This window comes from Klebsiella sp. GFKo11 (assembly GCF_056490265.1).
Map to the genome: position 1 here is coordinate 1324388 of NZ_CM151369.1, position 224664 is coordinate 1549051.

233 protein-coding genes, 6 tRNA genes, 1 other RNA gene, 7 pseudogenes and 1 other annotated feature (2 of these 248 only partly in view) are annotated in these 224664 nt (G+C 52.0%); of the genes and pseudogenes, 123 read left to right on the forward strand and 124 right to left on the reverse strand.

Features of this window, described 5'->3' with window-relative positions:
- The 8 genes in view from AC07P6_RS06345 to AC07P6_RS06380 are tightly spaced (at most 17 nt apart) and all read left to right on the forward strand, a layout consistent with a single transcriptional unit that may run on beyond the window.
- Positions 1–1101, forward strand: partial view of a peptidase domain-containing ABC transporter gene (locus tag AC07P6_RS06345; RefSeq protein ID WP_478315882.1) — the 3' portion only. Its footprint begins 1011 nt before the window's first position; the window shows 1101 of its 2112 coding nt (coding positions 1012–2112); its start codon lies off the left edge, out of view; it ends in the stop codon at positions 1099–1101.
- Positions 1098–2258, forward strand: coding sequence for an efflux RND transporter periplasmic adaptor subunit (locus AC07P6_RS06350; protein WP_478315883.1), 1161 nt, complete (start codon positions 1098–1100; stop codon positions 2256–2258). Before AC07P6_RS06345 ends, AC07P6_RS06350 begins: the two co-directional genes overlap by 4 nt.
- A complete protein-coding gene (locus AC07P6_RS06355; protein ID WP_478315884.1) occupies positions 2258–4201 on the forward strand; it encodes an ABC transporter permease in 1944 nt (647 codons plus the stop codon). The genes AC07P6_RS06350 and AC07P6_RS06355 overlap by 1 nt, the downstream gene beginning before the upstream one ends.
- On the forward strand, positions 4198–5595 hold the full coding sequence (locus AC07P6_RS06360) for a TolC family protein (protein ID WP_478315885.1): 1398 nt from the start codon (positions 4198–4200) through the stop codon (positions 5593–5595). Before AC07P6_RS06355 ends, AC07P6_RS06360 begins: the two co-directional genes overlap by 4 nt.
- Entirely contained in the window at positions 5582–6835 is a 1254-nt protein-coding gene (locus AC07P6_RS06365; protein WP_478315886.1) for a beta-ketoacyl-[acyl-carrier-protein] synthase family protein, read from the forward strand. The genes AC07P6_RS06360 and AC07P6_RS06365 overlap by 14 nt, the downstream gene beginning before the upstream one ends.
- Positions 6832–7638, forward strand: a complete 807-nt coding sequence (locus AC07P6_RS06370; protein ID WP_478315887.1) for an acyl dehydratase — start codon at positions 6832–6834, stop codon at positions 7636–7638. The genes AC07P6_RS06365 and AC07P6_RS06370 overlap by 4 nt, the downstream gene beginning before the upstream one ends.
- 17 nt (positions 7639–7655) lie before the next feature.
- On the forward strand, positions 7656–7907 hold the full coding sequence (locus AC07P6_RS06375) for an acyl carrier protein (protein ID WP_478315888.1): 252 nt from the start codon (positions 7656–7658) through the stop codon (positions 7905–7907).
- A 1-nt stretch (position 7908) separates the two neighbouring features.
- On the forward strand, positions 7909–8646 hold the full coding sequence (locus tag AC07P6_RS06380; protein ID WP_434661865.1) for an SDR family NAD(P)-dependent oxidoreductase: 738 nt from the start codon (positions 7909–7911) through the stop codon (positions 8644–8646).
- A 34-nt stretch (positions 8647–8680) separates the two neighbouring features.
- Here the strand turns inward: AC07P6_RS06380 and AC07P6_RS06385 are convergent, their stop codons facing one another.
- From AC07P6_RS06385 to AC07P6_RS06395, 3 genes are read right to left on the reverse strand one after another with little or no spacing between them, the layout of a single operon-like run.
- Complete coding sequence (locus AC07P6_RS06385) at positions 8681–9847, reverse strand: HD domain-containing protein (protein ID WP_478315889.1); 1167 nt, start codon at positions 9845–9847, stop codon at positions 8681–8683.
- Positions 9848–9893: 46 nt separating this feature from the next.
- Positions 9894–10367 (reverse strand): hypothetical protein, encoded by a 474-nt coding sequence (locus AC07P6_RS06390; RefSeq protein ID WP_478315890.1) that lies wholly within the window; start codon positions 10365–10367, stop codon positions 9894–9896.
- Positions 10360–11100 (reverse strand): winged helix-turn-helix domain-containing protein, encoded by a 741-nt coding sequence (locus tag AC07P6_RS06395; RefSeq protein WP_478315891.1) that lies wholly within the window; start codon positions 11098–11100, stop codon positions 10360–10362. The genes AC07P6_RS06390 and AC07P6_RS06395 overlap by 8 nt, the downstream gene beginning before the upstream one ends.
- Before the next feature lie 172 nt (positions 11101–11272).
- On the opposite strand from AC07P6_RS06395, the gene AC07P6_RS06400 reads away from it, so the two are divergent.
- Complete coding sequence (locus AC07P6_RS06400; RefSeq protein WP_181485148.1) at positions 11273–11593, forward strand: FaeA/PapI family transcriptional regulator; 321 nt, start codon at positions 11273–11275, stop codon at positions 11591–11593.
- A gap of 750 nt (positions 11594–12343) precedes the next feature.
- Positions 12344–13495 carry a lactaldehyde reductase gene (gene fucO, locus AC07P6_RS06405; protein ID WP_331329337.1) on the forward strand — a complete coding sequence of 384 codons (1152 nt, stop codon included), beginning with the start codon at positions 12344–12346 and terminating at the stop codon, positions 13493–13495.
- A 143-nt stretch (positions 13496–13638) separates the two neighbouring features.
- Here fucO and AC07P6_RS06410 read toward each other — a convergent pair whose 3' ends face one another.
- The 5 genes from AC07P6_RS06410 to AC07P6_RS06430 form a co-directional block, all read right to left on the reverse strand.
- Positions 13639–14418: a heme ABC transporter ATP-binding protein gene (locus tag AC07P6_RS06410; RefSeq protein WP_304253092.1), complete on the reverse strand. Its 780-nt coding sequence runs from the start codon at positions 14416–14418 to the stop codon at positions 13639–13641.
- Positions 14411–15406, reverse strand: coding sequence for a FecCD family ABC transporter permease (locus AC07P6_RS06415; protein WP_142463398.1), 996 nt, complete (start codon positions 15404–15406; stop codon positions 14411–14413). The genes AC07P6_RS06410 and AC07P6_RS06415 overlap by 8 nt, the downstream gene beginning before the upstream one ends.
- The gene (locus AC07P6_RS06420; protein ID WP_478315892.1) at positions 15406–16224 is read right to left on the reverse strand and encodes a heme/hemin ABC transporter substrate-binding protein; all 819 of its coding nucleotides are present in this window, start codon (positions 16222–16224) and stop codon (positions 15406–15408) included. Before AC07P6_RS06420 ends, AC07P6_RS06415 begins: the two co-directional genes overlap by 1 nt.
- A complete protein-coding gene (locus tag AC07P6_RS06425; RefSeq protein ID WP_478315893.1) occupies positions 16221–17261 on the reverse strand; it encodes a hemin-degrading factor in 1041 nt (346 codons plus the stop codon). Before AC07P6_RS06425 ends, AC07P6_RS06420 begins: the two co-directional genes overlap by 4 nt.
- Before the next feature lie 72 nt (positions 17262–17333).
- Positions 17334–19691 (reverse strand): TonB-dependent receptor domain-containing protein, encoded by a 2358-nt coding sequence (locus tag AC07P6_RS06430; RefSeq protein ID WP_478315894.1) that lies wholly within the window; start codon positions 19689–19691, stop codon positions 17334–17336.
- A gap of 216 nt (positions 19692–19907) precedes the next feature.
- On the opposite strand from AC07P6_RS06430, the gene AC07P6_RS06435 reads away from it, so the two are divergent.
- Together AC07P6_RS06435 and AC07P6_RS06440 are read left to right on the forward strand one after the other, a co-directional pair.
- Complete coding sequence (locus AC07P6_RS06435; protein ID WP_478315895.1) at positions 19908–20192, forward strand: Rdx family protein; 285 nt, start codon at positions 19908–19910, stop codon at positions 20190–20192.
- 77 nt (positions 20193–20269) lie between these two features.
- Complete coding sequence (locus AC07P6_RS06440) at positions 20270–20614, forward strand: nitrous oxide-stimulated promoter family protein (protein ID WP_434661883.1); 345 nt, start codon at positions 20270–20272, stop codon at positions 20612–20614.
- A gap of 123 nt (positions 20615–20737) precedes the next feature.
- Here AC07P6_RS06440 and sitD read toward each other — a convergent pair whose 3' ends face one another.
- From sitD to AC07P6_RS06480, 8 genes are all read right to left on the reverse strand, one after another.
- Positions 20738–21592 carry an iron/manganese ABC transporter permease subunit SitD gene (sitD, locus tag AC07P6_RS06445; protein ID WP_478315896.1) on the reverse strand — a complete coding sequence of 285 codons (855 nt, stop codon included), beginning with the start codon at positions 21590–21592 and terminating at the stop codon, positions 20738–20740.
- Positions 21586–22434, reverse strand: coding sequence for an iron/manganese ABC transporter permease subunit SitC (gene sitC, locus AC07P6_RS06450; RefSeq protein WP_181485161.1), 849 nt, complete (start codon positions 22432–22434; stop codon positions 21586–21588). Before sitC ends, sitD begins: the two co-directional genes overlap by 7 nt.
- On the reverse strand, positions 22431–23252 hold the full coding sequence (locus AC07P6_RS06455; protein WP_304253083.1) for a manganese/iron ABC transporter ATP-binding protein: 822 nt from the start codon (positions 23250–23252) through the stop codon (positions 22431–22433). Before AC07P6_RS06455 ends, sitC begins: the two co-directional genes overlap by 4 nt.
- The gene (locus AC07P6_RS06460) at positions 23249–24166 is read right to left on the reverse strand and encodes a metal ABC transporter substrate-binding protein (RefSeq protein ID WP_478315897.1); all 918 of its coding nucleotides are present in this window, start codon (positions 24164–24166) and stop codon (positions 23249–23251) included. Before AC07P6_RS06460 ends, AC07P6_RS06455 begins: the two co-directional genes overlap by 4 nt.
- Positions 24167–24342: 176 nt before the next feature.
- Entirely contained in the window at positions 24343–25305 is a 963-nt protein-coding gene (locus AC07P6_RS06465) for a LacI family DNA-binding transcriptional regulator (RefSeq protein WP_181485164.1), read from the reverse strand.
- A 306-nt stretch (positions 25306–25611) separates the two neighbouring features.
- Positions 25612–25926 carry a PTS lactose/cellobiose transporter subunit IIA gene (locus AC07P6_RS06470; RefSeq protein WP_478315898.1) on the reverse strand — a complete coding sequence of 105 codons (315 nt, stop codon included), beginning with the start codon at positions 25924–25926 and terminating at the stop codon, positions 25612–25614.
- A 23-nt stretch (positions 25927–25949) separates the two neighbouring features.
- Positions 25950–27272 carry a PTS sugar transporter subunit IIC gene (locus AC07P6_RS06475; RefSeq protein WP_478315899.1) on the reverse strand — a complete coding sequence of 441 codons (1323 nt, stop codon included), beginning with the start codon at positions 27270–27272 and terminating at the stop codon, positions 25950–25952.
- A 9-nt stretch (positions 27273–27281) separates the two neighbouring features.
- Positions 27282–27596, reverse strand: coding sequence for a PTS sugar transporter subunit IIB (locus tag AC07P6_RS06480; protein ID WP_182234430.1), 315 nt, complete (start codon positions 27594–27596; stop codon positions 27282–27284).
- A gap of 175 nt (positions 27597–27771) precedes the next feature.
- Here AC07P6_RS06480 and AC07P6_RS06485 point away from each other — a divergent pair, with 175 nt between their 5' ends.
- From AC07P6_RS06485 to AC07P6_RS06500, 4 genes are all read left to right on the forward strand, one after another.
- Positions 27772–29043: a PTS sugar transporter subunit IIC gene (locus AC07P6_RS06485; protein ID WP_478315900.1), complete on the forward strand. Its 1272-nt coding sequence runs from the start codon at positions 27772–27774 to the stop codon at positions 29041–29043.
- A 223-nt stretch (positions 29044–29266) separates the two neighbouring features.
- A complete protein-coding gene (locus tag AC07P6_RS06490) occupies positions 29267–30604 on the forward strand; it encodes a carbohydrate porin (RefSeq protein ID WP_478315901.1) in 1338 nt (445 codons plus the stop codon).
- Between the two features lie 15 nt (positions 30605–30619).
- Positions 30620–32812, forward strand: coding sequence for a CBM35 domain-containing protein (locus AC07P6_RS06495; protein ID WP_478316950.1), 2193 nt, complete (start codon positions 30620–30622; stop codon positions 32810–32812).
- A 54-nt stretch (positions 32813–32866) separates the two neighbouring features.
- Positions 32867–34267 carry a glycoside hydrolase family 1 protein gene (locus AC07P6_RS06500; protein ID WP_478315902.1) on the forward strand — a complete coding sequence of 467 codons (1401 nt, stop codon included), beginning with the start codon at positions 32867–32869 and terminating at the stop codon, positions 34265–34267.
- 206 nt (positions 34268–34473) lie between these two features.
- Here the strand turns inward: AC07P6_RS06500 and flhA are convergent, their stop codons facing one another.
- From flhA to hypA, 6 genes are all read right to left on the reverse strand, one after another.
- Positions 34474–36546, reverse strand: a complete 2073-nt coding sequence (gene flhA, locus AC07P6_RS06505; RefSeq protein ID WP_478315903.1) for a formate hydrogenlyase transcriptional activator FlhA — start codon at positions 36544–36546, stop codon at positions 34474–34476.
- A gap of 215 nt (positions 36547–36761) precedes the next feature.
- Complete coding sequence (gene hypE / locus AC07P6_RS06510) at positions 36762–37772, reverse strand: hydrogenase expression/formation protein HypE (RefSeq protein WP_478315904.1); 1011 nt, start codon at positions 37770–37772, stop codon at positions 36762–36764.
- Positions 37769–38890, reverse strand: coding sequence for a hydrogenase formation protein HypD (hypD, locus tag AC07P6_RS06515; protein WP_304253064.1), 1122 nt, complete (start codon positions 38888–38890; stop codon positions 37769–37771). Before hypD ends, hypE begins: the two co-directional genes overlap by 4 nt.
- Complete coding sequence (locus tag AC07P6_RS06520) at positions 38890–39162, reverse strand: HypC/HybG/HupF family hydrogenase formation chaperone (protein ID WP_181485173.1); 273 nt, start codon at positions 39160–39162, stop codon at positions 38890–38892. Before AC07P6_RS06520 ends, hypD begins: the two co-directional genes overlap by 1 nt.
- Positions 39153–40025 (reverse strand): hydrogenase nickel incorporation protein HypB, encoded by an 873-nt coding sequence (hypB, locus tag AC07P6_RS06525; protein ID WP_478315905.1) that lies wholly within the window; start codon positions 40023–40025, stop codon positions 39153–39155. Before hypB ends, AC07P6_RS06520 begins: the two co-directional genes overlap by 10 nt.
- A gap of 3 nt (positions 40026–40028) precedes the next feature.
- Positions 40029–40379, reverse strand: coding sequence for a hydrogenase maturation nickel metallochaperone HypA (hypA, locus tag AC07P6_RS06530; protein ID WP_182234412.1), 351 nt, complete (start codon positions 40377–40379; stop codon positions 40029–40031).
- Positions 40380–40587: 208 nt separating this feature from the next.
- On the opposite strand from hypA, the gene hycA reads away from it, so the two are divergent.
- The 9 genes from hycA (at position 40588) to hycI (ending at position 48553) form a co-directional block, all read left to right on the forward strand.
- Positions 40588–41037: a formate hydrogenlyase regulator HycA gene (gene hycA, locus AC07P6_RS06535; RefSeq protein ID WP_110275778.1), complete on the forward strand. Its 450-nt coding sequence runs from the start codon at positions 40588–40590 to the stop codon at positions 41035–41037.
- A gap of 82 nt (positions 41038–41119) precedes the next feature.
- Entirely contained in the window at positions 41120–41728 is a 609-nt protein-coding gene (locus AC07P6_RS06540) for a 4Fe-4S dicluster domain-containing protein (protein WP_110275777.1), read from the forward strand.
- Entirely contained in the window at positions 41725–43551 is a 1827-nt protein-coding gene (gene hycC / locus AC07P6_RS06545; RefSeq protein WP_478315906.1) for a formate hydrogenlyase subunit 3, read from the forward strand. Before AC07P6_RS06540 ends, hycC begins: the two co-directional genes overlap by 4 nt.
- 2 nt (positions 43552–43553) lie before the next feature.
- The gene (locus tag AC07P6_RS06550) at positions 43554–44477 is read left to right on the forward strand and encodes a respiratory chain complex I subunit 1 family protein (protein ID WP_478315907.1); all 924 of its coding nucleotides are present in this window, start codon (positions 43554–43556) and stop codon (positions 44475–44477) included.
- 17 nt (positions 44478–44494) lie between these two features.
- On the forward strand, positions 44495–46204 hold the full coding sequence (hycE, locus tag AC07P6_RS06555) for a formate hydrogenlyase subunit HycE (protein ID WP_182234396.1): 1710 nt from the start codon (positions 44495–44497) through the stop codon (positions 46202–46204).
- A 169-nt stretch (positions 46205–46373) separates the two neighbouring features.
- Positions 46374–46916: a formate hydrogenlyase complex iron-sulfur subunit gene (locus AC07P6_RS06560; protein WP_478315908.1), complete on the forward strand. Its 543-nt coding sequence runs from the start codon at positions 46374–46376 to the stop codon at positions 46914–46916.
- Positions 46916–47683: an NADH-quinone oxidoreductase subunit B family protein gene (locus tag AC07P6_RS06565; protein ID WP_478315909.1), complete on the forward strand. Its 768-nt coding sequence runs from the start codon at positions 46916–46918 to the stop codon at positions 47681–47683. Before AC07P6_RS06560 ends, AC07P6_RS06565 begins: the two co-directional genes overlap by 1 nt.
- Entirely contained in the window at positions 47680–48090 is a 411-nt protein-coding gene (locus AC07P6_RS06570) for a formate hydrogenlyase maturation HycH family protein (RefSeq protein WP_182234386.1), read from the forward strand. Before AC07P6_RS06565 ends, AC07P6_RS06570 begins: the two co-directional genes overlap by 4 nt.
- Positions 48083–48553 (forward strand): hydrogenase maturation peptidase HycI, encoded by a 471-nt coding sequence (gene hycI, locus AC07P6_RS06575; RefSeq protein ID WP_182234383.1) that lies wholly within the window; start codon positions 48083–48085, stop codon positions 48551–48553. The genes AC07P6_RS06570 and hycI overlap by 8 nt, the downstream gene beginning before the upstream one ends.
- A gap of 193 nt (positions 48554–48746) precedes the next feature.
- Here hycI and AC07P6_RS06580 read toward each other — a convergent pair whose 3' ends face one another.
- The 4 genes from AC07P6_RS06580 to ascF all read right to left on the reverse strand — a co-directional run bounded on the left by AC07P6_RS06580 (position 48747) and on the right by ascF (position 53400).
- Complete coding sequence (locus AC07P6_RS06580; RefSeq protein ID WP_478315910.1) at positions 48747–49529, reverse strand: hypothetical protein; 783 nt, start codon at positions 49527–49529, stop codon at positions 48747–48749.
- Between the two features lie 334 nt (positions 49530–49863).
- Positions 49864–50085 carry a SymE family type I addiction module toxin gene (locus tag AC07P6_RS06585; RefSeq protein ID WP_304253044.1) on the reverse strand — a complete coding sequence of 74 codons (222 nt, stop codon included), beginning with the start codon at positions 50083–50085 and terminating at the stop codon, positions 49864–49866.
- A 421-nt stretch (positions 50086–50506) separates the two neighbouring features.
- Entirely contained in the window at positions 50507–51931 is a 1425-nt protein-coding gene (locus AC07P6_RS06590; protein WP_182234379.1) for a 6-phospho-beta-glucosidase, read from the reverse strand.
- Positions 51932–51957: 26 nt separating this feature from the next.
- On the reverse strand, positions 51958–53400 hold the full coding sequence (gene ascF / locus AC07P6_RS06595) for a PTS cellobiose/arbutin/salicin transporter subunit IIBC (RefSeq protein WP_182234377.1): 1443 nt from the start codon (positions 53398–53400) through the stop codon (positions 51958–51960).
- 254 nt (positions 53401–53654) lie between these two features.
- On the opposite strand from ascF, the gene AC07P6_RS06600 reads away from it, so the two are divergent.
- From AC07P6_RS06600 to AC07P6_RS06615, 4 genes and pseudogenes are all read left to right on the forward strand, one after another.
- Positions 53655–54668 carry a LacI family DNA-binding transcriptional regulator gene (locus AC07P6_RS06600; RefSeq protein ID WP_478315911.1) on the forward strand — a complete coding sequence of 338 codons (1014 nt, stop codon included), beginning with the start codon at positions 53655–53657 and terminating at the stop codon, positions 54666–54668.
- A gap of 134 nt (positions 54669–54802) precedes the next feature.
- Entirely contained in the window at positions 54803–55330 is a 528-nt protein-coding gene (gene hydN / locus AC07P6_RS06605) for an electron transport protein HydN (RefSeq protein WP_110277002.1), read from the forward strand.
- Between the two features lie 12 nt (positions 55331–55342).
- A complete protein-coding gene (gene hypF, locus AC07P6_RS06610) occupies positions 55343–57562 on the forward strand; it encodes a carbamoyltransferase HypF (protein WP_478315912.1) in 2220 nt (739 codons plus the stop codon).
- A gap of 11 nt (positions 57563–57573) precedes the next feature.
- Positions 57574–58295 (forward strand): annotated as a pseudogene (locus AC07P6_RS06615) (HoxN/HupN/NixA family nickel/cobalt transporter).
- Positions 58296–59209: 914 nt separating this feature from the next.
- Here AC07P6_RS06615 and norW read toward each other — a convergent pair.
- Both norW and norV read right to left on the reverse strand, forming a co-directional pair.
- Entirely contained in the window at positions 59210–60343 is a 1134-nt protein-coding gene (norW, locus tag AC07P6_RS06620) for an NADH:flavorubredoxin reductase NorW (protein WP_478315913.1), read from the reverse strand.
- Positions 60340–61788, reverse strand: a complete 1449-nt coding sequence (gene norV, locus AC07P6_RS06625) for an anaerobic nitric oxide reductase flavorubredoxin (protein ID WP_434661929.1) — start codon at positions 61786–61788, stop codon at positions 60340–60342. Before norV ends, norW begins: the two co-directional genes overlap by 4 nt.
- A gap of 187 nt (positions 61789–61975) precedes the next feature.
- Between norV and norR the strand changes: the two genes are divergently transcribed.
- A complete protein-coding gene (gene norR, locus AC07P6_RS06630; protein ID WP_478315914.1) occupies positions 61976–63520 on the forward strand; it encodes a nitric oxide reductase transcriptional regulator NorR in 1545 nt (514 codons plus the stop codon).
- On the opposite strand, the gene gutQ is transcribed toward norR, so the two are convergent.
- The 7 genes from gutQ to srlA form a co-directional block, all read right to left on the reverse strand.
- Positions 63483–64448, reverse strand: coding sequence for an arabinose-5-phosphate isomerase GutQ (gene gutQ, locus AC07P6_RS06635; RefSeq protein WP_182234361.1), 966 nt, complete (start codon positions 64446–64448; stop codon positions 63483–63485). The two genes, norR and gutQ, sit on opposite strands and share 38 nt — an antisense overlap.
- Positions 64441–65214, reverse strand: coding sequence for a glucitol operon DNA-binding transcriptional repressor SrlR (srlR, locus tag AC07P6_RS06640; RefSeq protein ID WP_182234359.1), 774 nt, complete (start codon positions 65212–65214; stop codon positions 64441–64443). The genes gutQ and srlR overlap by 8 nt, the downstream gene beginning before the upstream one ends.
- A 68-nt stretch (positions 65215–65282) precedes the next feature.
- Positions 65283–65642, reverse strand: coding sequence for a transcriptional regulator GutM (gene gutM, locus AC07P6_RS06645; RefSeq protein WP_182234357.1), 360 nt, complete (start codon positions 65640–65642; stop codon positions 65283–65285).
- 134 nt (positions 65643–65776) lie between these two features.
- Positions 65777–66556 (reverse strand): sorbitol-6-phosphate dehydrogenase, encoded by a 780-nt coding sequence (gene srlD / locus AC07P6_RS06650; RefSeq protein WP_182234355.1) that lies wholly within the window; start codon positions 66554–66556, stop codon positions 65777–65779.
- Between the two features lie 17 nt (positions 66557–66573).
- Entirely contained in the window at positions 66574–66936 is a 363-nt protein-coding gene (gene srlB, locus AC07P6_RS06655; protein WP_182234353.1) for a PTS glucitol/sorbitol transporter subunit IIA, read from the reverse strand.
- 13 nt (positions 66937–66949) lie between these two features.
- Positions 66950–67927 (reverse strand): PTS glucitol/sorbitol transporter subunit IIB, encoded by a 978-nt coding sequence (gene srlE / locus AC07P6_RS06660; protein ID WP_112213764.1) that lies wholly within the window; start codon positions 67925–67927, stop codon positions 66950–66952.
- Positions 67924–68487 carry a PTS glucitol/sorbitol transporter subunit IIC gene (gene srlA, locus AC07P6_RS06665; RefSeq protein WP_110277014.1) on the reverse strand — a complete coding sequence of 188 codons (564 nt, stop codon included), beginning with the start codon at positions 68485–68487 and terminating at the stop codon, positions 67924–67926. The genes srlE and srlA overlap by 4 nt, the downstream gene beginning before the upstream one ends.
- Before the next feature lie 263 nt (positions 68488–68750).
- On the opposite strand from srlA, the gene mltB reads away from it, so the two are divergent.
- The 4 genes from mltB to AC07P6_RS06685 all read left to right on the forward strand — a co-directional run bounded on the left by mltB (position 68751) and on the right by AC07P6_RS06685 (position 72488).
- A complete protein-coding gene (mltB, locus tag AC07P6_RS06670; RefSeq protein WP_478315915.1) occupies positions 68751–69827 on the forward strand; it encodes a lytic murein transglycosylase B in 1077 nt (358 codons plus the stop codon).
- A 203-nt stretch (positions 69828–70030) separates the two neighbouring features.
- Positions 70031–70741: a metal ABC transporter ATP-binding protein gene (locus AC07P6_RS06675; RefSeq protein ID WP_478315916.1), complete on the forward strand. Its 711-nt coding sequence runs from the start codon at positions 70031–70033 to the stop codon at positions 70739–70741.
- Positions 70738–71601 carry a metal ABC transporter permease gene (locus AC07P6_RS06680; protein ID WP_478315917.1) on the forward strand — a complete coding sequence of 288 codons (864 nt, stop codon included), beginning with the start codon at positions 70738–70740 and terminating at the stop codon, positions 71599–71601. The genes AC07P6_RS06675 and AC07P6_RS06680 overlap by 4 nt, the downstream gene beginning before the upstream one ends.
- A gap of 8 nt (positions 71602–71609) precedes the next feature.
- Positions 71610–72488 carry a metal ABC transporter substrate-binding protein gene (locus tag AC07P6_RS06685; RefSeq protein ID WP_304261105.1) on the forward strand — a complete coding sequence of 293 codons (879 nt, stop codon included), beginning with the start codon at positions 71610–71612 and terminating at the stop codon, positions 72486–72488.
- Positions 72489–72523: 35 nt separating this feature from the next.
- Here AC07P6_RS06685 and AC07P6_RS06690 read toward each other — a convergent pair whose 3' ends face one another.
- Positions 72524–72751 (reverse strand): hypothetical protein, encoded by a 228-nt coding sequence (locus AC07P6_RS06690; RefSeq protein ID WP_304253024.1) that lies wholly within the window; start codon positions 72749–72751, stop codon positions 72524–72526.
- Between the two features lie 201 nt (positions 72752–72952).
- Here AC07P6_RS06690 and pncC point away from each other — a divergent pair, with 201 nt between their 5' ends.
- The 16 genes from pncC (at position 72953) to AC07P6_RS06770 (ending at position 84371) form a co-directional block, all read left to right on the forward strand.
- A complete protein-coding gene (gene pncC, locus AC07P6_RS06695) occupies positions 72953–73450 on the forward strand; it encodes a nicotinamide-nucleotide amidase (RefSeq protein ID WP_182234345.1) in 498 nt (165 codons plus the stop codon).
- Positions 73451–73530: 80 nt separating this feature from the next.
- Positions 73531–74589 carry a recombinase RecA gene (gene recA, locus AC07P6_RS06700; protein ID WP_110277022.1) on the forward strand — a complete coding sequence of 353 codons (1059 nt, stop codon included), beginning with the start codon at positions 73531–73533 and terminating at the stop codon, positions 74587–74589.
- 68 nt (positions 74590–74657) lie between these two features.
- Entirely contained in the window at positions 74658–75158 is a 501-nt protein-coding gene (gene recX / locus AC07P6_RS06705; RefSeq protein WP_142512511.1) for a recombination regulator RecX, read from the forward strand.
- Between the two features lie 130 nt (positions 75159–75288).
- Entirely contained in the window at positions 75289–77916 is a 2628-nt protein-coding gene (alaS, locus tag AC07P6_RS06710; RefSeq protein WP_304253023.1) for an alanine--tRNA ligase, read from the forward strand.
- A 238-nt stretch (positions 77917–78154) separates the two neighbouring features.
- Positions 78155–78340, forward strand: a complete 186-nt coding sequence (gene csrA / locus AC07P6_RS06715) for a carbon storage regulator CsrA (RefSeq protein WP_000906486.1) — start codon at positions 78155–78157, stop codon at positions 78338–78340.
- A 322-nt stretch (positions 78341–78662) separates the two neighbouring features.
- Positions 78663–78755, forward strand: a tRNA-Ser gene (locus AC07P6_RS06720).
- A 4-nt stretch (positions 78756–78759) separates the two neighbouring features.
- Positions 78760–78836: transfer RNA gene (locus AC07P6_RS06725), tRNA-Arg, on the forward strand.
- A 194-nt stretch (positions 78837–79030) separates the two neighbouring features.
- A tRNA-Arg gene (locus AC07P6_RS06730) sits at positions 79031–79107 on the forward strand.
- A gap of 61 nt (positions 79108–79168) precedes the next feature.
- Positions 79169–79245: transfer RNA gene (locus AC07P6_RS06735), tRNA-Arg, on the forward strand.
- Between the two features lie 194 nt (positions 79246–79439).
- Positions 79440–79516, forward strand: a tRNA-Arg gene (locus AC07P6_RS06740).
- Between the two features lie 294 nt (positions 79517–79810).
- Positions 79811–80125 carry a BON domain-containing protein gene (locus AC07P6_RS06745; RefSeq protein WP_181485204.1) on the forward strand — a complete coding sequence of 105 codons (315 nt, stop codon included), beginning with the start codon at positions 79811–79813 and terminating at the stop codon, positions 80123–80125.
- A 127-nt stretch (positions 80126–80252) separates the two neighbouring features.
- Positions 80253–80819, forward strand: a complete 567-nt coding sequence (gene yqaB, locus AC07P6_RS06750) for a fructose-1-phosphate/6-phosphogluconate phosphatase (protein WP_112216426.1) — start codon at positions 80253–80255, stop codon at positions 80817–80819.
- Positions 80816–81244, forward strand: a complete 429-nt coding sequence (locus AC07P6_RS06755; RefSeq protein ID WP_110277027.1) for a YqaA family protein — start codon at positions 80816–80818, stop codon at positions 81242–81244. Before yqaB ends, AC07P6_RS06755 begins: the two co-directional genes overlap by 4 nt.
- A 66-nt stretch (positions 81245–81310) precedes the next feature.
- The gene (gshA, locus tag AC07P6_RS06760) at positions 81311–82867 is read left to right on the forward strand and encodes a glutamate--cysteine ligase (RefSeq protein ID WP_142512512.1); all 1557 of its coding nucleotides are present in this window, start codon (positions 81311–81313) and stop codon (positions 82865–82867) included.
- A 166-nt stretch (positions 82868–83033) separates the two neighbouring features.
- Complete coding sequence (gene luxS / locus AC07P6_RS06765) at positions 83034–83549, forward strand: S-ribosylhomocysteine lyase (RefSeq protein WP_110277029.1); 516 nt, start codon at positions 83034–83036, stop codon at positions 83547–83549.
- 54 nt (positions 83550–83603) lie between these two features.
- Positions 83604–84371 (forward strand): AraC family transcriptional regulator, encoded by a 768-nt coding sequence (locus AC07P6_RS06770; RefSeq protein ID WP_478315918.1) that lies wholly within the window; start codon positions 83604–83606, stop codon positions 84369–84371.
- On the opposite strand, the gene leuA is transcribed toward AC07P6_RS06770, so the two are convergent.
- The 15 genes from leuA to AC07P6_RS06845 form a co-directional block, all read right to left on the reverse strand.
- Positions 84350–86026, reverse strand: a complete 1677-nt coding sequence (gene leuA, locus AC07P6_RS06775; RefSeq protein ID WP_478315919.1) for a 2-isopropylmalate synthase — start codon at positions 86024–86026, stop codon at positions 84350–84352. The two genes, AC07P6_RS06770 and leuA, sit on opposite strands and share 22 nt — an antisense overlap.
- Before the next feature lie 143 nt (positions 86027–86169).
- A complete protein-coding gene (gene emrB / locus AC07P6_RS06780) occupies positions 86170–87717 on the reverse strand; it encodes a multidrug efflux MFS transporter permease subunit EmrB (RefSeq protein ID WP_181485208.1) in 1548 nt (515 codons plus the stop codon).
- A gap of 15 nt (positions 87718–87732) precedes the next feature.
- Entirely contained in the window at positions 87733–88905 is a 1173-nt protein-coding gene (emrA, locus tag AC07P6_RS06785; RefSeq protein ID WP_478315920.1) for a multidrug efflux MFS transporter periplasmic adaptor subunit EmrA, read from the reverse strand.
- A 126-nt stretch (positions 88906–89031) separates the two neighbouring features.
- Positions 89032–89562: a transcriptional repressor MprA gene (gene mprA, locus AC07P6_RS06790; protein WP_110277034.1), complete on the reverse strand. Its 531-nt coding sequence runs from the start codon at positions 89560–89562 to the stop codon at positions 89032–89034.
- Positions 89563–89653: 91 nt separating this feature from the next.
- Positions 89654–89989: an L-valine transporter subunit YgaH gene (ygaH, locus tag AC07P6_RS06795; RefSeq protein ID WP_478315921.1), complete on the reverse strand. Its 336-nt coding sequence runs from the start codon at positions 89987–89989 to the stop codon at positions 89654–89656.
- Positions 89979–90725 (reverse strand): AzlC family ABC transporter permease, encoded by a 747-nt coding sequence (locus tag AC07P6_RS06800; RefSeq protein ID WP_478315922.1) that lies wholly within the window; start codon positions 90723–90725, stop codon positions 89979–89981. The genes ygaH and AC07P6_RS06800 overlap by 11 nt, the downstream gene beginning before the upstream one ends.
- 604 nt (positions 90726–91329) lie before the next feature.
- Positions 91330–92310: an IS110 family RNA-guided transposase gene (locus AC07P6_RS06805; RefSeq protein WP_478316951.1), complete on the reverse strand. Its 981-nt coding sequence runs from the start codon at positions 92308–92310 to the stop codon at positions 91330–91332.
- Positions 92311–92556: 246 nt separating this feature from the next.
- Entirely contained in the window at positions 92557–93552 is a 996-nt protein-coding gene (gene proX, locus AC07P6_RS06810) for a glycine betaine/L-proline ABC transporter substrate-binding protein ProX (protein ID WP_434661951.1), read from the reverse strand.
- A 62-nt stretch (positions 93553–93614) separates the two neighbouring features.
- On the reverse strand, positions 93615–94679 hold the full coding sequence (gene proW / locus AC07P6_RS06815; protein ID WP_434661953.1) for a glycine betaine/L-proline ABC transporter permease ProW: 1065 nt from the start codon (positions 94677–94679) through the stop codon (positions 93615–93617).
- Positions 94672–95877, reverse strand: a complete 1206-nt coding sequence (gene proV / locus AC07P6_RS06820) for a glycine betaine/L-proline ABC transporter ATP-binding protein ProV (protein ID WP_182234327.1) — start codon at positions 95875–95877, stop codon at positions 94672–94674. Before proV ends, proW begins: the two co-directional genes overlap by 8 nt.
- A gap of 345 nt (positions 95878–96222) precedes the next feature.
- Positions 96223–97185, reverse strand: coding sequence for a class 1b ribonucleoside-diphosphate reductase subunit beta (gene nrdF / locus AC07P6_RS06825; protein ID WP_478315923.1), 963 nt, complete (start codon positions 97183–97185; stop codon positions 96223–96225).
- 10 nt (positions 97186–97195) lie between these two features.
- Positions 97196–99340, reverse strand: coding sequence for a class 1b ribonucleoside-diphosphate reductase subunit alpha (gene nrdE, locus AC07P6_RS06830; RefSeq protein ID WP_478315924.1), 2145 nt, complete (start codon positions 99338–99340; stop codon positions 97196–97198).
- Entirely contained in the window at positions 99313–99723 is a 411-nt protein-coding gene (gene nrdI / locus AC07P6_RS06835; protein ID WP_112216439.1) for a class Ib ribonucleoside-diphosphate reductase assembly flavoprotein NrdI, read from the reverse strand. Before nrdI ends, nrdE begins: the two co-directional genes overlap by 28 nt.
- On the reverse strand, positions 99720–99965 hold the full coding sequence (nrdH, locus tag AC07P6_RS06840) for a glutaredoxin-like protein NrdH (RefSeq protein ID WP_110277042.1): 246 nt from the start codon (positions 99963–99965) through the stop codon (positions 99720–99722). The genes nrdI and nrdH overlap by 4 nt, the downstream gene beginning before the upstream one ends.
- 183 nt (positions 99966–100148) lie before the next feature.
- On the reverse strand, positions 100149–100580 hold the full coding sequence (locus AC07P6_RS06845) for a carboxymuconolactone decarboxylase family protein (protein WP_478315925.1): 432 nt from the start codon (positions 100578–100580) through the stop codon (positions 100149–100151).
- 87 nt (positions 100581–100667) lie between these two features.
- Here AC07P6_RS06845 and pdxR point away from each other — a divergent pair, with 87 nt between their 5' ends.
- Entirely contained in the window at positions 100668–102020 is a 1353-nt protein-coding gene (pdxR, locus tag AC07P6_RS06850; RefSeq protein WP_478315926.1) for a MocR-like pyridoxine biosynthesis transcription factor PdxR, read from the forward strand.
- 94 nt (positions 102021–102114) lie between these two features.
- Here pdxR and AC07P6_RS06855 read toward each other — a convergent pair whose 3' ends face one another.
- Complete coding sequence (locus AC07P6_RS06855) at positions 102115–102462, reverse strand: DUF883 family protein (protein WP_110277045.1); 348 nt, start codon at positions 102460–102462, stop codon at positions 102115–102117.
- A 149-nt stretch (positions 102463–102611) separates the two neighbouring features.
- On the opposite strand from AC07P6_RS06855, the gene AC07P6_RS06860 reads away from it, so the two are divergent.
- Positions 102612–102962: a DUF2002 family protein gene (locus AC07P6_RS06860; RefSeq protein ID WP_110277046.1), complete on the forward strand. Its 351-nt coding sequence runs from the start codon at positions 102612–102614 to the stop codon at positions 102960–102962.
- Positions 102963–103002: 40 nt separating this feature from the next.
- Here the strand turns inward: AC07P6_RS06860 and alaE are convergent, their stop codons facing one another.
- The 4 genes from alaE to AC07P6_RS06880 form a co-directional block, all read right to left on the reverse strand.
- Positions 103003–103452, reverse strand: coding sequence for an L-alanine exporter AlaE (gene alaE / locus AC07P6_RS06865; RefSeq protein WP_110277047.1), 450 nt, complete (start codon positions 103450–103452; stop codon positions 103003–103005).
- A gap of 538 nt (positions 103453–103990) precedes the next feature.
- Positions 103991–104170, reverse strand: coding sequence for a hypothetical protein (locus tag AC07P6_RS06870; protein WP_112216443.1), 180 nt, complete (start codon positions 104168–104170; stop codon positions 103991–103993).
- A 92-nt stretch (positions 104171–104262) separates the two neighbouring features.
- Positions 104263–104784, reverse strand: a complete 522-nt coding sequence (locus AC07P6_RS06875; RefSeq protein WP_478315927.1) for a rhodanese family protein — start codon at positions 104782–104784, stop codon at positions 104263–104265.
- Positions 104785–104793: 9 nt separating this feature from the next.
- On the reverse strand, positions 104794–105093 hold the full coding sequence (locus tag AC07P6_RS06880; RefSeq protein WP_112216445.1) for an ArsR/SmtB family transcription factor: 300 nt from the start codon (positions 105091–105093) through the stop codon (positions 104794–104796).
- A gap of 181 nt (positions 105094–105274) precedes the next feature.
- Between AC07P6_RS06880 and AC07P6_RS06885 the strand changes: the two genes are divergently transcribed.
- Complete coding sequence (locus AC07P6_RS06885; protein WP_478315928.1) at positions 105275–105871, forward strand: undecaprenyl-diphosphatase; 597 nt, start codon at positions 105275–105277, stop codon at positions 105869–105871.
- A gap of 14 nt (positions 105872–105885) precedes the next feature.
- Here AC07P6_RS06885 and AC07P6_RS06890 read toward each other — a convergent pair whose 3' ends face one another.
- Positions 105886–107673, reverse strand: a complete 1788-nt coding sequence (locus AC07P6_RS06890; protein WP_478315929.1) for a sigma-54-dependent Fis family transcriptional regulator — start codon at positions 107671–107673, stop codon at positions 105886–105888.
- 252 nt (positions 107674–107925) lie between these two features.
- On the opposite strand from AC07P6_RS06890, the gene exaC reads away from it, so the two are divergent.
- The 8 genes and pseudogenes from exaC to AC07P6_RS06930 all read left to right on the forward strand — a co-directional run bounded on the left by exaC (position 107926) and on the right by AC07P6_RS06930 (position 117107).
- A complete protein-coding gene (gene exaC, locus AC07P6_RS06895) occupies positions 107926–109446 on the forward strand; it encodes an acetaldehyde dehydrogenase ExaC (RefSeq protein ID WP_478315930.1) in 1521 nt (506 codons plus the stop codon).
- Between the two features lie 672 nt (positions 109447–110118).
- Positions 110119–110715, forward strand: coding sequence for a fimbrial protein (locus AC07P6_RS06900; RefSeq protein WP_478315931.1), 597 nt, complete (start codon positions 110119–110121; stop codon positions 110713–110715).
- 294 nt (positions 110716–111009) lie between these two features.
- On the forward strand, positions 111010–111669 hold the full coding sequence (locus tag AC07P6_RS06905) for a fimbrial biogenesis chaperone (RefSeq protein WP_478315932.1): 660 nt from the start codon (positions 111010–111012) through the stop codon (positions 111667–111669).
- A 27-nt stretch (positions 111670–111696) separates the two neighbouring features.
- A complete protein-coding gene (locus tag AC07P6_RS06910) occupies positions 111697–114243 on the forward strand; it encodes a fimbria/pilus outer membrane usher protein (protein ID WP_478315933.1) in 2547 nt (848 codons plus the stop codon).
- A 40-nt stretch (positions 114244–114283) separates the two neighbouring features.
- On the forward strand, positions 114284–115348 hold the full coding sequence (locus AC07P6_RS06915) for a fimbrial protein (RefSeq protein ID WP_478316952.1): 1065 nt from the start codon (positions 114284–114286) through the stop codon (positions 115346–115348).
- Between the two features lie 569 nt (positions 115349–115917).
- A pseudogene (locus AC07P6_RS06920) lies at positions 115918–116118 on the forward strand (CatB-related O-acetyltransferase); the annotation flags it as partial.
- A 33-nt stretch (positions 116119–116151) separates the two neighbouring features.
- Positions 116152–116298 carry a hypothetical protein gene (locus AC07P6_RS06925; RefSeq protein ID WP_478315934.1) on the forward strand — a complete coding sequence of 49 codons (147 nt, stop codon included), beginning with the start codon at positions 116152–116154 and terminating at the stop codon, positions 116296–116298.
- A gap of 35 nt (positions 116299–116333) precedes the next feature.
- Positions 116334–117107: a transporter substrate-binding domain-containing protein gene (locus AC07P6_RS06930; RefSeq protein WP_478315935.1), complete on the forward strand. Its 774-nt coding sequence runs from the start codon at positions 116334–116336 to the stop codon at positions 117105–117107.
- 39 nt (positions 117108–117146) lie between these two features.
- Here AC07P6_RS06930 and AC07P6_RS06935 read toward each other — a convergent pair whose 3' ends face one another.
- Positions 117147–118067 carry a LysR substrate-binding domain-containing protein gene (locus AC07P6_RS06935; RefSeq protein ID WP_478315936.1) on the reverse strand — a complete coding sequence of 307 codons (921 nt, stop codon included), beginning with the start codon at positions 118065–118067 and terminating at the stop codon, positions 117147–117149.
- Positions 118068–118212: 145 nt separating this feature from the next.
- Here AC07P6_RS06935 and AC07P6_RS06940 point away from each other — a divergent pair, with 145 nt between their 5' ends.
- Both AC07P6_RS06940 and AC07P6_RS06945 read left to right on the forward strand, forming a co-directional pair.
- Positions 118213–118989, forward strand: coding sequence for an SDR family NAD(P)-dependent oxidoreductase (locus tag AC07P6_RS06940; RefSeq protein ID WP_478316953.1), 777 nt, complete (start codon positions 118213–118215; stop codon positions 118987–118989).
- Between the two features lie 64 nt (positions 118990–119053).
- Positions 119054–120247 (forward strand): MFS transporter, encoded by a 1194-nt coding sequence (locus AC07P6_RS06945; protein ID WP_434661979.1) that lies wholly within the window; start codon positions 119054–119056, stop codon positions 120245–120247.
- Here the strand turns inward: AC07P6_RS06945 and AC07P6_RS06950 are convergent.
- Positions 120244–121146: a LysR family transcriptional regulator gene (locus AC07P6_RS06950; RefSeq protein ID WP_009652525.1), complete on the reverse strand. Its 903-nt coding sequence runs from the start codon at positions 121144–121146 to the stop codon at positions 120244–120246. The two genes, AC07P6_RS06945 and AC07P6_RS06950, sit on opposite strands and share 4 nt — an antisense overlap.
- A 136-nt stretch (positions 121147–121282) precedes the next feature.
- On the opposite strand from AC07P6_RS06950, the gene speB (AC07P6_RS06955) reads away from it, so the two are divergent.
- The 6 genes from speB (AC07P6_RS06955) to AC07P6_RS06980 all read left to right on the forward strand — a co-directional run bounded on the left by speB (AC07P6_RS06955) (position 121283) and on the right by AC07P6_RS06980 (position 125792).
- Complete coding sequence (speB, locus tag AC07P6_RS06955) at positions 121283–122254, forward strand: agmatinase (RefSeq protein ID WP_304252950.1); 972 nt, start codon at positions 121283–121285, stop codon at positions 122252–122254.
- A gap of 15 nt (positions 122255–122269) precedes the next feature.
- Positions 122270–123085 (forward strand): ABC transporter substrate-binding protein, encoded by an 816-nt coding sequence (locus tag AC07P6_RS06960; protein WP_478316954.1) that lies wholly within the window; start codon positions 122270–122272, stop codon positions 123083–123085.
- 228 nt (positions 123086–123313) lie between these two features.
- Positions 123314–123595, forward strand: a complete 282-nt coding sequence (locus AC07P6_RS06965) for a PTS sugar transporter subunit IIB (RefSeq protein ID WP_009652557.1) — start codon at positions 123314–123316, stop codon at positions 123593–123595.
- A 3-nt stretch (positions 123596–123598) separates the two neighbouring features.
- On the forward strand, positions 123599–124963 hold the full coding sequence (locus tag AC07P6_RS06970; RefSeq protein WP_181485235.1) for a PTS galactitol transporter subunit IIC: 1365 nt from the start codon (positions 123599–123601) through the stop codon (positions 124961–124963).
- Positions 124960–125415, forward strand: coding sequence for a PTS sugar transporter subunit IIA (locus AC07P6_RS06975; RefSeq protein WP_182234288.1), 456 nt, complete (start codon positions 124960–124962; stop codon positions 125413–125415). Before AC07P6_RS06970 ends, AC07P6_RS06975 begins: the two co-directional genes overlap by 4 nt.
- A gap of 50 nt (positions 125416–125465) precedes the next feature.
- Positions 125466–125792 carry a MerR family transcriptional regulator gene (locus tag AC07P6_RS06980; protein ID WP_004853397.1) on the forward strand — a complete coding sequence of 109 codons (327 nt, stop codon included), beginning with the start codon at positions 125466–125468 and terminating at the stop codon, positions 125790–125792.
- Between the two features lie 21 nt (positions 125793–125813).
- On the opposite strand, the gene AC07P6_RS06985 is transcribed toward AC07P6_RS06980, so the two are convergent.
- The 8 genes from AC07P6_RS06985 to speB (AC07P6_RS07020) form a co-directional block, all read right to left on the reverse strand.
- A complete protein-coding gene (locus AC07P6_RS06985) occupies positions 125814–126608 on the reverse strand; it encodes an SDR family NAD(P)-dependent oxidoreductase (RefSeq protein ID WP_478315937.1) in 795 nt (264 codons plus the stop codon).
- Positions 126609–126682: 74 nt separating this feature from the next.
- A complete protein-coding gene (locus tag AC07P6_RS06990) occupies positions 126683–127615 on the reverse strand; it encodes a 2-hydroxyacid dehydrogenase (protein WP_478315938.1) in 933 nt (310 codons plus the stop codon).
- 5 nt (positions 127616–127620) lie between these two features.
- On the reverse strand, positions 127621–128349 hold the full coding sequence (locus AC07P6_RS06995) for a class II aldolase/adducin family protein (protein WP_478315939.1): 729 nt from the start codon (positions 128347–128349) through the stop codon (positions 127621–127623).
- The gene (locus tag AC07P6_RS07000) at positions 128350–129870 is read right to left on the reverse strand and encodes an amino acid ABC transporter permease/ATP-binding protein (RefSeq protein WP_478315940.1); all 1521 of its coding nucleotides are present in this window, start codon (positions 129868–129870) and stop codon (positions 128350–128352) included.
- 24 nt (positions 129871–129894) lie between these two features.
- Positions 129895–130698, reverse strand: a complete 804-nt coding sequence (locus AC07P6_RS07005) for an ABC transporter substrate-binding protein (protein ID WP_478315941.1) — start codon at positions 130696–130698, stop codon at positions 129895–129897.
- A gap of 9 nt (positions 130699–130707) precedes the next feature.
- Positions 130708–131784: an isopenicillin N synthase family dioxygenase gene (locus AC07P6_RS07010; RefSeq protein ID WP_478315942.1), complete on the reverse strand. Its 1077-nt coding sequence runs from the start codon at positions 131782–131784 to the stop codon at positions 130708–130710.
- A gap of 2 nt (positions 131785–131786) precedes the next feature.
- On the reverse strand, positions 131787–132641 hold the full coding sequence (locus tag AC07P6_RS07015) for a sugar phosphate isomerase/epimerase family protein (RefSeq protein ID WP_478315943.1): 855 nt from the start codon (positions 132639–132641) through the stop codon (positions 131787–131789).
- A gap of 10 nt (positions 132642–132651) precedes the next feature.
- Positions 132652–133602, reverse strand: a complete 951-nt coding sequence (gene speB, locus AC07P6_RS07020) for an agmatinase (protein WP_478315944.1) — start codon at positions 133600–133602, stop codon at positions 132652–132654.
- Between the two features lie 115 nt (positions 133603–133717).
- Here speB (AC07P6_RS07020) and AC07P6_RS07025 point away from each other — a divergent pair, with 115 nt between their 5' ends.
- The 3 genes from AC07P6_RS07025 to AC07P6_RS07035 all read left to right on the forward strand — a co-directional run bounded on the left by AC07P6_RS07025 (position 133718) and on the right by AC07P6_RS07035 (position 137600).
- Positions 133718–134629, forward strand: a complete 912-nt coding sequence (locus tag AC07P6_RS07025) for a LysR family transcriptional regulator (protein ID WP_304261095.1) — start codon at positions 133718–133720, stop codon at positions 134627–134629.
- Positions 134630–134922: 293 nt separating this feature from the next.
- Entirely contained in the window at positions 134923–135327 is a 405-nt protein-coding gene (locus tag AC07P6_RS07030; protein ID WP_478315945.1) for a hypothetical protein, read from the forward strand.
- A gap of 203 nt (positions 135328–135530) precedes the next feature.
- Positions 135531–137600: an FKBP-type peptidyl-prolyl cis-trans isomerase N-terminal domain-containing protein gene (locus AC07P6_RS07035; RefSeq protein WP_478315946.1), complete on the forward strand. Its 2070-nt coding sequence runs from the start codon at positions 135531–135533 to the stop codon at positions 137598–137600.
- 117 nt (positions 137601–137717) lie between these two features.
- Here the strand turns inward: AC07P6_RS07035 and AC07P6_RS07040 are convergent, their stop codons facing one another.
- The 9 genes and pseudogenes from AC07P6_RS07040 to AC07P6_RS07080 all read right to left on the reverse strand — a co-directional run bounded on the left by AC07P6_RS07040 (position 137718) and on the right by AC07P6_RS07080 (position 145022).
- Positions 137718–139130, reverse strand: coding sequence for an OprD family outer membrane porin (locus AC07P6_RS07040; protein WP_478315947.1), 1413 nt, complete (start codon positions 139128–139130; stop codon positions 137718–137720).
- A gap of 54 nt (positions 139131–139184) precedes the next feature.
- On the reverse strand, positions 139185–139934 hold the full coding sequence (locus AC07P6_RS07045; protein WP_478315948.1) for an SIS domain-containing protein: 750 nt from the start codon (positions 139932–139934) through the stop codon (positions 139185–139187).
- A complete protein-coding gene (locus AC07P6_RS07050) occupies positions 139931–141097 on the reverse strand; it encodes a glycoside hydrolase family 88 protein (RefSeq protein WP_478315949.1) in 1167 nt (388 codons plus the stop codon). The genes AC07P6_RS07045 and AC07P6_RS07050 overlap by 4 nt, the downstream gene beginning before the upstream one ends.
- A gap of 10 nt (positions 141098–141107) precedes the next feature.
- A complete protein-coding gene (locus tag AC07P6_RS07055) occupies positions 141108–141812 on the reverse strand; it encodes a sugar isomerase domain-containing protein (protein WP_478315950.1) in 705 nt (234 codons plus the stop codon).
- A gap of 3 nt (positions 141813–141815) precedes the next feature.
- A complete protein-coding gene (locus AC07P6_RS07060; RefSeq protein WP_478315951.1) occupies positions 141816–142307 on the reverse strand; it encodes a PTS sugar transporter subunit IIB in 492 nt (163 codons plus the stop codon).
- A 28-nt stretch (positions 142308–142335) separates the two neighbouring features.
- The gene (locus AC07P6_RS07065; protein WP_478315952.1) at positions 142336–143115 is read right to left on the reverse strand and encodes a PTS system mannose/fructose/sorbose family transporter subunit IID; all 780 of its coding nucleotides are present in this window, start codon (positions 143113–143115) and stop codon (positions 142336–142338) included.
- Entirely contained in the window at positions 143108–143788 is a 681-nt protein-coding gene (locus tag AC07P6_RS07070) for a PTS mannose/fructose/sorbose/N-acetylgalactosamine transporter subunit IIC (RefSeq protein WP_478315953.1), read from the reverse strand. The genes AC07P6_RS07065 and AC07P6_RS07070 overlap by 8 nt, the downstream gene beginning before the upstream one ends.
- A 61-nt stretch (positions 143789–143849) precedes the next feature.
- A protein-coding gene (locus AC07P6_RS07075) for an IS1-like element IS1N family transposase (RefSeq protein WP_087786203.1) occupies positions 143850–144544 on the reverse strand; the annotation gives its coding sequence in 2 pieces (ribosomal slippage) (positions 143850–144298 and positions 144298–144544; 696 coding nt in all).
- Positions 144545–144810: 266 nt separating this feature from the next.
- Positions 144811–145022 (reverse strand): annotated as a pseudogene (locus AC07P6_RS07080) (AlpA family phage regulatory protein).
- A 125-nt stretch (positions 145023–145147) separates the two neighbouring features.
- On the opposite strand from AC07P6_RS07080, the gene AC07P6_RS07085 reads away from it, so the two are divergent.
- On the forward strand, positions 145148–146023 hold the full coding sequence (locus AC07P6_RS07085; RefSeq protein WP_123915373.1) for a hypothetical protein: 876 nt from the start codon (positions 145148–145150) through the stop codon (positions 146021–146023).
- A gap of 72 nt (positions 146024–146095) precedes the next feature.
- Here the strand turns inward: AC07P6_RS07085 and AC07P6_RS07090 are convergent, their stop codons facing one another.
- Entirely contained in the window at positions 146096–147337 is a 1242-nt protein-coding gene (locus AC07P6_RS07090) for an integrase (protein ID WP_478315954.1), read from the reverse strand.
- A gap of 495 nt (positions 147338–147832) precedes the next feature.
- Between AC07P6_RS07090 and AC07P6_RS07095 the strand changes: the two genes are divergently transcribed.
- From AC07P6_RS07095 to AC07P6_RS07110, 4 genes are all read left to right on the forward strand, one after another.
- A complete protein-coding gene (locus tag AC07P6_RS07095; protein WP_001067213.1) occupies positions 147833–148678 on the forward strand; it encodes a DUF6387 family protein in 846 nt (281 codons plus the stop codon).
- A gap of 282 nt (positions 148679–148960) precedes the next feature.
- Complete coding sequence (locus AC07P6_RS07100; protein WP_000795662.1) at positions 148961–149167, forward strand: helix-turn-helix transcriptional regulator; 207 nt, start codon at positions 148961–148963, stop codon at positions 149165–149167.
- 20 nt (positions 149168–149187) lie between these two features.
- On the forward strand, positions 149188–149487 hold the full coding sequence (locus tag AC07P6_RS07105; protein ID WP_000151178.1) for a hypothetical protein: 300 nt from the start codon (positions 149188–149190) through the stop codon (positions 149485–149487).
- Positions 149488–149735: 248 nt separating this feature from the next.
- Positions 149736–150011 carry a hypothetical protein gene (locus tag AC07P6_RS07110; protein WP_001572958.1) on the forward strand — a complete coding sequence of 92 codons (276 nt, stop codon included), beginning with the start codon at positions 149736–149738 and terminating at the stop codon, positions 150009–150011.
- Positions 150012–150552: 541 nt separating this feature from the next.
- On the opposite strand, the pseudogene AC07P6_RS07115 reads toward AC07P6_RS07110, so the two are convergent.
- A pseudogene (locus tag AC07P6_RS07115) lies at positions 150553–151115 on the reverse strand (helix-turn-helix domain-containing protein).
- Positions 151116–152155: 1040 nt separating this feature from the next.
- Here AC07P6_RS07115 and AC07P6_RS07120 point away from each other — a divergent pair.
- Positions 152156–152581, forward strand: a complete 426-nt coding sequence (locus AC07P6_RS07120; protein ID WP_001274227.1) for a hypothetical protein — start codon at positions 152156–152158, stop codon at positions 152579–152581.
- A 141-nt stretch (positions 152582–152722) separates the two neighbouring features.
- Here AC07P6_RS07120 and AC07P6_RS07125 read toward each other — a convergent pair whose 3' ends face one another.
- The 9 genes and pseudogenes from AC07P6_RS07125 to AC07P6_RS07165 all read right to left on the reverse strand — a co-directional run.
- A complete protein-coding gene (locus AC07P6_RS07125; RefSeq protein WP_000860556.1) occupies positions 152723–153043 on the reverse strand; it encodes a hypothetical protein in 321 nt (106 codons plus the stop codon).
- Positions 153044–153069: 26 nt separating this feature from the next.
- A complete protein-coding gene (locus AC07P6_RS07130) occupies positions 153070–153456 on the reverse strand; it encodes a hypothetical protein (protein WP_193328443.1) in 387 nt (128 codons plus the stop codon).
- Between the two features lie 49 nt (positions 153457–153505).
- Entirely contained in the window at positions 153506–153778 is a 273-nt protein-coding gene (locus AC07P6_RS07135) for a hypothetical protein (protein WP_000369203.1), read from the reverse strand.
- A 188-nt stretch (positions 153779–153966) separates the two neighbouring features.
- On the reverse strand, positions 153967–155190 hold the full coding sequence (locus AC07P6_RS07140) for a relaxase/mobilization nuclease domain-containing protein (protein ID WP_001614751.1): 1224 nt from the start codon (positions 155188–155190) through the stop codon (positions 153967–153969).
- On the reverse strand, positions 155187–155594 hold the full coding sequence (locus AC07P6_RS07145; protein WP_001374085.1) for a hypothetical protein: 408 nt from the start codon (positions 155592–155594) through the stop codon (positions 155187–155189). The genes AC07P6_RS07140 and AC07P6_RS07145 overlap by 4 nt, the downstream gene beginning before the upstream one ends.
- Positions 155595–155795: 201 nt before the next feature.
- Positions 155796–156749 (reverse strand): ankyrin repeat domain-containing protein, encoded by a 954-nt coding sequence (locus tag AC07P6_RS07150; RefSeq protein ID WP_000074023.1) that lies wholly within the window; start codon positions 156747–156749, stop codon positions 155796–155798.
- Positions 156750–156763: 14 nt separating this feature from the next.
- Positions 156764–157204, reverse strand: a complete 441-nt coding sequence (locus AC07P6_RS07155; protein WP_061362001.1) for a hypothetical protein — start codon at positions 157202–157204, stop codon at positions 156764–156766.
- A gap of 581 nt (positions 157205–157785) precedes the next feature.
- A complete protein-coding gene (locus tag AC07P6_RS07160; protein ID WP_306308318.1) occupies positions 157786–158163 on the reverse strand; it encodes a DUF4928 family protein in 378 nt (125 codons plus the stop codon).
- Positions 158120–158242, reverse strand: a pseudogene (locus AC07P6_RS07165) (DUF4928 family protein); the annotation flags it as partial. The pseudogene AC07P6_RS07165 and the gene AC07P6_RS07160, both read right to left, overlap by 44 nt.
- Before the next feature lie 655 nt (positions 158243–158897).
- On the opposite strand from AC07P6_RS07165, the gene AC07P6_RS07170 reads away from it, so the two are divergent.
- Together AC07P6_RS07170 and AC07P6_RS07175 are read left to right on the forward strand one after the other, a co-directional pair.
- Positions 158898–161003: an NACHT domain-containing protein gene (locus AC07P6_RS07170; RefSeq protein WP_478315955.1), complete on the forward strand. Its 2106-nt coding sequence runs from the start codon at positions 158898–158900 to the stop codon at positions 161001–161003.
- Positions 161003–161908, forward strand: a complete 906-nt coding sequence (locus AC07P6_RS07175) for a RelA/SpoT domain-containing protein (protein ID WP_000282312.1) — start codon at positions 161003–161005, stop codon at positions 161906–161908. The genes AC07P6_RS07170 and AC07P6_RS07175 overlap by 1 nt, the downstream gene beginning before the upstream one ends.
- A 1052-nt stretch (positions 161909–162960) precedes the next feature.
- On the opposite strand, the gene AC07P6_RS07180 is transcribed toward AC07P6_RS07175, so the two are convergent.
- From AC07P6_RS07180 to AC07P6_RS07255, 16 genes are all read right to left on the reverse strand, one after another.
- The gene (locus AC07P6_RS07180) at positions 162961–163857 is read right to left on the reverse strand and encodes a ParB/RepB/Spo0J family partition protein (RefSeq protein ID WP_000614786.1); all 897 of its coding nucleotides are present in this window, start codon (positions 163855–163857) and stop codon (positions 162961–162963) included.
- Entirely contained in the window at positions 163854–164750 is an 897-nt protein-coding gene (locus AC07P6_RS07185) for a ParB/RepB/Spo0J family partition protein (RefSeq protein WP_000936463.1), read from the reverse strand. The genes AC07P6_RS07180 and AC07P6_RS07185 overlap by 4 nt, the downstream gene beginning before the upstream one ends.
- Entirely contained in the window at positions 164740–166296 is a 1557-nt protein-coding gene (locus AC07P6_RS07190; protein ID WP_021570914.1) for a recombinase family protein, read from the reverse strand. The genes AC07P6_RS07185 and AC07P6_RS07190 overlap by 11 nt, the downstream gene beginning before the upstream one ends.
- A gap of 282 nt (positions 166297–166578) precedes the next feature.
- The gene (locus AC07P6_RS07195; RefSeq protein ID WP_001384082.1) at positions 166579–167808 is read right to left on the reverse strand and encodes an integrase domain-containing protein; all 1230 of its coding nucleotides are present in this window, start codon (positions 167806–167808) and stop codon (positions 166579–166581) included.
- Positions 167809–167974: 166 nt separating this feature from the next.
- Positions 167975–168077, reverse strand: a tRNA-Leu gene (locus AC07P6_RS07200).
- Positions 168068–169258 carry a site-specific integrase gene (locus tag AC07P6_RS07205; protein WP_154905054.1) on the reverse strand — a complete coding sequence of 397 codons (1191 nt, stop codon included), beginning with the start codon at positions 169256–169258 and terminating at the stop codon, positions 168068–168070. The genes AC07P6_RS07200 and AC07P6_RS07205 overlap by 10 nt, the downstream gene beginning before the upstream one ends.
- Positions 169219–169425 carry an excisionase gene (locus AC07P6_RS07210; RefSeq protein ID WP_154905053.1) on the reverse strand — a complete coding sequence of 69 codons (207 nt, stop codon included), beginning with the start codon at positions 169423–169425 and terminating at the stop codon, positions 169219–169221. Before AC07P6_RS07210 ends, AC07P6_RS07205 begins: the two co-directional genes overlap by 40 nt.
- 42 nt (positions 169426–169467) lie before the next feature.
- Positions 169468–170034, reverse strand: a complete 567-nt coding sequence (locus AC07P6_RS07215; protein ID WP_154905052.1) for a 3'-5' exonuclease — start codon at positions 170032–170034, stop codon at positions 169468–169470.
- Position 170035: 1 nt separating this feature from the next.
- Positions 170036–170896 (reverse strand): DUF550 domain-containing protein, encoded by an 861-nt coding sequence (locus AC07P6_RS07220; protein ID WP_370511966.1) that lies wholly within the window; start codon positions 170894–170896, stop codon positions 170036–170038.
- Positions 170893–171120: a hypothetical protein gene (locus AC07P6_RS07225; RefSeq protein WP_154905051.1), complete on the reverse strand. Its 228-nt coding sequence runs from the start codon at positions 171118–171120 to the stop codon at positions 170893–170895. Before AC07P6_RS07225 ends, AC07P6_RS07220 begins: the two co-directional genes overlap by 4 nt.
- Positions 171120–171554: a hypothetical protein gene (locus AC07P6_RS07230; protein ID WP_154905050.1), complete on the reverse strand. Its 435-nt coding sequence runs from the start codon at positions 171552–171554 to the stop codon at positions 171120–171122. Before AC07P6_RS07230 ends, AC07P6_RS07225 begins: the two co-directional genes overlap by 1 nt.
- A complete protein-coding gene (locus AC07P6_RS07235) occupies positions 171547–171855 on the reverse strand; it encodes a hypothetical protein (RefSeq protein ID WP_154905049.1) in 309 nt (102 codons plus the stop codon). The genes AC07P6_RS07230 and AC07P6_RS07235 overlap by 8 nt, the downstream gene beginning before the upstream one ends.
- Before the next feature lie 121 nt (positions 171856–171976).
- Positions 171977–172174, reverse strand: a complete 198-nt coding sequence (locus tag AC07P6_RS07240; RefSeq protein WP_154905048.1) for a hypothetical protein — start codon at positions 172172–172174, stop codon at positions 171977–171979.
- Positions 172174–172701 (reverse strand): HD family hydrolase, encoded by a 528-nt coding sequence (locus tag AC07P6_RS07245; RefSeq protein WP_154905047.1) that lies wholly within the window; start codon positions 172699–172701, stop codon positions 172174–172176. Before AC07P6_RS07245 ends, AC07P6_RS07240 begins: the two co-directional genes overlap by 1 nt.
- A gap of 132 nt (positions 172702–172833) precedes the next feature.
- Positions 172834–173661 carry a YfdQ family protein gene (locus AC07P6_RS07250; RefSeq protein ID WP_154905046.1) on the reverse strand — a complete coding sequence of 276 codons (828 nt, stop codon included), beginning with the start codon at positions 173659–173661 and terminating at the stop codon, positions 172834–172836.
- Between the two features lie 56 nt (positions 173662–173717).
- Entirely contained in the window at positions 173718–174089 is a 372-nt protein-coding gene (locus tag AC07P6_RS07255) for a hypothetical protein (RefSeq protein WP_004123001.1), read from the reverse strand.
- A 739-nt stretch (positions 174090–174828) separates the two neighbouring features.
- On the opposite strand from AC07P6_RS07255, the gene AC07P6_RS07260 reads away from it, so the two are divergent.
- Positions 174829–175068: a hypothetical protein gene (locus AC07P6_RS07260; protein ID WP_154905044.1), complete on the forward strand. Its 240-nt coding sequence runs from the start codon at positions 174829–174831 to the stop codon at positions 175066–175068.
- Here the strand turns inward: AC07P6_RS07260 and AC07P6_RS07265 are convergent.
- Positions 175040–175276 carry a hypothetical protein gene (locus tag AC07P6_RS07265; protein ID WP_177952347.1) on the reverse strand — a complete coding sequence of 79 codons (237 nt, stop codon included), beginning with the start codon at positions 175274–175276 and terminating at the stop codon, positions 175040–175042. The genes AC07P6_RS07260 and AC07P6_RS07265 overlap by 29 nt on opposite strands.
- A 196-nt stretch (positions 175277–175472) precedes the next feature.
- Complete coding sequence (locus AC07P6_RS07270; protein ID WP_094963380.1) at positions 175473–176147, reverse strand: LexA family protein; 675 nt, start codon at positions 176145–176147, stop codon at positions 175473–175475.
- An 87-nt stretch (positions 176148–176234) separates the two neighbouring features.
- Here AC07P6_RS07270 and AC07P6_RS07275 point away from each other — a divergent pair, with 87 nt between their 5' ends.
- The 25 genes and pseudogenes from AC07P6_RS07275 (at position 176235) to AC07P6_RS07395 (ending at position 195186) form a co-directional block, all read left to right on the forward strand.
- Positions 176235–176435, forward strand: a complete 201-nt coding sequence (locus AC07P6_RS07275; protein WP_094963379.1) for a helix-turn-helix domain-containing protein — start codon at positions 176235–176237, stop codon at positions 176433–176435.
- A gap of 44 nt (positions 176436–176479) precedes the next feature.
- The gene (locus AC07P6_RS07280) at positions 176480–177037 is read left to right on the forward strand and encodes a YmfL family putative regulatory protein (protein WP_154905043.1); all 558 of its coding nucleotides are present in this window, start codon (positions 176480–176482) and stop codon (positions 177035–177037) included.
- Complete coding sequence (locus AC07P6_RS07285; RefSeq protein ID WP_094963377.1) at positions 177034–177231, forward strand: hypothetical protein; 198 nt, start codon at positions 177034–177036, stop codon at positions 177229–177231. Before AC07P6_RS07280 ends, AC07P6_RS07285 begins: the two co-directional genes overlap by 4 nt.
- Entirely contained in the window at positions 177212–177931 is a 720-nt protein-coding gene (locus AC07P6_RS07290) for a phage antirepressor KilAC domain-containing protein (protein ID WP_154905042.1), read from the forward strand. Before AC07P6_RS07285 ends, AC07P6_RS07290 begins: the two co-directional genes overlap by 20 nt.
- A 1-nt stretch (position 177932) precedes the next feature.
- Entirely contained in the window at positions 177933–178118 is a 186-nt protein-coding gene (locus tag AC07P6_RS07295) for a DUF4222 domain-containing protein (protein WP_154905041.1), read from the forward strand.
- Positions 178111–178434, forward strand: coding sequence for a hypothetical protein (locus AC07P6_RS07300; RefSeq protein WP_154905040.1), 324 nt, complete (start codon positions 178111–178113; stop codon positions 178432–178434). Before AC07P6_RS07295 ends, AC07P6_RS07300 begins: the two co-directional genes overlap by 8 nt.
- Positions 178409–179569, forward strand: a complete 1161-nt coding sequence (locus AC07P6_RS07305) for a conserved phage C-terminal domain-containing protein (RefSeq protein ID WP_154905039.1) — start codon at positions 178409–178411, stop codon at positions 179567–179569. The genes AC07P6_RS07300 and AC07P6_RS07305 overlap by 26 nt, the downstream gene beginning before the upstream one ends.
- Complete coding sequence (locus AC07P6_RS07310; RefSeq protein ID WP_154905038.1) at positions 179566–180471, forward strand: phage N-6-adenine-methyltransferase; 906 nt, start codon at positions 179566–179568, stop codon at positions 180469–180471. The genes AC07P6_RS07305 and AC07P6_RS07310 overlap by 4 nt, the downstream gene beginning before the upstream one ends.
- A pseudogene (locus AC07P6_RS07315) lies at positions 180464–180877 on the forward strand (DNA cytosine methyltransferase); the annotation flags it as partial. The gene AC07P6_RS07310 and the pseudogene AC07P6_RS07315, both read left to right, overlap by 8 nt.
- 74 nt (positions 180878–180951) lie before the next feature.
- A complete protein-coding gene (locus AC07P6_RS07320; protein ID WP_154905025.1) occupies positions 180952–181284 on the forward strand; it encodes a head decoration protein in 333 nt (110 codons plus the stop codon).
- A gap of 66 nt (positions 181285–181350) precedes the next feature.
- Positions 181351–182376 (forward strand): major capsid protein, encoded by a 1026-nt coding sequence (locus AC07P6_RS07325; RefSeq protein WP_154905024.1) that lies wholly within the window; start codon positions 181351–181353, stop codon positions 182374–182376.
- A gap of 50 nt (positions 182377–182426) precedes the next feature.
- Positions 182427–182846, forward strand: coding sequence for a DNA-packaging protein FI (gpFI, locus tag AC07P6_RS07330; protein ID WP_154905023.1), 420 nt, complete (start codon positions 182427–182429; stop codon positions 182844–182846).
- A 10-nt stretch (positions 182847–182856) separates the two neighbouring features.
- Positions 182857–183210, forward strand: coding sequence for a head-tail joining protein (locus AC07P6_RS07335; protein WP_040228170.1), 354 nt, complete (start codon positions 182857–182859; stop codon positions 183208–183210).
- A gap of 2 nt (positions 183211–183212) precedes the next feature.
- Positions 183213–183767 (forward strand): phage tail protein, encoded by a 555-nt coding sequence (locus AC07P6_RS07340; protein ID WP_154905022.1) that lies wholly within the window; start codon positions 183213–183215, stop codon positions 183765–183767.
- Positions 183764–184156 carry a phage tail terminator protein gene (gpU, locus tag AC07P6_RS07345; protein WP_049091451.1) on the forward strand — a complete coding sequence of 131 codons (393 nt, stop codon included), beginning with the start codon at positions 183764–183766 and terminating at the stop codon, positions 184154–184156. Before AC07P6_RS07340 ends, gpU begins: the two co-directional genes overlap by 4 nt.
- A gap of 7 nt (positions 184157–184163) precedes the next feature.
- A pseudogene (locus tag AC07P6_RS07350) lies at positions 184164–184634 on the forward strand (phage tail tube protein); the annotation flags it as partial.
- A 56-nt stretch (positions 184635–184690) separates the two neighbouring features.
- Positions 184691–185086 (forward strand): phage minor tail protein domain-containing protein, encoded by a 396-nt coding sequence (locus tag AC07P6_RS07355; protein ID WP_154905020.1) that lies wholly within the window; start codon positions 184691–184693, stop codon positions 185084–185086.
- 20 nt (positions 185087–185106) lie between these two features.
- Positions 185107–185424, forward strand: a complete 318-nt coding sequence (locus AC07P6_RS07360) for a phage tail assembly protein T (RefSeq protein WP_116965851.1) — start codon at positions 185107–185109, stop codon at positions 185422–185424.
- Positions 185405–188101, forward strand: coding sequence for a phage tail length tape measure family protein (locus tag AC07P6_RS07365; protein WP_154905019.1), 2697 nt, complete (start codon positions 185405–185407; stop codon positions 188099–188101). Before AC07P6_RS07360 ends, AC07P6_RS07365 begins: the two co-directional genes overlap by 20 nt.
- Entirely contained in the window at positions 188101–188574 is a 474-nt protein-coding gene (locus tag AC07P6_RS07370; protein WP_154905018.1) for a hypothetical protein, read from the forward strand. Before AC07P6_RS07365 ends, AC07P6_RS07370 begins: the two co-directional genes overlap by 1 nt.
- The gene (locus AC07P6_RS07375; protein ID WP_116965848.1) at positions 188561–189043 is read left to right on the forward strand and encodes a DUF1833 family protein; all 483 of its coding nucleotides are present in this window, start codon (positions 188561–188563) and stop codon (positions 189041–189043) included. The genes AC07P6_RS07370 and AC07P6_RS07375 overlap by 14 nt, the downstream gene beginning before the upstream one ends.
- Before the next feature lie 7 nt (positions 189044–189050).
- Complete coding sequence (locus AC07P6_RS07380) at positions 189051–189431, forward strand: nitrite transporter (protein ID WP_116965847.1); 381 nt, start codon at positions 189051–189053, stop codon at positions 189429–189431.
- A complete protein-coding gene (locus AC07P6_RS07385; protein WP_154905017.1) occupies positions 189428–192493 on the forward strand; it encodes a host specificity factor TipJ family phage tail protein in 3066 nt (1021 codons plus the stop codon). Before AC07P6_RS07380 ends, AC07P6_RS07385 begins: the two co-directional genes overlap by 4 nt.
- A gap of 63 nt (positions 192494–192556) precedes the next feature.
- On the forward strand, positions 192557–194944 hold the full coding sequence (locus AC07P6_RS07390) for a hypothetical protein (protein ID WP_177952377.1): 2388 nt from the start codon (positions 192557–192559) through the stop codon (positions 194942–194944).
- Between the two features lie 11 nt (positions 194945–194955).
- Positions 194956–195186 (forward strand): hypothetical protein, encoded by a 231-nt coding sequence (locus tag AC07P6_RS07395; protein WP_154905196.1) that lies wholly within the window; start codon positions 194956–194958, stop codon positions 195184–195186.
- Positions 195187–195213: 27 nt separating this feature from the next.
- On the opposite strand, the gene AC07P6_RS07400 is transcribed toward AC07P6_RS07395, so the two are convergent.
- Entirely contained in the window at positions 195214–195600 is a 387-nt protein-coding gene (locus tag AC07P6_RS07400; RefSeq protein ID WP_154905195.1) for a hypothetical protein, read from the reverse strand.
- Between the two features lies 1 nt (position 195601).
- Entirely contained in the window at positions 195602–197173 is a 1572-nt protein-coding gene (locus tag AC07P6_RS07405; protein WP_478315956.1) for a hypothetical protein, read from the reverse strand.
- Positions 197174–197248: 75 nt separating this feature from the next.
- Here AC07P6_RS07405 and AC07P6_RS07410 point away from each other — a divergent pair, with 75 nt between their 5' ends.
- Complete coding sequence (locus AC07P6_RS07410) at positions 197249–197818, forward strand: recombinase family protein (RefSeq protein WP_154905169.1); 570 nt, start codon at positions 197249–197251, stop codon at positions 197816–197818.
- 246 nt (positions 197819–198064) lie between these two features.
- On the opposite strand, the gene AC07P6_RS07415 is transcribed toward AC07P6_RS07410, so the two are convergent.
- A complete protein-coding gene (locus AC07P6_RS07415; protein ID WP_015370245.1) occupies positions 198065–198304 on the reverse strand; it encodes a DinI family protein in 240 nt (79 codons plus the stop codon).
- A gap of 80 nt (positions 198305–198384) precedes the next feature.
- On the opposite strand from AC07P6_RS07415, the gene AC07P6_RS07420 reads away from it, so the two are divergent.
- A complete protein-coding gene (locus AC07P6_RS07420; protein WP_139536665.1) occupies positions 198385–198768 on the forward strand; it encodes a HumD family translesion DNA polymerase in 384 nt (127 codons plus the stop codon).
- A 39-nt stretch (positions 198769–198807) separates the two neighbouring features.
- On the opposite strand, the gene AC07P6_RS07425 is transcribed toward AC07P6_RS07420, so the two are convergent.
- The 4 genes from AC07P6_RS07425 to smpB form a co-directional block, all read right to left on the reverse strand.
- On the reverse strand, positions 198808–199929 hold the full coding sequence (locus AC07P6_RS07425; RefSeq protein ID WP_235891668.1) for a hypothetical protein: 1122 nt from the start codon (positions 199927–199929) through the stop codon (positions 198808–198810).
- Positions 199930–200221: 292 nt separating this feature from the next.
- Entirely contained in the window at positions 200222–200638 is a 417-nt protein-coding gene (locus AC07P6_RS07430) for a hypothetical protein (RefSeq protein ID WP_074186726.1), read from the reverse strand.
- A gap of 197 nt (positions 200639–200835) precedes the next feature.
- Positions 200836–201198, reverse strand: a transfer-messenger RNA (tmRNA) gene (ssrA, locus tag AC07P6_RS07435).
- Positions 201199–201342: 144 nt separating this feature from the next.
- Positions 201343–201825, reverse strand: coding sequence for an SsrA-binding protein SmpB (gene smpB / locus AC07P6_RS07440; RefSeq protein ID WP_110277446.1), 483 nt, complete (start codon positions 201823–201825; stop codon positions 201343–201345).
- Between the two features lie 150 nt (positions 201826–201975).
- On the opposite strand from smpB, the gene AC07P6_RS07445 reads away from it, so the two are divergent.
- Positions 201976–202413 carry a type II toxin-antitoxin system RatA family toxin gene (locus AC07P6_RS07445; protein WP_197975057.1) on the forward strand — a complete coding sequence of 146 codons (438 nt, stop codon included), beginning with the start codon at positions 201976–201978 and terminating at the stop codon, positions 202411–202413.
- Positions 202403–202693 (forward strand): RnfH family protein, encoded by a 291-nt coding sequence (locus AC07P6_RS07450; RefSeq protein WP_182240495.1) that lies wholly within the window; start codon positions 202403–202405, stop codon positions 202691–202693. The genes AC07P6_RS07445 and AC07P6_RS07450 overlap by 11 nt, the downstream gene beginning before the upstream one ends.
- 56 nt (positions 202694–202749) lie before the next feature.
- On the opposite strand, the gene bamE is transcribed toward AC07P6_RS07450, so the two are convergent.
- The 3 genes from bamE to nadK all read right to left on the reverse strand — a co-directional run bounded on the left by bamE (position 202750) and on the right by nadK (position 205865).
- On the reverse strand, positions 202750–203091 hold the full coding sequence (gene bamE / locus AC07P6_RS07455) for an outer membrane protein assembly factor BamE (RefSeq protein ID WP_112217070.1): 342 nt from the start codon (positions 203089–203091) through the stop codon (positions 202750–202752).
- Positions 203092–203238: 147 nt separating this feature from the next.
- Positions 203239–204900 carry a DNA repair protein RecN gene (gene recN, locus AC07P6_RS07460; RefSeq protein WP_434662011.1) on the reverse strand — a complete coding sequence of 554 codons (1662 nt, stop codon included), beginning with the start codon at positions 204898–204900 and terminating at the stop codon, positions 203239–203241.
- An 86-nt stretch (positions 204901–204986) separates the two neighbouring features.
- Entirely contained in the window at positions 204987–205865 is an 879-nt protein-coding gene (gene nadK / locus AC07P6_RS07465) for an NAD(+) kinase (RefSeq protein ID WP_004104646.1), read from the reverse strand.
- 124 nt (positions 205866–205989) lie between these two features.
- Between nadK and grpE the strand changes: the two genes are divergently transcribed.
- On the forward strand, positions 205990–206580 hold the full coding sequence (gene grpE / locus AC07P6_RS07470) for a nucleotide exchange factor GrpE (RefSeq protein WP_110277451.1): 591 nt from the start codon (positions 205990–205992) through the stop codon (positions 206578–206580).
- An 83-nt stretch (positions 206581–206663) separates the two neighbouring features.
- Here grpE and AC07P6_RS07475 read toward each other — a convergent pair whose 3' ends face one another.
- Both AC07P6_RS07475 and AC07P6_RS07480 read right to left on the reverse strand, forming a co-directional pair.
- Positions 206664–207950, reverse strand: a complete 1287-nt coding sequence (locus tag AC07P6_RS07475) for an HlyC/CorC family transporter (protein ID WP_110277452.1) — start codon at positions 207948–207950, stop codon at positions 206664–206666.
- Positions 207951–207968: 18 nt separating this feature from the next.
- A complete protein-coding gene (locus tag AC07P6_RS07480) occupies positions 207969–208760 on the reverse strand; it encodes a cytochrome C assembly family protein (protein ID WP_110277453.1) in 792 nt (263 codons plus the stop codon).
- Between the two features lie 166 nt (positions 208761–208926).
- On the opposite strand from AC07P6_RS07480, the gene ffh reads away from it, so the two are divergent.
- The 7 genes from ffh to AC07P6_RS07515 all read left to right on the forward strand — a co-directional run bounded on the left by ffh (position 208927) and on the right by AC07P6_RS07515 (position 214559).
- Complete coding sequence (gene ffh / locus AC07P6_RS07485) at positions 208927–210291, forward strand: signal recognition particle protein (RefSeq protein ID WP_110277454.1); 1365 nt, start codon at positions 208927–208929, stop codon at positions 210289–210291.
- A gap of 269 nt (positions 210292–210560) precedes the next feature.
- Positions 210561–210809, forward strand: coding sequence for a 30S ribosomal protein S16 (gene rpsP, locus AC07P6_RS07490; RefSeq protein WP_110277455.1), 249 nt, complete (start codon positions 210561–210563; stop codon positions 210807–210809).
- A gap of 18 nt (positions 210810–210827) precedes the next feature.
- Positions 210828–211376: a ribosome maturation factor RimM gene (rimM, locus tag AC07P6_RS07495; protein ID WP_110277456.1), complete on the forward strand. Its 549-nt coding sequence runs from the start codon at positions 210828–210830 to the stop codon at positions 211374–211376.
- 46 nt (positions 211377–211422) lie between these two features.
- Positions 211423–212190 (forward strand): tRNA (guanosine(37)-N1)-methyltransferase TrmD, encoded by a 768-nt coding sequence (gene trmD, locus AC07P6_RS07500; RefSeq protein WP_110277457.1) that lies wholly within the window; start codon positions 211423–211425, stop codon positions 212188–212190.
- A 39-nt stretch (positions 212191–212229) separates the two neighbouring features.
- Complete coding sequence (gene rplS / locus AC07P6_RS07505) at positions 212230–212577, forward strand: 50S ribosomal protein L19 (protein ID WP_004104634.1); 348 nt, start codon at positions 212230–212232, stop codon at positions 212575–212577.
- A 120-nt stretch (positions 212578–212697) separates the two neighbouring features.
- The gene (locus AC07P6_RS07510; protein WP_478315957.1) at positions 212698–213135 is read left to right on the forward strand and encodes a DUF2946 domain-containing protein; all 438 of its coding nucleotides are present in this window, start codon (positions 212698–212700) and stop codon (positions 213133–213135) included.
- 53 nt (positions 213136–213188) lie between these two features.
- Entirely contained in the window at positions 213189–214559 is a 1371-nt protein-coding gene (locus AC07P6_RS07515; protein WP_478315958.1) for a PepSY-associated TM helix domain-containing protein, read from the forward strand.
- A 5-nt stretch (positions 214560–214564) separates the two neighbouring features.
- Here AC07P6_RS07515 and AC07P6_RS07520 read toward each other — a convergent pair whose 3' ends face one another.
- From AC07P6_RS07520 to yfiR, 3 genes are read right to left on the reverse strand one after another with little or no spacing between them, the layout of a single operon-like run.
- Complete coding sequence (locus AC07P6_RS07520) at positions 214565–215047, reverse strand: OmpA family protein (protein WP_478315959.1); 483 nt, start codon at positions 215045–215047, stop codon at positions 214565–214567.
- A gap of 11 nt (positions 215048–215058) precedes the next feature.
- Positions 215059–216282, reverse strand: a complete 1224-nt coding sequence (gene dgcN, locus AC07P6_RS07525) for a diguanylate cyclase DgcN/YfiN (RefSeq protein ID WP_478315960.1) — start codon at positions 216280–216282, stop codon at positions 215059–215061.
- Positions 216275–216784, reverse strand: coding sequence for a regulatory sequestration protein YfiR (yfiR, locus tag AC07P6_RS07530; protein WP_478315961.1), 510 nt, complete (start codon positions 216782–216784; stop codon positions 216275–216277). Before yfiR ends, dgcN begins: the two co-directional genes overlap by 8 nt.
- 341 nt (positions 216785–217125) lie before the next feature.
- On the opposite strand from yfiR, the gene aroF reads away from it, so the two are divergent.
- From aroF to AC07P6_RS07545, 3 genes are all read left to right on the forward strand, one after another.
- Positions 217126–218196: a 3-deoxy-7-phosphoheptulonate synthase AroF gene (gene aroF / locus AC07P6_RS07535; protein WP_434662019.1), complete on the forward strand. Its 1071-nt coding sequence runs from the start codon at positions 217126–217128 to the stop codon at positions 218194–218196.
- A gap of 9 nt (positions 218197–218205) precedes the next feature.
- Positions 218206–219327: a bifunctional chorismate mutase/prephenate dehydrogenase gene (gene tyrA, locus AC07P6_RS07540; RefSeq protein WP_478315962.1), complete on the forward strand. Its 1122-nt coding sequence runs from the start codon at positions 218206–218208 to the stop codon at positions 219325–219327.
- A 69-nt stretch (positions 219328–219396) separates the two neighbouring features.
- Complete coding sequence (locus AC07P6_RS07545; protein WP_478315963.1) at positions 219397–220269, forward strand: SMP-30/gluconolactonase/LRE family protein; 873 nt, start codon at positions 219397–219399, stop codon at positions 220267–220269.
- Here the strand turns inward: AC07P6_RS07545 and pheA are convergent.
- From pheA to bamD, 4 genes are all read right to left on the reverse strand, one after another.
- The gene (pheA, locus tag AC07P6_RS07550; RefSeq protein ID WP_478315964.1) at positions 220266–221426 is read right to left on the reverse strand and encodes a bifunctional chorismate mutase/prephenate dehydratase; all 1161 of its coding nucleotides are present in this window, start codon (positions 221424–221426) and stop codon (positions 220266–220268) included. The genes AC07P6_RS07545 and pheA overlap by 4 nt on opposite strands.
- A gap of 30 nt (positions 221427–221456) precedes the next feature.
- Positions 221457–221581, reverse strand: a sequence feature (Phe leader region).
- Positions 221533–221580, reverse strand: coding sequence for a pheA operon leader peptide PheL (gene pheL / locus AC07P6_RS07555; protein ID WP_101706155.1), 48 nt, complete (start codon positions 221578–221580; stop codon positions 221533–221535). Its footprint overlaps the feature before it by 48 nt.
- Positions 221582–221687: 106 nt before the next feature.
- Positions 221688–222023 (reverse strand): ribosome-associated translation inhibitor RaiA, encoded by a 336-nt coding sequence (gene raiA / locus AC07P6_RS07560; protein ID WP_110277468.1) that lies wholly within the window; start codon positions 222021–222023, stop codon positions 221688–221690.
- Between the two features lie 273 nt (positions 222024–222296).
- Positions 222297–223034, reverse strand: a complete 738-nt coding sequence (gene bamD, locus AC07P6_RS07565; RefSeq protein ID WP_112217082.1) for an outer membrane protein assembly factor BamD — start codon at positions 223032–223034, stop codon at positions 222297–222299.
- 131 nt (positions 223035–223165) lie between these two features.
- Between bamD and rluD the strand changes: the two genes are divergently transcribed.
- Together rluD and yfiH are read left to right on the forward strand one after the other, a co-directional pair.
- Positions 223166–224146, forward strand: coding sequence for a 23S rRNA pseudouridine(1911/1915/1917) synthase RluD (gene rluD / locus AC07P6_RS07570; RefSeq protein ID WP_110277470.1), 981 nt, complete (start codon positions 223166–223168; stop codon positions 224144–224146).
- On the forward strand, positions 224143–224664 hold the 5' portion of the coding sequence (yfiH, locus tag AC07P6_RS07575; RefSeq protein WP_304252880.1) for a purine nucleoside phosphorylase YfiH. The gene runs 210 nt beyond the window's last position; 522 of the gene's 732 nt are visible here — the first part of the coding sequence; it begins with the start codon at positions 224143–224145; the stop codon falls past the right edge of the window. The genes rluD and yfiH overlap by 4 nt, the downstream gene beginning before the upstream one ends.

Sequence of the window (224664 nt, forward strand, 5' to 3'; positions counted from 1 at the left end):
GTGCTAAATGACTTTTTTATGGAGACCCTTCAGGGGGTATTAACCATTAAAACCGCCGGGCTGGAAACCCAGCGCAAAGCGCAGTTTGCCCGCCTGTCGCATGACCTTTTTACCTGCCTGCAACGGCAGAAAGTGTATCAGCAGGTGAAAGAAGGGCTGTATCAACTGACCGGCAGCCTCGAAATGGTGGTTTTTATGCTGGTAGTGCTGCCGCTGGTACATGCAAAACAGATCTCCCTGGGCGACTTCTTTGCCTACAGCTTTTTGCGGCAAATTTTTACCTCCTACGTCACGCGGATGTTCTATGCCGTTATCCGTAAATCGCAACTGCATGTCATTGATACCCGCGCGCAGGGATTGTTTACGAAGCATGAGCTTGCTTCTCCCCTGATTTCCCCGCTCAGCGGAACAGCGGTTCCGCGACTGGCGTTCGAGCGGGTGAGTTTTCATTACAACCCGCAAAGGCCAGTATTAAACGCGGTGGATCTCGTACTTGAGCCTGGCGATCAGATAGCCATTGTCGGCGATTCCGGAGCCGGAAAGAGCACCTTGCTGCGGCTGATGACCGGACTTTTTTCCGCGCAGGATGGGCGAATTTTGCTGAACAATGCTGAAGCGAGTGCTCAACAACTGACCTCGCAGGTGTGGTTGCAAAGTCAGGAAGACATCCTGTTTAACGCCTCGGTGCTGCAAAACATCACCCTGTTTGACCCGTGGTACAGCGACAGCGACCGTGGGCGAGTGGAAGCGCTGATCGATAAAATGGCGCTGGGGTCGGTGGTACAGGCGCTGCCTGGGGGAATGGAAGCGCTAATTCGCGAAAGCCACTCCGCGCTCTCTTTAGGCCAGCGCCAGCGGCTGATGCTGGCGAGGGCGCTCTACAGTACCCGGCCGATTTTACTGTTCGATGAGCCAACCGCCAATCTTGATGATGAAACCGCAGAGACGGTGATCGCCGCGCTGTGTCAGCACTGTCGTGAACAGGGCAAGACGCTGATTGTCGTGACCCACAGTGAGCTGATTGTGAACCACTTTGCGCGAGTATATCGCCTGAACGAAGGCGAGCTGCGCGATATCGGGCAGGGAGCGCCGGACTCATGATGCGAGGATTATTACGCCAACGCAAAACGTGGTTGTTTGCGCTGATCGCGATCGTGGCCATCATCGTCGCCGTTTTTTATCAGCGCGCGCTGCCGACACAGGCCGAATCGCTCTATACCGTCGCCCTGGAGCGTGGAGATATTGAAAAAGTGGTGCTGGCGAGCGGCATCATCAAACCAGCCGTCCAGGTGAGCGTTGGCGCTCAGGTCAGCGGGCAGTTGCGCAAGCTGTTTGTTCGTCAAGGGGAGCGGGTGCAAAAAGGGCAACTGCTGGCCGAAATCGACCCGACTTTACAGCTTTCAGACTTACGTAACGCCACCGCGCAGCTGGCCAGCGCCAGAGCGCAGAAGTTAGCCTCTGAAGCGACGCTGGTGCAGTACCGCAAAGCGCTGACCCGCGAGCAGGCCATGAATCGCGATGGCTCTGGTGTGAACAGCGACCTTGAACAGGCGCAGGCGCAATATGCCGCGCAGGTTCAGCAGATTGCGGTCAATGAGGCGCAGATTGTGCAAGCGGAAATGAGCGTGCAGACCGCCAACGCCAACCTCGGCTATACGCGCATTCTCGCCCCTATGGACGGCGAAGTGCTGGGCATTGTCACCCGTGAAGGGCAAACCATCGTCTCTTCACAAATTGCGCCGACTATTCTGGTGCTTGCCGACCTCGATAAAATGCAGGTGCAAACGCGCATTTCCGAAGCCGATATCCAGAAAATCCATCCCGGACAGCCGCTGTGGTTTTACGTGATTGCCGACCCGCAGACGCGTTATGAGGGGGAGCTTGGCTATGTCCAGCCCGCGCCGCAGGAGGCTCTGGAAGAGCAAAACTCAGGGGCTTCCGCCAGCAATCAGCAAAGCACAGCCATTTACTACAACGGCACCTTTGAGGTGGATAATCGCCAGCAACTGCTGAAAACCTCGATGACCGCGCAGGTGTTTATCCGCATTGCGCAGGCCAAAGACGCGCTGCGGGTTCCAGTTGCTGCGCTGGGGCGCTCGCTGGGCAATGAACGCTATCGGGTGGTGGTGCAGAAGGCGAACGGCAGCGAGGAGCGCACCGTTCGTATCGGCATTAACGACCGCCAGTACGCACAGGTCCTTGAAGGCTTGCAGCCCGGCGAGCGGGTGGTGATCCCGCAGGACGCGGGGTCAATCTGATGGCGAAGCCGTTAATCCAGCTTAATAACGTCACTCGCTCTTTTATCGCCGGAACGCAGACGATTCCGGTGCTGAAATCGGTGTCCCTGACCATTATGCCCGGCGAAATGGTGGCGATAATGGGTGCTTCCGGCTCGGGTAAATCGACGCTGATGAACATTATCGGCTGCCTGGACAAACCCAGCAGCGGCGAGGTTTATATCAACGGCATTGCTACCCATCAGGCTGATAGCGCGGCGCTTGCCGAACTGCGTAGCCGCTGGCTTGGGTTTATTTTTCAGCGCTATCACCTGATGCCTTATTTAACGGCGGAAGAGAATATCGCCATCCCCGACTTATATACCGCGATGCCTGCAATTGAACGTCAGGCGCGAATCGCGCTGCTGGCGGGAAAGCTGGGCATTGATACGCGCTTAGAGCATAAACCCGCGCAACTCTCCGGCGGGCAGCAGCAGCGGGTCAGCGTATGCCGGGCGCTGATCAACGGCGCGCAGATTATTCTTGCTGATGAACCCACCGGGGCGCTGGATAGCGCCAGCGGCAGGGCGCTGATGGATGTTCTGCACCAGTTGAACGCTGATGGCCACACGGTGATTATCGTGACCCATGACCGCGAGGTGGCGCAGCAAGCGCAGCGGATCGTCGAGATCAGCGATGGGCAGATTGTTGCCGATCGCACGAATTGTGCTCAGGACAAACGTGATATTCAGCGGCTGCCGACGGTACAGGATAACGGTCGGGCTTCGCTGTCGCGCAGCGTAGGCGAGTCGGTACGAATGGCATGGCGTGCGCTGCTGGGCCATCGGATGCGCGCCTTTCTGTCGATGCTGGGGATTATCATCGGTATCTCATCGGTGGTTTCTTCGATGGCGGTAGGCGAAGGCGCCCGGCAGACCATCATGAACGAGATTGGTAAACTGGGTAATACCACGCTCGAAATTCGCCCCGGTACCGGTTGGGGTAGCAAGCGCCCGGATATGGAGCGCGCGCTGTCGCTGGAGGATATCACCAGCCTTAGCAAGCAGCCCTGGGTGCTGGGGGTGTCGCCGATTGTCTCCAGTATGACCACCGCAGTGCGCCAGGGCCTGGATTCCTCGATGATCCTCTCCGGCGTTTCCGCCGACTATTTCTCGTTGCAGGGGATTCGCTTTATTCAGGGCAACGGCTTTACCCTGCGCGACGTCAACGACCGGGAGCCGGTACTGGTGCTGGATGAAACCAGTAAAGAGACGTTGTTTCCCGGTAATGAAGATCCGCTGGATAAAATCGTGCAAATCGCCGGTGCGCCGTGGCGGGTGATCGGCGTTGCCAGCAAGCCGGGGCCGAAAGTGGTCAGCGGGTTTATGTCGGCGTGGATCCCCTATACCTCGCTATTACAGCGGATTTCCGGCGATAAGCCGCTGGAGGCGCTAACGCTGCGCTTTCAGGAGACGCTGTCGCCGAGAGAGGCCGCGCAGCGTGCGGAAAGGCATCTTATTCGCGAGCACGGCAAAAAAGATTTCTTTGTCCAGACCGATGAACAGCTCGCCAAAGCGCTGCAAAAAACCTCCGATTCAATGTCGCTGCTGATCACCGCGATTGCCGCTATTTCACTACTGGTCGGCGGCGTTGGGGTGATGAATATCATGCTGGTTTCCGTTACCGAGCGAACCCATGAGATCGGTATCCGACTCTCGGTCGGCGCGCGTCCCTCCGACATCATGCATCAGTTTTTGATTGAGGCGGTGATGATCTGCGCGCTCGGCGGGCTGACGGGGGTCATTGGCTCCTGGGCCGCCGGGAACCTGTTTGCTCTGCTGACGCAGGAGTTCTCGATGGTCTTTACGTGGCTCCCGGTGGCGATGGCCTGCGGCTTTTCCGCTCTGATTGGCCTGACGTTCGGCTATTTCCCGGCGCGGCGAGCGGCGCGACTCAACCCGACGGAGGCGTTGGCCCGCGAATGAAATTAGGTACTTTTTTACCGCTGATCCTGCTGCTCACGGGCTGCGGTAACCTGACCCGCAGCGATTATCAGCGGCCGCTGTTGTCGGTGCCGGAAAACTGGCAGCGAACAGAAGAGCAGAATATCGCCCCTTCGCAGGTGGGAAGCGGCCGCTGGTGGGATCGCTTCGGCGACGAGCGTTTGTCGCGCGTGATAGGTCAGGTGCTGGAAAGCAATAACGATCTGGCTGCTGCGGCATTAACTCTCAAGCAGGCACGCATTTCTGCCGGGCTAACCCAGACCAATATCAGTCCCGACGCGACGCTCAACGGCTCCGGCAGCAATTCGAAGCCGTTAAACAGCGGGCGTTCGCAGGAGAGCTACAGCACCTCGTTGTCGCTGAGCTATGAACTGGATCTCTGGGGCAAGCTGGCGCGTATTCGCGAACAAAGTGAGTGGGAAGCGGTTGCCAGCGAGCAGGATTATCACGCGACGATCCTGTCGACGATTGATACCACCGCGCAGCTCTACTGGAACATCGCCCTACTAAATCAGCAAATGGCTTATCAAGAGGTGAGTTTTGATATTGCCAGGCAGACGCTAGCGCAGATTGAGTCATGGCAGCGGGCGGGGAAAGTTGGACTACTTGATGTTTTACAGGCCCGGCAGACGGTTATCAGCCGCCAGAATCAGCTGCTCGCCCTGAAGCAGCAGCGAGCGATTTCGCGCAACGCGCTGGCGCTGCTGCTCAACCGCCCACCGTCGCAGCATACCGATGAGGCCCATGCACTGGATGTTCGCCAGCACGTCGCCATTGCCAACGCTACGCCGCTGGCCGCGCTCGCCAGCCGTCCGGATCTTCAGGCCGCGGAATCACGCCTGCGTGCGGCGCTGGCGGGCTCAGATGCCGCGCGGCTGAGCTTCTATCCCACGCTTTCGTTGCAGGGAACGCTTAGCGCCGGAAGCCAGATTTTTCATCAATGGTTTAACGATCCGCTCCGGACCGTCGGCGGCAGCGTGAGTGCGCCCTTTATCCAGTGGAATACGGTGCAGCTCACCGTGGAACAGGCCAGCGTAAAGGTGCAGCAGGAGGCGGTGAACTTCCGCCGCACGGCCTATACCGCGCTGTCGGAAGTGGACAACGCCATGGAGAAGCGGCTAAACGCCGACGAGCAGCGCGATCGCTTGCTGCAATCTCTGCAACTGGGCCAGCAGCGCCTGACGCTCACCGGAAGCCGCTATCGTGCAGGCGCGGTGGATTATCAGACCCTGCTGAACGCCCAGGATGCGCTGCTTGATGTGCAGAACAGTCTTGCGCAAAACCAGTACGACTATCTTTATGCCACTTTGCAGCTCTGGCTGGCGCAGGGTGGCAGTAACCCGCAACAGAGGACATCCCAAAATGAGTCACAGTAAACCCCCTTATCGCGTGGTAATTACCGGCTATGGCGCGGTGACTCCCCTTGGCGACAGCGCCGCCGAAAGCTGGCAGGCGATCATGGATTATCGACACGGCTACCGCTATGTCGATCTCTCGGCTAACGGTATCCACACCCATTTTATTGGCCAGGTGGAGAATGAACCCAGCCTTAAGGGCGTTCCTGCCGCTATCCGTCGGCGTCTGCCGCGCCATGCGCGCCTGGCGCTGGCCGCCGCGCGTGAAGCCATGGCGATGGCCTTTGCCGGTGAATCGCCTGCCGCGTTCTACGATCCGCTGATGTGCGGTGCGATTATTGGCACCGGCTGGGCGGGGCTGGATGAGAGTTACCTGGCGGTGCCGGAGTTTGAGAAAAAAGGCGTCTCTTCACCTTTTAGCTGCTTCTTTTCGATGCCGAACGTGACTACCGCAGCCTGTAGCCAGCTGTGGAATTTACGTGGATATCAAAATACCCCTGTTGCCGCCTGCGCTACTGGCACTATTGCTATCGGCGAGGCCTATGATGCGATTCGCTTTGGCCGCGCCAGTATGATGCTTGCCGGCGCCGGGGAGGCGTTAAATAGCGTCTGCGCTATCTGGAATATCGATGTGCTCGGGGCGCTGAGCCGGGAAACGGAATCGCCGGAGCGGGCCAGCTGCCCGTTCAGCCAGCAGCGCAGCGGGTTTGTGCTTTCGGAAGGGGGCGCGGTGCTGTGCCTGGAAGAGCGCGAGCATGCCATCGCACGTGGGGCGACGATCCTCGCGGAAGTCACCGGTTATGCCAATTTCTCCGACGCGGTGGACTTTACCTCCCCGGCGGAGGATTGCGTGGCCCGCGAGCAGACTATCCGCTGGGCGCTGCGCAGCGCAGGTCTTCAGCCCGCCGATCTCGACTATATCAATGCCCACGGCACCTCCACGCCGCTTAATGATATTAACGAAACGCAGTCGCTGAAAAAGGCGCTGGGTGACGAGGCGTATCGAATCCCGGTTTCCAGCACCAAAGCCTACTCCGGGCATCTGATCGCGGCGGCGGGAAGCTTCGAGACCATTGTCTGCCTGCAGGCGATGGCGGCCGGGATTATGCCCGCCACGGCGCATTTAACCCAACCCGACCCGCTGTGCGATCTCGACTATATCGTCGAAGGGCATCGTCAGGGAGAGATTCGCCGGGCGTTGAATCTGAGCTTTGGTTTTGGCGGCGCGAACGCCGCGCTGGTGCTGGAGAAACACGCGTGACGCGGCTGCGCTATACCCTTGCCGATGCTCATCAGTGGGCAGCATTTTCTGGCGATGACAACCCCATTCACTTCGATCTTTCGGCTGCGCGTGCGATGGGGGGGAGCCAGTTGAGCGTCCACGGGATGCGCGCGCTGCTGGATGTTAAACGTGATGTTCAGTCGCGGCTGGTGTATCCGTCATCCCGCGCTGAAGGTTATCTGAAATGTCAGGTACGCCTGCGCAGGCCGCTGTGGTGCGAAGCCGACTGGCTGTTAACGCCGGGACCGGCAAAAAGCCGCGTGTTATCCGCCGCGTCGGTCATGCATCCACAGAGTGATGAAGTCTGCCTGTCATGCCAGATGAGCCTGGCGACTGAAGCTGAATCGCTAGTGGGGAAACAGCCCAGCGAACTTGATTCTAAGACGCTGCTTGCTTTGCAATCCTACTTCAACAGCGCCTGGCCCGACCTGGCGCAGTGGCAATTTCTTGATGCACTGCTCTTTCGTCAGCTGATTAGCGATAAAGCGCTGCTGAATCAGGAGAACATTGCGGCCCTGCTCGACCAGGGGGAAACCTCGTTACAGCAAATTTTTACCCGCTATCCGGTATTGCAAACTCATCAGGAGGTGATTTTCGATGCCCGATTTGCGGATAAAGGAGCACCGATCTGGCCTGAATCCCTGTCGCTCTGGCTGCTACCTTCGCTGGTGGTCGGACAGGTTGAACAGGGTGCGCTGGTGCGTATCGCGGCAGCGGCACAGCTCAATGACCAGATTATGACCAATGTGATTACGCTGAAAGTTGGCCCAATTAATAATTGATAATTAAGGATAATTTTATGATTCAGTATGATGATGTTCTGCAAAAAGTCTGTGAAATGATCTGTGATGCCAAAGACCTGGAGCCCGATGAGGTCGATGAGAATACGCCCCTTGTGCAGCTGAAATTAGATAGCCTCGACTACGTCGAGCTGATGGTACTGGCAAAACGTGAATTCAACATCACGCTGGAGGCGGACTGGTTTATTCACAATCCGGGGATCACTCTCGGCGAGCTGTGCCAGCACATCAGCAAAGAGTCAGGTAACTGATATGGCGCAGAAATGGATACTGGTTACCGGCGGTAGTCGCGGCATCGGTCGGGCGCTGGTGATGGGCCTGGCGCAAAGCTGGAATGTGGTGTTTACCGGTCGCAACGAAGCGGCGATCAACGACATCCAGGCGCAGGCGAGCGGAGACGATTCATCCCATTGGGTGCGAGGTTACGCCTGCGATGGCAACGACGAAGCGCGGGTTGAACAGCTTGCGCAGTCGCTGCTGGCTGAGTGGGGGGCACCGGAGGCGATTATCCACAATGCCGGGATGGCCCGTGATGGCCTGCATATTCATCAGAATGCGGCAATCTGGCGCGAGGTGCTGGAGACCAACGTTATCGCAATGATGAACTGGAACCGGGTTCTGCTGCCGGCGATGCTGATGCAACGATGTGGTTCTATCGTGATGATGTCTTCAGTCAGTGCGCTCAAGGGCAACGTCGGTCAGACGGCCTATGCTGCCAGCAAAGCGGCGATGGGCGGTATGGCGCGTTCACTGGCGCTGGAGGTCGGGCGTTTTGGTATCCGGGTGAACTGCCTGGCGCCGGGCTTGATTCGTACTGAAATGCTTGAAGAGATCCCGGCACAAAAATTAAAAGAGATGCGCCAGTCGATACCGCTGCGCAGATTGGGTGAAACGGATGATGTTCTTCAGGCGGTGGCGTTTTTAATCGGTGAGGGGAGTCAATATATCACCGGGCAGACCCTGGTGCTGGACGGCGGACTGAGTGCCTGAATATGATCGGGCCGGACCGTCGGCTGGCCTGATCTTAAGTGCGGGGCGTGAGTTGTTCGATACGCGTCACTAGCTCTTTTATCTCTGTTGCGGTCACGCGATAAATTTGAATAATCTGCGAAGAGTTTTGTGCGACCAGAGATACAACCAACTGATGTATTTCATCCCCCTGGTTATGTTTAATTAAGCGAGCCAGCGATTTCTCTTCTGCCCGTGAGTTGGTTAGCGCATGGACCACCTGACGACTAACTGCGATAAGTGCCGCATACGGATTGGGGCTATCTTGCAGGATACCCCACTCAGCAATATCATCAATTTCTTCAATTGGATCGCGTGAATGCAGCGCTTTATCTGGTGAAGCCGAACCCTCATGCGGCGGGCTATGATCAAGACACGCAATATTATGCAATAACCCACCAATCTCAACTTTTAGGCTTTGCATCGCGCTCATGTCCATTTTTGTCGCCAGATAACCGGCAATATGTCCGACAGCAGAGGAGTGCCATGGTGTCTGCTGGCTGAACTGATCGATAATAAACGAGAGCAATTCGGCAATATCACGTAGGTTGTGTAAAGAAATAGTATCGTTATGAATTCTTGGGATTTCTTGAATGTAATCCCGATAGTCAGAGGAGGCCATCACCGACCAAAAGTGTTCATTGCTGGAGAGGGTTCTGAAGGCCTGAATGTACTCTTCTTTATAGAGAATATTTGCCCCGGCAGTCACGATTTCGAGGAGTTTCTTGCCTAAGAAGGGCACATGACTGGTGCGGTGCTGGCAATAAAGGACATCCAGTCGATCGGCAAAGAATAGCAGATGGCTTTCTTCGGGGACCAGCTCCCCTTCGATGTAATGCCCCAGGCCTTTTCGCCAATGGGTGTGGTGATAGCGAACAATCCTGTTCAATGGGCGAAATAGAGGAATTCTGCTGAGTAATTCGCTGCCAATAAGTGCGTGGTTGTTATGTTCATCATCAATGTAACTAAGCGGTTCAAGACGCGATTTTTCATTCAATCCGCCGATATCATGGATGAGGGCCGCAAGAACGGTTTTACGACGCTGAGCCGAAGAGAAATGAACTAAATTAGCCAGGTGCGATACGATAAAAGCAGTTCTGACATGATGCAGATTCAGCTTAGGATTAATCATATCAATGGTATTTGCGATGCTGGCTAATGTAGGAAGTAAATGTATCTTCATGATATCGTTATAATATGCAATTTATGAGACAAATCTCGGTCGATTATTATTTGCGCTCGCAGCCATATTGCGGGAACGTTTGGTTGCCGAATAAAATAGTATCATCATTGACTCGATTTATATAGATGATTCTATCATTAGTTTGGCCGCCAAAGAGAGTCTGTTGTGCAATGTTTTCCGGTGTATTATCGGCGCTGTGACGAATTATCCTGGCATCAGCAATATAAAAAAGAGAGCTGCTGGCAGAATGTTTTTTTAATGTGTAGGTGATGCTGCGTGAGATGATATATTTATCCCCATCACTGGTGAGTAATCCTTCAACGCTGATTGAAAACCGACCGTTTGAATATTCTACAGATAGCAAGCCTTGTGAGCGTAGAATACTCTCATTGGTGTTCTCCGTCAGATCGTATTGTGACTCACAGGAAAAAGGCGGATGACTGTTGAGGCGAATATAAAAAATTAATGATGCTATCAGTGCTGGTATACAGATCGAAAATATTAAGACATATTTACGCATTTTTTATTTCCTTATAGTAGTAACTATGGCATTTTTGGTACTTAAGATCGCATTCCAGTATGAATATATCCATATAAATGCCTAAGTCCTGTTCTTCGCTCATCTGCCGATTGAAAAAGTATATTTTCTTTGGCGTAGAACAATCGAGCCCGGAGGGGAGCAGTTTTTGATTCCTGAGTATTTCTGTTGCAGGTATGCTGCCTGTGCCGTAAATGGTACATTTATCTTGAGTGAGGAGAATGCCAGGTGATTGTTTTTTATGGACAAAAAAGTAAGAGAGGAGCATGAGGCCGGCAGCAATCAGGATAAATAAAATGATCGCTTTGCGATGTTGCCCAATCGTCATAGGCTTAGGGGTTTCAGGGGAAAGAGTCGGGAGAGAGAAAGATGTGTGATAATCACTATCGGTGGTAATAATAATTTCATTAGAAATCTTAAAGCCGATTCGCGGCACCGTAATAATCACATTTTTCTCAATGCCAAGGTCAGACAAGCTATGACGCAGTGTGGATATATATTGATTCAGATTACTATTAGAAGGTCTGGCACCATATTTTTCAAATACCGTCTGAAAAATATCAACACGCGAGATAATATCTCCCCGATATTGCAGCAGACAGCTAAGAAGGCGAGTGGATGTGGCTGATAGTTCAATACAATCGCCAGTCAACAAGTTGACCAGAGAGGCCTCCTCAGTGTCAAAAGTAATAAATCCCTCTATATCGAACCGCATTTTTATCTCCACACGGAATTAAAAATTCACTCTTTATATCAGGAGTTTTATCATAAAAAAAAGTGAATTTCAGATAAATGTACTGTTTAAATTGAAATTTAAAGCTAATGTTGCCGTTTTAGTGTGGTCAATCCATACTGCTAGTTCATTGAATGACAGAAGGAACTGACTCATGAAGATTGTAACTTCATCCCGTATCCCTGATTTACATCATGGTTCTGGCGCTGCTGTTGAAAGCTTAAGGTCATTGATGACCGCCATGGGTATCAATAAATTCTCTGGAGTGAACGTTCCAGAGCAGGAGTATATTCTTTTTGTATTAAAAGAACATGAGCCTGAGGGGCTACTTACTCGTGAATTAGCTGACAGATGTGAAATGTCAATATATAAAGTCAGACATTTGTTGCTGCCTTTGGAGAAGTATGGTCAGGTGAACAGAATAAAAATCAAAAAACATCATAAGTGGTATATTTATAATAAACATATTGATTGAGAGTCATACTAACAAGAGGCCTGTAAATTTGCAATAAACACAGGCCTTTTAGATGCCTTTTTCAATCTTTTAATGTTTTTTTAGAATTAATATCTCGCAAATAATGGAGAATATTCTTAACGAAGTGATATACCACTTCTTAAATAGAGCGTTTTGTATTTCATATGTTGATAAGTATTTATCACTAATGTTGGGTAATTCTCATTCGTTAATTTTATCCGGCAAGCGGTGGCAGGCGAGCGCTCGATCGTTTTGTTGATGAAATGATGCTTTTGTTTCTAAGTTGTTGCTTTTGTGGCGTGGCAATCTGATTCAATCAACGTCGAGGGGGAATTTGGCTAAGAAGTCGCATAAGAAAAAGAATGCAATATTATCTAAGGCCATTGTTATTCCGTACCTACTTCAGTTCACTGACGCTATCATGTTCGCTTTAGCACTCCCTGCCTGGAGTTCTCCATAAAAGAGAAAATAGTGTGATCCAGTTCAATAATATCTTATGTGAGATAAATATTTCCCGATTGCTTATATTGGATACCGTTGCGTATGAGCATGCGTAAAGCACGGTGATGACTGGTGTCCAGTATACTGGACTAAATTCCCATATTATGGGAGGTACGTTAGTTAACTGAGCCAGAGTGCAGGGCAATTGAGGTGTTATTTGATATGAAATAATAAAAAGTCCGTATCAGTCACGTTACTGTGGGGCCAAATATTATGGTTATCAAACACTCAGCTTGAAGGGAGCACAAAATGGCTTACAGAATGATTTTAAACGAAACCTCTTATTTTGGTGCGGGATCGATTAGCTGCATTGTCGATGAAGTCAAAAAGCGCGGCTTTAAAAAAGCGCTGGTGGTTACTGATAAAGATCTGATCCGCTTTAAGGTCGCGACAAAGGTATTCGATATCCTCGACAGCGCTGGCCTGGCCTACAGCGTCTTTGATAGCGTGATTCCTAACCCGACCATTGAAGTTGTACAGCAGGGCGTTGAAGCGTTTAAACAATCGGGTGCAGATTATCTGATCGCCATCGGCGGTGGTTCCCCGCAGGATACCTGCAAGGCAGTAGGGATTATCATTAATAACCCTGAATTCGCCGATGTTCGTAGCCTGGAGGGCGGAGCCGACACCAAAAATGCCGCAGTGCCGATGATTGCGATCCCAACCACCGCCGGTACGGCTGCTGAAGTGACCATCAACTACGTCATCACTGACGTACAAAATCGCCGCAAGTTTGTTTGCTATGACCCGCACGATATCCCGGTTGTGGCGATTATCGATGCCGAAATGATGGCCAGCATGCCTGCCAGCCTGAAGGCGGCGACCGGCGTCGATGCGCTGACTCACGCGATCGAAGGTTATATCACTAAAGGCGCATGGGAATTAACCGACATGCTGCATCTGAAGGCTATCGAAGTGATTGGCCGCTCGCTGCGCGCCTCAGTGCAGGGCGATGCTCAGGGCGCGGAAGGAATGGCGCTGGGGCAATATATTGCCGGAATGGGCTTCTCTAACGTCGGACTGGGCTTGGTTCACGGCATGGCGCACCCGTTGGGCGCTTTCTACGGTACGCCGCATGGTGTCGCCAACGCAGTGCTGTTGCCACATCTTATGGCTTACAACGCTGAATTTACCGGTGAGAAGTATCGCGACATTGCGGTGGCTCTGGGAAATAAACAGGCGGCGACCCTACCAATAGCCGAAGCGCGTAAGGCAGCCGTTGAGGCCGTGGCGCAGCTTAACCGCGACGTTAATATCCCGGCGCGTCTGCGCGATGTGGGGATGAAAGAGGAGGATATCGATGCCCTCGCCGCCGCCGCGCTGGCGGATGTGTGCACTGGCGGTAACCCGCGCGATACGAATCTGGAAGAGATTAAAGCGCTGTATCGGGCGATTTTCTAAGGTAGCAATCTCAACCGTAGCCGGTAGAACTCTCTATCGGCTACGGTGTAGCTCAGCGTGCGCGGGCTTTTTTAATAGCGAGGGCTGCGTAGCCCGGACAGATGCGAAACATCGCCTCCGGGGAAATCGTCAGACCGTACGAATTATGGCACCAAATACACCTGCGGGGCGGCGGTATCCGGGTGCTCGCCCATTCTTACCTCCGCGCCGTACCAGCGGCTAATAATTGGCTGCTGAACCACCTCCTGCGGCGTGCCCTGCGCCACCAGCTTTCCCTGATGCAACAGCAGAATGCGATCGGCCCACAGCGCTGCGAGGTTCAGGTCATGCAGCACCACGCAGACGTGCAGTTGGCTGCTGCGGGTCAGGCGCTTGAGCAGGCGCAGAAGGTGCTGCTGGTAATAGAGATCGAGCGCCGAAGTAGGCTCGTCGAGAAACAGCCAGCCCTCAGGCGCACCGTCGCGCCACAGCTGCGCCAGACAGCGAGCCAATTGAACCCGCTGCTGTTCGCCGCCGGAGAGGGAAGGGTAGCGCCTCCCGGCCAGATGATCGCAGCCGGTCTCCTCCATGACCTGACGGATCATCTCCGCGTGCGGCGTGCTGCCCCACGGCGAACGGCCCATGGCGATCACCGTTTCAATCGGCCAGTCGGCATGAAGCTGGGTGCGTTGCAGCATCACCGCCCGGCGGCGGGAGAGTGCGTCTGCTGACCAGGCTTCCAGCGGACGGCCTTCCACCAACCGTTCGCCGCTGTCCGGCGTTAAAAAACCGGTTAACAGGCGCAACAGGGTCGATTTACCCGCGCCGTTGGGGCCAATCAGCGCCGTCATCTCGCCGCCGCGCAACTGGAGAGAGACATCATTAATAATCTGGCGCTTGCCCATGCGCAGCGAAAGCGAACGCGCGCTATAGCGGTTATCCATGCGTTTCTCTCTCCCGGCGGAAAATTAGCCACAGGAACCACGGCGCGCCGAGGACGCTGGTCAACAGACCAACCGGCATCTCGGCGGGTGCGGCGACGGTGCGCGCCAGCGTATCGGCTAGCAGCAGCAAAATTGCGCCACACAGCAGCGAACCGGGGATCAGACCGCGATGGTCCGGCCCCAGCCACATTCGCATCAGATGTGGTACCACCAGGCCGATAAAGCCGATAATGCCGCTGATCGCCACAGCCGACGCCACCAGTAGGGCGCTGCACAGCAGCAATAGCCGCTGCAGCGCACGAACGTTAACGCCGAGGTAATGCGCCTCTTCATCACCCAATTGCAGCAGATTAAGGCGTGAAGCCATCGCCCATATCAAGATAGAAGCCGGGATTATCAGCGTGGCCGCCACCAGCAGGGTGGACCACTCCGCCTGACCGAGGCTGCCCATGCCCCACAAGGAAAGCTGGCGCAATTGGGCATCGTTGCTTATCCACGCCAGCACCCCGACCAGCGCGCTGCAAAGGGCGTTAATCGCGATGCCGACCAGCAGCAGGCGCGAGAGCGAAGCGTCTCCCGCCCGGCTGAGGATAAAAATCACCACCATCACCGCCATACTACCGATAAACGCTGCCAGCATCGGGGCGTACAGCGCCACAAGAACCGGTACCGACAGCGGCAGCACCAGCCAGCAGGCTACCGCCAGCGCCGCACCGCTGCTGATACCTAAAAGCCCTGGGTCAGCGAGCGGATTGCGAAACAGCCCCTGCATCACGCAGCCGGAGAGCGCCAGAGCAGCGCCGACCAGCAGCGCCAGCAGCACCCGCGGCAGGCGAATGGTCAGCCAGATGTTTCTCAGGATCTCATCGCCGGAAGGCAGCAGGCTGGCCAGCGGCAGGCGCATCGCCCCAAGGGTAGTAGCAAGTAGTGTCAGGATGACTAACAGCAGCGTCATTAACCACAGATGACGAGTAAGGTGGCAACGCATCAGGGTAACTGCTCCGCTTTTTGCCGTAGCGCGAGTACCGCCTGCGGCGTGCGCGGGCCAAAGCCGAGCAGAGCCATATCATCAATAACCTGCACCTGCTTATTGCGCCCTGCGGGCGTCTGCGCCAGTCCCGGTAGCTTCCACAGTCCGGCTTCACCACCCATACCTTTCAGGCCATCGGCGGAGATCACCACCAGGTCCGGTCGGCTTGCGATAACGCCTTCCTGGGACATGTTGCGATAATGGTCGAAGTCCTGCATCGCATTCTGCAATCCGGCGGCTCGGATGGCTCCATCCGCCGCCGTTTGCTTACCGGCCACCATGGTGTTCATACCGCCGTGGCTGAGGATAAACAGCACTCGCTTGTTAATGGGCTGCGAAGGGATTTGCGCGATCTGCTGGTGGAGCTTCTGGCGCAGGGCTTCACCTTCACTCTGTTTACCGAGGGCTGCGGCAATCACGCCAATCTTTTTCTCGATTGCCGGAAAGTCGTAGCCGCCCGGTACGTTGACCACCTTAACCTTGTTCTCTTCGACCTTTTTCAGCACCAGCGAAGGCTGCGCCTGGGCGCTGGCCAGCACCAGCGTCGGGCGTAGAGAAAGGATCCCTTCAGCGTTTAGCTGGCGGATATAGCCGACATCCGGCAGGCTCTGTGCGGCGGCAGGCCAGGTACTGGTGCTGTCTTTCGCCACCAGTTGCTGCTGGGCATCAAGCGCATAAACCACTTCCGTGACGTCGCCGCCGAGAGAGACAATCCGCTCGGCGGCGGCGCTGGCAAACAGCGGAAACGCCATGAGTAATATCAGCCAACGTTTCATGCGATCAGCCCTTCGGTGGTCAAACGGTCGACCTGCGCGCGCCACTGCGCCTGCTCCGGGTGGCCTTCGGTACGTTGACCGTACAGCTGGGCAATCTGCGTACCGTCTTTGGCAAACAGCTCGACGCTGGTGACGTGACCGTCAGAGGTCGGTTTGCGGGTGACCCAAATTTCATCCACGCTGTCCTCGCGCAGGTGCAGGGTAAAGGCGGTGTTGAAGATATTCAGCCAGCCGCGCATCGGCGCAACTTTTTCCAGCGCGCCGGTGAAGATCTGCACGCAGCCGCGGTTGCCGACGAAAATCATGATCTCGTTGCCATCCTGATGAATAGTATCCAGCAGGCCCGGCAGCGCCTCTTTCTCGATACGGCAGGCGAGGTCGTCGCTGACCAGGCGGAACGCCTGCTGGCGCGACAGGTTATATTTTCTCAACAGGCCAAAGAACTGGTGGACGTCGGTCATGGCGCGCCATTCGTTTTCCAGCGCCGTGCCGTCGGCAGAATCGGCATATTTCACCGGATCGGCCGGGCGAAAGGTCAGCGGAGCGGGGGAATCTTGCGTATGTTCGGCGATCAGCGTATCCCAGGCTGCCATGTCCGTGTTCCCGGTGGTGTAAACCTTGAGCAGCGCATCGCCGTGCGGGTCGAAGAACTGAATGCTCTGGCGGCCGTTATCGGTCAGGCGGAAGGAGCTGGCCCACTGGCTGAGGAACAGGCGCAGGTCGAGGGCGCGCGGGTTGAGTACCAGCCCGGCGTGGCCGCTCAGATGCTGGTGGGTAAATTCGCCGACCTGTTCATGCACCGCGTATTCGTTGCGGCAGATACATTTGGTTTCGCCCACGGCTTCCAGCGCCGCCAGAATGGCGCGCGCATCGTCAATCAGACGTACGGCATCGTGGCCGAGGCGAGCTTCGGTCAGCTCAGCTTCGCTAATCCCCATTTCGGCGGCGATATCGCGGGCGTATTTTGCGGAAGATTGCGCTTTCGTGGTCAGATAGCGTTGCCACAGCGGGGCATGTTGCGGTTGGGTGTTTTGCATAATTCACATCCTTCTCGACGATGAGTATCCCCGGCGCGCGGCCGGGGAGCAGGTTTCTTATTATTTGGCCTATCAGAAATCGACGTTAACGCCTAACTGCCAGGTACGCCCAGGCATCACTGACAGCGCCTTATCGTTGGCATCCTGATTGGTTGCCGTTTCGATATTACGGCTGCTCAGATAATCCCAGTATTTACGGTCGGTGATGTTGTACACGCCGCCGTTCACGCGCACGTTCTTCGCCACCTGCCAGTAAGCGGTCCAGTCCAGCATGCCGTAGCCCGGAACGCGCATATATTCGCTGGTCGAATCGGTAATTGCGGAGCCGGTGTTGGTGTAGCTTTCGCGGTTGGTGGTGGTCGCGCGTTTGCCCTTAACAAAGGTGGCGGTCAGCGCGGTACCGTACACTTTGGCCGGATCGTCCCATGCCACGCCGACGATAGCCTTCATTGGCGCGACGCTATCGAGGTCGACGTATTTGTCGCCGCTGTAGCTGGATTTCGATTGCCCTTCGCTATAGCCGTAGGCGAGGGTGGCACTCAGGCCGTTAACCTCTTCAAACCAGGTGCCAAAGTTGAATTTGGCGCTGATTTCGCCGCCGTAGATATAGGCTTTATCGCGGTTCTCCGCCTGGTAAATGGTATAGATGTTCGACGGCACGTTAGCGAACTGCGCCGGATTATTGGCGCGCATGTAACGGGTATAGGCGATAAAATTCTTGTAGCTGTTGTAGAACAGGGCGGTGCGCATAGTGATACCTTCGGTGACTTCGCCCTTCATCCCCCACTCGAAGTTATCGCTGGTTTCGGTTTTCAGATCGGTGTTGCCGATCAGCGCATACTGTCCGGGGCCAGCATAGCTGGAGCCGAGGTTCCAGGAGCCATACAGCTGGCTGGCGTTCGGGAACTGCGCTCCGCGCTGGTACTGCAGGTAGGTCATCAGGCGCGGAGTGATGTCGTACTGGAAGGCCAGCGACGGCAGCGCCTGGGTGTCGGAGTTCTTACCATACAGATTTGAAACGGCAGAACCGGTCAGCACGCTGCTGTTATTCGCCAGGTCGGAGAGATTCTCCGGCTTAGTCGACTGATGCACCACGCGAATGCCCGGGATCACCGCGAAGTTATGGCTGTCGAGGTCAAAGTTAATTTTGTCCTGCATGAAGCCTGCAACGATATAGCCTCGGCTGTCGGCGTCCGGCTGCATAATGAGGCTGTAAGCGCTCGGGGTTGGCGACTGAGTTAATGGCCGCTGGGTTTTGGTGGTGCTGGCGTTAAAGCCGGCGCTCAGGTCGTGGCGGCCGATGGATTTTGCCAGCGCGCTCTGAATACCCCAGGTATCGGTATCGCAGTCGGAGCTTACCGTTTGCATCGCGCGGGTGATGCTGTCCGGCATATACGTCCAGTCATGGGACTCAGTGTGTTGGTAGTAGACTTTGGTCGACACGCTGTCGATATAGTCGTTCATCGGCGTCCAGTCATCTTTCAGGCTCAGGCCCCAGCGACGGGTCTGGCTGGTCTGGTTAGAGGTGCCGATAACGCTGTTGCCGCTGGTGTCCCAGGCGTCGTAATGGGTGTGATTAGTTTTATGGTAATAATCGAAGGTGCTGGTCAGCTTATGTTCGTCATTCGGCTGCCAGATCCCGGAGGCCAGAAAGGCGTCGGAGTGCCAGTTAGCCGGATATGAATCGACGGTCCCGCTGTTATTTTCCGTTTCCTGGCCGTCACGGCGGCTGTAGACGAAGATCCCGCGCAGGGTTTCGTCGCCACCGGCGACGGTGATGCCGTTGTGCCAGCTGCGGTTCGAGGAATCATAGCCGCTGCGGTAGCCGAAGGCGCTGGTTTTGCCCGGGTGCAGATAGTCATCTGCGGATTTAGGACGGAAGGAGACGTTACCGCCGATGGAGCTGTTGGCGGTTTCGGTCGAGGTGGCCCCGGACTGAATATCGATGCTGCCGTACATGTACGGGTCAATATAGTCGCGGCCCATACCGAAAGTATTGAGTCCCGCGCGGCTGGCGTAGCTGCGCCCGGTGGCGTTCGGCTGAGCGATGCCGTCGACGTCGATACCGACGCGGTTGCTCTCCATGCCGCGAATGTTGTAGCCGGTATAGCCGCCCCGGTCGAAGCCGCTTTTGCCGTTGCCGGAACCGCCGCTGGCGCCAGTCGCGCCAATCAACGGTTCGTAGCGCATGATGGAGCCAAAGTCGTTGGCCCCTTTATCCTGTAGTTCCTGAGCGCTGATGGAATGCTCGCTGCCCGCTTTCAGCACGGGGGCTGGCGCGGTCACGGTCATCTGTTCTGAACTATCGTCGGATGATGAATTGTTGGTGGTATCAGCCGCCCCGGCGGAGGTCTGATAGATTGCTGCAAGCAAAGAAGTCACCAGCAGGCTTTTCTTGAACCATGCTGTTGATTGAGTGGAGTTATACATAGTAGCCACGCCTTGATAATTATTAGTATCGGCTCACGCGTTACTTCCAGAGTGCAGGTGTGTCCCGTTATTCCGTTACTGGACGTTTTTTACTCCATGCTTATTGATTGTGAATGGTAATGATAGGTATTATCGTTTGCAACAAAATAATCATTTATTCCTCAATTAATCTGCAAGTTGTTTACAATTCATCCTTTTACTGACAGCGAGAAACCGATGAGTCACAAAGCCTCTATTACCATTACCTACTGTTCGCAGTGCAACTGGATGCTGCGCGCCAGCTGGATGGCCCAGGAACTACTGCATAGTTTCAGCACCGATATTGGCTCAGTGACCCTGGTGCCGGGAACCGGGGGGATCTTCGTGGTGACCGTTGACGATGTGCAAATTTGGGAGCGCAAGCAGGATGGTGGTTTCCCCGATGCGGCGGAGCTGAAGCGTCGGGTTCGCGACGTTTGCTTCCCGGAGAAACCTCTGGGGCACGTGGACAAGCCGGCATAATCCTCAGGAGGTAACCGGCTGCGCCGCACTCTTTAAAGGTGTATTATTAACGCATCTTTATCGATGAGGAACAGGCGATGGCGGGCAAACGTATTGCGCGGGAAAAAAAGACCATTAGCAGCATGATTACGCTCTACCAGCGCCGCTGCCCGGATGCTCATGAAGATGCGGAACATTATCAGGCGCTTAACGCCTACGCCGATAAGCGCTTGGATAAGTGCGTATTTGGTGAAGAAAAACCCGCCTGCAAGCAGTGTCCGGTGCACTGCTACCAGGCAGCTAAACGTGAAGAGATGAAGCAGATTATGCGCTGGGCGGGGCCACGGATGCTCTGGCGGCACCCGATTTTGACCATTCGCCATTTGATTGATGACAGGCGCCCGGTTCCGGAGTTACCGGAAAAATACCGACCCAAAAAATAGCGACTTTTCCCCGGAGGCGATGCTGCGCATCTGTCCGGGCTACGTCCTGGGGTAGAGGTAGCCCGGACAGGCGCAACGCGCCGCCTCCGGGAAGAATGCCAGCCAGGTAGCCCGGGTAAGGCGCTAGCCGCGACCCGGGGCCTCGCCGGAATCGGCTTGGGTTTGACTATCGCGAACCGATGTACAGACAAACGCGATAATAAACAACAGGGTAAACAACACTACGATGGTCGGTGCCGGGGCGCTGTCGAGATAAAACGACAACCACACGCCGCCCAGCGAACAGCTCACCGCAATCGCCACCGCCAGCAGCAGGGCGCTGACAAACCGCCGCGTCAGCAGCAGCGCAATTGCCCCCGGAGCTATCAGCAGCGAAATCGACAAAATAATCCCCACCGCTTTTAGCGTCGCCACAATGGTCAGCGCAATCATGCACAGCAGCCCGTAATGCAGCAGCCCGCAGCGCAAACCGCTGGTTTTCGCCTGGTTCGGGTCGAAGGCGTGCAGCAGAAAATCGCGCCACTTCAGGCCGATAATCAGCGCGATCGCCAACGCGATCAGCGACGTTTGCACAATGTCGCTGGCGGAAATACCCAGCATGTCGCCAAACAGAATATGGTCGAGATGCACCTCCGACTGAATCGACACGTACAGCACCAGCCCTGCGCCAAACATCCCGGAAAACACAATCCCCATAATCGTATCGCGCTTGATGCGGCTGTTATCGTCGAGATAACCGGTGGCAATGGCGCAGAATAACCCGGCGATAAACGCGCCGATAGCGAACGGGATGCCGATGATATACGCCACCACCACGCCCGGAAAAACCGCGTGACTCATGGCGTCGCCCATCAGCGCCCAGCCTTTTAACACCAAAAATACCGACAGCAGCGCGCAGGGAATGGCAACGATAATCGCCACCAGCATGGCGTTAATCATAAAAGAGAACTGGAACGGTTCGAGCAGAGCGGTCAGCATGTGGCCTCCCTGGCGCGGCGACGGCTGGCGAGCAGGCCGTGCTTCGGCGCGAAAACGAAAGCGACTAAAAACAGCAGCGTCTGGGCCACAACGATAATCCCGCCGGTTGCCCCGTCCAGGTAGTAACTCAGCCACGCGCCGAAAAAGCTGGTCAGGCTGCCGATAGCCACGGCGATCGCCAGTAGGCGCGGAAAGCGGTCGGTCAGCAGCCAGGCGGTGGCGCCGGGCGTGACGACCAGGCAAATCACCAGAAATGCGCCGACGGTTTGCAATGCCGCGACGGTACAGGCCGCCAGCAGGGTGAAAAACAGCAGCTTCAGCCCTGTGGTGTTCAGGCCAATCGAGCGGGCGTGGTTCTCATCGAAAAAGGTCACCATCAGGTCTTTCCACTTCAGCAGCAGAATCGCCATCGAAATAAAGCCAATTGCTGCCAGCTGAATAATATCCTCCGGGGCAATGGCCAAAATATTACCAAGAATAATGGTCTGGATATTCACCGAGGTCGGGTTAAGCGACACCATAAACAGGCCGATACCGAAAAATGAAGAGAAGATTAGGCCGATAATTGCGTCTTCCTTCAGCTTCGAGCGCTGGTTAAGAAACAGCATGCTGCCTGCCGCCAGCCCGCCGGAAAGAAACGCCCCCAGCGCGAAGGGCAGGCCGAGCATATAAGCGCCCGCCACGCCGGGTACGATGGAGTGGGAGAGGGCATCGCCAATCAGCGACCAGCCCTTGAGCATCAGATAGCAGGAGAGAAATGCGCACACCCCGCCCACCAGCGCCGAAACCCACATCGCATTGAGCATGTATTGATAACCAAACGGCTCCAGCAGCCAGCTCATCTTTCGCCTCCCGCCGCCCGGCGGCTGATAAACGGGCGCTCATCGTCGGTAATGATCCTCTCTTCCGCCCCGCTCAGCACCACGTGGCGCAGCACGCCGCTAAAGGCGAGTTCGAGGTTTTCGGCGGTAAAGGTGGTTTCCGTCGGGCCGCTAGCCAGCACGGTACCTTTGACCATCACCGTGTAGTCGCAGAACTCGCTTACCGAACCGAGGTTATGCGTTGAAACCAGCATGGTGCAGCCTTCGTCGCGTAGCTCCCGCAGCAAGGTGATAATGCGCGCTTCGGTCTGTACATCGACGCCGGTAAAGGGCTCATCCAGCAGAATGACTTTCCCCTGCTGGGCGATAGCGCGGGCGAGAAACACGCGTTTTTTCTGCCCTCCGGAGAGTTCGCCTATCTGCCGATGGCGATACTCGCTCATGCCGACCCGCTCCAGCGCGGCGTCGACAATCTCATGGTCGCGTGGTTTGGCCCGCCGCAGCCAGCCCATATGGCCGTAGCGGCCCATCATCACCACATCTTCCACCAGCACCGGGAAGGACCAGTCCACCTCTTCCGACTGCGGAACATAGGCCACGAGGTTCTGGCGCAGGGCGCGGTTAACCGGTTGACCAAGAATGGCGATATCGCCGCGGCCCACGCGCACGAAGCCCATCAGCGCTTTAAACAGCGTCGATTTTCCCGAACCGTTCACCCCGACCAGCGCGGCAATTGAGCTGCGCGGGACGCTAAATGAAGCATCGCGCAGGGCGGTATGCCCGTTGCGATAGGTTACGCTGACGTTGTTGACCGCGAGGCCCGGCAGCTCGTGACTCATGCCTGTTTCCTTAGTCCGTCGTTGATACCCTGGACGATGGTTTCGGTGGTGACGCGCAGCAGGTCGAGGTAGGTTGGAACCGGACCGTCGGCGGCGCTCAGGGAGTCGACGTACAGGACGCCGCCATAGTGGGCACCCGCTTCCCGTGCAACCTGACGCGCGGGTTTATCGGAGATGGTGCTTTCGCTAAAGATAGTCGGGATACGCTCTTTCTTCATGGTGTCGATGGTTTTGCGCACCTGCTGCGGCGTGCCCTGCTGGTCGGCGTTGATCGGCCACAGATAGAGTTCCTGCAGGCCGTTATCGCGGGCCAGATAGGAGAACGCACCTTCGCTAGTCACCAGCCAGCGCTTATCCTGCGGCAGTTTCGCCAGTTCCGCCTTCAGCGGTGCCATGGTCTGGCGGATCTTCTCTTTGTAGGCTTCGGCGTTCTGGCGATAGGTATCGGCATTGACAGGATCGTATTTCACCAGCGCGTCGCGAATATTATCAACATAGATCAGCGCGTTATCCGCCGACATCCAGGCGTGCGGGTTAGGCTTGCCGTTATACGGGCCATCACTGATGCCCATCGGCTGAATCCCGTTGCTGACCACCACTTCCGGCACGTCGTTCAGGTGCTGATAAAAACGGGCAAACCACAGCTCAAGGTTCAGGCCGTTGGTGAGGATCAGCTGCGCGCCCTGTGCGCGTTTAATATCGCCGGGAGTAGGCTGATATTCATGAATTTCGGCTCCAGGTTTGGTAATTGAGCTGACGTCGGCGGCGTCACCCGCGACGTTCTGCGCCATATCGGCGATCACGGTGAAGGTGGTGATGACTTTGAATTTGTCTTTCGCCTGCGCCGGGGCGATGGCAAGCAGAGCCAGAGTCGCGGCAAACATCAGGTGCTTCAGAGGTGGCAGATGCAGCATAAGGTCCCTCATAATGTTGTGGTTAATTAATCATCATTTATAGCCATTGCTATGTTATATAGCACAAGCTATTTATAAATGAAAATAATTCTTATTTAGATGTGGGGGAAATGATTAGCATGGAAATAAAGCGATATGGGAGGAAGACCCGGTCAGAAGAGAGACCGGGGCAAAGATTAAGATAAATCAGCCACCGACTGGCGTGGGATCAGGCGACCCGTCAGCGTGCGTCCTTCGAAGGAGAAGGTAGGGCGCTCGTCGATCAGGCTGCGGATGCGCTGAATGCAGTTTTCCATCAACTGCTCCAGCGGCCAGGAAATGCAGGTCAGCGGCGGGTTCAGCAGCGAGGCGAGGGGAGAATCCTCAAGGCTTAACAGCGAGACCTCCTGCGGCACGGCGACGTTAAATTCGCGCAGCAGACGCATCGCTTCCGCAGCGTAGCGGTCGCGTTTAACGATAATCACCGAATATTTGCTGAAGCTATTAATCAGCGTCAGCAGCGCCTGCTCGACGTTATCGTTGGCCGCCAGCATCAGCTGTCGGTTAAACGGGATAGAGTAGTTTTGCAGAACGTTGCGATAGCCTTCGAGCATCTGGCGGCTGGCGTCATCGCTGTCGTTATCGGTCAGCAGGGCGATATTGCGGTGGCCTTTGCCAATCACGTAGCGGCAGGCGCTCTCGGTGGCAAATGCGTAGTCGTAGCCCTGATTATTGACCCCGGCGACGCTAAACCTGTCGAAGGAGATAACGTTGCGTGGGGTATCGGCAGCGACGGCGCCGAGCACCACCACCGCGACACACTGACGCTGTAAATCATCAACCACCGCCGCTTGTTCAGCCGCATCCGTCACGTACTGCACGATCAGGTTTTTGTTCAGCCCCTTCAGCGCTAATGACAGCATCGGCAGCAGGCGTGCGCCGCTGCTTTCGTCGTTCGCCGGAATCACCAGCCCCACGTGATTGGATGTCTGACTGGCGAGGTTTTGCGCGGCAAAGCTCGGGCGGTAGTTGAGTTCTTCTACTGCCCGTAAAACGGCCTCGCGGCTCTCTTCGCGCACGCCACGTGTGCCGGTCAGCACGCGGGATACCGTCGCTCGGGAGACATTCGCTAATCTTGAAACATCATCAATGGTTGGCATGGCATTTTCTGTCTGAATATTTTCGCCTAGCTTAGCATATCTGCTGAAAAAAGTGTCTATCGCCAGCGGCCTTCAGCGCTTGCCAGAACTGGCAATCAGCCCGCGCCACCGCCTGCTTTTCTCCCTCTCCCTTTTGGGGAGAGGGCCGGGGTGAGGGGGTAGCTCTACACGTGCAGCGGTCGCCTGCTTTTCTCCCTCTCCCTTTTGGGAAGAGGGACGGGGTGAGGGGGCAGCCCTACACGTGCAGCGGTCGACTGCTTTTCTCCCTCTCCCTTTTGGAGAGAGGGCCGGAGTGAGGGGGAAACCCTACACGTGCAGCGGTCGCGAGCGGTAAATCGCGATTAGCTCGCCGATCAGCTCTTTCGCCAGAATCGAAGTCATCAAATGATCCTGGGCGTGAACCATCACCAGCGTCATTTTGGTCTTTCCCTCGCCTTCGTCGGCTTCAATCAGCTGCGTCTGCACCAGATGCGCCTCGCGGGCAAAATGCGCCGCTTCTTTCATCTTCTCGTCGGCGGCGGCGAAATCGCCCTCTTTAGCGCAGCTCAGCGCTTCGTAGCACAGGCTACGTGACTGCCCGGCGTTGATGATGATACCCATCACCTGTTCTTCTAATTCCATGACAAACCTCTAAATAGTATGAATTATGCGGATTGCGGCGCGACTTCGGCCTGCGTAACGGCGTTAGCGTGTTCTTGCTCCAGCAGCTGTTTTTCGTAGGCTTTGAGGAACGGCAGATACATCACCATCGCTGTCGCCATACAAATCAGGCACATGATCACCGGGCTAAAGCTCCAGTTCGCCGCCCAGGAGGCACCGATAGGGGCCGGAGTCGTCCACGGGGTCATCGACACCACGCGGCTCACCAGGTCCAGCTTCAGCGCGAAGTACGCCAGCGTTGCGTTGATCATCGGTACCAGCACAAACGGCAGGAAGAACAGCGGATTCATAATGATTGGCGCGCCGAACAGAATCGGTTCGTTGATGTTAAATACGCCCGGTACCACACCCATACGGCCAATCGTGCGCAGGTGAATAGCCTTGCTGCGCATCAGCATTAGCGCCAGCGGTAGCGTGGAACCGACGCCGCCAATCAGCAGATAGTGATCCCAGAAACCCTGCACGTAGATATGCGGGATCGCCGTCCCTGCGGCCATCGCCGCCTGGTTGATCGACAGGTTAGCCATCCAGAACGGGTTCATAATCCCGGTAACGATCAGTGCTCCGTGGATCCCAGCAAACCACAGGACCTGGCACACCAGTACCGACAGCAGGATCGCCGGTAAAGTATCGGAGGCCGCCACCAGCGGTTTTACCAGCGACATGATCGCTTCCGGAATGATCATCCCCAGTTGGGCTTCGATAAACAGATTCAGCGGGTGCAGCGTCAGCACGATCGCCAGCACCGGGATCAGGATTTCAAACGAGCGCGCCACGCCAGCCGGGACTTCCGGCGGCAGACGAATGGTAATGTTGTGACGCTTGAGGAAGGCGTACAGTTCGGTGGAATAAATCGCCACCAGAATGGCGGTGAAGATCCCCTGACCGGAGAAATAGGCAGTGGAGATCTGCCCATCCTTCAGCGGCGCGGCCACTAGCAGAAACGACATCAGCGACAGCATCCCGGCGGTTAGCGGGTCCAGATTGTGGTGCTTCGCCAGGCTCGCGGCGATTCCGACGGCGATAAACAGCGTCATCACCCCCATGCTGAAATTAAACGGCAGCATCAGCGCGTCGCGATGATCGAGAGAAAATTGCAGCCAGGCGCGGGCAAAGCCCCAATTGGTATCCGGTGAAAACGGCGGGAAGATAAATACCAGTAAAAACGAGCCGACGATCATAAAGGGCAGGGCGGTAATAAAGCCGTCGCGGATCGAAGTGACATATTTTTGCTGGCCGATCGCACCTGCCATGGGCGTGATCTTCTGTTCAATCACGGTGATCAACTTAGCGTACAGAGAGCTCATGATCTTTCCTTAGTTTTTGTTATCAATAAGGGAAAGCGCGAAATCCAGTACGGCACCGCCTTTTTGCATGCCGTAATCCATCATGTTGATGGGTTCCACGCGGATCCCGTATTTATCGGCCTGTTTTTGCAGGTCTTTCTGCATGTATTTCACCTGCGGTCCCAGCAGTACCACCTGGTAATGACCGACCTGCTGATCGAATTCCGCGACGCCAAAGGCGTTGATCTCTACCGGCAGCCCGCGCTGCTCGGCTTCGGCGACCATTTTTTTCACCAGCAGGCTGGTGGACATGCCCGCAGAACAACACAACATTATCTTTTTCATAAACCGCTCCTGATGAGTTGGATGTGCCGACTATAGTCATAGTGGATATAAAACGGAAAGCGCTTTCCGTTTGTGGATTTATTTATTGTGACCACGATCACCTATGGCGGGCTTTTACTTTACTCAGGAGTGCGCGATCATCCCGGCGATAAAACTATTCCTATAAGGCAGGACTATGAACATTCAGTTGATGAATGTTGTCGTCGATATCATCGAACAGCGGCTGGCGCCGCTGGCCAACGTTCTGACGCGCAATAATCACATTACGGCGATGCGCGACAGCTTTGCGCTGGCGATGCCGTTTGTGATTGTCGGAAGTTTGCTGGTGCCAATTTTGTTTCCGCCCGTTTCCATTGACGGCGCATCGGCTTTCGGCCAGTTCTATCTCCAGCTGCGGCCCATTCTGCTGCCGACCTTCGAACTCACCATCGGGCTGGTGGCGCTGATTGTGGCCTTCGGCGCCAGCGCCAGCCTCGCCAAGCAGTACCGGCTGCCGGAGCGGCTCTGCGGGCTAACCGGCTGTCTGGCGTTTTTGCTGTTTATCGGCTTTCGCGATAATGGGGCGACCAATATTTTTCTCGGCGGGATGGGGATTTTTACCGCGTTGATTTCAAGCACCTATTCGATTGAAATTATCCGTTTTTTCTACAAGAAGGGCTGGTGTATCCGTCTGCCGGAAGAGGTGCCGGTGATGACCCGCAATGGTTTCCAACTGCTGATCCCGCTGCTTGTGATAATGCTCTCTATCAGCGTTATCAATGCGTTATTGTTGCAAAGCACCGGGCGCATTTTACCGGAGCTGATTAGCGAAGCGGTACGCCCGCTGGTGGTGGCCTCCGATACGCTAACTGCGGTATTAATCTCGTTATTTATCTGTAATTTACTTTGGTTTGTTGGTATTCACGGCGCGCTGATTATCACCGGGATTATGAACCCGTTCTGGATGACCTATCTGTTTGAAAACCAGCAGGCGCTGGCCGCTGGTTCCGCTACTCTGCCGCATATTTACCTCCAGGGATTCTGGGATTTTTACTTGCTGATTGGCGGTATCGGCTCCACCCTGCCGCTGGTCTTTATGGCGATGCGCAGCCGTTCGCGGCAGCTAAAAAGCGTGGGAAAAATTGGCCTGTTGCCCTCGTTGTTCAACATCAACGAGCCGATATTATTTGGCTTCCCCATCATCATGAACCCGGTTTTTCTGCTGCCGTTTATTTTTGTTCCGCTGATAAATGCCTGTATCGCCTGGTATTTAACTCAGCTTGGGATTCTCGACCGGGCGGTGGCGATGCTGCCGTGGTCGATGCCGTCGCCGCTCGGCGCGGCCTGGTCAGCCAACGGTAGCTGGAAAAATTTATGTATGTGCCTGTTCGCTATTTTTAACGCGTGGATGCTCTATCGCCCGTTCTTCAAAGTCTACGAACGCCAGCTCGCCGACGCCGAACGCTAAGCTTTTCCCCTGCCTGAATCGGCCCGCCGCGTGCGGGCTTTTTTATTTCCGCCTGGTTATGTGAACTTCATCACGAATATTTGCCCTCTATCGTCAAATTTGTGAACTCATCCGGCAATTGCGGAAAGCGCTTTCCGTTAATGGATGTACATTTCCGTTTTTGATCCGTAAATTTCCTTCCGTTCTCAGGCAGTGTTAATAAAAAAATAACCAAGGAAAAAAAATGATCAGGCTAAATCATTCAATACCTCTGTCTTTACTCGCCCTCATGGTGATGAGCGACTGCGCCAGCGCCGAGCAGAAATACGATTTCATGCTCCATGGCTATATCCGTTCGGGGATCCTCGCTAACTCCGATGGCAACCGCGCCGACTCCGTCGGCCTGATGCCGGACGGCAAATGGCGTCTGGGCAACGAAGAGGACACCAAGATCGAACTGATCCCGACGGTGACGTTAACCTCAGACAGCGGCGTAGTGGCGAAAGTCCAGGCCAACATCACCCACCAGTCAAAATGTACCTCTGACTGGAACTGTCAGGATGATGACGGGCATGATGTTCAGTTCCGCGAAGGCTTTGCCGAGCTGTCGAATCTCGACTTCGCCCCGGAAATGACCTTCTGGGCCGGTAAGCGCTACAGCAGTTCCAACACCTCCAGCCACCAGTTTGACTGGGAGTACATTCAGTACAACGGTACCGGCGGCGGCTTCGATAACATGGATCTCGGCTTCGCCCGCTTCGACGCCGGGGTTTACGCCTTCTCGCCGACGGACGAAACCAAAGCCTACCCGGTCGATAAAGGCGATCAGGGTTATCCGGATGACTACTCGCTCAACCTGTGGTTGAAAAAGATCGGCGGCACCGGCTTCGATCTGGAGCTGATTGGTCACCACATGAACCGCAACGAGAATCACCCGACCTCGGCGGAAAAGGGCTACGGCGTGACCGGGGTCTACAACTTTGACGGTTTTTACGGCCTGACCGGCGGCTACTCTCGCGTGGTCTTCCAGTACGGGCGCGGCCTGGCGGCAGGGGACTCGCTGGGTAAAAACGGCTGGGGTTGGGCTAACCTCGAAGACACCCAATCCTGGCGCGTAGTGCTGGATAATATGGCCTCTCTGGGCGACTGGGAAATATCGACTTTCGCTTATTACCAGAAAGACAAAAACTACCGCTGGTGGACGGAAGATGCCGACGGCTGGGGGCGCTCCAGCTGGGTGGCCGGGATCCGTCCGTACCAGCAGATCACCAAAAACTTCGCCATGCAGTATGAGCTGGGCTACGAATATCTCGACGATAAAAACTACAAAGGCGTGGACGGCAAAGGCAAAGGCGGTCTGACCAAAATCACCGTTGCGCCGACCCTGACCTTTGACTCTGGCTTCTGGACTCGCCCACAGCTGCGCTTCTTCGTTACCTACGCCAGGTGGGACAAAGGTGTCTCCGATGCGCTGGACGGCAACTACGACTGGAGCACCAACACCATTTCCGCAGGCGGCTACTCGCGCAGCGGCGACACCGACACGCTGAACTTTGGCGTGCAGGCCGAAGTCTGGTTCTAAGGAGAGATAACAATGATCAAGCCGGTAAAGAAACTGATGCTCGTGGCGCTGCTTTCGGCGCTGGGAAGCGCAGGGGCGATGGCCGCAGAGCAGTCGCACTTTGAACACTTTATTACCCGCGACGGCGCAACGCTAAAAGACGGTGACAAGGTCTTCCGCTTTGCGGGCATCCACGCGCCGGAGCTGCACCGTATTGAAGACGATGCGCGCGGCACCTGCAAAGCCGACTCGCGCGGTTGGGGGCAATACTTCCGCTGGCCGACGGCGGACGAACAGGAAAACTGGATTAAGGCGCAGGTGCAAACTGGAGCCAAAGCGCAGCGAGTGTATGTGCTCTCGGTGCAGCAGGAGTTTGACCAGGCCTGCGGTCGCGAAACCCATATTTTGGCCCCGGAAAGCGCCGACGGCATGCCGCGCCTCAACGAAAAGGCGATGCGGGTTTACGACAATATGATCGCCGAAGCGGACAAACAGGGACTGCGCCTGATCCTGCCGTTTATCGATCACTGGTGGTGGTGGGGCGGCCGCGAGCAGCTGGCGGCGTTCTATCATGAAAAGCCGGAGGATTTTTATCGGACCGACAGCAAAACCTTCAAGGCCTATCTCGACGTGATTCGCCAGGTGATCACCCGCACCAACAGCGTGACCGGTCGCCCGTATTATGACGAAAAAGCGATTATGGCCTGGGAGACCGGCAACGAGCTGGAAGACACCAATGCCGCGTTCCTTCAGCAGACCGCCGCGTGGATCAAAAAGTGGGCGCCGCATCAGCTGGTGGTGGACGGCACCTATAAGAAAATCAATGCGTTTGCACTCAACGATCCGAACGTCGATATCGTCAGCAACCACTACTACACCAATGCCGATAACAACCATCCCGATCAGGTAAAAAAAGATCTGATGGCGACTGCGGGTAAGAAAGTGTACATGGTGGGCGAATTCGGTCTGCTGGACGCGCAGCAGCTCAATGCGATTATGCAGTCGATTGTGCATAGCGAGGTCAACGGCGCGCAGGCGGCGGGTGGGCTGATTTGGGGCTTCCGTGGCCATCGTCACGAGGGTGGCTTCTACTGGCATAAAGAGTCCACTGGCCACTACAGCTACCACTTGCCGGGCTTCCCGGTAGAGGGTAAAGCCAACCAGGAAATAGACGTGGTCGACCTGGTACGGACCGCGGCGGCGCAGATGAGCGGGCAGGAGAAAGCGCCGCCGCTGCCGAAGCCGGACGCGCCGAAGCTGCGGGCGACGGATTCGCCGTTTGCCATCAACTGGCTGGGGGCGGCGGTAGGACGCACTTATGACGTGGAGCGCGCTGATTCGGCAAAAGGGCCGTGGAAAGTGGTAGGGCGCGATATCTCCGACGGCGTTAACGAGTGGAACCCGCAGACGATGGATCTGTTCCGCGATGACTATCGCAGTCTGCAACTGGGGAATACGTATTATTACCGCGCCATCGCCAAAAACGAGAGCGGTAGTTCGGCGCCTTCGAACGTGATTAGCGTCAAGCACACCCAGCAGAATCAGGCTCCGGTGGTAACGCTGGTCGATAAGCTCACCACGACTCAGGATCAGGGCGTGCAATTAACCGCGAGCTGGCGCGATGATGCGTTACCGGACCGTAACGTGAAGGTGGGCTGGAGCAACGGCGGCAACGCGCAGGCCCATTTTTGTGCCACGGATAAAGCCGAAACCCGCGCCTGGTTTAGCGCGCCCGGTGAATATGACCTGACCTTTACAGCCGATGACGGCCTGCTCAAAAGCAGCAAAACCGTCAAGGTGACGGTGACGCAAGCCGTTGGTAAAACGCCTGCCGATTACTGCCGCTTTGGCGGTGGGGTGTTTAATGTTACGCAAGGCAAAATTGAGGCGGCCAAAAGTGAGAAAGATGCGCTGACGTTGGGCGACGATGGCTTCCTCGGACCGTTTGCCAACGATGGCGATAAGGTGAGCTGGCAGGTTGCCGCGCCGTGGGCCGGAAAGTATCAGCTGCGGGTGACGTTCAACGGCAAATGGGGCGGTAAGAAAAACTCGTTTATCGTTAACGGCGGCGCGCCAATCGCGGTGGAGTTCCCGCAGACCGATGAGCAGGGCCAGCAGCTGCTGGTGCCCGTTGAGCTGAAGGCCGGTGATAACCGCGTCGACTTCGGTAAATTCGCCGGTGACTGGGGCTATATGTTTATCAAGTCAATTGAAGTGGTTGCAGAGTAGTGCTTATTGGCTGCGCTCGTTGGGTGCAGCCTTTTTTAACTTACAGGAGGCGTTATGACCCGGTATCAGTTTCCGGAAGGCTTTTTTTGGGGCGCGGCGGCATCAGGCGCGCAAACGGAGGGCATAAGCAACAAGCCGCACCGTTCAATTTGGGATAGCTGGTTTGCCGAGCAGCCGGAGCGTTTTTATCAGCAGATTGGGCCGCAAACCGTCTGCGACACTTATCATCAATATCCGCAGGACGTGGCGTTGATGAAGCAGACCGGCTTCAACTCCTTTCGGACATCGATTCAATGGTCGCGGCTCATTGACGACTTCGAAACCGGCGCGCCCAATGCGGACGCGGTGCGTTTCTATAACGATTACCTGGATGAAATGATTGAAAACGGCATTGAGCCGATGATCAACCTCTATCATTTCGACATGCCGGAAGCCCTGCAAAAGCAGTACGGCGGCTTTGAGTCGGCGCATGTGACGGATCTTTTCGCTCGTTTCGCCCGCACCGCTTTTGAGCTATTTGGCCACAAGGTGAAATACTGGATTACCTTCAACGAGCCGATTGTGCCGGTAGAGGGGGGCTATCTGTATGACTTCCACTATCCGTGTAAAAAAGACGGCAAGCTGGCGGCGCAGGTGGCGTTCAACATTATGTTGGCCCACGCCAAAGCGGTCCGCGAGTTTCGTGCGTTGGCGCTGAAAAGCGAGATTGGCGTGGTGCTGAACCTGACGCCGTCCTATACCCGCAACGACAGCGCGGAGGACAAAAAGGCGGCGTGGTATGCGGATCTGTTTTTTAACCGCAGCTTCCTCGACCCGCTGGTGAAGCATCAGTTCCCGAAAGAGCTGTGCGAAATTCTGGCCGCTCACGATTGCCTGCCGGTGGTGACGAAAGCCGATGTTGAGCTCATTACCGGCTCGCACGTCGACTTTCTCGGCGTCAACTACTACGTGCCGCGGCGGGTGAAGGCGCGCGAAAGCGACTATGCGCTGGACTATTTCACGCCAGAGTTTTACTTCGAAAACTACGTGAATCCAGAAGGGCGCTTTAACCCGTATCGCGATAATAATGAAATTCTGCCGCAGGCGATTTACGACATTGCCGCCAATATTCGCGATAACTACGGCAATATAAAGTGGTTCCTCGCCGAAATTGGTATTGCGATGGATATTGAGTCGGAAGGCGAGCCGGGTGAAGACGGAGTGATTGATGATTCGTTCCGTATCAGCCTGATGGAAGAGCATCTAGTGCAGCTGCATCGCGCCATTGCCGACGGTGCCAACTGCTTTGGCGTGCATCAGTGGACCTTTATCGATAACTGGTCGTGGATTAACTCGTTCAAGCGGCGCTACGGTTTCTGGCGGCTCAACCTGCAAACCGGCGAGCGGCAGATAAAACGCAACGCGCTGTGGTTTGCCGAACTGGCGACCAGCAACGGCTTCAGTTCTGATAAATAGCTTCGCAAAATCCCCCGGAGGCGGCTACCAAACTGCACGAACTTGTAGCCCGGACAGATGCGCAGCATCGCCTCCGGGAAGCCATACCCACCCGGGCTTCGGATTCCCCACCGTCTGCGGACAGGTAGCCCGGCTAGGGCGTTAGCCGCGAGCCGGGTATGATATTTCCGCCAGCGAGGCTAATCTGCTGGCGTTTGATGATGGCGTTACATCAGGTGGTCTTTATTAATGCCCAGCCGTTTCATTCTTGAAAGCAATGTTGTGCGCTTTAGCCCCAGCCGCTGGGCCGCGCCTTTCGGTCCGGCGACCACGCCATTGCTCTCTTTCAGTACCCGGATAATCAGCTGGTATTCATCTTCGCCGTCTTCCGGCAGCACTTCTGCGGCCAGCGGTTCCTGCTCGATACTCATTTCCGGCAGTGATAGTTGCAGCACGCTGCCGCGGGTCAGCAGCACCGCACGCTCAATGACGTTCTCCAGTTCGCGTACGTTTCCCGGCCACTCCATGCGGCTGAGGGTACGCAGGGTTTCTGCCGGAATGCTGTCAATATTACGTCCCAGACGACGGGCGATTTTAAAGGTGAAGGCTTTTACCAGCAGCGGAATATCGTCCGGGCGCTCGCGCAGCGGCGGCAAGTGGATCGGGAAGACGTTCAGGCGGTAGTAGAGATCGCTACGGAATTCGCGATCGGCGACCATCTGCTTAAGATCGCGGTTGGTCGCGGCGATCAAGCGTACGTCGGTGTGAATCAACTTATTGCTGCCGAGGCGCTCGAACTCCTGCTCCTGCAACACGCGCAGCAGCTTCGGTTGCAGCTCTACCGGCATGTCGCCCACTTCATCAAGGAACAGCGAGCTTTTGTCCGCCAGTTCGAAGCGGCCGATGCGCTGAGCGCTGGCGCCGGTAAAGGCTCCGCGTTCGTGACCAAAGAGGTCGCTTTCCAGCAGCCCGGCGGGCATCGCCGCGCAGTTCATTTTGACCATCCGACGACTGTTGCGCCCGCTGAGGTTATGAATGGCGCGGGCAATTAGTTCTTTACCGGTGCCGGTTTCGCCGAGGATCAGCACCGTGCTGTCGCTGTGCGCCACCATTTCGACCTGCTTGAGCACGCTGTTCATCGCTTCGCTGCGTCCGATGATTTCACCAAACTCGCTTTCAACGTTATTGAGCTGTTCGGTCAGGGCGAGGTTCTCATCAACCAGCCGCTCCTTCAGACGCTGGATTTCGCGATAAGCGAGGGCGTTATCGACGGCAATCGACACGCGCTCGGCGATTTGCCGCAGCAACTTAAGGTTGGTGGTGGTAAACACTTTTTCATCGCACTGCGCCAGCTTCAGCACGCCAAGCAGGGTATTGCCGGACATCAACGGCAGCAGGCACAGGGTCTGAATTTTGTTATCCCACATCTCGAAGAGCATTTTTTCGTACGGTGCCAGCGGGTCATGTTCGTGCAGGTTAAGCAGCAGCATCTCTTTGCTTTTGAACACTCGCTCGGTCAGGGTGCCGGCCTCGTCCACTTCGCTCTGGTCGTGCACCGGATGGCTGGCGTCGAGATAGTGGGTGGAATAGATGTTGAGCTTGCCCTTGCGGTTGCTGCGCAGCACCACGCTGATGGCGTCGATGCGGAAGTAGCGGTGGATCTCTTTTGCCACTTCGCTGACCAGCTCGTCGATATCCAGCCGCGAGAGTACGGCGTTGGTGATCGCCACCAGAATACGGAAATTATCGCGCTCGTGGCACAGCAGGTCGTAGTCAACGTTATTGCTGACTCGGCTTTGGATCTGCTCGGTCACCACGGCGATGATTTGCGTAAAGGTATGCAGCCGCTGGTACTCTTTTTCTGTCCACGGACGGTTGTCGTCGCGAATAAACTCGCAGCCGCCGAAGATGCGGCCTTCTGCCGCCAGCGGCAGAAGGCAGTAGTAGCCAAAAGCGGGATAGAGTCCGCTTTTGGCGAGCTGCGGCCAGGTTTCGGCGAAGGTGGTGCTATCGCAATGCAGCGCGTCCGGGCGCGACAGCAGGCGTCTTACCGGGCCGTTAGCGAGGACGGTCTCATCTTCGTAACTGACCGGATGGCCAGTGTCATCGCAAGCGTGGCGGACTGCGCGATGGTTACCCGCTTGCCACAGAATAATTGCTGCCCGGTCGGCGAGCGCGGATTGCTGCACCAGGCGGGTCAGCGTTTCGCTCAGCGCGGCCAGGTCCGGCTGCTGTAATAAAATACGGGTGATATCGAACAGACCCTGCTGCCCAAGATCGCCCATCGGTGTATACGACATTGCTTAAGTCCAAAAAGCACCACAACGCGGCGCAGAAGAAAGTGATGACACAAATAATAGTATGTTAATAAAGCGGTTGTTGCCGCTGTTAGCCATCCGTAGTGGCCCGATGTTTTCCCCGGAGGCGATGCTGCGCATCTGTCCGGGCTACCGGTCTGGGTTTTGTAGCCCGGACAGGCGCAACGCGCCGCCTCCGGGAACTCTCCCGTACTCCGTTAACAAATGCGCGGCAGCGGCTCGGCGTGGGGAAGGTCGAGCGTGCGCTTCACGCCGTACAGGCCAATGGATCGCACTCCCCGGCGCTCAACAACGTCGCCAATTATCGCCGCATCTCGCCCTAACGGGTGAGACCGTAAATGCGTAAGTACGCTTTCCGCCGCCTCGCGGGTGACGGCAATGACCAGCTTACCTTCATTGGCAAAATTTAGCGCGTCCAACCCGAGCAGCTCGCACACGCCGCGCACGGTATCGTTAACCGGCAGCTTCTGTTCGTGCAGCTCAATCCCGCAGCCGCTGGCGGCGGCGAACTCATGGGCCACCGCGTTTACTCCGCCGCGGGTCGCATCGCGCAACGCTTTGACGCCAGGCACATCGCGTAGGGCCTGAATTAATGGCGTCAACACCGCGCAGTCGCTGGACAGCGCGCCGTCCAGCCCCATCTGCTCGCGCAGGTTGAGAATCGTCGCGCCATGATCGCCAAGCGTGCCGCTGACCAGCAGGACATCGCCGGCGCTAATCTGCTGTGCGCCCCAGCGAATACCGGTGGGGATGACGCCGATCCCGGCGGTGTTAATAAACAGCTTATCCGCCGCCCCGCGCGGTACCACTTTGGTATCGCCGGTGACAATAGCGATACCCGCTTCCCGCGCGGTCTGCGCCATGCTACTCACCACCGCTTCGAGAGTGGCCATCTCCAGCCCCTCTTCAAGAATAAATCCGCAGGAGAGATAGCGTGGGATCGCGCCGCTCACCGCCACATCGTTGGCGGTGCCGCAGACCGCCAGCTTGCCGATATTGCCGCCGGGGAAAAATAGCGGATCGATGACGTAGCTGTCGGTGGAGAAGGCGAGCCTGTCGCCCTGAGCGGTAAGCTGAGCGAGATCGAGACGCGCCTGATCCTCCTGCTCCGCCAGCCAGGGATTGGCGAAAGCCTGCATAAACAGGGAGGCGATCAGCTGTTGCATCGCCTGACCGCCGCTACCGTGGGCTAACTGGACGCTTTTCATGCTTCGATTTCCTGACTGCGGTATTGATACCAGGCGGCGCAAGCGCCTTCCGATGAGACCATCAGCGCGCCGAACGCGCTTTGCGGGTTGCAGGTATTGCCGAACAGCGGGCACTGATGAGGTTTACAACGACCGGTCAGCACCTCGCCGCAGCGGGCGCGCGGATCGTCGCAAACGCGCTGCGGTGCCGGGCGGAAATGTGCCTCGGCGTCAAAGCGTTGATAAGCGGGCGTCAGATGCACGCCGGAATCGCTAATCACCCCCAGACCGCGCCACTCGCTGTCGCCGCTGAGGCAGAAAACGTCGGCGATGGCTGACTGCGCCAGCGGGTTGCCTTCATCGGGCACTACGCGGCGGTACTGGTTTTCCACCTCGCTGTGCCGCGCTATTGTCTGCTCAACCAGCATCACTGCGCCTTGCAGTAGATCAAGCGGTTCGAATCCTGCCACCACTAATGGACGATGATAGTCGCTGGCGATAAATCCGTAGGCTTCGGTACCGATGACCATGCTGACGTGCCCGGGGGCGAGAAAGGCGTCGATCCCGTTATCCGGCTGATCGAGCAGGCTGCGCAGGGTCGGCAGCAGGGTGATGTGCTGGCAGAAAAAGTAGAAGTTGGATACGCCGCGCTCGCGGGCCTGACGCAGGGTCAGAGCGGTGGCGGGCATGGTGGTTTCGAAGCCGAGACCAAAGAATACCACTTCACGCTCAGGGTTCTGCTGCGCCAGCTTCAGGGCATCCATTGGCGAATAGACAATCCGCACGTCGGCCCCGCGCGATTTTGCCTGCAGCAGCGAACCGTTTTTTCCCGGCACGCGCATGGCGTCGCCGAAGGTACAGAAAATCACCCCCGGGCGGCTGGCGATATCGATGCAGGCGTCGATGCGTCCCATCGGCAAGACGCACACCGGGCAGCCGGGGCCGTGAATAAACTCGATATTTTCCGGCAGCAGCTGGTCGAGGCCAAACTTAAAAATGGCGTGAGTATGGCCACCGCACACTTCCATAATGCGCAGGGGACGTTCGGCGGTATGCGGCAACAGGTGCGCCCGCTGCTGTAGGTGCTCCACCAGCTGCATCACCTGTTCCGGGGCGCGGTATTCATCAACAAAACGCATTACCGCTCCTCGCCGTACAGCAGCGCACCGACGTCCGGCTCGACTTCAAACATATTTTGTAGCGCCTCCAGGGTGTCGCGGGCCTCGGCTTCATTAATGATGCTCATGGCGAAGCCGACGTGCACCAGCACCCACTGGCCGAGGCGCGGCTGGCCCTGGTCGTCGACCGCGCCGACTAAGGTGAGATCGACTTCGCGCTGAATGCCGCACACTTCAACCTTCGCCAGATTGCCGTCAATGGCGCAGATTTGTCCCGGAATGCCTATGCACATTGCTGCGCCTCCAGCCAGTTTAGCCACTGGTCCATGCCTTCGCCGCTGGTGGCGGAAAGCAGGATGATTTCAATATTCGGGTTCACCTCGCGGGCGCAGGCGAGGCACTGTTCAACGTCAAAGTTGAGATACGGCAGCAGGTCAACTTTGTTGAGCAGCATCAGGCTGGCGGCGGCGAACATGTGCGGGTACTTCAGTGGTTTGTCTTCGCCTTCGGTCACCGACAGCACCGCCACTTTATGGCGCTCGCCGAGGTCGAAGCTCGCCGGGCACACCAGGTTGCCGACGTTTTCGATAAACAGAATGCCGTTGTTGGCAAGCGGCAGGCGCGGGGCTGCGTCGGCAATCATCTGCGCGTCGAGGTGGCAACCCTTACCGGTGTTGACCTGAATCGCCGGGGTACCGGTGGCGCGAATGCGCGCGGCATCGTTCACCGTCTGCTGATCGCCTTCGATCACCGCGCAGGCAGTTTTCTCTTTCAGCCGCACCAGGGTTTCGGTTAACAGGGTGGTTTTGCCGGAGCCGGGGCTGGAGACCAGGTTGAGCACCAGCTGGCCTTTGGCGGCGAAGCGCGCGCGGTTGCGGGCGGCCAGACGGTTGTTTTTATCCAGCACGTCGATTTCGACTTCTAACATCCGCCGCTGGCTCTGGCCCGGCGCGTGGGTTCCCGCTTCGCCGTGACCGTAGTGCAGGTCGCCAGCCTCTGAGCGGGTTGGGGCGAAGTTATCGGTTTTGACGCCGGTAATGTTCATCATCGGGCGCGGGGCAGGCGCGAAGGGGGCGCTGCGAAACGCCGAATGCGGGTTATGTTCGTCGCCTTCTATATAAAGGTTGCCTTCGCCGCAGCCGCAGGTTGTACACATAATTTACTCCTGATCTACTTCTATTCGCTGAATCTGTAAGCCATCGTCCGCCACGATCTGTAGCTGGTCGCTCTGACACTGCGGGCAGCGGCGCACGTGCTGTGAGATAAGGTGCACGTACTGCTGGCAGGTTTCACACCAGCATTCAGCCTGTTGTTCGGCGATATGCAGTTCGCAGCCTTCCGCCAGCGTGCCGCGGCACACCAGTTCAAAGCAGAAGGTCAACGCGCTGGCTTCCACGCAGGAGAACGCCCCGACCTTCAACCACACGCCGGTGACCCGACGCGCGCCGGCCTGCTGCGCCTGCTGTTCGATAATTTCCAGCGCCCGCTGGCTAAGAGTGATTTCGTGCATGGTGCCTCCGTATCGCGATGGCCCATTAATGCAATAACGATGCCAGGTCATAGCTAATGTCGGATAAATGACGATGACAGCCGTCTGACATCGTCATCGACATGTCATTTTAACGGTTTGTTTATATTAAATTCGTTAAATATCAATTGATTAAAATTTGGCACGGAAAATGCTTAAACGGTGCATCTCATACAACGGGGGAGCCGGGATGACTATTTGGGAATTAAGTGAAAAGGCGGACTACATCGCCGATCGTCACCGCCAGCATCAGGAGCAGTGGCACACCTACTGCAACTCGCTGGTTCAGGGGATAACGCTGTCGAAAGCGCGTCTGCATCACGCCATGAGCTGTGCGCCGGACAAAGAGCTGTGCTTCGTCCTGTTTGGCCATTTTCAGGTCTACGTCGCGCTGGCAGAAGGCTTTAACAGCCATACCATTGAATATTACGTCGAAACCAAAACGGGTGACGATAAGCGCTTGATTGCGCAGGCAACGCTGGGTTCAGACGGCACCATTGATGGCCGTATTAGCAACCGCGACCGCGAGCAGGTTCTCGAGCACTATCTGGCGGCCATCGCCACCGTGTATGACCGCCTGTATGAAGCTATGGAACAAGGCCTGCCGGTGGATTTAAACCACCTGACGCAGGCCCGTTAATCGTCAGGTGTCGACAAGTGTCGAAGCTGACACCTGCGCAACCTGTTTTCGTCAAAAATGACTTTCACCCGAGGATGACCCGGTGAACCGTTTTGTAATTGCTGACTCCACCGTCTGTATCGGCTGTCGCACCTGCGAAGCCGCCTGCGCTGAGACTCACCGCCAGCAGGGACTGCAATCTATGCCCCGGCTGCAATTAATGCGCAATGAAAAAGAATCCGCGCCGCAAATGTGCCACCACTGCGAAGACGCCCCCTGCGCCGCCGTCTGCCCGGTTAATGCGATTAATCGCGTCGATGGCGCGGTGCAGCTCAACGAGAGCCTGTGCGTAAGCTGCAAATTGTGCGGCATCGCCTGTCCGTTCGGCGCGATTGAGTTTTCCGGCAGCCGTCCGCTGGATATTCCGGCCAACGCCAATACGCCGCTGGCACCCGCTGCGCCACCGGCCCCGGCCCGCGTCAGTTCACTGCTCGACTGGGTACCCGGCGTGCGCGCTATCGCCGTCAAATGCGACCTGTGTTACTTCGACGAACAGGGGCCGGCGTGCGTGCGTACCTGTCCGACCAAAGCGCTGCTGCTGGTGGATATCCGCGATATCGCCCAGGCCAGTAAGCGTAAGCGACAGCTGACTTTTAATACCGACCTCGGCGATCTGTCGCTGTTTCAGGCGCAACAAGGGGACGTGAAATGAGTGTGATTTCATTAGTGAATCAGGCGGTGGCCTGGTACGCCGCCAGCGCAGTGTTGGCATTTCTGTTCACCATGCGTAAACCGCTGAGCGGGGCGATTGCCGGGATTGGCGGCGCGGTCGCCAGCGTAATGCTGGTGCTGGCGGGCGGAACGGCGCTACTGATGCCGGAACGCATCAGCGGTGGCATGTTGCAGATGCTGCATTTGACCATGCGGGTTGGCGGCGTTAACGCGCTGTGGCTGCTGGCGATTGGCTTGTCGGCGCTGCCGATTTCACTGTTCAATATTTCCTGGCATCGCCATCCGCAGGTCAAAGCGAACGGCCTGCTGGTGAACCTGTTGCTGGCCGCTGCGACCTGCGCGGTGGTGGTGACGAACTTCGGCGCGCTGGTGGTGATGGCGGAGATTATGGCGCTCTGCGCCGCCTTTCTTACCGGCTGCGCGCAGTCCGGCAAGCTGTGGTTTGCGCTGGGACGTCTCGGCACGCTGCTGATGGCATGGAGCTGCTGGCTGGTGTGGTCGTTCTACGGCACCCTTGAGCTGGCGCAGATTACCCAACTGGCGATGGAAGCGCCGCAAAACGCGCTGCTGTGGTTGCCGGGTCTGGTGGGCTTTGCGCTGCTGGCCGGGGTTATCCCGCTGCACGGCTGGGCACCGCAGGCCCATGCGGGCGCGGGCGCTCCGGCTGCCGCGCTGTTCTCGACGGTGGTGATGAAGGTCGGTCTCTACGGCATCCTGACGGTGTCGCTGGCCGGAAGCGTACCGCCGCTGTGGTGGGGCGTAATGCTGCTGGTGCTGGGGATGATCACCGCGTTTATCGGCGGATTGTACGCGCTGATGGAGCACAATATTCAGCGCCTGCTGGCGTACCACACCCTGGAAAACATCGGCATTATCCTGCTCGGCCTCGGGGCGTTCGTCACCGGCGTCGCTACCCATAACCCGACCCTGATGGTGCTGGGATTTATCGGCGGCATGTATCACCTGATCAACCATAGCTTGTTTAAAACTACGCTGTTTCTCGGCGCGGGGGCGGTGTGGTTCCGCACCGGTCATCGTGATATCGAGAAACTCGGCGGAATTGGCAAAAAAATGCCGCTGATTTCGCTCTCTATGCTGGTGGGGCTGATGGCGATGGCCGCGCTGCCGCCGCTGAACGGTTTTGCTGGGGAGTGGGTTATCTATCAATCCTTCTTCAAGCTAAGCACCGGGGATGCCTTTATTGGTCGTCTGCTGGGGCCGCTGCTGGCGGTGGGCCTGGCGATTACCGGCGCGCTGGCGGTGATGTGTATGGCGAAAGTCTACGGCGTCACCTTCCTTGGCGCACCGCGCAGCAAAGAGGCGGAAAATGCCACCTGCGCGCCGTGGCTGATGACCTTTAGCGTGGTGCTGGCTGCGGTCTGCTGCGTGATTGGCGGGATTGCCGCGCCGTGGTTGCTGCCGCTGGTGAGCGGGGCGTTCCCGGTTCAGGCGGAAGTTTCCAGCGTTGTCTCCCAGCCGCTGATCGCCATTCTGCTGATTGCCTGCCCGCTGCTGCCGCTGCTGCTGATGATCTTCTTCAAAGGCGACCGCCTGCCAGCGCGCTCTCGCGGCGCGGCCTGGGTCTGCGGCTACGACCATGAAAAATCAATGGTCATCACCGCCCACGGTTTCGCCATGCCGGTGAAAGAAGCCTTTGCGCCGATGCTGAAGCTGCGCCACTGGCTGAATCCGGTGCGCCTGGTCCCCGGCTGGCAGAGCGCTTCTGCACCCGCGCTGTTTCGCGGCGTGGCGCTGGTTGAGCTGGCGGTGCTGGTGGTGATTGTGATTTCGCGAGGAGCCTGAGAATGAGCGTATTAATTGCATTGTTGCAGGCGCTGGTGTTGTTTGCCGCCGCGCCGCTGTTGTCCGGGATTACCCGCGTTGCGCGCGCGCGTCTGCATAACCGCCGTGGTCCCGGCGTGTTGCAGGAGTATCGCGACATCATCAAACTGCTGGGCCGTCAGAGCATTGGCCCTGATGCCTCCGGCTGGGTGTTCCGCCTGACGCCATACGTGATGGTCGGCGTGATGCTGACCATCGCCACCGCGCTGCCGGTGGTCACCGTTGACTCGCCAATGACGGGGTTGGGTGACCTGATTACCCTGATCTACCTGTTCGCTATCGCCCGCTTCTTCTTTGCCATTTCCGGCCTGGATACCGGCAGCCCGTTTACCGCTATCGGGGCCAGCCGCGAGGCGATGCTCGGCGTGCTGGTGGAGCCGATTCTGCTGCTCGGCCTGTGGGTTGCGGCGCAGGTTGCGGGTTCCACCCATATCAGCAGCATCACCGACACCATTTACCACTGGCCTGCCGCGCGCAGCATTCCGCTGATTCTGGCGCTGTGCGCCTGCGCCTTCGCCACCTTTATCGAAATGGGCAAGCTGCCGTTCGACCTGGCAGAAGCGGAGCAGGAGCTTCAGGAAGGCCCGCTCTCAGAATACAGCGGAAGCGGCTTCGGCGTGCTGAAGTGGGGCATCAGCCTTAAACAGCTGGTGGTGTTGCAGATGTTTGTCGGCGTGTTTATCCCGTGGGGGCAGATGACCAGTTTTAGCGTCGGCGGTCTGCTGCTGGCGTTGGTGGTTGCCGTCGTCAAGCTGGTGGTTGGCGTACTGATTATCGCCCTGTTCGAAAACAGCATGGCGCGTCTGCGCCTGGATATCACCGGGCGCATTACCTGGACCGGGTTCGGTTTAGCCTTTTTAGCCTTCGTCTCCTTGCTGGTGGCGTGATTTAAGAGAGTTTGAGCATGTCTGAAGAAAAAATCGGTCAACACTATCTCGCCGCACTGCATCAGGCCTTTCCGGGCGTGGTGCTGGATGAAGCCTGGCAGACCAAAGACCAGCTTACCGTGACGGTGAAGGTCAACTATTTACCGGAAGTGGTCGAGTTCCTTTACTACAAGCAGGGCGGCTGGCTGTCGGTGCTGTTTGGCAACGACGAACGCAAGCTGAACGGCCACTACGCCGTCTACTACGTGCTGTCGATGGAGCAGGGGACGAAGTGCTGGATCACCGTGCGCGTGGAAGTGGATGCCAATAAGCCGGAATATCCGTCCGTCACGCCGCGCGTGCCCGCTGCCGTTTGGGGCGAGCGCGAAGTGCGCGATATGTACGGCCTGGTGCCGGTAGGGCTGCCGGACGAACGTCGCCTGGTGCTGCCGGACGATTGGCCGGATGAGCTGTATCCGCTGCGCAAAGACAGCATGGATTACCGTCAGCGCCCGGCACCGACCACCGATGCTGAAACCTATGAATTCATTAATGAACTGGGTACGAAAAAGAACAACGTGGTGCCGATTGGCCCGCTGCACGTGACTTCCGATGAACCGGGCCACTTCCGCCTGTTCGTTGACGGCGAAAATATTATCGACGCCGACTATCGCCTGTTCTACGTCCATCGCGGTATGGAAAAGCTGGCGGAAACCCGCATGGGCTACAACGAAGTCACCTTCCTGTCGGATCGCGTGTGCGGCATCTGCGGCTTTGCCCACAGTACCGCCTACACCACCTCCGTCGAGAACGCGATGGGCATCGTGGTGCCGGAACGTGCGCAGATGATCCGCGCCATTCTGCTGGAAGTTGAGCGTCTGCACTCGCACCTGCTCAACCTCGGCCTGGCCTGCCACTTCACCGGCTTCGACTCCGGGTTTATGCAGTTCTTCCGCGTTCGCGAAACGTCGATGAAGATGGCGGAAATTCTCACCGGGGCGCGCAAAACCTACGGCCTGAACCTGATTGGCGGCATCCGTCGCGACCTGCTGAAAGAGGACATGATCCAGACCCGTCAGCTGGCGCAGCAGATGCGCCGCGACGTGCAGGAGCTGGTGGATATGCTGCTCAGCACGCCGAATATGGAACAGCGCACTGTGGGCATTGGTCGTCTCGACCCGCAGATCGCCCGCGACTTCAGCAACGTCGGCCCGATGGTGCGTGCCAGCGGTCATGCCCGCGATACCCGCGCCGATCACCCGTTTGTCGGTTACGGCCTGCTGCCGATGGAAGTGCACAGCGAGCAGGGCTGCGACGTGATTTCGCGCCTGAAGGTGCGCATCAACGAAGTCTATACCGCGCTGAACATGATCGACTTCGGCCTCGATAACCTGCCGGGCGGCCCACTAGCGGTAGAAGGTTTCACCTATATTCCGCACCGCTTCGCGCTGGGTTTCTCGGAAGCGCCGCGCGGGGATGATATCCACTGGAGCATGACCGGCGACAACCAGAAGCTATACCGCTGGCGCTGCCGGGCGGCGACCTACGCCAACTGGCCGACTCTGCGCTATATGCTGCGCGGCAACACCGTGTCCGATGCGCCGCTGATTATCGGTAGCCTCGACCCTTGCTACTCCTGTACTGACCGCATGACCGTGGTCGATGTGCGCAAGAAGAAGAGCAAAGTGGTGCCGTACAAAGAGCTGGAGCGCTACAGCATCGAGCGTAAGAACTCGCCGCTGAAATAATTGAGCCATTGCGTGGGGTTTTCCGACCCTCACCCTCTCCCTGGGAGGATGAGGGGACAGATTGGCGCTGTGGGCAAGTCCGAACGCCGTCTGTACTTCTCCCTCACCCTTTGGGAGAGGGCCGGGGTGAGGGGAAAAACACCGCACGTAAGCTGGGAGCAACTAATTAATGTTTACCTTTATTAAAAAAGTTATTAAGACCGGCACCGCGACGCATTCATACCCGCTGGAGCCGATGCCGGTGGATAAAAATTTCCGCGGCAAGCCGGAGCACAATCCGCAGCAGTGCATTGGCTGTGCGGCCTGCGTGAACGCCTGCCCGTCGAACGCGCTGACGGTGGATACCTGTCTCGCCACCAACCAGCTGGCGTGGCAGTTCAATCTTGGGCGCTGCATCTTCTGCGGACGCTGTGAAGAAGTTTGCCCGACGGCGGCGATTAAGCTCTCTCAGGAGTACGAGCTGGCGGTGTGGAAGAAAGAGGATTTTCTCCAGCAATCGCGTTTCGACATCTGCCACTGCCGGGTGTGCGAACGCCCGTTCGCCGTGCAAAAAGAGATCGACTACGCCATCGCGCTGCTTAAGCACAACGGCGACACCCGTGCCGAGCTGCATCGCGAAAGCTTTGAGACCTGCCCGGAGTGCAAACGCCAGAAATGTCTGGTGCCGTCCGACCGTATTGAACTGACTCGCCATATGAGAGAGGCCAGCTGATGAGCAATTTATTAGGCCCGCGCGACGACAACGGCATCCCGGTGCCGATGACGGTGGATGAATCCATCGCCAGCATGAAAACCGCGTTGCTGAAGAAAATTAAGCGCTCCGCCTATGTCTACCGCGTGGACTGCGGCGGTTGTAACGGCTGCGAAATCGAGATTTTCGCCACCCTGTCGCCGCTGTTTGATGCCGAGCGTTTTGGGATCAAAGTGGTCCCTTCGCCGCGACATGCCGATATTCTGCTGTTTACCGGGGCGGTGACCCGCGCGATGCGTTCGCCTGCATTACGCGCCTGGCAGTCTGCGCCGGACCCGAAAATTTGTATCTCCTACGGCGCATGCGGCAACAGCGGCGGCATCTTCCATGACCTCTACTGCGTGTGGGGCGGGACCGACAAAATCGTGCCGGTAGATGTTTATATTCCCGGCTGCCCGCCGACGCCAGCCGCGACGCTGTACGGCTTCGCCATGGCGCTGGGCCTGCTGGAGCAGAAAATCCACGCTCGCCTGCCTGGCGAGCAGGACCAACAAGCGGCTGAAATTCTTCACCCGGACATGGTGCAGCCGCTGCGCGTGCGCATCGACCGCGAAGCGCGTCGCCTGGCGGGCTATCGCTACGGCCGCCAGATTGCTGACGACTACATGCGCCTGCTCGGACAGGGCGACAGCCAGGTGGTTCGCTGGCTGGAGGCGGAGAAAGATCCGCGTCTGACCGAGATCGTCACCCATCTTAACCAGGTGGTAGAGGGAGCGCGTATCCGATGAGCGAAACGGTGGTGTTCAGTCAGCTGAGCCGTAAATTTATTGATGAGAACGATGCCACGCCCGATCAGGCGCAGCAGGTGGTCTATTACAGCCTGGCGATTGGCCACCACCTCGGCGTGATCGACTGCCTGGAGGCGGCGCTGAGCTGTCCGTGGGAGGCGTATCTGGCGTGGATTGCCACCCTCGAAGAGGGCAGCACCGCGCGGCGCAAAATGGAAGGTGTGCCGAAATATGGCGAGATTGTTATCGACAGCAATCACGTGGCCATGCTCGCCAACGCTTTCGATAAAGCGCAGGCCGGGCAGACCCCCGAGCAGCAGGCGTGGAGCAAAATTATGCTCAGCATGCTGCATGATATTCACCAGGAAAGCGCCATCTACCTGATGGTGAGGAGGCTCCGTGACTGATGTTTTACTTTGTGTCGGCAACAGCATGATGGGTGACGACGGCGCAGGCCCGCTGCTGGCGGAGATGTGCACCGCTAATCCGGTTGGCGATTGGGTAGTGATTGACGGCGGCAGCGCCCCGGAAAACGACATCGTCGCTATTCGTGAACTGCGCCCCGACCGGCTGCTGATCGTCGATGCCACCGATATGGGGCTCAATCCAGGCGAAATCCGCATCGTCGACCCGGACGATATCGCCGAGATGTTTATGATGACCACCCACAATATGCCGCTTAACTATCTTATCGATCAGCTGAAAGAGGATATCGGCGAGGTGATCTTCTTAGGTATTCAGCCGGATATCGTCGGCTTCTACTATCCAATGACCCAGCCGATTAAGGATGCGGTCGAGGTGGTGTATCAGAGACTTAACGGCTGGCAGGGGAGCGGTGGGTTTTCGCAGCTGGAGGTGGCGGAAGAGTAAGGTTAATGTCGGAGAGCCGATACTCTCCGGCAAGATTCGCTTTAAAAGGCATGGCTGGTAAATATTAATGAAACCGCCATGGCTGGTTTGTGCTTCGGCCAGCATACTGGCTGGCACAACCCTGCCTTCATACATCACATATTCCCCGGTAGCGAGTTTGCGTTCTGCGGTATTTTTGGCGGCTTGTTTTAACTTACGATCCAGTACGGCTGATATCTGATCGCCGGTTAGAATATGAATAGTATTGCGTGATGATGGCATAGCCCCTCCCTGTATCGCCCGAGCGATTATAATTAGTTGTTAATGGAATAATTTTTTGTTTAAGTTCTACATCAACGGTAAAGCCTAATGCCCTATCATACAAACCCAGTAATCTGGGGCGGGCAGCATACCAACAATATATACCTGCTTTAGAAATATTGTAATGGTCGTATATTGCACTGGAAACAGCGGCGCATAATTCTCTGCTTGCTCGATGATTGAGCCTGACATGCTCAAACTCATTTCGATCCTCGGAAAGGTCAAAGCTCACTATCCATCCTCCACTATCAGGAAGCGTAACTGGATTTCCATCGTGCACCAAAGTACCGACCATACCTTCCAGAGTTGATTGACCAGTCATGCGTAGAAAACCGATGGTATAGCGGTAACCATTCCTGAGCGATCCTGCCCAAAAATCTCTGGTTATATATTCGAAATTTTTATTTCCTGTAGAGAAATCATAAGGGTCATCCTCACTAGTGTTATTCGCTTCTGTTTGATCTTCAAAATCATGCCAGGTCCATTGATACAAATTCACCTCCAATCCTTGAGTTTTATTACTTGGGGAGCTAAATCTTCTTTTCTGATGAGTAAATTGCCAGAATAAAATAAAAAATGCCAACCGAAAACTGGAATGACGCTCCACAAAATAAAATGCAAACAATGAAACTGGAAAAATAAAATAATAATTAGGATAGAGTAAATAAATTCGCACTATACTCTGGTGAGGCATTGTTACACTTATCGGAGAATATATGCCATTCACTAAACTTTGACAGCAGGGGGAGGGGCGGTAGTCGTGACTATACCTGGAAAGATTGCATCAATGATGGGCTGGAGAGTGGGACCACCGCTGAGCGTTAAAGCAGACGGCGATACGGTATGTATGACCCTTATAAAACGCCGCGCACGGGGTTGCCGTTCGGTATCTGAAATACTGGACGGAATAGATGAAAATGAGATAGCCGACTGGTGTACTGAGCTTCACTGAAGGATTTGTCAGCAGTGCGCCCGGCCTCAGCAAAGCCAGAGCGCCGCAATTATTCAATTCAACCTTCAGCCTGGATAATTAACTTCCCTTGCATCACCAATACCTTTACCGTCGTACCTATAGGAAATCCCGCCGCTTCCAGCCAGTCGCCATTGAGATTCAACGATGAATGCTGCTGACCGCGTTGACTTTGCCGGGTTTTGCGCCTGATATAACCCACTTTTAAATGACGAAAGGGCCTGGTAATAAGCGACTCCGTTTTATTGTTTTCTTCTGTCATGGTTTTCTCCACATTTTATTTATTTGTCACTGGGCAAGCGATATGTTGTGAAACTCTATTTTGCGTTTAAAAACTACTGAATAAAATGCCAGTAAAAAAACAGAATGGCAAACCTGAAACTGGAGGCAAGCTCGACAAAATAAAATGCAAAAAATGAAACTGGAAATATTAGGTTATGACTAACTCGAATAAGATTTTTTAGGTTGTTTTATTCAGGGTAATAATAGTGACGTGAAATGGGTCGTGTAAAATATTCTGTATGGAATATTGGGGCTGCCGGGTGCCATTCCCGGAGGCGATGCTGTGCATCTGTTCGGGCTACCGGCCCGCAGACGTTGATGAACAAGCGCAGCGCGAGCCGGGAAAATTTCCGTGTTGCAGGTGTTTGTGAGGCTGAGGATCCCTCAGCCTGTGGGGCAAACTACGCCAAATCTTCTCCGTTGCTGGCTATTACCTTTTTATACCACCAGAACGATTTTTTGCGTTTGCGCGCCAGCGTGCCGTGGCCTGCGTCGTCGCGGTCAACGTAGACAAAGCCGTAGCGCTTACTCATCTCGCCGGTAGAAGCAGAAACCAGATCGATACAGCCCCAACTGGTGTAACCCATCACCGGAATGCCGTCTTCGATGGCGTCGCCCATCGCTTTAATATGCTCGCGCAGATAGCTAATACGATAGTCGTCGTTAATCTCGCCGTTGGCGTCAATCTCATCGCGCGCGCCGAGGCCGTTCTCCACCAGGAACAGCGGCTTCTGATAGCGGTCATACATCATATTCATGGTGATGCGCAGGCCGAGCGGGTCGATACCCCAGCCCCATTCGCTGGCCTGAATATGCGGATTCTTCAGCGACTTAACAATATTGGCGGCATTGGTGTTATTGGCGTTCATCTCCGCCGAGGCGCAACGCGAGGCGTAGTAGCTAAAAGAGACGAAATCGACGGTATTTTGCAGGATTTCATCATCACCCGCTTCTTTCACAACCGTCACGCCTTTCTCGCGAAATACCCGTGCGGCCCATACCGGATACGCACCGCGCGCCTGCACATCGATAAAGAACAGATTCTCGCGGTCTTTCTCTAACGCCATCCACACGTCTTGCGGCTTACAGGAGTAAGGATAGAAATTGCCGCCCGCCAGCATACAGCCGACCTGATTTTGCGGGTTTACCTCATGGGCGATTTTGGTGGCTAAGGCGCTGGCTATCAGTTCATGATGCGCGGCCTGGTATTTCACCTGATCCTGATTCTCGCCCTCTTCAAACACCAGCCCGGCTCCGGAGAACGGGCTATGCAGCATAATATTGATTTCATTGAAGGTGAGCCAGTATTTCACTAAACCATCAAAAGCTTCAAAGCAGGTGCGGGCATAGCGGGTGAAAAATTCCACCATTTTACGATTGCGCCAGGAGCCATATTCCGTCACCAGATGCATCGGCACGTCGAAATGGCACAGCGTCACCAGCGGCTCGATATGGTGCTTTTTGCACTCCTCGAACAGCGAACGGTAGAAGGCGATCCCTTCTTGATTCGGCTCTTGTTCATCACCTTTCGGAAACAGGCGGCTCCAGGCGATAGAGGTGCGAAATACGCTAAAACCCATCTCCGCCATCAGGGCGATATCTTCTTTATAACGATGATAAAAATCGATGGCCTCGTGGCTCGGGTAAAATTCATCGTCGCGCAGCTCAAAACGCTTTTCCAGCCCCAGCTTGACCGGCAGGCGGTGAGCGCCGTGGGGAATGGTATCGACGGTGGTCAGCCCTTTACCGCCCTCCAGATATGCCCCTTCGGACTGGTTGGCGGCCAGTGCGCCGCCCCATAAAAATCCCTGTGGAAAAGTCGCCATGCGTTACCTCATTATCAAAATTGTGTTCAGGCGTGTGATGTTTGAGCCGTGGCCTGGCGCTGTCTGGCGTCAGCAGCGGCCTCTTCAACTGGAATATCTTCAAAGCCGAGCAGCAGGGTCAGGACAAACGACAGCACTACCGCCAGCGCCATGACGCCAAAGACCCAGACGATAGTCATCGGATTAGCCGGGTCGAAGAACTGGACGCTGGTAAACAGGCCCGGCGCCGCCATTGAGTGGCTGGCGAGCCCGGCAATCCCGGCCACCGCGCCGCAGATAAAGCCGCTGATCAGGCTGGCAATCAGCGGTCGCTTCAGGCGCACCGCCACGCCGTACAGCGCGGGTTCGGAAATCCCCGCCAGAATGGCAGAAGCCGCGGCCGCCAGCGCCGTCTGGCGCAATTCCGGGTTTTTGGTTTTCCACGCCACCGCCAGCGATGAGCCACCCAGCGACAGGTTCGCGCCGATTTCAGACGGCATGACCATGCCCTCTTTGCCGGTTTCGGCAATGGTTTGAATGATGGTCGGGGTAAAGACGCGGTGCATTCCGGTCATCACCAGCAGTGGCCACAGTGCGCCCATAATCGCCACCGACAGCCAGCCCAGGTAGCTATGAATGGTATAAACCAGCGCGGAAATGGCGCTACCAATCCAGATGCCGAGCGGGCCAATCAGCAGAATCGACAGCGGGGCGGCAATCAGTACGATCAGCATCGGTTTAAGGAAGTTTTTGGTGACCGCCGGGGTGATACGATCGACCCAGCGTTCGATATAAGAGAGACACCAGGTCATCACCAGCGCCGGGATCACGGTATAGGTGTATTTCACCGCCGTTACCGGAATAAAGGCGAACTCAACGTGCTCGCCCTGGGCGGCTTTCGCCATCAGCTCGATAAAGCTCGGGTGCACCAGCACCCCGGCAATTGCAATCGCCAGCGACATATTGGTTTTGAATTTCACCGCCGCGGAAGCTGCAACCATCAGCGGCAGGAAGAAGAACGCACCGTCGCCGATAACCGTCAGAATGGTCAGCGTTGGCGCGCCTTTGGGCAGCACGCCGGTCATCTCCAGGATCATCGCCAGCAGCTTAACCATCGATCCGCCGATAATCGCCGGGATCAGTGGCGACATGGTGCCGATCAGCGCATCAAGGATCCCCGCTCCGATGCGTTTTAAGGTGATAGGCGGTTTCCCCTGCGGTTCGGCAGGGCGCAGATCCCCCGGTAGCAGGGCCACCACCTCGCGATACGCCTGGGAGACGGTATTACCGATGATCACCTGACACTGGTTGTCGCTACGCACCACGCCGAGTACGCCTTTTAGCCCTTTCAAAGTGGCGCTATCAACCTGCTCGCTGTCTTTGACCACGAAACGCAGGCGCGTCATACAGTGGGTAACGGCGGCGACGTTATCTACGCCACCTATCGCCGTAATGATCTGCTGCGCCAGAGCTGCATAATTTTTAGACATCGGATTTTATCCTGTTTATCAATGGGGTACTGGCTTGTCATCGCGCCGTAAACGGAGCGGTATCATGCATACATAGGAAACCGGTTCCACATAATCATCAATAGTTTCATTTGTAGTTACAAGATATAAAAAATTAAGATCTGAATTTTGTGATTTTGATCGCTTTGTCAGCAAAGGGAGAGATGTGTGCAAATGCTGAAAAAGCGCCGCGCGTGCAGTACACTGCGGGCAACATTGGCAACAGGAATAACCACATGGCAACAATGCTGGAGGTCGCGAAGCGCGCGGGGGTGTCGAAAGCCACCGTTTCGCGGGTGCTGTCGGGGAACGGCTATGTCAGTCAGGAGACCAAAGACCGCGTGTTCCAGGCGGTGGCTGAAAGCGGCTATCGGCCTAATCTGCTGGCGCGTAACCTGGCGACCAAAAAGACGCAGACCCTCGGACTGGTGGTGACCAATACCCTCTATCATGGCGTCTACTTCAGCGAGTTGCTCTATCACGTGGCGCGGATGACCGAAGACAAAGGGCGGCAGCTGATCCTCGCTGACGGTAAGCACAGCGCGGAGGAAGAGCGCGAGGCGATTCAGTATCTGCTCGACCTGCGCTGCGACGCGATTATCATCTACCCGCGTTTTCTTAGCGTTGATGAGATGGATGAGATTATTGAGAGCCATGAGCAGCCGATTATGGTGCTCAACCGCCGCCTGCGCCGCAACGCCAGTCATTGCGTCTGGTCCGATCAAAAGGCCTCGGCGATGATGACGGTGGAAAAGCTCATTGAACTGGGTCATCGCGACATCGCCTTTATTACCGGTTCGCTGGATTCGCCAACCGGCGTTGAGCGTCTCTCGGGATATAAAGATGCGTTGTCTCGCCACGGCATCGACCTGAACAACGATTTGATTGCTGAAGGAAGGTGGACGCCGGAAACCGGCGCCGCCGGGGTGGAGACGCTGCGCCAGCGTAACGCCCGCTATAGCGCGCTGGTGGCGAGCAACGACGATATGGCGATCGGTGCGATGAAGCAGCTGCATTTGCACGGTGTTAAGGTGCCGGAGCAAGTATCGGTAGTCGGTTTTGATGATATCGTGCTGGCACCCTATATGGTGCCATCGCTCTCCAGCGTGAAAGTACCGGTCACGGAGATGATCAAAGAGAGCATTAACCGGCTGATTTTTATGCTCGACGGCGGTGATTTAAAATATCAGCAAACCTTCCCCGGCGAGCTGATTGAACGCGACTCGATGGTTCCCGGCCCGCATGCCTGACGTCGTCATCTGTCATCGTCAGTTGTGACGATGACACTGTTCCTGTTATTTATTCCCTTTATTATCAATGCAATAAAAATTGGAACGTATTATGCATACTCCGGCGCATAACCTTCTTACAGCTGGAGAAATGGATGAACCGTTTCATTATCGCCGACGCGAGCAAATGCATCGGCTGCCGCACCTGTGAAGTGGCCTGCGTGGTCTCTCATCAGGAACATCAGGACTGCGCCGCGCTGACGCCAAAAAACTTTTTACCGCGTATTCACGTGATTAAAGGCGTCAATGTGTCGACGGCCACCGCCTGTCGTCAGTGCGAAGACGCGCCGTGCGCTAACGTCTGCCCGAACGGCGCAATCAGCCGCGAAAAGGGGTTTGTCCACGTGATGCAGGAGCGCTGTATTGGCTGCAAAACCTGCGTGGTGGCCTGCCCGTATGGCGCGATGGAAGTGGTAGTGCGCCCGGTTATCCGCAACAGCGGAGCGGGCCTGAACGTGCTGGCGGAAAAAGCCGAAGCTAATAAGTGCGACCTGTGCTATCACCGCGAGGAAGGCCCGGCCTGTATGGATGCCTGCCCAACTCATGCGCTGATTTGCGTCGACCGCAACAAGCTCGAACAGATGAATATCGAAAAACGCCGCCGCACGGCGCTGGCCTGGTAATTTGGCCGCGCGATGAACGGGGTGCAAATTCGCATTCGCGGTAAAGTGCAGGGGGTGGGATTCCGCCCCTTTGTCTGGCAACTGGCGCAGGAGCTGGGGCTATGCGGCGACGTATGCAACGACGGCGATGGCGTACTGGTGCGGCTTGGTGGCGGTGATGCGGCGTTTCTTGCCGGATTAACCCAGCGCTGCCCGCCGCTGGCGCGGATCGACAGCACGCAAGGTCAGCCGTTTGCCTGGGCCATCGCGCCGTCGGGTTTCACCATCCGCCAAAGCGGAGCCGGGAGCATGCGTACGCAGATTGTGCCCGATGCCGCCACCTGCCCGGCATGCCTTGCGGAGATGAATAACCCGCAGGAGCGCCGCTACCGCTACCCGTTTATCAACTGCACCCACTGCGGGCCGCGCTTTACTATTATTCGCTCCATGCCCTATGACCGCCCGCTGACCTCCATGTCTCCGTTCCCTCTTTGTCCGTCCTGTGCGGCGGAGTATCGCAATCCTGCCGATCGCCGTTTTCACGCTCAGCCGGTGGCCTGCGCCGAGTGCGGGCCGCAGCTGGAGTGGCGCGGCGCGGCGGAGAACCTGCTTGGCGATGCCGCTTTAGAAACGGCAATTTCCCGTCTGATGGCGGGGGACATCGTGGCGGTGAAAGGGCTGGGCGGTTTTCATCTGGTATGCGATGCCGGAAATCGTGATGCGGTGGCGACGCTGCGGGCGCGCAAGCATCGTCCGGCAAAACCGCTGGCGGTGATGCTGGCGACAACGATGGGATTGCCCGAACAGGCGCTTAAGCTGCTGACATCCCCCGCCGCGCCGATCGTGCTGCTGAATAAAGCGCAGGTTGCTGGCCTGTGCGACCAAATTGCGCCAGGGCTTGCGGAAGTAGGGGGAATGTTGCCGTCTAATCCATTGCAGCATTTACTTTCGCAGGCGCTGGCGCGTCCTTTAGTGATGACCTCCGGCAACCTTAGCGGCCGCCCGCCCGCGTTGACCAACGACCAGGCGCTGGCGGATCTCGCCGGGATTGCCGACGGTTTTCTGCTGCATAATCGCGAGATTGTGCAGCGGATGGATGATTCCGTGGTGCGGCAAAGCGGCGAGATGCTGCGCCGTGCTCGCGGCTATGTGCCGGACGCGCTGCCGCTACCGCCGGGATTCCACGACGTACCGCCGCTGCTGGCCCTCGGCGCGGATATGAAAAATACCTTCTGCCTGCTGCGCGGCGATGAAGCGGTGCTCAGTCAGCATTTTGGCGACCTCGGTGAGGAAGGCGTAGAAGGGCAGTGGCGACAGGCGCTGCATTTGATGCAGGAAATCTACGCTTTTACGCCGCAGCGGGTGGTGGTTGATGCCCATCCCGGCTATAGCGCCTCGCAGTGGGCGGCGTCGCTGGTGCTACCGGTGGAGCGCGTTTTACATCACCATGCCCACGCAGCCGCCTGCCTGGCTGAACATCGCTGGCCGCTGGACGGCGGCGACGTCATCGCCCTGACGCTCGACGGCATTGGAATGGGGGAAAACGGCGAGCTATGGGGCGGCGAGTGTCTGCGGGTTAACTATCGTGAGTGCGAACGGCTTGGCGGCTTGCCCGCGGTGGCGCTGCCCGGCGGAGACCTCGCCGCCCGTCAGCCGTGGCGCAATCTGCTCGCTCAGTGCCTGGCGTTTGTGCCTGACTGGCAGAGCTATGCCGAAACCGCCGTGCTGCGTCAGCAAAACTGGCCGCTGCTGGCGCGGGCCATTGAGCGCGGCATTAATGCGCCTAAAGCGTCGTCGTGCGGACGTCTGTTTGACGCCGTTGCCTGCGTATTAGGCTGTGCGCCGCAAACCCTGAGCTATGAGGGCGAGGCGGCCTGTCGACTGGAGGCGCTGGCGGCAACCTGCGAAGGTGTTGATCATCCGGTGACGTTACCGTGGCGCGATGGCGAGCTGGACCTGGCGACGTTCTGGCGACTGTGGCTCGGCTGGCAGGCCAATCCGGCGCAAAAATCCTGGGCTTTTCACGATGCGCTGGCCTGCGGGCTGGCGGCGATGATGCGTGATTGTGCGAACGCGCGGGACATTCACACCCTGGCTTTTGGTGGCGGAGTACTGCATAACCGGCTGCTGGCGGCGCGATTGGCCTTTTATCTTCATGATTTTACTCTGCTGTTTCCGCAGCAACTACCCGCAGGCGATGGGGCGCTCGCCCTCGGCCAGGCGGTTATCGCTGCGGCCCGTCTTCAGGCTTAAAGGACACCAATATGATAATGATGATTTTGCGCCAGCAGCCGCGCGCAGCGGCGCTGGTGTTGGCATTAATTGTGGCCAATTTGCTGGCCTGGGGCTGGGCGTTTGTCGCGTTCGGCGGCAGCGGTGCGCTAATGGCTGCCAGCCTGCTGGCCTGGGGTTACGGCCTGCGCCATGCGGTGGATGCCGATCATATTGCAGCAATTGATAACGTGACCCGCAAAATGATGCAGCAGGGGCGGCGGCCTTTTGCCGTGGGGGCATGGTTCTCGCTGGGCCACTCGTCAATTGTGGTGCTGGCCTCGGCTTTGATACGGCGACGGAGATTGGCGTATTGGGGATCTCCGCTGCCAGCGCATCGAGCGGGATGTCCATCTGGTCGATTATGGTTTTTCCGGCGCTGTTCGCCAGCGGCATGGCGCTGGTGGATACGCTTGATAATGTGCTGATGGTCGGCGCTTACGGCTGGGCGTTCAGCAAGCCGCAGCGCAAGCTCTATTACAATATGACCATTACCGGGACGTCGGTGGTGGTGGCGCTGTTCATTGGCGGGCTGGAAGCGTTGGGGCTGTTGATGGATAAGTTTTCTCTGAGCGGTGGGGTTTGGCGCTGGGTTGGCGCGTTGAACGACAATCTTGGCAACGCTGGTTTTGTGGTGGTCGGACTGTTTGTTGCCTGCTGGGTGCTGTCGGTGCTCAACTACCGCTGGCGCGGGTACGATAATCTGGCGCGGTAGGTTGGCGTTTTTCCCGGCTCGCGCTGCGCTTAGCCGGGCTACCATGGCTACCATGGCAGCGGTGCGGAATATTGTCCCGGAGGCGATGCTGCGCATCTGTCCGGGCTACCAAACCCCAACGGCTACCAGAGCAGAGGAATCGTGCGGTTGGGTAGCCCGGGTAAGGCGTTTATGCCGCGACCCGGGATGAAGCATCAGCCGGATATATCAGGTTAACGACCTGAAACTCCGTTTTAAAAGCATTCCTGATATAACGACTCCATACCCTGCGCAGGCGGAGATAGACATCAATATGACTCTTAGTGGGTTGCCGCTGTACCAGGTGATAAACATATAGCCAAATATTGCCGCCATCATAATTAATGACCATTTCATTCTAATAAATACAGATATGAAAACTGCCGGAATGATTATTCCCAGGATATAAAACCTGACAAAAACTAAACCAACACCTCTACTGCGGGGATGGAAGTGTGCGATATACCATTCATATCCTGCATTGTGGATTAAAATAATAACGGCGCAACTGAGCAAAGCGAGCAATAGATTGAAAATTATGACTTTATTTTTTTTAAATTCCATATTGATTTAGCTGTCCTTTTATTTGACATCACCCAACATATGGATAATAGCATCCCACAAGGTTAACGTAAGATGTCTTTTCTGGGATCCCCGGCTTGCGCTGCGCTTAGCTGGGCTACCAGGGCAGCGGTGCGGAATATTGTCCCGGAGGCGATGCTGCGCATCTGTCCGGGCTACCAAATCCCAACGGCTACCGGAGCAGAGGAATCGTACGGTGGGGTAGCCCGGGTAAGGCGTTTACGCCGCGACCCGGGAAAACGGTAAGCTCGCCGGTGGGGTAGCCCGGACAGGCGCAACGCGCCGCCTCCGGGGATAACGTCAGTCCATACAGGCTAACTCACCAACTGCTTGAGCAGCGCAAAGGCGTCTTTCATGCGATCCTCGCTAACCACAAAGGCGCGTAGCTGGTTTTCGGCATCCACGCCTTTTGCGACCAGACCGTCTTTGGCGGCAATGATATTCCACGTCAGATCCTCGCGTCGGGTATCGCCCGCCAGATGCAGCGGTAAATCCGGGGTTTTGACCTTCACCAGCATCGGCGGCAGCTTCAGCTCGCCCTGCTGGGTCAGCAGATTTTTACCCAGGCACATGGCGCTCAGCAGAATCGGTTGCAGGAACGGCAACACCATGCCGTTGATTTCCGCGCAGTCGCCGAGAGCGTAAATCGCCGGATGGCTGGTTTGCAGCTGGCTGTTTACCACCACGCCGCGATTAATCTCCAGACCGGCATGCCGCGCCAGCGCTGTTTCCGGGCGCAGGCCGGCGGCGGCGACCACCGCATCAACGGTCACCGTGCGCTGACGGTCAAGGGTGACGCGAATGCCGTCGGCGTTTTGCTCCAGGCTTTCCAACTGGGATTTCAGCATCAGGTGCACGCCCATATCGGTCAGACGATGCTGCAGGCGGCTGCTGGCCTCCGGCGGCATCAGCGCTGACAGCACGCTGGCGGAGTTATCCACCACCGTCACCGCTTTCCCGGCGCGGCAGAAATCCATCGCCAGTTCGCAGCCAATCAGCCCGCCGCCGACGATCAGCACGCGTCTGGCGTCATGTAACTGACTCTGCGCTGCACCGTACTCACGCTGGCTGTTGAGGGTCAGCATCAGCTCGCGTCCCGGCACTGGCGGAATAAACGGCGTCGCGCCGGTGGCCAGCACCAGTTTGTCATAGCGCCACTCGCGGTCCTGGCTTTTCACTACCTGATTCTCGGCGTCGATATCGCTCACCCAGGTATGCGGGAACAGGCGCAGATTGTACTGCTCGGCAAACTCTCCCGCCGTTTGCAGGGTCAGTTCGTCGGCCTTCTGACCACGGCTGACCACATGGCTGAGGTCCGGTTTGTTGTACTCATCCATGCTGTCGGCGGCGATCAGGGTCAGCGGGATTTGCGGGTCCTGCTTGCGGATATTTTTCACCAGCTGACGGGCCGCGAAGCCCGAGCCGATGATGACGATGCCATCACTCATTTTGCCTCCGATGCCAGAACATCAAACACATCTTTACCCAGCGAGCATTCCGGGCAGAGGAAGTTATCCGGGACTTCGCTCCACGGCGTACCCGGCTGGACGTCCTGGTTCGGCTCGCCTTTTTCTGGATCGTAAATCCACTGACACACACTGCACTGCATCATCGGTCCGAGGTCGGCTGCCGCTGCGGCGGCACAGGCGCAGGCTTCTTGTGCCTGGTCTGGTTTGGCAGCGGCTTCCGGCAGCGGAGCCAGCGCCCACTGACGAGCAATTTCGCGACCATGCTGACGGCAAATTTCCAGCGCGTCGAGATCCGGACGCCATTTGGCCTTCAGGCTCAGGGACATTTCAAAACCGGCATCCTGTAAACGGGTAGAGAGACGGTCAACCGCGCCGCCGCTCCAGCCGTGGGAACCAAAGGCGCTGGCGTGCTTGTTGCGAAAACGCAGGCCGGTCATCTCTTCCACCAGCCCGGCGATTTTCGGCATCATTACGTTGTTCATGGTGGAGGTGCCGACCAGCACGCCTTTGGAGCGGAACACGTTGGTCAGAATTTCGTTTTTATCGCTGCGGGCGACGTTAAAGATTTTCACCGCCACGTTCGGGTCAACTTCGTTGATGCCCTGGCCAATCGCATCCGCCATCATGCGGGTGTTATTGGACATGGTGTCGTAGAAAATGGTGATACGGTCTTCCTGATAGTCCGCCGCCCATTTCAGGTACAGCTCAACGATCTGGGTTGGATTTTCACGCCATACCACGCCGTGGGAGGTGGCAATCATGTCGACCGGCAGATTGAAGCCGAGGATTTCGGTGATTTTCGGCGTCACCAGGCGGCTGAACGGGGTCAGGATGTTGGCGTAGTAGCGCTGGCACTGCTCGAACAGTTCGGTCTGGTCAACTTCGTCGTTGAACAGGCGTTCATCGCAGTAGTGCTGGCCGAAAGCGTCGTTACTGAACAGTACCGCATCGCCGGTCATATAGGTCATCATGCTGTCCGGCCAGTGCAGCATCGGGGTTTCCACAAAAATCAGCTGTTTGCCGTTACCGATATCCAGGCTGTCGCCGGTTTTCACTACGTTAAAATTCCACTCCGGATGGTGATGGTGACCGGTGATGGAGTCGATGGCGTTGTTGGTGCAGTAGATCGGGGTGTCCGGAATGCAGGACATCAGTTCGGTTAGCGCGCCAGCATGATCCTCTTCGGCGTGGTTAATAATGATGTAGTCGATATCGGCGAGGTCGATTTCGCTGCGCAGATTCTGCACGAATTCACGGCTGAATTTATGATCGACGGTATCGATCAGCACATTTTTTTCTTCGCGGATGAGATAGCTGTTGTAGCTGCTGCCGCGCAGCGTTTTGTATTCTGTTCCGTGGAAATCACGCACTTCCCAGTCACGTTGGCCAACCCAATGAATGTTATTTTTAACCAGAATAGACATAGCAACCTCAATTAATTCAGCATTGTTCAAATAAGATGTTTTGCTTATATCAAGTTGCGTGCCAACTTATTAATTAATTGAATTTAAAGGTTTTAATGTTTTTATCTAAATTTGTTGATGTCAAAATGACAATGGTTAAAATAGTCGTTATGACTATCTTTACTGTCAGAATGACTATGAGGCGACAATGAGTTTCTCCGTCGAGGCCCTGGCGAAAATCGCCATTGATTTGCAAAGCGATATCGGTCATGCCGACCGTTTCTCGCGCCTGATTACCACCCTGCGGCAGATTCTCGGCTGCGATGCTTCGGCGCTGCTGCGCTACGAAGCGCATCAGTTTGTGCCGCTGGCGATTGATGGCCTGGCGCAGGATGTACTTGGGCGACGCTTCGCCCTTGAAGGTCACCCGCGGCTGGAGGCGATTGCTCGCGCCGGGGATGTGGTGCGGTTCCCGGCAGACAGCGACCTGCCGGACCCTTACGACGGATTAATTCCCGGACAGGAGAGCCTGAAGGTACATGCCTGCGTCGGGCTGCCGCTATTTGCCGGACAAACCCTGATTGGTGCGCTGACTCTCGACGGCATGGATGCGGACCGCTTCGACAGCTTTAGCGATGAGGAGCTGCGCCTGATTGCCGCTCTGGTCGCCGGGGCGCTGAATAACGCGCTGCTGATTGCCCGGCTGGAGAATCAAAACGTGCTGCCGGAGCAGGCTATCGCTTATCCGGCGTCCGAGCGTCAGGAGATAATCGGCCTGTCGGCACCGATTTTACAGCTGAAAAAAGAGATCGATATCGTCGCGGCTTCCGACCTGAACGTCCTGATTAGCGGCGAAACCGGCACCGGCAAAGAGCTGGTGGCGAAGGCGGTGCATCAGGGGTCGCCGCGTGCAGCCAACCCGCTGGTGTATCTCAACTGCGCAGCGCTACCGGAGAGCGTGGCGGAAAGCGAGCTGTTTGGTCACGTTAAAGGGGCGTTTACCGGGGCGATAAGTAACCGCAGCGGCAAGTTTGAAATGGCGGACAACGGGACCCTGTTCCTCGATGAAATTGGCGAGCTGTCGCTGGCGCTACAGGCCAAGCTACTGCGGGTGCTGCAGTATGGCGACATTCAGCGCGTCGGCGATGACCGCAGCCTGCGGGTTGATGTGCGGGTGCTGGCGGCGACCAACCGCGACCTGCGTCAGGAGGTGGTGGAAGGGCGTTTTCGTGCCGACCTTTATCATCGTCTGAGCGTGTTCCCGCTGTCGGTTCCGGCGCTGCGCGAGCGGGAAAACGACGTGGTGCTGTTGGCGGGGTATTTCTGCGAGCAGTGCCGTTTGCGCATGGGGCTGTCGCAGGTGATTTTAAGCGACACGACGCGGGCGAGGCTGCGCGCCTGGCTGTGGCCGGGGAACGTGCGTGAGCTGGAACATGCGATCCATCGCGCGGTGGTGCTGGCGCGGGCGACGCAGGCGGGTAATGAGGTGGCGCTGGAGCCGCAGCATTTTCAGTTCGCCGTGGAAACGCCGGTCCTGCCGAGCGCAAGCCCGCAGCCGGTGACGGAGGTGGTGAATTTACGCGAGGCGACGGAAGCCTTCCAGCGCGAAGCGATTGCCAGAGCGCTGGCGGATAACAGCCGGAACTGGGCCGCCGCCGCCCGCGCGCTGGATCTCGATGTCGCCAACCTGCATCGGCTGGCGAAGCGTCTGGGACTTAAAGGATCCCGGCCTGATAAAAGTTCTGCAGGTTAATCGCGCCGACCAGCTGTCCGTTGTCATCGACCACCGGAGCGGCGCTGATTTTGTGCTTCATCAGGCGCTCTTTAGCTTCTACTGCGCGGCTTTCTGATTGCAGGGTTACGCCGTTGCGGGTCATCGCCAGGCTGACGACATCTTGCAAACTGCCGCCGCCTACCAGCCAGCGGCGCAGGTCGCCGTCGGTAAACACGCCCTGGACGTGATTGTGCTCATCGCAGACCGCCACCAGTCCCAGGCCAGTGCGGCTGAGTTCGAGCATCGCGTCCATCACGCTGGTATCAACATCCACGCGCGGCACGTCGCCATCGCGGCGCATGAGATGGTGAACTTTGTTCAGCAGTCGTGCGCCCAGCGCGCCAGCCGGGTGCGAGCGGGCAAAATCTTCTTCATTAAAGCCGCGAGCCTGCATCACCGCCATCGCCAGCGCGTCGCCGAGCATCAGTGTGTTGACGGTACTGGAGGTCGGGGCGAGGTGCATCGGGCAGGCTTCGCGTTCCACGGCGATATCAAGAACGGCTTTGGCGGCCAGCGCCAGCGGAGAGGTGGATTTACCGGTCATCGCCAGCAGTGGTATGGACCGTTCTTCCAGCCGTGGGACGATAAGATCCAGTTCTTTAGCGCCGCCGGAGTAGGAAATAAACAGCATCACGTCGCGGCTATCGAGCATTCCGAGGTCGCCGTGTAACGCTTCCGCCGGATGGACGAAAAATGCCGGGGTGCCGGTGCTGGCGAATGTAGCGGCCAGCTTTTTGCCGATGTGGCCCGATTTACCGATCCCGGAGACCACCAGTTTGCCCTCGCAGTGGATGATGATTTCCGCTGCGCGGATGAAGTCGTCGCCCAGGCGTTCAGGCAGGCGGCTCGCCTCCTGAAGCTCCAGCAGTAGGGTCTGGCGTCCGGCTTCTAACAGAAAGTTACTCATGATGTTCTCCAGTAATAATGACTTCGATGCCTTTTTCTTCCAGCGCCCGCTGGAATTCAGGGTCGATGTTGGCATCGGTAATCAGTTTGTCCACGCTCTCCAGGCCGCAGACGATATTGGGACTTTTGCGGCCAAACTTCGATGAGTCGGCCATCAGGATAACCTCGCGGGCGGCATTGCACATCGCTTTGCTGACCGTATAAACCTCATTAAAGGTGGTGACGCCGGCGATTAAATCAATCCCGTCGGTGCCCATAAATAGTCGGTCAAAGCTGAAGTGCTCGAAGGCGTTTTCCGCCAGCTGGCCGTGAAAGGAGGCCGATTTTTTACGGAAGGTGCCGCCTGGCATCAGGATAGTTTGTTCGTTATCCAGCTCGGAGAGGGCGTTGACGATATGCAGGCTGTTGGTCATCACCGTGATGTTATTGAAGCGGCTGAGCATTGGTACCATTTGCAGGACCGTGCTGCCGGCGTCAAGAATGATTGAGTCGCCATCGTGAATAAAGCGAACGGCGGCTTCGGCAATCCGCTCTTTTTTATGAGTGTTGATGAGCGTTTTGTGGTCGATGGGCGGGTCGGCCTCGTCTTTATTTAACACCACGCCGCCGTAGGTGCGGATAACGGTACCGGCATTCTCAAGGATGACCAGATCCTTGCGGATGGTGGTACCGGTGGTGTCGAAGTGTTGCGCCAGCTCTTCAACCGAGCATTTGCCCTGCGCTTGCAGGTGCTCGAGAATGGCTGCCTGGCGCTGACGTGGTTTCATAGGCGTTGTATCCTGCGTTTAAAGTTTCGAAATGATAATTTCGCAAGATATTAACTTTCACAACGAAATTATCCATGTTTCGGATTAAGCGCTAATAATAGTGCATTCTGACAGAGCGGATCATTGGGAAAGATCACATCAGGCTGCAATTCCTTGAGATGTTTGCCGTTGAGAGCGGGAATTTTTTGTGGTCTGGCGAAGACGGTGAGACCTTTCATTAACAGCGTATCGCGAATGCGGTCGTGTTCGTCGACGGCGATGGCGACGACGGCGCGCGGCTTGAAGCGGCCCGAGGAGCGACCCACGCCGACCCGGCCCTGTTGGCATAGCTGGTCAAAGGCGCGGTTGAACTGGCGGATTTGCCAGCCGCCAAAGGCGAGTTGGGTTATCCAGGCGATGGCGGCGACGGTGATGAGTGCGGTAACCATAAAATCTCCTTAAGGTGCGTGCGATATTCCCCCGGAGGCGGCGCGTTGCGCCTGTCCGGGCTACCAGACAGCTGCATAATCGGTAGCCCGGACAGATGCGCAGCATCGCCTCCGGGAAAACAGCGCGCAACGTTTTAAAACATCACCTGCCCGCCGGTGACGTTGATGGACTGCCCGGTGCAGTACGAAGCCTGCGGGCTGGCGTAAAACATCAGCACATTGAGCACATCCTGATAATCGCAACCGCGCTTGAGCGGAACTTTATCGACGTAATACTGTTCAACTTCGTTCTCGGCAATCCCCAATTTGGTGGCGTACTGCGGCAGTAGCGACTGGAACATCGGCGACTTCAGCAGGTTACCCAGCATCAGCGAATGGACGGTAATACCGTATTCTGCGAGGTCCAGCGCCAGAGACTGCGTCAGCCCCACGCCGCCAAACTTCGCCGCGCTGTAGCCAGAGTTATGCTTACTGCCCACTTTGCCGGATTTCGAGTTGATCTGGATGATGCGTCCTTTTATACCGTCGCGGATCATCAGCCGCGAAAACTCGCGGGCGCAGAGGAAGTAGCCCACCAGATTAACCTGAAGCGAGCGATCGAAATCGCCCAGCGCGAAGTCGCTGATAAAGGCCGCTTTGGCGATCCCGGCGCTGTAGACCAGCAGATCGACACGGGAAAATATTTCGTCTACTCCGCGGGCGAGGGCGACGACGCTGGCTTCGCTGGTGGCGTCGGCACCAAAGCCGTACGCCGTTCCTTCGCCATATTCGGCGTTAATGGCCTGCGCGACGCGGGTCGCTTTATCGCTCTGAATATCGACAACCGCCACGCGATAGCCCTCTGCGGCAAGGCCGCGACACAGAAACTCCCCTAAGGTTTGTCCCCCGCCAATGACAACAGCAACCTGATTCATAATTTTCTCCTTACAACTTAAGCAACAAATTTCAGTACGCAGCCGGTGGCGATCTCTTCCGGCACCGGGCCCGCCACGTGGACGGTTCCGGGGAATTCCGCTTCGCGGTGACCATCGAAACGCAGCGTGATATGGCCAAGCTCGCGCAGATTCTGCTCGGCAACGTCGCCGACGGCGGTCACCGGATAGCGCTGTTCGCCAAGCTGAAGCTCCGCGCCCGGAACCAGCGAGCCGGATAGCTCGCCGTGGTTGTGAATAAAGCAATACTCTTCGATATCGGCTGGGGCTCCTTCGCGAAAGGTGATCAGCATCTGGTCTTCCAGCGCCATCGTCGCACTGGCGCCGATACGCGTAATGGTGGTCTGGTAAATCACGGTCATCTTCAGGAACCTCTTATTGGTAAATAAACCCGGAAACGAACCAGGCGATCAGCACCGTTGGGGCGCCGGTCAGGAAGCGGCTCACCAGCACCGACGGGACGCCGACGCGCACGGTGTCCTGTCGCGCTTCCGCCAGCGACAGACCAACCGGGATAAAGTCGCAGGCGGCCTGGGCGTTAATGGCAAACAGTGCGGGCAGGGCGAGGTGAGGCGGAATATTGCCAAGGCCAATCTGCACGCCAATCAGTACGCCGATAACCTGGGCGATGACCGCGCCTGGGCCGAGGAACGGCGACAGCAGCGGGAAGGAGCAGATCAGCGCCAGGGTGACGAGGCCCAGAGGATGGCTGGCGAGCGGTGCCAGACCGTGGGCAATCCAGTCGCCGACGCCGGAGGCCATGATGATGCCGATCAGCGCTGAGACGAAGGCCATAAACGGCAGGATGGTTTTCAGCACCGTGTCGATGGTGTCGCGACCGGCCTGGAACAGCACTGCTACCACGGAACCCATGCCCATGCCGACCTTCGCCAGCAGGCCGTCGCTCTGCTCGGTTATCTTCTTGCTGGTGTCATAGTCGCGGACCGCCGGTTGAGCTGGCGTGTCCTGTGGCGCAGGGGAGTCGTTATCTGTTAAGACGTGAATGTTCTCGCTTTTAACTCCGGAAACGTAAATATCCTCGACGATGTACTGCGCCAGCGGCCCGGATTTGCCGGTAGCGTGGATATTAATGGTCGGGATACGACGCTTTGGGTAGATGCCGCAGCGCAGGGTGCCGCCGCAGTCGATAATCGCCACGCCGATTTCCGCTTCCGGCGGTTCGCCCTCTTTGAAGCCATCGACCGCCTGCCAGCCGGTGAGGCTCGCAATTTTATCGACGATCGCCGGACGGGTGCCTGCGGTGATATAGACAATCTTTTTACCGGCAACTACGTCCAGTTCGAGCGGGCCGCCCCAGCCACCGGTGCCTTTTTCAATACGAATACGCGTCATGATGTTGCTCCTGACAGATGGACTTTCTGCTCAAGTTGGATGGCCATTTTCTTCTCAAAAATCGACGTGGTCAGGTCGGTCACCCAGCCACGGAAGAAGTTTGTCACCAGGCCCACCAGCAGATAGCTCACCGCCAGCGGCCCTAACGGCAGGCCGAGAGTGGTCAGCCCGTTGGCGATCCCGAGATAGACGAACAGCTCGCCGGGGTTGATATGGGGAAACAGACCGTTCATCGAATGGCAGCTGTAGGAGGCCGCCGCGTAGTAGCTGGGTTTGTATTTCTCGGGCATAAAGCGCCCGAGGCTCAGGGTCATGGGGTTACAGAAAACGAAGGTGCCGATGCAGGGCAGCAGCAGGTAGCGGGAGATCGGATTACCGGCGCAGCGTTGCGCCAGCTTTTCGATCCGCTGCTGACCAATAAAGTTGATCAAGGCGTTCATGATCACCAGCAGACTGATCAGCAAAGGCAGGATCCCGGTAACCATACCGGTAAACACCTCACCTCCCTTCTGAAACAGGCCGATAAACCATTCGGCACCGTGGGTAATGACTTCAATCATTGTTCTCTCCTTCAGCGTGTTATTTTTCTTGCTAACTGGCGGCTAATTTTAATCACTTTGAAAGATTTAAAAGTGTTAGTTTGATCGCAAAATGAAAGATAAATATTTTATTTTGAAAGATTGTGACTGAGGAAGAGAAAAGAATGTGACGAGAGATGAGGTAAAAATGGCAATAAAAAGAATTTCAGTCGCTGCCGCTTCCTTGTGAGCGGGCGCATGCTTTACCATAATTACCTCTTGCCGATTTGTTAAATGGATGTCCCATGTTGAAGCGTCGCTATCTGGTTTTACTCCCGCTGTGTGCTCTTTTCGCTGCCTGTAGCAGCAAACCTCAAACCCCTGCGGAAACGGAAATGGCGGGCAGTACCGGCGGTTTTTTGCTGGAGCCGCAGCATAATGTGATGCAGATGGGCGGTGATTTCGCCAACAACCCGGCGGCGGAACAGTTCATCGACAAAATGGTGAGCAAGCATGGATTTGACCGTCAGCAGCTGCACGAAATTCTCTCGCAGGCTAAACGTCTGGATTACGTTCTGCGCCTGATGGACCGTCAGGCTCCGACCGGGCTGCCGCCGTCAGGGCCGAACGGCGCCTGGCTGCGTTACAAAAAACAGTTTATTACTCCGGATAACGTGCAGAACGGCGTGGCGTTCTGGAACCAGTATCAGGACGCGCTCAACCGTGCGTATCAGGTTTACGGCGTGCCGCCGGAAATTATCGTCGGGATTATTGGCGTGGAAACTCGCTGGGGCCGGGTGATGGGCAAAACCCGCATCCTTGATGCGCTGGCAACTCTTTCGTTTAACTATCCACGTCGTGCGGAGTACTTCTCCGGCGAGCTGGAAACCTTCCTGCTGATGGCACGCAGTGAAAAAGATGATCCGCTGGACCTGAAAGGGTCGTTTGCCGGAGCGATGGGCTACGGCCAATTTATGCCATCCTCCTATCGCCAGTACGCGGTGGATTTCAACGGCGACGGGCATATCAACCTGTGGGATCCAGTTGATGCAATCGGCAGCGTGGCTAACTACTTTAAGCAGCACGGCTGGGTGAGCGGCGATCAGGTAGCCGTGCAGGCGATGGGCCAGGCGCCGGGGCTGGCGAACGGCTTCAAAACCAAATACAGCGTTTCGCAGCTGACGGCGGCGGGATTAACCCCGACTCAGTCGCTGGGTAACCATCAGCAGGCGAGCCTGCTGCGTCTGGATGTGGGCTCGGGATATCAGTACTGGTACGGCCTGCCGAACTTCTACACTATTACTCGCTACAACCACAGCACCCATTACGCGATGGCCGTCTGGCAGTTGGGGCTGGCGGTTTCTCAAGCTCGTATGCAGTAATCTCGCCCTCTGTGCTCCTCTCCGTTCGGGGAGGAGCCTGTTACATTTTGCAGCATTTCCTTTCGTTGACACCAATTTACATTTTACGCATCTTTCAATATTGTTATGTTATAACGTTTTATTGAGGTGTGAGAATTGACTTCCATATTGATGGCTTCCGGTGCAACGCGGCTGATTATCGCCTGTTCCTTGCTGGCCGTGCTGTGGCTGGCGACCTGGTGGGCTGTGTCGTTACCATGATTGAACTTGATCATCTGGTGGCAGGCTATGAGGGCCTGGCAATAACGCCGTCGCTGAGCGGCAGGATTTCGGCGGGCAGCATGACGGCTATCGTCGGCCTGAACGGCTGCGGTAAATCGACGCTGCTAAAGACGCTGGCCGGGTTTATTCCACCGGTGAGCGGCCGTCTGAACTGGCGTGACGGACGACCGATTATCGGTTGGCTGGCTCAGCGCCACTCTCTGGAGTCGCAGTTTCCCCTCACCGTGCAGGACGTCGTCAGCCAGGGCGCCTGGCCGCACGTGTCGTTGCTGCGCGGGTTACGGGGAGAAATTCGTCAGCGTATTAGCACGGCGCTGGAGCGGGTGGGGCTATTAGCGATGGCGAAAACGCCGATTGAGGAGCTCTCCGGCGGCCAGTTTCAGCGGATGTTGTTCGCCAGGGTGATGATACAGCGCGCGCCGCTGGTGATGCTCGATGAGCCGTTTACCGGCATTGATGAAGCCACAAGTCGCGATCTGATGACGCTGATCCTGGAAATGCATCAGCAGGGGCAGACGATTCTGGCGGTGCTGCACGATAACCAGCGGGTCGCCGAGCATTTCCCGGAAACGCTGTTGCTGACGTCGCAGCATGCCCGCTGGGGCGAAACTCCCGGTGTGCTGTCTGCATTTAGCTCCGCGAGGCTGGCATGATCTGGCACACCTTCTTTCAACCCTTTATCGAATTTGGCTTTATGCGTCGCGCACTGGTGGTATGCCTGGCGCTCTCCCTCAGCACCACCATACTCGGCGTTTTCTTGCTCCTGCGGCGTATGAGCCTGATGGGCGATGCGCTGTCACACGCTATTTTACCCGGCGTGGCGGCGGGTTACTTGCTTAACGGTATGTCGCTGTTGGCGATGACCGTTGGTGGATTTATTGCCGGTATTGCGGTCGCGCTGGTGGCGGGGTGGGTCAGCCGCCGTACGCCCTTAAAAGAGGACGCCAGCTTCGCCGGATTCTACCTCGGTTCCCTGGCGCTGGGCGTCACGCTGGTATCGCTGCGCGGTTCTAACGTCGACCTGCTGCATCTGCTATTTGGTTCGATTCTGGCGGTAGACAGCGATTCGGCGTTGTTCGTTTCGGGCGTCGCCAGCCTGACGCTGATCTGTATTGCTCTTTTTTATCGCGGCCTGGTCAGCGAAGCCTTCGACAGCGTTTGGCTACAGGTGAACTCGCGAAGATTGCCTGCTCTGCTGCACGGCCTGTTTCTCGCGCTGCTGGTGCTTAATTTGGTCGCTGGATTTCAGGTGCTTGGCACGCTGATGGTGGTGGGCGTCATGATGCTGCCTGCGGTAGCCGCTCGCTGCTGGGCGCGGACGCTGCCGGGCATTCTGCTGTTGGCTGCGCTTATTGGTGGCGTCTGCGCGTGGATGGGGCTGAGCCTCTCCTGGGCGGCGAATCTACCAGCCGGTCCGGCTATCGTCTTGACCGCCAGCGGCATCTTTTTTGTTTCGGTGTTTTTTGGCACGCGCAGTCGGTTGGTTGTCGGCTGGCGTAAATTAATGGGGTGAGGAAAATGATGAAACGTACCGGGATACTGCTGGCGCTGGCGTTGGGCATGGCGTCGCAAGGGGTGATGGCAAAAACGCTGAACGTGGTGAGTAGTTTTTCTGTTTTAGGCGACATGGTGCAGCAGGTTGGTGGTGAGCATGTGCACGTGGATACCCTGGTGGGGCCTGACGGCGACCCGCATACCTTTGAACCGTCACCGAAAGACAGCGCGCTGCTTAGCAAAGCCGATGTCGTGGTGGTGAACGGCCTGGGGCTGGAGGGTTGGCTGGACAGGCTGATTAAAGCATCCGGCTTTAAAGGTGAGCTGGTCGTGGCGTCCAATGGCGTAAAAACCCATACCCTTGATGAAGATGGTCAAACGGTTACCGACCCGCACGCGTGGAACAGCGCTGCAAACGGTGCACTGTATGCGCAAAATATCCTTAACGGTCTGGTAAAAGCAGACCCGGAAGATGAATTGGCGCTGGAGGCCTCGGGTAAGCGCTATATCAGCCAGCTCAACGAGATGGATAGCTGGGCGAAAGATCAGTTCAGCACTATCCCACAGGCCAGGCGCAAGGTGTTAACCAGCCACGATGCATTCGGCTACTTTGGCCGCGCCTATGGCGTGACGTTCCTTGCGCCGCAAGGATTGTCTTCGGAAAGTGAAGCCAGCGCGGCGCAGGTGGCGGCATTAATTAAACAAATTAAAGCTGACGATGTGCATACCTGGTTCATGGAAAACCAGCTTGACCCCAGATTGGTTAAACAGATTGCCAGCGCAACGGGTGCGCAGCCGGGCGGTGAACTCTATCCTGAGGCGCTTTCCGCGCCGGGTGGCGTAGCGGACAGCTACGTGAAAATGCTGCGCCACAACGTAGAGCTGATTGCTGCCAGTATGAAATAAATGAATCCGGCCCGCGATGGGCCGGCTATTTAACTTTATTGTTCTTCTTGTATCTGATTGATTTTTTTAGTCAACGTGAATCCATAGACCACGCAGCCCACGCCCAACAAGATCTGTACGCCTTCATACAGTGGGTTGAATGAACGGGTGAAAATATGCAGCAGTACGGTGAGTAGCGTAAATACGCCACAAACAAATAAACAAAGTCGCATTTGTCTGATTTTTTTCAAATTCTGCTCTGGGGTAAGCGGTGCTTTAGCCATTCCTGGTAACCTCTAATTTAACTCTTCCTTATGTACGGTGAATTGTGGCACTGGTGGCACCTGGCAGCTATCCGAAAATGCTGCGCCGGCGCGGACAATGTTTTTCGGAAGCCTCCTCGTAAATTCGCCACCTCATCCCCATATCTCTGCTGAAAGTGCTATCTTTGATGACCTCTTTATACGGCTTACATGGGGCGACGAATGACAGATTCGGAATTAATGCAGCTGAGCGAACAGGTGGGGTTGGCGCTGAAAACGCGCGGCGCGACGGTAACCACGGCGGAATCCTGTACTGGCGGTTGGGTCGCCAAAACGCTTACCGATATCGCGGGCAGCTCGGCATGGTTTGAGCGCGGTTTCGTCACCTACAGCAACGAAGCAAAATCGCAGATGATTGGCGTCAGCGAGGTGACTTTGCTTGATCATGGCGCGGTGAGTGAACCGGTGGTGGTGGAGATGGCGATTGGCGCTCTTCGCGCGGCGCGAGCGGATTATGCTATTTCGGTCAGCGGCGTTGCCGGGCCGGACGGCGGCAGCGCGGAAAAGCCGGTTGGAACCGTATGGTTTGGCGTGGCCAGCGCCAATGGGCAAGGCGTGACTCAGCGCGAATGCTTTGCTGGAGACCGGGAATCGGTACGTCGTCAGGCGACGGCGTATGCCTTAAAACTCCTCTGGCAACAATTTCTACAAAACACTTGATACTGTATGACTATACAGTATAATTGCCTCAACAGAACAGAATTCACTACCCGGTTACACCCGGCATGAGAGGAGTAATAATGGCTATCGACGAAAACAAACAGAAAGCGTTGGCGGCAGCACTGGGCCAGATCGAAAAGCAATTCGGCAAAGGCTCCATCATGCGCCTGGGTGAAGACCGTTCCATGGATGTGGAAACTATCTCCACCGGTTCGCTTTCACTGGATGTCGCCCTGGGCGCTGGCGGTCTGCCTATGGGCCGTATCGTCGAGATCTACGGGCCAGAATCTTCCGGTAAAACCACGTTGACGCTGCAGGTTATCGCTGCCGCTCAGCGTGAAGGTAAAACCTGTGCGTTTATCGATGCAGAACACGCGCTGGACCCTGTTTATGCTCGCAAACTGGGTGTCGATATTGACAACCTGCTGTGCTCTCAGCCGGATACCGGCGAACAGGCTCTGGAAATCTGTGACGCGTTGGCGCGTTCTGGTGCAGTAGACGTTATCGTTGTCGACTCCGTTGCGGCCTTGACGCCGAAAGCGGAAATCGAAGGCGAAATCGGCGATTCTCATATGGGCCTCGCGGCACGTATGATGAGCCAGGCGATGCGTAAGCTCGCTGGTAACCTGAAGCAGTCCAATACCCTGCTTATCTTCATCAACCAGATTCGTATGAAAATTGGCGTGATGTTTGGTAACCCGGAAACGACTACCGGCGGTAACGCACTGAAATTCTACGCCTCTGTTCGTCTGGATATCCGTCGCATCGGTGCGGTGAAAGATGGCGATAACGTCATCGGTAGCGAAACCCGCGTTAAAGTGGTGAAAAACAAAATCGCCGCGCCGTTCAAGCAGGCTGAGTTCCAGATCCTCTACGGTGAAGGTATTAACTTCTTCGGTGAACTCGTTGACCTTGGCGTGAAAGAGAAGCTGATTGAGAAAGCTGGTGCCTGGTACAGCTATAATGGCGACAAGATTGGTCAGGGTAAAGCGAACGCGATCTCCTGGCTGAAAGAGAATCCGGCTGCAGCGAAAGAGATCGAGAAGAAAGTTCGTGAACTGCTGCTGAGCAATCAGGACTCCACTCCGGACTTCGCAGTTGACGGAAACAGCGCAGAAGAAACTGAACAAGATTTCTGATATCGTCAGAAAGTCTAACAAGGGGCCGCTTATGCGGCCCTTTTGCTTTTTGATTAGCGAGGTTGCCCGTGACTGAAACTTCATCCCGCCGTTCCGGCTATGCACGCCTGCTGGATCGCGCTATCCGTATTCTGGCAATGCGCGATCACAGCGAACAGGAACTGCGCCGCAAACTTGCTGCTCCCGTAATGAGTAAAAACGGCCCGGAAGCGCTCGATGTGACGCCGGAAGAGGTCGATAAAGTCGTCGAGTGGTGCATTGATAACCGCTATCTGGACGACGATCGCTTTGTTCGCCAGTTTATTGCCAGCCGCAGTCGGAAGGGATACGGTCCGGCGCGCGTTCGTCAGGAACTAAAGCAGAAGGGGATTTCCCGTGAAGCGATAGAGTCCTCTATGCGTGAGTGCGAAATCGACTGGGCGCTGCTTGCAAGGGAGCAGGCGCAACGAAAATATGGCGAACCCTTACCCACTGCATTTTCAGAAAAGGTGAAAATACAGCGCTTTTTGCTCTATCGCGGCTATCTAATGGAAGATATCCAGGAAATCTGGCGAAATTTTGCAGATTGACCCATCGGGGATTTTACTTCCCCGTAAAGAAAACTTATCTTATTCCCACTTTATTTTCGTGAGTAGCCTGCCGGTCGATACTGAGTAGTGGCTGCCAGCGACATTTCGTTAGCTTGATTTCAGGATAATTATGAGCAAGAGCACCGCTGAGATCCGTCAGGCGTTTCTCGACTTTTTCCATAGTAAGGGACATCAGGTAGTTGCGAGCAGCTCCCTGGTGCCGCATAACGACCCGACCCTGCTGTTTACCAACGCCGGGATGAACCAGTTCAAGGATGTTTTCCTTGGTCTCGACAAACGTAATTATTCGCGCGCAACTACCGCGCAGCGTTGCGTTCGTGCGGGTGGTAAACACAACGATCTGGAAAACGTCGGTTACACCGCGCGTCACCACACCTTCTTTGAAATGCTGGGTAACTTCAGCTTCGGCGATTATTTCAAGCAGGACGCCATCAAATACGCATGGGAACTGCTGACTGGTGAAAACTGGTTTGCGCTGCCGAAAGAAAAACTGTGGGTAACCATCTACGAAACTGATGACGAAGCATTCGACATCTGGGCGAATGAAGTCGGTGTTCCGCGCGAGCGTATCATCCGTATCGGCGACAACAAAGGCGCAGCTTTTGCTTCCGATAACTTCTGGCAGATGGGCGATACCGGTCCGTGCGGTCCGTGCACCGAAATCTTTTTCGACCATGGCGATCACATCTGGGGCGGTCCTCCGGGAACCCCTGAAGAAGACGGCGATCGTTATATCGAGATCTGGAACATCGTCTTTATGCAGTTCAACCGTCAGGCCGACGGGACCATGGAACCGCTGCCGAAGCCGTCCGTTGATACCGGTATGGGCCTGGAGCGTATCGCGGCCGTTCTGCAACACGTGAACTCCAACTACGATATTGACCTGTTCCGCGAGCTGATTAAGAACGTGGCTAACGTAACTGGTGCGACAGATCTCTCTAACAAGTCCCTGCGCGTTATTGCTGACCATATTCGCTCTTGTGCGTTCCTGATTGCTGATGGCGTTATTCCATCGAATGAAAACCGTGGCTATGTACTGCGCCGTATCATTCGTCGTGCAATTCGCCATGGCAACATGCTGGGCGCGAAGGACTCTTTCTTCTGGAAACTGGTTGCCCCGCTGATTGAAGTGATGGGTTCAGCTGGTGAAGAGTTAAAACAGCAGCAGGCTCAGGTAGAGCAGGTTCTGAAAACTGAAGAAGAGCAGTTTGCCCGTACTCTGGAGCGCGGCCTGGCGCTGCTGGACGAAGAGCTGGCTAAGCTGAAAGGTGACACGCTGGATGGCGAAACAGCCTTCCGTCTGTACGATACTTACGGCTTCCCGGTCGACCTGACCGCGGATGTCTGCCGCGAGCGCAACATTAAAGTTGACGAAGCGGGCTTTGAAGCCGCAATGGAAGAGCAACGCCGCCGTGCGCGCGAATCCAGCGGTTTTGGCGCGGACTACAATGCGATGATTCGCGTTGAGGGCGCATCTGAGTTTAAAGGCTATGACAGCCTGGAGCTGAATGGCAAAGTCACTGCATTGTTTATCGACGGTAAAGCAGTCGATACGGTGGCTGCGGGTCAGGAAGCGGTTGTTATTCTGGATCAAACGCCGTTTTATGCTGAATCCGGCGGTCAGGTGGGTGATAAAGGCGAACTGAAAGGCGCAGGCTTCTCCTTCCTGGTGAACGATGCGCAGAAATATGGTCAGGCCATCGGCCACATCGGTAAACTGACCAGCGGTTCTCTGAAAGTGGGTGACGCGGTTCAGGCTGATGTTGACCAGGCTCGCCGTCAGCGTATTCGTCTGAATCACTCCGCCACGCACTTGATGCATGCGGCGCTGCGTCAGGTTCTCGGTACGCACGTGGCGCAGAAGGGTTCTCTGGTTAATGACAAAGCATTGCGCTTTGACTTCTCGCATTTTGAAGCGATGAAGCCGGAAGAGATCCGTGCGGTAGAAGATCTGGTGAATGCGCAAATTCGTCGCAACTTGCCTGTCGAAACCAATATCATGGACATTGATGCGGCTCGTGAATCTGGCGCGATGGCGCTGTTTGGCGAGAAGTATGACGATCGCGTTCGTGTACTGAGCATGGGTGATTTCTCCACTGAACTGTGCGGCGGTACTCACGCCTCACGTACTGGTGACATTGGTCTGTTCCGTATTACGTCTGAATCCGGCACCGCCGCAGGCGTGCGTCGTATTGAAGCGGTCACCGGCGAAGGTGCTATTGCGTGGCTGCATGCGCAAAGCGATCAGCTCGGTGAGATCGCACAACTGCTGAAGAGTGATACTCACAGCCTCGGCGATAAAGTGCGTGCTGCATTAGAACGTAGTCGCCAGCTGGAAAAAGAGCTGCAGCAGCTGAAAGAGCAGGCTGCGGCGCAGGAGAGTGCAAACCTCTCCAGTAAAGCGGAAGAGATTAACGGCGTTAAGCTGCTGGTCAGCGAGCTGGCTGGCGTTGAGCCGAAAATGCTGCGTACCATGGTTGATGATCTGAAGAACCAACTGGGTTCAACGGTTGTCGTATTAGCCACGGTCGCAGAAGGTAAGGTTTCTCTGATTGCAGGTGTGTCTAAGGATGTGACAGACCGCGTGAAAGCAGGGGAGCTGGTTGGTATGGTCGCCCAGCAGGTGGGCGGTAAAGGGGGCGGTCGTCCGGATATGGCGCAAGCTGGCGGTACCGATGCGTCTGCCCTCCCTGCTGCGTTGGCCAGTGTGAAAGGCTGGGTGAGCGCAAAACTGTAATAACTATAAACGCATAGATGCTGTCATTCTCGGATTATAGCATCTTGCGCGAGAAGCACTGATAACGATAAAGTCGGGTTGAAGTTGTGTATATCGGCTAAACTTAGGTTTAACAGAATGTGATGCCGTGACTGCTTACACCATAGGGTGTTTGTCATCGCTTACTTTTTGGCGTTATATGATGGATAATGCCGGGATACGAGAGACCCGACTCTTTTAATCTTTCAAGGAGCAAAGAATGCTGATTCTGACTCGTCGAGTTGGTGAGACCCTCATGATTGGAGATGAGGTCACTGTGACAGTTTTAGGGGTTAAGGGTAACCAGGTACGTATTGGCGTAAACGCCCCTAAAGAAGTCTCCGTGCATCGTGAAGAGATCTACCAGCGTATCCAGGCTGAAAAATCCCAGCAGTCCAGTTACTAAGGTTTTCGCGCCTCGCTTTTTGTGAGGCGCATCCCTCTACTCGCTTTTTTCCTCACTTTTCTTCTCTTGTGACCTCTCTTTTTTGTCTATTGCCCATCATCCGCTACAGTTATCTTTCGCTTTCACAACGACGTAATAGCCAATTTCTTGTTGATAAAATACTCTTTTTGCCGTTTTCACAGGCTAATTGCGCGGGAAGTGTGCAAACGAAAAAAAGGTCTCGAAAAAAGGTTTGACTTATAAGTACCAGAAAGTAATATGTGCGCCATCGCAGCGACGAAGAGCAGAAACAAGTTCTTCGAAGCACTCGAAAGAGGCGTGTGGTGAGGTGGCCGAGAGGCTGAAGGCGCTCCCCTGCTAAGGGAGTATGCGGTCAAAAGCTGCATCCGGGGTTCGAATCCCCGCCTCACCGCCATTTTGCATCCGTAGCTCAGCTGGATAGAGTACTCGGCTACGAACCGAGCGGTCGGAGGTTCGAATCCTCCCGGATGCACCATATTCTCCCCAGTAACAGCAATATTGTTGTTGCATGGTCTGCGAAATTATCGCCAGCACTAGGGAGGATAACGTTGCTTTAGCAACGACCCGAAGGGTGAGGCGCAGCCGAGTAATCCTCCCGGATGCACCATCTTTTACTTGATACGGTTTTAGCAACGGTATCAAAATCTGCAGTAAAGTAAGTTTCCCGATGCATCCGTAGCTCAGCTGGATAGAGTACTCGGCTACGAACCGAGCGGTCGGAGGTTCGAATCCTCCCGGATGCACCATCTCTTACTTGATATGGCTTAGTGGCCGTATCAACATCGGCAGTAAAGCAAGTTTCCCGATGCATCCGTAGCTCAGCTGGATAGAGTACTCGGCTACGAACCGAGCGGTCGGAGGTTCGAATCCTCCCGGATGCACCATATTCTTCTTAGTAACAGCGATATCGTTGTTGCACGGTCTGCGAGATAGTCGCCAGTACCAGGGAGGATAACGTTGCTTTAGCAACGGCCTGAAGGGCGAGGCGCAGCCGAGTAATCCTCCCGGATGCACCATCTTGCCTTAGTATTTCACTTTAATGTGATACTAAATCTTAGAAGTAAACGCCATTCCCAATGCATCCGTAGCTCAGCTGGATAGAGTACTCGGCTACGAACCGAGCGGTCGGAGGTTCGAATCCTCCCGGATGCACCATATTCTTCTTAGTAACAGCGATATCGTTGTTGAATGGTCTGCGCGATAGTCGTCAGCACCAGGGAGGATAACGTTGCTTTAGCAACGGCCCGAAGGGCGAGGCGCAGCCGAGTAATCCTCCCGGATGGACCATATTCTCCGAGATAGCAGCAACACTCCCCTCAAGTCATCTCCAGTGCAATAATTCACAATCTTCTTCAGCACTTTTTTCATTGGCAAGTAGCTCTTTCCACTATAATTTATCCCTGTATACCAGCCTGATTTTGGGTGATATAAGTGCAAGGAGAGAAATCCATGAAATGGTTCAAAGCGACATCTGCGTTTTGCGCGACGCTTCTGGTAGCCGCCACGCTTGCGGGCTGTGCCGGATCGTCCACCAAAGAAAGTACCGGTGGATACATTGACGATACCGTCGTCACAACCAAAGTGAAATCCGCGTTATTCAATGATAAAGAGATCAAATCCTCAGAAATTAGCGTGCAGACCTTTAAAGGTCGTGTACAACTGAGCGGCTTTGTCTCATCCGCCGATAGTGCTAAACGCGCGGTAGAAGTGACGCGCAAAGTGCAGGGTGTTCGTGTGGTTGAGAATGATTTAAGAATCAAATAAACCCTATAAACTGCACCCGCATAGATAAAGGCGCCATCGGGCGCCTTTGTTGCATCTACCGCTAGCAGCGACAAAACCAGCCATTTGCGATACAGTAACCTCTCCTGAACCGGCTGGTGAGAACACGATGTACGAACGTTACGCAGGACTGATTTTTGACATGGATGGCACGATCCTTGATACCGAGCCGACGCATCGTAAGGCATGGAACGAGGTTCTGGGACGTTATGGTATGCGTTTCGATATGCAGGCCATGGTTGCGCTTAACGGTTCTCCAACCTGGCGTATTGCTCAGGCCGTTATCGAATTAAATCACGCGGATTTAGACCCCCATCATCTGGCACAAGAAAAAACGGACGCCGTGAAAGCGATGCTTCTGGATAGCGTCCGTCCTTTGCCGTTGATTGAGGTGGTTAAGGAGTGGCACGGTCGTCGCCCAATGTCAGTCGGTACTGGCAGCGAGAGCGCCGTTGCTGAAGCGCTGCTGGCTCATCTGGGCCTTCGTCACTACTTCTCTGCGGTTGTTGCCGCCGATCATGTTGTAAACCATAAACCCGCACCCGACACCTTCTTACTGTGTGCGGATCTCATGGGCGTTGCGGCAGATAAATGCGTTGTCTTCGAAGATGCGGACTTCGGTCTGCAGGCGGCGAAGCGCGCCGGAATGGATGCCGTGGACGTGCGATTGCTGTGAGCGACGCGCTGTCGCTGATATCGCTATTTGCCAGTAGCTTTTTGAGCGCAACGCTGCTCCCAGGCAACTCGGAAGTGGTATTGGTTGCCATGCTGCTGGCGGGAGTTAGCAAACCGTGGTTACTGGTTTTAATAGCAATAATCGGTAATAGCCTTGGAGGGGTAACTAACGTTATTCTGGGGCGCCTGTTTCCGCTACGCAAAACATCGCGCTGGCAGGAGAAGGCGTCCGGTTGGTTAAGCCGTTATGGCGCGGTCACGCTATTATTAAGTTGGGCGCCTGTTATAGGTGATTTGCTGTGTTTACTGGCGGGATGGATGCGCATTTCCTGGGGACCAGTACTCTTTTTCTTATGCCTTGGCAAAGCATTACGCTATATCGTCATTGCGGCGATAACGCTTCAGGGCATGACGTGGTGGCACTAATTGGACTGATTGTTCAACCATTACAATTATGCTAATTCAAACGATTTCGACAGGCGGGAGGTCAAATTGATCCCGGACGTATCACAGGCGCTGGCCTGGCTGGAAAAAAATCCTCAGGCTTTACAGGGTATTCAACGCGGTCTTGAGCGCGAAACGCTGCGCGTCAACGCTGACGGCACGCTGGCCACTACCGGTCATCCGCAAGCCTTAGGCTCAGCGCTGACGCATAAATGGATTACCACCGATTTTGCCGAAGCCTTGCTGGAATTTATAACGCCGGTTGATGGCGATATCCAGCATATGCTCACCTTAATGCGCGATGTTCATCGCTATACCGCCCGCCATATTGGCGAAGAGCGGATGTGGCCGCTGAGTATGCCTTGCTACATCGCACCCGGTCAGGATATTGAACTGGCGCAGTACGGCACATCAAATATTGGTCGCCTGAAAACACTGTATCGCGAAGGGTTGAAGAACCGTTATGGTGCGCTCATGCAAACCATTTCCGGCGTGCACTATAACTTCTCTCTGCCAATGGCGTTCTGGCAGGCTAAATGTGGCGTTGAGGATGTTGAAAGCGGTAAAGAGGCCATTTCAGCGGGTTATTTCCGTTCCATTCGTAACTACTACCGTTTTGGTTGGGTGATTCCGTACCTGTTTGGTGCGTCCCCGGCAATTTGTTCTTCGTTCCTGCAAGGGAAACCGACGACATTGCCGTTTGAGGAAGCCAGCAACGGCATGTATTACCTGCCTTACGCTACCTCTCTGCGTCTGAGCGATCTGGGCTATACCAATAAGTCGCAAAGTAATCTCGGAATTACGTTTAACGATCTGTATGAGTATGTGGCAGGATTGAAGCGGGCGATTAAAACGCCTTCCGAAGAGTACGCGCAGATTGGGCTGGAGAAAGACGGAAAGCGTCTGCAAATCAACAGCAATGTATTGCAGATCGAAAATGAGCTGTACGCGCCGATTCGCCCGAAACGCGTCACCCGCAGCGGTGAAACGCCTTCCGACGCGCTGCTGCGCGGTGGTATTGAATACATCGAAGTGCGCTCTCTGGATATTAACCCGTTCTCACCGATTGGCGTTGACGAGCAGCAGGTACGCTTCCTGGATCTGTTTATGGTCTGGTGTGTACTGGCCGATGCGCCAGAGATGAGCAGCGATGAACTGTTGTGCACGCGCACCAACTGGAATCGCGTTATTCTGGAAGGCCGCAAGCCGGGTCTGACGTTGGGTATTGGTTGCGAAACAGCTCAATTCCCGCTGGCTAAAGTGGGTAAAGATCTGTTCCGTGATTTACGCCGCGTGGCGCAAACGTTAGATAGCATCCATGGGTGTCAGGCGTATCAGCAGGTTTGTGATGAGCTGGTTGCCTGCTTTGACAACCCGGAGTTAACCTTCTCGGCGCGCATTCTGCGTTCTATGCTTGAAGAAGGGATTGGTGGCACCGGTAGGGAGCTTGCCGATCAATATCGTACGATGCTGCGCGAAGAGCCGTTGGAAATTTTACGCGAAGAGGATTTTATTACCGAGCGTGAAGCGTCAATACAGCGTCAGCAGAAGGTTGAAGCGGAAGATAACGAGCCGTTTGAAGCGCTGTTGGCAAGGCACCTGTAGTTTTACAGGCCGTAGAAAAGAAAACGGCCACAATCAATGTGGCCAAACTCTCATCTCTGATTCAGGGATGATGATGATAATAAATGCGCGTCTTTCATATACTCAGACTCGCCGTCTCAAAAAGAGTTCATTTTATTTTTTAAAAAATCACTATCGGAGGTGAAGAATGCCGTTGTTAGATAGTTTCACAGTCGACCATACCCGAATGGAAGCGCCTGCGGTGCGTGTCGCGAAGAAAATGAACACGCCTCACGGCGATGAAATTACCGTTTTTGATCTGCGATTCTGCATCCCAAACCAGGAAGTGATGCCGGAAAGAGGCATTCACACGCTTGAGCATCTGTTTGCCGGTTTCATGCGCGATCACCTGAACGGTAATGGTGTGGAAATCATCGATATCTCTCCGATGGGTTGCCGTACCGGGTTCTATATGAGCCTGATCGGTACGCCAGACGAGCAGCGTGTCGCGGATGCCTGGAAAGCAGCGATGGCTGACGTGCTGAAAGTGAAAGAACAGAACCAGATCCCGGAACTGAACGTTTACCAGTGCGGAACCTACACTATGCACTCGCTGGAAGAAGCCCAGGACATCGCTCGTCATATCATTGAGCGTGATGTACGCGTTAACAGTAATGACGAGCTGGCGCTGCCGAAAGAAAAACTGCAAGAACTGCACATTTAGTGCGTCTGCTACGGTCCGGCAAGTACTGCCGGGCCGCTAATCTCTTACGCCGCGATGTCGACGACTTTAACCTTCAGCTTTAAACACCGTTCACTGGTGCCTTTTTCCCATGATTACGCCCATGGCGATGGAGAACCCTGGCATCAGCACGATTGTGCCCAGCTATTGCATATCCTCAGCGGCGTAGTGCGAGTTGAAACCGCGCAAGGTTATTGGGTGGTTCCACCAGGACGAGGTGTCTGGCTGCCGGCGGGTACGCCGCATACGCTACGGGTCACTGGCATTGTGGCCGCGCGGACCCTGTTCATCGATCCTCTTGCTCGCGCCGATCTTCCCTCATCCTGTCAGATAGTGCAGGTCACTCCGCTGCTGCGTGAATTGATCGTCGCCTCGCTAAGGCTGGCGGAGTCTTACGAGCCAGGCAGTCGCGATGAGCGAATTTATGAATTGATCCTCGATGAAATTCGCGGCATGGCGGCGCTGCCGTTTGGCCTGCCCGAGCCTCAAAGCGAAGCGCTGCGCCGTTTATGCCAGAAAGTAAGAGAAGCACCTGGCGAGCCGTGGAGTAGCGCCCAGGCAGCGAAAGAAGTCAGCATGAGTGAGCGCACACTGAATCGTCATTTTCAGCAGCAGACCATTCTGACCTGGAGCGAGTGGGTACGGCGGGCAAAGCTAATGGAAGCGCTGGTCCGCCTGGCGCAGGGTCACTCAGTTCTGCGGGTAGCCCTGGACCTTGGTTACGGCAGCCATAGCGCTTTTAGCGCCATGTTTCGCCGCGTTATTGGCGTGGCTCCCAGCGACTACTTTCGCTCGCCGGAGTGACGGTTTTCGCTAATGGCATTACACAGTGCCTGAAGCGAAGCGCGCGCTACATCGTTATCAATCCCTACTCCCCAACGACTACCTCCATTCGGAAAGATGCAGCGAATATAGGCCACTGAACGGCTGTCGCTACGTTCACCGAGGGTATGTTCATGATAATCTTTGATAACGAAGTTTTGCTTTAGTAAGCCACTCAGTCCGCTGGCAGCGGCAGACAGCAGCCCGTTGCCGCGGCTTTGCAATCGTCGCGCTTCCCCGGCGATTCGCAGGGTTGCCTGTAGGGTAAGCTGCCCGTCCTGCTGGCTATCGCTTTTGTAATTCAGCAGCGCAAGCGTCGGCTGGGCCACCAGGCCGTATCGAGCACGGAACAGCTGCCACAGCGCGTTCTGGGTCATCTCTTTACCATGAGTATCGGTTTCTTGCTGTACGTGCAAGCTAAAATCCTGTTGCAATGCACGCGGCAGTTTGAGGCCATGATTCTGTTCAATCAACCATGCGCTACCGCTTTTTCCAGACTGGCTGTTAACGCGAATCACTGCCTCATAGCTACAACCGATATCCTGCGGGTCGATAGGCAGGTAGGGCATTTCCCAGAGATCGCCGGGTTGGCGGGCATCGAATCCCTTTTTGATGGCATCCTGATGAGAGCCAGAAAAGGCGGTGTAGGCCAGGCTACCCGCCCAGGGATGACGCGGATGCACCGGGATCTGGTTGCAGCTTTCGACAATTTCGACCACCTGGTTCATTTCTGAGAATTTGAGCTGTGGGTCAATGCCCTGGCTGTAGAGATTCATCGCCAGCGTCACCAGGCAGACGTTGCCAGTGCGCTCGCCGTTGCCGAACAGGCAGCCTTCGACGCGGTCGGCTCCGGCCATCACTGCCAGCTCTGCGCTGGCGACGCCAGTTCCCCGGTCGTTATGTGGATGGATGCTTATGCACACATCGGCGCGACGTGAAAAGTGGCGGCAGAAATACTCAATTTGATCGGCGTAAACGTTGGGGGTGTTAACTTCTACCGTCGCAGGCAGGTTGATAATCAACGGCCGTTCGGCGCAAGGCTGCCAGATCTCCGCCACCGCCTCGCAGATTTCCAGCGCAAATTCAGGCTCGGTAAAGCAAAAGGTTTCCGGTGAGTACTCGTATTGCCAGCGGGTCTGCGGCTGCTGTTCACACTGTTGGCGGATAAGCCGGGTGGCGCGAGTCGCCAGCTCGATAACCTGCGTTTTGTTCATCCCGAAAACCAGTTCGCGGAACAGCGGCGCTGTAGCGTTATAGAGATGAATGGTGGCGCTGTGTACACCGCGAAGCGATTCGAAGGTTTTCAGGATTAAATCTTCCCGCGCCTGGGTCAGCACCTGAATTGTCACATCCTGTGGGATGCGCTGCTCTTCAATCAATTGACGTACGAAGTTAAAATCGGTTTGTGAAGCCGAAGGAAAAGCCACTTCAATCTCTTTAAATCCGCATTCCAGCAGTAAGTCCCAGAACTGGAGCTTGCGCGCGCTATCCATCGGCTCGGCCAGCGCCTGGTTGCCATCGCGTAGGTCGGTGGAAAGCCAGCGGGGGGCTCGGGTGATTTGTTGATCCGGCCAGCGGCGGTCGGGCAGGGCGATTGGCGGGTAGGGGCGATATTTTTCGCCGGGATGAGTCAGCATGATTTTCTCCTCTTGTTGGATATTTATCGTGCATGACATGGCAAGAAGGCAGCTTTAGCAAACTAGACAGAAACTAGTGCAAATTGGACAACCTGCATTTTCCAGCAATAAAAAAGGGATCCGCAGATCCCTTTTATCAAACCTTAGTGGGCACCGCCTCCGCCTCCACCGGCGCTAAACGGTGGCTTGGCGAACCACACCAGGCTGAGCAGAAGGATAAATATTGCCGCCGAGAACCAGAAGATTTCGTTGGCCGATATAATCAATCCCTGGTTGGTTATCTGCTGTGCTATCCAGCCGGACGCCTGCTGCTGAGTCATCCCCAGGCCTTGCAGCTGATCGTACATCTGCTGGGCATTGGGGTTGTACGGCGTGACCGATTCGGTGAGCTGCGCATGGTGCAGCGCCTCACGGTTGGTCCACATGGTGGTGGTAATTGAAGTACCAATTGACCCTGCCAGCGTACGGGTAAAGTTCGACAGGCTCGATGCTGCCGCCAGCCGCTCCGGCGGCAGGCCGGAAAGGGTGATGGTGGTCAGCGGCATAAAGAAGCAGGCCACCGCGAAGCCCTGGATAAACTGCGGCCAGGCCGAAGCGCCGAAATCCATACCGGGTTCGAAGGTGTATGCGCGCCAGTAGAAGCAGACCGCGTACATAATAAAGCTGAAGGTGACCAGCCGACGCATATCGAGCTTATGCGCGAAGCGGCCGATAATCGGCGACAGGATAACCGGGATCACCCCAACCGGCGCTGAGGCTAAACCGGCCCAGGTCGCGGTGTAGCCGTATACCTCCTGCAATAGCTGTGGCAACAACACGATCGCGCCGAAGTAGAGCATGTAGGCGAGGCTGATACACAGGCAGCCGATAGTGAAGTTTCGCGACTTAAACAGCGACAGGTCGACTATCGGGTTATCGTCGGTTAGTTCCCAGACAATCAGGAAGCTTATCGCCACCACCGCAACAATCGTCAGGATGATTATCTCGTTAGAGGCGAACCAGTCCAGCTCTTTACCGCGGTCGAGCATCACCTGCAGACTGCCGATACCGATCACCAGCAGCGCCAGGCCAACGCCGTCGATTCGCCGCTGCTCGGTGCGGGTTTCACGACTGCGCAGGGTTTGCAGCGTCATCACCACCACGGCAATGCCAATGGGAACGTTGATAAAAAATATCCAGCCCCAGTGGTAGTTGTCGCTAATGTAGCCGCCAAGAATGGGGCCGCAAATGGGCGCGACGATCACCGTCATTGACCACAGCGCCAGCGCAATAGAGCGCTTAGCTGGCGGATAGTTACTGAGCAGCAGACTTTGCGACAGTGGGATCAGCGGACCGGCGACGATCCCCTGAATCACGCGGAAGAAAATCAGCATCGTCAGGCTGTTTGACATGCCGCAGGCCCAGGAGGCGATAGCGAACGCCACCGTCGACCAGAGGAACAGCTTCACTTCACCGACGCGCTTTGCCAGCCAGCCGGTAATCGGAATGGAGATAGCGTTCGCCACCCCAAACGAGGTAATAACCCAGGTCCCCTGGCTCAACGATGAGCCAAGGTTACCGGCGATGGTGGGGATGGCCACGTTGGCGATAGTGGAGTCCAGCACCTGCATAAAGGTCGCGAGCGACAGCGCAATGGTCATAATGACCAACTGCGCGCCTTCCAGCGGTTTTAGCGGTTTTTGCTGTTGCATTACGCTCACCCCGAATTATCCGGCGTTAGCCTGGATGATACCGTCGATCAGTTTATTGACCGGCTCAAGGCCGATTTCGCGGGCGTTGCTTTCATAGACCGGAGAGCTACGGACCTGGCTTGCCAGCATCTCGCCGCCGCGCTCGCTGGTGTTAACTTCAACCAGCGTGGAAAGACCGATGCGCAGCGGGTGCTCCGCCAGCTGTTTTTCATCCAGCTCAATACGCACCGGCAGGCGCTGAACCACTTTGATCCAGTTACCGGTGGCGTTCTGTGCAGGCAGCAGCGAGAAGGCGCTACCGGTACCCATATCCAGACCAACGACTTTGCCGGTGTATTTCACATCGTCACCGTAAATATCGCTGATAACGGTTGCTGGTTGGCCGATACGCATATGCGCCAGCTGGGTTTCTTTAAAGTTGGCATCAATCCACAGGTTGGTCGCCGGAACCACGGCCATCAGCGGAGTGGTGGGGCTAATTTGTGCGCCAGGTTGTACGGAACGGCGGGAAACATAACCGCTAATCGGGCTGACGATTTTGGTTCGTTGCAGAGCTAACCAGGCGTTGCGGACTTCGGTTGCAGATTGCAGCACCGCCGGCTGTTGCTCCAGCTTCGTTCCCAGAACGATCGCCTGATTGGCATTATATTGCTGAATGGCCACGTCCAGTTCCGCCTGTGCGCTGGCAACCGTGTCGCGCGCATGTTGCAGCTCTTCACGGCCAATCAAGTTGGCGGCCCCCAGAGGAATACGACGGTTAAGGTCGGTCTGCGCCTGGGAAAGGGCGGTTTTTTTGACTTCGATACTGGCCTGCAGTTGCTTGCTGTTGATCATTTGCTGGCGCGTTTGGCGCACGCTGGCAGCCAACTGGGTCTGCGCTTTTTCAAACGCCTGCTGAGCATCGGTCTGGTCGAGGGTGACCAGCGGATCGCCTTTTTGCACATAGTCGGTGTTGTCGGCCCAGACTTTCGTCACGCTACCGGACACCTGCGCCATGATTTGTACCTGGTTCCCTGCCACGTAGGCGTCGTCCGTCTCTTCGAAGTGACGCAGTACCAAAAACCAATAAATCCCATATGCCACGGCAACAATAATAAAGAGCAAGGTCAGCAGCAGAAGGGCGCCTTTACGCTTGCCTTTCTTGCTGCCCGGTTGCTGCGGGACTTGGCTCTCCGCATTTGCGCTCATGTTATTCTCCACGATCTTATTATTTCACATCGGCTGAGCCGACCTGTTTATCAGAAAGGCCAGCAGAAGATCTGCTGGCCTGGCTGTTTTCCTTGCAACTCAAAAATGGGGCGAGCGATGCTGCGCTTAGCGCAGAGACTCCGCGACCACGCCATCCTCTTCCATTTGGTCGAGACGACCAAGCAGCTTGCGGGTGATGTGTTCGAGCTGATCTTTTTCGCCAGTGCTTAAAGAAGACCAGAGTTGATGCAGGCAGTTATGCTGCGGTGGTAAGACTTCACGCAGGAACTGATGACCTTTGTCGGTAAGTTGCAAATGTAGGCAGCGACGATCGTTATCGCTTTCACGGCGCTCAATCCAGCCGCGTTTTTCCAGCTCATCGGCAATACGCGTGGCGTTGGTGCGCGAAGAGCCCAGCGCGCAGCTCAGTTCTGAAGGCTGAATGCTGTGGTTTTCCTGAGACTCAAGCGTGATCAGCGCCATAAATAATGTCTCGTTAATCCCTTGCGCTTTCAGCATCTTGTTACGGTTTTCCAGCAGCTTACCTTGCATATGCATGCAAAGACGAGTGAGCAGAATTTCCTGAAAGGGGAAGTCTTCGTGACGGCTGGCGCGGAACTTGAGCATTTGCTCAATGGGAGTAAACGAACTATCCATTTTGGTTATGACCTCATTAATTACAGCCGATATAATAACTATTGTGACAAATAAATCAAATGAATTATTGATTGATATTGATACTTTAAGCTTATAGCCATGTGCCGATTTTCCACACTACGCCATAGGTTAATGCGCTTAAAAGCGTAGGAATAATAATGCTGCGCGTTTTCCAGAAGGCCAGGCCCAGCACCGTAAAACCCGCTAATGTGGGGAACAGACGGTGGGCGTCATGGAGGATTTCCGGCACGCTGGAAACCACCAGTAAGGCGCAAATGGAGGCGATGCCGATAGTATCGAGCAGGACGCTGACCGGGCCGCGACGCGTAGGGCGGGCGTTTCCCGCTCGTAGGCGTAGTGGAAGATAGCGGAACAGGTAATTCACGCAGCCGACTACGGCCCCAATAAGAAGAACGTCACTGTTCATCGGGCATCCCCTGAATGCTGGCCTGCACCAGAGCGGTCAGGCAACCGCAGACAATCCCGGCAAGGATCGCTGCGGGAATAGAAAAGAGGATAATCCCCCCAAGCGCGCCCGCCAGCGCGGCGGTAACGCTGAGTGATTGTTTGCGCTGGAACGATGCCAGTAGGAAACTCATAAACAGCGCGGGCAGCATAAAGCTTAGCGCTGCTTCTACTGCCGGAAAGTCGGTCAACAGGCCGCTGCCTGAGTAAGCTCCTACCAGCGTGCCGAAGACCCACGAAGCCCAGGACATAAAAGCGATACCGATCATCCAGTTTTCACTCCAGCGGCGGTTATCGCGTACCAGTTTAGCGGTGGCGGCGGCAAAAACTTCGTCGGTCAGGCCGAAAGCCCAGAGTGCGGTTTTTTTCTTGCTCAGCAAGCGCTGAATGCGGCTGCGCAGGGAAGGGCCGTACAGCACGTGGCGAACGTCCATTGCCATGACGGTAAGCGCCGCGACCCACAGCGAGCTGCCAGCGGCGAGCATCGCGGTGATCACGAACTGGCTGGCACCCGCGTAGATGATGCAGGAGAAGAACAGACTTTCCAGCGGAGTAAAACCGAGTTTGGTGGCGTTCAGGCCAAAGGCGAAGGCCACGGGAATGTAGCTAATCACAATCGGCAGGCTATCTTTTATGCCTTCGGCCAGCGTGGCTTCGCACGCAGGGGTCGTTTGCGTCATTGCGGCAGGGTTTTCCATAGGGATTACTTATTAATAACGCACGTGAAAATCACATGATTGCATAGGTGGATTAACCTTAGCAGAGAGCGGCGTAGCTTAACAGTATCTAACAGGTTGATGGCTAAAGTTATGCAGTTTATTTGCATATCAACCCATCATTTAGAACAGAAAATGTCGTGTTGTGCAGGATGCAGTCTTTCCCGGGGGCGGCGCAGAGCGCCTTGCCCGGGCTACGGGTTCGTGCGGTCTGCGGGTTTTGTAGCCCGGACAGATGCGCGGCATCGCCTCCGGGAAATTCTGCAATACTCTGCGGTTTTCCCCCGGGGGCGGCGCAGAGCGCCTTGCTCGGGCTACGGGTTCGTGCGGTCTGCGGGTTTTGTAGCCCGGACAGATGCGCGGCATCGCCTCCGGGAAATTCTGCAATACTCTGCGGTTTTCCCCCGGGGGCGGCGCAGAGCGCCTTGCCCGGGCTACGGGTTCGTGCGGTCTGTGGGTTTTGTAGATACTGTGAGCATCGGCAACCATTTTTAGTTGCGGGGCTCTCTCCGGTTTCTGGATGACAGACACACCACCGACAGCACCCTCTGGGTGCTGTTTTTCTATTCCCGCAGTCTTTTCGTCCCTACGCTACCGCTATTCCATGTTGTGACGCATCGAACGGCTCCCCTGACTTCAGCACTCCGTACGCCACCTGCGCCAGCTTGCGCATCATCGCCCCTATGATAACTTTCGCGCGTTTGCCATTCCCTTCCAGTCTCTTTCTGAACGCTTTTCCCCACGCCGTGTGATACAGCGCTGATATTGCTGGCATATATAATGCTCTGCGCAACTGAACCGGACCCGCTTTACTCATCCGGCTCGCCCGCATCACGCTACTGCCTGACTCATGCTGCACCGGCGTCAGCCCTGCATACGCGGCGAACTGCCGCGCTGTGGCAAACCTCAGCTTCAGTCCCGTATACGCCAGCAGGACCGCCGCCGTTTTCTCGCCGATACCCGGGATGCTGTTCAGCAGCTTCCGCCGTTGCTTCATATCCGGGTCGTTGTCCGTCAGGTCTTTTATCTGTTTTTCGATACGTTTCAGTTCAGCACTCAGGCACTCCAGGAGCACATCGATGCTCGCTAACTGGACCTCCGGGGCTGTTTCCTGACGGTTTTTCTCCTGCGTCTGCATCTCTGTCAGCGCCTGATGCCGTAACACCAGCGCTTTCAGGGCTCGCTCTGTCGGGTGCGGTGCCTCCCATGCTGACGGACGTTTCTCCCGGCAGAAGTGCGCCAGCATACGGGCATCGACTTTGTCGGTTTTACTGCGCAACCCTTCACTACGGGCGAAGGCGGCACTCAGGGCGGGGTTGATAATGGAGACGGTATAACCGGCATCACTCAGATACGCGGCAGCCTCTTCCATGTAGGTACTGGTGGACTCCATGCAGACATGGGCATGGTTCACATCATGGCTGCGAAGCCAGCGGACAAGCGCTTCATGTCCGGAGGGCGTATTTTCGAATTTTTTACCGCGATGTCGACCATCAGGGCGCAGGATATCAACATCGAGCTTAGCTTTGGCAACATCAATGCCGATGAAGTGCAGTTCATTTTCCATAGTGAAACCAACCTTGCGAATACGGGTTACCGGTGAAAGCCGGTCCATGATACTGTCCGGTTTATCACATGAGAAAGAACGGCGGTCCGGTGCAAAGGATCTACGGAACAGGCGCGAAAGCCTAAGCCCGGACACGGCATCCGGACCGCCATCAGAGAGAACTGGCCGGTTCTTTCTGATGGAGTCATCATACAAGCCCGGACAGATGCGCAGCATCGCCTCCGGGAATACCCTAAAAGAGGGGGATTATTTCTGCGCAGCCAGCGCTTCATTCACCCAGCCGTCAAACTGTTGCTGGTGGGCTTTAATCCAGCCGTCGACATGGCCCTGAATATCCGCTTCTGAACCGTGACCGGCATGCATCATCGCATTCTCGGCGTTGATGTCGGCAATCGGCAGCTTCATGGTGCTAAACAGCTTCGCCGCCGCCGGGTTTTTCTCAGCCCAGACTTTGTTTGCCACGATGTGCATGGTGTTAACCGGGAAGCCGTAGTTCATACCGTTCGGCAGCTTGGTGTCGATATCCTTCTGCTCGCCCGGCAGGGAGGAGAACGGTACCTGTAACCAGACGACATCTTTACCCGGTTTCAGCACGTCGCTAACCCAGTAAGGCGTCCAGGTGTAATAAAGCACCGGTTTGCCTTCTTTATAACGCGCAATAGTATCGGCCATCATCGCCGCATAGTTGCCCTGGTTATGCACGACCGTGTTGCTCAGACCGTAAGCATCAATCTGGTGATTAATGACCGCTTCACAGCCCCAGCCCGGCGTACAGCCGGTCATATCGGCTTTGCCATCACCGTTGGTATCAAACAGTTTGGCAATTTTCGGATCTTTTAGCTGGTCGATAGATTTAATGTTGTACTGCTCGGCGGTTTTCTTGTCGATCAGATAACCCTGTGCGGCACCGGTAACAAATACCCCTTCACGATAAAATTTCTTATCGCCACCGGCGGCTGCGTACATATCATCGTGCAGTGGTTTCCAGTTGGTGGCGATGTAGGTGGTATCACCTGCGGCGATAGAGGTGTAGGCGACGTTATAGTCGACTTCGCTCGGCTTCTCGACGGTATAGCCCAGCTTTTCCAGCGCGCGGCTGACCAGCAGGGTCTGGAAGGTCTCTTCCGAAATGGTGCTCTGTGCCGGTTTCACGGTAATGCCTTTACCTGGCAGGTCCACGGCGAAGGCGGTGGTGGAAATGAGGGCGGTAAACGCTGTGGCAAGAATCGCGGTATGTCGCATCGTTGTTCCTTTTATTTATCAGAAGGGAAGTCCATCCCCCCGACTGCCGGGGGGATGTGCTCTTATTTACAGAAAGGGCGAGTGATAAACCCCAGTGGGCCGGTGGTGTACCAGCGGCGGTTGCCGCGACTGCGCGAGTCGCGCCCGAAGGCCTGAGTCAGGCGGTCGAGAATGATGGCGAGGATAACAATGCCGACGCCGCCAACGGTCGCCAGACCCATATCCAGGCGACCAATGCCGCGTAGTACCATTTGGCCAAGGCCGCCAACGGCGATCATCGAAGCAATAACCACCATCGACAAGGCCAGCATCAGCGTCTGGTTGACCCCGGCCATAATGGTCGGCATAGCCAGAGGTAGCTGAACCTTGAACAGAAGCTGACGCGGGCTGGCGCCGAAGGAGCGAGAAGCTTCAATCAGATCCGCAGGCACCTGGTTAATCCCCAGAATCGTCAGACGAACAATCGGCGGCAGGGCGAAGATAATGGTCACCACCACGCCCGGAACGTTACCGATACCGAACAGCATCACGATCGGCACCAGATAGACAAATGCCGGAGTGGTTTGCATCGCATCGAGCAGCGGGCGAATAATTTTTGCCGCCCGCGGGCTACGGGCCAGCCAAATCCCCAGCGGCAGGCCGATTAACATACAAAACAGCAGTGCGGTCAGCACCAGCGCCAGAGTCACCATAGCCTGCGACCAGGCGCCGATGGCCCCGATAGCAATAAGCGAAATCAGCGTTGCGGCACCCATACCGACGCTGGAGATCTGCCAGGCAATCAGCGAGAAAATAATAATCGCGACCGGCGCAGGCATCCCCAGCAAGAGCTGCTGAAAAGCGCTCAGGATGTAATCCACCGGTACGCGGATCCCCTGAAACAGCGGGCGAAAGTGCATCACTATCCAGTCGATACCGTGCGTGACCCAGCTATCAAGCGGAATAAGCGTTTTATGGAACGGATCCATAATATTGAAGTGTTCCGGCTGCGGCGCGGGTGCGCTGCTCAGCCAGTCGGCACCGCCGCTATCGGCCGGGGCGGGTGTTGATGTGCCCCAGGCATCAGCGGATTGCGACGCGCTATCCGCCGCCGGTGCGGTGTCCCACGGGTTAGATTGATCAGCCATTATTGTTTGCCCCCTCGCGATCTAAAGCCTGCAGCAGCATACGTTTGGAAATGATGCCGATGTACTGTTGCCCTTCGTCCACAACCGGCACCGCGCAAGGTGCATGGCCGACGTGGGAGAGCAGGTCGCTGAGCGGCGTTTGTGCATCCACCGCTTGTGGGGAGTCAATTAACGCCGCATCGATTCCCTGACCTTCGCTCAGCGCGGCCTTCAGTGAATCAATGGAGACAATGCCAACAAACTTATTACCGCGTTCTATGACATAGCCATATTCGCAGTCTTCATCTTGCAATAATTTCAACGCCGAACGCGGGCCGAAACCTGGCGTTTTACGAATCAGACCAACCGGACGACGGCGGGCAATATCCTTGGCGCTAAATACCTGGCTAATATCGACGCCGCGGAAGAAGGTGCGGACATAATCATTGGCCGGGTTATTCAGTATTTCATCTGGTGTACCGACCTGGACCACTTCGCCATTTTGCATAATGGCAATGCGATCGCCAATGCGCATTGCTTCATCGAGATCGTGGGAAATAAATACCACGGTGCGCTGATGCTTTGCCTGTAATTTGGTTAGCTCATCCTGCATTTCGGTGCGAATTAATGGGTCGAGGGCTGAGAAGGCCTCATCCATTAACAGGATATCGGGGTTAATGGCCAGCGCGCGGGCCAGACCAACGCGCTGACGCATCCCGCCGGAGAGTTCATCCGGGTAAGAGTGAGCATAGTTTTCCAGGCCCACCTGACGCAGCGCATCCAGCGCTTTCTCCTGGCGTTCTTGAGGCGAAACGCCGGCCAGCTCCATGCCGAAAGCGGCGTTGTCGAGCACGGTCATATGCGGCATCAGGGCAAACGATTGAAATACCATTGCAATCTTTTTTCTGCGCACCTCGCGGAGCTCGGCCTCTGAGATTTTGGCGATATCAACGCCATCGATCAGCACCTGTCCACGGGTGGGTTCAATCAGGCGATTGAGAAGGCGAACCATGGTAGATTTCCCCGAGCCGGAGAGCCCCATGATGACGAATATCTCGCCTTCTTCAATGGTCAGATTGGCGTCTTTTACGCCAAGCGAAAGTCCCGTTTTTTCCAGTATTTGCTCTTTCGATAATCCTTTTTCGATATATTTGAAAGCCCGCTGTGGGTGCTCGCCAAATATTTTATAGAGATTCTTGATTTCTAATTTAATTGCCATGCAATAGAAAGTTTCCTGTAATTTATTTATATCGATATAGTACCTGGTGGAGATAATTGCTTTTTTACACCCTAACATACTGAGAATCTGAGACAACCCTTTATGTTGATTTACGGCGGAAATTCAAACGAGAGGATTCCAGCGCATCCCCCGTGATATAAGGGCTGAGCGTGAATTGCTGACAACTAATATTTTTTGGTTATGTTGCGATGATTTCGCCTGAAATCGACAAGATTCTGTTGAATATGACGCGGTGATGACTGAAAGATATTGAGTGAGGTGAAAACGAATAATGTGAAATAAATCACCAGGAAATATGTTGATATATTCCTGGTGAAAGTAAGGTTAAAAGTCCCAATCGTCGTCGACGGTTTCTTCTGCTTTTCCCATCACATACGACGATCCGGAACCGGAGAAAAAGTCGTGATTTTCGTCGGCATTCGGCGAAAGGGCTGCGAGGATGGTCGGGTTGACGGCGGCCATTTCTGCCGGGAACAGCGCTTCGTAACCGAGGTTCATCAGCGCCTTATTGGCGTTGTAGCACAGGAAGGCGTTAACCTCCTCAATCCAGTCGCTGTCGGCGTACAGTTCGCGGGTATAGGCCAGCTCGTTATCGTAGAGATCCATTAGCAGGTCGAGGGCGAAATTTTTGAGCTCTTCGCGCTTTTCGGCACTGACAATCTCCAACCCTTTCTGGAATTTGTAGCCGATATAGTAACCATGTACCGCTTCATCGCGGATAATCAGGCGAATAAGATCGGCGGTGTTGGTCATTTTTCCCCGGCTGGAGAAATACATCGGCAGCCAGAAGCCAGAATAGAAGAGGAAGGATTCAAGAAATACGCTGGCGATTTTCTTCTTCAGCGGTTCATTGTCCTGATAGAACTCCAGCATCAACTGCGCTTTGCGCTGCAATGGCGCGTTTTGTTCGCTCCACGCGTACGCGGCATCCACGTCTTTGTTCTGGCAAAGTGTGGAAAAAATCGAACTGTAGGAGCGAGCGTGCACCGCCTCCATAAAGCTAACGTTCGACAGCACCGCTTCTTCGTGCGGGGTGAGGGCATCGGCCATCAGCGCCGGAGCGCCGACGGTGTTTTGAATGGTATCCAGCAGCGTTAGTCCGGTGAATACGCGAATCGTCAGCTGCTGTTCTACCGGGGTAAGCGTTTGCCAGGCCGGAATATCGTTGGATAGCGGCACCTTCTCCGGCAGCCAGAAGTTGCTGGTCAACCGGTTCCAGACCTCCAGATCCTTGTCGTCCTCAATCTTGTTCCAGTTGATGGCGCTAATGCGCGATAAATGGGTCATCCTGTTCTCCTTACAGCGCGCAGGACACGCAGCCTTCGATTTCGGTACCTTCCAGCGCCAGCTGGCGCAGACGGATGTAATACAGCGTTTTGATGCCTTTCTTCCACGCGTAGATTTGCGCTTTATTGATATCGCGGGTGGTGGCGGTATCGGGGAAGAACAGGGTCAGCGACAGCCCCTGATCGACATGACGCGTCGCCTCGGCGTAGGTATCGATGATTTTCTGCGGCCCAATTTCATAGGCATCCTGATACAGCGCCAGATTGTCGTTGGTCATAAACGGAGCGGGGTAGTAAACGCGTCCGGTTTTCCCCTCTTTGCGGATCTCTATCTTCGACACGATCGGGTGGATGCTGGAGGTCGCGTGGTTAATGTATGAAATGGACCCCGTCGGCGGCACCGCCTGCAGGTTGCGATTGTAGATACCGTAGCGCATCACGTCATCGCGCAGCTGCCGCCACATATCGCGGTCGGGCAGGCGAATACCCGAACGGACGAACAGCTCGCGAACTTTCGCCGTTCTCGGCTGCCAGTCACCCTCAAGATATTGCTGGAAATAGTCGCCGCTGGCGTAACGCGACTGCTCGAACCCGGCAAAATGCTCACCCCGTTCGCGGGCCATCAGCATCGAGGTGCGCAGCGCGTGCCAGGTGATGGTATAGAAATAGAGGTTGGTAAAATCCAATCCCTCTTCGCTGCCGTAGGCAATGCCTTCCCGCGCCAGATAACCGTGCAGATTCATCTGCCCCAGACCGATGGCATGAGACGCGGCATTGCCCGCCGCTACCGACGGCACAGAGCGGATATCGCTCATGTCGGACACCGCCGTCAGACCGCGCACTGCCACCTCTACCGTGCGGGCGAAGTCAGGGGAGTCCATGGTGTGGGCGATATTCAGCGAACCGAGGTTGCACGAGATATCCCGGCCGATGCTGGCGTAATCCAGATTTTCATCAAACGTAGAGGGGGTATTGACCTGCAATATCTCCGAGCACAGGTTGCTCATATTAATGCGCCCGGCAATCGGGTTCGCGCGATTGACCGTATCTTCAAACATGATGTACGGATAGCCTGACTCAAACTGAATTTCCGCCAGCCGCTGGAACAGCTCGCGGGCGCGGATCCAGCGCTTGCTTACCCGCTCGTCGGCAACCAACTGCTCGTACATCTCGCTCACCGCAATATCGCCAAACGGTTTACCGTACAGACGCTCGACGTCATAGGGCGAGAACAGCGCCATCTGCGCATCTTCTTTCGCGAGCTGGAAGGTGATATCCGCGATGACGACTCCGAGGGAGAGCGTTTTAATGCGGATTTTCTCATCGGCATTTTCGCGTTTGGTATCAAGAAAACGCAGGATATCCGGATGATGGGCATGCAGATAGACCGCTCCGGCCCCCTGACGCGCGCCAAGCTGGTTGGCATAGGAGAAGGCATCTTCCAGCATTTTCATTACCGGCACCACGCCGGAGGACTGGTTCTCGATACGCTTGATCGGTGCACCAGCTTCGCGCAGGTTAGAGAGCAGAAATGCCACACCGCCGCCGCGTTTTGACAGCTGTAGCGCTGAGTTGACCGCGCGACCAATGGATTCCATGTTGTCTTCAATACGCAGCAGGAAGCAGGAGACCAGCTCGCCGCGCTGCTGTTTACCGGCGTTAAGAAACGTCGGCGTAGCGGGCTGAAAGCGCCCGGAAAGGATCTCATCGGTCAATTGATGCGCCAGCGCCTCGTTGCCCTGCGCCAGACTCAGAGCCACCATGCAGGTACGGTCGGCAAAGTCTTCAAGGTAGCGCTTGCCATCGAAGGTTTTCAGCGTGTAGCTGGTATAGAACTTCCATGCGCCGAGAAACGTCTGGAAGCGAAAACCGTAGCTCTGCGCATGGGCGAACAGCTCAAGAATAAACTGCCTGTCGTAGCGGGCCAGCACTTTTGCATCGTAATAGCCTTCGGCGACCAGCCACGTCAGCTTGTCACCCTGGCTGGCGAAAGGCACGGTATTTGGCTCAACGTGGCTGGCCATAAACGCCTCTACCGCCTGATGGTCCTTTTCAAACGGGATGCGACCGTTGCTGTCGTACAAATTCAGCATCGCGTTGAGGGCGTGGAAGTCAGGTGCCCCGGTGGTTACACGTTCTGCGGTTGTCGTTGCCAAAATTCGCTTACTCCTTTACGCACGTTGTCGACGTCTTGTGGGGTGCCCATCAGCTCAAAGCGATAGAGGTACGGTACGCCGCATTTTTGCTTGATAACGTCGCCAGCGCGGCCATAGGCGTCGCCGAAGTTACGGTTACCCGCGGCAATCACGCCGCGAATCAACTGGCGATTATGCGGATCGTTAAGAAAACGGATCGCCTGCCGCGGAACCGCGCCCGCCGTGCCGCCGCCACCGTAGCTGGGGACGATGAGAATGTAGGGTTCGTCTACCTGGATGCGCTCCCGCTCGTTAAGCGGAATACGCACCGCGGGCAGCCCCAGACGCTGGACGAACCGATGCGTGTTTTCGGAACTGCTGGAAAAGTAGACGATCAGGCTCATACGCTGGCCGCTGAGGTTGCCGGGCGCAGGCGGTTAATCATGTCCGGGCGGAAGCCGGACCAGCGGGTTTCCCCGGCAATCACTACCGGAAGCTGGCGGAAGCCCTGCTCGCGCAGCATATCGACGGCTTCAGGATGGTGGTCGATGTTGACCATGTCGAATTCAAACCCGCGGGTTTCCATGGCCCGTTTAGTGGCATGGCATTGCACGCAGTCGTTTTTAGTGTAAATAGTAATGCGCATGATTCGTATTTCCATTTAAGATAACAGCACGGCGCAAAAAATGACGTCGTGCGTTATGGGTTATCGTTGAGGGAAATACTAGATGTAGTTATTTAAAAGTTCAACAACTCAATATATATGGTTTTTGCAAAAAGTAACCCCCACTAAAGGTATCAGCGGGGGGCAGATTTTTTTGTCGTGAAATTACAGGCGCATGCTCACTGCAAGGCGGTTAAAGGCGTTCATCAGGCTGATGGCGAAAGTCAAATCGCTAATCTGTCGGGCGCTAAAATGCTCCAGCAGCGGCAGATAAACATCATCTTCGGCATGGCTTTCGGCGATATGGGTGACCGATTCAGCCCACGCCAGCGCCGCGCGTTCGGCATCGCTGAAGTGAGCGCTGACTCGCCAGCCTGCCAGGGCGTCTAATTTGTTCTGCGCCACGCCGGACTTGCGCAGCGCTTTGCTATGCATCTCCAGACAGAAGGCGCAGCCGTTGATTTGCGACACCCGCAAATAAACCAGCTCTATCATCGTGTTGCCCAGTTCGCTTTTTTCCAGCGCAATGCTCGCCTGCACCAGTGCGTTATAGACTTCCGGGCTCAGTTCATTGTACGGCTGACGTAGTATGGTCATTTTACTCTCCTCATTAAGACGTCAGCAAAATAGCACTATAATGGACTGCATAAGATAGCCATATTGTGATGAAAAAAGCAGACCATAATGAATACCAAAAAACTCCCGCACTATCAGCGTATTGCCCGACAGCTTAAATCGGCCATTGAGAGTGGCGAACTGATGCCAGGCAGCAGGCTGCCGGCGAGTCGGGTCTATGCGCAGGAGCTCGGTGTGTCGAGGGCGACGATAGAAAACGCCTGGGGTGAGTTGGTGGCGCAGGGCTGGCTGGAGCGGCGCGGGCAGGCGGGGACCTTTGTCAGCGAGCGTCTCAGCCCGCAGCAAAGCGCTCCTGTGCAGCCTGGTGCGGGCGACGAACCGACGGCGCCGCTACCGTTTCAACTGGGTCTGCCAGCACTGGATCTGTTTCCTCGCGGGCTGTGGGCGCGGGTGATGGGCCGACGGCTGCGCACGCAAACGCGCTTTGATCTTGCTCCTGGCGATCCAGGCGGCGAGATGATCCTGCGCCGGGCCATCGTTGATTATTTACGTCTATCGCGCAGTATTGAGTGTCGGCCTGAGCAGGTGTTGGTAACCGGTAGCTATGCTGCATCAATGCGCCTTATCCTGCGCACCCTGGCCCGACCGGGCCAGAACATGTGGATGGAGGACCCTGGGTTTCCGCTGATCCGACCCATCGTGAGCGGGGAAGGGATAAAGATAAATCCCGTCCCGGTTGACGATGAGGGGATGGATATCGCCTGGGCGCAGCAGCACTATCCGGATGCGCATTTTGCTCTGCTGACTCCCGCTCACCAAAGTCCGCTCGGTGTTGCGCTATCGTTGGCCAGGCGCAGGCAGCTATTGCAATGGGCGGTGCAGAACGACGCGTGGATTATCGAGGATGACTACGATAGTGAGTTTCGCTATCACGGTAAGCCGCTACCGCCTTTAAAAAGCCTCGACGCCCCGCAACGGGTCATCTACGCCGGGGCGTTCAGTAAATCATTTTTTCCGGCACTGCGCGCCGCCTGGCTGGTGGTACCGGAACCGCTCGTGGCGCAGTTTCGTGAACAGGCCGCGCTGATGAGCTGTAGCGTGCCGACGCTATGGCAGCAGGCGCTGGCCGATTTTATCCGCGAGGGCCATTTCTGGCGTCATCTGAAGAAAATGCGCGCCAGCTATGCGCAGCGCCGCCAGTGGCTGGAGTCGGCGCTGCGGGAGCAGGGATTTTCGGCGGTTCCCCAACTGGGCGGGATTCAGATGGTGGTTAACGTTGAGGGGGACGATCGTCAGTTGGCCCTGCGCGGCAGGCAAGCCGGTCTGGCGGTGCAGGCGCTGAGCGACTGGCGAATTGATAGCCAGGGGGAGAAGGGGCTGTTAATGAGTTTTACCAATCTGACGTCGGCAGAGAGGGCTATCGACGTGGTCCGTCAGCTCAGGTTAGCTCTGTTTTCTTAGGGTAATAAAATTCTTAGGGTAATAAAAACCCCTGCATACCGGGGTATGCAGGGGTAGACGCGTATTTGTTATCTTCATTGGTCTGGCAATTAGATTATCGGCGCAAATTCAGCAATACGCCAATAAATACCCCAACGGCGGCTGCGGCACCGACGCTTTGCCACGGTTTGTCTCTCACGTAGCTGTCAGCGCTTCCGGCCACATCGCGGGCGCAGCCCACAGCATCACGCGCGGCCTGCTGTACGCGATTATTACCGTTAAGGCGGGCGCGAGTCTCTTTCAGTAGCGCCTGGGCTTTTTTACGCGCGGTCTCGGCTTCGTCCTTCGCATCGCTGCCCCACGATTTCAGCACCTCTTCCAGCGTATCCGCTAATTGGCTGACATCGTTATGAATATCTTCAGCGCTGTCTTCTACGTTGTTGCGGTTTGCTCGATTGGCCATGAGTTTCTCCCTTAGTTCCATTGAGTCTTAAAGTGTAGGACACGATTTCGAATTATGCTGTAGGAGGTGGTTTATGGAATTATCCGAAAGCGTTGTCTTTAATGAATAAGGTAAGGTTGACGTGCGGTGAAAGATAACGAGGAATCAGTATGTATTTAAGACCCGATGAGGTGGCGCGTGTTCTTGAAAAATCCGGCTTCACCATGGATGTTGTGACGCAAAAGGCGTATGGATATCGTCGTGGCGATGATTATGTTTATGTGAACCGTGAAGCTCGTATGGGGCGTACCGCGTTAATTATTCATCCTGCGTTAAAAGAACGTAGTACGACGCTGTCGGATCCTGCATCGGATATTAAAACCTGCGATCATTACGAGCAGTTTCCGTTGTATTTAGCAGGCGATGTCCAGCAGCATTATGGTATTCCACACGGTTTTAGTTCGCGCATGGCGCTTGAGCGTTTCCTCAATGGCCTATTTGGCGAGGCGCAATATAGTTGAAAAAAAGCGGCTGGCGTAACCAGTCGCTTTTTTGAATGACTCAGGCTTTAGCCTGCTGGTAAGGACTCACGCGGAACAGGCGGCGGCAGTAATCAAGGAAATAGCCGTACGCCGCACCCATCAGCATTGATACCACGATATTTGAACTGACCGCCGCGGCAATTTGCTGCCATTCAGCGCCAACAACCAACAGAATCGCCACGTATACCGGTGACTGAAATGTCACATAGGCAATCACGTCAGCAATATTCTTCATCCACCCAGATGGGCTTATGCGACGCGCCTGGCGCATGGCGAAATCACGGTAAAAACCGTAAGGTACCGCAATAATAATGTTTACCGGAATCGCTACCAGTCGCGACGATAATGACTGCTGGAAGGACATGCCGGAGAGAAAAATTTCGATCATCATGTTTACAACGGTGCAGTAAACCACCATCGCAAAGGTGTCTGCTACCGCGTGACGCAAGCGGGACTGCGCAGAGAACATCGGTATGCTCCTCGAAATTAAAGTCAATAAAGCCAAAATATTCGCAGTTAATCAGCGTTTTTGGGCTGTCTGTTTTGATGTGCGTAGATTATATCTCTGCATTAAAAGTGGCAACTAGCTATAAATTTTTATTTAATGGCTTTTTGTCGATAAAATACTCTGCATCAGGCCGTTTTTTGTCCGTTACGCTACTTTTGTTCTCTTTGATGTTTTTTGTTTTATTTATCAATTAGATAGTTAATGTGTACGTAATGAGAGTGAGATCGGTGCCGTTTAGTAATGGCCGACTTTGCGACGGGATCGCGTCCTGATGTGATTTGTGTCACTTTCGGAGTTTTTTATGCCTGATTTGGTTTTAATGTAGCATGACGTGCTGTTTATGCTGTTGGGTGACTATTCGTATTTCGTGCATGACTATTCTTCGCGAGCATCGGCAGCGTTTTGATTCTCTACTGGCGATATATCCTGAATTATTTAAACGCTGGAAATGTAATATTGAAAACGGTGGGGAAACCCACCGTGGTCTTTACGGATTTGATTAGCACACGCCAAAATCACCATCTTCTTTATAAGCCGTAACGTCGACCGACTTCAGCGTATATTTCTCACCTTGCTCATTACTCGCCTGAACGGCAACAATTTGATCGTCATGGACTTCCACAACCTTCAATTTTGGCCCACCTAAACGCGGTTGTACCAGATCGCCAACTGAAAACATGGTTCTTCTCCTTTGTGCTGATAAAAATTATTGCTGCTAATAACCATAGCTCAGCAAAAGAGCCGCAAACAACTGGCCGAAAGAGGTAGATGTTAACGACGGTTCCACGGCATCACCGCCAGCAGACGCGCCATACCGCAAAAACCAGTCACTCCGGCGAAGGTTAAACCGGCCCCGACGAATGCGCTGAGCAGAAAAAAGCCGCTGCCGAGGGAAAAGCCCAACGCCACGCCGAGTAAAATCAGCACGCCCGCGGCGATTTGCACCTGACGCATCAGCGGCAGCGGCTGTGACTTGTCCTCTTGCACCGGCAGCCCCGCCGCTCTCCACGCCTGAATTCCTCCCGCCAGCAGTTTTACCTGCGCCGGAGCGGCAGCTTGCGCCAGACGAGCGGCATTATTCTGGGTACGCGAGCCCGCCTGGCAGTGAAATACGATCGTCTCGTCAGCGCTTGCGTGCAGCGAAGCTCCGTTGTTCAGCGTACTCAGCGGCACCAGTTCAGCTTCAGGGATATGCTCGCGGGCGTACTCATCAGCATCGCGGATGTCGACCAGCCGTGCACCCTGGGCGATGAGCATCTGAGCTTCTGTAGGGGAAAGAGTGGCGATTGTCATGAATGTTCCTTAAGGACAATAGATGGATTTTAGCGTAGCGACGATTTGCTGAACCGCGGGCTGGGTGATGAAGTAGTGAATTCGCTGCGCCTGGCGTTCGCTGCCGATAAGCCCTTCGTCACGCATACGGGTGAGATGTTGTGAGGTTGCCGAAGGGCTCAGGCCGGTGATCCGCGCAAGCTCACCAGCACTGGTGTGCGGGGTTTCGCAAAGCATGCACAGAATCAATAGCCTGCTGGGGTGACTCATGGCTTTCAACAGGGCGGCGGCTTCCCCGGCGCTGGTCTGTAGCTGTTCAGGTGTATTCATTTATTTTAGTCTTTTCTAAATTTAGTAAAGTCTAAAATAAAAAATAATATTGTGCCAGCAATGGATGCTTCTGTGGCTAAATTGTTTGTCAGAAATCAGGATAATTCATTGCCGCCGGGTTAAGCGTAACTTAAGCCTGGATAGCGATAATGACGGTAATATGACTGCACGAGTTATTGCTATGAACGCACTGGAAACCTTCAATCAAAGCGCTTTTTTAGCGCTGAATGCATCGCCCGGTACGCCGGATGCTATCCTCTCATTGGCTCGCTTTTCGGCAAGTGGGATAATTTTTGTGGTTCCGCTCATTTTGCTTTGGCTGTGGTTTTCAGGAGGGCGTCAGGGGCATCGGCAGGCGTTGTTTTGTACCCTGAGCATTCTGGCGGCGCTGGGGCTGGGATTTATCTGTGGCATGCTGTGGTTTCACCCGCGGCCGTTTATGATTTCTCTTGGCCATACCTGGATAAGCCATCCGGCGGATAACTCTTTCCCGAGCGACCATGGAACGGTGATGTTTAGCGCTGCTTTTGCACTGCTGTCGCTGCGTTTACGCGCCGCGGGGCTTTTTCTGCTGTTGGCGGCGCTCCCCGTCGCCTGGGCACGAATCTTCCTGGGGGTTCACTTTCCGCTGGATATGGCAGGGTCGGTGCTGGTTTCAGCCTGCGGCGTCTGCATCGCAAAGCTTATCTGGCAGGGCGCTGGACGGCGCTTAACTTCGTTGTGCGAAGCGATGAGCAGGCGAATGTTCTCCTGGCTACCGCCGCGCTTTACGCCCTGAGCGAAAGCAGGGCGCTATGCTTTATGACTTCCACGACGGGCGGCGCGACGATACAAGGTACTGCGCGCCACGCCTAACGCCTGTGCGGCTTTGCTGATGTTGCCGTTATAGCTTGCCAGGGTGTCGGCAATCAACTGGGCATCATGCTGTTGAAGCCCGCGCGGTACGTGGGCGACGGAGTGGGTACGATATTCATTGGGCAGGGCATTGATCCCCAGCCTCTCACCATCTTCGGCCAGCGCCAGCAGTACCCTCATCAGACTTTGCAACTGACGAACGTTTCCCGGCCACGGCAGCGCCGCCAGGTGTTCGCATAGTTCAGGTGTTAGGGTGACCCGTCGTTTTTCTCCGCCCAGATCCCGCCACAGCTGCTGTATAAATGCAGGTAGTTCAGTCCAGGCGCGCAGCGGCGGCAGCGTCAGGGCATATTCGCGCAGTCGATAGAGCAGGTCTTCGCGGAAGGTGCCTTCGTCGACGCGCTGGGCCAGGTTGCGGTGAGTGGCGCAAATTACCGCGAAGTTGACCGGTGAACTCTGGCTGGCGCCAAGCGGTGTCACTTCTTTCTCCTGAAGGATCCGCAGCAGCCGGGTCTGTAGGGCTAATGGCATATCGCCAATCTCATCGAGAAACAGCACGCCGCCGTCGGCCTCGCGAATCTTGCCGATATAACCGTTCTTGTTGGCACCCGTAAAAGCACCAGGCTGATAGCCAAACAGCTCGGACTCAATCAGCGATTCGGGAATAGCGGCGCAGTTGATGGCGACGAATTTACCGCTGTGCCAGCGGCTGTGCTGGTGAATCATACGGCTGACGTACTCTTTGCCGCAGCCGGTCTCCCCTTCAATACACAAGCCAATCCCGGCGTTAAGCAAGCGGACCAGCTTTTCACCTTCATGCTGAATGGAGAAGGGGTAGTTGATAGTTGGCCGCTCTGGCATTGCCACGCTGGTGCGATTTGGCGCGCGTAAGCGGTAGTAGTAGTTCTGACGTCCAGTGGTGAACGGTAGCGGTACGCTGACGGCGGTTTGCTGAAGTTGGGGGAAAAGCTGCTGGAAGGTGATGTGCCCAAACTGCGCCGCGTTGAGGCAGAGTTCGCGCATTGCCAGCCGGTTACCGGCGGTCAGCACATTATCGGTAAAAATCAGCAGCAACTCCTCCACGCTGTCGAGTTTTTCGACCCGGGAATGCAGACTCATCAGCCACTGCTGCGGATGCAGGCTCTGTTTGACCCACAGATATTCTATCTGTTTCGCCGCGCCTTTTACCCAGACCATGGTCTGGGTATGCGGATAGTGGGCCGGGCCGGAGATATCCAGCACGCCTGCAATTTGTCCGTCGGGGCTTTGCAGCGGCACGGCGGCGCAATAAAGCCCCTGATTGCTGGTCAGGAAATGCTGACGACCATCGATTTCGCAGCAGTCGTCAATCGCCAGTGCGGTGCCTATGGCATTGGTGCCGCGCCCGCTCTCGCTCCACAGATTTCCCGGGGCCAAGGCAAAGCGCTGTGCCTTCTGCATGGCATCCAGGTTGCCGAAGGTTTGTAGGACCAGGCCGCTGGCATCGGAGAGAATCACCACCGATTGCAGGTCGCTAACCTTGCCTGATAGTCCATTGACCACCGGCTGCGTCAGCCTTTGTATGCGGTGATGGCTGGCAAGCCTGTCGGCCAGTTCGCTAGCGTGCAAGCGAGGAAAGTCATCCGTGGTGGGGTCGAGGCCATAGCGCTGGCTGCGACACCAGGAATCGCTCAGCAGCGGGCTCGCTTTGACCTCCGACGTCAGGGAAAACGGATTTCCTCGCACGTGACACCTCATGGCGGTTTAGTTGTGTTGCAATATTGTAGCTATGTGGTTTATTTGATGTTGCGATTTGCGACACATAAGAAAAAATCGGCGCAACAGAAAAATGGAGTGAGTATTTAATTTATTGAACATAAATAAGTTTTAAGAAGCAGGAAAAGTGGCATAACCCCTGCAATAGCGTTCAGGTGCAGCGAGCGATCGTACAAAACTAATATGCCGCTGCGCCTCAACCCTACATGAAGGAGATTCGCGATGCGTTATGCACATCCTGGCACGCCGGGCGCTTTGGTTTCACTGAAGTCTGCTTACGGTAACTTTATTGACGGTAAATTTATTGAACCGATCGGCAGCGAATTCTTTATGAATACCTCCCCGGTCGATGGTAGCGATATTGGGCAGTTCCCGCGTTCAGATGCCAAAGATATCGACCTGGCCCTTGATGCGGCGCACCGGGCCGCCGATGCCTGGGGCAAAACCTCGGCTCAGCATCGCGCTAATTTGCTGTTGCAGGTCGCCGATCGTATCGAGGCTAACCTGGAATATCTGGCGGTGGCGGAGAGTTGGGATAACGGCAAACCAATCCGCGAGACCCTTAACGCCGACCTGCCGCTGGCGGTCGATCACTTCCGCTATTTTGCCGGCTGTCTGCGCGCGCAGGAGGGGAGTACGGCGGAGATCGACGAGACTACCGTGGCCTACCACTTCCATGAACCACTAGGCGTGGTCGGGCAAATTATTCCGTGGAACTTTCCGCTGCTGATGGCCGCCTGGAAGCTGGCTCCGGCGCTCGCGGCCGGTAACTGCGTAGTGCTGAAACCCGCTGAGCAGACGCCGCTTAGCATCACCCTGCTGCTGGAGATCATTGGCGATCTGTTCCCGGCGGGGGTACTCAACGTGGTGCAAGGCTTTGGTAAAGAGGCGGGTGAAGCGCTGGCGACCAGCAAACGTATTGCTAAGATTGCATTCACCGGTTCAACGCCGGTTGGCCGCCATATCATGGCCTGCGCCGCTGAGAACATCATACCTTGTACCGTCGAGCTCGGCGGTAAGTCGCCGAATATCTATTTTGCCGACGTGATGGAAGGCGAAGAGGAGTTTATCGAGAAGGCGGTTGAAGGCCTGGTGCTGGGCTTCTTTAACCAGGGCGAGGTCTGTACCTGCCCGTCCCGCGCGCTGATTCAGGAGTCTATTTACGAACCCTTTATGCAACGGGTAATGGCGAAAGTGGCGCAAATACGCCGCGGCGATCCGTTTGATACTGACACCATGATTGGTGCTCAGGCATCGCGTCAGCAGTTCGATAAGATCCTTTCTTATATCAAAATCGCCCGGGACGAAGGCGGCAAGATCCTGACCGGGGGGGAACGCGCCAGTATCTCTGCCGAGCTGGATAACGGTTTCTATATTCAGCCGACGCTGATTCAGGGCCGTAACGATATGCGCAGCTTCCAGGAGGAGATCTTTGGCCCGGTTATCGGCGTCACCACCTTTAAAGATGAAGCGGAGGCGCTGTCTATTGCCAACCAGACCCAGTTTGGTCTCGGCGCTGGCGTCTGGACGCGGGATACCAATCTGGCGTATCGCATGGGGCGCGGCATTAAAGCCGGTCGCGTGTGGACTAACTGCTACCATATCTACCCGGCGCACGCGGCCTTCGGCGGTTACAAACAGTCTGGCGTTGGGCGCGAAACGCATAAAATGGCCCTTAATGCCTACCAGCAGACGAAGAACCTGCTGGTGAGCTACGGTACCGCACCGTTGGGTCTGTTCTGACCGAATAGCCCTTAATTAAGGTAACCCGTAATCTTAATAAGAGATTACGGGTTTTTATTCCCTGAAATAAATGTGGTTAATTATCTTTCATTTCACTGATGGGCTTCATTCGAAATAACCATCCCCTCCATATTAAAGATTATTATTGATTAGCGTGATTATTGTTATTTCGGTGATGAAAATAAGATAAAAATTCACTCTAAGATTTATCCTAATATTTGATGAGTTCTATTCCTGTTTAGATAAATGATAACTATATGCTGAGGTTAAACCGCCTTCTGGTGTTAATTTATGTGTGTTATTGTTGCTTTTTTCTGTTGCTGTATTGGGATTCTTGGTTGCATTAATTAACAATTATCGGGATGTGTTTAATATTCTTTTATTATGTAAAATAAAACACCATTTCATTAACATAACGAAATATTGCGAATTGTTTTTGGGCGGGATAATATTTATTTGTACTTTAAATGCATCTTTTAGTCGTTTCGCTCAATAATTTTTTTGTGCATGAATAATGTCAAAGAAATAAGCGGAGCAGGATGCCTGTACGCCCAATATCCTGCGGATGGAACGCGAATATCATTAACATGGAGGATCTGTAAGCAGATTCGCTCAGGCTATACTGGCTCAATGCGTAATCGGCAAAAATATAAGTTAGAGATGAGATAAATAATGAAAACGCAATTTCGTGTTATGGCAATGATTGTCGGTGCTCTGGTGTCTGGCTCAGCATTATCAAGTATTTCCCAACCGGCCAGTTCTGCTATGACCGTTAATCCCGGCAGCAGCGCGGGAACCCAAGGTACTGGCGGTCAGGTTGAATTTACCGGCTCTATTACCGACTCCTCCTGTAATGTTGATAGCACCAGCGCAAATCAAAGCGTTGATCTGGGGAAATGGGCAAGCAGCTATTTTACCGGCACAGGCTCAGAAACCACCAAAACCTCCTTCCATATCAAAGTGAAAGATTGTCCTTCGACCGTCACCACCGTTTCCGTGCTGTTTGACGGCACCCGCGATACCAACAATAGCGACCTGCTGGCGATTAACGGTACCGCGAAAGGGGTAGCGATTAAGCTGTATGAAAATGATAAATCAACGCCGGTTGGTCTGGGCGCTGTTTCACGTAGTCATAACGTTACCGCTGGTGCGACCGGCACCACGACCGGTACCGCCGATCTGGAGTTCTTCGCTGACTACGTCTCTACCAGCGCGGTTTCCGCCGGTTCTGCCGACGGCACAGCTAACTTCAATATGGTTTACAACTAATAAAAAAGAGCAGGTCAGACGGCTGAAACAGCGGGGCTCTTATCGCCTGTTGATATTGAAGATTTCGTAGATACTGTGGATGTCTGCCTTCCCGGGCTACGGGGGTCAGTAGCTCGGACAGATGCGTAGTATCGCCTCCGGGAAAGCGCGCGCAACGCAGTTTCTGCTTTTTGCCCCTGTCGGGCTGGCGCTAGCCGCCGCCCGGCAGAAATGCGAACACAATATTTAATAGCGGTTTGTTACCCGTCTCAGGTATTCATCCCTGCTCTTTATTATTTCCTGATGGTAGTGATTATGAAAAGAACGATTGCCGCGATAGCCTTTTTACTGCTATCCACTGCGGCACAGGCCGGTATTGTCATGGGCGGGACCCGTGTTGTTTATCAGGAAGGGAAGCGCGAAGCTGCAATTTCAGTGACCAATGCTGATACCCATTCGCCTTATCTGGTGCAGTCATGGGTAGAAAACTATGTGCCGGAAAATAAAAGTCGGGTGCCCTTTATTGTCACGCCGCCGCTATTTCGTCTTGACCCTGAACAACAGAACGTATTGCGTATTAATTACATTGGCGGAAATATGCCAGCGGATCGGGAATCCGTTTTTTGGCTGAATGTGAAAAGTATTGCGCCAACGCAAAAAGATGAAACCAATAAATTACAAGTCAATATTAAATCGAAATTTAAGATTTTCTATCGCCCGGAGGGTCTCGCCGGTGAACCCGCCGATGCGTGGCGTAAGCTGACATTTAAAATTGAGGGTAATCGCCTGATTGCGCAAAACTCAACGCCTTATTTTGTCTCCTTTTTTGTTATTTCGGTTGGTGGTAAAGAGATTAGTGAACCCGGAATGATTGGGCCATTAACCCATAAAGAGTGGCCGGTGAACGGTTCCGGAGTGGTCAAATGGCGCGCCATTAATGATTTTGGCGGTATTACGGATTACGCACAGCAGTAATTTTTTGCTTCGCCTGGGCAGAACATTGTGAAAAATAACACCCCTGGTATCACACCCGGTTATTCAGCGATCGTCGCGCCAACCGGGGGATTTTTATTATTAGCGACGGTGCCGACGGCGCTATTTCTTCTTTGCCAAAGTAGTCCGGTAAGGGCAGACGACTACTTTGACCCGGCGGCGCTGGAGTTCGCCAATCCGCAGCAAAAGACCGCTGATTTACACTATTTTGCTAAATCAGGCGGTCAACAACCGGGGACGTATCCGGTCAGCATTTGGGTGAATAACCAGGAGATAGCCCAAAGTGAAGTGACTTTTGTCGACAGCAACGGCGCGCTGCAACCGCAATTAACTCCGGCGCAGCTGGCGGAATATGGCGTTAACGTCAGCGCTTTCCCGGCCTTTAATACGCTGCATGACGGCGAAAGGTTTACCCGCATTGAGCACTATATCCCTGATGCCAGCAGCCGTTTTGATTTCGCTACCCAGCGCCTGAACCTGAGCATTCCGCAGGCCGCGATGAACGTCCAGAGCCGCGGCTATGTCGATCCGGCGCGCTGGGATGACGGCATCCCGGCAGCGTTCGTCAACTACAGCCTGACCGGGTCGCAGAGCCAGCAGGCTGAGGATAATCAGCGTTCGAGCTATCTGAATTTGCGCAGCGGAATTAACCTCGGGGCCTGGCGTCTGCGTAACGTCTCGTCGATGCAATATGACCAGCAGACCCGGCGCTGGAATTCACAAAGCACCTGGCTGCAGCGCGATGTGAAATCACTGAAAAGCCTGCTGCGCATGGGGGACACCTTTACCTCCGGTGAAGTCTTTGACAGCGTGCAGTTTCGCGGCGTGCAGCTGATGTCCGATGATGAAATGCTGCCGGACAGCCAGCGCGGTTTTGCGCCGACGATCCGTGGTATGGCGCACAGCAACGCCAAAGTGACCATCTCCCAGCATGGTTACGTTATCTATGAAACTTTTGTCTCGCCGGGGGCGTTTGCGATTAACGACCTCTACCCGACGGCGCAAAGCGGCGACCTCGAAGTGCAGGTCAAAGAGAGCGATGGCTCGGTTCGCACCTTTACGCAGCCCTTTTCGGCAGTACCTTTTATGCTGCGCGAAGGGCGAGTTAAATTCAGCCTGAGCGCCGGACGCTACCATTCCGGGCAGAGCGAGACCCGATCGCCGACGTTTTTGCAGGGTACGCTGTTTTATGGCTTGCCTTCGGAGTTCACCCTCTACGGCGGTAGCCAGCTGGCGCAGGATTATCAGTCATGGGCGCTCGGCGTCGGGCGCGGTTTTGGCGAACTGGGTTCGCTTGGGGGAGACGCGACCTGGGCCAGCACGACGACGCCTTCTGGAAAGCGCTCGGCGGGCCACTCCGTTCGCGTACAGTATCAGAAGGATTTCGCCGGAACCGGTACTTCATTTAGTCTTGCCAGCTACCGCTACTCTTCCAGCGGCTACTATGACTTTAGCGAAGCGAATACCCTTGAAAGCCGCAGCGGGCTGCTGGATAACAAGCGTAGCCGCGAAGAGGTGTCCATTTCTCAGGCGTTCGGCGGCATGAGCAGCCTGGCGATTTCCGCTTATTCACAAGATTACTGGCACCGTCAAAGCCGCGATGAAACGCTCCATCTCGGATTTTACAGCGCCTGGCGGGGCGTCTCGTGGGGCGTCGGCTATTACTACACTCAGTCCTCGGATCGCGATAAAGCCGATCGCTCTTGGTCGTTTAACCTGAGTATTCCGCTTGGCGGCCCGTTCTCCGGGAGCGCGGTGAGCTACAGCACCACTTCCGACAATAACGGACGAACTTCGCAGCAGGCCTCGTTATATGGTTCGGTTCCTCACAATCCGAATCTCTATTATTCCCTACAGCAGGGCTATGTTAACGGCGGTCAGGGCAGCAACAGCAGCGCATCGCTGGACTACCACGGCGGTTACGGCAGCGCGCAGCTCGGCTATCGCCATGACAGCGCAAGCAACCAGCTTACCTGGGGCGCATCGGGTTCTATCGTCGCCCATCCGCATGGCGTGACGCTGGGGCAGACCGTTGGTGAGAGCTTTGCCATCGTGCGTGCGCCGGGGGCTGCCGATGTGGTGATTCAGAACGGCAGCAACGTGCATACCGACTGGCGGGGCTATGCGGTGGTGCCCTCGCTGACGGCATATCGCAAAAACACCATTACCCTCGATACCGAATCGCTGGCCGACGATGCCGATGTCGATCTTGAAGGGCAGACGGTGATCCCCGGCGGCGGGGCGGTGGTGCAGGCTAATTATCCGACGCATATTGGCAGCCGCGTGCTGTTTACGCTCAGCGATAGCCACGGCCCGCTGCCGTTTGGTGCCAGCGTTCACTTGCGCAAGACTGAAGATGACGAAGGGGCGGCTCCGGGCGGCATGGTTGCGGACATGGGGCAAGTTTATCTGAGCGGCGTTCCGCAAGAGGGAACCCTGGACGTGGAGTGGAACGCCGACAACATTTCGCGGAAATGCGCGCTGCATTTCCATCTTACCGATAACGCACAGCATGAACAGAGTCCGCTAAAAACCGTCTCTGGCGTCTGTCTGTAACGAGGTTATTTTGCGCATAGTATCGTTTTTATTGCTGCTGATGGCGGGGATTTATAGCCACAGTGGATGGGCGGAAACCTGCAAAGGGGATATCGGTCAGATGACCATTAACGTCCAGAATATCAAGTATCTACCCACTCTGCCGCTCAACACGCAGATGACCAGTATGATGGCGGATAATGGCGGCGGCATTCATTTTTCCTGTGATCTTCAGGTGCCGAAAGCCGTGGCTAAGCGTCTGGTTTATCGGCAGCTAAAAACCGCCTCATCACCGCTGTCGATTAACGGTCAGCACGTGTTTCCCTCGGCGTTGGACGGCATGGGGTATTCGCTGGGCTTTCAGTGCAATGGTGGGGCGATTCGTTTTATCGATGGCAGCCATAGCGCTGGAAGGGCGGAGTCAGTGACGGTTTGCGACAGCAATGAGATTGCTAACCTGCTGACACAGCAGCAGACGGTGGTGAAAGTATTTGTGACGTTTTACAAGACCGGGCAGGTCGCGCTGGTTAGCGGTAACCACGCTAATGTTCCGGCACAGCCGCAGATCGGCGAGCTGTCCATTCAGCAGCAGGCCGACAGTAGCGCCGGATTTGTCGCCAGCTCGCCGGTCACGCTCGATATGGCCGCGCTGAACGTGGATATTGGCAGCAGCGGCAGCTGTCAGGTCTCGACCTCGAATATTCACGTTAGCCTCGGCACGGTGAATAAGGCGGAGTTCAAAGGTAAAAGCACTACCGGCGGTAGCGCAAAGGGCTTTTCCATCCCGGTTTTTTGCTCGACGCCAACCGATATTCGCATTGGCTTTTTTGGCGTGACAGCGCAGGCCGGAGTGACGGATACCCTGGCGCTCAGTAAACAGAACGCCTCCGCCAGCGGCGTGGGCATCAAGCTCACCTACGGTAATAATAGCGCCCCGGCACCCGCCGCCGGGACCAGCGTAAAAATTAACGAAGCCAGCAACTTACCGGTGCTCAAACGAATCACCGCCAGCAGCGCGGGCGCTGCGGAAAATATCAACTTCAGCGCCCAATATGTGCAGATCGATGACGCGGTAACCGCCGGAACGGCAAACAGCATGGTGACTTTCGCACTGGAATATAACTAACGGTTCCTGCGATAAAAGAGCCACCGCTTTCGCGCTGTAGCTCACAAAAAAGAGATGTCATTACGATTTTTTGCACGGTGAGCAGATCGGTACGCTATCAATGATCGAGAGATTAAGCGGCTGACCTGGAATACTTTTGTGCGGGAAAATCGAAGATGAAAATCGCTTTTGGTGAGCTAAAACCTTTATTGCAGGCGCATCGCGTTTTTGTCGGCGGGCAGAAGCTTACCTGCGCCCATGCCTTTTACCGTGACGACCTGCTAATTGATATACCGGAAAATCTAGTCACCGAACCATATACCACCTATTGGGGGCGCTGCGGTGAACGGCTGGCCTCCATGGGCGCTTTTAGCTATACGCGAACCCTGCTTCCGGCGCTGATTCAGGTAGGGCGTTATACCTCGATTGCCGATCGCTTGCAGGTGCTTGGCGACCGACATCCTCTGGAGTGGGCCAGCGCCAGCCCGGTGTTTTATGCCCATCTCTCCGGCGTCATGTCGACTCTTGCAGCCGACAGCGGTAAACCCAATCAATTTTATCCCTTTGAGAAAACGCCCCGGCTAATAACCATCGGTAACGATGTGTGGATTGGTCAGAATGTTACCCTGGCGCAGGGCATTACTATTGGCGATGGGGCCGTTATTGCCGCCAACGCGCTGGTGGTCAAAGACGTCGCGCCGTACACCATCGTCGGCGGCAACCCGGCAAAACCGATCCGTATGCGCTTTAACGACGCGATTATTGAACAACTGCTGGCGCTACGATGGTGGCGTTTCTCCGCCTAGGATATTGCTGCGTTTCCGGTGAATCAGGTTGAGCGCTTTTGTGAATTGTTCACCGAGCGCGTTGCTGAAGGGACGATGCTGACTTTCTCGCCGCCGGTATTGACGGCATCCATGATTAAAGCTGTTATGGCTAATAAGCAAAATCCGCAGCGTAGCGCGGTTTAATCAGAAGCGGTTCACATTTGGACAAGGATAAAAAGATGAAGTTGAAGTCAGGTATTGCTTTCGTCATTGCTGCCGTCGCCTTTGGCGCTGAGGCGCGCGATATGAACAGCATTCAACAAAGCGGCGAGCTGAAAGTGGGTGTGCCGGGAGACTACGCGCCGCTGGCGTTTCACAATAAAGCCGGGGAGCTGCTGGGCTACGACGTTGATATGGCGAAAGATCTTGGCAAGCGGCTGGGCCTGAAGGTGAGCTTCGTGCAGACCAGTTGGCCGACGCTCTCCGCTGACCTGAAGGCCGATAAGTTTGATATCGCTATGGGTGGGGTGACACAAACCCCGGCGCGGGCAAAAGATTTTGCCCTAAGCCAGCCGGTGGTACCGAATGGTAAAATTGCGCTGGCTAACTGCGCGGCAGCTCCCGCGCTTGGCAGCCTGGAGAAAATTGACCAGCCGAATGTGAAGGTGGTTGTGAATCCGGGCGGCACCAACCAGAGCTTTGTTGATGAACATATCAAGCATGCGCAGATTATTCGGGTGAAAAACAATATCGATAACCTTGAAGCGCTGCGGCAGAAAACGGCGGATATGATGGTGACCGACCTGATCGAAGGGGTCTACTACCAAAGCAATGAGCCGGGCGTTTTTTGCATAGCCAACGAGACGCCGTTCGCCGGAACCGCCAGTTTCAAAGTCTATATGATGAACAAAGATAACCCGCAGCTGCTGGAGAAGGTTAACCAGTGGCTGGAGAGCCAGGACAAAAATGTGCTTAAACAGAAATGGCGGATTCATGATCAGGTGAAATCCTGATTCACTAAAGGTTTTCTATGTGGTTCCCGAGGCAGAAAATCAGCGGTTCTGATTTTCTGCCCGTACGTCGGCGAGCAGCCATTCATAAAATATCTTCACTTCCGGGCGCATCACCGCGTGCTGCGGCGTGACGATATAATAAGACCACGTTAGCGGCCAGCGGTTATCAGGATGTAGCTGAACCAGTTGGCCGGTGGCGAGCAGTTGCTTAACCAGCGCATGGCGCACAATAGCGACGCCGCGCCCGCTAAGGGCGGCGAGAATGACTGCCGAGGTTGAATTAATATGTAGACCGCTATCGCGAGGGGGCGGGGCCTGAGTTGCCGTCAGCACATCCTCCCACGACGGGAAGCTGGCGCCGGGGTGCGGCGTATCATCATGTATCAGCTTTTGCTCTGCCAGCCAATCACCGCAGGCGATTTTTCCCGGCGGAACAATCAGCGGGCTGCACACTAATACCGCCTCTTCATCCATCAGCCAGCTCTTATCGACGCCGGACCAGTCGCCGCGTCCGCAGCGAACCCCCAAATCCGCTTCGCCGTGGGAAACATCCATCAGCTTTTCCGTGACGTTGAGGCGCAGGTCGATATTTTCATAAGCCTCAGAGAAGCGGTTTAAGCGCTCCATCAGCCAGTTCATCATCAACACCTGCGAGGCGGTGATCACCACCACGGAGCGTGCCCGGCGACCGCGAAGCTTGTTTAACCCGCTCTCCAGCTTATCCAGCCCCAGGGTAATATCCTGCAGCGCTTCCTGCGCCTCGCTCACCAGAGTCAGACGTTCCTTGCCTGCCCGGGTGCGGTGCAGCAGCGGGTGGCCGACCCAATCTTCCAGCGCCCTGACTAACTGCCCGACGGCGGCGGGCGTCACGCCCAGTTCCCGGGCCGCGCCGGTAAAGCTGCCGTGGCGGGCGGCGGCTTCAAAAGCATGCAGCCATTTCAGTCGGTTAAGCGAGCGCATGGTGGATATTCCTCGGTCATTTTGCGCTTCAGTATATCTCATCAAGATAGATTTTCTTTGTTGTGGCGCTATTTCTTCTCATTCGTCAGCGTGCCTCAAGACAGGCATCCTTAGACCACGCAAATCAAGAGAGAAGAGGTTAATGATGAATACAGAATTTACTGGGAAAAAGCTGTTAGTGGTCGGTGGGACCAGCGGGATGGGGCTGGCGACGGCCAAACGGGTGATTGAGAACGGCGGCAGCGTGGTGCTGGTGGGCAATCGCCAGGAGAAGGCGGAGCAGGCGTGTCAGGTGCTGGCGGCTTACGGCAAGGTGGATATTATCGTTGCCGATCTGATGACCGAAGCGGGTATGCAGCAGGTAATGACGACTATCAACGCCGAGCATCGGGATATCAGCCTGCTGGTTAACGCCGCAGGCGTCTTCTTCCCGAAACCGTTTATTGAACATGAAATGGCCGATTATGATTTGTATATGAATCTCAATCGGGCGACCTTTTTTATCACCCGCGAAGTGGTGCGCAATATGCTGGCCGCCGGTATCAAAGGCGCGATTGTGAATATTGGCTCAATGTGGGCGCAGCAGGCTATCGGCGCGACGCCGTCATCGGCCTACTCAATGGCGAAGGCCGGACTGCATGCGCTAACCAAAAATCTGGCGATTGAGCTGGGTAGCAGCGGTATTCGTGTCAATGCGGTATCCCCGGCGGTGGTACATACGCCGATTTATGAAGGCTTTATTGCGAAAGAGGAAGTGAAGACGGTGATGAATAGCTTTGACAGCTTTCACCCGATTGGCCGCGTTGGCACGCCTGAGGATATCGCGCAAACCGTGGCGTTCCTGCTCAGCGATAGTACCGGTTGGGTGACCGGTGCGGTATGGGATATTGACGGCGGCGTGATGGCTGGTCGAAATGCCTGATTACGTTCATTATGTCACCAGAGCTATTGGCATAAATAAAACGCATCCAGGATAACGAAAATCAATGAGCGCTGAGATAACGCTGCCGGTCGCGCAGCAAAACCGGAATATCGTCCGTCTGGCCACGGCGCAGGCGCTGGCGGGAGCGAACTCGGTGGTGTTTTACGCCACCGGGGCGATCGTGGGGAACGCCATTGCACCGAATCCCACGCTGGCGACGCTGCCAATCACCATTTTTGTGCTGGGCATGGCGGCCTGTATTTTGCCGTTTGGTGCGCTGGCCAGAAGGCGTGGGCGCAAAACCGTCTTTATGACCGGCACCGGGGCCGGTGTTTTGACCGGGCTACTGGCGGCGCTGGCGGTGGTTATTGGCTCATTCTGGCTATTCTGCATCGCGGCCTTTTTCGGCGGAGCCTACGCCGCAGTGGCGGTGTCGTTCCGCTTTGCCGCCACCGATGGCGTCAGCGGCGAGCGCCGCGCGCGGGCGCTCTCCCTGGTCATGGGCGGCGGGGTGGCCGCCGGGGTCATCGGGCCGATGTTGGTCACCGGCACCATGAACCTGTGGCCGCCGCATACCTTCGCGATCACCTTTATCGCGCAGGGGCTGGTGGCAGCGATATCAGCACTGGTATTGCTGGGGGTAAAAACCGCCGAGCCGGTGGCGCAGGCAAAATCCGGCGGCCGTCCGCTGGGCGAAATTGTGCGCCAGCCGGGATTTGCCCGCACGGTGTTCAGTGGCGCAATCTCCTATATGGTGATGAACTTCCTGATGACCGCCGCGCCGCTTTCTATGCATATGCACGGTATCTCGCAGCAGGCGTCAAACCTCGGGATTCAGTGGCACGTTATCGCCATGTACGGGCCCGGATTTTTCACCGGTAAATTAATCAATCGATTCGGAGCCCGGTGTATTAACGCGGCTGGGTTAATTCTGCTGGTGCTGTCGGTGATGGTCGGCCTGGCCGGTATCGACGTAATGCACTACTGGCTGTCGCTGATCCTGTTGGGTATTGGCTGGAACTTTGGCTTTACCGGCGCGTCGGCGCAGATTATGGATTTCCATCGTCCGGAAGAGAAAACCCAGGTGCAGTCGCTGAATGATTTTATTGTTTTCGGCGTCATGATGATTGGCTCGTTTTCCTCGGGTGCGCTGATGAACCTCTTTGGCTGGAATGCCGTGCTGTGGGGATCGCTGGTGCCGATTGTCATCGCGCTGCTTGCGTTGCTGGTCGGCGGACGAGCAGCGAAACGGGCCTAATTTTTGCGTGATTTAACGCCAGCACGCACGGCGTCTCGCATTGAGCGAATTAAGGTTTCTTTGCTGCGACCCCGGCGGAAAATCAGCGAGAAGGGAGCCTGATAGCCATATTCTGTTGGCAGCAGGGCGCGCAGCTTTTGCGATTGCACCCAGGGCAAAGCGTAGTGTTCCGGCAGATAGCCGACGTATTTGCCGGACAGAATCAGCATCAGCTGCGCTTCCATACTTTCTGCACTCGCGACGCTCTGCTTAAAGCCTTTGCGCCCTAAATCGCTGCTGCTCCAGTAGCTGCGGGTGACCATTCGCATCTCGGAAATAAGCGCTTCCGTCGGGTGCTTAACGGTAAACAGAGAGTGTTTGTCACCGCAATAGAGCCAGTTTTGTTCGCGATAAAGTGGGTGAGACACCACGCTATTGGCCTGTAAAGAGAAGGTGCCCACGGCGAGATCCAGTTCATTATTCAGTACGCCCTGCAAAAGCGCGTTCGGGCTTCTGACCTGTAAATTAATATGCACCAGCGGGAAGCGCTCGCTAAACGTGGCGATGATTTCGCTCATCGGCAGCATCGGGTCGGTAATCGTCGAGTCAATTACGCCAAGATTAAAAATCCCGGTCTGCTCGCCGCGCAGCGTCGCCGTATTGCGCTCAAAATCCTCCATCGAATTCAGCAGGTCGATGCTTTGCTGGAGGACGGTTTCCCCTTTTTCGGTCAGAGAAAAACCGCCTCTACCGCGACGACATAGGGTGATGCCGAGCTTCTCTTCCAGTTCACTCATATAGTTGCTGATAGCCGAAACCGTCAGGTTAAGTTCCTGCTGCGCATTGGCAAAGCCCTGATATTTCGCCACGGTAATAAAAACGTGTAACAGCCGCAGATTCGGAAATTTTCCAACTGACATAAAGGGGATGCTCCGCTGTAAGCCCCGGGGTTTGTTTTTGTTTTTCTAAACTAATTTTTTGCTTTTGACTATTTTTTCTCTCATCTGCGTTCAGCAGTATGTCTTCATCGCCCCGAAAAGCCCTGGAGACACAGCAATGACATCCTTAATTGAACATGAATACCCGCAGCCGCAGGATGGCGAAATTCCACGTTTTAGTGGATTACCGACCTTTTTCCGTCTCCCTTTTGCGCCACAGGCCGCCGACCTGGATATCGGCGTGGTAGGCGTGCCGTGGGACGGCGGAACCACCAACCGTGCGGGGACTCGCCACGGGCCACGCGAGCTACGCAATGCTTCAAGCCTGGTGCGTCGAGTCCACCAGACCACCCGCCGTTCTCCCTATGATTACGCCCGCGTTGGCGATCTGGGAGATGTGCGTATCAATCCGGTAGATATGCAGGATAGCCTGGCGCGCATTGAAGCCTGGTATCGCGCCCTTGATGAGCAGCAGGTGATGCCTCTAACCGCGGGTGGTGATCATCTCACTACGCTGCCGATTTTACGGGCGCTCGGGCGGAATAAGGCGTTGGGGATGATCCATTTTGATGCCCACTCGGATACTAACGACAGCTACTTCGGCGGCGAGCGCTTTACCCACGGTACTCCGTTTCGTCGTGCGGTAGAAGAAGGCGTTCTCGACCCGCAACGCACGGTGCAAATCGGCATCCGCGGAGCGCTGTTTTCCGCCGATGAGCACCGCTGGGCGGAGGAGAACGGTATCACCATCATCCGTATGGAGCAGGTGGACGAGCTGGGTATCGATAAGGTGATGCAGAGGGCGCGTGAGATTGTTGGCGAGCAGCCTACCTATATCAGCTTCGATATCGATGTGCTGGATCCGGTCTATGCGCCCGGTACCGGAACACCGGAAATTGGCGGTATGACCACGCTGCAGGCCCAGCGCTGCGTTCGTCAGCTTGCTGGATTGAATCTGATTGGTGCCGACGTGGTGGAAGTCTCGCCGCCCTTTGACCAGGGTAATCTCACCAGCCTGACCGGCGCGACCATGATGTTTGAACTCCTGTGCCAGCTTGCCGACGCCCATCATCGGCGTATTTCTCAATAACAGCGGAGAATTATGATGAAAAGAAATCTCTCATTGCGCTATCTCGCTACCGCGTTGGTTCTGGCATCAGGCCTTGTTACGGCGGCCAATGCGGCGGATGCGACTCTGTCGCCGGGAAAACTGAAAATAGCGATGGAAGTCGCCTACCCGCCTTTTGAATCCTGGCAGGATGACAAAATCGTCGGTTTTGATGCTGAACTGGCGACGTTATTAAGCCAAAAAGCGGGCCTGACGCTACAGCTGGTGGATACCAAATTTAGCAGCTTGATCCTCGGCCTGAGCGGGGGACGCCAGGATGCGGTGATCTCTGCGCTCTATATTACGCCGGAGCGTACCCAGCAGGCGGATGCGATCCCTTATGCTAAAACCGGAGCCTATATCATGGTGCGTAGCGATAGCAAAGTTGCGCCGCAAACGGAAAACGAACTTTGTGGCTTAACCATTGGGCTGCAGCAGGGGACATCGTGGGTGAAAAAGCTGCATGAGCTTTCGGCGAACTATTGCCAGGCGCAAGGTAAAGGGGAGATTGAGATTAAAGAGTTCCCGACCGCGCCGGAGACGCTGCAGGCACTGCTCTCCGGCAATATTCAGGCTCAGGTGGATATTGCTGGCGTAGTCAGCCTGTTTACCCAGCGCAGCAAAGGCCGACTGAAGGTCAGTTCCCCGCAGACGATATATCCGCAAACGCTGGGTATTTACATCAAGAAGGGTAACCAGGCGCTGGCGCAACAGTTGACCTCCGCACTGAAAACCCTGCGTGAAAATGGTGAGTACAGCGCCTTGCTGAAAAAATATGCGGTATACGGCATCACCGATGACACGGTGCAGTAGTGTGTAAAAAATATAAAATATACAGATGAACGGACACTGTAATGAGATGTTCATCACATTTTTAGCGGGATTACACATTTGAGTATGATTTAAAATCACTACTTATCAATGTCTTACTTTTGACTCTACAATTCATTGTGTACTCAGTGTGTAAAATTACACACTGATCACAATTCATATTTTTCCTGCATGCTTTAATTCCTCTCACCAAAACAGAGAGGATTGCTCATGAAACACATGATGATTTGCTGCGGCGCCGGTGTGGCGACCAGTACCGTTGCGTTAAATAAGCTCCAGGACTTCCTGAAAAAAGAGAATATTCTCGATAAAGTCCGTATTTCCCAGGGAACCGTGGCTGAAGCCAAAACCCGCGACGATGTAGATTTTATTGTTTCTACTTCGCCGGTTGCGCTTTCTATTCCCGTTGTTAACGCTCTACCGCTATTAACCGGTATGGGTACTGATAAAGTTTTCAGCAGCGTGAAAGAATTAATTCTCGCCGAGGGTTAAGCCATGTTTATTGTTGATTACATTGTAGGTTTAGGGGCATCGGTCATGATGCCGCTAATATTTATGCTCCTCGGTTTGATATTACGCCTGTCGCTGAGCAAAGCATTAAAAGCCGGTTTAATGGTCGGTATTGGTTTTATCGGCTTAAGCATTACCGTTAATCTGATGATCGATTCCCTGACCCCGGTGAGCCATGCTCTGGTGGAGCGTTTTGGTCTGAATCTCAACGTGCTGGACGTGGGCTGGCCTGCTGCCGCAGCGGTAGCGATGGGGACCCGGGTCGGCGCGCTGGTGATTCCGGTGTGCGTCGCGATTAACGTGTTGATGCTGTATACCAAAACCACGCGGGTACTGAACGTGGATATCTGGAACCTGTGGCATCACGCCTTTACCGGTTCTCTGGTGACGATTATTACCGATAGCCTGTGGCTGGGGATATTTGCCGCTGGTATCAACTGTATTATTACGATGGTGATTGCCGACCGTACTAGTGGTGATGTTGAGAAATACCTGAACCTACCATCTATTTCGGTACCGCACGGTTTTTCCGCATCATTTGTCCCGGCCGCGTGGTTGGTGAATGCCATTGTTGACCGCATCCCGGTTATCCGTGATATCAAAATTGATACCGAAGTTATCCAGAAACGGTTATCTATTCTCGGCGATCCGGCCTCTCTGGGGGCAATTATCGGCGCGCTGTTGGGTATAATCGCGGGTATCGAAGTGAAAGCTATTCTGCAAACCGCAATTACCATGGCGGCGGTGATGACCATTATTCCGCGGATGGCGAAAATGCTGATGGAAGGGGTTTATCCGATTAGCGAACGTATTCAGGAGATAGCTCAGTCGCGTGCCGGTTCATTCGGCAAAATCGCTATCGGCCTGGATTCAGCCGTGAGCGTTGGGCACCCGGTGACGTTGTCCGTGTCGATGCTGATGATCCCGGTGATGCTGGTACTGGCGGCGATTATTCCGGGCAACCAGTTCCTGCCGTTCGCTTCTTTGACCGGCCTACCGTTCGCCTTCGTGTTGGTGACGGCGGTTTGTCGCGGTGATATGTTCCGCACGCTGCTGACCGGGCTGTTAACCTTAAGTCTGGCGTTGTTGATTGGTACCAACCTGGCGCCGATTGTCACCAGCACCGCGGTGAGCACCGGCTTCTCGCTGCCGCAGGGGACCACCAGTATTAGCAGCGTGGATTATGCCGGGGCGATGCTGCCGTGGGCGATTATCCAGAGTTTCCATCTGAAAGAGATTGGCGTAGGTATCCTGACGCTGTGCACCATCGCGCTGGTGCTGTGGAATCGCCGTAAGCTGGCGCAGGAAAATGAACAGATGGCCGAAGCGAGCGTGGAGGGCGGGAAATGATGTTTAGCGCACAGCGGGTGGTGAAGTTTACCGGGTCCGTCAGTCGGACGGCTTTACTGACCCGCCTGGCAGATAGCCTGCAGGCCGACGGGCTGGTTAAACCGAGTTTTGCCGACGGAGTACTTGAACGGGAAAAAGTCTATCCAACCGGGATATTTATGGAGACCCATAGCGTCGCCATTCCGCATACCGAGTTTGAGCATGTTAACCAGACCGGTTTTGCAATCGGCATTAACCTGGCGGGGGTTGAATTTCAGCGTACCGACGAGCCTGAAGAGAGCGTTGTCCCGCAGATAGTCGTGATGATGGCGATTGATAAAACTTGCGAAAAAGTGGCAATTATTCAATCCTTGTTCGCATTATTGGCCGATCATGATCGAGTTAACGATATCGTGAAAATGACGCCAGAGGAGATTGCAAAAGTGTTCACCGATGCCGTCGTCACGCAGTAAGATAAAATGATGAGCTCAATACGGTGAAGCCGCAACCGACGAGGGACAAGATGTTACGAATCAGCGACGTCATAGAGTTAGCGATGGTTAGTCGTAAAACTATCTATAACGCAATCAACAGTGGCCGGCTGAAATATCAGTTGGTGAATGTTGATAATCGTCAGGTTCGTATGTTCCTCGAAGAAGATGTCTTCGAAGCTTTTCCGAAAACCAACCGTGCGGTGACTCAGGAGCAAGAAGTGCAGGCGCTACGTGAAGAGGTCGCTTCGCTTAAGTTTGCTCTGGCGGAGCTGCAAAAAGCGGTGAACGCCATGGATCCGGAAGGCAAGTACGAAATGACCAGCGTTAAAGAGCCATCTAAAACGCCCGACCGCTAACCTGCGGGCGGGCGCGTCTTATCAGACGATGTCATCCACCACGCCGCCATCCACGCGCAGCGCCGCGCCTGACGTTGCTGAAGCCTGAGTCGAGCAGACGTAAACCACCATATTGGCGACTTCTTCCACCGTGGCCGCACGTTGAATCACCGAGCTTGGACGATTCGCCATCACGAACTCTTTTGCCAGCTGTTCCAGAGATTTCCCGGTTTTCGCGACTTCATCTTTCATCATCTCAGCAAAGCCATCAGAGATAGTTGGCCCCGGCAGCACGCTGTTGACGGTGACGCCGCTACCGGCGACAAACTTCGCCAGCCCGCGGGCCAGCGACAGCTGAGCGGTTTTCGTCACGCCGTAATGAATCATATCCGCCGGAATGTTACGCGCCGATTCCGAAGAGATAAACACAACCCGACCCCAGCCGTTCTGTACCATCGCCGGTAGCAGGGCGCGAGAAAGACGCACTCCTGACATCACGTTGGTTTGCCAGTAGTTCTCCCAGGTTGCATCATCGGTTTCATAGAAATCCTGCGGGCCGTAAATACCGGCGTTATTGACCAGAATGTCGACTCCGTTAACCGCCTGCACCAGCTGATTGACGCCTTCAGCGTTGCTTAAGTCGGCAATTGCCGGGCGCAGTTTCGCGCCGGGAACCTCATTCTGCAAACGGGCGATGGCCGCGCTCACGCTACGCTCGCTGCGACCATTAATCATCACTTCCGCGCCGCTGGCCGCCAGACCTTTGGCGATGGCGTAACCAATACCGCCGGTGGAGGCGGTGACCAGTGCGACTTTCCCCGATAAATCAATATTCATGCTGATAGCCTTATTTTTTGTCGGACAGACCATTAAGCGTAGCAGCGGATATGAGGCTATTGACGTTTTCGGGATTAATAACCGCTCTGTTTGTTAACAAGATTTTTCAGCGGCAGCGCCTGGTGCAGCCGTTGGATGTTGTCCAGCAGCTGACGGGCAACCACCACCGTTTGCGCGATAGAGGCCATATGCGGGGTGATAACCACTTGCGGATGCTGCCAGAGTGGGTCCTCCTGCGGCAGCGGTTCGACGGGGAACACGTCGAGCACCGCGCCGGACAACTTGCCGTTCTCCAGTGCTTCAAGTACGTCCTGATTCACCATATGCTCGCCGCGTCCGCAGTTAATCAGCGCTGCACCGTCAGGTAGTTGATCCAGTAAAGGGTGGGCAAGGATGCCTCGCGTCTGCTCCGTTAACGGCAGGACGTTGATCAGCGCATCCAGTTGGCCAAGAAATTCGCCAGCCTGAGCATCTCCGTGATAACAACGCACGCCAGCAAGGGATTTTTCACTGCGCGCCCAGCCGGAAACCTTATATCCCAATCCGGCAAGCTGCGCGGCGATATAGCCGCCAATTTCGCCGAGGCCCATGACCCCAACGTGATAATCGGCCGCCGCTCGCTGCGGATAAATCTTCCACGTTCTTTCGCGCTGGTGGGCCAGCGCCCGGTCAAAACTGCGCTGGAACCACAGCACGCCCCACAGAGCGTATTCAAACATGCCGTGGCGAAAATCTTCGTCAACCACCCGGCAGAGCGGAACGTCGCTGGCAAAAACGCTGGCGGGTAAATGGTCGACTCCGGCTGAGGCGGCCTGGATCAGTTTCAGCTCAGGCGAGCGGGCCAGCAGCTGCGGGTCAGGAAACCAGCAGCTCGCATATTGCGCCTCGCGCGCTGCGGGGTCCTCTGGCAGAACCGCTTTTACTTCCGGAAACAGCGCGAACGCGGCGCAAATTTCCTGGGTGTACTGAGGATCATTACAATCCACGACAATGGTTAACTGAGTCATAGGCATTATCTTTTATAAGAAGTATCAAGACGATCGAGGCGACGTAGCCACGCCTGCCACACCAGCTGGCGTTCATGTTCAACCCCCGTCAGTTGCTCACAGGCGTGCTGGCTTAGATGCTCAGGGATCGTATGAATGGGACTGAGCGGCGCTAGCTGTGCAGTGGCCATCTGGATCTCGCAGGCGCGGTTGAGGTAGTACATGATGTAAAACGCATCGGCGACGGTCCGACCGACCGACAGCAGGCCGTGGCTTTGCAGGATCATGGCGATGTTAACGCCGAGCGACTGCTGGATCCGTACGCGTTCATCGAGATCGAACGCTACGCCTTCATAAGGGTGGTAGCCGACGCGCCGATAAAACTCGGTGCTGATCTGGTTAAGCTGCAGCAGCCCATCTTCACAGGCGGCGACCGCCATTCCCGGCAGGGTGTGGGTGTGGATCACGCAGTGAGCGTCTTCGCGCGCCATATGCACCGCGCTGTGGATCGTAAAGCCTGCCGAGTTTGCCGGGGCGCTGCCCTCAACAACTTTGCCCTGCATGTCGACCACGATTAAGTTGCTGGCGGTCACTTCATCAAACATCATCCCGAAGGGGTTAATCAAAAAACGCGGCTCGCCGTCGCCGGGCAGGCGCACGGAGAAGTGGGTATACAGCGTATCTTCCCAGCCGAACAGCGCCGCCAGACGATAGGCGGCGGCCAGCTGCTGGCGTAATTCCAGTTCAGTTGCCATTTATTGCACTCCCATAAATTCACGAATACGAGTCAGGGACGGATCGGCGACATCGTTGCGAATGCGCTGCGGCGGCATATCGCTCTGCACTACGCCGTTTTCCATCATCACTACCCGGTCAGAAATTGATAAGGCAAAGTCCATCTCGTGGGTCACGATAATCATCGTCATCCCTTCACGGGCGAGGGACTGAATGACTTTCAGCACTTCGCCAACCAGTTCAGGATCCAACGCAGATGTGGGTTCATCAAACAACATGATGTCCGGTTTAAGCGCCAGAGCGCGGGCAATGGCGACGCGCTGCTGCTGGCCACCGGAGAGCTGGTACGGGTATTTTTCGGCGTGAGCCAGCAGACCGACGCGGTCCAGCAACCACAGCGCCTGCTCCCGGGCGACGGGACGGTCGAGCAGCTTGTGGTAGAGCGGGGCGAGCATCACGTTATCCAGCACCGTACGATGGGGAAACAGGTTGAAGCCCTGGAACACCATGCCGATGCGGCGCACGCCTGCGCGCATTTGCTGTTTATCAACTATGGACGCGCCTTTCAGATAGTCCTCGCCGTAAAGAATGATTTCTCCGGCATCGATGCTTTCAAGGGCGTTAATGGTGCGAATGAGTGTGGTTTTACCGGATCCGGATGGGCCGATGATGCTGATCACCTCGCCGTTTTCGACCTTCAGGTCGATGGCTTTCAGCACGTGATGCTGGCCCCAGGATTTTTCGATGGCACGTAAATCCAGCGCCGGTGGGTTACCGCTGGTAGGCTGCGTTTTTTGCGCCTGCACCGGCGGTGTCAGATTCCGGCGCAGGGTTTCGCATTCGTTGTCATTGAGCGTTTGCGGGCGCTTGCGCTGAATATCGAGCAGGTTTTCCAGCGCCCGGAACAGCCAGGTAAAGACCGTGACCACCATGACGTAATAGACGGCGACTGCCAGCAGCGTCTCCATGACGAGGAAGTTCTGCGCGTACAGGCGCTGGCCAGTCAACAGCAGCTCCGGCAGTGAAATCACCGACAGAATCGAGCTGAGTTTAATGATGGTGATATATTCGTTTATCAGCGTAGGCAGCGAAATGCGAAATGCTTGCGGGATGATAATTAAGCGCTGAATACCAATAAAGCTAAAGCTTAATGCGTGCCCGGCTTCACTTTGCCCTTTGGCGACGGAAAGCAGGCCGCCGCGATGGATCTCCGCCATATAGGCCGCTTCGGTTACCGTCATCGACACCAGCCCGGCAATAAACGGAATGCCGAGTAGCGGTTGGGTCATGGGAAATAGCTGCGGCAGGTTATAGACAAAGACCAGTAATACCATCAGCGGTACGCTGCGGAAAAACCAAATATAGAGTTCGACGGGAACCTTTAGCCAGCGCGGGCCGGAGAGCTTGGCGCAGGCTAAAAGAAAACCTAATATCAGGCCAATAAACCAGGACAATGAACTGACAACAACAACGGTGACGCAAGCTTGCCAGAATGCCCCAACGCTAAATAATGAGAAAAAGTATCCCCAATCGAACTCCATACCGACTCCCGTTTCTTTATTGTATTAATCAATGCGTTCTAAATTGTATTTCTTGATGATGGCGTCATATTTGCCGTTAGCTTTTAAGGTGGCTAACGTTGATTTAATGGCCTCGGCCAGTTCGGTGTTGCCTTTGGCCACATAAATCCCCAGCGGTAACGGATAAACCAGACGGCTGGAGCTGATTGCCAGGCGACCGCGGCTTTTCTCAACGATAATTTGCGCCGCCGGGGCGATTTCTAACTGAGCGTTGATATTTTTCGACATCAGCGCCTGGGAGGCTTCTGGCGCCGTCGGGAATTCCTGAATGCTAATCGCCGGTTTGCCGTTTTTCAGACAATACTCGTCGGAGTGGGTTTTCAGGCTGGAAACCCAGGCAGTACCTGCTTGTAAACCCACCTTCACGCCGCACAGTTCATCTTCCGTTTTCGGCTGAATGGGGCTGTTTTTCAGCGCGATAATTGATGCGCCGGACAACGCGTAAGGGATGGCATCGGCCTGCTTCTGGCGCTCCGGCGTAATGTACATCCCCGAGATGACCGCATCGTATTTCTTACCGATGCCTAAAATCAGGCTGGTGAATTTGGTGTCGATAAGCTGCGGTTTGGCCTTTAGCTGCTCGGCGATCAGCGCCGCAAATTCCGGGTCGATACCGACGATATTGTTATTGCTGTCGTAGGACTCAAACGGCGGATAGGTCACTTCCATGCCGACTTTGAATACGCCGTCGGTCAACAGCTCTGCGGCCTGGGTCAGCGGGGAAAAACAAGCGGCGACGGCGATGGATAAAGCCACACGGCGCGAGATTTTTTTTAGCGTTTTTTTCATCATTTATCCTCACGGGTTATTAACGGATTTTTGCTGTGCTTGTTTTTTCAGATGACCAAAGGTGTTGGTGCCGCGTGCGCGCTCGGGGAGCTGGAGCTCGCCACGGGTGACTTTCTCGCGCAGGTAGCGATAGGTCTGCAACGCCTGGCTCCACATATGCTCGCCAATGCTCAGTTCCTGATATTCGCTGGCTTCTCCAGCTTCCAGGAAGCCGGATAGCGGGCGAATCAGCGTGTGATAATCGCAGGCGAAAAATAGCGGGAACGAGTAGCGTTCCTGCGGCACCTTACGCACACGATGTGCTGTTGCAACAAATGTGCCAGCGCTCAGCACTTCCAGCATGTCGCCGATATTAATCACGAAAGCCTCTTCCCCGGTCGCGTTCTTCAGCGGTGGAGCGTCGATCCAGTCGCTATCTTCATTCAGCACTTCAAGGCCCGGCTGGTCGGCGAGCAGCAGGGTGAAGCACTCATAGTCGGTATGTGCACCAATACCGGGAACATCTTCGGCGCTGGCGTCAAAGGGGTAGTGGATCAGGCGCAGTTTCGAGGGTGGGCAGGTGACCATCGACTGGAAATAGCCTTCCGGCAGACCAAGGGCGAGGGCAAAGGCGTCAAACAGACGGTGGCCGAGGGCGAATACCGCTTCATAGTATGCCAGTACCCGGGATTTAAATTCTGGTACCTCCGGCCACTCGTTGGCGCCAATTAGCGGCGTTTTGGCGATGACGAAGGGATGGTCGTCAGCGGCCTGGAAGCCGATATCAAACGCCTCTTTGTGATCCGGCTTGCCGGAACCGTAAATCTCCTCGCCTTCAGGAACATAGCCCTTATGACTTTTGGACTGGCCGATGTAGTAGGCCATTTTGCGCTCCATCGGCAAGGCGAAAAGCTGCTTTGCCGCGGCGCGGACTCCGGCGATCAGCTCCGGTGCAATACCGTGGCCGGTGATGTAGAAAAAACCGACTTCACGGGCGGCCTGGCCAATGATGTCAGCCACCGCCTGGCGCTTAGCCAGATCGTCGCAGGTCAGGTCGCTGATATCGATGGTCGGTAATTCAGTGAAAGAGCTTTTTGCAGCGGTCATTTCTACCGTTCCTTATTGAGTGAGGTGAATTCAACAAAATGCTGCTGTTCGTGCTGTGCCATCCACGCGTTCAGCGACCACAAGTCAGCTACCGGGACGTTGGTAAACGGCAGATGATGCAGGTAGCCATCGGGACCAAATTCCGGCGTCAGTGTGGTTTGCTGGTAGCCGCGCTGGCGCTGCGATTGCCAGATTTGCTGCCAGAAATTTTGTTGAAATTGCAGGGCCGACTGATATTCAGGTGCTGCCGGATGCGGCACCTGCGGGCCCTGGTCATATCCGGCGCGGGCCTGAATATGGTGGACCCGGTCGATGAACGTGCTGAAGTCATCGCAGGGGTCATCCAGCAGGCGCTCGCTCACCACAATCCAGTGGCTGATATCAGCGGTAAAGCGCAGTTGCGGTAGCTGCTGGATAATCTCCAGCGTTAGCCACGGGCTATATAGCGACGTGGCGCGATGGGTTTCGAAGCTACAGATCAGTTCATAATCGGCGGCCAGTTCGTGAGCTTTGCCGAGAAATTCCACCTGCTGCGCCAACGGCCAGCGGTCATTACCGGCCAGCAGGTTAACGAAGCGCGGATTGAGCATTTTCGCTGCCGCAAAACGTTCTTTTAACCGTTCCAGATGCTGGGCTGGCGCTTCGGCCTGGGGCGGAATGACGCCGCCGCCGCTAAACACGATGGCGATATACTGGAGCGCCGACTCTTCGATGCGCCGGGCCAGCGTCTGCTGATCTTCTAAAGCGAGCGGCACCCGCGCTTCAATGCCGCAGCAGCCGACGCTTTTGAGTTCGCTAACCGTTTGCTGCCACGGGGAGGTGACGCCCCATAGCGTGCGAAAGACGTTGAGCTGCATGGCTTATCCTCTATTCGTATTTCACGCCGGGGAGAACGCAGAGCATTTCGTACAGCAGGTTGGCAGCCAGCTGTGAGGTGTTACCGCTGACGTCATAAGGTGGGGAGACCTCGACCAGGTCGCAGCCAATCAGGTTCAGGCTGCGGCAGCCGCGCACAATCTCCAGTGCCTGTATTGACGTCAGACCGCCAACTTCCGGGGTGCCGGTTCCTGGCGCCCAGATCGGGTCAAGACTATCGATGTCAAAGCTGAGATAGACCGGACCATCGCCCATTTGCTGACGAACTTCGGCCATCAGCGGAGTCAGGGATTTGTGCCAGCACTTCTCCGCCTGGACCAGACGAAAGCCCTGATCGACGCCCCACTGGAAGTCACCGGCGGCGTAGCCCTGAGCACGCTGGCCAATCTGTACCACGCGTTTGAGGTCCAGCAGTCCCTCTTCGACGGCGCGACGGAAGGTGGTGCCGTGGGCGATTTTCTCGCCGAACATTTCATCGTTGGTATCGGTATGGGCATCGACATGAATCAGCCCCACTGGACCATGCTTTTTGGTCAGGGCGCGCAGAATTGGCAGCGTAATGGTGTGGTCGCCCCCCAGGGTCAGGGGAATCAGCGGGAAACTATTTAAACCGGTGTAGTAATCCTCAATGATCTGCACTGATTTAAGCAGGCTATAGGTGTTAATCGGTACGTCGCCGATATCCGCGACCGACAGCGACTCAAAAGGTGCCGCGCCGGTTGCCATGTTATAGGGACGAATCATGACCGACTCGGTACGAATATAGCGCGGTCCGTAGCGTGTCCCGGAACGTTGGGAAGTACCGATATCCAGTGGTATGCCGACAAATGCTGCATCAAGTCCCTGTAAATCTTCGATAAATGGCAGGCGCATCATCGTTGCGCGGCCGCCAAAGCGCGGCATTTCGTTGCCACCTTGTGGTTGATGAAAGACGTTATCCATTTCAGCTCCTGAATCTGACAGACAAAACTCAACAGGAGGGATAGTGCGAAAGATGTGCTGGACTTTAAATCGTCTGCCGCAAATACTTAGTTCATTTATTCGTGAACTAAATACAATGCTTAACGACGCCACGCTTAATATTCGTCAGCTACAGGTTTTTGAGGCGGTGGCCCGTCTTGAGAGCTATAACCGCGCCCAGCAGGAGTTGGGGATTTCTGTTTCCGCGATCAGCAATGCGATGTCGCAGCTGGAGGGACAACTTGGTTTTAGCCTGTGCCAGCGCGGGCGCGGTGGCTTTGCTCTGACCGAGAAAGGGCAGCATTTTTTACAGCAAGCGATCCGCGTGCTGAGCGAACTGAACGAGCTGGAGCGCCAGTCGGCGCTGCTGAAGGGTGAGCACAGCGGGACAATTTGCATCTCAACCCTCGACTCCATCGAAACCGAAACCGCACTATCGCTGCCGGTGGTGCTGCGCAGCTTTAGCGATAAGTTTCCTCATGTGCATATCAAACTGATTATCCGTACCCCGGCGGAACAGCTTAATGGCGTACTGAATAACCATATCGATCTCGCCATCGGTAGCTATAACTCGCGGGTGCATAACATCATCAGCGAACCGCTCTATCGCGAGCAGCACTGGCTTTACTGTAGCGACCTGCATCCGATGTTCTTTAGTCGCCAACTCGATAAAAATCTGATCAGCCAGTGTCCGCTGGTGACGCGTAGTTACTGGAACACCAGCGACCTGCGGCGGCGCGGATTCAGCAAGGGGAGCGCCACCGTTGAGACCGTTGATGCGCAGTTGCTGCTGATTTTGTCCGGAAAATATATCGGCTATCTTCCTGAGCACTACGCCTGGCCATGGATTAAAGAGAACCGTCTGCGGGTGCTGTTGCCCAATGAGTTTGGCTTTCAATCACCTTTCTCGGCGATATGCAAACGTGGGCGCAGCAATGAACCCTGGTTGAAGGAGTTCCGTAATCTCCTGAAGAAGAATACGGTGGCCAGACCGAAGTGGCGTGAGTAATGCATGGGGCTCTTTAGAAAGAGCCTGGTCTGATTTGTTTTGCGAAAAAGCCGATTTATATCAGGAATAAAAAAGACAATCCGCTATTTCGTCTTTGTCTTTAAGAAAGGTATTGGATGTAAATATCGCATTGCACCAGGATTATTCCCATCTCTTTTGTGGTTAAAAAACAATCAAATTGTGTGTTTTATCCGAATTGGTATTAAATTCGACTAACAGCATTGTCTATTGGAATTTTTTCTGCTGGAATCGATTGATATATTTTGAATTATTTTATCTAACGGATTATGAAAATGATAAGAAATAGCTTATTGATGGTGGTTTGCATTTCGGTTGGCCTGTTGCAGGGGGGCGCTAATATTAAGAAAGTGGATAGTGCACTAATAAAAAAAGATAATAGTCAAAGCGAGCAGCCCGCTCAGGTTCCTGCTTTACAGCAGTGTATCCAGGATGCGGATGCTCTGGTTAAGCTAGATAGTAAGTTTCAGAAGGACTCCAGCGAGCTGTATGGTTTGATCAGCGATGCTAAGTTTTATGCTTCTGTTTCAGGCCAAACGTCGGCCAGCGTAAAATCAACAATTACTCCGCTTTTTGAATACAAGATAAACGATAAGTGTAATAGTATTTCTCAGAAATTAATTAAAGAGTTTGAAGCCCGGGCAAGAAAAGCTGAACTTAGCAATGGGCTGGCCAGATGACATACTGCAAGGGGAAACTGAATATATACGATCTTAGCACTCTGGCGATTGTATTGGCTCTCTTTACCCTTTTTTTTTCCCTCCCTGCTCATTCTGAGGGGGGAGATTTCCTTGATAGTATATCGAAACTCGAAATAAAAAATCCGTCGGCCTCAGAAGAATCAAATCCGGTTAATCAAGAGAAAGATAATCGCAGTAAAAAAGTGCCTCTGAAGCAGGAAACAGCCAGAAAGAAAATAAATCAGAATAATAAAACTGAAGCTACGATAAATGCCCTTAAGAAACAGAATGCGGAACTGAGCGCTGCGGCGAAAGCGGCTGAGAAAAAAAGGGATGAAACGACGCGTGAGCTATCGGCACAGATCGCGGCGCTGAAAGCACAGATTACTCCACAAGACAGCGCCCAGAAAACCAGTCTTGACGCCTTAACGAAAAAGAATGCCGAGCTGACCGCTGCCGTCGAGGCCGCGCAGAAAAAGCTGGATGACACTACCCGCACGCTGTCGGTGCAGATTGCTGCGCTAAAAACGCAGAGTGCTCTAAGAGCACAGAATGCGCAAAGTGAAAATGGACAGAAAAATACCATCAGCGCGTTGACGAAAAAGAACGCCGAGTTGACCGCCGCCGCCGAGGCCGCGCAGAAAAAGCTGGATGAGACTACCCGCACGTTGTCGGCACAGATTGCCGCGCTGAAAACGCAGAATTTCCAGGGTGAACGTCAGCAGAAAGTCGCCCTTGAGGCGCTGACGAAAAAGAACGCCGAGCTGACCGCCGCCGCCGATGCGGCGCAGAAAAAGCTGGATGAGACTACCCGCATGCTGTCGGCGCAGATTGCCGCGCTGAAAACGCAGAATTCCCAGGGTGAAAGTCAGCAGAAAGTCGCCCTTGAGGCGCTGACGAAGAAGAACGCCGAGCTAACCGCCGCCGCCGAGGCGGCGCAGAAAAAGCTGGATGAGACTACCCGCACGCTGTCGGCGCAGATTGCTACGCTGAAAACACAGAATTCCCAGGGTGAAGGTCAGCAGAAAGTCGCCCTTGAGGCGCTGACGAAGAAGAACGCCGAGCTGACTGCCGCCGCCGAGGCCGTGCAGAAAAAGCTGGATGAGACTACCCGCATGCTGTCGGCGCAGATTGCCGCGCTGAAAACACAGAATTCCCAGGGTGAAGGTCAGCAGAAAGTCGCCCTTGAGGCGCTGACGAAGAAGAACGCCGAGCTGACTGCCGCCGCCGAGGCTGCGCAGAAAAAGCTGGATGAGACTACCCGCACGCTGTCGGCGCAGATTGCCGCGCTGAAAACGCAGAATTCCCAGGGTGAAGGTCAGCAGAAAGTCGCCCTTGAGGCGCTGACGAAAAAGAACGCCGAGCTGACTGCCGCCGCCGAGGCCGCGCAGAAAAAGCTGGATGAGACTACCCGCACGCTGTCGGCGCAGATTGCCGCGCTGAAAACGCAGAATACCCAGGGTGAAAGTCAGCAGAAAGTCGCCCTTGAGGCGCTGACGAAAAAGAACGCCGAGCTGACTGCCGCCACCGAGGCTGCGCAGAAAACGCGGGATAACACCACCCACTTGCTGTCGGCACAGATTACTGCTGCAGATACGGCGCAGAAAAAATATGATGCTTCGATACTTGCTTTAAACGAAAAAAATCAAAAATTACAGTCAACGCTTGATAGCTTATCTATAAAAGAAAAGGTTATAAATTTTGCTGATAAAAGTAATAAAAATGCCTATGCACTGGGCGTTTTCTACCTCACCCAGGCGCTATCAGATGTGAATAAAATGGCCGACAATGATGTGAAGCTGACACCCTCAGCGTTGGTTTCAGGGTTTAACGATGCTTACAATAAAAAACTTAAAATTAAAGAAGATGAAATACAGAGTATCGTTAATACTCTTAACGGTCAAATGTCATCAAGATATGTTGATATCGAAAAAAGAATCATGGCCAAAATTAAAGGTAAGAAATATGAAATCTTACCTAATGGTGTTTATTTCGTTGTGGAGAAGAAAGGGAAGGTCCAGTACAAAGCTAACGAGTCTTTGTCTATGAATATACTGGAGAAAAAACTTGATGGTACGCCTATATTGAATACTATGAATTCAACGTTTGTGAACAACAAAGATATTGATCCTCTTATAGGTAAAGTCTTGTTATCAGGTCTCAAAGGTGGGATTGTCACGCTCTATGGTCAGGCAGGATCGCTATATAGTAATCCCCCTGCCGAGATTCACCCAGACACGCTAATATCAATTACTTTTGAGTTAATTCCGTAGGTTGTTTTATAATATTCAATCTTGAAGTTGGTTTTTTCTGCAGGGCAGAGGGGCTGACCGCTATTTGGGGTCGTAGCGAAGAAAATCCTTCACCGCACCGGGTGAAGGACGATTTCATTAAAAAATGTTTACCGTGTAACCCACAATAAACTTCACATCGTTGCGATCGGTTTTATAGTTGCTATCTGTAGAGCGTAATAATGCTGGAAGGAGAGTCAAAGACAAACCCTTTGCGGGCCCTTCAGCGACCAGGTAGCGGGCGGAGAAATCTACAGACGTCATTTTCCCATGATACTGGCGTTCTCCTCGGGTTTTACTGACATCGGTGACGACATGCCAACCATAGGTGACAGCACTTGCCAGCGTTAATTCCGGTATCCGAAAGTCTGCCAGGTTGTAACTTAAGCCCATTCGGACCGCTCTGGCCCCTGAAACGTTGAAGTCCTCAAGCTGAGAAAGCGTAGGCTGATAGTCACGCTTGTCAGAGTTTGCCCACGGCGTTAAGCGGAAGTTGTAATCTCCGGTATGGGGGGCATAGTTCTGGCTGTAACCAAGAGACCACACCGTATTGTTGTGGCTCAGGTTGAAGCCGACGCCGACATAATATTTAGTGGCAGGATCGCTGATTCCGGACAGTTTCTCGTTATAACGTGCCCCCTGGTAAAACAGCTTGCTGCGCAGGGAGAAATCATTAGACAGGCTATCGTTACGCTCAAGCTGTGCCTGCCAGTTCCGCCGGTAATCTTTACCTTCGCCATAACCGACATCCAGTATCGTGTTACCCAGGTTATACACTGCGCCCACCGTGTGAATGTAATCGATGGTTTTGCCCGCTTTGATTGTCGTACCGTTGTTATCAAGTCCGGCGGCGTTGTTCTGATGCCATGTGGTGGTCATCGGTTTAAAGTCGCGGCTCCAGTCGTTTTTAAAGCGATCGGCCCATGCGTAGGTGAGTTTGAAATTATCGAGCTTCAACGCGCTGTCGAAACCGCGGAAGGCGTGCGGATTCAGTCCCCAGCTGCTCTTAATCGTCCCGGAGTTAATGGGGGTATAGCCAGCAGCGAGCTTAAAGTTTATATCCTCTTCACCCAGATTCAATTTGAGAGCAGCGACAGACACGGCCATGTATGATTTCTCACACGGACTGAACTGACCTGCCTGACCACATTGGTAGTCGTAATAAAGAATTTCTGATTGGCCAACGGTATTACCCAATTTAATATTTGCATTCCCCCAGAAATCGAACCCGATAACGTCTTTGTAGTAGCCAGAAATGTAGCTAAGAGCAACATTACCGGTTTGGTTTTTAATACCAGCAGGCCCAAGGCCATACTTACCCGTAGTGGGATCTTTAACGGCACGGTGCCGAATATACAATGAAGTATTAATATCTAACTTACCGTCATCGTAAAAAGCCTTCTCAAATAAGGAGGGTGGGTCATAATCCATCTCCTCAGCAGAAAAAACATCAGGAGAAATTAAAAATAAAAACGGTGCGCACAGAGAGGCTCTGAGTTTCATTGTACTCATTATCTTCACCTTGTAAATTCTTGGTAGTAGGGAGAGGTAACTAATTTTTTATTATTAACGGTTTTTTATTAATTCAGGAATCCTTTCTCCGTATTGTTCTAATAGACCTTCATTATGCTGGGTAGCGTTATCGATATTGCCGCTTAAAAATATCGGTAATTGGTGAGTGTCATGGCTCAAATTGGCGATGGTCTCGGCGAAAAGAGCATGAATAATAAATATTCCGGTCATCGACGAAACTGGCGCGAATGGGGTGGTATGGCCAGAAAGTGAAAGTACGGCATCACCAATGGGCACATGATTATCAATGGCCAGATCAGCACAGTCCCGCAGATAGATGCCTTCTTTATGCTTTGAGCGCTGGGTATCAGCATAAATAAAGCTAGTTATCGCCAGAGTAAAAGCACCCTGTCGCTTACCCCATAATACTGCGTCAATGGGGGCCGGGTTAATTCCCGATGTGGAAATAACAATTAATGCATCCTTCTCTGTTAGATCGTATTTATCAAGGAATGTTGTAATATAGTCATTCTGTTTTTCATAACATGATGAGGCAGCGGCTCCCTCATGTAGCATCAGTGGTTCGATAAATATCGGTCTGACAGGTGCAATTCCTCCTGCGCGATAAAAAACATCTTCAGCAAAAATGTGTGAGTGGCCACAGCCAAAAATATAAACGATGCCACCCTGATTAATAACTTCGGCTATTTTACTGGCGGCAGTAGCGATTTTTTCATTTTGTTCAAGGGCGATAGTGCTAAGTTTTTCTTGTACAACATTTAAATATTGTTGGGTTATTGTCATATCCAGTATCCTGACCATTGTGGATGATAGAGTCGGTACAACGCTTCCATATAGAAATAGTCGCCCCAGAGATTACATTCATTAATACCTTTACCTAAGGCGTAAGCGTAGACACCATGTTTCAGCAGCCCTTCACAGGAACTATCGTTACTGGCAGACGCCTGAGTCATTAAAGCCTGCAAGAGTTGACGGGCTATCTGGTCGTACTGTGCATCAGGGAGATGCTTGTGCGCTTCCAGTAAGCCACAAATGGCGATGGCTAATGCTGAACTGTCTTTCGGCGCATCGTCCTGTCCGGCAAGGATAAGATCCCAGGTAGGGACACCATCAGCGGGTAGATGATGGAAAAAGTAATCACAGGCTTTCTGCCATAGGGCATAGTGTTGAATTTTTCCGGTTGCAGACCAGTTCAGCGGGATCCCCAGAATCGCCCAGGCTTGCCCGCGTGCCCAGCATGACTGGTCGCTGTAGCCCTGGAACGTTTTGCCATATGTGGGTTGCCCGTTGGCGGGATCAAAGTAAAACGTGTGGAATGTGGAACCATCTGCCCGGAAAATATTGTTAATGACGGCCAGATAGTGGCGCTCCGCCACCTCACGGTAATGCTGCTTGCCGCTGATACTGGCCGCCACATGTAGTAGAGGAAGGTTAATCAGTGAATCAATGATCAGACGATGTTCTTGTGGGTCTGACAATCCGCCCCACGCTTGAATAAAACCGGCATGGTCATGAAAACGTCTAATCAGCAGGTCAGCTGCAGCAATGATCAGTGGTTTTATCGCGTCATCCCTCGTCAGCTTCCAGTATGCGACAGCCGACAGGCTGTAGAGAAAGCCGATATCGTGATGATCGAGTACGTGGTGTGCGGTTAGACGAGCCCTGAAACTGGCGATATTGCGTTCAATAACGCCGAGGTATGTTGATTCGCCGCTGAACTCCCAGGCTATCATCTGCATCCCGGTCCAGAAACCGTTGGTCCAGTCGTTATTCTCTTTCAACGCATAGCGGTTATCCGAGGTGCAGGCAGAAGGGAACTTATCACCAAACCGTTCGGCGTTTCGCGTGAGTTGACTACCTATTGCGTTCAGCTCATTCCGGCACTGCTCGGGCGTGATAGCCGGAAAGGGCAGTGATGCGCTGATGAATGGTTGATGCTCTTTCATTGTTTGCCCCCTAGAGCGTAAATACGCGCTCTTTATATCGTTTCATGAGAGCGTCGTTGTATTCTTTGCCGCCGGGCAGATTGATGCTGCGCATGACCGGAGGCTCGATACCTTGCTCGAGTAATAACTCAATACAGCGAATGACTACGTTATTGATAATGAATGCCGCAGAAAGTGATGACACCGGTCCGGTCATTATCTTGCCGTTATCCAGATCCAGCGTGCAGTCACCAGCAGGGCAGCCGTTATCCAGGATGACATCCGCATAGTCGCGGATACTTTCCGTTGTCGTTTCAGATTCAGCGTGTTGGCGGGTAATGACGACAAGTTTCAGGTTCTGTTGTTTAATTTTCCGCGCCAGCTCAACGTGTAAAGGTTTGGTCCCGGAATTGGAAATCATGACAAAACAGTCGGCCTCGCGCAGATCGAGTAGGCCGGCGAAGACATCGCCAATCCCTTTAAGCGAGTCAAACCAGCCCGTTGGCCCATAGAACTGGTCGATGGCTTTGGTGTTGACCAGCCCGCCAGCCCGCCCAGCTAGCTCAACCGCTGCGGCAAATGAGTGACCCGAGCCAAAACCATGGATGATACCGTTGGCTTTCACGCACTCGACAAACAGTGCCGCTGCCTGCTCTATTTCTGCATTCTGGGTGAGCAGAACGTGATCCAGAGTGGTTAAAACATGCTGATAATATTGTTGCTGATGTGGAGACATTCCCTATCCCTTATCGTTTTTCAAAAAAGCACTGATACTGGTGTCTGGCTCTTCAGGTGTCATTTGCGCCGTTACGTTGACGCCTTTTGCCTGGAGGGCGTCGATCGCCTGGGCTTCAATATCACTGACGCTCACTGAGCGTTTGATCTGACTGCGTCCTTCTTTGTTCGACATGTTACCGATGTTCAACTGGGTCAGCGCGATACCGCTATTCACCATTTGTAGGGCAATTTCTGGGGTTTTCAGCAGTACGAGAACGCGCTGGCCTTCGTAATTTCCAGCGAGAATATTGGCGCTGGCTTTCTCAAATGACAGGATAGAGGTATTACAGCCTTCGGGGGCTGCGCTGCGAAGCAGCATTTTCTCTACATCGTTTGCCGCGACCGCATCGTCAATGATCATTATACGGTTAGCATTAAAGTGACTTACCCAGCGGGTAGCGACCTGGCCATGGATCAGCCGATCGTCGACACGAATATGTACAATACCTTTCATGGTTATCTCCTAAGATAATTACTTTTATTTAACCGAGAATATTCAGGTTATATCCGACGATGCCGAGGGCAATCAGGATGAAAATCACCCGTGTTGAATTCATTTTTTTGAGACCCAGCAGCCAGTAGGTGAATGCCACTACCAGCAAAGGAATAAGCCCCGGCATTATCTGATCGGCAATGGCCTGAAGCTTCAGAGAGACCTCTCCGTAGCTGAATTCAAAGTTAAGCTTCGCCTTTACCACCGAAGGGATGAGTGCCCCGATGACGGTGAGTCCGAGAATGTTGGCCGCTCGGGTGATTCTATTCAGGCTGTTGGTCAATGAACTCAACAGGTTAACACCTTCCTGATAGCCCTTATTGATGCTAAAACGCATAAACAGCAGACGAACCAGGGCAAACAGCAGCCAGAGGATCAGCCCCACCGGGTTACCCTGCAATGCAAGATAGGAGGCGACTGAGCCGATAATCGTGGTCGGAATGACGAAGAACAAAGTGTCGCCAATACCTGCCAGAGGTCCCATCAGGCCGGTCTTAATCCCAGTAATGGCATCTTTTCCCGCCAGACCCGTTTGTTCTTCGAGGGCAATATTTACCCCCAGTATTCCCGGTGCCATGGTGTTGTTGGTGTTAAAGAATTGGCTGTGAACTTTTGCCGCTTCTTTCAGCTCCTCCGGCTGCTGATACTTTTTCTCCAGGAATGGGTAGATGCTGAACAAATAGCCCAGACCCTGCATTTTTTCGTAGTTCCATCCAGATTGGCCAAACAGGAACCAGCGCCAGAACACACGTTTTAAGACTTTATTCATCACCCATTGCTCCATTTGTGGAAGGGACGGTAGATTGCGTTACCTGTTTTTCGGCATTAAAAACGTAGATGGCAATCGCCAGACCCATCAATGCCGCGCCGAGTACCGGTATGTTGAGATAAGCGGCGAGAAAGAAACCAAGGATTAGGAAAGTGACATTCTTTTTGATGGGTAAATAGCGCAGAAGGATAGCGATACCCAATGCAGGCAGCACACCGCCAGCCACTTTCAGACCATTCATGATGGAATCCGGGATCCACGTCACTACGTCGTTGACAAAGGTGGCTCCGAGAATCAGCGCCAGCAGGACCGGGAGCATTCGCGATAGAGAGATCGGTACCTGACCGAGCAGGTTCAGTCTCGCTGCGGCCTTCACCTGACCCGTTTCGATTAGCGCATCCGCTTTGTGGTGAATAAAGGTGTTAGTGAAACGGGCCAGAATATCAAGCTGAACCATCAGCAGACCTATAGGCACACCTATAGTCGCCCCAAAGGCAGCACCTTGACCGCTGATGATAGCAAACGCCGTCCCCAGTACCGCTCCGGTCATGTAGTCGGGAATAGAGGCGCCACCAAAATTGCCCACGCCCAATACCAGCAGATTTAACGTACCGCCGACAATCAGCCCCGTTGTCATGTCGCCCATGATCACCCCGGCAAAAAAACCAGCCATGCCGGGTTTAACTAGACCCAATGTGGTGTTATTACCGTCATAAATTGGGTGATGCTTCCAATTAGTAGAACATGTGTTTTTCAATAAACGTCCCGATGACTTTTTCGTGGATCTCTACTGAACGCGAGAAGCAGATTGTTTTACGAGCCAAGCGCTTAATGCGGGTGCGCAGCGTCAGGTTATTGCGCTCAATCCGTTGGGTGAATATTTTTCCGGTCAGATGCTTATCCTTCGGCACCTCCCGGCCATAGCTGCCCCAGTCGTCGCTGGTGATCATGCCGATGTTGAATGGCGTAAGCAGTGCCAGTAGTTCCCGGCAGGTTTCATCGGTACGGGGACCAAAAGTGTAGGCCAGTACACCCCCTGTTTTGGTGTTATACGCGTACCAGAGCCAGTGTTGCCGGGCTTTACTGCCAACGAAACTCCATTGCTCATCAAGTTCGCAGATAAGCGCCACATCAGCATGAGCAACGGGCGAAGACGTTATTCGCTTTGGCGTGAGTTTTTTAAAGTCCGGATGACGGTGTTAATGCCAATTTTCAGTGTTCTGGCGGTATCGCGAACCCCGGCGCCATTGAAGGCCATTTCAGTGATCAGCTCTTTAATGCCCGGCTTACGGGCCTCATAAGTGTAAGTGAGCTGAAAAACGCGGTGGCAGTCACGGCAGCGAAATCTGTCATGGCCTTTAGGGTTCTGACCATGGCGGTAGACCTGTGCAGACTGACAACGAGGACAATGAATGTTAACGCTGGCCATGAAAGAACCTCAAAAGCCCGCATTATACATCAGATTCAACTAATTAGAGGCATCACCAAAATACCTATTGAGATGAAGTTGAAATAATTTTTTCTGCTGCTATTTCGCTATTAATAGCGAAATAGCAGGATGCTTTACATTTGTGAAAATTTTTTGCATACAGATTTACTCCTGTCCGGGAGATGCCTGCTGACAAATGTTATTTAAAGTATGTATAGATTTTGTGATCGAGATACACAAGTAAAGACTGTGCTTTACGTTTTCCGTCAGCTAAGTTTACTGCGTTGTAAAAGCCATTCATCAATCTCCGATTCAACCCAGCCGACAGACTTTGCCCCAAGCATCCTTTTCTTCGGAAAAGTTTCATCATAACGTGGCGATTTTGGATTTAACCAGTCGTAGATTGTGGCGCGTGCAATACCTGTTTATGGATAACAGCAGGTAAGCGGAGTATTCTGACCATTGAAGAATTGTTCATATTGATTTGCCTCTCATTGGTTAAGCTTAGATGTGGAAAGATTAACGATTAATGCTTAGACAAAAAACGGGTATACCAAAAAAACATTTTTTACGCATTGTAACTTATTGATATATGGTGATTTAATGTTTTGTGTCGCTGAGGTCTGCGAAGAAATTAGTAGAAAATGTAAGGATCTCTCTGAGGAGATGTCCCGATGCGAATGGTCTATATATGCTGATGTTCTGGATGAAAATTTTGCAGCAATGCAAGAAGAGTTAGCCAGAATGCGTGATCAGTTCTGTAATTCCAGCAAAGTGGGGACTCAGGTGATGCTGTATTCCGATCCGCACTTGAGAGAATATAAACATCACAGAGTAAACGGTGAGTTGCAGCTTAAGCCGGAATATACAGAGCTATATGACCCCACTCAAGAATGTTGGAAAGAGCTAAAAGTTCGTGTTTTCCGTGAAACTTTTTCCCCCTTGGTTCTGGGGGCATCGATTGATGAAATATTTAAAGCACATCTAATCCATGCCTCTATAGCGTATCAGTGGGGAAAATCAATTATGGAAAATAATGAGAGCATTGCGTCAGAAGCATTCAATACGGCATCGGGTTTATTTGATAAATGTCTAGGGATGGTTTGGTTTAAAGTGTATGCTGATAAAAAAAATAAACTATCTAAAGTAAGGGTGAAAGCAGGTAAAAATGGGGGGGAAGGAAAAGCAGAAATTTACAAAATTATTCAGGAAAAAGTTGTTGAGCTTATATATCAATCTGCGCCTGAAGAAGGTTGGAGAAGTAAAGTGGCTGCAGTTAATGATCTTATTGATCCTTTATGGCTATTTATTAAAGATTCTAATTTTATAGTGAAAGGACAAAGTAAAAAATATCGGCTAGCAGCTTTAGATAAATATACATTAGCTGATACTATCTTAAAACAGTGGGCAACGAAGGTTGATAGTATCAGAATGGCATTTGATGCAACTGTTAGAAGAAAGAAGAGAAGTAATAAGTAATATAAATAAATTAGATAGCATCGTAGGAGATGCTATCTAATTGAGTATTTTTAAAAGGATTGAAAGTTGTTTTTATCCAACGAGTTTTAACTCCCTGGAGCTAACTTCAATCCTACTCCCGCTATCAGCCTTATTTACAAAGTCAGCCCACCACTGCATCATCGGTCGTCGTTGCTCAAGATAGTCGCTGCGGTTGTAAGCGCGACGTACCTCATTTTTGTCTACATGAGCCAATGCTGCCTCAATAACATCAGACGGAAACCCTTGCTCATTGAGAGCTGTACTTGCGATAGAACGTAAACCGTGTGATACGAGAACACCTCCTAACCCAGCACGCTTGAGTGCTGCGTTCACTGTTTGGCTGTTCATTGGTTGGGTTGGTTTGATGCGACTGGGAAAGATAAACTCTCGGCCACCACTTAGTGACTTCATCATTTCCAGAATAGAGAGAGCCTCATCGGATAATGGAACCGTATGATCCCGGTTCATCTTCATTCGAGCTGCTGGAATTTTCCATTCGTTATCATCAAAATCGATCTCATCCCATCGAGCTTCAGCTGCTTCGGCGGGACGGGTTATGGTGAGAAGTTGCCACATGAATAGGCATCGTGTGGACAGGCTGATACTTGCCGTACGCATAGTCTGCATTAATTGTGGAAGTTGAGCCGGGTGGATACTCGGCATGTTTTTCTTCTGAGGTTTCTCGAATGCTTTCCCGATGTTTATGCTGGGAACCGCATCAATCAGGCCCGTGTTCTGCGCATAAATCATGACTTCGTTAATACGCTGACAAAGGCGGCGAACAGTCTCTAATGCCCCTCTGGCCTGAACCGGCTGAACTGCTTTAACCAGAGTATGAGCCTTAATCTCAGTGACACTGATATCACCGATTGCTGGGAAAACATCTCTCTCAAGCGAGCGCCAGATATCTTCGGCATAGTCCTCTGTTACGCTGGCTTTCTTCACATTCCACCAACGTTCGGCAACTAACAAGAAAGTGTTGGTTTTGGCCTCTTGTGAATTTCTGACCTGTTCTTTCTGATGTTCTTGGGGATCAATGTCTTTCGCCAATAAAACTTTAGATTCGGCTCTGAGTTTACGTGCATCAGAAAGCGAGACGGCAGGGTAGGCACCGAAGCTCTGTTTGGTTCGCTGCTTGGTCAGAGGCCGATAGTAACGGAATTGCCAGAGCTTACTGCCGCTGGACTTGATTAACAGAGTAAGCCCGTCACCATCATACAGCTGGTAATCGGCATCTTTAGGTTTGGCGGCTTTGATTTCCGTGTCGGTTAACGGCTTGGTTTTTCTTGCCATGGGGAGTCTCCATGCGTTTAGGCCCAACGAAAACAATAGAGCTTTTCGTTGGGCCTATCAATGGGCCTAAAAGGTTCGGATTTAATTAGTTGGCATCAGACTTCGCGGGACAAATTAAGGGCACAAAAAAGCCCGCAGGGCTTGCGCCGTGCGGGCTCTTAGGACTTCATCGGATGACTCTGGTAATCACCGATGGAGAATTTTGGGCTGGCGTCCCTGTAAATAACTATTCATGACATTGATTTTTAGGTTTATTTTAAATTTTAAATTTATATGTGGTCCTAAAAAGGAACCATAAATCTTAACGGTATGAGTTCTCACGAATAGCCGATTTGCAAATTGTATCAAAAGACAACAAATTTCTCAGTTCAACTCCCTATTGGTAACTGAACTCATAGATAAGGTCCGTTATGCTTTTCATAGGTAGACGAATACGGTAACTTTTCTCAATAGCACGATTCTATCCGCAGTACCAGCATAGGTGGAGAATGGATTTTGAACAATTGGTCACCAGAGCATACAAAAGTCATCAAGAGCTGGTTTAAGATTGATACATATCGCAAATTTGAAGACCTCTCATTGATTCAGTTCTACCATGAGATATGGGCCCGTAAATTGTTCTTTAAGGAGTATCGGGAAGAGTTTGAGAGCAGAGCACTTGCGGGTTACTTCTCAAAAATTTTTAGTGGCAATCCTTTTTTAATTGAAGAAGGACAACTGGGATACATGACTCCTGCCAACAAACTTTTTCAACCTCCCCATTTCTTTCTCACAACTCTTGATCGCCTTGCTGAAACGAGCATTATTGCAATGCAACGTGGAGGTTTTCTTTGGCATGAAGGTGACAATTATTCTATAAACGCAGAGCTTCGAGAAGAATCACTTTCAGACATTATGCCAGATCAGTTTACACGAACGATCATGTTCGAGATTGATCTGGCAAGTGGCACAGACGAAGAGATTGCAGAGTCGCTTAAAGCTGCATTACCGCAGTGGCGTAAAGTTAAGGGTATTGATGAAAACCCATTGGAATCTGTTCGTTTTGGATACGGAACTATCAAGAAACTCATCAGTTATCGTGTAATACCTATGCTTGATATCCTGGTGTGGGCAGCCGTTAAAAAAATCCGTGTCTCTGACGACAGGTTATCCAGACTACTATATACAGACGATGACGAAGAAAGCGAAATGAGACAGTCCAGCCAAATCAAAGATACCGACAGGCCTTTGGCTCTTAAATCCTGCACAACTGACTTTATCCGACAATTCCATTACTTCATGAACAAAAACAGCCATTTAAAGCAAATGAAAGTCTCTGATGTAATGAAACTATCGGATTAAGAGTTAATTAATAACTGTCTGTTTTTTTATTATAAAAATAAACTAAAAGCACTACTGTAAATGGTGCTTTTTTTTGCGATTTTTACTTTAAACCGGCCATTTTTACACTTGCTATAAAACAGGGGAATTTCAGCTACTCTCAAGTTCCCTTGTTCTGTACTGCACCAACTTCGAGAAAACCATCCTGCACAGCAGCGAAGAACCTCCGCTTCAGGAGCTTCGCTCCTTTCTTTTCCCAACTGCTCGTATAGTGACTTCACCGCAACGACAAGGGATAACGAAATGAAAAATCAAGCAACCCGCCTCATACGCTTACCAGAAGTTCTCGAACGAACTGGCTACGGAAAAGCCTGGATCTATCGTCTGATCAACGATGGCAAGTTTCCTGCTCCTGTCAAAATTGGAAGTCGTGCAATAGCTTTCGTTGAAAGTGAGATTGATAGCTGGATTCAGTCTGTTATCGAAACAAGTCGAAATAATGTTGCTTAATTGAATTTAGGAGAGATTTTATGACTATCGAAGAATTTGTGAATGAAGAAAACCATATGTGTAATCTGGGCCAGGAACTATTCTTTAAAATTTTCGAGCCTGAATCGATTTATAATTTACCCAATAACGAGTTTAATAAAGAAATAATATATTGGCTCAGTCAGTATCTTGTCGGAAATTTGATACAACCTTTAGACGCGATCTCAGAGCTTAATGCTTCCAAACAAATATATGTTTACGAGACTTGGTTTTCGCTAATTAAATGCCCTGATGAAATGAAACTCTTGGCGAAGCGGATAATTGAATATTTATTGGATTAAGAAATTCATATGGCAATGCAAAGTTTTGCTGCATATTTTAGATTAAAACGTTAAAGAATAACTTGCATTATTTTTATGACCGTTCTTTTGCAAGGCAGTGAGATGGTTTTAGGTGGGTTGGGTGTGCATAATATTAATAGTGTTAGGACGGTTTTTAGTATTAAGAAGTAATAATAATAGCCATTGGTGAAAATTATGACGGGATTTTTACCATGACATTTCATATTAATAAGTATAGGAAAGTTAAAATGAATAATTCAATCATAGTACCAGAAGATAAAGATTTTGTATGTGCGTTTGCGACTTCACCGAATAGCTTTTATGAGGCTATTGAATCCTATCGTAATTATGTAGATCTAGTCCAAGAGATAGAGTTCGAGCACGTCTTTCTTTATTTATTGTTTTCTATAGTGGTCAATGGTAGTACAGATATTACGATTAATGATGAAGTACGAATGTGTATTGAGCAGCTTGTCTATGAAAAAAATAGTATCAGAAATAATAATGCAGATAAAAAGATGTAAAGGCTGTAATAAATTATCATGGGTACAGACAGCACAAGTCTGTACCTTCTTATTTTAATTCAACAGATAATGATACATGAAAATTATGTGCTTTTGATAGTGGTCATCTGGTTTTCTATAGTAAACATTATAGGATATAGGTTATCCTGAATTTTAATATTATGCTCTTTTTTATTTAAAAGAGCTGAAAAATACAGGATTTAAATGGTGTTGGTATTTAAACTCAGTAGGTATAGTAACACTCGCATCAATCAGTTCTGTGATAGCCTGATAAAATTGAGTGGGTGTAATATGTATCCCTTCTTGCTGTGCTATGGGCGTAACACGATGAAAAATTAGGTAAACAATGCTCTTATCTGGCTTATACGACGCGATTAATGTAAGCAACCAGAATACATTGTGAATAGTAGTGTTAAGATTATGACTTTCAACTGATGATTGATTATTTTGAAAGTAAGTGGAGAGTCTTTTTTGCATAAAGGTATCGTTTTTTTGTTAATGTTATCACTCGCGTGGAGAAAATTACCACGCTGTAATGTTTTTAAAATGGAATGCCGTCTGCAGGATTTCGTCTTCTGGAGTTTTTAACTGATTTTGTTTTACTCCCGGCACGATAAAAATTAAACGAATTGGCAAAATCTTCTGTCTCCAGTCTGGATTTTCTGAATTTATCCATCAGATCTTCATTGAAACGACGAGGAATTCCCTTAACGCACAAGTTTGAATTCAGATATACCTGATTATCTATGGTGTCACGAATAAGTATTTTTTTCCAAATAACTCTTTGAATGCACGTGAAACATTTGATTTATTCAGCCCAAGCTCTTTGGCAGTACGTGACTGTGAAAAATCAGGAATAATATTACCGTAATCAATGGCTGAGAAGAGATAAATCACAATTCTAAATGCTGTAGGCGTCAAATCCATTCTGGCGAGTGTCGCCATATTACCTTTAAATACCATTGAGAAATCGTCCTTGAAGGACGTCTTTTTATAGCTGGTTGCTTTAATTTTTATTTCTTCTAGATCTTCGGGCATAACCTCTAATGCTTCTGCAATAATGGATTTTTGTTCTTTAGTTAATACAACACTTGTGATTGACATAATGGCTCCTTTTTTATTGTTGTGATTACAGACATGGCATATTTAATTTATTTGTCAATGGTTTTGATGATATTATTTTAATTATATCTTATTTGAATTTTTTATCCGTTCTTTGGTGGTGGTAATAGGTTGTAAAATTTGAAACGAGGGGTGCTAAATTTAACCATCACCTGTTATGTGATTGATAATTTTTGGTGCTGAAATTAACAACGGCATATTTTGTATAATCATATGATTTTATTAGATAATTTTTGATTTTGATCTGCAAGATAAAAGAGTGATAAAGAAATAAGAAACCACAGTTTTGCATTTGATCGATACTCAAGGCCTTGGTGTACCTGATGAAAACATTTTTATTATTGCTTTTCTTAAATAATATCATTTGTAAATTGAAGCCTGCGCAACTGTGTGTTACGCCCCATTGGGCTTCAGAACATCACTATAGTGTTTTCAGTCAGTATAAATACGCTTCGCGCACGAGTTCACAGTATTTAGGTTTACTGTCATTAAAAATACGCTTCGTGCAGAAGTTCAGAAAAATGGGGTTAGCTGTCAGCACAAATACGCTTCGCGCAAAAAAAAAATCAGGAGGCTAAGTTGATCGGGAAAGCGAACACAGATACATGATTTACCCGTTTGCTGACTACGGCTCACGCCGGGACCCTTCGGAAAAACCCTTTCTGCTTCAGCGAGTGAGTGCTGCGGGCACTCAGAGGCGCTGCCAGGGAGACAAAATTAAGTTTTTCAACTGTTTGGTAAAAATAATTAACATTTATAGGTAGTCGGGGCGTAAGCCAGTGCGTAGCACGCTCTCAAAAAATATTCCTGTGGGTTTCTTATCTGCAATAGGGAAATAACTCAGATAATTGATATATGAAAAAACAATACAATCGGGAAGACACAACTTTAGCACAGTAAAAGCTATTTGTATTTATGAGGAATAAAATATATATGAATAATAAAATATTTTTATTTTGCTATTGATTTTAATTTTTAAGATGATAGTACTTAATTATAAAAACAAAATAATGGAGGAAATTATGAGTGCTATTAATGTGTTATCTCAGGAGGAAAAATTTATACATGTTGTTGATAAATTTATAACCCATAATCACAACGGCGTTAATAACAATGTCTTTTATAAAAAACTTTATGTTCTCTTCGCCGGATATCATCTGAAGTATTTTTATTCACGGGCGCAATATCGCAATTCGTGTTATCACGTTGATAATATCATGCAGATGTTTATGGGTGTCGTTTCTACCCTGAAGACCCCTCTGCTCAGGCAACTCGCAAACAGTGACACATTGCTGCATTGCCTGAATTCGCTCGTGAATTATATTTCAGGCAATCTGGATGAAGCAGAGCACATTTATGCTGATTTACTGGCACAGTATGAAAAGAAACGCATTGCACGTTCTCTGGCTTATACACCACCAGGATCCGTGGTCAGGAAAAGACTGTGAGGCATCGGAAATGCGCCGGACAAGGCAGAGTATGGCAGAGTGACATAAAAGCAGTCGTTTCCCGCAAGATATTACCGGGCATTAAAAAGGCAGGATCCACCGATTTGGTGTCCTGCCTGGCGGGATTATTTTATTGTGGTCTTACTTATCAACGACCTGCCAGCCATCATCTGTTTTGACCAGCTTGACAGCCGCTGTGCGTTTTTCGTTATCGACAACAGCTGTTACATTGCATTTATAGCTTTTATCCGATAGTTTTTCGCAGTCGTGTTTTTTGACTGATTTTAACTTCCGCAGCATGTCAGGCGTGATATCGTTTCTCGCTATGGATTTAACGATGGCATTCGTCTGCTCCACGACCTTATTCATCGCAGTGTAAATATCCTGCTCAGACGGTTCACTGGTGCAGCCGGTCAGCAAAAAAATGGACGCAATGAGTGTGGTAAATGCATATGTTTTCATAAAATAATCCCAGACGGTAGAGTACGTTATTGAAAAAGGCCGGTTTTCATCTTGTTGTTGTTTTCAGAGAACGTCCACTTGCTGACGGTTTCGCCTTTAAATTCGATTTCCAGCGTTTTGGCCTGCGTCTGTGAACCCCCGGTCAGCAGTCCAATCACGGGAATGAATGTGGTGGCATCAAACTGATTGTTGTCCATCGAATAAGTCCATTGTTCATTGCCACTATCAAGTGTAGTTTTGGTTTCGGGCTGACCGAATGCGGTAATGATTTCTGATTTCGTTGTTTTATTTTTGATGATTTTCGACTGCAGACTTTGTGATGTTTCTTTTTTTAGATGCTGGTTGCCTGATGTTGAACAGCCAGAAATAAGTAAAGAAGAAATAAAAAACACAGAAATCATGAATCTGTTCATAAGTTTTCTCATATTAATTTTTTATGTTTGCGGTGGTGTGAAATTAATATCATCTTATAAAAACAACTCTGTCTGCATATTTCTTTTTAATAATGCAGATAAGAATAATGACGCTGGCAAAAAACGTAATGACTGAGGCAGGAGTGCTGCCGGTCAATGAAAACACTAACCAGGCGAGAGCTAATGCCACGAATTGAAACAGGAATGCCACACTGAGTGGACTTTCACCATAGGCCACTTTTGCATGGCAACCTTTGCAAACCCGCACACCGTGTGGGCTTTGTGTAAAGCAGAAAGGGCAGCTAATCGTTTTATTATCCATCATGACTCCGTAGCCTGATTTAAGGTGATGTATTTTTGAACATTTTCGATGAATGAACTGCTTTAGTAAAATTGCTTGTACCGATCGATGGATCTCAGGTGATAGGTTATATCTATTATAACTAGATTATCGATCTATAAAAACGATCGATATCTTATTGACTATCACTAAAGTATGGACTAGCTAACTTATGGTGCAGGATGGTTGTTGTTTTTAAATGATTGTTCTTTATTGGTATTTGTTGTCATGGGATGACAGGGTGTCAGAATATGTAGGTGGAGGATTTGGTGGAAAGGATGTGCAGTGGCATGTAACAGAGACATGCCTCTGCGCCTGAGAAGTGCCACAATATGGACGAGCAATACAAGCCATGAATACAGACGACGCTGGCGGGGTATCTGACGAGCTGTATTGTGCAGATTGCTCCTGAGCTGGATGATACCCACTGTCTCCTGTTGTCTTTCCAGACGAATTTTTTCTTCAAGCTGATGGATTTTCTCCAGAATCGTTTCCCGGTTTGCAGCCTGCTCTTCAGACTCGCATGATGGCACTGGCACTGGCACTGGCACTGGCACTGGCGCGGTTGTAGGTTCTATTGGCCTCTGGGCTTCTTTCAGTAAACTCAGATGCTCAGGCGTAAAATCAATCAGTGCTTGCAGGGAAGACCAGCCATATTTTTTACCCAACTGAGATGCTTTAAAGGCAATACCCTGGTATTGAAATGAAAATCCACTCATTTTACCCGTAGTGGCGATATTGGGTTTGCAGGTCACTCCTTCCTGTTCCAGTAAGCGAACAAAGGTTAGTAAATCGGGATGGTGTGTTAATGCATTGTCGAGCAGGGCCTGCAACAGTGACTTAGGGCAGGGAGCTGCTGTGCGTTCTGCCATCATCAGTTCATTACGGGAAGGCTTCCTTTTATCCTGGCGGCTACTGCCGGTTACACCCGTAGTTTCGGTGAGGCCGTGTACTCTCTCCAGCTCACTGATAATCCGTGTGCCGATAAGATTTTCATTTTTCCCCAGGTACAGTTTTCCACCGACCATGTTAATACGACTTGCAATGATATGAATATGCTGCCCATCCGGATCATCGTGCATGATATAGCAGCGAAGATGGGTGTCAGTGAAGCCCATTCGGGCCATATAATCGTCAGCGAATGCTGCCCACTGTCTGTTTGACAGTTTCTCACCCTTTGGCAGGCGAAGTGAATTATGCCAGACAGGTTTGGCGACATCGGGACGCAGCAGTCGGGTGCCTTCAAATTCACTTATAAGCTCAGCAGCAGTGCTGCCCGTCATGTTGCCACCGATGACATAAGGCGTGATTTTGTGGTGAGAACCTGACTTCAGGCTATAAATAACCACACCTGTGAATTGTTTACCCCTTTTTATTTTCTGCATGCCTTTCATGGGTCTGACTCCAGAAATGTTGAGGGAATAAGGTGATCCCTGAGAGTTTTGATTTGTCTGCGCAGGGCGAAGAGTTCTGTACGGGTCAGTTCGCTGTCAGGGCTTTTGCTGTCGAGATGACTCAACAGGTAGTTTAAATCCTGTGAAAGGCTGCCAAGTTTTATCCATGCTTCACGATTGATTTCTGGCAGAACCGGCGGGAGTTTATTCAGGGAAGCCATCCTGAGCCATTCTCCTTTTTTATACTGACCTCTTTTACTGTCGAGAATAATTAATTCTTCTTCATTTAATCTGACACTGATGCAGTGATGTCGTATTTCATTCTCAGGAAATTTGTCAGTATGGAATTTACCGCGTTTTGATACTCTGGTTATATCATCATCATTACTCATGTCACTGTTCATAGTTATCCTTTTATTTCATGTTTATTACTACAGATAACCGATGAAATGAATAAGTCAAGTTGTTACGGGATAAATAATTTAATTATCTGGATTAAAAAAGGTATACCATTTGACAAATAGTATACCCACGAGGACATATCAGATTAATGGTCATTAAATGAATCCTTGCAGACTAAGAAAAGGGTTGTTTACTCCAGAGTTTTAGAGTCTTTTTCGTACAGATGAACGGGGGATCTCTGGCTTCATTTCTTTTAACAGGTCTTTTTTCTCTCTTGCTGCGATATAAGAAAAAATCTTATCGGAGTCAGAACGCTGTCTGAGTATATCGTCGTCCATTCGGATACCATTTCGAATGAACCATTTCACACTTTCTATGCCGGTGTAGATACCAATATGTTTATCATGATAACAATTATAAAACTGAACATGACTGATATCGGTATATTTTTTCAGTGAGGTAAAGAAGTACTTCATGTTTTTGACATATAATGCGAAGGAACAGTGTTCAGCGATAAGGATATTACGCCCTTTTTCATGAAGCAAAGCAATTAGAGGCAAAGCCTCAGTTGAAACATGTTTAAATAATACTGGCGTGCTGTCTATTCTATCAACATGGCGTTTGAGGGCATTAATACTGAAATCATATATCCACCACTCGTTGTCAGTCGGAAGATCCAGCACCGCTTTGCCACCATAATCTCTGTGGTTTATGTCACACCCTTTATTTACCCAGTAATCAAAGACGTCATGATCGAGGAGGTCATAAAGAAGCGTTTGTCCTTCGTTATCTGTGCTGTGGATATCAATGCCCGCGTTTATGAGGAGTTCCGCACAATCTATGGCGTAGCGCTGCCAGTGAAGACAGGACTGGCCTTTATTATTTTTGTGGTGAACGTTAATACCTGACTTTATCAATAGCCTCACTGCACGTGGGCTTTTTCTGCTAAACAGGGCATTATTACCATAACAATCTGTATGGTTCAGCGCTATGCCTGCTTCAATCATGGCTTTTAAAGCCCCGATACTGTCGCAACCGAAAAGGGCGTTTTCACCGTGTTCATTAAGTGTGTTAATGTCAATGCCTGCAGCAATGCAATTCTGGACGTCTTTTTTAGTTTTGCTGTCAAATAAATTATCTTCTGTATAGTTACTCATGGGCGTTCTCCTTTTTAAGCGGTCGTTTTGTGCCAGGTATTATTGTTGTATTCATATTCTTTTATCTTAACGATCTCGTCATAGATCCGTGAAAAAGAAAACCATGAGATCTCTTTCACTTCGCCTTTTTTGTTTGTGTAAATGATATTGCAGCCACGAAAAGAAAATGACTGATAGAAAGTATCGTGATTCTCCTCTTTAAGAAAACGGGTAAAAGCTTTTATGGTGTCTTTTTTTTCCATGCTATAAGAGAAAAAGGTATGGATAGCAAATATGGTCAGAATATTTCTTTCCGTCACCATATGTCTGGAAAAATAATTAAGATAAAAAACATGATCTTCAATGCTATTTTTACAGAATATTGAAAAGTGAGGGTTATACAGACGGTAGAGATCTGTATTCTTTTTTGTTTTAGATAGGTAACTTGTCAGGGTTGAATAGTTTTGTTTTTTCATTTTTATTCTCCTTTATTATTTTGATGAAATGAATGTATATTATCAAATAAATAAAAATCAAATTTATTTTTAATAATAAAAAATAAGCAAGCGTTTTCTTTTGAATAAACTAATTTAATGTGATGTTTTATATAAATAAATTCATAGTTTGCAAAAAGTGCTATTTTTATTTCATGGTTGATTGATGGGCGTTTTTCCCCATTGCTTAGGGGGAAATATATCCCATTAATATTAAATGTTTGAAGTGAATCGTATTTTAGCAGGGGAATATTATATCTTTTACTTCTGTTTTGATTTTCAACTTTGTGTGTGAGACACAATATGTGATAGTGTTGTGATAATCGTAAGTATCCTGCCAAAACGAATCATTCACTTTAAACCTTTACTGACATATTGGTTATATATTCTGAGAAATTTATAGTGCAAAAGGCTCGGTGTGCAGACTTACGCCAGCCCAATCAAGCCGTAGTGCTTTAGTTTTGGGGCTTAGGTATGGTGGAAAAAAGCGACTCGTTAAGCTTACTGAGCTCTATGTATTTCAGGAGTCGGTCAGTAAGTTAACGATCCAAGAGGCTCATCAATCATAAGAGATGTATCAATCTTGCGAGACTCTCACGGATTTTATCGCCGTCATAAATAGCAATCTCTTCAATATTGTTACCAATGAAAGTTTCAGCTGCCTGGATGGCTATCAGTTCAGACATACCAACGTTATCAGCCAGCTGGCGTGCTGCAATGACCTTGCTTTCAAGAGTTAGGATGACCGGCCTGTAGCCTGCGCGTTTGATTTTGATACAGTGTGAAATCAATTTCTCCATAGGTGCGGTGGTCACTTGGAATGCAGTCGTACCCACCTGAAAGGCCCCTTCACGGTCAATGTGTGGATCATTAGCATTGGCCCTGCGACTACTGATTTTAACATCTAGGGAAACGTAGCTGATGTTTGGCTTCGATAAGATTCTGTAGCACCGCCTCAGTGGGGTTGTCAGAACATTCCGCTGCCGCCTTAAGAATATCGCTTACTAGAGATGAAACTGGTTGATTGTAATCCCGGTCGACCGTTACTCTATGTTTATCCGGATAATTTTGGCGTACACATTAAGTGAAGAAAACTTCAAAGTGATTTGAAACAGATGTTGTATTCACTGGCTCATTTACATTAACTTGAGTGTTGTTCAGCACATGTTGAAACGCAGCTGTAAGGAAGATGATACAGCCAAGATGTATCCTTCATTATGGGGATTGGCGCGATGACCACCACGGCTTAGCCCGATTGATTATTTGGAAATTGATTAGAATGCATAATCTGGGCTGAGCTCACTTAAAGTCTCTAATGTTTGACTCGGAGATTTGGGGGGCAGTGGCTTTCAGTTTTGTTAACTCTAACATCTGGTTTACGTTCCTTTTGGAACAAGAAGCAGAGGTCTGCTAAGTAATGGTTGTACTGCTTGTGATAGGTATGACTGCATGTTCAGCGAGCAAGAATGGCTTAAAAGTTCTGTTACTGAGCACCCCATGAAGTTAGAACGATGTCATAACGTGCACGTAACCGTTGAACTGTTCTCTTACAGATAATCTCTACATAGCTATTATTGCTTAGGCGGTAGCTATGTAGATGGTTTTTGTAATATTATATTAAAAGTTCATACAGCGACTATAGCATCATTGCGAAAAATATCAGGAGGTGAGTTTAATGTTACGAAAAAGCAAACTTACAGAGATATATAAAAGGTTTGGTTTTACTGAAGAAAATACAGGTAACGAAAGTATTGCTGTATATTCTATTAAAACAGGGCACTACCATAACGCGGACATACTTCCACTAAATAATGAGGTTAATGTAAATCAAACCTTTGAAGAATATAGGCAGTTAGGTTATGCATGTCAAATTAAAAAATATCAGTCTTATGAAGAAGCACATAAGGAATTATTTAATGGCTTCTTTAGCGTCGATTCAACTAAAGAAAGGTTGATTAAAGATTATAATACTTTCACAGATTCAATTGTAAAAATTCACTCACCTACTGCAACTTATTCCTACATAAATTCAAAATATTACTTAAATGGTGTTATTGGCGAAGCTAATGTTGTTACGGAAATATTAGAGAGAATACAACATAGGCGTCCAATTCTGTTTTTGATTGAGGCTGCAGCCGGTTTTGGAAAGACTTGCACGGCGTATGAATTATTGAGGGAGATTATAGTTAACAATATAGGGAAAATACCATTATTTTCAGAACTATCAAGGAATAGGCAAGCAAAAATATTCAGGTATGTACTATTAGATGAAATTGATAGAAGTTTTCCTTTGTTAAGCTCAGCCTTAGTAAGGAATGAAATAAGAGCAGGAAATGTACCAGTTATACTTGACGGGTTTGATGAACTATTGCATGAAAGTACAAACGGAATTGAAAATAATTATGAAAAAACAGAGCCAATGCTGGAAACAATAAGTGAGCTTCTAACTGATAGTGCAAAAGTGGTTTTGACAACTCGAAGAACAGCTATATTTGACGGAGATGAATTCCATCAGTGGATAGCATCACATCAAGAAGATTTTGATGTGATAAGAATAAGAATTCATGAACCACAAATTGAAGACTGGCTTCCAGGTCAACGTTTAGATGAAATTTCATCGACAGGATTTCCTCTTAACAAATTATCAAACCCTGTACTGCTATCATTTCTAAGATGCATCGACGACACCGACTTTAATAAAGTTATAAGCGACCCAACAACTATAGTGAGGAAGTATTTTGATTCAATGCTTGAGCGAGAAAGAAAAAGACAAGATTTATTAATGTCTATTGAAGATCAATATACTATACTAAAAATAATAGCTGACGACATGGTCGAGGGTAACTACACATCTGAGTCTAGAGAGTATATATCGTTAGTCATAACTGAAAAGAATCAACAACTCTTGGAGGCTACAAGAAAGCTTTATACTGTAGATGAAAGACCAACTACTGACGAATTAGTTAATAAATTAGCATCGCATGCTCTATTAGATCGGTCAGGCTCAGAAAACCAAGGTATTGGATTTGTTAATGAATTTGTTCTTGGTAATTTTGTTTCTGAAAATATTATTAATGATAAGTCAAATGAATGGATTGGTGATAAACGTTTTATAGAACCAGCAGTGCAATCTTATATGCCGAGGATCGATGATGAAAAAGAATTACTTTGGCATAGCTTAGAGTTTGCTTTATATTTTATGTCAGGTAATGATAAAATCCTTTATAGTCATTTGCTTATAGGAAAAGTTCCATTAGATTTAAAAAATGATAGTGTTGAGCAATTGTCTATATCAAAACTTTCTTTAGGCGATATAAATATAATACATGATACTATCTTTGTTGATTGTTCGTTTTTTAGCAGCATATTTACCTGTGGTAATTATAAAAACGTTACATTCGTGAACTGTTCTTTTATAGATTGTAGTTTTAACGAATTAAGTGGTAGGGAAGATATTTATTTTTTGGGATGTGAATGTGACAATGATGCTATTAATAAAAAATCTGTCGAGATAAACAGTGAAAATGATCACGATATTACAGATTGTGATATTTACATCTTAGAGAAGTTCTGTCCCAGAGGGAGTGTTAGCTATCATAAGCATCGGCCTATAAAAGGCTTATGTTCTAACAACAATCAATTTCAGTTAAGTGAAATACTCCATTCTTTAGATAAATTGAGGAAAGACAGTCTTTTACTTACGCCAGACAAGCGTTCGTTCCTTGAACTTAACATGGCAAGAATATCAGAGATTAAAGCAATTCTTGGGAGGAATTTCTGATGTATAACGGAAATGAATTGCGAATTATTCAAAGTTTGCAAAAAGATATAGAAGATGAACTTAATCGTATTGGATTACTTTATCGTTTTTTTTCGAGGACAAAATCAGAAAGCTCAATAATTAAGAAATATGAAAAAGAGCCTAATAAATACTCAGAGGATGGTAAAAAAATTCAAGACTTATTTGGGGTTAGGATAATATTATATTTTCCTGATGATTTATTTATTGCTCAAAAAACACTGGAGAAATTATTCGAAATTGAATCTAAAACCGTAGACGAAACCACGGCTAATCTCTTTGCGGCAACTCGATGCAATTACGTCTTTAAGTTACCAGAAGTATTATCAAATGATAGTGTCTTATTAAAGAAATATTCTTATATTGATACTACTTTTGAAGTCCAATTTAGAACTATTTTATCTGAAGGATGGCATGAAGTTGAGCATGATCTACGCTATAAGTGCAAAGAGGATTGGGTTGAGCATAATGACCTTAGTCGCGCGCTGAATGGAATTTACGCCTCTTTGGAAACATCTGATTGGGGAATAATGAAGTTATTTGAGGATTTAGCATATAGAAATTATAAGTCAAGCGCATGGTCCGCTATGCTAAGAAATAAATTAAGATTGAGAATGGACGATAAGCTTGATGAAAAGATAATTTCAATAATTAATGAGAAAGAGCTTGGTAAAAAGTTTTATAGAATTGACAGAGATCGTTTGTTATCGTTAATGTTAGATTATAATATTGATATACCAATTAATCTTAATAATATAATTTACCTTTGTAATTATTTTTTCATAAAATCTACGGAGCTTCAGGATATAGCCCCTGCTTTAATAATGAAAAAGCTTACAGATGCTGATGAAAAATTCAATAAAAATACTATTTTAGCATCTAAATAATAACTATCTCCGGCTATTAAGTAGGCCTTGTATTTTAGGCCTACTTAAAAAGTTTCATTATGTGAAGTGATGATGATAGCAAATCTGATATCTTTATGGTTGGATGCGAGAAAATATTTTTATCCCGACACAACAACTGGTAATGATAGAAAATTTAAACCCAAAAATGCTACAGTAGCCTCAGCTCACAAACGGAGTATAAAGTGGCGGTTACTCTTTAGTGGGAATACTGTAGATAGTTGATAAACTGGGCTGGATTTTCTTTTCTAACCGAAGGGAAGAAAAGCAAGGGGAACCCAAAGAAACAAGCGCAGCGGCTTCGTAGGGTTAGCCCTTGCTTCTTTTATAATTGGCATTATTCATTCAAGAACAATAGGATCTTCGCTTGTACAAGCGAAGCTATAATAAAAAATCAATTAATTATTTTAAAAGTATTAAGCAAGAGCCTATTGACATTCGTAAAATAAAAGTTATTTTTAATGTATGCCATAAATAAAAAGTTTTATGTCATATGTATCCTGCACTATGTGCAGTTAATGTGCCACTTGTCCCATATATGGGAATATTGGAAAGGTTACTTTGTTTTGAAGTAGCCTTTCGTCCTTCAATATTCACGATTACTTATTGCTATTACCAAGTCCAGTCGAATCGAAGAACATCTTTTATCTGAAACGACTCCTAATACCAGGTTGAAGCCACAATATCTCTCGCATAAGTAGACCAAAGAAAAATTATGATATTAACTATGTGATTTTTTTTAGTGTTAAGTTGAATAATTATATACTGGAGAGTTTTCTGTACACTACCAATTGCTGGTTCATCTGTTCTGCCGCTGATGTTTCTGACTAATCTCCCGGTGACACAGAACTGTCCCTCTCTACCAGCCTTTATTCGACTCAATGTCCGGCTGCTGATACGCAGTTATCCCTTCGTATCAATGACTGACTCTTAAACGCAATGCTTTGGTTGCTGGCGTATCTGACAGCTTCTTCGGCGTGAAGGTCGTTGTGTAAGTATACTTCTTGGTTTATTTAGGCTATATAAAACCATGACTATGACTGGCTGTTTTCAGTAAGAGTCTTATCATCCAAAGAATTTATTCTAGAAATTCTTTTTAACTCATTAAGATAATCAACCTCGTTTTCTAAGAACCAATGAAGAACTTTAGAGTTGCCAAGTAATTTATTAATATATGACTGGATTATAACGAATTTCAACATATCTGAACCATACTCGGTTTGAAGTTTTTTCGTTTCTTCCGAAGTTGTTGCCATTTCTTGTTCCAGACGAAGTATGGTTTTTTTTATGTCCTTTTTATAGGGAGTGTTTTTCCCTTTATTTACTATCATCGATGACGGTGTTGCATCCAAGATGCTCATTGCAAATTTTTTACTATAATTATCAAAATTAATCATTGTACCGACTGCTTCAATTTGACGAATTGGCTTCATTTTCCTCAAAACGTCAAATGTAGCCTTAGGTATAGGTTTATCAGAAAGTTTCGCAATTACACTTGGATCTATGCCGTTCATCACATTAGCTTTATCTTTTATGGCATCAACAGATATGCCCAAAGCAGCACTAAGTTTTTCAATTGATACTTTTGCCAGAGACTTAATTATCATTCTATGTTCTTCAACTACATTTATATGATTCACTTGTTTGTTAGGAGTGAAAGCATCATCTATGCTCGAAAGTATACATGGAGCTTTTTCTATATCTAAGTCTTTTAAAGCCTCAACCCTTAAATGGCCATCAAGTATCTTAGTGACATCTTTATCTTTGTCATAGAATACTATTATTGGTTCAATAATACCCAAGCTTTCGATAGAGGTAACTATTTGATGATATTTATGGCTTCGCTTTACGTTTTCTAATAATTCCTTAGATGGAATTAACTTATTAGTTTCCAGGTAAATAAAATTTTTGCCAAAACGTATCTGAATCATTTTGATACCTCTTTGTTTACTGGGTTTAATATCTGAGATGGTAGTTCTGAAAGATTCTCTTGTTCAAGTATATTTTGAAAGCTTTTATTCATCATTATGATGTTAAAAATCTCATTTATTATTAGTAGATTGGTTTTTATAAATTTCGAGTTGTTATAAACAGATTTATGTTCAGCGATACTATTTTCATAAAGCTCAATCAACTCCTCTGCAGTCATCCTTTTTGATGGTTTGTGATAATAAAATCCGGCTGCTTTTGCACCTTTATTCCCAACTGTTCTTTGATTTAGAATGTATTTTATCTTTATAATGTCCCGACTTTTTATTAATTTTTTATCATATGCTTCGGTAAGAATATCTTGTGCTTCCTCAGTTTCACATCTTGCAAATTGCACTGCGAGATACAGAGGCAAATTACCCCGTTCGACTGCTGAGAGAAGTTTATGCTCTCCCTTATCAAGAAGCATATTAATACTGCTCACCCAGTTCGATGAATATCCAGTAATCTCACTTATTTCGGAGTCTGAAAGTCCTCTGATTTTCATGTCTTTAATCACCTGTAATAACTCATTAGAACGTGGTCTTCTCCTTGCAATGTTTTCAACTAAACTCATAACGTAAGCATCTTCTTCTGATACATCTCTTATAATTGCTGGAATAATAGTTTCACCTAATGCAACAAGAGCCTCTATTCTCCCTTGACCACAAATTAAAGCATATTTGAAATCGTCTTCATCAATAGCTCTTACGCTTATAGGCTTGCTTAATCCTCTTTTTTTTATGCTTTCCTTTATTTCTTCATGCACTACCTTATTTCTTGTTCGTGGGTTAAGAAATTTTATTTTTGCAATCTCAATTTGAATTATTGGGAATTCATTTTTTTCAGGCAGCATATAGTTCCCTCACTTTCATGCGAGTAATAATTTGTAGAAATTTATCAAGATTATCAAATCTATAGAGATCTAACCGAATGTTGTTTGTTTCCATCATACACATTTTACTATATTCGTTTTCAATCTTTGGTATGATATAAAAATCAAGAGGTGAAATATTTTGTGAATTCATTCGTATAACAATTGTTATGTCTGCTTTCTGTGAGTTATCAAACCGGACTTTCCATCTAAGTTTACCTGATTTCATATGTATGCATTTAGTAACAAGGACGGAAATTAAAAACTCATCATTGATGTAAAGCATTGGGTAATATTTATACTCGTCTATATGACAGTTACTTTTTAATATTTCGCCCTTAAAATCCTCAATTATCTCTGAGTAAAATGATCTTAGTGCTTCATTTATTTGGAGATAGCTGTAATCATGTTCTGGCTTATAACCAATCAAAGTATATGCTCTTAAAAGACCACCAAATCGGGTTCTATAAACAGAAGATGAAGGGCCTGTATCATCTTCATCAATGATAAAGCCTGATAGTTTTCCATTAGATTCTAATTTTTCTTTTAGCTTTTCTAATAGATCTTCATTAGTCAAATGAATGGATCGGAGCTGAATTATTTCTTGAGCTTTATTATATTTTTTCTTTGAAATAATTGGTTTATATGCCTTGTCACATCTAATCCATTCATGTTTGGGGTTTTTTACAAGCCTACTTTTTAGTTTAGATGAGGTTTTGTTATATATGTTGTTTCCAATATATTTTTCATTTGTCAAAATTTGATGTATTTTTGCACGAGTCCATGATGTTCCATTTTCTGCAGGTATGCTCTGTTCATTTAATCTCTCAGCAATAATGAATTCTGGGACGTTACTATCTATAAAGAGATCATAGATTCTATTTACAATTTTTATTTCATTTTTTGGTCCCGGAATTAATATTACCCTATCTGTTTGAATACTCTTTCTTTTGCGGAAATTCAATATTTCTTTAGCTATGCCATTTTCGTCTACTAAAAGACGTCTCAGCCCATAACCAGCCATACCGCCTTGATGATAACCAAGCTTTATTAAATTTACTTGCCCTATAAATACCTTTTCAGATAGATTCCTGCTGTGATATGCAGCACTTGATCTTTTTATATTCAGTATAACAGAGGACTCTAAAGGGAAATCTTTAGTGGGTATAGGTTCGGAACAATATATAAGATCTACACCATTTCTTTCAAATAGAAAGGAATAATATGCAGCTTCATCACTATTTTGAAAACGACCAAAACGGCTCACATCATAAAATAATACAGCCTGTATATCTATTTTCTTTTGTTCTACATCGCTAAGTAACTGCTGCAAAGAATGCCTGCCTACGATACTGACTCCGCTCTTACCTGCATCATCGTAGGTATAAGCGATTTCCATATTGTTCTTTTCAGCATAATCTTTGATATATTCAGACTGATTATGTAAAGAATATTGCTGATGGTCGGTAGACATCCTCAAGTACTGTGCGACCCTAACTCTATGATTTTTTTCATTTCCGCTAGCCATGCACAAAACCTCATGGATGATTCAATACAATGTAGAGGATAAAATTGATCAAATTTTAACCGAATTCAACTGTTTTATCATTGATTAGAGCGAATTTGGTAGTTCTTCGAGGTGTATGATAATCGAGAAGAGATGTGAATTATTTAGCTGATATGACCGACAGCTTTCGTTATGTGGCCTCAAGGTACCCATTTGTAAATGGCTATGCTTAGTCCACATAGGTTAATGGTGTGATCATTAATTCTTCAAATAAATCAAGATAGTTAACCCATCATGGAAGAGTTATGCGGCAATAACTTTGTATTTTTGAGACGAAACATAGTCACTCCACCATTGCATGAGAACCACACGTTCTGTGAGATACTCTGCACGATTGTAGGCTGCAATTATTTCATCTTTTTTCGAGTGGGCAAGGGCGGCTTCTAAGACATCAGTTCTAAACTTGCCACACTCCTCAGCCGCCGTTCTAGCGATTGATCGCATACCATGAGCTACAAGCTCACCTCCGAAGCCCATACGGATTATAGCCGCATTAGCTGTTTGTTCATGCATGTGATTGAGTGGAGCTTTGATACTGGGAAAAACCCACTCTCTATGCCCGCTGATGGCTTTCATTGAATCCAAGACTCGCAAAGATTCTTTGCTCAGTGGAACTTTGTGAGGCTTCTTCATTTTCATAAACTCCGCCGGGATGTTCCACATGCTGGTTTCTATATCAATATCTGACCATCTTGTGCGAACAGCTTCACCAGGGCGAACCCATGTGAGAAGTTGCCACTCAATCAGTAGCCTTGTTTCTAAACGGATAGAAGCATTGTTTAGAGCAACCAGGAAGCGGGGGAGTTCGGAAGGGGGTAATGCTGGCATATTCTGTTTTTTTGGCTTGCTGAACCGTTGCCCCAGGTTGTCAGCCGGATTGAATTCTATGAGTTCTTCTGTTGCTGCATAGCGGAAAATTTCATTCAGGCGGGATATGACGCGGCGAAGTGTTTCAAGGACACCTCGTTTTTCTATGGGGTCTAAATGCTGTTTAAGCATTTTAGGGCGAATCTCCTTAATGGGGGTATCACCCAACGTTGGAAAGATATTTCTCTCTAGGCTTCGCCAGATGTCGTTAGCATGATCCTGGGAGATGCCTGACGTTTTGACTTTCTCATCAAGCCACTTCTTGGCTACTGCTTGAAATGTATGTTCCGTTGCATCCTTAAGGGCATTGGCTTTGTGGGTGTTATGAACTTGTGGGTCTATACCATTTGCAAGCAACGACAAGTACTCATCACGTAAAGCTCGTGCCTTCGCAAGTGTAAGGTGAGGATAGGTTCCTAAGCTCACCTTAGTTCGCTTTTTGGTCACAGGCACTGCATATCTGAAATACCAATTTTTCTTTCCTCCCTTCGCTAAGGGGGCGATTCGCAGGAGCAAACCATCGCCGTCAAAAAGGTTAACCTCTTTCTCGGCAGGTTTGGTGCTTTTGATTTCAGTGTCAGTGAGCTTCTTAGCGATTTTTGCCATGTTTGGGACCCTCATGTTTTGGACCCTTTGTGTTGGGTCCCAAAAAGGGTGCCATAACGAGTAGATTCTAGCAATTCTCGGTAGACTACTATAGACGTAAAAAAGCCCGCAAGGCTGGTTCCATGCGGGCTTGATAGACTTCACTGAACTTCAATATATCAAAAATTGGTGGAGCTGGCGGGAGTTGAACCCGCGCCCGAAAATTTATAATCTATTGATAAACAATTATAAAAAAATTTAGCGTTTTGCTGCGGATCCTTTACGGCTCCTTTGAGGTTCCACCACTGACCAACTTGGGTCGTTTTTCAGTGTTGCCGTCATATTCCTTCAGATAGCGTCCATAATGCCTGAACAACATTTCTGGCCCTTTATGTCCCATCTGGGATGCGAGCCAGAACAGGTTAGCGCCTCGACTAATATGTCTGGTCGCGAACGTATGCCTGGTCTGGTATGGATTGCGGTATCTGATCCCAGCTTTACGTAAAGTTGGTACCCAGGCTTTTTTTCTTATCGCATCGGCACCCGCCCAGGGTTTTTCTGTCTTAGGATCCTCAAAGACCGTTGCATCTTTCATAAAGGTGAAAGGCTTCTGAGAAGTCAGGGCATACAAGGCTTCTTCGGTTAACTCAACTTTACGCGTTCCAGCTTTCGTTTTCGTGCCCTTAATTACCCCCACTACGCTGGCATTTTGTACATGCGCTGTTTTGCCGATAAAGTCGATATCGCGCCAACGGAGGGCGCAGAGTTCAGAACTACGTAGCCCGGTTTCAATTGCAAAGCGGAAGATGTTTTCCCACTGCTTATTACCTGCAGCATGCAGAAGCGCTTCAACCTCGGCCGGCGAAAGCGGATCAACAATATAATCACTTTCATCATCTGTTTTACTGCTCTGGTAGCGTGAGGCTGTCACCAGTGACACGGGGTTAATCTGCAATACACCATCAGTCACTGCCTCATCCAAGGCTGAGCGCAGGAATGAAAGTTGGTTCCTGATCGTTTTTAATGTCGTTTTCTGACTCTGGATCCATGTTTTTAAAGCAGCTGGTGTTAATTCGCTAGCAGGAAAAACGTGAAGTGATGACAGAGCATTTAAACATTTCTTATATCCACCGATTGTTGATGGAGATAATTTTCTGGTTTCGCAAATAACAAGATATTCATCGAGATAATTCTTTACCGTTTTTCCTGTTGAAGCATTACCAAATATTTTAAGCCGCGAAGAACGGGGAAAGTGCTCACCATAGTTAAATGTACCTCGTTCAATTTTATTGTGAATTTCGCCGAGTGTTCGCTCGGCGTATTTAATATTTTTACTATTAACTTCAAGATTTGATAAAGGTTCCCGGCATTTAACCCCCTTATAGGTAAAGGTAATATTGATAGTTTCCCCTGTATTATGTTTCCTTATAGTTACGCCGCGCGGGAGTTTAGGCGATTTTGTCGAGCCCATTTTGTAACCTCACTAAGATCTATCCATCTTTCCTTAACGCCTTCGACCTTTAGCACCTGAACCCCTTCACGCCATACGCCTCGCTGAAGGCGCTTATTTATGGCATCAGGGGTTTCGCCAGTCTCTTTGCAATAAGTTGAGATGGGAACACAATCGAGGCTCAGCATAGATTTCTCCATTGCCCGGCTGCACCCGGGCGATTAGGGATATTATTCGTCGCTTGAAGGCAATAGTTTCTGCCAGATTGCCGATACATATTTTGCTTGGTGGCGGGCATCGGCCAATGCGTTGTGGGCTACGCCATCAAATGGCATATTGCGTTTGGGGTCGAAACCAAGTTGTTTACCGAGCAACACCATGGTGCGCACGTCGCTGTCGTTCCAGAATTGCCATGGGCAAGTTTGGCCGGCGCGGTCGTAGGCTGAACGTAAAATCACATTATCGAAGTTGGCACCATTGCCCCAGACTTTCAAGTAACGCGGGTTGTCAGAGTTGCGGCTGATAAACGAACTGAGCTCGGAGAGCGCTTCCGCGATGTGCCTGGTATCGTCGGTACAAATAGCTGCACGGGCCTCTGATGATTGTTTCAGCCACCACAGGATGGTGTCACCGTCAGGAGTCGCACCCTGATCCATAGCGCTGGCGAGGTTGACGGCCATATAGAACTCTGCGCCCAGATCTCCTGTTTGTGGAGCAAAGAATACTGCCCCGATCGCGACTACTGGCGCAGTAGGCTTATTGCCCATAGTTTCGATGTCGATCATTAAATTGTTCACGTTAAATATTCTCCTGTTTCGGTGCTGCTGCAATCATCGCGGCCCAGCATAAGCGCGCCCGATGAGCAGCCTGCTGGCATCCGCTCATGTTCTGATACTCCTCCCAAACCTCTGGTTCACTGAAGCCCTCATCAGGCGCAGATTCAAACCCATCAATTACCATATTCTCTGTCGGCTCTTTCGGCACCATCACGTAACCATCCGGAATTACCGGAGAGTTGCCAGCCTGCAGCATGGCGCGGGCTTGCCATACTATCCACGCCACGACCATATCCCATGCCATATAGCCCTGGTCTCCATTTTTGGCGCGCCGATGGTCAACCGAATCGCCGAATCGTTCAGCCATAAAAGACTCAAAGGATTTTCGCTCATCCCGCACTACTGGCGCTGGCTGCTCTTTGATGTGCAACCGCGGTTCACCGTCTTTTGGCTCCGGCCATTCGCGCTGTTTGTTCACCGCCAACTTTTCGATCATCGCCTGGGTAATCTGCTCGTCAGTGATACCGGCACGCCGTTGCGCATCCCACAGCAAGAATTGCATGTCAGCCCACTCAATCAGATCATGCGGCTTAGCGATGACTTCAAGAACCTCCCTTCTAAGATGCTTCAGTGGGCCAATCGGTCCGACATTACCGAACGTAGCCTGTGACCACTCGGCGTGTTCGCGGCGTACATTGTCGCGGTCCGGCGCTGGCTGCGCGTGGCGATAGAGCTTAGTCCCAGGCGCAAACGACTGGATAAGGCGGCGTTCCTGTAGCTCACGCAATGCTGCCAATGTGTAGCTGTCCCCGCTCTCAGCCCGGCTAATCAAGCGTTTGAGCATCTCAGTGGAAACGCGGTCTGTTAACTGGTTATTGGTCATTGATTGGCTCCCCGGAACAAAATTGACTGCTGAAAACCGATTAAGAACCATAGGCCATCAATGCGCTGGCACATCTCGTACCAGTCTTCTGCGTTGAGGTCCGAAACGAGGTTGTCACCGCAAATGCAGGTATCAACGCCACGTGGTTCAGAGTCGTAGACTTCGCCCGGAGTAAACCAGGCCGGTTTGGTTGAGCTTACGCACAGCATTTTCGTTACGGCCATCACTCAGCCTCCCACTTGATGCCAGCGGCGCGAAGTGCGTCAGCACATGCAGTGATCGCCTTATTCCAAACTTCAGTTTCTGACCATAGTTGACTACCGGCGTACTCCGCAGGGCAAAATCTTTCAACTGGCAGCTTCACGGTGCGGGACTCCAGATGCTCGATATACGCCTTTAGCACATCAGCCAGATGTTTCCCCAGCGGCTTCACAATGTCGAATCGCTTGTCATCCCGTACCCAATCAGTTTTATTGCTCCATTCCATGTAGGCGGTGCGGAAGGATTCCAAATCGGCGATATGCTGGTGGGCTGCATGAAGCTCACTTGCAATAGTTTCGAGTTGCTGAACGCTTAAGCAGGACACTTGTTCGCTGGTCAATGAGGCCATATTTGCCCAATGGCGCAGATTCTTAACTAAGTTGGTGATATCAGTCATCGCTATCCTCCAGCACCAGTTCAGTGTCATCAGGTACCTGGAGTGTCAGAACAACGCTATAGCCGCGCTCATGCTGACTGAACGATGCCAGCCATGCCGGAATCGGCGTATCTTCATTGACTTGGCCGACTCCTAGTGCCCAGCAGCCTTCGTCTGTATAGCAGGCAATAACCAGCATCTCGCCTTCAGCAGATTTGAGGTGATAAACGCCGGGGTTGCTGTACATACAGATTTCTTCACGTATAGCGCCTTCACACTCGAAGAGGTCATCGCTGCTGCCGTAGAATTTCAGTTCTTTCATCTGTGGGCCTCCAGGTAGTAGTAAGCTGAAATGATGATTGCCGGGAGCCAGAATAAGATGATGCAAAGTACACAGCTCACAACGGCAGCACGCCAGAACCCGCGGTAATCAGTTTCTTCGTTCATTTTTTGATTACTCCGCATAACCTTTTTATTTCAGCCGACAGCGCTGTGTTCTGGTCCATCGCTTCTGTAAGGGCGATAAAGGTCACATCCAGCCTTGATGCTATGTCTTGCATCAATTGGGCTGCTGCTGGTGGTAGGTCAGGTGCCGCAGCATACGCTGCAGCAACCAATTCTTTCACTTTCACGTGTGCCATTAGCGCCGCTCCATCAGCTGGTTAAAACGGTTCATGAACATGCCGTAAGACTGACCAGGGCGGACGGGATTAATTACAAATTGGTCTGTGGGAATAATGCCGTCGAGCATCGGCCAGTGGGTGCCGTCGTCGATCTCAAAGTCGCGACGTTCGCTGGCCAGCATCACAAGGTCGGCATACTTCACGGTCGGGTGTTGCTCAGTAGGAAGGCCGAATTTTTGGCGAATAGCGGCATCAACCCGATCCTCAATGGCGCGGTAGTCCGGGAGCAGGCGTTTAAGCGGTGCTGGGATATCCTGCAAATAAGCCTCGGCGGCGTCGTGCAGCAGCGCTTCGAGCGCAAACTCCTGCGGCACAAGGTTGCTCGTTAAAACACTGTGCTGCGCTACGCTATAGAACTCAGGCAGATGGCCTGCAAAGCGGCAGATATTCGAGAGAGCGTTCGCGATATCTTCTATCTCGATGGCATCCTGCTGGATATCGAGATAGTTAAAGTGTTTGCCAGTGAACGTTTGAATAAAGCTCATTGTATTTCTCCATTTAATTGCGCTCTGCACAGCGCTGTTTTTTGGGTATAGGAATCCCTCGCCAGATGGCGATAAATTGCAGGATTACGCTTTAATAAATCCCCGCGGCGCCGGGGATTTAATGGAGAGCAATCAGGCTTTGAAGTTGCCGATAAAGGTATCCACTGGCTTGCCGTCGAACTTGCCAACAAGCAGGTCACGGAACTCATTGGCGATCGCTTCCTCCTGCGCCTCAAGCTGGACAATGCGCAGAACAAATACCGGGTCGCTACTTTTCAGCAGGCTGTTGCGCAGACTGAAACGACGTTCGCCAAGACCTTCATACGGTACGCATTTAAACTCGAACGCCACTGGCATAACCTCCTTGCTGCTGGCTTCGATACTTTGCATCAGAGATTTTTTGCCACTAAAGTCGCTATCTTCATGATCGGCTTGGGTTGCCTGTTGAATAGTGACGCGGCGAACAGCCTGCGCTGCTTGGGCGATCGTCATCGTGTTGCCGTCAGCATCAAAGGCCAGTAGATAGTCGCTCCAGTCTTCCAGCCACTCAGCGATTTGCTTCTGATTAAGGTGATCGCCATTGATCGCCAGTAACGCGCGGAATGGTGCTGTCTTCTTGAGCTTGATCGAGGCGACGTTGTCAGCATGACCTGGGTTATCCAGCGTGCCGATATTGAAGATAGAACGGGCCAGCATGTTATCGGCATCAATAAAGCAACGTGCTTTATCATCTTCCTTGGCATAACCAACGGAATAGCGAACGAAATCGTCAATGCTGGTTGTATCCATGGCGCCGCGGAAACGGAAACGCTCAAGAGAATAACGCTCCAGACTTTCAACGCTGGTATTCTGAGGTAGCAGGGCGGTCGGGCAGGCCAGGCCGTGGATATCGTTCAGGTGATAACCGGAAAGCACCAGGTCTTTAACTTGCTGAAAAGTACCGCTGTCTAACTGAGACATAAAAATTCCTTATTAACTGATTAGCGAAGTGGTATCAGTGAATTTGTGCTTGCGGATCACTGAGCCGCTTTAAGCTTTCCGTCCACCGTGCCGGTAATACCGAAGAGTTGCCCTTGATCCTCCTGCAGGATAGTGAGCTTGCCGCCTTTGTTAACCCACATTGGTGTTTCGGTGGTGTCCTCTTCCGACGCTTTGCCGCGGGGAGTTGGGGTGCTGTAGTTCAGCTTGTGCTTAATCTTGACGCGCTTCTCTTCGACAGAGTTGCCCATACGCTCAAAATCAAAGGTGAGGACTACCTTGCCTTTGTTGCCGTTGTTCAGAACGCCGAGCGCGGTGGTATTTAGAGCCGCCGCAATCTTGTTCATGAATACGCCGGCGTCCAGTTCGCCCAGGAAATCGGGCACGACTGTCATGCGATCATTACTCATGGTTTTACCCTCTCGAAAGGCGGCTGCCACCGCCGGGAATTTCTCCGTACACAACACAGAAGAGCACCTGCGGTTGAGAAGCCGCCCGGGTGGATTGGGTAATGAGCCCGTCATCCGGTGATGCTCTTGTGTGTTGAGTAAAAAGGGCGGTACCAGAAACAAAGGGGAACTGGCACCGCCAAGACTACACACAGCACAGTTATTAAAGTTGTGGCGGTGGTGCCTCCACCTGCCGGGTTAAGCCATAACCGGCGACGTACACTGCCCGGAAACGCATTCATTGAACGGGTTTGGCTCGTCACGTGCGCATAGCCGCAATTACCACAACGAAGAGGGCACTGCCGGTGTCCGAATCGAACGGACCTTTTCCCTGCCCATCACCAGAAATAGAACTATCCTGGCGTCTGGAATCGAACCAGACTCTGTGCCTTGCTCGTCAATGCCCTCATCGTTGTGTGCTGGCCTTTCCCAGCCGTCAGCGGTCTACTTCCCGCCGTCACTGCCGTCGAGAGTGCTGGCATCTCACCGTTTTCACAGTTGAACGTCTGCCGCTGTTATCGGAGCGGAGTCGCTACTTCGTAGGACATTTATGGACCGTCTTGAAGTAGTAAGTCATCCAGTCCCGCTAAGCACTCTGGTGATGCTTAATGTGATTGGCTGAGTTATAAGCGCCTGTCTTTTCACCACGTCAGGCTCGGTGGTATCTTGGTTGCTTCTCACACAGCCAGGATCATCTGAAATGAATAATGTTGCCGATCTTCTCCATGCCAGACTTGAAGCTATTGAGTTAGCTATATCCAGATTGGCTACCTCAATCACTGAGATTGGCGGTCCGCATGCCGAAGAACTTGAAAACTCTATTGCCTATTTCCGTGAGCTTTTTGAAAATCCGGATCTATCACCAAAAAAACGAGAAACATATTTGCGAACTATCAAGCTATTAGACCCGCTCAGAAGTGATCCAACAGAGCCGTTTTAAGCTGCTCATAATCGCGCTGAGATGATTCTTTTCTTCGCGCAAGGATTGCCTCAACAATCTCTTTGCCGTTGAGGCGCTTCTTACCATTTGCGTACTGCTCAGTACCTTTTAGCGCTAACTGTGCAAGCAAAATGCGTGATTCTGTGCCTGCGTTAGGTTCGATTTGCTGAACTCGCTTTGCATCGCTCCAGCAATAGAGCGATGACATGCTTTAACTTGTTTTCATCCATCGTGAACCTCTAGTAAAAGTTAATAGCTTGCGAATCATCCGGTCATTCGTACGCCACCGGCGGCTACTTCGTGGGCGTCCTGCCTGTTCGCTGTTTCTTTTAGGTACATTATGTACCTATGGGGTACATTGTCAAGTGTAAAAAAACCCGCCGAAGCAGGTTTAATAGTCTTTGTTATGTTTTCGTTCGGTATCGTCTTGGTTTACCGGAAAAAATTACGGTACCAATTATAGAGCAATTACCATTGATTTTGATGTAAGGTTCCGGCCAGTTTGAGTTCAGTGCTTTTAGATAGCGTTGTCCTGCATCTTCAATCAAACGTTTAAATGTAGTCTCGCCAGAATCGTGCATTAAGGCGATTACATCATCTCCATGTACTGCTGGAACTTCGGGATCAACAAAAATCATATCACCTGGCCTATATTCGTCGATCATTGAGTCGCCAATGACACGAAGAATATAAGTCATCGGCCCACAGGGAACAGGGCATGGATAGTTTTCAGTGCTATTCAAATCAACCTCAGCATAGCCAACTTCGGTCCATGCTCCTGCTTGTACCCAGGATATAACTGGAACCATGGTGATATTTCTATTTGTATCAGAGACATCGGGGTTTTTAGCGACATTAGTGGTTTGATGTTCCTGATCTAACCACCCAGTAGGTAAGTCAAAACACTTTTCAATGTGTCTTGCCATTGCATCGCCGATGTTCTTTGTGGCGCCATCTCCCATGAACCGACTAGTTTGAGTCGGCTCGCGATCAATCATATTGGCGAAGTAAATATTACCGCCAACACCATCACGCAATTTTCTGGCGTTTAACCGCCTGATTTCCTGGATTGTTTTCATATTGAAATTAAACAGTGTGTACCTCAAAGGTACAAGTACCTTGAAGGTTCATTTCTTTCGTGTAATATGTACACAGGAGGTACATATATGAAAGAGTTCTGGGATTCATTAACTAAAGAGCAACAGAGCAATTTAGCTGCAAACGTTGGCTCTACACCCGGTTATCTGCGTTTAGTTTTTAACGGCTACAAAAAAGCCGGATTTGATCTGGCAAAAAAATTGGAAAAAAACACATCCGGTGCGATCACCAAGTTTGATCTTCGACCGGATATCTATTCCAAACAATAACATTTGGTTTTAACAGCGTTAACCACAGAAGTAAGGGGCAAGCCGTGGGTATAGAACCTGAATGGAAAGTTGATAAGCAGCCGTCTTGGCTGGTGGCTGCGATCAAAAAAACGATCACTGATTTGGACGGAGGTTATGTAGAAGCAGCTGAGTGGCTGGGTGTTACTGAAAACGCATTGTTTAACCGCTTACGTGCCGATGGAGATCAGATTTTTCCACTCGGCTGGGCAATGGTCCTACAGCGGGCTGCTGGGTCAAATCATATAGCCAATGCGATAGCGCGTCATTCAAACGGGGTTTTCGTTCCTCTCGCAGATATTGAGGATGTGGACAACGCCGATATTAACCAACGCCTGATGGAGTCTATCGAGTGGATCGGCAAGCACTCACAGTATCTCCGTAAAGCTACAGCTGACGGTGTTATTGACCAGGCCGAACGCGAGCAAATCGAGGAGAACAGTTATCAGGTTATGGCGAAATGGCAGGAGCATTTGACATTGCTTTTCCGTGTCTTTTGCCAGCCAGAAAAGAGTGACGCCCGCGAGTGTGCAGCTCCGGGCGTCGTGGCGAATAAATCAATGTGTATGGAGAAATCCGCATGAGCAATTTAACCGCAAATAATCAGCGATCGCAACTTCGCGCGTTACCAGTTCGCGGTGGTAAAGGAGTTATTGCGTATTGCTATGCCGTAAGAATACCGGGTGGATGGGCCCAGGTTAACCACAGTTTTACAGAGTGGGCTGTGGGGGACTTCATTTCACGAGGAGGTAAGCAGAATGGCGCAATGGATAAATAATCTCCCGGTTTCATCCGCTGTTTCTGTCCCTGCCTTTAGCGTTGGCAGCGTAACCATGAGCAGCCGTGAGATTGCTGGGCTGACCGAAAAGCAACATGGACATGTTTGCCGGGATATTGAGGCGATGCTGAAACAGTTAGGAGAGAGCCCCGAGGGGTATATCCAACTTTGGACACACCCCCAGAACGGCCAGAAGTACCGCGAGTATCGCCTCGATCGTGAGCATACTGAATGCCTGATCACTGGTTACAGCGCGGTACTTCGCATGAAGATTATCCGTCGCCTGCGTGAGTTGGAAGATAACGCTAATGCTATCCCACAAACGCTGCCGGAGGCGCTTCGTCTGGCTGCCGATATGGCTGAGCAGAATGCGCGCCTGTCTCACAAGGTCCAGCAGGATGCTCCGAAAGTCGCGTTCGTCAATCAATATGTTGAAGCCGGGGGCGCCAAAAGTCTGCGTGAGACGGCGAAGATCCTCAACATGCCAGAAAAGGCGATGATCGACGCTCTCTTGCGCGACAAAGTACTGTTTCGGCAGTCTGGCAATTTGCTTCCCCATGCCCTGCGCCAGCGTGAAGGTTTGTTTACCGTCAAAACAGGCACTTCGGATTTTGGTCATGCCTATACCCAAACCCGCGTAACCCCGAGGGGTGTCCAGTGGATCGCTGAGCGTTACGCCTCCGAATTGATGGGGGGCTAACGTGACAGAGCATATTCACCCCCTGAACCGATATTACCGGGATAGCCACGGTATCATTGTCAACGTCACTGGTTATGACGTTGTTGGTCAGCGAGTGATATATCGCCGGCCCGGATACGATTGGGAATGTGTCGCGCCGCTAATTGTTTTCCGCTCAAGATTCAAAAGGATAGATAACGATGACTAACCAACATTTTTCTGCTGACAATATTGCTTTTGATTTCCCTTTCGACACGCCGCTTCACCGGTTGATCATGGTTTATATCCAAATTAGTGGAAGCGGTGACGGTGGGAAGGAAAAACTCATTTCAGACAGTACGTTTATCAAGATTTGTTGCTGCACTTCTTCTGATTTTACTGATGCAGTGACTTTCCTGCTTGAGAATGGATTTATCGCAAAATGCAATTATGGGATGCAATTCGGTGAAGCGTGTAGCGGGTATGTAATCACCGTACCCGATGAGCTACGGAGGGCCCATGAGCGCACTGATTCAACTACTTGACCGTCCGATCGCTTATAACCCGGCCTTTGCAAAGCTGAAAGCCGGGAAAATCAAAGCAGGCCCGGTTGCTGCTGTGTTTCTTTCCCAGATGGTCTACTGGCATAACCGCATGGATGGCGGCTGGATGTACAAAACGCAGGCTGATATTTCCAGTGAAACGGCGCTTACTCGCGATGAGCAAGAGACTGCGCGCAAACGACTGGTAGCGCTTGGTGTTCTGGAGGAAGCCCGCCGCGGTGTTCCGGCAACCATGCATTACCGCATCAATGCTGAACGCCTGGAAGCCCTGCTCATTGAAACGGCGAAGCCAGCGAAGAAGGTTACCAAGGAGAAATCCAGATTGCGGGATGTCCAGAATGTGGAAACGCCGCAATCTGGATTGGTGCAATCCCGCAAACTAGATTGCGGTGATGCCGCAAACAAGAATGTGGAAATGCCGCAAACAAGTATGGGGGATTCCCCCGAACAAGCATGTGGGGATCCCACAATCTTTCCTACAGGAGATTACACAGAGACTACTCAGGAGAATACACAGGGTAATTTAAAACCCCCTTGTCCGGTTGCTGTGCAACCCGACCCTGAAGTCGTAATTACCGATAACGCGATTGAGGTGTTAACCCATCTGAACCGGGTAAGCGGTTCGCGCTACCAAAAATCAAAAACTTCTCTGGAGAACATCCGAGGACGCTTACGTGACGGTTACAGCGTCAGCGATCTGCAGTTGGTTATCGACTTTAAGCATGAGCACTGGCGCACCAATGACGAGCAGTACCAGTACATGCGCCCTGAAACGCTGTTCGGGCCGAAGAAATTCGAGGGTTACCTGCAAAGCGGTACCCGCTGGAACCAGAAGGGCAGGCCTAAGCGTGAAGATTGGGGAAAAAGTAAAAAGCAGTCCGAACTTCCTAACAGCTACAGCCAGGATGCTGGCGTTGATATCTCTGCGCGTGACCTTGCCTGGCGCCGTTACCACGACCTTGAGGCTGACAACGAGCCGAAGAGCGAAATTGAGGTACAAGTCCGGGCTAGGGCCGATCGCGATGGTCTGAAAGCAAAGGGACATGACCATGGTCTGGCTCAGTTTGGATGGAACAATATCTGGTCTGTAGTGGCCAAGAACGGAGGAGCTGCATGAATCTTAGTCCTTACAGCCAGGCACTGGCGCAACTGCGTGCCCAGAAAGCGCATTATTTAAAAGAGGTTGGCGATCAATGGCGGACGCCGGATCTGCTGTTCTGGGGCGTTAACGCTATGTTTGGCCCACTGGTGTTGGATCTGTTTGCCGACGACAGCAACGCAAAATGCCCGGCATGGTATACCGCTGAGGATAATGCGCTGATGCAGGATTGGTCCGCTCGGCTTGAAGAACTTGGCGGAGCAGGCTTTGGTAACCCACCGTATAGCCGTTCTCAGTACCACGAAAAGCAGGCGGTCACCGGCATGACTCACATCATGAAGTACGCTGCTGCACAGCGTGAGAAAGGCGGGCGCTATGTCTTCCTGCTCAAGGCTGCACCTAGCGAAACCTGGTGGCCGGAAGATGCCGATCACATTGTGTTCATTCGCGGGAGGATTGGTTTCGATCTGCCTACGTGGTTTATTCCTGCTGATGATAAGCAAAATCCCACCAGCGCATTTTTTGCTGGTGCCATTGTTGTATTTGATAAGTCCTGGCGCGGCGAGCGTTTCAGCTATATCCACCGTACCGAGCTGGAAGCGAAAGGGCGCGCATTTATGGCGCTGGCAGAGTTTGCTGCGGGGAGGTTCCTGTCATCAGTACCGCCAGTACCGGAGCCTGAAGTTGTTATCCCCGATGCGGTATTTACTGCATTGGCTGAAGCTGAATCCCGGATATGGCCACTGGAAGTTGGGCTGGTGTTCAATCAGGTTGAAGGCGCTGAGGATCTGGAGTTGTCCCAGCAGAACAAGCTAAAGGCCCACATTAACCATTTGTGGCTGGAGCGCATGCCCACCAGCGAGATCATCACCGTTGCTGGTGGCTTGGTAGGGAGTATGCAGGGGGCCGCTCATGCGTGAGATTATTGTCGATAATTTTGCTGGTGGCGGTGGCGCGTCCACAGGGATTGAGCTGGCGATAGGGCGTAGCGTTGATATCGCGATTAACCACGACGAGAACGCGATCGCCATGCATAAAACCAATCACCCTGACACCCTCCATTACTGTGAGTCGGTGTTTGATGTGGATCCGGTCGCGGCGACCGGCGGTAATCCTGTCGCTCTCGCGTGGTTTAGCCCAGACTGTAGGCATTTCTCAAAAGCGAAGGGCGCTAAGCCTGTTAAGAAAGAGATTCGCGGTCTCGCGTGGATTGTCGTCCGCTGGGCTCTGGCGAAGCGTCCGCGCGTTGTAATGTTGGAAAACGTAGAAGAGTTCAAGACATGGGGTCCATTGCTGGAGGATGAGGCGCGTCCGGATCCAGCGCGGATACGCTGGCTTCCGGAGCACCGGCTGCCAGCGAAACTGATGATTTGATGAATACCCCTGTTTAAGAGGCTCACATGGCTAACACTGAAGAATTTACTCACTACCAGCCGCTGGGTAATAGCGATCCTGCCCATACCGCATATGGCTCTGGCGCGCTGGCAGCGGCAACACCTGCAATGACTCCGTTAATGCTGGAGGCGACAGCTGGCAAACTGGTTGTATGGGACGGCGAGCATGCCGGAGCAGCATGCGGAATTCTGGCGGTTGCAGCCGATCAGAACAGCACAGAACTTACCTTTTATAAATCCGGGTCCTTCCGTATTGAAGATGTTCTCTGGCCGGATGCGGTCACTGACGACAGTATTAAACGTAATGCGTTTGCTGGTACCGCTGTCAGCATCGTTTAACCGAATCCTTTACCACCATCATTATTCGTAAAAGCCGCATATGCGGTTTTTTTATGGGAAAAATCTATGTCAGTTTATACAACAGCCCAACTGCTGGCGGTCAATGAGAAGAAATTCAAATTCGATCCGCTTTTCCTGCGTATCTTCTTTCGTGAAAGTTATCCCTTCACGACAGAGAAGGTCTACCTGTCGCAAATTCCAGGCCTGGTCAACATGGCGTTGTATGTGTCGCCGATTGTCTCAGGGAAAGTAATTCGTTCCCGTGGCGGCAGCACGTCAGAATTTACCCCGGGCTATGTGAAGCCAAAACACGAAGTTAATCCACAAATGACCCTCCGCCGCCTGCCTGATGAAGATCCACAGAATCTGGCAGACCCTGCTTATCGCCGTCGCCGCATCATTCTTCAGAACATGAAAGATGAGGAGCTGGCGATTGCACAGGTCGAAGAGAAGCAAGCAATTGAAGCTGTGCTCTATGGGAAATACACCATGAGTGGAGAAGCATTTGAGCCAGTCGAAGTGGATATGGGGCGAAGTGCCGGCAATAACATCATTCAGGCGGGGGCGGCAGCATGGTCTGGCCGCGATAAAAAAACCTATGATCCGACCGATGACATTGAAGCCTATGCTCTCAACGCCAGCGGTACGATCAATATTATCGTGTTCGATCCGAAGGGCTGGGCACTGTTCCGCTCTTTCGATGCCGTTAAGGAGAAGCTGGATACTCGCCGTGGCTCGAATTCGGAGCTGGAAACTGCTCTGAAAGACCTGGGTAAAGCTGTTTCTTATAAGGGCATGTATGGCGATGTAGCCATTGTGGTTTATGCCGGTCAGCTCGTTGAAAATGACGTCAAAAAAAATGCTCTGCCGGACCTGTCTATGGTACTGGGTAACACCCTGGCCCGTGGTCTGCGCACCTATGGTTGCATCCTTGATGCAGACGCCCAGCGCGAAGGTATTAACGCTTCAACCCGCTACCCAAAAAACTGGGTTCAGACAGGAGACCCTGCACGCGAGTTCACCATGATTCAGTCAGCACCGCTGATGTTGCTGGCTGATCCGGATGAGTTCGTCTCCGTAAAACTGGCCTAACGAACCTGACCACGGCCCTTCGGGGCCTTTCTTACAAAGGGGAAACTGTGATGACCAAAGAAGAGTTGATCGCCCGCCTCCGAGAGCTGAGCATCATGCTGAACCGTGATGTGAGCCTGACAGGATCAAAAGAAGAACTGGCACTCCGCATTGCTGAGCTGGAAGAGGAGATTGGGGATGATGCCGACGATGGTGGCGACGGCAATGAAACTGCTACCGGCAATACGGCATCCGGTGGTGAGGGGAAGGATCGCCCCGCGCAGGGTAACGCATTAACTCCGGCGCCCCAGGAAACACAATCCGCATCTGGTGATCTGGTCGCGGTGAAAACGCGCGCGACATTACACCTCGAAGCGTTGCACGCCGTAAAAAATGAAAAGGTTAGTCTTGTTTTGCCTGGAACTACCGTTCGTGTCAGCGCCGGGGATGCAGAAGAGTTGATTGCACTGGGGCTGGCTGTCGAACCATAGCGGAGCGGACATGACCGATTTCAATAATATTTTCGATGCAGCAATATCTCTGGCTGATGAAATTATCCTCGAAAAGATGGCCGTAGTAGCCAGGGTAACCTCGGGTTTTTATAAGGGAAGTGATATTTCTGGTGTTTTCGACGATCCCGAAAATATCGGCTATGCAGGAAATGGGGTCAGGATAGAGGGGACCAGTCCTTCACTATTTGTTAAATCAGTAGCCGTCAGCGAGTTAAAACGCTTCGATTTGCTGATCGTTAATAACGCCACATACTGGGTTGATCGCTTAAGTCCGGATGATTGCGGAAGCCGTTATATCTGGCTGGGGACAGGTACACCACCTGCCAGTAACAGGAGGGGATAGACATGTCTATTCAGGGGCTGGCAGAGCTGAAATTACGACTTAGTGAGATAAGCAAAACCGCAGTTCCGCGAGCGACATCCCAGGCGATCAACCGTATTGCCGGACGAGCCATAAGCAAAAGTGTATCCGTAGTTACAAAGGATACGAAAATTCCACGGAAACTTGTTCGCGGTCGAGCGCGATTACGCAAAGCAACTTCCAGAAAGCCGCAGGCTATTATCAGAGTAAATCGCGGAAACCTGCCGGCCATTAAATTGGGGCCTGCCAGCGTGAGATTGTCGCGGAGAAAACGCGATAAACGAGGGGTGAGAAGTGTTTTACATGTAGGTCGTTTTCGGTTTCCTGGAGCATTCATTCAGCAGTTGGATAATGGTCGCTGGCACGTGATGCAACGCGAGTCAAAGTCACGCTACCCAATTGATGTTGTCAAAATCCCTCTTACCACTCCCTTAACTACTGCATTTAAAAATGCAGTTCCAGCGTTGATGCAATCTGATATGCCCAAAGAAATGCAGTATGCACTGCGCAACCAGATAAGGCTGATAGTGAAACGATGAAACATTCAGATATTCGTAATGCAGTTATTGATGCCCTGAGCAGTATTGATGCGAATGCTCTGTTTGACGGTCGCCCGGCATTATTTGATGAGCAAGATTTCCCTGCTGTGGCGGTTTATCTCACAGATGCGCGGGCAACTGACAGAGAAGTTGATGGCGATATCTGGGAGGCAACATTGCATGTCGAAGTGTTTCTTCCAGGGCAAGTGCCTGATTCTGAACTCGATATGTGGATGGAGTCGAAAATTTATCCAGTAATGGGGAACGTTCAGTCCCTTTCTGTACTACTGGAAACCATTTCTCCCGATGGTTTTGATTACCAGCGGGATGAAGAATTGGTCGCATGGAGTTCGGCGGATCTAAAATACTCAATTACTTACGAAATGTGAGGCACTAATGGCAATACCTACACCAACAACACCCACGAAAGGCGCCGGCACTACTTTCTGGATTTATACCGGAACAGGTGATGCTTACGAAGATCCTCTTAGTGACGTAGGCTGGACCCGGACGGCTAAAATTAAGGAGATAACACCTGGCGAACTGACGGCTGAATCATATGATGATTCCTATATCGATGATGATGCGCCTGACTGGGATTCAACTGCTCAGGGCGTTAAGTCTGCCGGGCAAACAAGCGTCACACTGGCATGGAAACCAGGTGAGTCTGGCCAGCAGGATCTTGTTGACTGGTTCATGAGTGGCGATGAAAAAGCATATAAGATTAAATACCCAAATGGCGCAGTAGATGTTTTTACTGGTTGGGTAAATAGTCTGGGTAAAACCATTGCACGAAATGAAGTTATTACCCGTAGCGCTCAGATTACCAATAAAGGTAAACCGTCCCTGGCTGAAGATAATTCTTCTGTTAATCCTTAATATATTTCTATGGCGGTGCTATGGCACCGCGCCGGAGCAATATAATGACTTATCTTAAGAAAGATACATTAAACCCAGATGGCGAGAATATTCATCTTTTTGAATTATCTGCCTTCAGTCGTATGACATATATTGAGTTCATGGTTGAAGAGCGAAAATCATTACCGACTGATGGGCTTCCACCTGATGAAAATTTTAAAATTGCTACCTTATTGACTATGCGCGATCAGGCCATGCTTGTTGCTTTATCCTTGAGTGAGGCAGATGACGAACCGCGCGAGGGGAAAGAGATCTTTCCGGAAATTATACGCAAATATCCGCCAGGATTACTGGGTAGCGCGGCCTTAATGGTCCGTATGCTTTCAGGGATGGTCCCTCCTGTCATTAATGAAACTGAAGAGACTATAGAAGAGGATGCGCCGGATCTGGAAAAGTCCTGACCCGCTCACGTCGCTTTGCTATGCGCTTAGCCAGAGAGTTTGGTCGGCCTGACTGGCGCGCCATGCTTTCGGAAATGTCCTCCTCTGAATGGTTCGAATGGATTGAATATTACCAGGAGCGTTGCTTCAGCGACGATCTGCTTGATTCCCATTTCGCAAATTTAAGCTACCTCGCCGTCAGTCTTTTCACTGATCCAGACAAACACGGTATTTCCGCCCCCGATTTTAGTTTGCTTGCAACAGCCAGGGAAGAAAGCGAGGACGTTTCTGACGAACAGCTTATGTCAATAGCCGAGAGCATTCCCGGAGGAGTTCGCTATGTCCCAGCCAGTGGGTGATCTGGTCGTTAAAATTGATGGTGATAGCGCAAAATTTGATGAGGAAGTTGCTCATCTCAATAAGCAACTGAGCGGGTTAGGCAGGGCAGCAAACGACAGTTCAGCACAGGTTACGGCAGCTTTTTCACGTCAGGAGCGCGCTGCTAAGCGTGCTGGTATCTCAATCGGGCAGTATAAAAATGCGATGCGCATGTTGCCTGCGCAGTTCACGGACGTCGCCACTCAGCTGGCTGGTGGCCAGAGCCCCTGGCTAATCATGTTGCAACAGGGCGGGCAGGTCAAGGATTCCTTTGGGGGGCTGGTCCCGACCTTTCGTGCCTTGCTGGGGTCAGTAACCCCTCTGGCGCTGGGTATCACCGCATTGACCGCGGCAGGTGCGGGGATGGGGTATATCTATTATAACGGATCGTCAACCCTTTCAGATTTCAATAAAACGCTGACATTATCTGGCAATTCTGCGGGCCTGACTACCGACAGAATGTTGGCACTGGCAAAATCGGGTCAACAGGCCGGACTTACCTTTGATCAAACCAGTGATTCCCTGACGGCATTAATTAATGCGGGGGTCGGCGCTGGTGCACGTTTTGATGAATTAAGCCAGTCAGTAGCGAGGTTTACTGCTGTCTCAGGTGTCCCGGTTGAGAAGGTTGCAGAAGCATTCGGTAAACTGGCGAATGATCCTACCTCGGGCCTGATTGCGATGGCTCAACAGTTTCATAACGTAACAGCCGAGCAGATTGATTACGTTGCTCAGTTACAGCGTTCAGGAGATGAAGCCGCCGCTTTGCAGGCGGCAAATGAGGCAGCGACAAAGGGCTTTGATACACAGACTCAGAGCCTGATAGATAACATGGGTACGATTGAGCGTTCAGCTTATTCGTTAAAACGCGCGTTTAAATCCATGTGGGATGCTGCACTCGATCTCGGTCGACCAGATACCGCTGGTGAGATAGCAAGTAAGGCAGAGGCTGCTTTTAAACGGGCTGATGAAATATGGAATCTCAGGAAAAATGACCGTTATGTAAACGATGAAGCCAGAGCCCGATTCTGGAGCGACCGGGAGTCGGCCCGTCTGGCCCTTGATATGGCGCAGCAGCAGGCTGGTATTGCCAAAGCCAGTGTGGCTGCGGCAGAAAAGGAAGCAGAGGCAGAGTCTGATAAACAGAAATATGCAGCCCAGGCACAGGCAAATTATGCTAAATCGCAGACCGCGCTTGAAAAATATACTTCCCGTCAGAATGAATTAAATAATGCGCTGAAAGAAGGGCATATTCTTCAAGCCGATTACGCCATCAATATGGCTGCAGCCAAAAAAGAATATGAGGCATCCTTAAAAAAAACGCCTAAATCAAAAGGTTTCAAGGTCTCCGCTGGTGATCGTTCCTCCGACCAGACGAACGTTGAAACCCTGCAACTGATGTCCGAGCTAAAAGTGTTGCAGCAGCATAAAGAACTGAACGATACAATCAGTTTGGAGCGGAAAAAACTCTGGAAACTTGAGGCAGATTTCTCAGTGCTTGAGGAGGCATCCAAAACCAGAACGCTCAGTAAGGATGAGCAATCTTTACTCGCCAGCAAGGATAAAGTTCTGGCGCAGGCTGAAGTCAATGCAAAACTCGGCGATCAGATTGTCGCTCAGGAGCGCTTAAATAAACTTCAGGATAACTCATTAAAATATATTACCCAGATGCAGGAAAAAACAGCGGCACTGACAGATAGTGCTGGTCTGGGTGACAAGGACAGTCAACGTAATCTTGAAAGAGCGCAACTTCGCCAGGGCTGGCAGAATCAGGGAGGAAACCTGGATGATGAAGGTTATAAAAAGGAACTGGAAGCACTGGAAGGATACTATTCCGCTCAGGATGAAATGCGGGGTAACTGGCTGGCAGGTGTTGAGTCCTCCTGGCAAAACTACGCTGATATGGCCACCAACTATAACCAGATTGCTGCGGAAACGACTAATACTGCATTGAGTGGAGTAACGAGTAATCTCCAGCAGGGGTTATATGATCTAGCCACCCAGTCTGAAGATGCTGGCGATGCCCTTAGCAATATGGTTGAAGGTTTTGGTAAGACTGTTATTCAGACTCTGGCCCAGATGGCTGCACAGTGGCTGGTTTATCAGGGTATTCAGCTCCTGGTTGGAAAAACAACTCAGGCAACAGCTGTTGCTCCGATGATAGCTAATGCTCAGGCAACAGCGCTTCAGGCCCAACTTGCGGCATATGCCTCTACCGCAGCCATTCCAATTGTTGGCCCTGGTCTTGCTCCTGCTGCGCTGGCAGCTGCTGCCGGCGTCACTGCTCCTCTTGTTGCTGCTATATCTGCTTCAGCATTGGCGGGCATGGCCCACGATGGTATCGATAAAATCCCAGAGACCGGAACCTGGTTATTGAAAAAGGGAGAGCGGGTAACTACAGCTGGCACATCGGCAAAACTGGATGCCACATTAGACCAGGTTCGTCAGCAAAGAGCAGCAAGTGGCCGGACAATTGTTGCAGAATTCCATAATACCTTCACAGGGAAACCGGATGATACCACCATGCAAATGGTGAATCAGCAGATGCGTGCCTCTGAAAAAAGAATGAAGCAGTATATGACTTCTCAGGTAATAAATCCCACTGAGAATTATGGGCGTTCGCTTAAATCAATATATCCCCGGAGGCGTATAAAATAATGACCGATATTTATTATCCTCATGATTATATACCCGGTCCGGCATATGATGGCTATGGGTTTGAGCCAGCGGAAACAATAACACGTACCGACAGGGTAGGAGGTCTTGCCAGACAGCGCAGAAAATATACATCTGTACCAACTAATAACACGGTTGTATGGCAGTTTAAAACCGATACGCATGCTCAGGTTTTTGAAGCATGGTTCAGAGATGTTTTAGCAGACGGGGCAGCATGGTTTTACATGAAATGCAAAACCCCGGTTGGTGTGAAATTATTTAAATGTCGATTTATAGGGATTTATAAAGGACCCTCATTTATTAAGCCTGGCCTGTGGCGTTATTCCGCGACCATTGAGTTGAGAGAGCGACCACTCGCTCCAGTTGGTTGGGGTAATTACCCTGAATGGCTGGTTGGGCAGTCTCTTCTGGATATCGCCCTCAATAAGGAATGGCCTAAGCATGACAGTAATTAACCGACTTTATGCTTCCTCAGGGTCTGAAGTTATCATCGGCACTCTGCAGATTAATATAGGTGACCAGTATTATTACCTGTGTGAAGGTTATGAGGACATAACGGCCACAACCGAAGGTGGCAATACCGTCACTTTTCTGGCATGTGCAATATCGTTTTCGCTTCCTGCCAGAAATGAAGACGGGACGCAGGATCTTAAATTTTCTTTATGCAATATCGACGGCGTGGTCTCTAAAGCTATTCGAGATGCCGTTGATGAACTGAATGAATCCACGATCATTTTCCGGCAATACATTTCAACAGACCTTTCCGGTCCCGCTGAGCCGCCCTCCGTTATGCCTGTAAAAGGGGGCTCTTGGACAGCAATTGTGGTCAATATCACCGCGGGATTCAAAAACGTTCTTGATTATGCCTGGCCGCGCAACCGCTTCACTCTACCATATTTCCCTGGCCTCCGTTACACCCGATAGGTATCCCATGCTGAACATTGATAAGTACCTGGCTGTCCGCTGGCAAATGGGCGGACGCGTCTTTCCTGTCCTCGACTGCTACGGGGTTGTTCATGAAGTACGTCGAGACCTCGGCTTACCTGAGTGGCCAGTGTTTGAAGGCGTGATTAAAGAGGGTAATGAGATGCACGCTGCCTGCACCCATTTCCGTGAAAACGTAGCGTGCTGTGATCCCTGTGCCGGTGCCGTGGCTGCCTGTTATATCGGGGGAATGATTGGTCATCTCGGTGTGGTGGTTGAGTTGAACAGTATGCTGTATGTGCTGGAATGCAATCCCCGTCGCAACGTGACGATCCTGCCGTTGACGCGCTTTGAGAAGCAGTATCTGAAAGTGGAGTATTACCAGTGACTATTCGTGTATACCCGTCCAGGTTGCCGGGCGAACCGCTCGAAAGGCATGAGCACCGCACGATGACGGTGCATGAATGGATGTCGGAAAACGTAGACAACTATCGTCTCGACATGCAGCAGCGTGTTGCTTTTGAGGTAAATGGGCGAGCGATAACACCGCAGGAGTGGCCTTTCTGCGTCATTTATTCCGACAGTGATGTGAGCGTTTTTCCCGTACCCGGTGAGGGGGTTTCTGCCACAGTGATTGCTACCTGGGTTGCGGCAGCGGTCGCGGCGGCATCGGCTATTTATGCCATCGTGATGATGTCGCAAATGGATAAGGGGGGGTATTCGTCCAGTAACGGGACTTCCCTTGATCTCAACCCGGCAAAAGCCAACCAGGCAAAACTTGGCGACCCGATTCGTGAATTGTTTGGTCGGGCGCGCATCTATCCCGATTATGTTGTACAGCCCGTAACCCGATATAACCCTGATGATCCCACCCGCATGACGGTGGAGATGATGGTTTGTCTGGGAATGGGAAATTTTGCATTCACCAATGGCGATATTCGCGTAGGTGCCACGCCAATCAGCGCACTAGGTGATTCATTCACTTACGACGTTTACCCTCCCGGAGCGGATGTCTCTGCGGATCGCCGCAGTGAAAACTGGTTTAATTCGACCGAGGTCGGCGGTACATCCAGCGGTAGCGGCCTTGATATGGCCCAGACAGCTCCCGATTCTTCCGATATCAACGCTGACAGCATGACGGTCGCTGGCGCTACGGTGAGTTTCAACGGGCTTGATGATGATAACGATGATGAGGATGAAGGTAACGCCTTGCCGGAATCGTGGGTAGATGGAACCATTGTGACCATCATTGCACCTGCTAATTACCTGGTTTCAACATCATCGGGTTATAGCGTGCTGGCCAGCGATACGTTGGCGGAAATCAATCCTGTATCCGGCATGCCCGTCACGCTTGAGATTGGCGGCGCAAAATATGATCTGGTTATCGCAGTCTATACCCCCGGACAGGATGCAGTTCCCGGAACTGGTGGTAGCTCGGCGATTTTACGCGGAAACGCTTCGCCGACAACGTATGATTTTTCCGTGACAGGGCAGACATTTGATATCACCTGGCACGCTGCAACGTTCACGGTCTCGCTGGTGGCCGATTATCTGAATATGTCAGGGCTTCTTGCTGCCATAAACGAAGGGCTTACCGGATCAGGACTCGTTGCTCATGATGATGGCGGTATCGTTCGGATAGTTGAGAAATCTAGCCCGTGGAAAGGTGGTGACATTACATCCTCCGCACTACCCGTTTCTGCGTTCGGTGACAACCCTTCATTTACTACGGGGTCAGCCTCCAGCGGCGGAAGCCCGGCGATCACTGCAAATGTCAGGCTTGCCTATGGTAGCGCTTCTGGTGCAGCCTTTTTGGGGATACCGGAAGGTACACAACGTTTGTCTCTGGCCCATCGGGGTAACGAGTACCGGATAGTTGAGTCGGATGGCACATCGGCAACCGTTCAGCGTGTGATTGATGGTGTTATTGATCCAGCCTGGTCAGGATTCTCAGTGCGGACAATGATTGATTATCAGGCCACCGGAATCAATGACAACGATACCTGGATGGGGCCTTTCCTTGTTTGTCCTGAAAATGAAGTTGTTGATGCATTTGAGATCAACTTTGCTTTCCCGTCGGGTATTTGCGGTTTTGATAAAAAAGGGAATAAAAGGACGCGCCATTGTGAATGGGAGATTCAGTACCGGGTATATGGTTCCGGTACTGGGTGGACAAGCAAGGAGGGTGTTTATGCTCTGCAAAACGTCAATGGGCTGGGGTTCACAGAACGATTTGAACTGTCAACAACGGGGCTTGTAGAGGTTCGTTGCCGACGTCGTAATGAGCAGGGAAGTAATAACGCCCGTGACGCTATGTACTGGCAGGCGTTGCGCGGGAGGTTACTGGCGCGTCCATCATCTTACGCCGGTGTCACTCTGATGGGAGCTACGGTCGAGACGGGTGGTAAGCTGGCGGCGCAGTCCGATCGCCGCGTGAACGTTGTGGCCACGGGGATTTATGACTCAGCATTGCCACGCAGCATCTCCGGCGCACTGTATCACGTTGGTCGGTCTCTGGGACTGGAAATGGATACCGCAGCAATTGATGCGCTTGAAAGCGCGTACTGGACACCTGGTGGAGAAACATTCGATTTTGCAACCAGCGATAGTATGTCGGCGCTGGAAATGCTGCAAAAAATCGCGAACGCGGGAAAGTCGTATTTCATGCTGAATACCCAGGGGCTCGCATCAGTCGGCAGGGAAGGCGTGAAACCGTGGGTTGGCGCCATCACGCCGCACGAAATGGTGGAAGAGCTTCAGACGGATTTCACTGCTCCAAACGATGATGATTACGACGGCGTGGACGTCACTTATATCAACAGCACCACATGGGCAGAGGAAACCGTTCAGTGTCGTACACCAGGTAATCCGACTCCCGTTAAAGTTGAAGACTATACGCTGGATGGCGTAGGGGAAGAGGATCGCGCTTATCAGATAGGCATGCGCAGACTGATGAAATACCGCATGCAGCGCCTGGTTCACAAGACCACAACGGAAATGGATGCGTTGTGTTACAGCGTGGGCGATCGCATCGTTCTGACAGATGATATTCCCGGCAACAACACCATTTCGTGTCTTATTGATGCGATGTCTACAACTGATGGTCTGACGACGTTCACCGTCACCGAGAAGCTTGACTGGTCATTTGAAAATCCCCGGGTGTATATCCGGTATCAGGACGGCACGGCGTCTGGCTTGCTGAGTGCATCGCCCGGCGGAGATTATCAGGTGGCAGTACCGCATCAGGCTCAATTTGACGATATCCTGATTGGTGATCCCTTTATAGAACCGCCAAGACTTATTTTTTGTAGCTCAGAAAAAGATGTGTATCACGCGATAGTGGCCGAGGTCTCCCCGCAGGATGACGGAACATGCGAAGTAACTGCTCGACAATATCGTGACGAATTCTACGCCTACGACGACGCCACCTACCCCGGCGACGTCGCTTAACTTTCTCTAAAGTATTCTTTCACCCGCCTCATTCGGCGGGTTTTTCATTTTGGAGCACAATGTATGGCCGACAACGAAAAGCTTGGCTCGACATCCCCTGAGGTTTTGCTGAAGAACGTCGTTATCCTTGACAAGTTAGTTAGTGATAAAGAAAAGGAGTCATTGCCGGATCGTTTCGGTGCACTTCGTCGTACATGGTACGGAATGGAGATGATCTTCAGTCGGTTCATCGCCTATATCACCAGTCGTGGTGAGCAGGCAGTTGCGTCTATCGGCTGGCAGGAGTTGGGGGACTGGGCCATAGGCCTGACGGTTCAGAACCGCAATCAAATCGTGAGTTTTAACGGCTCCTGGTACAAATACCTTGGAGAGCTTGAGCACGTCATTGCCGGAGATTCTCCAGAGAATGATGGCGGCGTGTGGTCGGCTGAAAACCCGGCAGGGAAATGGTCGAATATTGGTGATGCGGCTCTTCGCTCAAACCTGGGTTCAGGCGACGGCCAGAAACTGGTGGGAAAGTGTGCCACGCTGGATGCCCTGAGAAGCATTGAACCGGAATACCACGGGCAGGAGATAATCCTGTTTCGGGCTGTGAACGATGGCCCCGCTTTGAATGAAAGGCTGTATTACGATGCGACGGATACCACATCGGAAGAAAATGGATTTTCGGTATTTGTGACGCCGAACGGCGCAAGATGGAAAGCGGATGTATCCGAGGGGTATAACGTATTTCTGGCGGGATACTCTCCCTCTGAAAATAACCTCGCGCAGTGCATTCATAAAATAAACGCCTGGATAGTTGCTAAGGCTATTGCTGCCAGCCGGATTAATGACAGGAAGGCGACCATTCTTGTTCCTGGTCTGGTTGATTCTGGCGGGGCTACTGAGTACATAATGACGGAAGGCGTGCACTTCTGCGCTGCGCTGGTCGAACTGGTTCCGCTTACGCTTCAGTTCTGGGATTTTTCACGTGCTGTCGATGATGTAGCGATACTGTGCAGCAATGAATTTGAGGGATTACGTGGCGGGCTGGGTAACAGCTACAACGAGGGAGCGGCTGACCAGGGCGGCTTTGCTATCAACCCACGCAGCTTTCTCTATATCAAAGGCGGCGGCGAGGATTACACCCCTCACGGCGTCATTCTGGGTAATCGGTCACGTCGCCCGGATGGGACTGCATACCTTAACGTCAGGGATACCGTTATACGTAACGTTCGGGTGTTCAACTGCACGGGCGGTCTGACATTCGGCAATTACGACACCTACATGGTGGGCTTTGAAAACTGCAACGCTTATGCAAACACCTATGGCCTGTATCAGCCAAATGCCACAGCACTTAATGCCGGTGAGCGGTGGTGGCTGAATAACTGCGTCCTGTCTAACAGCACCGAAGACAATATCCACGTTAACAGCAACGGACCAGCGATTTATTTTGACAACATCAGTAATGATTATGCCCGCCGTGATGCTTTCCGCTTTGGCCCTAATGCATCCGGTTCGTTCATGTTCACAAACAGCCATTTCGAAGGCTATGACGAGATGCTGATAAACCAGCCCGTCAAAGAGGGTTCCGGTGGCCAGTGTCGTTTTCTGATGATTGGCGGGCTAACGGACTCCCGACGCATCGGCGTAACTTATCGTGGCATCAGGGACGTCATTTACGGGGCGACATATCGCGGCGTTGTTGCGGAATTCCGTGATGTGGATATGGGCGCAGGCCCTGCCGGTTACATGTGCAACAGCAAGTATGGTTCGTGGACGGGGGCAGAGAACGCTGCGGTTGTTATTATTCAGCACAAAAACAGCGATACCTATAAATGGTTGCCGGGTTACGGTTATGGCGTGGGTAAATACGCTCTCAACCCGGTGTACCAGTTTACCGGGGCGGCAGGTGCATCGCTGCCGACGACAAAAGCCACCGCCAGTGCGGCCAGCGCCTACCACTGGATTTTCACTCAGGGTGGAGCCACGGCGGTCTTTGGTGCTGCGGATACTGATGGATTAATCCCTGTCAAAATCAGCATGACCTCAGCAACGGATGTCCTCTACCTGTATCAGGCGACCGAAATCCAGTTCCCGAGAAACACCAACTACCTGTCAGCGATGTGCGCGATTAAATGCAAAAACGCGGTGGGTGAGGTGAAGGTTCAGGCGGTCATTCGTCCGCTGGGCAATCCGACGATAACCGTTGCTAACTCAGTGGTCACGCAGACAGAAAATGTCCGTTCTCAGGTTCTCGGTGATGAGATTGATGTCCTGAATACGATACTGACCAAAAGTTATATCGATTTAACGAAGGATGATTTCATCTCAACCCCGCCGCTCAAGGTGCCGAATTACTTTTTAGGCTCAGTGACATCTAACGCCGGATTTAAAATTTACGGGTTTACCGGGGAAATTGAGCTGGAACTTCCTGTTTACTGGTTCGACAACATGCACCCCAATACATGAGGAAATAAAATATGTATTACGTTTATCTGGTCAGGGACGGGTTGTATGAAGTCACCGCAACAAGGCGTGACGATGAAGAGTATTTGTCATTCAGCACCGATAACACCGCTCATATTGTCGAAACGGCCGACTGGTATATCACGCAGAAAAGAGAAATGGAAAACCCGGCGACAAACGATAATGAAGACGGCGATGATTTCATCGACCCGACGCTGAAGCATTACACGGTTGTTGTTTTGTAAGAACTCCCGCCATTACTGGCGGGATATTTATTCTGATACTTGATTGTTTTTCAGGGCCTCCTCAACAGCTTTCGCCATTTCCTCGGCCAGCACCATTTGCTCGGCAATAAGTTTCTCATTCGCTGCGGTTTCGGCCTCGGCTGTTGCGGATTCTTCAATTTTCAGTTTGAGAGCCGCTTCTGCTTCATCAAGTGTATTTTCACCTGAATATGGGCAATCAATATGGCGAATACCGATCTGTTCGTACCCTGCCACCGACACTTCAAACTCAACCGTGGCTATGTCACCAGAAACAAAGACGATTGATTTTGCGGTATAAGTTACGTAAACAGTATCTTCAGCCTCTTCAATCTGAAAACCCAGCGATGATGCCGAGTTCTGTTGTGTTATTTTTCTCGCGATGGTAATGCTCATTTTAATCCCCTGTAGGAACCTTCTGCGCGACCCAGTCAACGTTCAGGACGTGTGAACTTCCCGTAGTCACGCGTAGCCAGCTCTTAATCACGTAACGAGAACCAGCAACGCCCTGTATTGTAAAGGTCATATTTTTTACTTCATCCCCGGACTGGTATGTTCCGGAGACAGGCATGGAAATACCTGGGTAATCATGTTTCTGTTGATAAAAAGAAACGACGCCACGAATATTAACTGCAGCTGTGGCACCTGTAATTGTCACGCGGCGTCCGATGTATTCTTTGTTACCCCCATCCACGCCGCCATCCCATCGGTAGGATTCGTATGTAGCACCGATAAGCTCAGCGCCGCCACTTATATACAATTCAGAATTACCATGCCCGCCGTCATACACACAGCGTGTATACGCTCCTGCTGAGGCGTCAATTTTGGTATTGTTAATTTTTACTTTCGTCGATGCTGTCAATTCGATGGCATTTCGGATAAGAGCAGCACTGGAGTCATATCCAAACCCCCAAATCCGCCCACCGTTCAACTCAACGCGAGTACCATTAGTTCGAATAACTGAGCCGGTAAAGTTATTAAACGTGCAATCGTTAAACGAAACGACAGCATCAGGATCGCTCACATCATTGATATAGCAGATATTTGGGGCTATACGGCTGGTAAATTCAGACTTGAAATCCCCGGTAAATCCACAAAATGAAAAAGTAAGACGATTTGTGAAATTTTGTGCATAAACTGGATATATACAATGATCTGCTGTACAACCGACGAATTTTAGTCGGTCTGCGGAACCTGTATATCCCCATGATTGCATGAAGAATGTGTAGCAGTATCCGTATGCAAACAGATTAATAATCGTAGCCCAGTCAATCCGTCCGAAACGAAAAGCTATGGCGTTATCATGCATCCACTGCATTAGTGTTACGTCATATTTATACGGTGACGTATCGCCATTTAGGTAGTTGTAGTTCCAGCGAATGTCCTGAATGACCGGAACATCTCTGACCTGAGTTAACGCCACCCCCATATAAAGAGGTGCCCCAATTATTTGGTCAAATACCACCCGAGATGCTGACCCGGAATCTACATTATTGACTGTCCCACCGAGACGAAACGCGTAATATGCGTTGCCAACATCGAGGCATTCAAATCGGGATTCATATGCGCCACCGTGAAAAATCGGTGGGTATATAACCGGAGCGGTTGTCGCCTCGTTCAGGGTGGTCACCTGATTTGGGTATCGAAAGCGAAGATTGCGAAATCGGTTATAAAATCCGCCACTCAGCTCGTTGCTTATACGTAAATCAAAGGTGCCGTAAGTGCCCACGGGATTAGTAATATTGAAGTTAACATAACTACCATCCGGGCCATTAAACTCCGTCCGTTTAGCAAAGGGGATATCGTTCTGACTAATATCATATGTTTTCCCAGACTCGAAGATGACAGACTCACCCGAAGCTGCCGCCTCTCTTATTGCAAGCATGACATTGCCGGAATTTTTGGACAGATAGTAAGCAAACGGCCTGGTGGGAACGTTGAATACGTGGATGTAGTTGACTGATGCCATACCCAGTTCGTCTGAATCCAGGTTTACGCGAACAATCCCGGCAATTTACAATCAGCTATTTCAAAGGGTTGCATAATGCTGATTGGCTACGCACGGGTGTCTACCGGCGATCAAAACCTCGATTTACAGAAAAATGCGCTGGTTCGCGCAGAATGTGAGCTAATTTTCGAAGATACCGCCAGCGGAAAGAATGCTAAACGGCCAGGATTACGGAAAGCTATTCGCCGTCTTCGACCTGGTGATTCGCTGGTGGTCTGGAAGCTGGATCGCCTCGGTCGCAGTGTACGCGACCTCATCACTCTGGTATCAGAACTGCAGGAGCGGGGGATTCATTTTCGCAGCCTGACCGACAGCATTGATACCAGCACGCCAGCAGGCCGCTTCTTTTTCCACGTAATGAGCGCGCTGGCAGAGATGGAGCGAGAATTGATAGTTGAGCGAACCCGCGCTGGTTTAGCCGCGGCTAGGGAGCAGGGCCGGGTAGGTGGCCGGCGCCGGATAATGACCACAGAAGTTGTGGAGCGCTGCCAGCGCATGCTAGATAAAGGAGCGACTCGGCCCCAGGTTGCCGATGTGATAGGGATCAGTGTGAAGACTGTATATAAATATTTCCCATCAAATAATGGCGTACCTGTGAAGTCATGAACGTATCTGCCCACCCCCAGATATCGCCGCTCAACTGTATTGCATGAGATATGGCAGGACCATAGTCCTTATAAATCATTGTCGTGGCTGGAAACCAGCCACTTTTAGTTGATTCAAGAAGCATATAGCTGTCTTCTCGAACTTTTATAATAGCGAAGGACCGTAATTCGAAATCAGGGAGTGGTAACTTCCTTTCCTCCGGGAAGTAGATCCTTACCCCGGAAAATATGGCGCTGTTGCAACTGATCATTCTTTTACCAGCCATAGATCCGCTTCTTCAAACATCTCCTCAAGCATGCGGTTTAGCCGTTCTTTATCATGTTTGCTGGCGTCTGAGTTAAGAGCATTTGCCTGCATAGGTTTTACCTTAACTTCTGCATCAGGAAAAATTCTGTGCACTCGTTTTGTTAACTCATTGAGAATGATAGAACGAGCATTAGCCAAACCTTCAACATTGCGCTTGTCATATACGAGTTCAACAAACATTTTCTCGATCCTCTTTACTGTGTTTATATACAGTATATATACTGTAATTATGTACAGTGTCAAGAAAGAGGAGTAAAACCGTGGGCTTTCCATCTCCAGCAGCAGATTACGAAGAAATGCGTATTTCACTTGATGAAAAATTCATTAAGCATCCAGCTGCAACGTATTTTATGCGTGCGGCAAACACCTGTTATCGCGCGGGTATTCTACAGGGGGCTCTTCTCGTCATTGATGCGTCACTTAAGCCATGTGATGGCACTTTGCTTGTATGTGCGATGGCGGGGGAGTTCAGAGTCAAGCGCTATCGGCAGGTGCCAAAACCTCATCTTGAGGACCTGTCATCTGGGCGAAAAGAGGCGCTTCCGGGGGAAGAGGAAAATTGTCCGCCGGCAGTATTTGGAGTGATCACATACATAATCAATGATGCGCGCTCAGGAGAGTTCGACGACTGCCCGGTTATGTGATTAAAGGGCCATATGCCTCTAAGGATATGGCCCAATACTTTACTTTTTGGGTTTTGTCGGTTCACCATCAGCTACAGAATCTGCCGCTGAATCAGTAGACTCCGGCTCAGCGGTATCGTTTTGAATTTCTGTTGGCTGAATGATATTAATTAGCTGGCCTGCAGATACGTGTCCATTCTCTGTGACTTCTAAGTAAGAGATCTCGAGAGTAGACTCTGTTGCTACAGCGCTGGAAAACACCAAAAGCTCATCAGTTGAAGTTATATCGGCAGTGGTTTTGATAGTGAAACCTTCACCGTTAGAGGCCCTGATAACTGAAATGCTGATGTCTTGATTGGTAGCCCCCGAGCGAGATATGCCTCGAATATAAAATTCATCCTGACGTGTATTCTTTATCCGATCAACAGACTGACGCTGGGTATATGTATTAAGGTGCGCACGATCGATTACTTCATCACCGAGTTTAACTGTTTTAACCTTAGGGTCTTGGGCAATATTTTTCAAAAACTTTTTTCTACCGTCTTCACCGTGGGCCAAAACTTCACGGCTGACGGTTGTCTGACCTGTTTTTAAAAGTTCTAAGGTTGACTTTTGCGATTCTAGTACTGCCCCGGTCGCCTCTTTGACTAAAGAGATCTGATCAGAAGATGACTGGCGCTGGGTTTCCCAATATTCATCCGCAACCTTCCAGCCAACTGTGCCGGCGGCAATAACAATAGCAACCAATGCGCAAAGCGCCTGTCTGCCATTCATTTTACCGATTGCTTCTTTGATCACCGAAACTGCTCCATTCACAATTGCATCTGATTGACCATCTGCTTGGCTTGAACCTTCACTTATATGGTACACAATATCAAGCAAATGTTTGTCTGAGTTCGTTAACTTTTGCCTGTTATGTGTGTCGTGCCGGATGACTGTAAATGCCTTTTGAATCTCATTGGTTAACTCAGCCATCCCGAACAGCATTGAGGCTGTCAACGAAGAGCTGTATCTCTTCTTGTCCCCTTTGACATTGATGCTGATCGTGGGCCAGCCTTTGAACTCTACGTCAGGGAAACAGAATTCATCAGAGTCTAAATCCTTTCGTCCCATCATTTTTGAGATGAAAGCTTCAAACTCACATTCATTTGTTATTAAAAATTTTTCAACTACGGCCGTCATTTAACCCTCTTTAATTCTTAAAAGATAACCCAGAGATACAGGGGTTTAAAGGAGCATCATAGCCGCAGGATTAAGTAAATAATATATGTGGATTTTTTCAGGTATCTGAGTGGTTACATAGGGGGGCGCATAGAAGTTATGACGGGGTTTCACCCCAGTTTCACCCCATTAACTCCCGTACGAAAAACAGACATAAAAAACCAGCCTTAAAAGGCTGGTTTCTCAGGGATTTTTGGTCGGCACGAGAGGATTTGAACCTCCGACCCCCGACACCCCATGTTGGGTAATTCAATCAGAAGTGGCTTCCACAGCCATGACAGTGTTTTTTCCCAAAGTGGGAGTGAATCCCAGTAGCCGCGCTGACGGATGATATTTTTTTCTGATCCTCGTAGCACTTAGGACAAAAAGGCCCGTTAGATTTACCATCAACAGGAACTGCACGATAATAAAAACCATCACGGAACACTAATTCATCAGCTTCCTTAAGCTTTCCTTCTAATCTGCGGACCTCAGTTTGAAGCTCTACTATTTCTACTTGTGCTTCCGCGAGACTGATTCTCGCTTCACTAAGCGCATTATATAAATCACTAATTTTTAAACGCACTTCAGCATCATTGAAAGCAGCAGACGCATCTTTAAGATCTTTGGCCATACCAAAGGCAAGCTTTACTGCAGACAGACCAGCATTTATAGAAGCAATATCAGGCATGAAATATACTCCATTGTTAACGAATGTGCTGAATGGCAAGCAATAAAAAAGCCCGCAGCAGCGGGCTTTTTTATCACTCAAGAGCCGCGGCTCCTTTGCGTATCCTTTTTTGTCCCCTCACCGTCTGGTCGGTGTCCTGCTGAGACTGCTAACTTCCTGTTATTGCTAGTGATGTCCTATCACTGTCCAATCATGATTGGTGGAGCTGGCGGGAGTTGAACCCGCGTCCGAAATTCCTACATCCTCGGTACTACATGCTTAGTCAGTCTTTACATTCGCACGCCAGCTGCGGACAGACACGCCACTAACGAACTAGCCTGATTAGATTTAGCACTTCAGCCCCAGGCAGGACATCCATGCGATCTCTTTTGGGTTTGACCTCTCTTGATCCCCGTCTTAAGAGCGGAAGCTAGGGAGAGAGGGCTCTTAGCAGGTTATTAAGCTGCTAAAGCGTAGTTTTCGTCGTTTGCGACTATTTTTTTGCGGCTTTTTACGAGGCCAACCGCCCCTCGGCATGCACCTTGGGTTTCGCAAATCCCGTCGAATCCAGAATCAGCCCCAATGTGTACGTTGAGTATAACAGATTTATGAATGTGCTTACCAGCCCTCGTTTCGAGGATTCTAGCGGCGGGTTGGGTGAAAAATCAGCATCAACAACGATATAGCGTGAGGGCCAGAGAACTGACCCTCATTAAGAAGGGGAATTAACGGCCAGCGTGTTTCATGATCCTGGCTTTATCCACCGCCCACTCACGATCTTTTATATCGGTACGCTTGTCGTGCTGTTTCTTACCTTTCGCTACGCCGATTTTTACTTTACACCAGGCGTTTTTCCAGTAAAGAGAAAGCGCAACTACGGTGTAACCTTCACGGTTAATGCGTCCATAGAGGTTGTCCAGCTCACGCTGATTTAGCAGTAGCTTGCGGGTTCGCGTCGGATCGCAGACGTAGTGGGTGGAAGCCACAGCCATTGGGGTAAAGTTGGCGCCGAACAGATAAGCCTCGCCATCTTTCAGGATGACGTAGCTATCGCCGATGTTGGCTTTGCCTGCACGCAGAGATTTTACTTCCCAACCCTGCAGGGCGAGACCAGCCTCGTATTCATCTTCGATAAAGTATTCATGACGGGCGCGTTTATTCAGCGCAATGGTGGCTGATCCAGGTTTGTGGGCTTTTTTCTTAGTCATAGTATCCTGAAGTCATCGTCTTAAAACAGTCGTACCTCAATCCATCCTGCGAGGTGTAATGGGCTATCTTAGCACGAGTTGCAGTACAGCGTTTTTTTTAGCAGCAGATAAATGATATTATTTGCGCCGTGTTTATATGTGGAACCTGCTATGCCTCAGATTAGCCGTACTGCGCTGGTGCCCTTCAGCGCGGAACAGATGTATCAACTCGTAAACGATGTGAAGTCCTACCCTGATTTTTTGCCTGGCTGCACCGGTAGCCGTGTGCTGGAACTTGGGCCGACGCAAATGACTGCGGCGGTTGATGTGTCCAAAGCTGGCATCAGCAAGACATTCACTACCCGCAATACGTTAACTAGCAACCAGAGCATTTTGATGAGTCTGGTCGATGGGCCGTTCAAAAAACTGATTGGCGGCTGGACGTTTATTCCGTTAAGTCCGGAGGCGTGCAAAATTGAGTTTCATCTCGATTTTGAATTCACCAATAAGCTGATTGAAATGGCTTTTGGCCGCATCTTTAAAGAACTGGCCATGAACATGGTGCAGGCGTTTACGGTCCGCGCTAAAGAGGTCTACAGTGTCGGCTAACATCGTTGTTGAAGTGGCCTATGCGTTGCCGGAAAAGCAGTATCTGCAGAGCGTCAGGTTGGAGGCGGGGGCGACGGTTGAGCAGGCGATTGTCGCCAGCGGTCTCTTGACGTTACGCGATGATATTAATCTGGCAAAGAACAAAGTGGGCATCTATAGCCGCCCGGCAAAACTACATGATGAAGTGCATGATGGAGATCGTGTGGAAATTTATCGCCCGCTTATTGCTGACCCGAAAGAGCTGCGTCGCCAGCGGGCCGAGAAAAGCGCTGGAAAGTAATCATTTTTCAGACATTAAAAAAGCGCTCATTGAGCGCTTTTTTGCATTTTACGGCCTTACTCGGTAGTCAGAGCAGGTTTGTTATCTATATTAGTCAACACTCCACTGCTGTCGAAAGTCAGGGTAAGAGTCTGCTGGGTGACTTTTTCATGCCCAGGCTGCTGACGGAAAACATAGAACCAAGTGTTAGTACCAAACGGATCCGACATCATTGGAGTACCCAGTGCATAGGCGACCTGTTGTTGTGTCATGCCGACCCGAATTTTTGCTACATCGGTCGGTGCCAGATAGTTACCCTGGTTGATGTCAGGACGGTAAACCACTCGTTCCAGAGTGGAACAGCCTGCGGTCAACATAAGAAGAACCGCTGCGGCAGCAGTCAGCGTTTTACAGCGCATAGTGATTTGATTCCTTTTTGGGCCCGAGCAGTACGTGGCTCATCTGTAATATGCCGATGATAATAGACCTTTGCCCGGTTGGGAACCTTCGGCTGCAGGTCTATCGGCAATTTGCTGTTCACTATGACTCTGCGAAAATCAAAAAGTTTACGCAGCGAGCAACTCTTTCGCGTTTGCCAGGGTGTTGCGGGTGACCTCGCTACCGCCTAGCAGACGGGCTAATTCCTGCAAACGAGCACGTTTATCCAGAGGGTACATATGCGTTTCCGTCATCTCCCCATCGGTTTCCTTACAGACGAAGAAATGATGATGACCGCAGCCCGCCACCTGAGGTAGATGGGTTACACACATCACCTGGGTTGATTCACCTAACTGGCGCAGCAGTTTGCCAACTACCGCTGCCGTCGGACCGCTAATACCGACATCCACCTCATCGAAAATCAATGCCGGCGTTTCCATTTTCCGTGCGGTGATAACCTGAATCGCCAGCGCGATACGAGAGAGCTCGCCTCCGGAAGCGACTTTGGCAATCGACTGTAGCGGTTGCCCGGGGTTTGTGGTCACTCGGAATTCTATATGGTCTGCACCTTCGGCGGTAAGGTGACGTTCATCAAACGAGACATCAATGGCGAACACACCGTGCGGCATGGAAAGTAAGTGCATACTCTCCGTAATCAGCTGGGTCAGCTCATCGGCACTGCTCTGGCGCAGGGCGTGCAGCTGCTTTGCTGTATCCAGCGCTAACTGATGGTGCTCTACTACCATTTGACCGAGGGATTCCAGAGAACCTGCACTATCGTCCAGAAGACGCTGCTCTTCCAGCAAAGCCTGATGGAATTCCGGAAGTTCCTCAGGCGTAATCTGATACTTACGTGCCAGGGCAATTTGTCGGGAGATACGCTGTTCCAACTCAAACAGACGGTTCGGATCGAGATCGAGACGGTCGTTATAATGGCGTAGCTCATCGGTGGCTTCGATGAGCTGGATAGACGCCTCTTCCAGCATATCCAGCACTCCTGAAAGTTTGCTATCCATACTAACCAACTCATTTACCAGCTGTTTAGTGGTATAAAGCTGGCTTTGCAGATTGGCTTCCTCACCATCTGCCAGCACCGTTAGCGCATGTTGGCAGACGGTCAAGAGTTGACCACTATTCGCCAGACGCTTGTACTCTTCATCAATTTGCTCAAATTCACCCGGCAGCGGACTGAATTCGTTTAACTCTTTCAATTGATATTGCAGCAGATCCGCACGAGCTGCGCGTTCCTGACTTTGCTGCTGATGCTTAGCCAATTCGCGGCAGCTTTGATGCCACTGGCAATAGTGTTCAGCCATACGCTGAGTAAGTACATACTCACCGGTATAGCTATCAAGCAGTGTTTTCTGATGTTCGGATTTAGTTAGTAACTGGTGTGCATGCTGGCCGTGGATCTGGATAAGATGCTGACCCAGCTCGCGAAGCTGGGAGAGAGGGACTGCGGTACCGTTGATAAAGCCGCGGGAGCGACCGTCTGCGCTAATAACGCGGCGAAGTAAACACTCACGTCCGCTTTCCAGCTGGTTCAGTTCCAGCCAACGTTGAGCTGCGGGTGTATCTTTCAGGGAGAAGCGTGCGCATAAATCAGCCCGGCTGGCGCCTCTGCGCACCATATCGGCTTCAGCCCGACCACCGAGGCACAGCCCCAGCGCGTCGATAGCGATCGATTTACCAGCGCCGGTTTCACCGGTGATGGCGGTCATACCGTTGTGAAAATCGATTTCCAGCTCACGAACGATAGCAAAATTACTGATAGTGAGTTGTGCCAACATAGCTGCCTTCCTGTATGAAAAACCATTACTGTGTTTTCGTACAGTATAGACTGGTTTTTTATCCAGTAAAGAGGCAGGCTACAAAATCAGAACAATTTTTTCGACCAGCCAAGCTTGGTGCTTAATGTATTGAAATAGCTGTAGTCTTTAGGATGGATGAGATTGAGATGATAATCGCAGCGGCGGATTAGCACATCTTCACCATCCTGAATGGGGAGTGCTATCTGGCTGTCGCAGCTAATTTCAAGGTCGCTGCAGCGCTGAGAAAAGCGCAGGCGGATGGTGCTGTCGCCGTTAATCACTAGCGGGCGGGCGGAAAGCGTATGCGGGAACATGGGCACCAGGGTAATAGCGTCCAGCGATGGTGTGAGGATTGGGCCGCCAGCGGAGAGTGAATAGGCGGTGGAGCCGGTCGGTGTGGAGATAATCAGGCCGTCGGAACGTTGAGAGAAGGCAAAAACCTCATCGATATAGACTTCGAACTCAATCATGTGCGCGACTTTACCAGGATGCAGGACGACTTCGTTAATTGCTGTGCTGATGCGTTTCTGGCAATCCTGCTGGCACACCTGTGCTTCTAATAAGAAGCGTTTTTCGGCGATATAGTGGCCTTCGAGAACATCGGCAAGTTGCTGTAGCGCATTATCCGGGTCGAGGTCGGTCAGAAAACCGAGATTACCGCGGTTAATCCCAATAACGTTAATGTCGTAGCGCGCCAGGGTGCGCGCCGCGCCGAGCATATTGCCGTCGCCGCCAACGACAACGGCGAGATCAGCCTGCTGACCAATTTCCGCCAGTGTCCCGGTCTTAACGTTGCTAAGCTGTAGTTCATGAGCAATTTGCTGCTCAACCAGCACTTCATAACCTTTGCTGGACAGCCAGCGCCAGAGCATTTCATGTGTGGTCAGCGCGGTTGGGTGACGAGGGTGTCCCACAATGCCTATACACTTGAAGTGGTTCTTCATGATCTGGATGTCCTTGCGTTAAATGAATAGTGACAATCTGGCCGTGTTCACTTGAAACCCGGAAACTGATCCCCATAATAAGCGAAGTTAGCGAGATGAATGCGAAAAAAACGCGGAGAAATTCATGAGTAGTAAAGAACAGAAAACGCCTGAGGGGCAAGCCCCGGAAGAAATTATCACGGAGCAGCACGACGACGTTGAGGCGCTAGAGCCTGAAGTTTCGGCTGAGCAGGTGGATCCGCGCGATGAAACCATTGCGAATCTGGAAGCACAGCTTGTTGAAGCACAGAAGCGTGAACGTGAAGTGATGCTGCGTGCGAAAGCTGATGAAGACAACTTGCGCCGTCGTACCGAGCTGGATATTGAAAAAGCGCATAAATTCGCGCTGGAGAAGTTCGTCAATGAATTGCTGCCGGTAATCGATAGCCTGGATCGCGCACTAGAAGTGGCTGATAAAGCGAATCCGGATATGGCTCCGATGGTTGAAGGTATTGAGCTCACGTTGAAGTCAATGCTCGATGTTGTACGTAAGTTCGGCGTGGAAGTGATTGCTGATACCGACGTGCCTTTGGATCCGAACGTGCATCAGGCCATTGCGATGGTTGAGTCTGAAGATGTCGCGGCTGGCAAGGTGCTGGGTGTGATGCAGAAGGGCTATACCCTGAATGGTCGTACTATTCGCGCTGCGATGGTGACCGTGGCGAAAGCCAAGTAAATGACTTCAAACGGCTACCTCTCTGGTAGCCGTTTTGCTATTAATGGTGAACCGAAGTTTGCTGTGATCTTCTGGATTAGCCGTTACTCCGCAACGCTCTCGCGAATGGGCTTCACCGGCATTACCTTCACCTGTTTAATCATATTCTCCTGAACATCAAGAATATCGATATCATACTGTTCGATGCGTACGCGCGTGCCTGGCGCCGGGATCTCTTCAAGAGCTTCGAGGATAATTCCGTTAATCGTCCTGGCTTCATCTTCCGGCAGATGCCAGTTAAACGCTTTGTTAATTTCACGTACGTTGGCGGTGCCGTCAATAATCACTGAGCCATCGTTAAGCGGCGTGACTTCTTCTGCAAGCGTTGGCGACATTGATGTTGTGAAATCACCTACGATCTCTTCGAGGATATCTTCAACCGTCACCAGGCCCTGAATATCGCCATACTCATCAACCACCAGGCCAACTTTCTTCTTATTACGCTGGAATTTCACCAGTTGGGTGCTGAGCGGCGTGCCTTCTGGTACGAAGTAAATTTCATCGGCGGCGCGCAGCATCACCTCTTTAGTGAATTCTTTTTTCTCCGTCATCAGGCGATAGGCTTCGCGTACGCGTAGCATACTCATCGCGTCGTCCAGGGTATCGCGGTATAGCACAATGCGTCCGTGTGGAGAATGGGTCAGCTGACGAACAATTGATTTCCAGTCGTCGTTAATATCAATGCCGACGATTTCGTTGCGGGGAACCATGATGTCGTCAACGCTGACTTTCTCCAGGTCCAGCACGGATAGCAGCATGTCCTGGTTACGGCGGGAGATTTGCGATCGCGATTCATTAACGATGGTGCGTAATTCATCTTTACTTAATGCGCCACTGATAACGATGTCGGTTTTGATGCCCATCATGCGCATCAGGACTCGGGTGATGGTGTTGAGCAGCCACACCAGCGGCATCATCAGTATTTGCAGAGGCGCCAGAAGGAAACTGCTTGGATAAGCGACCTTCTCCGGATAAAGCGCAGCAATTGTTTTTGGTAGCACCTCGGCAAACACCAGCACCACAAAGGTCAGGACACCAGTGGCAATCGCGACGCCGACGTCACCATACAGGCGCATACCAACAATGGTGCCCAGCGCCGAGGCAAGGATATTGACGAGGTTATTGCCGATAAGCACCAGGCTGATTAAACGATCGGGTTTGCGTAGCAGCTTTTCGACGCGTTTTGCCTGGCGGTTGCCTTGCTTTGCCATATGGCGCAGACGATAGCGGTTTAGCGTCATCATGCCGGTTTCTGAACCGGAGAAATAGGCCGAGATAATCACCATAATGATCAGAGTAACGATCAGCGTGGTGGTGGAGATATGTTCCACTTAGGGTTCCTTAAAGACTTAACTCATGAACTGTTGTAATACGCGGCTACCGAAGTAAGCCAGCGTCAGCAGCCCTGCACCAGTCACGTTGAACCAGACGACCCGGCGTCCGCGCCATCCTTCATGATAGTGGCCCCAAAGCAGGACGATATAGACGAACCATGCCACGATTGACAGCACTGCTTTATCAATATTTTCCGCACTGAACAGGTTATGCATGTAGAACAGCCCGGTACACAGCGTCAGAGTTAGCAGAACTACGCCGATCTGGGTGATATGAAACATTTTACGTTCAATGCTCATGAGTGGCGGCATTTCGCTGCTAAAGGCCAGTCGTTTATTTTTTAATTGATAGTCAATCCACGCCAGCTGTAGTGCGTAAAGGGCTGCAATAATTAGCGTAGCATAGGAGAAAAGCGACAGGCCGATATGCACCAGCATACCCGGCGTGGTTTCCAGGTGCGTGATGTACTCGTTCGGCATAAAGGTGGCGAAAGCGAGGTTGATCAACGCAAAGGTGTAGACGATAGGCAGCAATAACCAACCGCGATTACGTGACGCAACGATGGTCATTACCGTGCAAATCATCAGGCTAACCAGCGATCCCACGTTTAATAAACTGAGGTTTTGCCCGCTTTCGCCGCCAGGGAAAATGCGTGACTCCAACGCAAAGGCGTGACAAATCAACGCAATAGTTGCGGAAAGAATCGCCATCCGCCGCCAACTGCTATTTTTTTGCAGCAGGCCAGGGACGATCAGCGCGAGGCTGATGGAATAGGCGACAAGGGCGAGTAGAGCAAAAACAGGCATATGGGCGTCGACTGTTGACTAAATAGTAAAGAGAAGCAGTATAACGTCACGTGACTCAGGCTCCAACCGTTGCAGCACATTCGCGTTTATGTCGTGTTATACTGCGGCAATTCCTTTTTTTTGTGTCGCTGCGGCGACCGACCGTTTCCACCTCAGGCGAGAGACAATGTTTGATAATTTAACCGATCGTTTGTCGCGTACGCTGCGCAACATTAGCGGCCGCGGACGCCTTACCGAAGACAATATTAAAGATACCCTGCGCGAAGTGCGCATGGCGCTGCTGGAGGCGGACGTCGCTCTGCCTGTAGTCCGTGACTTTATCAGCCGTGTAAAAGAAAGCGCGGTAGGCCATGAAGTTAACAAAAGCCTGACCCCAGGCCAGGAGTTCGTCAAAATTGTGCGCAACGAGCTGGTTGCTGCGATGGGCGAAGAGAACCAGGCGTTGGATTTAGCCGCACAGCCCCCAGCCGTTGTGCTGATGGCGGGCCTGCAAGGTGCAGGTAAAACGACCAGCGTGGCTAAGCTGGGTAAATTCCTGCGTGAAAAGCACAAGAAGAAAGTGCTGGTTGTCTCTGCGGACGTTTATCGTCCGGCGGCGATCAAACAGCTGGAAACGCTGGCTGAGCAGGTTAGCGTCGATTTCTTCCCGTCTGACGTCGGTCAGAAACCTGTTGATATTGTTAACGCCGCGCTGAAAGAAGCGAAGCTGAAGTTCTACGACGTGCTGCTGGTGGATACCGCCGGCCGTCTGCACGTCGATGAAGCGATGATGGATGAGATCAAACAGGTCCATGCGTCGCTTAACCCGGTAGAAACCCTGTTCGTTGTCGATGCGATGACTGGTCAGGATGCGGCGAATACGGCGAAGGCGTTTAACGAAGCGCTGCCGTTGACTGGGGTCGTGCTGACCAAAGTGGACGGCGACGCCCGCGGTGGTGCAGCGCTGTCGATTCGTCATATCACCGGCAAGCCGATTAAATTCCTCGGCGTCGGTGAGAAAACCGAAGCGCTGGAGCCGTTCCATCCGGACCGTATTGCTTCGCGTATCTTGGGTATGGGCGACGTGCTGTCGCTGATCGAAGATATCGAAAGTAAAGTCGACCGCGCGCAGGCTGAGAAGCTGGCCTCCAAGCTGAAAAAAGGTGACGGTTTTGACCTGACTGACTTCCTTGAACAGCTGCGTCAGATGAAAAACATGGGCGGTATGGCCAGCCTGATGGGCAAACTGCCGGGCATGGGGCAGATCCCGGATAACGTCAAATCACAGATGGATGACAAGGTGCTGGTGCGTATGGAAGCGATCATCAATTCGATGACGCTGAAAGAACGTGCTAAACCAGAAATTATCAAAGGTTCGCGCAAGCGCCGTATCGCCGCAGGTTGCGGAATGCAGGTGCAGGATGTGAACCGTTTGCTCAAACAGTTTGACGATATGCAGCGCATGATGAAGAAGATGAAGTCGAAAGGCGGCATGATGAAGATGATGCGGGGCATGAAGGGGATGATGCCGCCAGGATTCCCTGGCCGCTGAAAACAAGGGTATAAGGCTATCTTGTTTGCCATTTTAGCTCCGGGGTGTGCTCGAAATGCTCACGTACTACGTGTACGCTCCGCTTTCTGCGCGCACGCCGGAACTAAACTAGCTGCACCGATATACGCCTTCTATCCCTTGTTTAATGCTCAGTACCAAGATGCTGATTGCAATTTCCCCAGAAATCAGTAAAATTTTCGGGCTTTTAATATGACACCGGGCTCCGTTCCTCGATGGGGCCCGGTGTTTTATTCACACAAGAGGATGTTATGGTTACTATTCGTTTAGCACGTCACGGCGCAAAAAAGCGTCCGTTCTACCAGGTTGTTGTTACCGACAGCCGTAATGCACGCAACGGTCGCTTCATTGAGCGCGTTGGTTTCTTCAACCCGATCGCTTCTGCGAACGAAGAAGAAACGCGTCTGGATCTGGATCGTATCGCTCACTGGGTTGGCCTGGGCGCTACTGTTTCCGATCGCGTTGCAACGCTTATCAAAGCAGCAAACAAAGCAGCTTAATCTGTCACGGTGGTCATGATGAGCAAGCAACACACCGCACAAGCACCTGTTGATCCGATTGTATTGGGCAAGATGGGTTCTTCCTACGGTATCCGTGGTTGGCTCAGAGTGTTTTCCTCCACCGAAGACGCCGAAAGCATTTTTGACTATCAGCCCTGGTTAATCCAGAGAGCGGGTCAGTGGCAGGTCGTTGAGCTGGAAAGCTGGCGCCACCATAATCAGGATATCGTCATCAAGCTGAAAGGCATTGACGATCGCGATACTGCGAATCTATTGACCAATTGCGAAATTGTTGTGGATTCTTCGCAGTTGCCTGCGCTTGAAGAGGGTGATTATTACTGGAAAGACCTTATGGGTTGCCAGGTAGTAACCACTGAAGGCTATGGTCTTGGTAAAGTCATCGACATGATGGAAACCGGGTCTAATGACGTTCTCGTCATCAAGGCAAACCTGAAAGATGCATTTGGTATCAAGGAGCGGTTGGTTCCGTTCCTCGATGGGCAGGTTATCAAGAAAGTCGATCTCACTACTCGTACAATCGAAGTAGATTGGGATCCTGGTTTTTAAATTCTCCGGATAAACGGTAAATAAACGGCACTATGGGGATTGGCTTGTGTTTATAGGTATCGTTAGCCTGTTTCCTGAAATGTTCCGCGCAATTACCGATTACGGGGTGACTGGCCGGGCAGTAAAAAATGGCCTGCTGAACATCCAGAGCTGGAGTCCTCGTGACTTCGCGCATGACCGGCACCGTACCGTGGACGATCGTCCTTACGGCGGCGGACCGGGGATGTTAATGATGGTGCAACCTTTACGGGATGCCATTCATGCAGCAAAAGCCGCGGCAGGTGAAGGCGCAAAGGTGATTTATCTGTCACCTCAGGGACGCAAGCTTGATCAAGCTGGCGTCAGCGAACTGGCAACGAATCAGAAACTGATTTTGGTGTGTGGTCGCTATGAAGGCGTAGATGAGCGCGTAATCCAAACCGAAATTGACGAAGAATGGTCAATCGGCGATTACGTTCTTAGCGGTGGTGAACTACCAGCAATGACGCTGATTGACTCTGTTTCCCGGTTTATTCCGGGAGTTTTGGGTCATGAGGCTTCGGCAACGGAAGATTCCTTTGCTGATGGATTACTGGATTGCCCACACTATACCCGTCCTGAAGTGTTAGAAGAGATGGAAGTACCGTCAGTATTGCTGTCGGGAAACCATGCTGAGATACGTCGCTGGCGTCTGAAGCAGTCGCTGGGCCGGACCTGGCTTAGAAGACCTGAACTTTTGGAAAACCTGGCTCTGACTGAAGAGCAAGCAAGGTTGCTGGCGGAGTTCAAAAAGGAACTCGCACAACAGCAACATAAACATGATGGGCAGGCGTAAGCCCCCAATATCAGTTTACCCAGGATAAGAGATTAAATTATGAGCAACATTATTAAGCAACTTGAACAAGAACAGATGAAGCAGGACGTACCTTCCTTCCGTCCGGGTGATACCGTAGAAGTGAAAGTATGGGTTGTTGAAGGTTCCAAAAAACGTCTGCAGGCATTCGAGGGCGTGGTTATCGCTATTCGTAACCGCGGTCTGCACTCTGCATTCACTGTTCGTAAAATTTCCAACGGCGAAGGCGTTGAGCGTGTTTTCCAGACTCACTCTCCGGTAGTTGACAGCATTTCTGTCAAACGTCGTGGTGCTGTACGTAAAGCTAAACTGTACTACCTGCGTGAGCGTACCGGTAAGTCTGCTCGTATCAAAGAGCGTCTTAACTAAGATTCGCTTTCGCGACATCCTGAATGAAAGGGCTGGCCTGATGGGCTGGCCCTTTTTTTATCTTCATTTTAACCATTTTGTTGTGAATCATTTACAATGTTGCCCTCATCTGGAGGGGCGGTGGTCAGCAATATTTTTCATCAATCAGCATCTCAAGGGCGGGCCACATGGCTGGCGCTGTTTGCGATCCTGCTGATCGTGGTGGCCCCGCTGATTTCAATCTCCCTGCAAAAAGATCCGATGAGCGGTATGCATCATACAATGATGGGCATGCCGCATGACATGTCATCATCTGAAATGACCATGATACAGAGTGATGCGACTGTCATACAGACGTCACACCACATGCCAGCCGATCATGCGGAGGCCTGCGGTTACTGTGTGCTGTTGGCTCATGTTCCGGGCTTAATCTTCGCGCTGATGCTGCTGATCAGCTTGATGCTTCGGCGTCAGCGAGTTCCTGTAGCCCGAAGGGTACTGAAATACTGTTATGACTTTCACTGGCTTTATCCTCACACTCGCGCACCTCCCCGCCAGTCAGCTTCTCCCTTTGCATAAAAAATAAAGTGCGCACTGCGCAACGTTCTCTTTTGCTTTCGAAAAGGAAAAGTATGACTACCTGCACCTCGCGCGCGGCATGGCTAAACCTGCTGCGTCGTCTTCATTTCTATATCGGATTGTTTATCGGGCCGTTTATTTTTGTCGCTGCCCTGACCGGTACGCTGTATGTCGCTACTCCGCAACTGGAAAACTGGCTTTATCAGGATGCGCTTTATGGCACTTTCTATGGGGAAAAACAGCCACTTAGTGCGCAAATTATGGTAGCGAAAGAGGCTACCCAGGCAAATCTCCGTCTACAGGCTGTTCGTCCTGCGATAAGCGCGGGAGAGACAACCCGAGTGATGTTCGCCGATCCTAATCTTGGCGAGTCTGAAACGCGGGCAATTTTTGTTGATCCGGTAACCTTGCGGGTGAGAGGCGATATGGCGGTTTATGGTACCAGCGGTATATTGCCCCTGCGTCAGTGGATTGATTATGCCCATCGCTCACTGCTCTTGGGTAACGTTGGGCGACTGTACAGCGAACTGGCGGCTTCCTGGATGTGGGTTGCCGCTCTCGGAGGGATTGCGCTGTGGTCGATGACCCGTCCGCGTCGTCGGATTAACAATAAGCTGCAGAATAGCCGACGCCTGCATGTTTCCCTTGGATGGGCGATGCTGATTGGCATGCTGCTGTTCTCTGCGACTGGTTTAACCTGGTCGCAATGGGCCGGTGGTAATGTTGATAAGATACGCTCCGCTTTTGGTTGGCTGACGCCGCAGGTGAATACGCAGTTGCAAAGTGCAGCTCCAGCAGTTCACGATCCGCATGCAGAACACCATATGGAGGATATGGCGATGGGGGAGATGGCATCGTCCCCGGACGTAGAGAATTTTGACAAGGTTCTGCTGGTTGCTCGCGCGGCGGGTCTGGATGCCAGCAAGCTGGAGATTCGCCCGCCGTCGGGTTCCGGGCGTGCGTGGACGGTAAATGAAATCGACAGGAGCTGGCCTACACAGGTTGATGCTGTAGCGATCGACGGTTCAAATATGCAGATCGTAGATCGTACTCATTTTTCTGACTTTCCATTAATGGCGAAGCTAACCCGCTGGGGCGTTGATTTTCATATGGGGATTCTGTTTGGTCTCGTAAATCAGCTGCTACTTATCGCCTTCGGTACTGCACTCTGCGTGATGATAGTGGTGGGGTACCGTTTGTGGTGGATCCGCCGTCCGGTCCATGCGGCGTTTAACCCGGGCGATACGCTAATACAGGCGTGGTTTGGTTTAGCATGGCCCGCTCGTATGGTTACTACCATTATTGCGGCGTTGTTAGGGTTGGCACTGCCGCTAATGGGGATCAGCCTCGCTGTATGTCTCGCCGTTGATTACCTGCGCTGGCGCGTAGCAACGGCGATGATAAGGGCTAAATCAGTCGAGTAGATTGTTTAAGGCGTGCTGATGACGACCGTGACGCGGCGGTTTTCAGCACGTCCTTTTGCAGTATCGTTACTGGCTATCGGGTATTTTTTACCTAATCCGCGGGTTGTTAAATTAGTGCGCGGGATATTGGCACCTTCGGCCCATGCATCTGCCACGCTGTTAGCGCGCTTAAGCGATAACATTTCGTTGTAGCTGTCTTCGCCATAATTATCGGTGTGACCTTCCAGGCGACTATGTGTAATACCGGTCGTAGCCAGACGTGAAGCCATAGTATGGATTTGCTGTTTACTATCGGTGCGCAGATGGTAGTCGTTTTTGTCAAATAAGATGGTGTCAGATAATCCTAATGACCAGTCGCCGTTAGTTTCAGTGAAGCCATATGATTTCATTGCTGTAATTTGTTCCGCAGAAAATTTCCCTTGTGGGGCCTGGCAGCCGGTGAGAAAAATCGCGGCCAGTAAAGCAGGAGCAAAATATTTTCCGATCATCGTGATTCCTTTTATTTTTGCGTGTGCTGTAAGCGCCGGTGTTTCATCCGATACATATTTTGATCGGCAAGCTCTTGCAGATTTTCCGCTGAGGCATGTTCCCAGGTTAAAGCATAACCCATACTCAGTGACAGCCTGGCGGTGTGGCCGTTATGTAGATTAAACGGCTGGAGAAACTGTTCGGATAACGAATGGCAGAGCGCCTGGACTTCAGACTCTGTACGAACATTACGTAGCAAAATGGCAAATTCATCGCCGCCCAGGCGCCATGCCTGGTGCTGTTTACCAACAAAAGTCATAAGACGGCTGGCGACTTCGATTAATACTTTGTCGCCTGCGGCATGACCCCAATTATCGTTAATGTATTTGAAGTTATCGCCATCGAGAAACAGCAACGCAGAACTACTGCGTACGGTTTCGTCTTTCATTAACTCATTAATGACATTGCGAAAAGCGGCTCTGTTAGCGAGTCCGGTCAACGGATCGTGCAGTGAATTGCGCAGGAGCTGGGCATTTTTGGCCTGAAGCTGCTGCTGCCAGTCCTCCATTTCTCCCAGTAGACTGTTAAAGTCCTGGGCAAACAGGTGAAACTCTTCGATATGTTCTTCGGGAACCCGGCGAGAAAAATGACGGTTTTCCCGAATGTCGTGTACCACGTCGGTAATGCTCTGTAGCGCGGTCACAATCCCGCGGTGTAGAGAGTGAGTAAGGAGTAAAGCAATGCATGAGGCCAGAAAAATACTCCCGGTCAGCACAATAATCGAGACGCCGAGAAAGTGGCTTATTAGTTTGTCCAGAGCTGTCAGACGAAGCTCGCCTATTATTTTCCCCTGGTGCCAGATAGGTTGCACCGTTGGTTCCGGGAACAGCCATTTACTAATAACGCCGCTGATTTTTTCCTGGTTGACCAGATGATTGTTATGCCATGCCGCAAAGTGTTTTTGTTGGTTATCCAGCACGACTGCTTTGGAAAATTGCCCCTGTCTTCCTAGCGTTGCGAGCGTATCTTCGGCTGCTGAGCTATCACCAAAAACAAGCGCGGCTTCCAGGCTACGTCCCATGGTGGCGGCGGTAAGTTCCAGATTTTTTTGCGCATATTGCTTTAGCGTAAATATGGAGGCTGTGCTGAGCAACAGCCAGACTAAGGTCATGGAGATAACCACGCTTATCATGCTGATACGGCGTAGTGCTTTTTTAAATGTGGGGCGCGGAGCCTGAGAAAGATCCTTATTCATGTGATTTCTTCCGGGCAAGCATCAGTACGTCTGGATTGACCCGCACTCCGCTATGCGTCAGGACATCCAGATTTACGGAAAATCTTACTCTCTCGTCATTTATAAGCAGACAAAAAGCGCTACCAATAGAACAATCAGGATTCTGTTCTGCGATAAGTAATAAGGGGCGGGATCTATATTTGGTTGTAAATTCAGACTGCTCGGTGGGTGATTCACTACCAAAATAAAAACCATCGCAGGTCGTTTGTAAGGCTTCCTCTATATTACGCACAACAATTGGCTGATAGGGCAAAGATTCCGGAGTTTCTTCAGCCAGGCTGCGGATATAACGTGATGTCGAAAAAATGCATAACCTGGGTGGGCCAGATAACTTAGGCCAACGTGTATAAGTCACAATTCCTGAAACGATTGCGCGAACATTTTCAGGAGGTCCGGAGGCAACAGCGGAGATACCCACGATCGATAATACTAAAGTCAAAAAGAGACGGTGAAGAACTGTCATTGCGGATCCGTCTGGTTGTCATTGCGTAGGGATGCAGATCGCTGATACCCGGGCGAAGAATAGCATTATTGGTCAAAATCGTCATTAGCCAGCCCTATGGCTTTAAGATAATTCTCACCAGGATTTTTCGTAAAGGAAAAGGATGAATCGAGACGGCCAGTTTGATTTTTCAGGGTTGTAAATTTAAATGTACATTGCTAGTGAATTTTAGCGCCTTTTAATTTGCAAGTGTAAAGTAAAATTTACGGAATATGGATTGAAATCTTTACTTTGTATGGTATCGTTACGTCATCCTCGTTGAGGAAATAACTATCGCAAACGAGCTATACAGGATCGCAATCATGCAAAAAGACGCGCTGAACAACGTACACATTACCGACGAACATGTTTTGATCACCCCGGATCAGTTGAAGGCTGAATTCCCGCTGAGCGTTGAGCAGGAAGCGCAAATTGCGCAGTCTCGTCAGACTATTTCCGACATTATTGCCGGACGCGATCCGCGTCTGTTAGTGGTGTGTGGTCCTTGCTCAATTCATGATCCAGAAGCTGCGATTGAATATGCTCACCGTTTTAAAGCCCTTGCCGCAGAGGTCAGCGATAGCCTCTATTTGGTAATGCGCGTCTATTTTGAAAAACCTCGTACCACCGTCGGCTGGAAAGGGTTGATTAACGATCCGCATATGGATGGTTCGTTTGATGTTGAAGGTGGTCTGAAGATTGCGCGCCATTTGCTGGTTGATCTGGTGAATATGGGGCTGCCGTTAGCCACGGAAGCGCTGGATCCAAATAGTCCTCAGTACCTCGGCGATCTGTTTAGCTGGTCTGCTATTGGTGCGCGTACCACCGAGTCTCAGACTCACCGCGAGATGGCCTCTGGCTTGTCTATGCCGGTGGGTTTTAAAAATGGCACCGACGGGAGCCTGGCGACGGCAATTAACGCCATGCGCGCTGCAGCTATGCCGCACCGTTTTGTCGGTATCAACCAGGCGGGGCAGGTTTGCCTGTTGCAAACTCAGGGCAACCCGAATGGTCATGTGATTCTGCGCGGTGGCAAAGCATCGAACTACGGTCCGGAAGATGTTGAGAAATGTGAAAAAGAGATGACTCAGGCGGGACTGAAACCGTCGCTGATGGTAGATTGCAGTCATGGGAATTCCAATAAAGACTTCCGTCGCCAGCCTGCGGTTGCAGAATCCGTTGTTGCGCAAATCAAAGATGGCAATCGTTCCATAATTGGCCTGATGATTGAGAGTAATATTCATGAAGGTAACCAGTCATCTGAGCAGCCGCGTTGCAATATGAAATACGGTGTATCTGTGACCGATGCCTGCATCAGTTGGGAAACCACCGACGCGTTGCTCCGCGAGCTTGATAGGGATCTGCGCAGCCATCTGGCGGCCCGTGTAGTGTAAGAGGATTGTATGGTTGCTGAACTGACCGCGTTACGCGATCAAATTGATGAAGTCGATAAGGCGTTGCTGGAGCTTCTGGCACGCCGTATGGAATTGGTTGCTGAAGTCGGTGAAGTTAAAAGCCAATATGGGCTGCCGATTTATGTTCCTGAGCGTGAGTCGGCAATGCTGGCCTCCCGGCGTGAAGAGGCCGCAGCGCTTGGTGTTCCTCCAGACCTTATCGAAGATGTACTGCGTCGCGTGATGCGCGAGTCTTACTCCAGCGAGAACGACAAAGGTTTTAAAACGCTGTATCCGAACCTGCGTCCGGTTGTTATTGTCGGTGGCGGTGGGCAGATGGGACGTCTGTTTGAGAAGATGCTGACGCTCTCCGGCTATCAGGTTCGTATCCTGGAGAAAGATGACTGGTCACGGGCGGAGGAGATGGTTGCTGACGCGGGTATGGTCATCGTCAGCGTGCCGATTCACACGACTGTGGCAACGATTGCACAGCTGCCGCCGCTGCCAGCGGACTGCATCCTGGTCGATCTGGCATCAATCAAAGCCGAACCTTTGCAGGCGATGTTAGCCGCACATAAAGGGCCAGTGTTGGGCCTGCATCCAATGTTCGGTCCGGATAGCGGTAGCCTGGCGAAACAGGTCGTGGTGTACTGCGATGGTCGCCAGCCAGAAGCCTACCAGTGGTTCCTGGAGCAAATTCAGGTCTGGGGTGCGCGACTGCACCGCATTAGCGCTGTCGAACATGACCAGAATATGGCCTTTATTCAGGCGCTGCGCCACTTTGCGACTTTCGCTTATGGGCTTCACCTGGCCGAAGAGAATGTACGCCTTGAGCAGTTGCTGGCACTATCGTCACCTATCTATCGCCTGGAGTTGGCGATGGTTGGTCGACTGTTTGCTCAGGATCCGCAGCTCTATGCTGATATTATTATGTCCTCAGAAAACAATCTGGCGCTGATTAAACGCTATTACCAGCGTTTTGGTGAAGCGATTAACCTGCTGGAGCAGGGGGATAAACAGGCATTTATCGATAGCTTCCGTAAGATTGAGCACTGGTTTGGTGACTACGCTCAGCGCTTCCAGAGCGAAAGCCGGACGTTGCTGCGGCAGGCCAATGATAATCGGCAGTAGGTCGTAAAACACGTATACAATAAAAGCCAGAGGGGTTATCCACTGGCTTTTTTTATAGGGATGAGAACGATGGCTGAACCACAACTGCTGTTTGATTACGCAGGACATTTGCCGGAATGTCCGACCTGGAGCGAGGCCGAACAGGCATTGTACTGGGCCGATATTATGGAGTGTGAGATTCACCGCTACGATGTGCAGACCGGTGAACATCAGGTTCTGCAATTTCCCGAAGAGGTGGGTTGTTTTTCGCTGCGGGAGAAGGGCGGTTTCATTGTCGCTTTACGTAGCGCCATCTGGCTTACTGATGCTCACGGCCTGCTGCAGCGAAAAGTGTGCGATAACCCTGGTAATCCGCAGTTAGCTCGTTTTAATGATGGTGGAACCGATCGCGATGGTCGCTTTTACGCGGGGACCTTCTGGGGGCCGGGTGACTTTAACGGCGCGCTTTTGATGCGTATTGATAACGATCTCTCTGCGCAGGTTATTCAGTGCGATATCCACGGCGCCAACGGTCTGGCATTTAGCGAAGATAAGTGCTGGATGTATACTTCGGATACGCCAAATGCAGTTATTTATCGTACGCCGCTGGATGAACAGGGTGAGCCGGGTAAGCGTGAGGTCTTTCGTCGCTTTCAATCGGGGGAAGGGATCCCGGATGGTGCAGCTGTCGATATTGAAGGATGCTACTGGAGTGCGATGTTTGACGGCTGGCGTATTGCACGCTTTTCACCAGCGGGTGAGCAGTTGGAAGAATATTGTTTACCAGTACGTTGCCCGACGATGGTCTGCTTTGGCGGTGCGGATATGAAGACTCTCTACATCACGACCACGCGGGAAAATATGGATGCCGATGAAGTGGCGAAGTATCCGCTCTCCGGTGCGATCTTCACCCTGCCGGTAGCGGTGGCAGGGATGAAGAAATTGCCATTTATCGAGCGTTAAACTGGATCGACCGGCACCACGTTTTCGCTGGGGTAGCAGCCCAGCACTTTCATCGAACGAGTAATCTCGGCCAGCTCTTTCAATGCCTTACGCATGGACAGTGATTCCAGATTGGCCTGGATATCCAGATAAAACATCTCTTCCCACGGATTGCCGTGAATTGGGCGCGATTCCAGCTTAGTCATGATCAGATTGTGGTTGCGCAGTACCAGTAGCGCCTCCACCAGGGCACCAGCTTGTTGGCCGGTGGCCATCAGCAAGGTTGTTTTCGCCGGAACCTGATCGGAAACGTTTACCGCTTTGCGGGCCAAAATCAGGAAACGGGTGATGTTTTGCGTCTGGTTAGCCAGGCAGTGTTCCAGAACCTGTAAACCATGCAGCGCGCCGCCCGCTTCGCTACCCAATGCGGCAACAGTCGGTGAGTTAGCCTGCGCCACTTTTTCCATTGCTGAGGACGTGCTGTCAGTGTATTCAATGTTCCAGTGCGGATAGCGGCTAAGATACTGACTGCACTGCTGGAATGGCTGCGGGTGACTGTAGACGGTTGTAATTTGCTGCGCATCGGTTGATGTCGACACCAGCACGCAGTGATCGATAGGCAGAGTCAGTTCGCCAACGATAGACAAGCTGGTGTGCTGCAATAGGTCGTAAACATCATTGATACCGCCGGAGCTGGTATTCTCAATTGGGACGACGGCATAGTCAGCCTGACCGGTTTCCACCTGCTCAAAGATATCGGCGAATTTAGCACAGCCGCTTTCGATAAACTGTTCGAAGTGGCGGGCGGCATACTGACGAGAAGCAAGGTGCGAGTATGAGCCTTTAGGCCCGAGAAACGCCACGCGCGCGGAGTGCGGGTTGATTTTATTCAGGTGCTGCTGCAATAGCGTTTGCTGAGTGAGGACCGAGTCTTCAATGATCAACTGGAACAGGCGCGTAATGTAATGAGCATCAAGATGGTGGTTCTTCCCTATTGCCATCAGGCGTTCCAGCAGGTCGCGCTCACGGTCGATATCGCGTACCGGACGATGTGATGCCAGCTTGGCTTTTCCGACCTCAACGGCCAGGCCGCGGCGCTCCGCCAGCAGCGCAAGCAGTTTCTCATCCAGAGCGCTTATCTTATCGCGTAGGGCCAGTAATGGGTTTTCCTCGGTCATATGTGTTGCCTTTCTTGTTATTGATTATCAATAAAAAAGGCCTCCCGTTTGGGAGGCCTTGTAGTTCGTCTTCGCATTCTTTATCACACGACGAATTGCCTCCCATTCAGGGGAAGGTAAAAAAGAATGCGAAGAAGAACGGGATCAGTTTCACGATGAATTCCTTGAGTTAGTGGGGATTACAGTACCTGTACTGTTTTCATTCTGTCAATAAAAAACGCGCCCGAAGGCGCGTGGCATGACACAAGCTTAAGTTAAGGATTACTCTTCTTCTTCCACAAAGCCTGCCTCTTTCACCGATGTTGCGGCGCGGCGGGCTTCCCCTTTGTGTTGCACTTTGTTCAGCTGCCGTTCCAGCTTGTTGATCAATTCGTTGATTGCGGCATACATATCTTCGTGCCGTGCGCTGGCAACTAAGTGGCCGTTTGGCGTATTGATAGTTGCATCAGCGACAAAACCCTGCGGCTCCTTAGAGAGGATGATGTGCGGGTTAATTAAGTGAGTTTGCCATTTTTCCAATTTGGCGAGACGGTCTGCGACGTGCTGGCGAATTGCCGGAGTAATTTCCATTTGTTTACTGGTAATGTTCATTGTCATAAATTTTACCTCTTGTCTTTCCCGTCTTGGTAAATTCAGCATACCTCGCCCAATGTCAAAATACGTGATTTAAATCACATTTTATTGTCACTTTTTGTCAACAAATTCATTTTGTGAGGCAGGGCAGGAACAGATGAGATTTTACTTGTCGAATGGAAGAAAGAGAGCCATATTTGATGAGTTAACCCGGCGCTAAACCGCTTCAGCTAAGGGTCTTCAATGAATAAAAAAACGGCAGCCATTTTGACTGCCGTTTTGCTTATCTAAAGGCGATCAGGTGTTTTTGCTGTTTGCCGCAATGATTTTCGCGACTTTGTCAGCCTGAGCACTCATCTGCATTTGGCGGTAAGCGTTTTCCATCTTCGGCAGTGCATCGCGAGTGGCCTGGGTATCTGGATAGTTACGCAGCATGCCATCTACGCGGTTTACAACTGCAACCCACGCACCGCGATCGGTGTAATAATCAACAACCGACAGTTCATACTTCGCCAGACGATCCTTCAAGAACACCATACGTTTGTAGGCATCGGTCGAGTACTGGCTGTTCGGATAACCACGAACCAGTTTGGAGAAGTCATTAAAGGCATCGCGCGCGTGTTGCGGATCGCGATCAGAGCGATCAACACCGAAGAAACCTTGCAGCGCACTGTCGTCCAACGCCATATTTGTCAGACCACGCATATAAATGACGTAATCAATGTTAGGATGCGTAGGGTTCAGGCGCACAAAGCGATCGATGGCTGCTTGAGCCAGCGGAAGGTCCGCGTTTTTGTAGTACGCATAAATTAGATCCAACTGTACCTGTTGGGAATAGGGGCCGAAGGGATAACGGTTATCCAACGCTTCCAGTTGCGTTATTGCCTGTTTCCAGTTACCGTCCTGCAGCTTTTGCTGAGCGGTTGCGTAGATCTCATTCGGCGGGTTATCGGGCACCTCTTCCTTTGAGCCAGAGCAACCCACCAAAGCCAGGCTCAGTGTGGCTGCTGCCACCAGGTATTTCATGCGCGTCATGACGTTTTGACTTCCTCAAAATGTTTATGCGGGAGAATCTCTGTTCCTGCTCCCGATTAAGACCAGCTACAATAGCACACTATATTAAACGGCAAAGCCGTAAAACCCAACGTTAAACGAAGAAGCTGTATATGGCACAACGAGTACAACTCAACGCAACGGTGACCGAAAAACAACTCGGTCAACGCTTAGATCAGGCTTTGGCCGAATTGTTCCCGGATTATTCGCGTTCACGCATAAAAGAATGGATCCTCAACCAGAGAGTGCTGGTAAACGGCAATGTCAGCGATAAGCCGAAAGAGAAGGTGCTGGGGGGAGAGACGATTTCTGTCGATGTTGAAATCGAAGAAGAAGTCCGTTTTCAACCGCAGGATATTCCGCTCAATATCGTTTATGAAGATGATGACATCCTCGTAATTAACAAACCGCGCGGTTTAGTTGTACACCCCGGCGCGGGCAATCCTGACGGTACTGTGCTGAATGCGCTGCTGCATCACTATCCGCTCATCGCCAATGTACCGCGTGCGGGTATCGTGCACCGTCTGGATAAAGACACCACCGGTTTGATGGTGGTGGCGAAAACTATCCCGGCTCAAACCCGACTAGTGGAATCTCTGCAACTGCGTGAAATCACTCGTGAGTATGAAGCGGTAGCGATTGGTCACATGACGGCTGGGGGAATGGTTGAAGAACCGATCAGTCGCCATCCTACCAAACGTACGCATATGGCGGTGCACCCAATGGGGAAACCGGCGGTGACGCATTATCGCATAATGGAGCATTTCCGCATTCATACTCGTCTGCGTTTGCGCCTGGAAACCGGCCGTACGCACCAGATTCGTGTGCATATGGCGCATATCACCCATCCGTTGGTGGGCGATCAGGTTTACGGTGGTCGCCCGCGTCCGCCGAAAGGGGCTTCGGAAGAGTTCATTTCAGCGCTGCGTAAGTTCGATCGCCAGGCTCTGCATGCCACTATGCTGCGTTTATACCATCCGGTTAGCGGGATTGAGATGGAATGGCATGCGCCGATTCCACAAGATATGGTTGATTTGATTGATGCCATGCGTGCTGATTTTGAAGACCACAAGGACGATATCGACTGGTTATGACTAAATTGATTGTTCCGCAATGGGCTGCACCAGAAGGCGTGGCTGCCTGTAGTTCAACTCGTATTGGTGGGGTGAGTCAGTTTCCTTATGATTCACTCAACCTTGGTGCTCATTGTGGCGACAATCTACAGCACGTAGAAGAGAATCGTCGGCGGATGTTTGCCGCAGGCGGCCTGCCGTCATATCCGGTGTGGCTGGAGCAAGTTCACGGCACGGCGGTACTGAAACTTGACGGCGGGCCGTATGAATCAAAACGCGCGGATGCTTCGTACTGCAATGTGCCGGGTACGGTATGTGCGGTAATGACAGCTGACTGCCTGCCGGTGCTTTTTTGTAACCGCGCAGGCACTGAGATCGCGGCAGCTCATGCCGGCTGGCGTGGGCTATGCGAAGGCGTACTGGAAGAAACGGTCTCCTGTTTTGCCGATCAACCAGAAAATATCATGGCCTGGCTTGGCCCGGCTATTGGGCCGGAAGCATTTGAGGTTGGTGCGGAAGTACGTGAAGCCTTTATGCAA

What these genes read in the sequence shown, in the direction of transcription:
- AC07P6_RS06350 (WP_478315883.1), top strand. Translation starts at nt 1,098, where the DNA reads ATGATGCGAGGATTATTACGCCAACGCAAAACGTGGTTGTTTGCGCTG.
- AC07P6_RS06355 (WP_478315884.1), top strand. Translation starts at nt 2,258, where the DNA reads ATGGCGAAGCCGTTAATCCAGCTTAATAACGTCACTCGCTCTTTTATC.
- AC07P6_RS06360 (WP_478315885.1), top strand. Translation starts at nt 4,198, where the DNA reads ATGAAATTAGGTACTTTTTTACCGCTGATCCTGCTGCTCACGGGCTGC.
- AC07P6_RS06365 (WP_478315886.1), top strand. Translation starts at nt 5,582, where the DNA reads ATGAGTCACAGTAAACCCCCTTATCGCGTGGTAATTACCGGCTATGGC.
- AC07P6_RS06375 (WP_478315888.1), top strand. Translation starts at nt 7,656, where the DNA reads ATGATTCAGTATGATGATGTTCTGCAAAAAGTCTGTGAAATGATCTGT.
- AC07P6_RS06380 (WP_434661865.1), top strand. Translation starts at nt 7,909, where the DNA reads ATGGCGCAGAAATGGATACTGGTTACCGGCGGTAGTCGCGGCATCGGT.
- AC07P6_RS06385 (WP_478315889.1), bottom strand. Translation starts at nt 9,847, where the DNA reads ATGAAGATACATTTACTTCCTACATTAGCCAGCATCGCAAATACCATT.
- AC07P6_RS06390 (WP_478315890.1), bottom strand. Translation starts at nt 10,367, where the DNA reads ATGCGTAAATATGTCTTAATATTTTCGATCTGTATACCAGCACTGATA.
- AC07P6_RS06395 (WP_478315891.1), bottom strand. Translation starts at nt 11,100, where the DNA reads ATGCGGTTCGATATAGAGGGATTTATTACTTTTGACACTGAGGAGGCC.
- AC07P6_RS06400 (WP_181485148.1), top strand. Translation starts at nt 11,273, where the DNA reads ATGAAGATTGTAACTTCATCCCGTATCCCTGATTTACATCATGGTTCT.
- fucO (WP_331329337.1), top strand. Translation starts at nt 12,344, where the DNA reads ATGGCTTACAGAATGATTTTAAACGAAACCTCTTATTTTGGTGCGGGA.
- AC07P6_RS06410 (WP_304253092.1), bottom strand. Translation starts at nt 14,418, where the DNA reads ATGGATAACCGCTATAGCGCGCGTTCGCTTTCGCTGCGCATGGGCAAG.
- AC07P6_RS06415 (WP_142463398.1), bottom strand. Translation starts at nt 15,406, where the DNA reads ATGCGTTGCCACCTTACTCGTCATCTGTGGTTAATGACGCTGCTGTTA.
- AC07P6_RS06420 (WP_478315892.1), bottom strand. Translation starts at nt 16,224, where the DNA reads ATGAAACGTTGGCTGATATTACTCATGGCGTTTCCGCTGTTTGCCAGC.
- AC07P6_RS06425 (WP_478315893.1), bottom strand. Translation starts at nt 17,261, where the DNA reads ATGCAAAACACCCAACCGCAACATGCCCCGCTGTGGCAACGCTATCTG.
- AC07P6_RS06430 (WP_478315894.1), bottom strand. Translation starts at nt 19,691, where the DNA reads ATGTATAACTCCACTCAATCAACAGCATGGTTCAAGAAAAGCCTGCTG.
- AC07P6_RS06435 (WP_478315895.1), top strand. Translation starts at nt 19,908, where the DNA reads ATGAGTCACAAAGCCTCTATTACCATTACCTACTGTTCGCAGTGCAAC.
- AC07P6_RS06440 (WP_434661883.1), top strand. Translation starts at nt 20,270, where the DNA reads ATGGCGGGCAAACGTATTGCGCGGGAAAAAAAGACCATTAGCAGCATG.
- sitD (WP_478315896.1), bottom strand. Translation starts at nt 21,592, where the DNA reads ATGCTGACCGCTCTGCTCGAACCGTTCCAGTTCTCTTTTATGATTAAC.
- sitC (WP_181485161.1), bottom strand. Translation starts at nt 22,434, where the DNA reads ATGAGCTGGCTGCTGGAGCCGTTTGGTTATCAATACATGCTCAATGCG.
- AC07P6_RS06455 (WP_304253083.1), bottom strand. Translation starts at nt 23,252, where the DNA reads ATGAGTCACGAGCTGCCGGGCCTCGCGGTCAACAACGTCAGCGTAACC.
- AC07P6_RS06460 (WP_478315897.1), bottom strand. Translation starts at nt 24,166, where the DNA reads ATGCTGCATCTGCCACCTCTGAAGCACCTGATGTTTGCCGCGACTCTG.
- AC07P6_RS06465 (WP_181485164.1), bottom strand. Translation starts at nt 25,305, where the DNA reads ATGCCAACCATTGATGATGTTTCAAGATTAGCGAATGTCTCCCGAGCG.
- AC07P6_RS06470 (WP_478315898.1), bottom strand. Translation starts at nt 25,926, where the DNA reads ATGGAATTAGAAGAACAGGTGATGGGTATCATCATCAACGCCGGGCAG.
- AC07P6_RS06475 (WP_478315899.1), bottom strand. Translation starts at nt 27,272, where the DNA reads ATGAGCTCTCTGTACGCTAAGTTGATCACCGTGATTGAACAGAAGATC.
- AC07P6_RS06480 (WP_182234430.1), bottom strand. Translation starts at nt 27,596, where the DNA reads ATGAAAAAGATAATGTTGTGTTGTTCTGCGGGCATGTCCACCAGCCTG.
- AC07P6_RS06485 (WP_478315900.1), top strand. Translation starts at nt 27,772, where the DNA reads ATGAACATTCAGTTGATGAATGTTGTCGTCGATATCATCGAACAGCGG.
- AC07P6_RS06490 (WP_478315901.1), top strand. Translation starts at nt 29,267, where the DNA reads ATGATCAGGCTAAATCATTCAATACCTCTGTCTTTACTCGCCCTCATG.
- AC07P6_RS06500 (WP_478315902.1), top strand. Translation starts at nt 32,867, where the DNA reads ATGACCCGGTATCAGTTTCCGGAAGGCTTTTTTTGGGGCGCGGCGGCA.
- flhA (WP_478315903.1), bottom strand. Translation starts at nt 36,546, where the DNA reads ATGTCGTATACACCGATGGGCGATCTTGGGCAGCAGGGTCTGTTCGAT.
- hypE (WP_478315904.1), bottom strand. Translation starts at nt 37,772, where the DNA reads ATGAAAAGCGTCCAGTTAGCCCACGGTAGCGGCGGTCAGGCGATGCAA.
- hypD (WP_304253064.1), bottom strand. Translation starts at nt 38,890, where the DNA reads ATGCGTTTTGTTGATGAATACCGCGCCCCGGAACAGGTGATGCAGCTG.
- AC07P6_RS06520 (WP_181485173.1), bottom strand. Translation starts at nt 39,162, where the DNA reads ATGTGCATAGGCATTCCGGGACAAATCTGCGCCATTGACGGCAATCTG.
- hypB (WP_478315905.1), bottom strand. Translation starts at nt 40,025, where the DNA reads ATGTGTACAACCTGCGGCTGCGGCGAAGGCAACCTTTATATAGAAGGC.
- hypA (WP_182234412.1), bottom strand. Translation starts at nt 40,379, where the DNA reads ATGCACGAAATCACTCTTAGCCAGCGGGCGCTGGAAATTATCGAACAG.
- hycA (WP_110275778.1), top strand. Translation starts at nt 40,588, where the DNA reads ATGACTATTTGGGAATTAAGTGAAAAGGCGGACTACATCGCCGATCGT.
- hycC (WP_478315906.1), top strand. Translation starts at nt 41,725, where the DNA reads ATGAGTGTGATTTCATTAGTGAATCAGGCGGTGGCCTGGTACGCCGCC.
- AC07P6_RS06550 (WP_478315907.1), top strand. Translation starts at nt 43,554, where the DNA reads ATGAGCGTATTAATTGCATTGTTGCAGGCGCTGGTGTTGTTTGCCGCC.
- hycE (WP_182234396.1), top strand. Translation starts at nt 44,495, where the DNA reads ATGTCTGAAGAAAAAATCGGTCAACACTATCTCGCCGCACTGCATCAG.
- AC07P6_RS06560 (WP_478315908.1), top strand. Translation starts at nt 46,374, where the DNA reads ATGTTTACCTTTATTAAAAAAGTTATTAAGACCGGCACCGCGACGCAT.
- AC07P6_RS06565 (WP_478315909.1), top strand. Translation starts at nt 46,916, where the DNA reads ATGAGCAATTTATTAGGCCCGCGCGACGACAACGGCATCCCGGTGCCG.
- AC07P6_RS06570 (WP_182234386.1), top strand. Translation starts at nt 47,680, where the DNA reads ATGAGCGAAACGGTGGTGTTCAGTCAGCTGAGCCGTAAATTTATTGAT.
- AC07P6_RS06585 (WP_304253044.1), bottom strand. Translation starts at nt 50,085, where the DNA reads ATGACAGAAGAAAACAATAAAACGGAGTCGCTTATTACCAGGCCCTTT.
- AC07P6_RS06590 (WP_182234379.1), bottom strand. Translation starts at nt 51,931, where the DNA reads ATGGCGACTTTTCCACAGGGATTTTTATGGGGCGGCGCACTGGCCGCC.
- ascF (WP_182234377.1), bottom strand. Translation starts at nt 53,400, where the DNA reads ATGTCTAAAAATTATGCAGCTCTGGCGCAGCAGATCATTACGGCGATA.
- AC07P6_RS06600 (WP_478315911.1), top strand. Translation starts at nt 53,655, where the DNA reads ATGGCAACAATGCTGGAGGTCGCGAAGCGCGCGGGGGTGTCGAAAGCC.
- hydN (WP_110277002.1), top strand. Translation starts at nt 54,803, where the DNA reads ATGAACCGTTTCATTATCGCCGACGCGAGCAAATGCATCGGCTGCCGC.
- hypF (WP_478315912.1), top strand. Translation starts at nt 55,343, where the DNA reads ATGAACGGGGTGCAAATTCGCATTCGCGGTAAAGTGCAGGGGGTGGGA.
- norW (WP_478315913.1), bottom strand. Translation starts at nt 60,343, where the DNA reads ATGAGTGATGGCATCGTCATCATCGGCTCGGGCTTCGCGGCCCGTCAG.
- norV (WP_434661929.1), bottom strand. Translation starts at nt 61,788, where the DNA reads ATGTCTATTCTGGTTAAAAATAACATTCATTGGGTTGGCCAACGTGAC.
- norR (WP_478315914.1), top strand. Translation starts at nt 61,976, where the DNA reads ATGAGTTTCTCCGTCGAGGCCCTGGCGAAAATCGCCATTGATTTGCAA.
- gutQ (WP_182234361.1), bottom strand. Translation starts at nt 64,448, where the DNA reads ATGAGTAACTTTCTGTTAGAAGCCGGACGCCAGACCCTACTGCTGGAG.
- srlR (WP_182234359.1), bottom strand. Translation starts at nt 65,214, where the DNA reads ATGAAACCACGTCAGCGCCAGGCAGCCATTCTCGAGCACCTGCAAGCG.
- gutM (WP_182234357.1), bottom strand. Translation starts at nt 65,642, where the DNA reads ATGGTTACCGCACTCATCACCGTCGCCGCCATCGCCTGGATAACCCAA.
- srlD (WP_182234355.1), bottom strand. Translation starts at nt 66,556, where the DNA reads ATGAATCAGGTTGCTGTTGTCATTGGCGGGGGACAAACCTTAGGGGAG.
- srlB (WP_182234353.1), bottom strand. Translation starts at nt 66,936, where the DNA reads ATGACCGTGATTTACCAGACCACCATTACGCGTATCGGCGCCAGTGCG.
- srlE (WP_112213764.1), bottom strand. Translation starts at nt 67,927, where the DNA reads ATGACGCGTATTCGTATTGAAAAAGGCACCGGTGGCTGGGGCGGCCCG.
- srlA (WP_110277014.1), bottom strand. Translation starts at nt 68,487, where the DNA reads ATGATTGAAGTCATTACCCACGGTGCCGAATGGTTTATCGGCCTGTTT.
- mltB (WP_478315915.1), top strand. Translation starts at nt 68,751, where the DNA reads ATGTTGAAGCGTCGCTATCTGGTTTTACTCCCGCTGTGTGCTCTTTTC.
- AC07P6_RS06680 (WP_478315917.1), top strand. Translation starts at nt 70,738, where the DNA reads ATGATCTGGCACACCTTCTTTCAACCCTTTATCGAATTTGGCTTTATG.
- AC07P6_RS06685 (WP_304261105.1), top strand. Translation starts at nt 71,610, where the DNA reads ATGAAACGTACCGGGATACTGCTGGCGCTGGCGTTGGGCATGGCGTCG.
- AC07P6_RS06690 (WP_304253024.1), bottom strand. Translation starts at nt 72,751, where the DNA reads ATGGCTAAAGCACCGCTTACCCCAGAGCAGAATTTGAAAAAAATCAGA.
- pncC (WP_182234345.1), top strand. Translation starts at nt 72,953, where the DNA reads ATGACAGATTCGGAATTAATGCAGCTGAGCGAACAGGTGGGGTTGGCG.
- recA (WP_110277022.1), top strand. Translation starts at nt 73,531, where the DNA reads ATGGCTATCGACGAAAACAAACAGAAAGCGTTGGCGGCAGCACTGGGC.
- alaS (WP_304253023.1), top strand. Translation starts at nt 75,289, where the DNA reads ATGAGCAAGAGCACCGCTGAGATCCGTCAGGCGTTTCTCGACTTTTTC.
- csrA (WP_000906486.1), top strand. Translation starts at nt 78,155, where the DNA reads ATGCTGATTCTGACTCGTCGAGTTGGTGAGACCCTCATGATTGGAGAT.
- AC07P6_RS06745 (WP_181485204.1), top strand. Translation starts at nt 79,811, where the DNA reads ATGAAATGGTTCAAAGCGACATCTGCGTTTTGCGCGACGCTTCTGGTA.
- yqaB (WP_112216426.1), top strand. Translation starts at nt 80,253, where the DNA reads ATGTACGAACGTTACGCAGGACTGATTTTTGACATGGATGGCACGATC.
- luxS (WP_110277029.1), top strand. Translation starts at nt 83,034, where the DNA reads ATGCCGTTGTTAGATAGTTTCACAGTCGACCATACCCGAATGGAAGCG.
- AC07P6_RS06770 (WP_478315918.1), top strand. Translation starts at nt 83,604, where the DNA reads ATGTCGACGACTTTAACCTTCAGCTTTAAACACCGTTCACTGGTGCCT.
- leuA (WP_478315919.1), bottom strand. Translation starts at nt 86,026, where the DNA reads ATGCTGACTCATCCCGGCGAAAAATATCGCCCCTACCCGCCAATCGCC.
- emrB (WP_181485208.1), bottom strand. Translation starts at nt 87,717, where the DNA reads ATGCAACAGCAAAAACCGCTAAAACCGCTGGAAGGCGCGCAGTTGGTC.
- emrA (WP_478315920.1), bottom strand. Translation starts at nt 88,905, where the DNA reads ATGAGCGCAAATGCGGAGAGCCAAGTCCCGCAGCAACCGGGCAGCAAG.
- mprA (WP_110277034.1), bottom strand. Translation starts at nt 89,562, where the DNA reads ATGGATAGTTCGTTTACTCCCATTGAGCAAATGCTCAAGTTCCGCGCC.
- ygaH (WP_478315921.1), bottom strand. Translation starts at nt 89,989, where the DNA reads ATGAACAGTGACGTTCTTCTTATTGGGGCCGTAGTCGGCTGCGTGAAT.
- AC07P6_RS06800 (WP_478315922.1), bottom strand. Translation starts at nt 90,725, where the DNA reads ATGGAAAACCCTGCCGCAATGACGCAAACGACCCCTGCGTGCGAAGCC.
- AC07P6_RS06805 (WP_478316951.1), bottom strand. Translation starts at nt 92,310, where the DNA reads ATGGAAAATGAACTGCACTTCATCGGCATTGATGTTGCCAAAGCTAAG.
- proX (WP_434661951.1), bottom strand. Translation starts at nt 93,552, where the DNA reads ATGCGACATACCGCGATTCTTGCCACAGCGTTTACCGCCCTCATTTCC.
- proW (WP_434661953.1), bottom strand. Translation starts at nt 94,679, where the DNA reads ATGGCTGATCAATCTAACCCGTGGGACACCGCACCGGCGGCGGATAGC.
- proV (WP_182234327.1), bottom strand. Translation starts at nt 95,877, where the DNA reads ATGGCAATTAAATTAGAAATCAAGAATCTCTATAAAATATTTGGCGAG.
- nrdF (WP_478315923.1), bottom strand. Translation starts at nt 97,185, where the DNA reads ATGACCCATTTATCGCGCATTAGCGCCATCAACTGGAACAAGATTGAG.
- nrdI (WP_112216439.1), bottom strand. Translation starts at nt 99,723, where the DNA reads ATGAGCCTGATCGTCTACTTTTCCAGCAGTTCCGAAAACACGCATCGG.
- nrdH (WP_110277042.1), bottom strand. Translation starts at nt 99,965, where the DNA reads ATGCGCATTACTATTTACACTAAAAACGACTGCGTGCAATGCCATGCC.
- AC07P6_RS06845 (WP_478315925.1), bottom strand. Translation starts at nt 100,580, where the DNA reads ATGACCATACTACGTCAGCCGTACAATGAACTGAGCCCGGAAGTCTAT.
- pdxR (WP_478315926.1), top strand. Translation starts at nt 100,668, where the DNA reads ATGAATACCAAAAAACTCCCGCACTATCAGCGTATTGCCCGACAGCTT.
- AC07P6_RS06855 (WP_110277045.1), bottom strand. Translation starts at nt 102,462, where the DNA reads ATGGCCAATCGAGCAAACCGCAACAACGTAGAAGACAGCGCTGAAGAT.
- AC07P6_RS06860 (WP_110277046.1), top strand. Translation starts at nt 102,612, where the DNA reads ATGTATTTAAGACCCGATGAGGTGGCGCGTGTTCTTGAAAAATCCGGC.
- alaE (WP_110277047.1), bottom strand. Translation starts at nt 103,452, where the DNA reads ATGTTCTCTGCGCAGTCCCGCTTGCGTCACGCGGTAGCAGACACCTTT.
- AC07P6_RS06870 (WP_112216443.1), bottom strand. Translation starts at nt 104,170, where the DNA reads ATGTTTTCAGTTGGCGATCTGGTACAACCGCGTTTAGGTGGGCCAAAA.
- AC07P6_RS06875 (WP_478315927.1), bottom strand. Translation starts at nt 104,784, where the DNA reads ATGACAATCGCCACTCTTTCCCCTACAGAAGCTCAGATGCTCATCGCC.
- AC07P6_RS06880 (WP_112216445.1), bottom strand. Translation starts at nt 105,093, where the DNA reads ATGAATACACCTGAACAGCTACAGACCAGCGCCGGGGAAGCCGCCGCC.
- AC07P6_RS06885 (WP_478315928.1), top strand. Translation starts at nt 105,275, where the DNA reads ATGAACGCACTGGAAACCTTCAATCAAAGCGCTTTTTTAGCGCTGAAT.
- exaC (WP_478315930.1), top strand. Translation starts at nt 107,926, where the DNA reads ATGCGTTATGCACATCCTGGCACGCCGGGCGCTTTGGTTTCACTGAAG.
- AC07P6_RS06900 (WP_478315931.1), top strand. Translation starts at nt 110,119, where the DNA reads ATGAAAACGCAATTTCGTGTTATGGCAATGATTGTCGGTGCTCTGGTG.
- AC07P6_RS06905 (WP_478315932.1), top strand. Translation starts at nt 111,010, where the DNA reads ATGAAAAGAACGATTGCCGCGATAGCCTTTTTACTGCTATCCACTGCG.
- AC07P6_RS06915 (WP_478316952.1), top strand. Translation starts at nt 114,284, where the DNA reads ATGGCGGGGATTTATAGCCACAGTGGATGGGCGGAAACCTGCAAAGGG.
- AC07P6_RS06930 (WP_478315935.1), top strand. Translation starts at nt 116,334, where the DNA reads ATGAAGTTGAAGTCAGGTATTGCTTTCGTCATTGCTGCCGTCGCCTTT.
- AC07P6_RS06935 (WP_478315936.1), bottom strand. Translation starts at nt 118,067, where the DNA reads ATGCGCTCGCTTAACCGACTGAAATGGCTGCATGCTTTTGAAGCCGCC.
- AC07P6_RS06940 (WP_478316953.1), top strand. Translation starts at nt 118,213, where the DNA reads ATGAATACAGAATTTACTGGGAAAAAGCTGTTAGTGGTCGGTGGGACC.
- AC07P6_RS06945 (WP_434661979.1), top strand. Translation starts at nt 119,054, where the DNA reads ATGAGCGCTGAGATAACGCTGCCGGTCGCGCAGCAAAACCGGAATATC.
- AC07P6_RS06950 (WP_009652525.1), bottom strand. Translation starts at nt 121,146, where the DNA reads ATGTCAGTTGGAAAATTTCCGAATCTGCGGCTGTTACACGTTTTTATT.
- speB (WP_304252950.1), top strand. Translation starts at nt 121,283, where the DNA reads ATGACATCCTTAATTGAACATGAATACCCGCAGCCGCAGGATGGCGAA.
- AC07P6_RS06960 (WP_478316954.1), top strand. Translation starts at nt 122,270, where the DNA reads ATGAAAAGAAATCTCTCATTGCGCTATCTCGCTACCGCGTTGGTTCTG.
- AC07P6_RS06965 (WP_009652557.1), top strand. Translation starts at nt 123,314, where the DNA reads ATGAAACACATGATGATTTGCTGCGGCGCCGGTGTGGCGACCAGTACC.
- AC07P6_RS06970 (WP_181485235.1), top strand. Translation starts at nt 123,599, where the DNA reads ATGTTTATTGTTGATTACATTGTAGGTTTAGGGGCATCGGTCATGATG.
- AC07P6_RS06975 (WP_182234288.1), top strand. Translation starts at nt 124,960, where the DNA reads ATGATGTTTAGCGCACAGCGGGTGGTGAAGTTTACCGGGTCCGTCAGT.
- AC07P6_RS06980 (WP_004853397.1), top strand. Translation starts at nt 125,466, where the DNA reads ATGTTACGAATCAGCGACGTCATAGAGTTAGCGATGGTTAGTCGTAAA.
- AC07P6_RS06985 (WP_478315937.1), bottom strand. Translation starts at nt 126,608, where the DNA reads ATGAATATTGATTTATCGGGGAAAGTCGCACTGGTCACCGCCTCCACC.
- AC07P6_RS06990 (WP_478315938.1), bottom strand. Translation starts at nt 127,615, where the DNA reads ATGACTCAGTTAACCATTGTCGTGGATTGTAATGATCCTCAGTACACC.
- AC07P6_RS06995 (WP_478315939.1), bottom strand. Translation starts at nt 128,349, where the DNA reads ATGGCAACTGAACTGGAATTACGCCAGCAGCTGGCCGCCGCCTATCGT.
- AC07P6_RS07000 (WP_478315940.1), bottom strand. Translation starts at nt 129,870, where the DNA reads ATGGAGTTCGATTGGGGATACTTTTTCTCATTATTTAGCGTTGGGGCA.
- AC07P6_RS07005 (WP_478315941.1), bottom strand. Translation starts at nt 130,698, where the DNA reads ATGAAAAAAACGCTAAAAAAAATCTCGCGCCGTGTGGCTTTATCCATC.
- AC07P6_RS07010 (WP_478315942.1), bottom strand. Translation starts at nt 131,784, where the DNA reads ATGACCGCTGCAAAAAGCTCTTTCACTGAATTACCGACCATCGATATC.
- AC07P6_RS07015 (WP_478315943.1), bottom strand. Translation starts at nt 132,641, where the DNA reads ATGCAGCTCAACGTCTTTCGCACGCTATGGGGCGTCACCTCCCCGTGG.
- speB (WP_478315944.1), bottom strand. Translation starts at nt 133,602, where the DNA reads ATGGATAACGTCTTTCATCAACCACAAGGTGGCAACGAAATGCCGCGC.
- AC07P6_RS07025 (WP_304261095.1), top strand. Translation starts at nt 133,718, where the DNA reads ATGCTTAACGACGCCACGCTTAATATTCGTCAGCTACAGGTTTTTGAG.
- AC07P6_RS07030 (WP_478315945.1), top strand. Translation starts at nt 134,923, where the DNA reads ATGATAAGAAATAGCTTATTGATGGTGGTTTGCATTTCGGTTGGCCTG.
- AC07P6_RS07040 (WP_478315947.1), bottom strand. Translation starts at nt 139,130, where the DNA reads ATGAGTACAATGAAACTCAGAGCCTCTCTGTGCGCACCGTTTTTATTT.
- AC07P6_RS07045 (WP_478315948.1), bottom strand. Translation starts at nt 139,934, where the DNA reads ATGACAATAACCCAACAATATTTAAATGTTGTACAAGAAAAACTTAGC.
- AC07P6_RS07050 (WP_478315949.1), bottom strand. Translation starts at nt 141,097, where the DNA reads ATGAAAGAGCATCAACCATTCATCAGCGCATCACTGCCCTTTCCGGCT.
- AC07P6_RS07055 (WP_478315950.1), bottom strand. Translation starts at nt 141,812, where the DNA reads ATGTCTCCACATCAGCAACAATATTATCAGCATGTTTTAACCACTCTG.
- AC07P6_RS07060 (WP_478315951.1), bottom strand. Translation starts at nt 142,307, where the DNA reads ATGAAAGGTATTGTACATATTCGTGTCGACGATCGGCTGATCCATGGC.
- AC07P6_RS07065 (WP_478315952.1), bottom strand. Translation starts at nt 143,115, where the DNA reads ATGAATAAAGTCTTAAAACGTGTGTTCTGGCGCTGGTTCCTGTTTGGC.
- AC07P6_RS07070 (WP_478315953.1), bottom strand. Translation starts at nt 143,788, where the DNA reads ATGGCTGGTTTTTTTGCCGGGGTGATCATGGGCGACATGACAACGGGG.
- AC07P6_RS07085 (WP_123915373.1), top strand. Translation starts at nt 145,148, where the DNA reads ATGTTTTGTGTCGCTGAGGTCTGCGAAGAAATTAGTAGAAAATGTAAG.
- AC07P6_RS07090 (WP_478315954.1), bottom strand. Translation starts at nt 147,337, where the DNA reads ATGGCAAGAAAAACCAAGCCGTTAACCGACACGGAAATCAAAGCCGCC.
- AC07P6_RS07100 (WP_000795662.1), top strand. Translation starts at nt 148,961, where the DNA reads ATGAAAAATCAAGCAACCCGCCTCATACGCTTACCAGAAGTTCTCGAA.
- AC07P6_RS07105 (WP_000151178.1), top strand. Translation starts at nt 149,188, where the DNA reads ATGACTATCGAAGAATTTGTGAATGAAGAAAACCATATGTGTAATCTG.
- AC07P6_RS07110 (WP_001572958.1), top strand. Translation starts at nt 149,736, where the DNA reads ATGAATAATTCAATCATAGTACCAGAAGATAAAGATTTTGTATGTGCG.
- AC07P6_RS07120 (WP_001274227.1), top strand. Translation starts at nt 152,156, where the DNA reads ATGAGTGCTATTAATGTGTTATCTCAGGAGGAAAAATTTATACATGTT.
- AC07P6_RS07125 (WP_000860556.1), bottom strand. Translation starts at nt 153,043, where the DNA reads ATGAAAACATATGCATTTACCACACTCATTGCGTCCATTTTTTTGCTG.
- AC07P6_RS07130 (WP_193328443.1), bottom strand. Translation starts at nt 153,456, where the DNA reads ATGAACAGATTCATGATTTCTGTGTTTTTTATTTCTTCTTTACTTATT.
- AC07P6_RS07135 (WP_000369203.1), bottom strand. Translation starts at nt 153,778, where the DNA reads ATGGATAATAAAACGATTAGCTGCCCTTTCTGCTTTACACAAAGCCCA.
- AC07P6_RS07140 (WP_001614751.1), bottom strand. Translation starts at nt 155,190, where the DNA reads ATGAAAGGCATGCAGAAAATAAAAAGGGGTAAACAATTCACAGGTGTG.
- AC07P6_RS07145 (WP_001374085.1), bottom strand. Translation starts at nt 155,594, where the DNA reads ATGAACAGTGACATGAGTAATGATGATGATATAACCAGAGTATCAAAA.
- AC07P6_RS07150 (WP_000074023.1), bottom strand. Translation starts at nt 156,749, where the DNA reads ATGAGTAACTATACAGAAGATAATTTATTTGACAGCAAAACTAAAAAA.
- AC07P6_RS07155 (WP_061362001.1), bottom strand. Translation starts at nt 157,204, where the DNA reads ATGAAAAAACAAAACTATTCAACCCTGACAAGTTACCTATCTAAAACA.
- AC07P6_RS07170 (WP_478315955.1), top strand. Translation starts at nt 158,898, where the DNA reads ATGTTACGAAAAAGCAAACTTACAGAGATATATAAAAGGTTTGGTTTT.
- AC07P6_RS07175 (WP_000282312.1), top strand. Translation starts at nt 161,003, where the DNA reads ATGTATAACGGAAATGAATTGCGAATTATTCAAAGTTTGCAAAAAGAT.
- AC07P6_RS07180 (WP_000614786.1), bottom strand. Translation starts at nt 163,857, where the DNA reads ATGATTCAGATACGTTTTGGCAAAAATTTTATTTACCTGGAAACTAAT.
- AC07P6_RS07185 (WP_000936463.1), bottom strand. Translation starts at nt 164,750, where the DNA reads ATGCTGCCTGAAAAAAATGAATTCCCAATAATTCAAATTGAGATTGCA.
- AC07P6_RS07190 (WP_021570914.1), bottom strand. Translation starts at nt 166,296, where the DNA reads ATGGCTAGCGGAAATGAAAAAAATCATAGAGTTAGGGTCGCACAGTAC.
- AC07P6_RS07195 (WP_001384082.1), bottom strand. Translation starts at nt 167,808, where the DNA reads ATGGCAAAAATCGCTAAGAAGCTCACTGACACTGAAATCAAAAGCACC.
- AC07P6_RS07205 (WP_154905054.1), bottom strand. Translation starts at nt 169,258, where the DNA reads ATGGGCTCGACAAAATCGCCTAAACTCCCGCGCGGCGTAACTATAAGG.
- AC07P6_RS07210 (WP_154905053.1), bottom strand. Translation starts at nt 169,425, where the DNA reads ATGCTGAGCCTCGATTGTGTTCCCATCTCAACTTATTGCAAAGAGACT.
- AC07P6_RS07220 (WP_370511966.1), bottom strand. Translation starts at nt 170,896, where the DNA reads ATGACCAATAACCAGTTAACAGACCGCGTTTCCACTGAGATGCTCAAA.
- AC07P6_RS07225 (WP_154905051.1), bottom strand. Translation starts at nt 171,120, where the DNA reads ATGGCCGTAACGAAAATGCTGTGCGTAAGCTCAACCAAACCGGCCTGG.
- AC07P6_RS07230 (WP_154905050.1), bottom strand. Translation starts at nt 171,554, where the DNA reads ATGACTGATATCACCAACTTAGTTAAGAATCTGCGCCATTGGGCAAAT.
- AC07P6_RS07235 (WP_154905049.1), bottom strand. Translation starts at nt 171,855, where the DNA reads ATGAAAGAACTGAAATTCTACGGCAGCAGCGATGACCTCTTCGAGTGT.
- AC07P6_RS07240 (WP_154905048.1), bottom strand. Translation starts at nt 172,174, where the DNA reads ATGGCACACGTGAAAGTGAAAGAATTGGTTGCTGCAGCGTATGCTGCG.
- AC07P6_RS07245 (WP_154905047.1), bottom strand. Translation starts at nt 172,701, where the DNA reads ATGAGCTTTATTCAAACGTTCACTGGCAAACACTTTAACTATCTCGAT.
- AC07P6_RS07250 (WP_154905046.1), bottom strand. Translation starts at nt 173,661, where the DNA reads ATGTCTCAGTTAGACAGCGGTACTTTTCAGCAAGTTAAAGACCTGGTG.
- AC07P6_RS07255 (WP_004123001.1), bottom strand. Translation starts at nt 174,089, where the DNA reads ATGAGTAATGATCGCATGACAGTCGTGCCCGATTTCCTGGGCGAACTG.
- AC07P6_RS07260 (WP_154905044.1), top strand. Translation starts at nt 174,829, where the DNA reads ATGAATAATGTTGCCGATCTTCTCCATGCCAGACTTGAAGCTATTGAG.
- AC07P6_RS07265 (WP_177952347.1), bottom strand. Translation starts at nt 175,276, where the DNA reads ATGTCATCGCTCTATTGCTGGAGCGATGCAAAGCGAGTTCAGCAAATC.
- AC07P6_RS07270 (WP_094963380.1), bottom strand. Translation starts at nt 176,147, where the DNA reads ATGAAAACAATCCAGGAAATCAGGCGGTTAAACGCCAGAAAATTGCGT.
- AC07P6_RS07275 (WP_094963379.1), top strand. Translation starts at nt 176,235, where the DNA reads ATGAAAGAGTTCTGGGATTCATTAACTAAAGAGCAACAGAGCAATTTA.
- AC07P6_RS07285 (WP_094963377.1), top strand. Translation starts at nt 177,034, where the DNA reads ATGAGCAATTTAACCGCAAATAATCAGCGATCGCAACTTCGCGCGTTA.
- AC07P6_RS07290 (WP_154905042.1), top strand. Translation starts at nt 177,212, where the DNA reads ATGGCGCAATGGATAAATAATCTCCCGGTTTCATCCGCTGTTTCTGTC.
- AC07P6_RS07300 (WP_154905040.1), top strand. Translation starts at nt 178,111, where the DNA reads ATGACTAACCAACATTTTTCTGCTGACAATATTGCTTTTGATTTCCCT.
- AC07P6_RS07305 (WP_154905039.1), top strand. Translation starts at nt 178,409, where the DNA reads ATGAGCGCACTGATTCAACTACTTGACCGTCCGATCGCTTATAACCCG.
- AC07P6_RS07310 (WP_154905038.1), top strand. Translation starts at nt 179,566, where the DNA reads ATGAATCTTAGTCCTTACAGCCAGGCACTGGCGCAACTGCGTGCCCAG.
- AC07P6_RS07320 (WP_154905025.1), top strand. Translation starts at nt 180,952, where the DNA reads ATGGCTAACACTGAAGAATTTACTCACTACCAGCCGCTGGGTAATAGC.
- AC07P6_RS07325 (WP_154905024.1), top strand. Translation starts at nt 181,351, where the DNA reads ATGTCAGTTTATACAACAGCCCAACTGCTGGCGGTCAATGAGAAGAAA.
- gpFI (WP_154905023.1), top strand. Translation starts at nt 182,427, where the DNA reads ATGACCAAAGAAGAGTTGATCGCCCGCCTCCGAGAGCTGAGCATCATG.
- AC07P6_RS07335 (WP_040228170.1), top strand. Translation starts at nt 182,857, where the DNA reads ATGACCGATTTCAATAATATTTTCGATGCAGCAATATCTCTGGCTGAT.
- AC07P6_RS07340 (WP_154905022.1), top strand. Translation starts at nt 183,213, where the DNA reads ATGTCTATTCAGGGGCTGGCAGAGCTGAAATTACGACTTAGTGAGATA.
- gpU (WP_049091451.1), top strand. Translation starts at nt 183,764, where the DNA reads ATGAAACATTCAGATATTCGTAATGCAGTTATTGATGCCCTGAGCAGT.
- AC07P6_RS07355 (WP_154905020.1), top strand. Translation starts at nt 184,691, where the DNA reads ATGACTTATCTTAAGAAAGATACATTAAACCCAGATGGCGAGAATATT.
- AC07P6_RS07360 (WP_116965851.1), top strand. Translation starts at nt 185,107, where the DNA reads ATGCGCTTAGCCAGAGAGTTTGGTCGGCCTGACTGGCGCGCCATGCTT.
- AC07P6_RS07365 (WP_154905019.1), top strand. Translation starts at nt 185,405, where the DNA reads ATGTCCCAGCCAGTGGGTGATCTGGTCGTTAAAATTGATGGTGATAGC.
- AC07P6_RS07370 (WP_154905018.1), top strand. Translation starts at nt 188,101, where the DNA reads ATGACCGATATTTATTATCCTCATGATTATATACCCGGTCCGGCATAT.
- AC07P6_RS07375 (WP_116965848.1), top strand. Translation starts at nt 188,561, where the DNA reads ATGACAGTAATTAACCGACTTTATGCTTCCTCAGGGTCTGAAGTTATC.
- AC07P6_RS07380 (WP_116965847.1), top strand. Translation starts at nt 189,051, where the DNA reads ATGCTGAACATTGATAAGTACCTGGCTGTCCGCTGGCAAATGGGCGGA.
- AC07P6_RS07390 (WP_177952377.1), top strand. Translation starts at nt 192,557, where the DNA reads ATGGCCGACAACGAAAAGCTTGGCTCGACATCCCCTGAGGTTTTGCTG.
- AC07P6_RS07395 (WP_154905196.1), top strand. Translation starts at nt 194,956, where the DNA reads ATGTATTACGTTTATCTGGTCAGGGACGGGTTGTATGAAGTCACCGCA.
- AC07P6_RS07400 (WP_154905195.1), bottom strand. Translation starts at nt 195,600, where the DNA reads ATGAGCATTACCATCGCGAGAAAAATAACACAACAGAACTCGGCATCA.
- AC07P6_RS07405 (WP_478315956.1), bottom strand. Translation starts at nt 197,173, where the DNA reads ATGGCATCAGTCAACTACATCCACGTATTCAACGTTCCCACCAGGCCG.
- AC07P6_RS07410 (WP_154905169.1), top strand. Translation starts at nt 197,249, where the DNA reads ATGCTGATTGGCTACGCACGGGTGTCTACCGGCGATCAAAACCTCGAT.
- AC07P6_RS07415 (WP_015370245.1), bottom strand. Translation starts at nt 198,304, where the DNA reads ATGTTTGTTGAACTCGTATATGACAAGCGCAATGTTGAAGGTTTGGCT.
- AC07P6_RS07425 (WP_235891668.1), bottom strand. Translation starts at nt 199,929, where the DNA reads ATGACGGCCGTAGTTGAAAAATTTTTAATAACAAATGAATGTGAGTTT.
- AC07P6_RS07430 (WP_074186726.1), bottom strand. Translation starts at nt 200,638, where the DNA reads ATGCCTGATATTGCTTCTATAAATGCTGGTCTGTCTGCAGTAAAGCTT.
- smpB (WP_110277446.1), bottom strand. Translation starts at nt 201,825, where the DNA reads ATGACTAAGAAAAAAGCCCACAAACCTGGATCAGCCACCATTGCGCTG.
- AC07P6_RS07445 (WP_197975057.1), top strand. Translation starts at nt 201,976, where the DNA reads ATGCCTCAGATTAGCCGTACTGCGCTGGTGCCCTTCAGCGCGGAACAG.
- bamE (WP_112217070.1), bottom strand. Translation starts at nt 203,091, where the DNA reads ATGCGCTGTAAAACGCTGACTGCTGCCGCAGCGGTTCTTCTTATGTTG.
- recN (WP_434662011.1), bottom strand. Translation starts at nt 204,900, where the DNA reads ATGTTGGCACAACTCACTATCAGTAATTTTGCTATCGTTCGTGAGCTG.
- nadK (WP_004104646.1), bottom strand. Translation starts at nt 205,865, where the DNA reads ATGAAGAACCACTTCAAGTGTATAGGCATTGTGGGACACCCTCGTCAC.
- grpE (WP_110277451.1), top strand. Translation starts at nt 205,990, where the DNA reads ATGAGTAGTAAAGAACAGAAAACGCCTGAGGGGCAAGCCCCGGAAGAA.
- AC07P6_RS07480 (WP_110277453.1), bottom strand. Translation starts at nt 208,760, where the DNA reads ATGCCTGTTTTTGCTCTACTCGCCCTTGTCGCCTATTCCATCAGCCTC.
- ffh (WP_110277454.1), top strand. Translation starts at nt 208,927, where the DNA reads ATGTTTGATAATTTAACCGATCGTTTGTCGCGTACGCTGCGCAACATT.
- rpsP (WP_110277455.1), top strand. Translation starts at nt 210,561, where the DNA reads ATGGTTACTATTCGTTTAGCACGTCACGGCGCAAAAAAGCGTCCGTTC.
- rimM (WP_110277456.1), top strand. Translation starts at nt 210,828, where the DNA reads ATGAGCAAGCAACACACCGCACAAGCACCTGTTGATCCGATTGTATTG.
- rplS (WP_004104634.1), top strand. Translation starts at nt 212,230, where the DNA reads ATGAGCAACATTATTAAGCAACTTGAACAAGAACAGATGAAGCAGGAC.
- AC07P6_RS07515 (WP_478315958.1), top strand. Translation starts at nt 213,189, where the DNA reads ATGACTACCTGCACCTCGCGCGCGGCATGGCTAAACCTGCTGCGTCGT.
- AC07P6_RS07520 (WP_478315959.1), bottom strand. Translation starts at nt 215,047, where the DNA reads ATGATCGGAAAATATTTTGCTCCTGCTTTACTGGCCGCGATTTTTCTC.
- dgcN (WP_478315960.1), bottom strand. Translation starts at nt 216,282, where the DNA reads ATGAATAAGGATCTTTCTCAGGCTCCGCGCCCCACATTTAAAAAAGCA.
- yfiR (WP_478315961.1), bottom strand. Translation starts at nt 216,784, where the DNA reads ATGACAGTTCTTCACCGTCTCTTTTTGACTTTAGTATTATCGATCGTG.
- aroF (WP_434662019.1), top strand. Translation starts at nt 217,126, where the DNA reads ATGCAAAAAGACGCGCTGAACAACGTACACATTACCGACGAACATGTT.
- tyrA (WP_478315962.1), top strand. Translation starts at nt 218,206, where the DNA reads ATGGTTGCTGAACTGACCGCGTTACGCGATCAAATTGATGAAGTCGAT.
- AC07P6_RS07545 (WP_478315963.1), top strand. Translation starts at nt 219,397, where the DNA reads ATGGCTGAACCACAACTGCTGTTTGATTACGCAGGACATTTGCCGGAA.
- pheA (WP_478315964.1), bottom strand. Translation starts at nt 221,426, where the DNA reads ATGACCGAGGAAAACCCATTACTGGCCCTACGCGATAAGATAAGCGCT.
- raiA (WP_110277468.1), bottom strand. Translation starts at nt 222,023, where the DNA reads ATGACAATGAACATTACCAGTAAACAAATGGAAATTACTCCGGCAATT.
- bamD (WP_112217082.1), bottom strand. Translation starts at nt 223,034, where the DNA reads ATGACGCGCATGAAATACCTGGTGGCAGCAGCCACACTGAGCCTGGCT.
- rluD (WP_110277470.1), top strand. Translation starts at nt 223,166, where the DNA reads ATGGCACAACGAGTACAACTCAACGCAACGGTGACCGAAAAACAACTC.